Source organism: Pseudomonas sp. R3-41, assembly GCF_054161485.1.
In genome coordinates, this window is the sequence record NZ_CP096421.1 from 5630655 (window position 1) to 5861340 (window position 230686).

Consider the following 230686-nt stretch of genomic DNA (forward strand, 5'->3'; position numbering starts at 1 on the left):
CTGGGATGAAACGCCGTCTATACGCATAACAGAATGCTCGGTATCAATGATGGCAATTTAGCGGCACTTTCGCAGCCGCGCAAATGCGCAAGTGATAACTAGAACACATAAAGTCAAAAAGGTTTAAAAACGGGCGGAAAAAGTGACGACTGGCAAGGTTGGGTGTGACTTTTGGGGGCGTAAATGACTTTTTCGAGACACCGCTTTTTGGGGTGACCCTATGGTTTTGTGGCGAGGGAGCTTGCTCCCGCTGGGGCGCGAAGCGGCCCCGAAATATGATTCGCGCCTTATCTTGCCGGCCTGAAATCAATTTTCTGGGGGCCGCTTCGCAGCCCAGCGGGAGCAAGCTCCCTCGCCACAACGCTGCCCGTTCGAGAGCGGAGTGATGCTTTCTATCGCTCGGACTTGGGGGTTGCGACTTTGTCCCGCAAATATACTGGCTGTGCATCATCCGCTGGAATGGCCTCGCCACGTTCCCAGGCGAAGCGTGCCAGGGCCAGCAGGTCCTCGGCATGGGGCAGCATCGAGGCGTCCTGGCCGATGAGGCTGACACCGATCCGCTCGCCATAGCCCCAACCAGTGCCGGCGCCGAACCAGTCGCCGCTGGCATCGCCCGGCAACGCCGCCGCTTCGGGCGGCAACACCGCTTCAGCACCGACCAGGCGCATCTCGCCGTCGGTTTCGCGGTAGCAGCCCCAATACACCTCATCCATGCGCGCATCGATGGCCGCGGCAACTTGGCGAGCGCCCTGTTCGCGCAAGGCACGCTGGGCCAGCACCGCCAGGTTTGACACTGGCAGCACTGGCCGCTCCAGGGCAAATGCCAGGCCTTGCACCACGCCGATGGCGATGCGCACGCCGGTAAAAGCTCCCGGCCCACGGCCAAAGGCAATCGCATCCACCGCCTGCAAGGTCGTGCCGGCATCGCTCAACAGTTTCTGGATCATCGGCAGCAGCTTCTGCGCATGCAGGCGCGGGATCACCTCGTAATGGCTCGTGACCTTGCCGTCGTGCAGCAAGGCAACGGAGCAAGCTTCAGTCGCGGTGTCCAGGGCCAGCAAGGTGCTCATCGATGTGTCCGTAAATCAGGTGGGGAAAAAGTGCGCCAGTATAAACAACTACGGCCCGCAAGCGGGCCGTAGTTGATGCAACTGATCAGGCTTTTCAGCTCAGCGCTTCGAGCACCTTGCCGGTGATCGCATCGACCGAGCCAACGCCCGGGATGTGGCTGTACTTCGGCTTGCCTTGGGCAGCCGACAGATTCTGGTAGAACGCCACCAGCGGCTTGGTCTGGGAATGGTAGACCGACAGGCGATGACGCACGGTTTCTTCGGTGTCGTCCTTGCGCTGCACCAGCTCTTCACCGGTGACGTCGTCCTTGCCCGCAAGTTTCGGCGGGTTGTAGACGGTGTGGTAGACACGGCCGGACGCCTCGTGGACACGACGACCGGCAATGCGCTGGACGATCTCTTCGTCGTCGACCGCGATTTCGACCACGTGATCGAGCTCAACACCGGCAGTCACCAGGGCTTCAGCCTGGGGAATGGTGCGCGGGAAGCCATCGAACAGGAAGCCATTGGCGCAGTCGGGTTGAGCGATGCGATCCTTGACCAGGGCGATGATCAGGTCATCCGACACCAGGCCGCCGGCATCCATGATGCTCTTGGCTTGAACACCCAGTGGCGTGCCAGCCTTGACCGCGGCACGCAGCATGTCGCCGGTGGAGATTTGCGGGATACCGAATTTTTCGGTGATGAACTTTGCCTGAGTACCTTTACCGGCCCCGGGAGCTCCCAGCAGAATGACGCGCATCGATGTGCTCCTCAATTTTTTTATGTAAAACGCTCGGATTCGCCTCGCGGGGCCAATCTTCGAAAAACTGGATCGTGACCGCCCAAACGGCCAAAGGCTGATCAAGATACACAGCAGGCCCGACCCACACAAGCCGCCGAAAGTCGGAGGAACCCGCGCCCGATACGACCTTCGGAGGGGGTGGCAAGCGTCGCAACCGGGCAACAAACTGTCGCCTGGTCGACCTGTCCCCGCCCCCGCCGAACAACGCCAGGGAACGCCGGGCGAGCCGTTTCAGTGCGCTGCCTGATCTTAGCCGGTATTGCGCAACCCGGCGGCAATCCCCGCCACAGACACCAGTAATGCCTGCTCCACGGGGCTGCCTTGGGCAACATCCTGCTGGCGTGAGCGCGCCAACAGTTCGGCCTGCAACAGGTGCAACGGGTCGAGGTAGGTGTTGCGCAGGCGGATGAATTCCAGCGTGGCTGGGCTATGTGCCAGTAGCTGCGACTGACCGGTCAAGCCAAGCACCACAGTGCAGGCCTGCGACAATAGGTCGCGTAAATGCGCACCCAAAGGCAGCAGCCCAGGTTCCACCAAACGCTCGTCATAAGAGCGGGCGATATCGGCGTCGGCCTTGGCCAGCACCATCTCCAGCATGTCGATGCGGGTCCGGAAGAACGGCCATTGCTCGCGCATCTGCCCCAGCAACGCCCCTTCGCCACGCTCCAGGGCCTTGCTCAGTGCGGTTTCCCAACCGAGCCAGGCCGGCAACATCAGGCGGGTCTGGGTCCAGCCGAAAATCCACGGAATCGCCCGCAAGCTTTCGATGCCGCCGGCGCGACGCTTGGCCGGCCGGCTGCCCAGCGGCAGGCGCCCAAGTTCCTGCTCGGGGGTGGACTGGCGGAAGTACTCGACGAACTGCGGATTCTCCCGCACCACCGCGCGGTAGGCACTGACGCCATCGGCCGCCAGTTCATCCATCAAATCCCGCCACTGCGGCGTGGGTGGCGGCGGTGGCAGCAGCGTCGCTTCAAGCACCGCGGCGAGATACAGATTGAGGTTCTGTTCGGCGATATCCGGCAGGCCGAATTTGAAACGAATCATTTCGCCCTGCTCGGTGGTGCGGAAACGCCCGGCCACCGAGCCCGGTGGCTGGGACAGGATCGCCGCGTGTGCCGGACCGCCACCACGGCCCACGGTGCCGCCACGACCGTGGAACAACAACAGTTCGACTTGCTGCTCGCGGCAGATGTCCACCAGCCGTTCCTGGGCCCGATATTGCGCCCAGGCCGCCGCCGTGGTCCCGGCATCCTTCGCCGAATCTGAATAGCCGATCATCACTTCCTGAGGGCCTTGCAGCCGTGAACGATAGCCCGGCAGCAGTAACAGCCGCTCGATCACCGGCCCGGCGTTGTCCAGGTCGGCCAGGGTCTCGAACAGCGGCACCACTCGCATCGGCCGCAATACCCCGGCGTCCTTCAACAACAGTTGCACAGCGAGGACATCGGACGCCGCGCCGGCCATGGAGATCACGTAGGAACCCAGGGACGCCGCCGGCGCCGCGGCCACTTCCCGGCACGTCGCCAACACTTCCGCCGTGTCGGCCGAGGGCTTGAAATGGGCCGGCAGCAGTGGACGCCGGTTGTTCAGCTCCTCCAGCAAAAAGCTGATGCGCTGCTCCTCGTTCCAATCCTCATAGCGACCCAGGCCCAGGTAGTCGGTGATTTCCGTCATGGCGGCGGTATGGCGCGTCGAGTCCTGGCGCACATCGAGGCGCACCAGGAACAAGCCGAAGGTCACCGCCCGCCGCAGGCAGTCGAGCAGCGGCCCATCGGCAATCACGCCCATGCCGCATTCGTGCAGGGAGTGGTAGCACAGCTCAAGGGGGTCCAGCAGTTCGCGGTTGTGCTGCAACACCTCGGCGCCTGGCGGCGTGGCGGCACTCAAGGAGGCATGGGCCCAGTTGCGGGTGGCGCGCAGGCGTTCGCGCAGTTGCTTGAGCACGGCACGATACGGTTCGGCGCTGTCGCCGGCCTGGGCCCGCAAGGCCTCGCTGGCGTTTTGCATGGACAGTTCGGCCGCCAGTTGGTCGACGTCACGCAGGTACAGGTCCGCCGCCATCCACCGCGCCAATAACAGCACCTCGCGGGTCACCGCGGCGGTGACATTCGGGTTGCCGTCACGGTCGCCGCCCATCCACGAGGCAAAGCGGATCGGCGCGGCCTCCAGCGGCAGGCGCAGCCCGGTGGCGGTATGCAAGGCCTGGTCGGCCTTGCGCAGGTAATTGGGGATGGCGTGCCACAGCGAATGCTCGATCACCGCGAAGCCCCACTTGGCCTCGTCCACCGGGGTCGGCCGGGTGCGGCGGATTTCTTCGGTGTGCCAGGCTTCGGCGATCAAGCGTTGCAGGCGCTCGTGGATCTGCGCGCGCTCGGCACTGGTCAGGTCGCGGTGATCCTGGGCCGCCAGTTGCGCGGCGATGGCGTCGTATTTCTGGATCAGGGTACGGCGGGCCACTTCCGTGGGGTGAGCGGTGAGGACCAGTTCGATTTCCAGGCGGCCCAACTGCCGGGCCAGGGCCTCGGCGCCATGGCCTTCGGCCCGCAGCCGGGCAAGCAACTCAGGCAGGACCCGTGCCTCGAAAGGCGCCGGTTGCGATTCTTCGCGGCGATGGATCAGTTGGTACTGTTCGGCGATGTTGGCGAGGTTGAGGAATTGGTTGAACGCGCGCGCCACCGGCAGCAGTTCGTCCTCGCTCAGTTGATTGAGGCTGGCACTGAGTTCGGCATCCACGGAACCGCGTCGGTCAGCCTTGGCGCCCTTGCGGATCTGCTCGATCTTGTCGAGAAACGTGTCCCCGTACTGTTCGCGGATGGTATTGCCCAGCAGTTCGCCAAGCAGGTGGACATCCTCGCGCAAGCGGGCATCGATATCGGTCATCAGCATTTCTCCAGCAAAAAAGTCCGGACAGCTCTTGGATCAGAGAGTGCCGATGCCGGTCGCTTATGACAAGCGACGAAGGGACTTTAAACCTTGCACAACAAAGCTAGTCTCATGGGTAAGCCACACAACGGCTTGTCACTCACCGCGCCTGCCACGAGCAGGCTGATTGAGGTCATCATGAAAATTCGTGAACTTGCCCAGCATTGGGAAGAAAACGCCAAGGGCCGCCTGACCCAGACGGGCTACACGATCCACCTGGACGTCGAAGCCGCCGCACGCCTGGCTGCGATCTGCGACATGTACCCCAAGCGCCAGCCCGAGGAGCTGCTGGGCGAGCTGATCGGGGCCGCATTGGAAGAGCTTGAAGCGAGCTTCCCCTACATCAAGGGTTCGCAAGTTGTCGCCACCGATGAGGAAGGTGACCCGCTGTATGAAGAAAGCGAGCACGCAATAGGAAAAAGTGAAAAGCTCCTGAGAGCTGCGTAACACATGGCCTTCCGGTCATTTCAACGAACCATGAGCCGTAATGACAGCCACAGTCTAGGAACACATCTGGCCAATCAGGAGATACCTTATGGACGCCTTCAAAACGATGCTCAGCAACTGGGAAAACAAAGCTCACGAAACCTCGAAGCTTGTTGAAATCACCCTGACCATTCGCAAACAAGACCTAGTGAAAATCAAGGCGTTTGCGGAAGCCTATGGACTAGATCAAAGCAACATCACGGAAGGTCTGATTCACGCTGCTATAAAAGAAGCGGAAACAGCCATGCCCTACGTCAAAGGGGCTGAGGTGATCCGCGTGGAGGAAGGTGAAGAGATTTTTGCCGACGCTGGTAAGACACCCGCCTACGTCGAAGCTGAACAAGCAATTTCAAAGACCCTCCGGGAATAGGGTCTGGGAGACTGAATCTAGCCTCGCATGGGGCTATTCAGGTTGATTCTGTTCAAGACGCAACTCTTCCTCTACCTGAGCGTAAAGTTTTTCGTAACCTTTAAACTTACTCATCCGAACCCGATTCAACGGTGTCAGTTCTGAAAGCTTCAGCAACGCACCATAAGTTTTCATAAAAATATTTCTAAAATCATCCGTAATATCCTTCTCAACCGAACGAACCTCACCACACTTCAGTAAAGCTCTAGCATGCCGCGTGAAATCCTTACCATCCAAACTACCAAAATACTCATAAAATTCATTATCCCCTTTTTGGGCTATCCCTCTTCTAAGATCCCCATCTGGGAAGCCCGACCCCTTTACGACTGCGAGAACGAGATCAGACAAGTCCCCCTTCACTGCTAAGCTAGCAAAATATTCATCAAGCCTCATTGCCAGATAAGAATTACGCGGCCAAGGATAAACTTCATCTTTTTCCTGAACCCCAGATACAGGAAGGGTATTAGAACAATAATTATCAATCACTGAGTTAATCAGTTCATCTCGACCCAAATCATAATAAATAGATGCAACGGAATCTAAATCATTTAACGTAAAATATTGCAAGGCTTTAGAGATCGCCTGTTCAAATGCACTAAACACTTCCTCTTCATTATTACCGAAAGACGAATGAAACAAATCCCATGCCAGCCCAAGAAGAGCAATATCCGCATCATGCTTTATCTTTTTTTCTAAAGCATCGACAAGAAGCCCTAATGCATCCTCATCTGCATAACCTTTCTTTATGAGATGAATTATTGCAACATCAAACTCATCACACCTTCCAAAGCCGTACTCATCAAGATAATTACTTTTTTCCTTCTCAATTCGCTTGCTTTCTAACTCATCTGCTGATGCATTAGGATCATCTGGCATATAAGAAAACAAACTGCCTTGATAAGTCAAAATAAAATCAACATCAACCTTACTCTTATCCCCTCCATACACAGCAAGCACTGCAAGAGGCAATGTATTATGAGCCTGCTGAATTACTCTAGAATGAGCATTCTTTAATGCACCATCAAGCACGCCTGCAAACAAGGCAATTTTTTTCAACAACCGAATATTATTTATATTTAATTTTATCGCATTTTCAGCTATCCCCTTACGATCATCCCCTGCAGAGTCGAAAACAAGCTTGACCGACTCTTGTACGGAAGGACTAAATGTTACTTCGTAGTCAAAAACCTTTTCGCTGAAGGTGAAAAATTCATCGTTCTTCTCTAGCGACCCTTCATTGAGGACAAGGATAACTGAGCAGTCTTTAGACTCGATCAGGTTTGAAACCAAACCTAAAACGTCTCTCGCCGATAGAGAATTACCTCGACGCTCAAAATCGTCGATACAAAGAATAGTATCAACCACCAATGAATATTGAACTGAATCGATAACACTACCTAAGCTTCCAACAAAGGGAATTTTGACTTCCCTACCATGACCAAAATTTCTCTTTAACCATCCAGCACCATCACTAAAATCAAGTTTCTTAAGATTCGCGATTACTGAATCTTTTGTAGTGACATCACCAGCTTTCTTGCTAGGAATAGAATTCTCAAAAATCGAACGTTTTAAGTCAGCTAAAGAATTGATGCCGAAAAGTGAAACGTAAGAATAGTTATTGCGAGCAAAACTAGATCTATGCTTCGTAATAACAGAATTCCAGAGATAGGTTTTACCTGTCCCCCACTCCCCTTTCAAGACAATTGCAGAACCCATTTGCTTAACAGCAAAATCGTGCAGGGCGTTTTCGACTTGAATAACAGACATTAATGTACCCCCTTAGCTTTATCTTCAATTGCCATCTGGTTACTCCTTGACCAATACCCATGGTTTATTTTTTATTGTTCTTACAAGCTGGCTTCCTTCAACACCTAGCAATTTCATTTTAGCGTTAGCAGTTCTATCAGCAATTTCTGAATAGAGGCATAGTTCGAAACCTATCAATTTTGTTTCCAGTGGCGGAGGAGATATAGTATTTCCAAACATCACGAAATTAGGTGCTTCAATCTGACTCATGAAAATCTCAGACTTAGGGCCCTGTCCGTCAATAGCTTTCATCATATCTGGCCCCAGAGATGAAAACTCAGCGTTCCAGACTTCACTTCCAGCATCAACGCTATCAACTATAGAGCCTTCAATTACATGATAATACTGATTGATACGTAGCTCGTCCTCTTCTTCAATTACGAAAGAACGTAAAATCAGAGGTTCGTTTATTTTTCCAGCAATAGCCCTTCCCTTTTCGAGCATTTGAATCATCCAGCGAAAATAATTGAAAAACTCTTCATACTCCGCCGACAATTCTTCCCCAATCCTAACTGGTTCATCCGTAAAGAAAAACTCGATAGAAATTCTAACCCCAGAATGCCCTGCAATAAATCTTGCTGCTTTCAGAGCCTTGTTAAAACTAGGTAACTCGTTAAATGGTTTATCTTGCCAAGCTAGGAGACTGAAATTAAATTCAAGCTTAATCTCAGCAGGAGCCAATTGATAATGATACTTAAAAGATAAAATACCACCTACTGCCTCGCCTTGGATTTGAAATTTATTTTTTCCAGAAAAAGATTCAGACTCTATCGATGCCAATTCAAATTCATCACCATTATCGGCAACGAGATACATCACCGTATCAATTTTCCTCCTGATGCCACCGACAACCAATCTTCCTTCGCTCGACTTTTCAGAAACGGCCTCAAATAATGGAGAGCCAACAAAGTCAAAATCCTGAAGCGGTATTTCGATAGATTCACCTGTATTAATGAGGTGCATCCATGCGTCTTTCATTTTCTGTTCAACATCTTCAGTTTTAAACTTTAGACTTATTTTTGGCTTTTCGCCGGGTTTGGCCGACACTCTATGAAAAATGCCTTTTTCAGAAATGCTTACAGACACCTCAAAACGAGAATCCAACTCTGAAATACTTTGCTTATAAGCAGAAAAAAACTCTATCACTGGTGCATTTAACGGATTACTAGAATTTTTGAAACTAAAAGTCAGAGCTTTCACAACCTCATTACGAACGGTTTCCGACAGTTCGAAGGGCGTAATAGACCTCTGACCTATTAACGACATTGCCCGCACTTCGGCCCTTCTCTTCCACTCATAAAGCAGAGTAATTGGATAGCGTAACTCGTCGTGATCGATAATTACAGAACAAGAAGCACATAACCAGATTCCATTCTTGTAAGACTTCCTTTCGAGTTGCGACTGTGCTTTATCATAGCGAGCAGCACCCGGACCCGGTGCTGCAGCACAGATATGTGCTGCAACTCCATTGCCAGCATAGTTATTTCGTGCGAGATTTGAGCCTACAGTATGGTTTAAACAATCAGGATTGGAGCAAACTCCTGCAACCATATGCTGTAAAAGTAATTTGGTCGGCTTATCAAAATCGTGCCTCGGGTGATTTTTAATTTTTGAGCCATCTGGCAGTGTCACGTACTCATCAGGTTTTTTTTTGGTCACAAGTCGTTCTCGATCTTCATTCAGTCTTGTCACAAGCTTCACATCGCTTGTGGGATTCATACGCCATCTCCATGCACAAGAATAGCTCTTAGCCATACTGTACAGACATACAAAAGTCAGAGGAGCTGAAGAGTGGCTTAGATTGATAAAAACTATCATCATGAACGGATTGATAATTCGCATTTCGATTTTCGACCAACATCTGAAGACGTAGGACCGACCCCACGATTCCTCGCCCTGTCGCGCCGGCATCTGCACGAACTTTCCTCGCAGAACGACAAATCCAAACACTGATTCCCTTCACTCCAGGTTGCGGTTTTCCGGCGCGGGGCCTTTCCCACCTACGCCGGGAATACCGCTGCGCGCCTTGAAAGTTCAGCTTTTCTGCCGCTGACCGATCAGTCAGTAATTCTTTTGGCGAATGGCCATCCTCGCTGAACTTTTGAAAAACGCCTCGGGTCACACCGAGTAACCATACTGGAACGGTCGTTTAAATAAACGCGCCTTGGCGCCAACACCAAACCAGACGTCATGGCTTCGGTCCCAGCATGGATTTGTCGTTTTTTCAGGAGTTTTCCAATGGAGTTGAAGCCTATGAATACCTGCACTGCCAAACCCTCATCCAGTGGCCTGCGCGGCTTGAAGTTGGCTGCCCTGGCGATCGGTAGCAGCTTCATTCTCGCCGGTTGCGCCGGTAACCCACCTTCGGAGCAGTACGCGGTGACCCAGTCGGCGGTCAACAGCGCCGTCAGCGCCGGTGGTACCGAATTTGCCGCCGTGGAAATGAAATCGGCCCAGGACAAGCTCAAGCAAGCCGAAATCGCCATGCATGACGAGAACTACGAAGAAGCCAAGCGATTGGCCGAACAAGCCGAGTGGGATGCCCGTGTCGCCGAGCGCAAGGCCCAGGCCGCCAAGGCCGAACAAGCCCTCAAGGACTCTCAGAAAGGGGTTCAGGAACTGCGTCAGGAAGGCATGAACAAGGTTCAGTAAACCGTTCACGCCACGACGTACTTCTCATTGATAAAAGGACGACAGACTATGATGCACAAACACTTGATGATGCCCGCCCTGCTCGCTGCCTGCGTAGCCCTGGCCGCTTGCTCCCACGACCCGAACGCCAATCTTGAACAGGCGCGGACCAATTACAACGGCCTGCAAGCCGACCCGGCGGCGACCAAAGTGGCTGCCCTGGAAACCAAGGACGCGGCGGACTTCCTGGCCAAGGCCGACAAGGCCTACCTGGATCGGGAAGACGAAGCCAAGGTCGACCAACTGGCCTACCTGACCAACCAGCGCGTCGAAGTGGCCAAGCAGACCATCGCCCTGCGCAATGCCGAAGCCGAACTGAAAAACGCCGGCGACGAACGCGCCCGTGCCCTGCTCGACGCGCGCAACGCGCAGATCAAGCAACTGCAAGACAGCCTCAACGCCAAGCAGACCGAACGCGGTACGCTGGTGACTTTCGGCGACGTGTTGTTCGCCACCAACAAGTCCGACCTGCGCACCAGCGGCATGACGAATGTGAGCAAACTGGCGCAGTTCCTCCAGGAAAACCCGGACCGCAAGGTGATCATCGAAGGCTACACCGACAGCACCGGCTCGGATTCCTACAACCAATCGCTGTCCGAACGTCGCGCCAGCTCGGTGCGTACCGCCCTGGTGAAAATGGGCGTCGACCCGGCTCGCATCGTGACCCAGGGCTATGGCAAGGAATTCCCGGTGGCGGATAACACCAGCGTCTCGGGCCGCGCCATGAACCGTCGCGTGGAAGTGACCATCTCCAACGACAACCAGCCAGTGGCCCCGCGCTCGACCATGAGCGCCAACTGATCGGCTGAGTGAAACCAAAAAGCCCCGCCTGATTGAAGTCAGGCGGGGCTTTTTATCGGCCAACACAAATCCCCTTGTGGGAGCGGGCTTGCTCGCGAAAGCGTCCAGCCAGCTACATATGCAGTGACTGACACACCGCCTTCGCGAGCAAGCCCGCTCCCACAGGGGATTTGTGGTGTCGTTGGGATTGGATTACGGCTGCAGTTTTTGTGGTGTTTCCTGCCCCATGCAGCGCACCGCGCGTTTCTTCTCGTTGATCAACACGCCGGTCAGGCCTTTCTGCTCGGTGTCGAACAACACCAGCACGCCATCGATGCACTGGGCAACCTGGGGCGCGGGTTCCAGGGACACCTTGTAGTCCTCGCCCGGCACGGTCTTGAGCATGGTGAACTGGTCGAGCAGCAACGCATCCTCGGGCTTGGCGAAATGCAGGTAGCCGTAGTACCACAGCACGGCGACGGTGCCCAGGATGCTGCAGATACCGGTGATAATCAGGGGGATGGCGTTACGTTCTTCGCTCATTGCGGGTTCTCTGGTGATTCAACGGGTGATTTCGGGTAGTTCGGGACCTCCCCCAGGCGGCGCAGGCCGTCAAAGTGCCGGGGATCGTCGAGGTAGCGCAGCATCACGGTGCGCCACGTCGGGTCGGCGAAAGTCTGCACATGGCCGCCCCGTGTCAGCTGCAGGACCCGCGGCGGCGGCGCAGCTTGATACAAGCGGATGCCATTGGAAAGGGGCACGATGGGGTCGTCGAGGCTGTGGTAGATCAACTTCGGCACGTCGTTCAACTGCGCCACGGAGCTGATCGCGCTGTCACCGTCCGGCACCAGCCAGGACAACGGCACCTGGAACGGCCAGGTCAGCCACGAGGTACTCAGGGCAAAACGCCCGACGTCGCGATAGCTGGCGGGCACGCCATCGAGCACCAGGGCCTTGAGCTGCCGTTGGCGCTGGGGATGTTCGACCAGGTAATGCACCGCCAGCGCGCCGCCCAGGCTCTGGCCGAGCAGCACCAGCGGCTTGCCCTGGACCTCGGGCGACTGGTCGAGCCATTGGAACGCGGCGTCGATGTCCTGGTAGATCGCCGGCAGGCTCGGCTCGCCTTCAGACACGCCATAACCCCGATAATCGACCATCAACACTTGGTAGCCCTGCTCTGGCAACCACCAGCTCCCGCCCAGGTGCCACGCCAGGTTGCCGCCGTTGCCGTGCAAATGCAGGACCGTGCCCTTGATCTCCACGCCTGGTTTGACGGGCAGCCACCAGCCCCGGAGCTTGAGATTGTCAGCGGTGGTCAGGGTGACGTCGCGGTACTCGAGCCTGGCCCGCTCCGGGGTAAACGGCAGGCCGCGTTCGGGGTAGAACAGCAGGGAGCTGCAACCGCCCAGGGCCAGCAGCAGGCAGATGATGCCGAGGGTTCGCATCCGGTGAAGCCTCGCAAAAAATCAGAGTTGAAACACCGTCCTTTGTGGGAGCGGGCTTGCTCGCGAAGGCGGTGTGTCAGTCAATATTATCCTTAGCTGACACACCGCTTTCGCGAGCAAGCCCGCTCCCACAGGGGGACGGTGTTGTGATTAAAGGATATTGGAATAATCCGCTTCGATCCGGTCCAGGCTCAGGTGGTTCAGGAAGTTGGAGAAACACATCCAGGCCGACAGGGCATTCATGTCGCGGAATTGCTCAGGCAAGTATTTAGGCGGCACCACCAGGCCTTCGTCCACCAACTGGCGCAACGTGCGCATGTCCTCCAGAGTGGTCTTGCCGCAGAACAGCAGCGGCACCTGCTCCAGCTTGCCTTTGCGCACGGCCAATTGAATGTAGTTGTAAACCATGATGAAGCCCTTGAGGTAGGACAAGTCTTTGGTGAATGGCAGCCCGGTGGGCACCGAACCACGGAACACCCGACTGGCGTTGCCGTAGCTTTCGGCCATTTCAAAACCCTGCTCGCGGAAGAACTCGAAGACCTGCAGGAAATCGGCGCCCTCCTCCACCATATGAATGGCCCGGGTGCGGTTGGTGAGCTTGCGCAGGCGACTCGGGTAGGAGGCGAACGTGATGATTTCCATCAGGATCGCCAGGCCTTCCTGGGTCACCGTGGACGAGGGCGGGCCCTTGGACAGGAAGGTGCAGATCGGCTGGTTCAAGCCGTTGAGGGTAGTGCCAACGTGCACCAACCCTTCGTGGACCTCCAGCGCCCGTACGTCGCGCTCGTTGAACATCGCATCGGTGCGGATCTTGATGTAGTCGGCGCCCGCCGCCGCGTCGGCGACGATGCCGTCGGACTCGAACACGCGGATGGTTTCCTCGGCTTCGCCGAACACCCGGTTGAGGCGATGCTGCAACAGGCTGACGGCTTCCTTGGCACTGAGGACTTTCGGCTCGTCCTTGAGGTCACCACGGCCATCGATGTTGTTCAGGTAGTCGGAGAGCATCAGGCCCAAGTCGGCCAGGGTCGGGTCGCCGGCGTGAAAAGCATCGGAGGCGGCGCCATAGAGCTCCTGGGAAATCAGCCCGAAATCCTCGGTGCCACGCGCTTCGAGCATGCGCACCACCATGCGGTATTCCTTGCACATGCGGCGCATGATCTGGCCCACCGGGTTGAACTGCCCCAGTTGACGGGTGATGTCGCGCTCGATGTTCTGGAACTCCAGCTTTACTTTGCTGGAATCAAAAGACAGCGGCCGGTTGAGGTAATAGTCGCGATCCACCGCAGGCATTTCCTTGCCCTTGGCCTTGAGGAACCCCTTGCGGATGTTCTCGTCCCACTTCACCGCGTCGAGGATGCGAATCGGCGTTTGCGCCAGCACAATGCGATCGGACAAGGTGCGTATCGTCTGCTGGTAATCGTCCACCGAAAAACTCCTGTGAAAAAACGTCCGCTTGTTGCAATTATTGGGATTTGGCCAGTCGCTGGTAACGCACGGCTTCCGAGAACACATCGGAGTTGGCCGGGTCGTCGAGGTAGCTGAAAACCTTGTTCATGTCGCTGTCCACCAACACACCGTCGCCCTCTTCGCTCTGGTTCGGCTGGCCACTGAGGATCTTCTGGCCGATGGCCTGGTTGATCTGCTCCAAGTCCAGGTTGTAGACCACCAGTTCCTGTTTATCGGTCAATTCGAAACCGGCGATCAGGAAATGTCCACCGTAGCGGGCCGGCACCTTGGCCGACAGGTACCAGCGACTGCCATGACGGGAGACGGTCAAGGGGATGGCTTCGCGCTCATGGGGCTGGGCCCTGAAGTAGCTGATGGCCTGGTAGCGGTGCTTGCCGACTTGCGTCAGTTCCAGGTTCAACGGTTCGCCCCAGGCATTGGTGCTGGTCCATTGGCCGAGCAGGCCCTCGGGCGCGGCTTCGCTGTTGGGTAACGGCGCCTTGAAGGACACCAGGCAACCACTGAGCAGTAGCAACGACGCGGCCAGTACAACGGCAGGCCAGGCTTTCATTTGAACTCCCTATGGCACAGGTCGCTTTATCCCCTGTGGCGAGGGAGCTTGCTCCCGCTTGAGTGCGCAGCGCTCACAAAAAAGGGGCTGCTGCGCAGCCCAGCGGGAGCAAGCTCCCTCGCCACAAGGGCTGTGGTGAACCCATCTGGATCACACCGACGCCAGTACCAGGTGCATGTAGCGGGTCAGGATGCCGAGCATGTCTTCATCGGCTACCGGCTCGGCGCCATTGAGCAAGCCCTGATATTCCATCCGTCCGATAATCGCCGTCAACACTTTGGCATCCTGTTGCGGTTCGCGGGAGCCTAAAACCTGGAAAAACTGACACGTGCCATGCAGCAAAATCTGCTGGTGGGAACGCACCAACTCCGCCAGGCGTGGGTTGAGCAGGGCTTCCTGGCGAAAGGCCTGCTCGGCCATCAGGTACTCGCGACGGCTGTCCAGTTGATGCCGCACATAGTCGGCGGTCATCCGCGCGATGTCGTCCGCCAGTTGCGAGCGCGACTGGGCGCTGCCATCACCATAGGCGACCATTTCCCGCAGAAGGCCTTCGTTGTTGGCCCACAGCTTGCCCATGAACGCCGCGCTGCGTTCCACATACTGGGCGAAGGTATCGGTGAGCAAATCGTCGATGTCCTTGAAATAGTACGTAGTGGCCGACAGCGGCACGCCCGCTTCGGCGGCCACCGCACGGTGACGCACCGCACGCACGCCATCGCGCACCACGATGCGCATGGCCGCGTCGAGAATCTCCTGGCGACGCTGCTCACTGCCCTGTCGGCTGGCCTTGCGGCCCTGGTACTGAACACTTTCAGCGACAGCCGTGGCGACGCCCGCTGCACCTTCTGAAGCCATTGCACGATTCACGACAGGTCTTCCTCGCTCTTTGAAAAAGTAACCAATTGATACGTTTGTACCAGACAGGCAATAAAAAGCCGCCCATCGAGGCGGCTTTTTATTTGAAACAATTACGCTTGGGGCCGCATGTGCGGGAAGAGGATCACATCCCGGATCGACGGTGAGTTGGTCAACAACATCACCAGGCGATCGATGCCAATGCCTTCGCCAGCGGTCGGCGGCATGCCGTACTCCAGGGCGCGCACGAAGTCGGCATCGTAGTGCATGGCTTCGTCGTCGCCGGCATCCTTGTCGGCCACCTGGGCCATGAAACGCTCGGCCTGGTCTTCGGCATCGTTGAGCTCGGAGTAGGCGTTGGCGATTTCACGACCACCGATGAACAGCTCGAAACGGTCGGTCACGCTTGGGTTCTCGTCGTTGCGACGGGCCAACGGCGACACTTCGAACGGGTACTGGGTGATGAAGTGCGGCTGCTCCAGCTTGTGCTCGACCAGTTCTTCGAAAATCATCACTTGCAGCTTGCCCAGGCCTTCGAAGCCGAGGACCTTGGCGCCGGCCTTCTTGGCGATGGCGCGGGCCTTGTCGATGTCGTTCAGGTCATCGGCAGTCAGTTCAGGGTTGTACTTGAGGATCGAGTCGAACACCGACAGGCGCACGAACGGCTCGCCGAAGTGGAACACCTTGTCGCCGTACGGCACGTCGGTAGTGCCCAGGACCAACTGCGCCAGCTCGCGGAACAGTTCCTCGGTCAGGTCCATGTTGTCTTCGTAGTCGGCGTAGGCCTGGTAGAACTCGAGCATGGTGAACTCGGGGTTGTGCCGGGTCGAAACGCCTTCGTTACGGAAGTTGCGGTTGATCTCGAAAACCTTCTCGAAGCCACCCACGACCAAGCGCTTGAGGTAAAGCTCCGGCGCGATGCGCAGGAACATTTCCATGTCCAAGGCGTTGTGGTGGGTTTCGAACGGCTTGGCCGCCGCGCCGCCGGGGATGGTCTGCAGCATCGGCGTCTCGACTTCCAGGAAGTCACGCTTCATCAGGAAGCTGCGGATGTGGGCGATGACTTGCGAGCGGACGCGGAAGGTCTGGCGCACGTCTTCGTTGACGATCAGGTCGACGTAGCGCTGGCGATAGCGTTGTTCGGTGTCGGTCAGGCCGTGGTGCTTGTCCGGCAGCGGGCGCAGGGACTTGGTCAGCAGGCGCACGTTGGTCATCTCGACGTACAGGTCGCCCTTGCCGGAACGGGCCAGGGTGCCTTCGGCGGAGATGATGTCGCCCAGGTCCCAGGTCTTGACGGCGGCCAGGGTTTCTTCCGGCAGGGTCTTGCGGTTGACGTAGACCTGGATGCGCCCGGTCATGTCCTGGATCACCATGAACGAACCACGGTCGAGCATGATACGACCGGCCACCTTGACTGGAATCGCCGCCTCGGCCAGCTCTTCCTTGGTCTTGTCCGCGTACTTCTTCTGCAGGACGTCGCAATACGCGTCGCGGCGGAAGTCGTTGGGGAAGGCCTGGCCCTTGGCGCGCTCGGCAGCAAGCTTTTCCTTGCGCAGGGCGATCAGGGAGTTTTCTTCCTGTTGCAGGGCTTGCGGGTCGAGTTCTAGGTCGCTCATGTCTTTAAGGATTCCATCACAGGTTCGTTGCCCCCGGCCCGGGCCGGAGTTTGCGGGCGAGCCGCGCTTCCTGTGGAAGCGTGCCCGTCCGCCGCATGGGTGTCGCGTTACAGGCCTTGTTTGAGGCTGGCGATCAGGTATTCATCGATATCGCCGTCGAGCACCTTGTCGCAATCGCTGCGTTCGATGCTGGTCCGCAGGTCCTTGATCCGCGAGGCGTCGAGCACGTACGAACGGATCTGGTGACCCCAGCCGATGTCCGACTTGGTGTCTTCCAGGGCCTGGGACGCCGCGTTGCGCTTCTGCACTTCCTGCTCGTACAGGCGGGCCCGCAGCATCTTCATCGCGGTGTCTTTGTTGGCGTGCTGGGAACGTTCGTTCTGGCAACTGACCACGGTGTTGGTCGGTACGTGGGTGATCCGTACGGCCGAGTCGGTGGTGTTGACGTGCTGGCCACCGGCTCCGGAGGAGCGGTAGGTGTCGATGCGCAGGTCCGCCGGGTTGATCTCGATTTCGATGTTGTCATCGATTTCCGGCGAAACGAACACGGCCGAGAACGAGGTGTGGCGACGGTTGCCGGAGTCGAACGGGCTCTTGCGCACCAGGCGGTGCACGCCGATCTCGGTCCGCAGCCAGCCAAAGGCGTATTCGCCCTTGATGTGCACGGTGGCGCCCTTGATCCCGGCGACTTCACCGGCCGACAGCTCCATGATGGTGGCGTCGAAACCGCGTTTGTCGGCCCAGCGCAGGTACATGCGCAGCAGGATGTTGGCCCAGTCCTGGGCTTCGGTGCCGCCGGAACCGGCCTGGATGTCCAGGTAGGCGTTGTTCATGTCCATCTCGCCGCTGAACATGCGACGGAATTCCAGCTTGGCGAGGTTCTCGTCCAGGCGGGTCAGCTCGGCGACGACATCGCCGACTGCGCCTTCGTCGTCCTCTTCGACGGCCATGTCCAGCAGGTCGCGGCAATCGGCCAGGCCGCTGGACAGCTCGTCCAGGGTCTCGACGATCTGCGCCAGCGCAGAACGCTCGCGGCCCAGCTCCTGGGCGTACGAAGGGTTGTTCCAGACATTCGGATCTTCAAGCTCGCGATTGACTTCGGTCAGGCGCTCATGCTTTTGATCGTAGTCAAAGATACCCCCGAATAGTTTCGGAGCGCTCGGACAGGTCCTTGATGGTGTTAAGGATCGGGTTGATTTCCATGGCGGGCAGCACTCGTTGGCGAACTTTTGAAAGCCGGCGAGTATAACGTAATCAAGCGCCAGCGGCAGCCCGCCTGGCGGCTTTAGGGGCAATGAGGTTCAGCGTCCGGCCCCTGTGGCGAGGGAGCTTGCTCCCGCTGGGTTGCGCAGCAGCCCCAAAACGGCCCCCTCAATCGACCTGGCACACCGAGCCAACTGGTTTCAGGGCCGCTACGCGCCCCAGCGGGAGCAAGCTCCCTCGCCACAAAGGCATCCCTGCCGACATTCAGGATGGCTTATTCAACCCCAACCCGATTACGCCCATTGTGCTTGGCCAGGTACAACCCCTTGTCCGCCGCCGAGATCAGCTGACGGCTGTCGCCACCCTGCTGGGGAGTGAAGGTCGAGACGCCGATGCTGACGGTCAGGTTTTCGCCGCCGTCGGGCGTGGCGTGGGGGATTTTCAGGGCGACGACGCTCTGGCGCAGTTTCTCGGCCATCAGCCGGGCGCCGCCTGGCGAGGTGCCGGGCAGCACCAGGGCGAACTCCTCGCCGCCGTAGCGGGCCGGCAGGTCGGACGGCCGACTGCACGCCTCGCGGATGGCCGTGGCGACCTTGCGCAGGGCTTCGTCGCCTTCCAAGTGGCCGAAGTTGTCGTTATAGGACTTGAAGTAGTCCACGTCGATCATCAGCAGCGACAGTTGACTCTGGTCGCGCATCGCCCTGCGCCATTCCAGTTCCAGGTACTCGTCGAAGTGTCGGCGGTTGGACAGCCCGGTCAGGCCGTCGGAGTTCATCAAGCGTTGCAGCACCAGGTTGGTGTCGAGCAATTGCTGCTGGCTGACCCGCAATGCGCGATAGGCCGCGTCGCGCTGCAACAGCATCATGTAGGAACGCGAGTGATAGCGGATGCGCGCCACCAGCTCGATGTTGTCCGGCAGCTTGACCAGGTAATCGTTGGCCCCAGCGGCGAACGCCGCGCTCTTGATCAGCGGGTCTTCCTTGGTGGACAGGACAATGATCGGGATATCGCGGGTGGACGGATGGTTACGGTACTCGCGCACCAGGCTCAGGCCGTCGAGGCCGGGCATCACCAGGTCCTGGAGAATCACCGTCGGCTTGATGCGCACCGCGTGGGCGATGGCCTGGTGGGGGTCGGAGCAGAAGTGGAAGTCGATATTGTCTTCCTCCGAAAGCCCGCGCCGCACCGCCTCGCCGATCATCGCCTGGTCGTCGACGAGCAGGACCATGGCGGCGTTCTCATCGCGCTTGAATTCGTCGAGCTGCAAATCAGTCATGATGGCTTACCTGGGTACGGCCTGGGGCAAGGCTCGCGGGGTTCTTCATGGGGTCACAATCTCCAACAGCCGTGGCGCAATGGCGTCCAGGGCAAGAATATGGACGGCGGCGTCGATGGCGGCCGCCGCTTTGGGCATGCCGTACACCGCGCTGCTGCGCTGGTCCTGGGCGATGGTCACATAGCCCTGCTGGCGCATGAGTCTAAGCCCTTGCGCACCGTCGCGGCCCATGCCGGTGAGCAATACGCCCACCGCGTCGCCGCTCCAGTACTGGGCGACACTTTCAAAAAACACGTCGATGGAGGGCCGGTAGATCTCGTTCACCGGCTCGGCGGTATAGGCCAGGGTGCCGTCCTTCAACAAACGCAGGTGATGGTTGGTCCCGGCCAGCAACACCGTGCCGCTTTGCGGCGTCTCACCTTGCCGGGCCAGGCGCACCGTGTGGCCCGACACACTGCCCAGCCATTCGGCCATGCCCGCGGCGAACACCTCGTCCACATGCTGGACCAGCACGATCGCCGGGGCAAAGTCCCGCGGCAGAGCCTTGAGCAGCACTTCCAACGCCGCGGGCCCGCCCGCCGACGACCCGATGGCCACCAGGCTCTTGCGCGACACCGCCGCGCGCTGGGCTGCCGGCGCGGGGCGCTCGCGCTTGTTGCGCTCACCGATCAGCCAACCGATGTTGGTGATCTTGCGCAGCAGCGGCGCAGCAGCGTCCGCCGGGTTACCGACGCCCAGGGCCGGGGTATCGACCACATCCAGCGCGCCATGGCCCATGGCCTCGAACACCCGGTGGACATTCTGCTGGCTGTCTCCGGTCACAATCACGATAGCGCATGGGCTGTCGGCCATGATCCGCCGGGTAGCCTCCACGCCATCCATGATCGGCATGAACAGGTCCATCAGGATCAGGTCGGGGGTGTATTCGGCACAACGCTGCACCGCCTCGGCACCGTTGGCGGCGACCCAGACCAGTTGGTGCGCCGGCTCGAACGCCAGGGCGCGGCGCAGGGCCTCGACCGCCAGGGGCATGTCATTGACGATGGCGATCTTCAAGCGCGTGCCCCTCCGATCAATTCGACCACGGCGTCGAGCAAGGCGTCGTCGTGGAAACTCGCCTTGGCCAGATAATAGTCGGCGCCGGCGTCGAGGCCACGGCGGCGATCTTCTTCGCGGTCCTTGTAGGACACCACCATCACTGGCAGCGATTGCAAGCGGTTGTCGCGCCGCAACAGCGACACCAGTTCGATGCCGTCCATGCGTGGCATGTCGATGTCCGTGATCAACAAATCGAAATCCTCCGAGCGCAATGCATTCCAGCCATCCATGCCATCCACCGCCACTGCTACGTCATAGCCGCGACCCCGCAACAACTTGCGTTGCAGCTCACGCACGGTCAGGGAATCGTCCACCACCAGGATCCGCTTGCGCGGGGCCTGGGCCTGGTTTTGCCGGGCGATGCGCTCCAGGCGCCCGGTATCGAGCAGCTTGTCCACCGACCGCAACAAGTCTTCGACATCGACAATCAACACCACCGAGCCATCGTCGAGCAAGGCCCCGGCGGAAATGTCCTGGACCTTGCCCAGGCGCTCGTCCAGGGGCAGGACCACCAGGGTGCGCTCGCCGACGAACCGCTCCACCGCCACGCCGTAGATCGTCTCGCGCTCGCGGATCACCACGACCTTGAGGGTCTGGCTGCCGTTCTGCGTCGACGGGCGATTGAGCAACTGGCTGGCGGCGACCAAGCCGATATGCCGGCCTTCGTGCCAGAAATGCTGGCGCCCTTCGACCTGGACGATGTCCTCCGGCGCCAGGTCGCACATGCGTTCGATGTGGGCCAGGGGGAAGGCGTACGCTTCACCGCCGACCTCCACCACCAGGCTGCGCACCACCGACAGCGTCAGCGGCACCTCGAGATGGAAGCGGCTGCCCTCGCCCGCCGTCTGCTCCAGCACCACCGCACCGCGCAACTGCCGGACCATGTGCTGGACGGCATCCAGGCCGACGCCGCGCCCGGACACTTCGGTGACTTTGTCGCGCAGGCTGAAACCGGGCAGGAACAGGAACGTCAGCAGTTCCTCTTCGCTCAGGCTGGCGGCGGTTGGCTCAGGAGAAAGGCCGCGCTCGACGATGCTGCGGCGCACCCGTTCCAGGTCCACCCCGGCGCCATCGTCCGCCAGCTCCAAGACCAGCAGGCCGGCTTGATGAGAAGCGCGCAAGCGGATCAGGCCTTCGGCGGGCTTGCCGGCCAGTACCCGTTGTTCCGGGGTTTCGATGCCGTGGTCCACGGCGTTGCGCAGCAAATGGGTCAGAGGCGCTTCGAGCTGTTCCAGCACGTCGCGGTCGACCTGGGTTTTCTCGCCTTCGATTTCCAGGCGCACGTGTTTGCCCAGGCTGCGGCCCAGGTCACGGACCATGCGTGCCTGGCCTGATAGCACATCGGCGAACGGCCGCATGCGACAGGCCAGCGCTGTGTCGTACAGCACTTGCGCCCGCTGGCTGGCCTGCCAGGCGAACTCATCCAGCTCGGCGGTTTTCTGCGCCAGCAATTGCTGGGTTTCGGCGAGCAAGCGGCGAGCATCGCCCAGGGCTTCCTGGGCTTGCAGGCTCAGGGCGTGGTCCTTGAGGTGCACGTTCAGCTCTTCAAGGGCGCGCAAGCCGGTGCCTTGCTGGCGCTTGAGCCGTTGCATCGCCGCCAGCCAAGGCTTGAGGCGCTGAGTCTCCACCAGGGACTTGCTCGACAGGTCGAGCAAGCTGTTGAGGCGTTCGGCCGTGACCCGCAAGACCCGCTCGCCGCCTTCGGTGACCCGTTTGCGCTTGGGGGCCGGCTCCGTTGCGGCGAGCGGTTCCGGCGCGGACGGCTCGACGCTGGCGGGTTCGACAGGCGTCTCGATTTTTGTCGGAACCTGCGCGGGTTGTTGTGCAGCGTTGGGATCGAGCAGGCGCCCCATCAACGCCACATAGGCGTCGATGTCCGGCGCGCCGACGTTGTTGCCCGGCGTGGCGATGCGCGTCAGCAAGTCGGTGCCTTGCAGCAAGGCGTCGATGTGCTCGGCGCCCAGCACCAGGCGCCGTTCCTGGGCGCTGACCAGGCAATCTTCCATCACGTGGGCCACGCTAACCCCGGCATCCACCCCGACAATGCGCGCCGCGCCCTTGAGGGAATGCGCCGCGCGCATGCATGACTCAAGGTACTCGGCCTGGGTCGGATCGCGCTCCAGGGCCAGCAGGCCGGTGCTCAGCACCTGGACCTGGGCCTCGGCTTCCAGGCTGAACAGTTCCAGCAGCGAGGCGTCGCGCATTTGGTCGGGGGTCATGACAGGCTCCGGGCCACGGCGGTCAGCAGCTGTTCTTCATCCAACCAGCGCAAGCTACGCCCCTTATACGGCAGCACGCCACGGGTGTACTTGCCCGCCGACGGCGAAGCGTTCGCCAGGATACGTTTGTCGATGGCGTGGATGCCATCCACTTCATCCACCGGCACCACCACCGGCCCGCCCTTGGCCGCGACGATCAACATGCGCGGCATGACCCGTGTACCGGCCACCGCCGCCGCGCCGGGCTCCAGATCCAGCAGCTCCACCAGCGACAGGCAGGCCACCAGCGCCCCGCGCACATTCGCCACGCCCAGCAGGGCCCGTGAGCGTTGGTGGGGCAACGAGTGAATCGGCTGCAACGGCGCCACTTCCACCAGGCTGCGCGTGGTCAGGCCCAGCCATTCCTCGCCGAGGCGGAACATCAGCAACGAGCGCGTGACCACATCGTTGTCCACCGGGGCCAGGGACAAATCCCGCTGATCCTGCGGCAAGGCATAACGGTCGAGCAGCCGAGTCGCGGCCGCCGAATACACCGAGCAATTGCGGCAATGGATATGCCCGACCAACAGCGGGCAGGATTTATCGCCATGCACGCCGATGCGGTTCCAGCAATCGTCGATGGCCTGGGCATCGTCATGGGTGATGGTGTAGGAAGCCGAACCGCTCATTGTTTGTGCTCACTGTCTGCCGTGCGCCCGCTGCGGGCGGCGCGTTCCTGCAACCGACGGGCTCCGGCCGCGTCTCCCTGGGAAGCCAGCAGCGCCGCCAGATGCACCAGGGCCTCGGCGTGTTGCGGTTCAAGATAAAGCGCCTTGCGATAAAAACCCTGGGCTTGCAGCGCGCTACCGGCCATGTCGCTGAGCAGGCCCAACCAATAGAACACCTGGGCGTTCGGCGCGTGGCTGCGCAGGTATTCTTCACACGCCGCGCGGGCCTCGGCGCTTTTACCGCCGTTGGCCAGGGCCGCGATATTGGCCAGCAAGCTCGCGGCGTCGCTGCTCTTGGGTGGGGCAATCGGTGTCACGCTCGTGGCAAACGGCCGCGGCCGAACCACCGGCGGGATGACGCGAGGCGGTGGCTGACGAATCGGTAGCGGCGGTGGTATCAAGGCTGGCAACGGTTGGGGCTCCGACGCCCCCTGTCGACTGAAAGCGAACGATTGGGCAATCCCGATCGAGCGCATGCCCAGGCGCCCCAGCAGGCTGCCTTCGGCAGGGCCGATAAACAGCACGCCGTCCTGATGGGTCAAGCGCTTGAGCACCTCGAAAACCTGCTGCTGGGTCGGCTGGTCGAAATAGATCAGCAGGTTGCGGCAGAACACAAAGTCGTAGGGGGCCTCGTTCGCCAGCAAGGCCGGATCCAGCAGGTTGCCTACTTGCAAGCGCACTTGTTCGCGCACCCGTTCGCTGAGGCGGTAGCCTTCGTCTTCGGCGTCGAAGTGCCGCTCGCGAAAACCCAGGTCGGCGCCCCGAAAGGAATTCCTGCCGTAACGCGCGTCCTTGGCCCGCGCCACCGACAGCGGGCTGACGTCCATGCCGTCCACCTTGAACTGATGGGCGCCCAAGCCGGCGTCGAGCAAGGCCATGGCAATGGAATACGGTTCCTCGCCGGTGGAGCACGGCAAACTGAGGATGCGCAGCGCACGCAGGTGCTTGATCTCCGCCAGGCGCTTGACGGCCAGCCTGGCGAGGGTCGCAAAGGACTCGGGGTAGCGGAAGAACCAGGTCTCCGGGACGATCACCGCTTCGATCAACGCCTGCTGTTCCGGGGCCGAATGCTGCAGGGCCTGCCAATACTCATCGGCGGTTCGCCCAGGCACGGCACTGATCCGTTGGCGCACGGCGCGCTCAATGATCGCGGTGCCGACGGAGGTCACATCGAGGCCGATGCGCTCCTTGAGAAAATCGAAAAACCGTTGGTCGTTGTTCATGGCGTTGCCTCGAGGTCGTCGAGGCTCAGCGGCGTAGCAGGAAACAGCAGCGCCCGAACGGATTCGTCGAGCAGGTCATTGACCCGCACCCATTGCAGCAACCCAAGGGCATCTTCGCGGACCGGTCCAAGGTACGGCGCCTGCCGATTGTCCAGGCCATAGGGTTTGAAATCGCCCGGATCACAGCGCAGGGTGTCGGTCGCCTGTTCGAGGATCAATCCCAGCACTTGCCCGGTTTGTTGTGTATCGCCTTGATAACGCACCAGCACCAGACGCGTGCTGGTCCGGGGTTCGGCGCTCCGGCCGAACGTCAGGGCGCACAGGTCGATCACCGGCACCACGGTGCCGCGCCAGGCAAACACCCCCGCTACCCAGGATGGCGCCCGGGCGATCGGCTTGAGGGGCAGGCGCGGCAGCACTTCCACTACATCGGTGGCCTGCAGGGCGTAACGTTCGTTGCCGATGCAGAACACCAGGAACAACGTCTGGCGGGCCGTCGCTGCGACGCCACGCCGGGTCTCGAGCTCGCCCATCAGACTTTGAAACGCGAGACGCCGCTGCGCAGCCCCACGGCGACCTGGCTCAGCTCGTCGATGGCGGAGCTGGCCTGGCGCAGGGACTCCACGGTCTGGCTGCTGGCATCGCCCAGTTGCACCAGGGCGTGGTTGATCTGTTCGGCGCCAGTGGCCTGGGCCTGCATGCCTTCGTTGACCATCAATACCCGCGGCGCCAGAGCCTGGACCTGATGGATGATCTGCGACAGTTGCTCGCCGATCTGCTGCACTTCGGCCATGCCACGGCGCACTTCCTCGGAAAACTTGTCCATGCCCATCACACCGGCCGATACCGCGGATTGGATCTCGCGCACCATCTGTTCGATGTCATAGGTCGCCACGGCGGTCTGGTCGGCCAAGCGCCGTACTTCCGTGGCCACCACGGCGAAACCGCGCCCGTACTCACCAGCCTTCTCGGCCTCGATGGCGGCGTTGAGGGATAACAGGTTGGTCTGGTCGGCCACTTTGACGATGGTCACCACCACCTGGTTGATGTTGCCGGCCTTCTCGTTGAGGATCGCCAGCTTGGCGTTCACCAGGTCGGCGGCGCCCATCACCGAATGCATGGTTTCCTCCATGCGCGCCAAGCCTTGCTGGCCAGAGCCGGCGGCCACCGAGGCCTGGTCGGCGGCGGTGGAAACTTCGGTCATGGTGCGCACCAGGTCCCGGGAGGTGGCGGCGATTTCCCGGGACGTCGCGCCGATCTCGGTGGTGGTGGCGGCGGTTTCCGTGGCCGAGGCCTGCTGCTGGCGCGAGGTCGCGGCAATTTCGGTGACCGAGGTGGTGACCTGCACGGATGAGCGCTGGGCCTGGGATACCAGCGAGGTCAGTTCGGCCATCATATCGTTGAAGCCGGTTTCCACGGCACCGAATTCGTCCTTGCGCGCCAGGTTCAGGCGTCCGCTCAGGTCGCCGCTGCGCATGATCTCGAGGATCTCGACGATGCGGTTCATCGGCCCCATGATCGCCCGCATCAGCAGCAGGCCACAGAGTACCGCGACGATCAGCGCGACCAGGAACGACAGGCCCATGGCGACCTTGGCCGCCGTCACCGCATCGCCAATGGTCAGGGTGGCGCTTTGTGCCAGCTCGCGATTGCGCTCGATGATTTGATTCAAATGCCCGCGGCCGCCGATCCATGCAGGCGTCAGCTCTTTCTCCAGCGCCAACCGGGCGCCGTCGTAGTCCTTGCGCTGGTACAAGTCCAAGACCTTGGCCATGGCCTGGTTAAATGCCAAGTGGAAGGCCTCGAACTCGTCGAACGAGGCTTGGTCCGCCGGGTTCTGGATCAACTTTTGGTAGTTCTGTATTTCTTCGCGCAGGTGCTGCTCGAAACCCTGGTAGCGGGCCTTGTCCTCGGCGGTGATTTCCCGATTCCCGGAAAGACCGACGATTTGCTGGGTCAGGACGTAGCTGTCGACCCAGCCACCGCGGATCATCGAGCTGAAATACACCCCCGGAACCGCATCGGACCGGACCTTTTCTTCACTGTCCTGGATCTTCAGCAACCGTGAATACGAGACAACCACCATCAGCAGCATAATGGCGATGATCACCGCAAAACTCGCCAGGATGCGTTGGCGCAATGTCCAATTCTTCACAGTAAAACCTCGGGCACTTGAAAATGCTGGGGAGTATAGCCGAGGGCGGCGCGGCGTCTGTATGGCGGCGTGGGAGGATTTTGATTGAGCCGAGGCTCACCGGTACTTGAAGAAATGGAACCCGCCCCTGTGGGAGCGGGCTTGCTCGCGAAAGCGGAGTGTCAGTCAACCATGCTGCGACTGACCGGACGCCTTCGCGAGCAGGCTCGCTCCCACAGGGAATAGCGTTGGATACAAGATTGCCAAACACCACAAAACCACTGTGGGAGCGGGCTTGCTCGCGAAAGCGGTATATCAGTCAAAAATACTGCCACTGACCGGACGCCTTCGCGAGCAGGCTCGCTCCCACAGGGGATAGCGTTGGATGCAAGATTGCCAGACACCACAAAACCACTGTGGGAGCGGGCTCGCGAAAGCGGAGTGTCAGTCAAAAATACTGTCACTGACCGGGCGCCATCGCGAGCAGGCTCGCTCCCACAAGGAATAGCGTTGGATACAAGATTGCCAGACACCACAAAACCACTGTGGGAGCGAGCTTGCTCGCGATAGCGGTGTATCAGTCAAAAATACTGTCTCTGACCGGGCGCCATCGCGAGCAGGCTCGCTCCCACAGGGGATAGCGTTGGATACAAGATTGCCAGACACCACAAAACCACTGTGGGAGCGAGCTTGCTCGCGATAGCGGTATATCAGTCAAAAATACTGTCACTGACCGGGCGCCATCGCGAGCAGGCTCGCTCCCACAGGGGATAGCGTTGGATACAAGATTGCCAGACACCACAAAACCACTGTGGGAGCGGGCTTGCTCGCGAAAGCGGAGTGTCAGTCAACCATGCTGCGACTGACCGGGCGCCATCGCGAGCAGGCTCGCTCCCACAAGGAATAGCGTTGATGCTGCTTTATACAGTCGCCTGGCGCACCTGTTTTTCCAGTTCCACCTTCAACCCCGGCTCCAGCTTGAGTTGGCGCGCCAGTTCATCGAGGTAGGACTTCTCCATGAAGTTTTCCTCATCTACCAGCATCACGCTGGCGATGTACATTTCCGCAGCCATTTCCGGGGTGCTGGCGGCACGGGCGACGTCGATGGGGTCCAAGGGCTTGTTGAGTTCAGCATGCAGCCAGTGTTGCAGCTCCTGGTCGTTGTCGAGCTTGGTGAACTCGCCTTCGATCAATTGCCGCTCGCGCTCGTCCACATGGCCGTCGGCCTTGGCCGCCGCCACCAGCGCCTTGAGGATCGCCTGGCTGTGCTGCTCGACCTGCGCCGGGGGCACGCGATCGAGGGTCTGCGGTTCGGTCTTCGGCGCGTTGCCCTGCTGGGCCTGCCAGTTGCCATAGGCCTTGTAGGCGATCACGCCCAAGGCCGCCAGGCCGCCATAGGCCAGGGCCTTGCCGCCGAAGTTGCGGGCTTTCTTGTTGCCCAGCAACAGGCCCATGGCCCCGGCGGCCAGTGCCCCGCCACCCGCGCCGGAAAGCATCCCGCCCAGGTTGCCGGAGCCGCCGAGCAATCCGCCCAGGCCACCGGACGACTTGCCCTGTGAACCGCCAGCCTTGTTCTGCAACATTTCCTGGCCGGACTTGAGAAGCTGATCGAGCAATCCACGGGTGTTCATTTGTTGCCTCCAGATGTTCGGGTCAACGTAAGGCCCCCAGCCTAGATCGAAAGTGCCCGACGCCGTAGGCGAGATTGCTTCCAGATGTTGCCTGACGCCGCCAGCGGTGCACGTTCCTTTCCTTCTAAAAAAACGATATACACTCCAGCACATCGATAAATCCGCCCACCGGTACGCGTCCATGATGACTCTGCGTCAGATCCGCCATTTCATCGCGGTGGCCGAAACCGGCTCCATCTCCGCCGCGGCGCAAACGGCGTTCATTTCCCAGTCCACCTTGACCCTGGCCATCCAGCAACTGGAGCAAGACATCGGCGTCAGCCTGTTCAACCGCCACGCCAAGGGCATGACCCTGACCCACCAGGGCCATCAATTCCTGCGCCAGGCCCACCTGATCCTGGCCACGGTCGACAACGCCAAGCGCAGCCTGCAACAAAGCACCGACCAGGTGGCTGGCCAAGTCACCATAGGCGTCACCAGCCTGGTCGCCGGTTATTACCTGGCGGACCTGCTGACCCGCTTCCAGCGCGCCTACCCCAACGTGGAGATCCGCGTGATGGAGGACGAACGGCCGTACATCGAACATTTGCTGGTCAGCGGCGAAATCGACGTCGGCGTGCTGATCCTGTCCAACCTGGAGGACCGCCACGCCCTGCAGACCGAAGTCCTGACGCATTCGCCGCACCGTTTGTGGCTACCGGCGCAGCATCCCTTGCTGGAGCACGACAGCATCCACCTGGCCGATGTGGCCCGCGAGCCGCTGATCCAACTGAACGTCGACGAAATGGACCGCAACGCCCAACGCCTGTGGCGCGGCGCCGGCCTGCAACCCAGGGTCACCCTGCGCACCGCCTCGACCGAAGCAGTGCGCAGCCTGGTAGCGGCGGGGTTGGGCGTGTCGATCCAGCCGGACATGACCTACCGCCCCTGGTCGCTGGAAGGCGACATCATCGAAGCGCGACCGATTGCCGACCTCAACCAGACCCTCGACGTCGGCCTGGCCTGGCGCCGGGGCACGGCGCGACCGGCGTCGGTCGACCCGTTCCTGGCGGTGGCCCGGGAACAGCCTCATGGCGGACGCAAGCCATCTATTTAATCGAATGCAGCCTTGAGTATTTCGAATTTGTCGGCATTGAGGCTGAGCACTAGTCTTGCTGCATCGCCGCAATCCATTGTGGGAGCGAGCCTGCTCGCGAAGCGGTGATACAGATAGACCGCTATCGCGAGCAGGCTCGCTCCCACAGGTTTTATGTTGTAACTGATAGCAGTAGTCACCTCTAAAAAGAGAGAAGGCGAACATGGCTGGCACGCAAACCCCGTTGTGCACCGCGTTGCTGATCGACGGGGAACTCGTTCCCGGTGAAGGCGTTGTCGAGCCGATCCTCAACCCGGCCACCGGCGAAGTCGTGGCTCACATCGCCGAGGCCAGTACCGAGCAGGTGGAAGCCGCGATCCTCGCCGCCCACCGCGCCTTCGACGGCTGGTCGCGCACCACGCCACAGCAACGCTCGAACCTGCTGCTGGACATCGCCAGCGCCATCGAACAGAACGCCGATGAGCTGGCCCGCCTTGAAGCCCTGAACTGCGGCAAGCCGCTGCACCTGGCGCGCCAGGATGACCTGAGCGCCACGGTGGATGTCTTTCGTTTCTTCGCCGGTGCCGTGCGCTGCCAGACCGGCCAGCTCAGTGGCGAATACCTGCCCGGCTATACCAGCATGGTGCGCCGCGACCCGATCGGCGTCGTGGCGTCCATCGCGCCGTGGAACTACCCGATCATGATGGCCGCCTGGAAAATCGCCCCGGCCCTGGCCGCGGGCAACACATTGGTATTCAAGCCCTCGGAGCACACGCCGTTGTCGATCCTGGCCTTGGCGCCGATGCTGGCCCGGCTCCTGCCACGGGGTGTGATCAATATCCTCTGCGGCGGTGGCGAAGGGGTGGGCAGCCATCTGGTCAGCCATCCTAAAGTGCGCATGGTTTCGCTGACGGGCGATATCGTCACCGGGCAGAAAATCCTCCAGGCGGCGGCAAAAACCCTCAAGCGCACACACCTGGAACTGGGCGGCAAGGCGCCAGTGATCGTGTGCGACGACGCCGATATCCAAGCCGTGGTCGAAGGCGTGCGCACCTACGGCTATTACAACGCCGGGCAGGATTGCACCGCGGCGTGCCGGATCTACGCCCAGGGCGGAATTCACGACCGGCTGGTGGCCGAGCTCGGCGCGGCGGTCAGCAGCCTGCGCTTTGCCGGCAAGCGCGACGCCGACAATGAGATCGGCCCGCTGATCAGCACCCGCCAGCGCGACCGCGTGGCCAGTTTTGTCGAGCGCGCCCTCGGCCAGCCGCACATCGAGCGCATCACCGGGGCGGCGGTGCATTCCGGCGCCGGCTTCTACTACCAACCCACACTGCTGGCCGGCTGCAAGCAAAGCGATGAAATCGTCCAGCGCGAGGTGTTCGGCCCGGTCGTCACCGTGACTCGCTTCGACGAACTCAGCCAGGCGGTGGAATGGGCCAATGATTCGGAATACGGCCTGGCGTCCTCGATATGGACCCAGAACCTGGACAAGGCCATGCAGGTGGCGGCGCGGTTGCAATACGGCTGCACCTGGATCAACAGCCATTTCATGCTGGTCAGCGAAATGCCCCACGGCGGCCTGAAACGCTCCGGCTACGGTAAGGACCTGTCCAGCGATTCGCTCCAGGACTACAGCGTGGTGCGCCACATCATGGCCCGTCACGGCCAGCATCTCTAGATAACAGCTCTACTCTAATAACAGGCCAACCATGGCGTTTCATCCTGTTCGAACCCTGCCCCGACCATAATTAAAGCAAGAGGGATTTCCATGTACGCGCACAAGACCGCATTGCTCAGTGCACTCACCACGGCGCTGCTGACCAGCGTCAGCCTCCAGGCCGCCGAGCCGCTCAAGGCCGTCGGTGCCGGCGAGGGCCAACTGGATATCGTCGCCTGGCCGGGTTACATCGAACGCGGCGAAAGCGACAAGGCCTACGACTGGGTCACGGGTTTCGAGAAGGAAACCGGCTGCAAGGTCAATGTGAAAACCGCCGCCACGTCCGATGAAATGGTCAGCCTGATGACCAAGGGCGGCTACGACCTGGTCACCGCCTCGGGCGACGCCTCGTTGCGGCTGATTGCCGGCAAGCGCGTGCAACCGATCAACACCGCGCTGATCGCCAATTGGAAAAACCTCGACCCGCGCCTGAAAGATGCGCCGTGGTACGTGGTCAACCAGCAGACCTACGGCACCCCGTACCAATGGGGTCCCAATGTGCTGATGTACAACACCGAGGTGTTCAAGCAAGCGCCCACCAGTTGGAGCGTGCTGTTCAATGCCCAGGAATTGCCCGACGGCAAGCCGAACAAGGGGCGCGTGCAAGCCTACGATGGTCCGATCTACATCGCCGACGCGGCGCTGTACCTCAAGACCGCCAAGCCTGAGTTGGGCATCAAGGACCCGTACCAACTCGACGAAGCCCAGTACAAGGCCGTGCTGGAATTGCTACGGGCCCAGCAGCCGTTGATCCACCGCTACTGGCACGACACCACGGTGCAGATGAGCGATTTCAAGAACGAAGGCGTGGTGGCGTCCGGCGCCTGGCCCTATCAGGTCAACGGCCTGATGAACGAGAAGCAACCAATCGCCTCGACCATTCCGAAAGAAGGCGCTACCGGCTGGGCCGACACGACGATGCTCCACGCCGAGGCCAAGCACCCCAACTGCGCGTACAAGTGGATGGACTGGTCACTGCAACCAAAAGTCCAGGGTGACGTGGCCGCGTGGTTCGGCTCCTTGCCAGCGGTGCCGGCGGCGTGCAAGGGCAGCGAGCTGCTGGGCGCCGAAGGCTGCAAGACCAACGGCTTCGATCAATTCGACAAGATCGCCTTCTGGAAAACCCCACAGGCCGAGGGCGGCAAGTTCGTGCCGTACAGCCGCTGGACCCAGGATTACATTGCGATCATGGGTGGGCGTTAACCCCCAGCACATAAATGGGAGCGGCCCCTGTGGCGAGGGAGCTTGCTCCCGCTGGTGTGCGAAGCACGCCCAAAACGGACCGACGCGGTATTAGCTGACACACCGCATCGCCTGGTTTTGGGGCGGCTGCGCCACCCAGCGGGAGCAAGCTCCCTCGCCACGGGATCGCCTGCCAATCGTTGAGATTTCATACCCGCCCCGCTTTCTGGAGCCCCGCACCATGACGCTTGCAGTCCAGTTCACCCAGGTATCCCGGCAGTTCGGCGATGTAAAGGCCGTAGACCGGGTCTCCATCGACATCCAGGACGGCGAGTTCTTTTCCATGCTGGGCCCGTCCGGCTCGGGCAAGACCACCTGCCTGCGGCTGATCGCCGGGTTTGAACAACCCAGTGCCGGCTCGATCCGCATCCACGGAGAGGAAGCCACGGGGCTTGCGCCGTATCAGCGGGACGTCAACACGGTGTTCCAGGACTACGCCCTCTTCCCCCACATGAACGTGCGCGACAACGTGGCCTACGGTCTGAAAGTCAAAGGCGTCGCCAAGGCCGAGCGCATCCAGCGCGCCGACGAGGCCCTGGAGATGGTCGCCCTGGGCGGCTACGGCGAACGCAAGCCGGTGCAGCTCTCCGGCGGCCAGCGTCAACGGGTGGCCCTGGCCCGTGCGCTGGTCAATCGCCCCCGGGTGTTATTGCTCGATGAGCCCTTGGGCGCCCTGGACCTGAAGCTGCGTGAACAGATGCAGGGCGAGTTGAAGAAGCTGCAACGCCAGTTGGGCATCACCTTCATTTTCGTCACCCACGACCAGACCGAAGCGCTGTCGATGTCCGACCGCGTGGCGGTGTTCAACAAGGGCCGTATCGAACAAGTCGATACGCCGCGCAACCTGTACATGAAACCGGCGACCTCCTTCGTCGCTGAATTCGTCGGCACCTCCAACGTGATTCGTGGCGAATTGGCACGGGAACTGAGCGGTTATCCACAGCCGTTCTCGATTCGTCCGGAACACGTGCGTTTCGCCGAGGGCCCGTTGGCCAGCGGTGAGGTCGAAGTCCACGGCCTGCTGCACGACATCCAGTACCAGGGCAGCGCCACACGCTATGAGCTGAAACTTGCCAACGGCCAGACCCTGAACCTCAGCCAGGCCAACACCCAGTGGCAGGACAACGCCGCCCCGCACCAGGCTGGCCAACAGCTGAGCGTTCGCTGGGCCCGTGAGGCGATGGTCACGCTGCACGACGCCGTCAGTGGCGAGGTGTGAGATGAACACGCTGGCCATCACCCCAACGCCTGCGCCCGGTTCGCCGCTGCGGCGTTTTTCCAACCTGCTGTACCGACGGCCCAACCTGTACTTGTCGATGCTACTGGTGCCGCCATTGCTGTGGTTCGGCGCGATCTACCTTGGCTCGCTGCTGACCTTGCTGTGGCAGGGTTTCTACACCTTCGATGACTTCACCATGGCGGTGACGCCGGACCTGACCCTGGCGAACTTCACGGCGCTGTTCCAGCCGTCGAGCTTCGACATCATTTTGCGCACCCTGAGCATGGCCATTGCGGTGTCCATCGCCAGCGCCATCGTCGCGTTCCCGATCGCCTACTACATGGCGCGCTACACCCGCGGCAAGACCAAGGCGTTTTTCTACATCGCGGTGATGCTGCCAATGTGGGCCAGCTATATCGTCAAGGCCTATGCCTGGACGCTGCTGCTGGCCAAGGGCGGCGTGGCGCAGTGGTTCGTCCAGCACCTGGGCCTGGGGCCGGTGCTGCAGTTCGTGCTGGGGATCCCGGGCGTGGGCGGCAGCACCTTGTCCACCTCACACCTGGGGCGTTTCCTGGTGTTCGTCTACATCTGGCTGCCGTTCATGATCCTGCCGATCCAGGCGTCCCTGGAGCGTCTGCCGCCGTCGCTGCTGCAAGCCTCGGCGGACTTGGGCGCCAGGCCGCGCCAGACGTTCATGCAAGTGATCCTGCCACTGTCGATCCCCGGCATTGCCGCCGGCTCGATCTTCACGTTCTCGCTGACCCTGGGGGACTTCATCGTGCCGCAACTGGTAGGCCCACCGGGCTACTTCGTCGGCAGCATGGTCTACGCCCAGCAAGGCGCCATCGGCAACATGCCCATGGCCGCGGCGTTCACCCTGGTACCCATCGTGCTGATCGCGATCTATCTATCCGTCGTCAAGCGACTGGGGGCATTCGATGCACTCTGACTCTCAAGACCGAGCCTCGTGGGGCTTGCGGATCGCGGCGTGGGGCGGATTGGTGTTCCTGCACTTTCCGATCCTGACCATCTTCCTCTACGCCTTCAATACTGAAGATGCGGCGTTCAGTTTTCCGCCCAAGGGCCTGACCCTGAAGTGGTTCAGCGTCGCCTTCTCACGCCCGGACGTGCTGGAGGCGATCAAGCTGTCGTTGCAGATCGCGGCCATCGCCACGCTGATCGCCATGGTGCTTGGCACCCTGGCCTCGGCGGCGCTGTACCGCCGCGATTTCTTCGGCAAACAGGGCATTTCGCTGATGCTGATCCTGCCAATTGCCTTGCCGGGGATCATCACCGGCATAGCACTGCTGGCGACCTTCAAGACCCTGGGCATCGAACCGGGGATGTTCACCATCATCGTCGGCCATGCAACCTTCTGCGTGGTGATCGTCTACAACAACGTCATCGCCCGCCTGCGCCGTACTTCCCACAGCCTGATCGAAGCCTCGATGGACCTGGGCGCCGACGGTTGGCAGACCTTTCGCTACATCATCTTGCCTAACCTGGGGTCGGCCCTGCTGGCCGGTGGGATGCTGGCGTTTGCGCTGTCGTTCGACGAGATCATTGTCACCACCTTCACCGCCGGCCACGAACGCACCCTGCCGCTGTGGCTGCTCAACCAGCTCAGCCGCCCACGCGACGTGCCGGTGACCAACGTGGTGGCGATGCTGGTGATGATGGTCACGATGCTGCCGATATTGGGCGCGTATTACCTGACCCGTGGGGGTGAGAGCGTGGCGGGGAGTGGCGGGAAGTAAATGTCACTGTGGAACCGGATCCCTTGTGGGAGCGGGCTTGCTCGCGAAGGCGGTGTGTCATCCAACATTTGCGTCGACTGACACGCCGCCTTCGCGAGCAAGCCCGCTCCCACCCAGATCAAAAGCAAGAATCAAGAGGACATGGACATGCAAACCAAACTGCTGATCAACGGCCATCTGGTGAACGGCGAAGGCCCTGGCCAGGCGGTGTTCAACCCGGCGCTGGGCCGGGTGCTGGTGGAGATCAATGAAGCCAGCGAAGCCCAGGTCGATGCCGCCGTGCGTGCCGCCGACAACGCCTTCGAAGCCTGGTCGCAAATGCCACCCAAGGACCGCTCCTTGTTGCTGCTCAAGCTGGCCGATGCCATCGAAGCCCACGGCGAGGAGCTGGCGAAGCTGGAGTCGGATAACTGCGGCAAACCCTTCAGCGCCGCGCTGAACGACGAGATCCCGGCGATTGCCGACGTGTTCCGTTTCTTTGCCGGCGCCAGTCGCTGCATGAGCGGTTCGGCGGGCGGCGAATACCTGCCCGGGCACACCTCGATGATCCGTCGCGACCCGGTGGGGGTCATCGCCTCCATCGCGCCGTGGAACTACCCGCTGATGATGGTCGCCTGGAAAATCGCCCCGGCCCTGGCCGCCGGCAATACCGTGGTGCTCAAGCCGTCGGAGCAGACCCCATTGACGGCGTTGCGCCTGGCGGAACTGGCGTCGGAGATTTTCCCCGTCGGCGTGCTTAACGTGATCTTCGGACGCGGGCAAACCGTCGGCAACCCGCTGGTCACTCACCCGAAAGTGCGCATGGTGTCGCTCACCGGCTCCATCGCCACCGGCTCGAACATCATTTCCAGCACGTCCGACAGCGTCAAGCGCATGCACATGGAACTGGGCGGTAAAGCCCCGGTGATCATCTTCGACGACGCCGACATTGACGCGGCCGTGGAAGGCATCCGCACCTTCGGTTTCTACAACGCCGGCCAGGACTGCACCGCCGCCTGCCGCATCTATGCCCAGCAAGGTATCTACGACCGGTTCGTCGAGAAACTCGGCGCCGCGGTAGGCAGCATCAAATACGGCCTGCAAACCGCACCAGACACCGAGATGGGCCCACTGATCACCGCCCAGCACCGCGACCGTGTGGCCGGCTTCGTCGAGCGGGCCATCGCCCAGCCGCATATCCGCCTGATCACCGGTGGCAAGGCCGTGGACGGCAACGGGTTCTTCTTCGAACCGACGGTGCTGGCCGACGCCCAGCAGGATGACGAAATTGTCCGCCGGGAAGTCTTCGGGCCGGTGGTGTCCGTCACTCCGTTCCTCGACGAAGCGCAAGTGCTGGCCTGGGCCAACGATTCGGACTACGGCCTGGCCTCATCGGTATGGACCGCCGACATCGGCCGTGCCCATCGCCTGTCGGCACGCCTGCAATACGGCTGCACCTGGGTGAACACTCACTTCATGCTCGTCAGCGAAATGCCCCATGGCGGTCAGAAACGTTCCGGCTATGGCAAGGACATGTCCATGTATGGACTGGAGGATTACACGGTGGTGCGGCATGTGATGTTCAAGCATTGAGCCAATGCTAATTGCGATTACACCACGACCAAGGGGACGATATTGGTCGTGGTGAAGCGCACCTCACGATGGCACCACCAACTGCACCGAAGGAAAATAACTTCGGTAACGCTTCGCATCACGTGTAAGCAAAGGAAGACGCTTGACAGCTGCATGGGCACCGATGAAAAAGTCGGCGAGCACATTATTTTTGCCACCGCCCACCTTTCGATAACGCACAAAAGCCTTCCCTGCCAAAAACAACGCTGGACGAGGTACCTCCTGCATTAGCAGCCCCATCTCTTCGACAACCTCATCCAACGCTTCGAAGGTAGAAAATGTCTGGGACAGTTCAGCATAAATAACTGGATTGATTACCAAATTGTGAATTTTGGATTGGGCACGCATCTGCTCGATGGACCAATCAGCCCAAACCGGATCATCTTCCAGCACATCGATCAAGACGTTGGTATCGACCAATATCATCAGTCTTCACCACGCAACAGGGCCATTAGATCGTCTGTGCGCCATTTGATATCCGCCCTGCCACGGACAGCTTCAAAGCGATCACCGATAGCTGCCTCGGCTGTTCCGGGCTTACCTGCATGCAGCACTACCTCGCCCTGTGCATTGATGCTGAACTCTACCGCACAGCCAGGAATCAAGTGCAGCGCGTCGCGAATGGGTTTGGGAATGGTGACTTGTCCTTTGCTGGTCATAGTCGTCGGCATTGTATTCTCCTCAAAGTATTACCTCGCATAGAAAAGTAATACTTCACGCTCAGGCCTGCAACCGCCGCTGACGGTAGGCCGATGTGCTTGGCCTCGTTTGAAAATTCCCACTCGTTGGTAGGAAAATTGCGAGGCCATTTAAAGGCTGCAGGGTCTCTGGTCAAAACCGCGAAACACTGCGCATCGCATCCACCAGGTAACGCATGGCGATGCGGTCGTTTTCCGACAACTCCCGATAACGCTCGACCAATCTCATTTCTTCCAGGCTGAGCCGGCGTGTCCTGCGCGGGTGGGTCAGCCCTGGAAAGATCCCCAGCATTTCGGTGATGCCCTGTATTTTTGTCATGAATTTGTCCTTCTGTACGTCGAGGTTGACCCGATAGCGCCGTCTGAAACCCGGGTTGGATCGTCTGTCACGCTAAAGAATAGGGAGGATTCAAAGCGTGAAAAGGGAGTTTTAGAGTAATTAGTCAAAAAAACAGGGAATCGGCATAAAAAAAGAAATAACTGTAAGAAAATTTAACCATGCCACGCTTTCCTATCTCTCCAAGCCTGTATTTCCCCTATGATTTTGCGCCTCGGTGAACCGATCCAGCTCTCAGGCATCTGTTCTAACGTTCGTCGCGTTTGGCCAAAGGCATGTCCGAACTCCTTTATCAGTCGCTGTGGCCAGGATCGGCTCGGGGCTGTTTCGAGAAAGGTTGTATTTATGCACCGCAGGAATCTGCTCAAGGCCTCCATGGCCTTCGCCGCCTACACCGGGCTATCGGCCTCCGGGCTCATGGCCGCACGCGCCTGGGCCGCCGAACAGACCGCCGACGGCGAAGCCCGTCCCTTCGACTTCAACGGTTTGAAGGAACAGGCCAAGCGGCTGGCCGAGAGCCGCTACGTCGACACCAAGCAAGTCCTGCCACCGACCCTGGCCCAGATGTCGCCGCTGCAGTTCAACGCCATCCAGTACGACGTCAACCATTCGTTATGGAATGATCTGGACGGGCGGCAACTGGATGCACAGTTTTTCCACGTCGGCATGGGCTTCAAGCAGCCGGTGCGCATGTACAGCGTCGATCCGAAGACACGTATGGCCCGTGAGGTGCACTTCCGTCCGGAGCTGTTCAACTATGAGAAAACCACGGTCAACACCTCGCAATTGACGGGTGACCTGGGCTTCGCCGGCTTTCGCGTCTTCAAGGCGCCGGAGCTGGATCGGCACGACATCGTTTCGTTCCTGGGCGCCAGCTATTTCCGCGCGGTGGACGCCAGTGGCCAGTACGGGCTGTCGGCCCGCGGCCTGGCCATCGACACCTACGCCAAGAAGCGCGAGGAATTCCCGGACTTCACTAAATTCTGGTTCGAAACCCCGGACAAGAACAGCACCCGCTTCGTGGTCTACGCCCTGCTCGACTCCCCCAGTGCTACCGGTGCCTATCGGTTCGACATCGATTGCCAGCCGACCCAGGTGGTGATGGAGATCGACGCGCACGTCAACGCCCGTACCGCCATCGAGCAACTGGGCATCGCCCCCATGACCAGCATGTTCAGTTGCGGCACCGTCGAGCGGCGCATGTGCGACACCATTCACCCGCAAATCCACGACTCCGACCGTCTGGCCATGTGGCGCGGCAACGGCGAGTGGGTCTGTCGTCCGTTGAACAACCCCGCCACCCTGCAATTCAATGCGTTCGCCGACAAGAACCCAAAAGGCTTCGGCCTGGTGCAGACCGATCACGACTTTGCCAGCTACCAGGACACCGTGGACTGGTACAGCAAGCGTCCGAGCCTGTGGGTCGAACCGACGACGGCCTGGGGCGAAGGCTCGGTCGACCTGCTGGAGATTCCGACTACCGGCGAAACCCTGGACAACATCGTCGCGTTCTGGACGCCGAAAAAACCGGTGGCCGCCGGTGACTCGCTGAACTATGGCTACAAGCTCTACTGGAGCGCCCTGCCGCCGGTCAGCACCGACCTGGCCCATGTCGACGCCACCCGTTCAGGCATGGGCGGCTTCATCGAAGGTTGGGCACCGGGCGAGCATTACCCGACCGTCTGGGCACGCCGTTTCGCCGTGGACTTCAGCGGCGGTGGCCTCGACCAACTGCCGCCGGGCACCGGCATCGAACCGGTGGTGACCTGCTCCCACGGCGAAGTGAAGGACTTCAACGTGTTGGTGCTGGATGCGATCAAGGGCTATCGCATCACCTTCGATTGGTACCCGACCGACGACCGTGTGGACCCGGTACAGATGCGCCTGTTCATTCGCAGCAAGGACCGGACCTTGAGCGAGACCTGGTTGTACCAGTACTTCCCGCCGGCGCCGGATAAGCGTAAGTATCCCTGAGCCTTTCTGCGTCAGGGATGACGCCTTCGCGAGCAAGCCCGCTCCCACAGTGGGCTTGTGTTATCCACAGAGTTTGTGAGCCACATCCAATCCCTGTGGGAGCGGGCTTGCTCGCGAAGGCGGCAGTACAAGCACCAACGACTCCAGATAAAACAAAAAAAGCCCCGGCCAATCGACCGGGGCTTCCTGTTTTATCAGGCCCTCAGTCCCGCAAATCCGACTCATGAATCGGCTGGTCCCGATGGGTGGCCCGCTGGTATTGCGCCGGCCACGTGGCCTTGCGGCCGCCCAAGTCATCATCGGCATGCAAGGCCCAGTACGGATCACGCAACAATTCCCGGGCCAGGAAAATGATGTCGGCCTGGCAAGTGCGCAGGATGTGCTCGGCCTGGGCCGGTTCGGTGATCATGCCGACGGTGCCGGTGGCGATTTCCGACTCCTTGCGCACCCGCTCGGCAAAACGTGTCTGGTAACCCGGGCCGGTGGGAATTTCCGCATTGGCGGCCGTGCCGCCCGATGACACATCGATCAGGTCCACACCCAGCGCCCTGAAGCGCCGCGCCAGTTCCACGGTCTCATCCGGGTTCCAACCATCCTCGACCCAATCGGTGGCGGAGACGCGGACGAAGACCGGCAGTTCTTCAGGCCATACCGCCCGGATCGCTTCGGTGACTTGCAGCACCAGCCGGATACGGTTTTCGAACGAGCCGCCGTATTGATCGCGCCGCTGATTGCTCAACGGCGACAGGAATTGATGCAGCAGGTAGCCATGGGCCGCGTGGACCTCGACCACCTTGAAACCGGCCGTGAGGGCGCGCTTGGCCGCCTCCACGAAGGCCTGGATCAGATCGGCGATCTGCCCTTCGTCCAACTGCACCGGCTGGGTGTGTTGCGGATCGAAGGCAATCGGCGACGGGCCGATCGGCACCCAGCCGCCGTCCGCCGGTTTGACGCTGCCATGTTTGCCCAGCCAGGGTCGCCAGGTGCTGGCCTTGCGTCCGGCATGGGCCAGTTGGATGCCCGGCACGGCGCCTTGGGCGGTGATGAACCGGGTGATGCGTTGCAGGGGTTCGATCTGTTCATCGTTCCACAGCCCCAGGTCCTGGGCGGTGATGCGACCGTCGGCGGTCACGGCGGTGGCTTCGGTGAACACCAGGCCGGCACCGCCCACGGCGCGGCTGCCCAAGTGCACCAGGTGCCAATCGTTGGCCAGGCCATCGGTGCTCGAATACTGGCACATCGGCGATACCGCGATGCGATTGGGCAGGGTCAATTGGCGAAGGGTATAGGGTTCCAGCAGCAGACTCATGGGGCACCTCTCGAATCAGTGGGCAGGCTCCAGGGTTCTGTTTGAACAGTCGACGAGTGACAAAAGGTACAACTCCCGCCCCCGCGGGCAAAAAATTCGACAAGACGTCACAAGGGCTATCAAGCAGTGCTTAGAGCCTAGTCGACAACCCGCGAGCACGGAGGGTTCAGAACTTAAAAACCGACGGTGTGACGCAACGACGTTCGCTCAAGGCTGCTTGCATCTCGTGGCGAGGGAGCTTGCTCCCGTTGGGCTGCGAAGCGGCCCCCTGAGTTCCAGCCATCACATTGCAAGGGGACGCTGTCGCGTCCAGCGGGAGCAAGCTCCCTCGCCACAAAGGCCGATCGGCGTATCGCCTACCGCGGCTCGATATGGGCAATCATCAACTGCACCGTTTCCTGGCCGCGGAACTCGTTGAGGTCGAGCTTGTAGGCCAGCTCCACCCAGCGCACGGTAGGGTTGGGCCAGATCTCGCGGTCGATGCCGAAGGCAATGCCGTCGAGCTTCACCGAGCCGCATTCGCTCTTGAGGATGACCTTCAGGTGCCGTTCGCCCACCACGCGTTGCTCGACCAACTGGAACACGCCATGGAACATCGGCTCCGGGAAATGCTGGCCCCAGGGACCGGCATGCCGCAGCGCCCGGGCCAGTTCCAGATGAAACTCCTCCACCGCCAGGGTGCCATCCGACAACAGCCGGCCGGTCAGGTCTTCTTCGCGCAGTTGCCGGCGCACTTCCGCATCGAACGCTTCGGCGAACAATGGAAAATTCGCCTCCGGCAGCGTCAGCCCCGCCGCCATGGCGTGACCGCCGTACTTGCTGATCAGCGTCGGATGCTGCGCCGCCACCACGCTCAGCGCATCGCGAATGTGGAAGCCCGGCACCGAGCGCCCCGAGCCCTTGAGCAAGCCGTCGCCGGCGTCGGCAAAGGCGATGGTCGGCCGGAAATAACGTTCTTTCATCCGCGAGGCGAGGATGCCGATCACCCCTTGGTGCCACTGCGGATCGAACAGGCACAAGCCGAATGGCATCGACTCCACCGGCAGGTCCTTGAGCTGGGCCAGGGCTTCACGCTGCATGCCTTGCTCGATGGATTTGCGGTCCTGGTTCATGCCGTCCAGTTGCGCCGCCATTTCCCGCGCCAGGGCCGGGTCGTCGGTGAGCAGGCATTCGATGCCCAGGCTCATGTCGTCCAGGCGCCCGGCCGCATTCAGACGCGGCCCGAGGATAAATCCGAGGTCAGTGGAAGTAATCCGCGCTGCGTCGCGCTTGGCCACTTCCAGGATCGCCTTGATGCCGGGCCGGGCGCGTCCGGCGCGAATCCGTTCCAGGCCCTGGTGCACCAGGATCCGGTTATTCGCGTCCAGCGGTACCACGTCGGCCACGCTGCCCAGGGCCACCAGGTCGAGCAATTCGCCAATGTTCGGCTGAGGGGTGCTGGCGTACCAGCCCAGGCTGCGCAGACGCGCCCGCAGCGCCATCAGCACATAAAAAATCACCCCGACACCGGCCAGGGCCTTGCTCGGGAACTCGCAGCCCGGCTGGTTCGGATTGACGATGGCGTCTGCCGCCGGCAATTCGAGGCCCGGCAAGTGGTGGTCGGTGACCAGCACCCGAAGCCCCGCCGCTTTCGCCGCCGCCACGCCTTCCACACTGGAAATGCCGTTATCCACGGTGATCAGCAATTGCGGTTCGCGGGCCAGGGCGACTTCGACGATTTCCGGGGTCAGCCCATAGCCATATTCGAAGCGATTGGGCACCAGGTAATCGACATGGGCCGCACCCAGCAGGCGCAAGCCCAACATGCCCACCGTGCTGGCCGTCGCGCCATCGGCATCGAAATCCCCGACGATCAGGATCCGCTGGCGTTGCTCCAGCGCCGTCACCAGCAGATCCACCGCGGCGTCGATCCCCTTGAGCTGCTGGAACGGAATCAAGCGCGCCAGGCTCTTGTCCAGTTCGGCCTCGGACTGCACGCCGCGTGCTGCGTACAGGCGGGTCAACAGGGGCGGCAGGTCACCGAGGAACGGTAGGGTGTCGGGCAGTTGGCGGGGTTCTATACGCATGGGGGGACGGATATTTCTCTACTTTTTGGTCCTGGACCGTGGCGAGGGAGCTTTCTCCCGCTGGGCTGCGTAGCGGCCCCCTTGATTGTGGGCGCTGCGCACCCAAGCGGGAGCAAGCTCCCTCGCCACAATGAGTTCACTCAATACCTGTCAATGGCTCAACCGCGTTCGCCCAGCAACCATTGGAGCTGGACTTCATGCTGGCCACGGTCGTCAGTCACGAAAATCGTGCCTTCGCTGATCATCACATCCCACTTGATCACCCGGGGCATGTCCTTGGCCAGGGTTTCGAGCACTTCCTGGGGCACGGCGGCGATGTTGACGTTCTTCAGGTTCTTGACCGCCGGAATCACCTTGCCTTCCCACACCCGCAGGCTGCCGTAGGCCAGCAGGCTGGTGCGCTCGGTCCGGCGCGAGCACCAGGTCAGGCGATCGGCATCCGGCTGACCGACTTCGATCCAGTGCAGCACCCGGTCATCCAGGCTTTTTTCCCACAGCGCAGGCTCATCGACGTCTGACAGACCACGACCAAACGCCAGCAGCTCGTTGTACCAGAACGCGTAGGCCAGCAGGCGCACGGTCATGCGCTCTTCGGTTTCCGAAGGGTGGCGGGCGATGGTCTGCTTCACATTCTCGTACACATTGCGGTCGAGGTCGGTGAGGTTCAGTTCAAACTTGTAGGTCGTGGACGGCTGGGCCATGAACGGGCTTCTTGATACGAGGAAAGGCGGCAAGTCTAACCGATGACGCGGGCAATCCACGAATTGCCGACCATCAACCTGCGGCGACCGGCCCTGGCCTATGATAAAACGCTCTATCCGTTCTGCTTTGTCCTACAGGATCCGTCATGTCGCTTACTGCCAAACCCCTTGCCGGCGTCAAAGTCATCGAACTCGGCACTTTGATCGCCGGGCCCTTCGCCTCGCGAATCTGCGGCGAATTCGGTGCCGACGTCATCAAGGTCGAATCCCCCGATGGCGGTGATCCGCTGCGCAAATGGCGCAAGCTGTATGAAGGCACATCCTTGTGGTGGTTCGTCCAGGCACGCAACAAAAAGTCCCTGACCTTGAACCTCAAGCACCCTGAAGGCCTGGCGATCCTGAAGAAACTGATCGGAGAAGCCGACATCCTGATCGAGAATTTTCGCCCCGGTGTGTTGGAAAAGCTCGGCCTGGGCTGGGATGTCCTGCACGCACTGAACCCGAAGCTGGTGATGGTACGGCTTTCGGGCTTTGGCCAGACCGGGCCGATGAAAGACCAGCCGGGGTTTGGCGCGGTGGGCGAATCCATGGGCGGCCTGCGCTACATCACCGGCTTCGAAGACCGCCCGCCGGTGCGCACCGGGATTTCCATCGGCGACTCCATCGCCGCCCTGTGGGGCGTGATTGGCGCATTGATGGCCCTGCGTCACCGCGAGGTCAACGGCGGAACCGGGCAAGTGGTGGACGTGGCTTTGTACGAGGCGATTTTCGCCATGATGGAAAGCATGGTGCCGGAGTTCGACGTGTTCGGCTTCATCCGCGAGCGCACCGGCAACATCATGCCCGGCATCACCCCCTCGTCCATCCACACCAGCGCCGACGGCAAGCACGTGCAGATTGGCGCCAACGGCGATGCGATCTTCAAGCGCTTCATGCAGATCATCGGGCGTGACGACCTGGCCAATGACCCGCAACTGGCCAGCAATGATGGCCGTGACAGCCGGCGCGATGAGCTCTACGGCGTCATCGATCGCTGGGTCAACGGGCTGCCGCTCGACAGCGTTATCGACCAACTGAACCAGGCCGGGGTACCGGCCAGCCGGATCTTCAGCGCCGAAGACATGTTCAGCGACCCGCAATTCCTGGCCCGTGAAATGTTCCTGCAGGCCAAGCTGCCGGACGGCAAGGCGTTCAAGATGCCAGGAATCGTACCGAAACTCTCCGACACCCCGGGCACCTCCGAATGGGTCGGGCCGGCATTGGGTGAACACAATGCCCAGGTGCTCGGCGAACTGGGCTACGACGCGCAGCAGATCGCCAAGCTGCGTAGCGACGGGGCCATTTGACGGACCGCAAGGGGGCAGTCACTGAAGATCAAACTGTGGGAGCGAGCCTGCTCGCGATAGCGTCGGGTCAGACGACTTGATGTTGACTGGCACACCGCAATCGCGAGCAGGCTCGCTCCCACACAGGTTTTGGGTCGTTTATAAGATCAGTGTCCGCCGCCGATCCCTGTGGGAGCCGAGCTTGCTCGCGATAGCGGTGTGTCTGCTTGCATCAATGCTGAATGTGCCGCCGCAATCGCGAGCAGGCTCGCTCCCACAGTTGGGCCCACAAAAGCTCCACCAGGGCCTGACAGAACACGCTAAACACATAAAAGCCGGGCAAAAAGAAACCCCGAGAAGTGGGGAGACGACTCGGGGTTAAACGTAACCAATCATGGTTAGTACAACAAGCGACAAGCACCGGAGCACAATGCTTGCTCTTGCTGGTAAAAGGTCTGACTCATCAGGACGTAGGAAGGTTCCCACAAAACCCGGTCAATTCGCCGCGACCATGACCTTGTCGCGCGCCAGATTGCGCAATGCCGCAATCACACAGGGCTCAAGGCGACCCTCGGCAATCAGCACATCGCGATGCAGGCCATCGACCACGTCGGTCAACTGACGCTTGTCGGCCAATTGGGCCTGATTGAACACTCGCTCGACGATGATGCTCCCGCTGGCATTCCTCAGCGTTACCCGGCATTCGCCCTTGGCACCGGAGGGAGTCAGCGAGACCTGGTACGGGCTCAAGGCTTCATTCAGCAATAGGCTGATACTTTCCATTCGCTCACCCTTCAATAGTCCGAAACAACTGCATGTACACAGTCAATGACCGTGGGCCGCAGCAGAAAGTTCGTCAGCGCACCGAACCGGCACGCCTCAACCTGTTCAACCGAGCATGCGCGTCCAATATGACAGTCAAACAACAGCCTTCTCCGGGCGCCGTTACGGGCTGACGGCCGGCACAGCCAAGCCCCTGTCGCAACGGCGCCACCGGCGCCCGACATCGGTCCAGCCCCCCAGAATGCCACGCAGGTGCCCATCGGCCCCATAGAACGGCACCGACCAATGATAGATTTCCCGCAATCCGCCGCTGAACATCAATTGCCGGTCGACGAACCGAGACTGGCCGGTGCGCAATTGATCCATCACTTCCCCATGCAGCAGCTCGGCGGTGGCCGGCGGGAATGATGCCGAGTCGGTGAGCCGCGTGCCCCGCAGTTTTTCGAAGCGGGTCGCGAACTGCTCTTCATAGCTTTTGTTGCACATGATCAGGCGACCTTCCAAATCACGGATGAAAATCGGGTCGGGAATGGCATCCATCAAGGCCCGCTGGAGCATCAACTGATCCTTGAGGACCGCTTCGACCTTGAGGCGTTGGTCGATCTGTATCTGCAGGCGGCGGTTCCACAGCAGGGACAAGAGACCAAAGACCACGACCACGGTCACACACCAGTAACCCCAACTGGATATCCGCGCCCAGATCGTAGGCGCCTGGACTGGGGTCGTGCCGGCCATCCATTTCGAACGCAGCGCACGCATGTCCTCGGCCGGGAAGGCTTCCAGGGCTTTATTCAAGATACTCAGCAACACGGTCAGGTCCTGGCGTACCGCCAGGTAATCCGGTTCCCACTTGCCCTCAAGGCCGCTGCCGACCTGCAATTGCCCGGCCGGATAGAGATGCACCCCGGTTTCATTTTCGATAGTGGCGAAGGCTTCCCGACTCTCTACCAGCGCCCGTGCCTCGCCAGAGGTCTTGGTCGTGCGTAATGTGATCGTCGGGTAATCGCGCCGGATTTCCGCTTCCAATGCATGGCGTGCCGGTAATGCCAGGACTTTCCCTTCGAGCTGCCCCAGCGAATGAAGGGACGATTCCCCGTCTCGGCCGACGAATACCCAGCCGAAACCACCGAACGCATGGCTGAAACCGAGGAAATCCCGACGTTCTTCATTCATCGCCAGCAGGGTCGTCATGTCGGCCTCGCCATTCTCCAGCATCGTCAACAACTCACCGGGGGAGAACGACTCCCGATGCACGAACTCGAGGCCGCTCAGGTGCGCGATACGCTGGAGAATATCGTGGTTCAACCCACTCCACTGTCCCTGCTCATTCTTGAACAAGTACAACGGAAACTGCATGGTGGCCACGATGACCCGGGGGTTCTCCTTGACCCACTTCAACTCTTGCGCGTCCAGCACCAGCCGTTCGCCAGGGTTGCGCGGTGGCGTTTCGAAAGCGCTCAGCGGCGCCGCACCGCCTCCCTGCGTCCAGTACATCAGGGCCAGAACCATTACCCAGCCCAGGGCTGGCTTGCCTTTGATAAAAAACGACATCTGCATTTCCTTCGAGATGACTCGCCCATCCCTCCAAGGGCGAAAACCCGGCCAGTTTGGCATGCATAAACAAGAAAGCCCGTCAGGAGACGGGCTTCAAAATGTGACAGATTCAAGCGGTCAGAGTGGCTTGCCGCGATTGCCATGCAGGCTGACAAAGGCCTGCACGGCTTTCAAGTCGTTGGGCAACACGGTGCATCGCTCATCTCGCTCAAACAAATCAGAAAGATGCGCAGGCAGTTCGAGCGCTTTTCCTACACCAGCTTTCTCCACCGCTTCCGGGAACTTGACCGGGTGAGCCGTGCCCAGGATCACCATTGGGATGTCCAGGCTGCGACGGCACTCACGAGCGGCCTTGACACCGATGGCCGTGTGCGGATCGAGCAACTCACCGCTCTGCTCGAACACCTCGGCGATGGTTTCGCAGGTCTGCTCATCGTCCACGGCCAGGGAGTCGAACAACTTGCGGGCTTCGGTCCAGCGCTCAGGCTCGACGCTGAAACCGCCGCCCTGCCGGAAGCTGTCCATCAGGCCGGCGATCGCCGCGCCGTTGCGACCGTGCAGGTCGAACAGCAGGCGTTCGAAGTTCGACGACACCATGATGTCCATCGAAGGCGACAGCGTGGCGTGCAGGGTTTCCTTGACGTACTGGTTGCCGCTCATGAAGCGGTGCAGGATGTCGTTGCGGTTGGTGGCGACGATCAACTGGTTGATCGGCAGCCCCATGTTGCGCGCCAGGTACCCGGCGAAGATATCGCCAAAGTTGCCGGTCGGCACCGAGAACGATACGGAACGGGCCGGACCGCCCAGCTGCAGGGCCGCATGGAAGTAATAGACGATCTGGGCCATGATCCGCGCCCAGTTGATCGAGTTCACCGCCACCAGCCGCGTGCCCTTGAGGAAGCTCTGGTCGGCGAAGCTGGCCTTGACCATTTCCTGGCAGTCATCGAAGTTGCCTTCGATGGCGATGTTGTGGATGTTATCGCCAAAAATGGTCGTCATCTGCCGACGCTGCACTTCCGAGACCCGGTTGTGCGGGTGCAGGATGAAAATGTCGACGTGCTCGCAATGCTTGCAGCCTTCGATGGCCGCCGAACCGGTGTCGCCAGAGGTGGCACCGACGATCACCACGCGCTCGCCACGCTTTTGCAGCACGTAGTCCAGCAGGCGACCGAGCAGTTGCAGGGCGAAGTCCTTGAACGCCAGGGTCGGGCCGTGGAACAGCTCCATGACCCATTCGTTACCGTTGAGCTGACGCAGCGGCGCGATGGCATTGTGGGAAAAGACGCCATAGGTCTCTTCCAGGATCTTTTTAAAATCGGCGTCCGGGATGCTGCCGGTGACAAACGGGCGCATGACCCGGAACGCCAGCTCGTGATACGGCAGGCCGGCCCAGGAAGCGATTTCTTCCTGGGTGAAACGCGGCAGGTTTTCCGGCACATAGAGACCGCCGTCCGTGGCCAGGCCGGCCAGGAGGACATCTTCGAAATTCAGGGCCGGTGCCTGGCCGCGGGTGCTGATATAGCGCATAGGGGCAAACCTTCGGTTTGAGCTGCGAGCTGTAAGCTACAAGCTGCAAGTAAAAGCGGATCTGCTTTTACTTGGAGCTTGCAGCTTGAAGCTTGTAGCTGCTTAGTTCAAATGTTCAACGCGGATACGGACCACCGGCCCAACGACACCCTGGAGCGCTTCCAGCGCCGCGATCGCGTCGTTGATGTTCTGCTCGACCACACGGTGGGTCAGCAGGATCATCGGCACCAGGCCGTCGTGTTCCTCGACTTCCTTCTGCATGATCGACTCGATGTTGATGCCGCGTTCCGAGAGGATACTCGCCACTTGGGCCAGCACACCCGGATGGTCCTTGGCCTGGATGCGCAGGTAGTAGGAGCTTTCGCACGCCTCGATCGGAAGAATCGGGTGAGCCGACAACGAGTCTGGCTGGAAGGCCAGGTGCGGCACGCGATTTTCCGGGTCGGAGGTCATGGCGCGAACCACGTCCACCAGGTCGGCAATGACCGAAGAAGCCGTCGGTTCCATGCCCGCGCCAGCGCCGTAGAACAACGTCGAGCCAGAGGCATCGCCGTTGACCATCACCGCGTTCATCACGCCGTTGACGTTGGCGATCAGGCGGTCGGCCGGGATCAGCGTCGGGTGCACGCGCAGCTCGATGCCGCTGGCGGTGCTGCGCGCCACGCCCAGGTGTTTGATGCGATAGCCCAGGGCTTCGGCGTAGTTCACGTCCGCGGTGGTCAGCTTGGTGATGCCCTCGGTGTAGGCCTTGTCGAACTGCAACGGAATACCGAACGCAATGGACGCCAGGATCGTCAGCTTGTGCGCGGCGTCGATGCCTTCCACGTCGAACGTCGGATCAGCCTCTGCGTAGCCCAGGGCCTGGGCTTCGGCGAGCACGTCTTCGAAGGTGCGACCCTTCTCGCGCATCTCGGTGAGGATGAAATTGCCGGTGCCGTTGATGATCCCCGCGACCCAGTTGATACGGTTGGCCGACAGGCCTTCGCGGATCGCCTTGATCACCGGGATGCCACCGGCCACGGCGGCTTCGAACGCCACGATCACACCCTTCTCGCGGGCCCTGGCGAAAATCTCATTACCGTGAACAGCGATAAGCGCCTTGTTCGCGGTGACCACATGCTTGCCATTCTCGATGGCCTTGAGTACCAACTCGCGGGCAACGGTATAGCCGCCCACCAGCTCTATGACGATGTCGATCTCAGGGTTCGTGGCCACTTCGAACACATCGTTGGTAATCGCAATACCGGTCGTCTGGAACTGAGGCTTTGGCGTGCGCATGGCAATTTGTGCCACTTCGATCCCACGCCCGGCACGACGAGAAATTTCCTCGGCGTTGCGCTGAAGTACGTTGAAGGTGCCGCCACCGACGGTACCTAACCCACAGATGCCTACTTTGACCGGATTCACTCTTGACTCCCCATGAAACGGCCGACGCAAGGTCGGCCGTGAAATACAGCCGCGCAGCAACGCGACTCTGTGTTTAACGGCCCGACGAAAGCTTTCGCCGAGCCGTGATCTTCAAAAGCGGATCGCCCATGATCATTTCGCGCCGAGGGCCAGTTTGGCCACTTGTGGCGCTGGCTGGTAGCCCGGAATTAGCTGACCATCGGCCAAAACAATCGCCGGCGTACCGTTCACACCTATTGACTGTCCGAGGGCAAACTGCTTGGAAACCGGATTCTCGCACTGGGCGGCCTTGATTTCCTTGCCGTCGACCATCTTGTCCATGGCCGCTTTCTTGTCCTTGGAGCACCAGACCGCCTGCAACTGCTCATCACCCGGCGAGCCCAGGCCCTGGCGCGGGAATGCCACATAACGCACTTCGATGCCGCGCTTGTTCAGTTCCGGCACTTCGGCGTGCAGCTTGTGGCAATACGGGCAGGTGGTGTCGGTAAACACGGTGATGTGGGACTTGGTTTCGCCGATGGCCGGATAAACCACGGTTTCAGCGACCGGAATGCCGTTGATCAACTTGGAAATGCCTTGGCGCTCGGTCAGCTCGGTGAGGTTGACCGGCTTGCCGTCCTTGAGCTCGAACAGGTTGCCCTGGACGATGTATTGGCCGTCGGCGCTGGCATAAAGCACGCGGCTGCCCTTGAGCTTGACCTCATACAGGCCGGCCATGGGACTGGCCGAAATGGTGTCGATCGGCACGTCGAGCTGAAGGTTTTCCAGGCTTTTGCGGATAGCCTTGTCGGCCGCGTCATCGGCGATGGCAAAGGTACTGGCCAACGCAATGGCGGCGGCGGTGAACATCTGGATCAAACGCATGGGGACTCCTGAGGCGAACAAATGAGACGGGAAACGCCGACCCGCAGATTCGGGTTCCAACCGCCCACTGTGCAAACCGACAAAGCCTACCACAGAAGGCTGGCGTGACCGAATGCCGCTGACGCAAGACATTGCTGGAGGCTGCCCTGTGGAACTGTCCTGTGGGAGCTACCTGTGGAAGCTACCTGTGGGAGCAAGGCTTGCCCGCGATGGCCACGCTGCGGTGTAACAACTACACCGCGTTATCGTTCATCGCGGGCAAGCCTTGCTCCCACAAGCTTGCTCCCAAAGGCTCCCACAGGGGACTTCATTCAGCCGCGAGGATGATGCTTGGCATGCAAGTCCTGCAACCGTGCCCGAGCCACATGGGTGTAGATCTGGGTGGTGGACAAGTCGCTATGGCCAAGCAGCATCTGCACCACCCGCAGGTCGGCGCCGTGGTTGAGCAGGTGTGTGGCGAAGGCATGACGCAAGGTGTGGGGCGAGAGGGATTTGTTGATCCCGGCCACCTTGGCCTGGTGCTTGATGCGGTGCCAGAAGGTCTGGCGGGTCATCTGCTCGCCGCGCAGGCTGGGGAACAGCACATCGCTGGGACGCCCACCCAGCAGTTCATGACGGGCATCGCGCATATAACGCTCGACCCAAACAATCGCTTCCTCGCCCATCGGCACCAGGCGCTCCTTGCTGCCCTTGCCCATTACCCGCAGCACACCCTGGCGCAGGTTGACTTGCTCCAGCGTCAAGCTGATCAGCTCGGTGACACGCAGGCCACAGGCGTACAAGACTTCCAGCATGGCCCGGTCGCGCTGGCCGATGGCCTCACTGAGGTCGGGCGCCGCCAGCAACGCCTCCACATCGGCTTCCGACAGGGACTTGGGCAGCGGACGTCCCAGCTGCGGCATTTCCACGCGCAAGGTCGGATCCACCGCGATGAGCTTTTCCCGCAGCAAATAGCGATAGAACCCACGCAAGCCGGAGAGAAACCGTGCCGTCGAGCGCGGTTTGTAGTTCTGCTCCAGGCGCCACGCCAAGTGATCGAGGATCAACTCCCGGCCGGCATTGATCAGTTCCAGGTTATTTTCCTGCAACCAACCGTTAAACAGTGCCAAATCGCTGCGGTAGGCACCGCGGGTGTTATCGGACAGCCCCTTCTCCAGCCACAGGGCATCGAGAAACTGGTCTATCAGTGGATGATCGATGGCTGGCATAAAGACTCTTGAAAGATGCGGGCACACACGGCATCAAAAATGGAAACGAAGCTATGCAGGGTGCTCAAAGCACAAATCGCAGGCAACAAAAAAGCAGCCCGCAGGCTGCTTTTTTTTGCATCGGAAGCTGGACTTAAGCCAGTTTTTCCTTGATGCGAGCTGCTTTACCCGACAGGTCACGCAGGTAGTACAGCTTGGCTTTACGTACGTCACCGCGACGCTTGACAGCCATGCTGTCGATTTGCGGGCTGTAGGTCTGGAAAGTACGCTCTACGCCGACACCGTTGGAGATTTTACGAACGGTGAATGCACTGTTCACGCCACGGTTACGCTTGGCGATAACGACGCCTTCGAACGCTTGCAGACGGGAACGGTCGCCTTCCTTCACTTTCACCTGAACGACAATGGTGTCGCCCGGGGCAAAGGTAGGGATTTCTTTGGTCATCTGCTCTGCTTCGAGTGCAAGGATGATTTTGTTAGTCATGCTGTGCTCCTAAGGCAAGTCGTCGGACTCACCATCGATACGTTGTTAACTATCGTCCCGCTCGCGGATGTATTCCTCGAGCAGCTTCTTCTCTTCTCCAGAAAGCGAGCGGCTTTCCAGAAGATCGGCGCGTCGTTCATAGGTCCGACCAAGGGACTGCTGTAAACGCCAACGCCGGATGTGCGCGTGGTTGCCACTTAGCAACACGTCGGGAACACGCTGATCCGCATACACCTCCGGTCGGGTGTAGTGCGGGCAATCCAGCAGACCATCCGTAAAGGAATCTTCCTCGGCGGAATCTGCATGCCCTAAAGCTCCAGGCAGCAGTCGTGTAACCGCATCGATCAGGACCATCGCCGGCAGCTCGCCGCCAGACAGTACATAGTCGCCAATCGACCACTCTTCATCGACATGAGCTTCAATGAAACGCTCGTCAATGCCTTCATAACGGCCGGCAATCAGGATCAATGCATCCAAATTCGCCAGCTCGCGTACCGCCGACTGAGTCAGCTGGCGGCCTTGGGGCGACAGGTAGATCACCTTCGCACCCTCCCCGGCTGCCGTCCTGGCCTGAACCAGCGCATCTTCCAGGGGCTTGATCTTCATCACCATGCCCGGACCACCGCCAAACGGGCGATCGTCCACAGTGTGATGTCGATCCGTGGTGTAGTCCCGCGGATTCCAACAGGTGAGCTGCAACAGCTCCTGTTTCACCGCGCGGCTGGTTATGCCGTACTCGCTGATGGCGGAAAACATCTCGGGAAACAATGTGATGACTTCAACGCGCAAATTAGCCACGTTTAGAAATCCGCATCCCATTCCACCTTCATCTCGCCTGCGGCAAGGTCGACGGCCAACACGCATTGCTCGGTATAGGGCAACAGGCGTTCGCGATCATCCAGGCTGCCGACGCAAGGCTTGACCACCATGACATCGTTCGAACCGGTCTCGAGCAGGTGATCGATTTTCCCGAGCAATTGCCCGAGGTGGTCGATGACCTTCAGACCCACCAGCTGGTACCAGTAGTACTCGCCGTCGGTCAGTTCAGGGAACAGGTTGCGCGGCACGCAGATCTCATAACCGGCCAGAAGACGTGCTTCTTCACGATCATCGAGACCCTTGAGCTTTGCGACCAGGAACTTGTCGTTCCCGCGTCCGCTGACCAGCTCCACCTGTTTCACGCTACCTTCGCGCTTGAGCGTCCAGGTTTTGTACTCCAACAGGTTCTTGATCGGATCAGTAAAGGAATACACCTTCACTTCGCCGCGAACGCCATGTACAGAATAGATCTTGCCGACAACGATCAAATCACCGGCATCTTTTGGCGTCGCGTTCATATTGCTCAGGCCGCAGCCTTAGCCGATTCCTTCAACAACTGAGCAACGCGCTCAGAAGGTTGTGCACCAACGCTCAGCCAGTAGGCTACGCGCTCTTGGTTCACGGACAGACGAACTTCCTGACCACGGGCAACAGGGTTGAAGAAACCAACCTGCTCCTTGTGGGAACCGTCACGCGGGTTGCGGCTGTCGGTTACGGTCAGGTGGTAAAACGGGCGCTTTTTGGAGCCGCCAAGGGCAAGACGGATTGTTAGCATGTGAACATCGTTCCTGTAGTCGGTGCTGCAAATCTAAATGCACAGCGGGCATAGGTGCCCGAAAGGCCGCATATTCTAAGGAATATCCCGACTTTTGCAAATGTCTTTTTCCGGCGCCTGGTGCCATGCGATCAAGATTTGCCATAGAGCCGTCATGAAAAACGGCAGGTCAGCTCCCACGTAGCGCGGGTTTGCTGGAGATCCCCGCATCCGTGCGGGGCAACGCCGACATGACAGCCGGCGCAGATTCTTTACATTTTCGGCATGCCGCCGCCGGGCAACATACCGCCCATGCCGCGCATCATCTTGGCCATTCCGCCCTTGGCGGAGAATTTCTTCATCATCTTCTGCATCTGCTTGTGTTGCTTGATCAAGCGACCGATGTCCTGCACCTGGGTGCCGGAACCCATGGCGATGCGGCGCTTGCGCGAACCGCTGATCAGCTCAGGGTCGCGGCGCTCGGCCGGGGTCATGGAGTTGATGATGGCTTCCATCTGCTTGAACTGCTTTTCAGCCGCGCCCTGGGCATTGCCCATCTGCGCCAGGTTCACGCCACCGATGTTCGGCAGTTTGTCCATGAGGCCGCCAAGGCCGCCCATGTTCTTCATTTGTTGCAGCTGGTCGCGGAAGTCTTCGAGGTCGAAGCCCTTGCCCTTCTTCAGTTTCTTGGCCAGTTTGTCGGCCTTGTCCTTGTCGAGGGTCTGCTCGGCCTGCTCGATCAGGCTGAGCACGTCGCCCATGCCGAGGATGCGCGAGGCGATACGCTCGGGGTGGAACGGCTCGAGCGCTTCGCTCTTCTCGCCCATACCGATGAACTTGATCGGCTTGCCAGTGATGGCACGTACCGACAGCGCGGCACCGCCACGGGCGTCACCGTCGACCTTGGTCAGGATCACGCCGGTCAGCGGCAGCGCGTCACCGAACGCCTTGGCGGTGTTGGCCGCGTCCTGGCCGGTCATGGCATCGACCACGAACAGGGTTTCCACCGGGTTGATCGCGGCATGGAGCGCCTTGATCTCGCCCATCATCTCTTCATCGATGTGCAGGCGACCGGCGGTATCGACGATGACCACGTCGATGAATTTCAGTTTTGCTTCTTTAATAGCCGCCTGGGCGATGTCCACCGGCTTCTGGCTCAGGTCGGACGGGAAGAACGTCACGCCGATGTCGTTGGCCAGGGTTTCCAGTTGCTTGATCGCCGCCGGACGGTAGATGTCCGCCGACACCACCATCACCGACTTCTTCTTGCGCTCTTTAAGGAAGCGCGCCAGCTTGCCGGCTGTCGTGGTCTTGCCCGCGCCTTGCAGGCCGGCCATCAGCACGACCGCTGGCGGTACGGCGCTGAGGTTCAGGTCTTCGTTGGCGGCGCCCATCAGGCTTTCGAGCTCGGCCTGGACGATCTTCACGAACGCCTGGCCCGGCGTCAGGCTGCGCGACACTTCGGTGCCGACAGCGCGTTCCTTGACCGAATTGACGAAGTCCTTGACCACCGGCAGGGCGACGTCGGCTTCGAGCAACGCCATGCGCACTTCGCGCAGGGTGTCTTTGATGTTGTCCTCGGTCAGTTTCGCCTTGCCGGTGACATGGCGCAGCGTCTGCGAGAGACGGTCGGTTAGGTTTTCAAACATGCGCGATCCTTTCAGGCCCAGATGAGACCGGGATAATGGCGGCCCAGACCGTGAAAAATGTGCTCGGCGAGCCTGCGGCGTGGGCAGGTCGCGGATTATAGCGAAGAAGCGTGCGGCGTACACCTTGCAGTGGTCTTTCGTGTGGAGGGGGTTCTATGCCAAACTCAGCGCCTTTCGGGCTTGCCTAACAGGATTTATGCTCCCCTTGTCACCCAGCTTGCTTGCCACCCTCGCCGCCGCTTGCCTTTATGCCGCTGCGACCCTCTATCAAGGCACACGCCTGGCCACCGGCGCCAAGGCGAACAAACGCCTGCTGGTCACGCTTGGCGTGCTGGCCGTGCTCGGCCACGCGGCCAGCCTTTATACCCACCTGATGACGCCGATCGGCCTGGGCCTGGATTTTTTCAACGCCGCCAGCCTGATCGCCGTCGCCGTGATCGCCCTGACGCTGCTGGCCTGCTCGCGCATCCCGGTGGAGAACCTGTTGGTGCTGCTGTTCCCGCTGGGGCTGGCCACGGTGCTGCTGGCGCAGTTCGCGCCGTCGGGCACCGTGCAGATCATCGACGAAGAGCCAGGCATCCTCGCCCACATCCTGCTGTCGATCCTCGCCTACGGCCTGTTCACCATCGCCGTGTTCCAGGCCTTGTTGCTGCTGGTGCAGGATCACCAGCTCAAGCACAAGCACCCGTCCGGACTGATCCGCAACTTCCCGCCGCTGCAAACCATGGAAAGCCTGTTGTTCGGCTTCCTCTGGGCCGGCTGGACCCTGTTGTCCCTGTCGCTGATCTCCGGCTGGTTGTTCGTCGAGAACCTGTTCGCCCAGCACCTGGTACACAAGACCTTGCTGGCGTGCCTGGCGTGGGTCGTGTTCAGCGTGCTGCTGTGGGGGCGCAACCGCCTCGGCTGGCGTGGACACAAAGCGATTCGCTGGACCCTGGCCGGTTTCTGCCTGCTGATGCTGGCGTACTTCGGTAGCAAGCTGGTTCGTGAATACATCCTGCATATCTGACGGACGGCCCTGATGGATACGTTGCCCGTAGCGCCGTTGTTCGCCGTGCTGGTGGTGCTGATCCTCTGGTCGGCCCTGTTCACGGCCATCGAAGCCGCCCAGCAATACCTGCTGGCCCAGCGCACAGCCTCGCGCGCCAGTGACAGACCGCTGGCGGCGCTGACCTTCCCGCTGGCCAGCCTGATCCTGTGCAATACCCTCTGTCGCGCCCTGGCCGTGGTCATCGGCACGTTGCTGGCCATTTTTACCTGGCTGGAAAACGGCCCGTGGGTCGCCTGGCTCGGCACCAGCGCCGCCCTGCTGGTGTTCGCCGACTACCTGCCGCGCACCTTGGCCAGCCGTCAGCCCGACGCGGTGCTGGCATTGGGCAACACCTTGCTGGGCATACCGCTGAAGATCCTCTACCCGTTTGCCTGGTTGCTGAATAGCGCCAGCCAGTTGTTGCTGCGCCCCTTCGCTCGCAAGCCCGGCATGGTGCAGCAGAGCGACGACGAAATGCCCGCGCCACCGCGTAGCGAGCAGGAATCCGAGCACGGCAGCAGCCGGCTGCATCCGATTTCCGGCATCCACGCCTTGGACAACATCACCGTCAACGATATCCTCGTACCCCGTAGCGAGGTCGATGGGATCAACCTCGACGACCCCATCGGCGACATCATCGAACAGCTGCGCCTGAACCGGCGTACCCGCCTGCCGGTGTTTCACAGTGACATCAACCAGGTCGAAGCGGTGCTCAACACCCGCCAGATCCGTCATTTGCTGGCGGACGCGAGCCTGACCAAGGAAGCGCTGCTGACCGCTTCCCACGAGCCTTACTTCGTGCCCGAAAGCACGCCACTGCAGCTGCAACTGTTGAATTTCCACAAGCAGCAGCGGCGCTTGGGCATGGTGGTGGACGAATACGGCGAAGTGCTGGGTATTGTCACCCTGGAAGATATCCTCGAAGAAATCGTCGGTGAATTCGAGAGCGAGCACAGCCTCGACAATCCCCACGTTCATCCCCAGCCCGACGGCCGCCTGATGATCGATGGCGCGGCGTCGATCCGCGAATTGAACCGGACCCTGGGCTGGCACCTGCCTTGCGACGGCCCCAAGACCCTCAATGGGTTGGTGACCGAAGCCTTGGAAACCATTCCCGAAAGTCCGGTCTGCCTGAAGATCGGCCGTTATCGGCTGGAAATCATCGAGACCGTGGACAACCGCGTCAGCCAGGTGCTGGCGTGGCATAACAGCTCGGTGCCCGCAGTCCTCTAATTACCGCACCGTGGCGAGGGAGCTTGCTCCCGCTGGGCTGCGCAGCAGCCCCAAAAGCAGCCCCCAACTTACCTGATACACCGAGTGATATGGTTTCAGGGCCGCTTCGCAGCCCAGCGGGAGCAAGCTCCCTCGCCACAAAAAGCTCAGCGCACCCTTCAATATTGTGTACGGGCTCACTTGTTGATTCATTAGCCCCCTTCCTATACTCAACCCGCTTACCCAGCCCCGCCCGAACCCCGTGCCTACCCCGCACTTGGCTGGTTCCGGCCAGACCATCGGCAAGATCCGCAGCAACCCTGGGACTGTTCCTACCCGAAACAGCGACGGGATACCCGCCCACATCCCTGGGGGTTCGACCATAATAATTCGCTCCAACGGAGCATATGACTGTCAGGGATAACCGCATGACGACCGCTACCTGCAACGAGGCAGTGACTGCCCAGCCGACCAACTCGGCCACTCGCGTGGCGACCGCGAGCTTCATCGGCACCGCCATCGAGTTCTACGATTTCTACGTCTACGCCACGGCTGCGGCCCTGGTGATCGGGCCAGTGTTCTTTCCGCAAACCTCAGGCACGGCACAGATGCTGTCGTCCTTCCTGACGTTCGGCATCGCCTTCCTCGCCCGTCCGCTGGGTTCGGCGCTGTTCGGCCACTTCGGCGACCGGATCGGGCGCAAGTCCACATTGGTGGCGTCCTTGCTGCTGATGGGCGTGTGCACCACGCTCATCGGCGTGTTGCCCGGCTATGCCAGTATTGGCGCCTGGGCACCGATCCTCCTGTGCGTGCTGCGTTTCGGCCAAGGCCTGGGGTTGGGCGGCGAATGGGGCGGCGCGGCGCTGCTTGCCACCGAGAACGCCCCTAAAGGCAAGCGTGCCTGGTTCGGCATGTTCCCCCAACTGGGGCCCTCCATCGGCTTCCTGGCGGCCAACGGCTTGTTCCTGACCCTGGCCATGAGCCTGGACGACGAGCAATTCCGCTCCTGGGGCTGGCGAATTCCGTTCCTGCTCAGCGCCGTGCTGGTGATCGTCGGCCTCTACGTGCGCCTCAAGCTCCACGAAACCCCGGTGTTCGCCAATGCCGTGGCCCGCCAGGAGCGAGTCAAGGTGCCGCTGGTCGAGCTGTTCAGCCAGTATTGGGCGCCAACGCTGCTGGGCGCGGCGGCGATGGTGGTGTGTTACGCGCTGTTCTACATCTCGACGGTATTCTCCCTGAGCTACGGCGTGTCCACCCTCGGCTACAGTCGCGAAACATTCCTGGGCCTGTTGTGCTTTGCCGTGCTGTTCATGGCCGCTGCGACCCCGTTGTCCGCCTGGGCCAGCGACCGCTACGGCCGCAAACCGATCCTGATCATTGGCGGCCTGCTGGCGATTGCCTCGGGATTTCTCATGGAGCCCTTGCTGACCCATGGTTCCACGGGCGGCGTGGCGTTGTTCCTGTGCATCGAGCTGTTCCTGATGGGGGTGACCTTCGCCCCCATGGGTGCCTTGCTGCCGGAACTGTTTCCGACTCATGTGCGCTACACCGGCGCCTCGGCAGCCTACAACCTGGGCGGCATCGTCGGCGCCTCGGCCGCGCCATTCTTCGCCCAGAAACTGGTGGCGATGGGCGGCTTGAGCTATGTCGGAGGCTATGTTTCAGCGGCCGCGCTGCTCAGCGTCATCGCGGTGTTGTGCTTGAAGGAAACTCGCCATAACGACTTGAATCGGGTCGCCTAGGCCGGGCCCGTGGCGAGGCCCCGCGCCTCGCCACGCCAACCTGTCGCCAGCCTGAACGGCCACCAATGAAATAACCGTTAACAATCCCCCACCATTGAAACCACCCCCCACCTGCCCCATCTAAGACCCATACCCCATTGCGCAGGTGCCCCATGAGCGACCAGCACTCTACTGAAGCCACTCACGAATACGCTGACTCCGAACACGTCGAACACACCTCCTCCGGTACCGGCCTGGCCCTGCCCGGCCAGAACCTGCCGGACAAGGTCTACATCATCCCCATCCACAATCGCCCCTTCTTCCCGGCCCAGGTGCTGCCGGTCATCGTCAACGAAGAACCGTGGGCCGAGACCCTGGAGCTGGTGGCCAAGTCCGAACATCATTCCCTGGCGCTGTTTTTCATGGACACGCCCCAGGAAGACCCGCGTCATTTCGACACCTCGAAGCTGCCGCTGTACGGCACGCTGGTGAAGGTGCACCACGCCAGCCGGGAAGCCGGAAAATTGCAGTTTGTCGCCCAGGGCCTGACCCGCGTGCGCATCCGCACCTGGCTCAAGCACCATCGCCCACCGTATCTGGTGGAGGTCGAATACCCGCACCAGCCGAGCGAGCCGACCGACGAGGTCAAGGCCTACGGCATGGCGCTGATCAATGCGATCAAGGAACTGCTGCCGCTCAATCCGCTGTACAGCGAAGAGCTGAAGAACTACCTCAACCGCTTCAGCCCCAACGACCCTTCGCCACTCACCGACTTTGCAGCCGCACTCACCTCCGCCACCGGCAATGAGCTGCAGGAAGTGCTCGACTGCGTGCCCATGCTCAAGCGCATGGAGAAAGTGCTGCCAATGCTGCGCAAGGAGGTCGAAGTGGCGCGGTTGCAGAAAGAGATTTCCGCCGAGGTCAATAACAAGATCGGCGAACATCAGCGCCAGTTCTTCCTCAAGGAGCAGCTCAAGGTCATCCAGCAGGAACTGGGGCTGACCAAGGACGACCGCAGCGCCGACCTCGAGCAGTTCGAGCAGCGGCTGGAAGGCAAAGTGCTGTCGGCCCAGGCGCAAAAGCGTATCGAAGAGGAGATGAACAAACTCTCGATCCTGGAAACCGGCTCGCCGGAATACGCCGTCACCCGCAATTACCTGGATTGGGCGACTTCGGTGCCGTGGGGCGTGTATGGCCAGGACAAACTCGACCTCAAGCATGCGCGCAAGGTGCTCGACCAACACCACGCTGGCCTGGACGACATCAAGGACCGCATCCTCGAATTCCTCGCCGTCGGTGCCTATAAAGGCGAGATCAGCGGTTCCATCGTGCTGCTGGTGGGCCCGCCGGGCGTGGGCAAAACCAGTGTTGGCAAGTCCATCGCCGAGTCCCTGGGCCGGCCTTTCTACCGCTTCAGTGTCGGCGGCATGCGCGATGAAGCCGAGATCAAGGGCCATCGGCGCACCTACATCGGTGCCCAGCCGGGCAAGCTGGTGCAGGCGCTCAAGGATGTCGAAGTGATGAACCCGGTGATCATGCTCGACGAAATCGACAAGATGGGCCAGAGCTACCAGGGCGACCCGGCTTCGGCCTTGCTCGAGACCCTCGACCCGGAACAGAACGTCGAATTCCTCGACCACTATCTGGACATGCGCCTGGACCTGTCGAAAGTGCTCTTCGTGTGCACCGCCAACACCCTGGACTCGATCCCCGGGCCGCTGCTGGACCGGATGGAAGTGATCCGCCTGTCGGGCTACATCACCGAAGAAAAAGTCGCCATCGCCAAGCGCCACCTGTGGCCCAAGCAACTGGCCAAGGCCGGCGTGTCCAAGGGCAGCCTGAGCATCAACGACAGCGCCCTCAAGGCCTTGATCGACGGTTACGCCCGTGAGGCCGGGGTGCGCCAGCTGGAGAAACAGCTGGGCAAACTGGTGCGCAAGGCGGTGATGAAGCTGATCGAAGAGCCAAAAGCGGTGATCAAGCTCGGGCCGAAGGATCTTGAGGCGTCCCTGGGCAAGCCGGTGTTCCGCAACGAACAGGTACTGTCTGGCGTCGGGGTGATCACCGGCCTGGCCTGGACCAGCATGGGCGGCGCGACCTTGCCGATCGAAGCGACGCGCATCCACACCCTCAATCGCGGCTTCAAGCTGACCGGGCAACTGGGGGAGGTGATGAAGGAGTCGGCGGAAATCGCCCACAGCTACGTCAGTTCGCACCTGAAGCAATTTGGCGGCGATCCGAAGTTCTTCGACGAGGCCTTCGTTCACCTGCATGTGCCGGAAGGCGCCACGCCCAAGGACGGCCCGAGCGCCGGCGTCACCATGGCCAGCGCCTTGCTGTCCCTGGCTCGCAACCAGCCGCCGAAAAAAGGCGTGGCCATGACCGGCGAACTGACCCTCACCGGGCATGTCCTGCCCATTGGTGGCGTGCGTGAGAAAGTCATCGCGGCGCGCCGGCAGAAGATCAACGAACTGATCCTGCCGGAAGCCAACCGGGGCAACTTCGAAGAACTGCCGGACTACCTCAAGGAAGGTGTGACGGTGCACTTTGCCAAGCGGTTTGCGGATGTGGCGAAGGTGTTGTTCTGAGGGTTATGTAGCGCCTGCGTTACCGCCTTCGCGAGCAAGCCCGCTCCCACAGTGGAATTTGTGTCGTTCACAAAACTTGTGATCCACACCAATACCTAATGTGGGAGCGGGCTTGCTCGCGAAGGCGGCATCAGCAACGACACATGCCCAGCTGACACACCCAGTAGCATCTTCGGTTATGCTCGCCGTTCGTCGTAAACGCCGGAGCCGTTACCCTTATGTCCCTCACTCGCCTGCTCGTCCCCCTCAGCCTCGTGCTGCTGAGCGCCTGCGCCACGCAAACCAGCCACAACGTGACCGTGGAAAAACTGAGCCAGTGCCCGGTCAGGCTCAACAACGGACAGAACCTGATCCTGAGCCTGCCCAGCAACCCCAGCACCGGTTATCGCTGGGCGATCCAGGATTCAGCGGGAGGCGTGTTGAAAGGTTTGGGGCCGGAGGTCTATCGCAACCCGGAAGACGCCGGCATCGTTGGCGCCGCCGGTGTCTCGACCTGGCGCTTCCAGGCGTTCAACGCCGGTACCGGGCGCTTGCGCCTGACTTATCAACAGCCTTGGGCGCCGGAAGTGCCGCCGGTGGAAACCTTTGACTGCGCCATTGCGGTGAACTGACCGTGGGTTGGCTGATCCTCGCACTGATGGGTGCGGCCACCTACCTGTACGGCCTGGCCATGCATGCCACGTTGCTGTGCCTGCTGGTCAAGCCCATGCCGGTACTGGCCCTGCTCGGCTGGCTGCACGATGCGCCGCCGGGCGACTATCGACGCTGGATCAGCCTCGGGCTGATTTTTTCCCTGGTGGGCGATGTGCTGCTGGCCTGGCCGGGGGATCTGTTCGTGTTCGGCCTCGGCGCGTTTCTGCTGGCGCACCTGGCCTACCTGAAAGCCTACCTCAGCGACTGTCGCCGTCCGGCACTGCGGCCGTTGGCCCTGGCCTTGGGCATCGGCGTGGTGCTGTTGGGGATCCTGGTGTCGAGCGGTCTCGGGCCGTTACTGGTGCCGGTGGTGGTTTATGGTTTGGCCATCAGCGCCATGCTCTGGCGAGCGTTGGCAAGATTGGGCACCGATGTACCCAAGCGTTCGGCCTGGCTAGCCGCCGCCGGGGCCCTGGCCTTTGTGTTTTCCGACAGCCTGATCGGCATCAACCGGTTCGTGCAGCCCTTCCATGCCGCGCCTTACCTGATCATCATCAGTTACTGGCTGGGCCAATGGGGCATTACCGCGTCGGCGTTCCCGCAAAAGCAGCACTGAACAAAGATTAATGTGGTAGCAGAGCTCTGTGGGAGCAAGGCTTGCTCCCACACAGCCCTGCTCCCCCAGGCCTTACCCCCACAAAGCTCGCTCCCACAGGTTTTTTGGTTAAAATGCCGGCCTTTTCACCACCCATGCCGCTGGAACCGCCGTGAGCAAAGACCCCGACCGTCTATTCGCCCAACCCCTGGCCCAAGTGCCGGACTTCGCCTTCAACGAGGACGTGGTGCGGGTGTTCCCGGACATGATCAAGCGTTCCGTGCCGGGTTACCCGACCATCGTCGAAAACCTCGGCGTGCTCGCCGCGCAATTCGCCCAGCCCAATAGCGTGCTCTACGACCTTGGCTCGTCCCTGGGCGCCGTGACCCAGGCCCTGCGCCGTCATGTGCGCACCGACGGTTGCCGGGTGATCGCGGTGGATAACTCGGCGGCGATGGTCGAACGCTGCCGTGAATACCTCAACGGCCAGGACTCGATGTTCCAAGAGCTGCTGCCGGTGGAAGTGATCGAAGGCGACATCCTCGCCCTGGCGTTCCAGCCGGCCTCGGTGGTGGCGCTGAATTTCACCCTGCAATTCATCGCGCCGGACCAACGCACAGCACTGTTGAGCCGCATTCGCCAGTCCCTGCTGCCAGGCGGCGCCCTGATCCTCTCGGAAAAGCTACGCTTCAACGACGCCGAGGAACACGCCCTGCTCACCGACCTGCACGTGGCGTTCAAGCGCGCCAACGGCTACAGCGAGCTGGAAATTGCCCAGAAACGCAGCGCCATCGAAAACGTCATGAAGCCCGACAGCCTCGAAGAACACCGCGAGCGCCTCTTGGCGGCCGGGTTCTCGAAAGTCGTGCCGTGGTTCCAGTGTCTTAACTTCGCCTCGTTGATTGCCCTGCCATGATCGATCTGTCCCCCCTCGCCCGCCATCTGGCCGGCACACCCCTGGCCGATTGGGCCGCGACGCTGCAGACGCAACTCGACAGCAAGATGGAAAAGGGCCACGGCGACCTGGAGCGCTGGCAAAGCGCCCTCGATGCGCTGCCGGTCTTGCAACCCACCACCGTCGACCTGCTGAACGGCCTGACGCTCGACGCTGATTGCTCCGACGAAACCCGTGGGCAAATGCGTACCGCGCTGATGGGCCTGTCACCCTGGCGCAAAGGGCCGTTCGACCTGTTCGGCGTGCACGTGGACACCGAATGGCGCTCGGACTGGAAGTGGTCGCGGGTGGCGCCGCACTTGGATCTCAAGGGCAAGCGCATCCTCGATGTGGGCTGCGGCAATGGCTACTACATGTGGCGCATGCTCGGCGCCGGGGCCGACACGGTGATCGGCGTCGACCCCAACTGGCTGTTCTTCTGCCAGTTCCAGGCGGTGCAGCGCTACCTGTCGCAGCCCAACGCCTGGCACCTGCCGTTCCCCTTCGAGGCCCTGCCAGCGGAACTGGAAGGCTTCGACACGGTTTTTTCCATGGGCGTGTTCTACCACCGCCGCTCGCCGATCGAACACTTGCTGGCCTTGAAGGATTGCCTGGTCAAGGGCGGTGAACTGGTGCTGGAAACCTTGGTGATCGAAGGCGACGAACATCAGGTGCTGGTGCCCGAAGACCGCTATGCGCAGATGCGCAACGTGTGGTTCCTGCCGTCGGTCCCGGCCCTGGAACGCTGGCTGCGCCGCGCCGGGTTCAGCGATGTGCGTTGCGTGGACGTGAGCCTGACGACCGTGGAAGAACAGCGCAGCACCGAGTGGATGAAATATCAGTCCCTGAGCGACTTCCTCGACCCCGCCGACCACAGCAAGACCATCGAAGGGCTGCCAGCGCCGATGCGGGCGGTGATTGTGGCGCGTAAATAAATCGCCCGGAGCCCCTGTGGGAGAACAGCCTGCTCACTTAAGGGCTGCCAATCATTGTGGCGAGGGAGCTTGCTCCCGCTCGGCTGCGCAGCAGTCGTAAAAGCTGCCAACCGATTTTTCCTGATGCACTGTGTTGAATGGTTTGGGGCTGCTGCGCAGCCCAGCGGGAGCAAGCTCCCTCGCCACAAGGGTATGTGTTCAACCTTGCGATTTGGCTCTTCGGGCCTTGAAGAACTCACTCAGCACCGTACTGCACTCCTCAGCCAACACCCCGCCCTCGAACAGCACCCGATGGTTCAGGAAGCCCTGGCTGAAGAACTGCCCCTGGCTCTGCACGATGCCGGCCTTGGGCTCCAAGGCGCCATAGACGACCCGGGCGATGCGTGAATGGACGATCAAGCCGGCGCACATGCTGCACGGTTCCAGCGTCACGTACAGCGTGCTGCCGGGCAGACGATAGTTGCTCATGGCCTGGGCGGCGGCGCGGATCGCGACCATTTCGGCGTGGGCGCTGGGGTCGTGACCACTGATCGGGCAGTTGAAGCCGCGCCCAATGATTTCACCGTCCTGCACCAGTACTGCGCCCACCGGCACCTCGCCCAGGGCGGCGCCTTGTGCGGCAAGGGCCAGGGCTTCGCGCATGAAGTCCTGGTCACGGCTGCGGTCGATGATCTTGGCGGGGCGAATCTGGCGCATCACGCCACCTCGATGGCGGCCATCAGGCCGGTTTCCATGTGGTCGATCACATGGCAGTGGAACATCCACACGCCTGGATTATCCGCCACCAGCGCCACCTGCGCCCGCTCGTTCTTGCCCAGCAAGTAGGTGTCAGTGAAATACGGCACGACCTTGTGCCGGTTCGACGCAATTACCTTGAAGCTCATGCCGTGCAAATGGATCGGATGCTGGTACTGGGTCATGTTCTTCAATTCGAAAATGTAGCTCTGGCCTTTCTTCAGCGTGGCGATCGGTCGGTCGGCGCAGGTCTTGTCGGTGATGTCCCAAGCCTTGCCGTTGATTTGCCACAGACTTGGCGGCTTGCCGTTGTCGACATTCACCGACACCGAGCCGACCCATTCGAAATTGAAGTTGAGTTTCTCGGCATTGGCCAGGTCCGGCTCGGCCACCGGGTTGGGCGGCAATGCTGGCGGCCATGGCGCCGGCGCGTCATTGTTGGACACCGAACGCAGCGTCCCCAGGCGCACCGGGCCGTTGCGCAGCGATAACGCCTCGCCAGCCGGCGGTGCCTTGATCGCCAGGCAAATGCGCATGCCTGGCCCCAGCCAGTATTCCTTGCCCAACGGGCGCGGTTCGATGGGGTTGCCATCCAGCGCATAGATCTGCGCTTCAACACCGGGAATGTTGATGCGGTAAGTCAGGGTGTTATCAAGGTTGAGCAAACGCACCCGGGTGATCTGCCCGGCCGGCAGGTCAATCACCGCTTGCGGCACGCCGTTGATAGTCGACAGCCGCCCGGCCGTGCCGCCACGGGCCGCCTCGCGGGGAATGCTGAACGCGACGAACTCGCCCTGCTCATCCACATGCCAGCTCTTGAGGCTCAGGGTCTGCTCGTATTTGAAACCGGTCGGCTCGCGCTCTTCGATGATCAACGGCCCCACCAGCCCACGCCCGAGTTCTTCGCTGCTGTTGACGTGGGGGTGATACCAATAGCTGCCGGCGTCCGGCACACGGAATTTGTAATCGAAGTACTCGCCCGGCAGCACCGGCAGTTGCGAGACATAGGGCACGCCGTCCATCTCCAGCGGCAAACGAATCCCGTGCCAATGGATGGTGGTGGCGACCGGCAGATGGTTGATGAAACGAACCCGCAACCATTCGCCCTGGCGCACCCGCAGCTCGGTACCCGGCGCCGAGGGGCCAAACGCCCAGGCCTGGGTCTTGTGCCCGGCCACCAGTTCCACATCCAAGGGCGCGGCGATCAATTCATAGTCGTGACCGGCCTCGGCATCCGTCCTTTTGCCCAACCAGTACCGTGACGCGCCGCCTGCACCCACACCAACGACAACAAGACCGGCCAGGCCACCGAGTATTTGGCGACGGGTAAAGGACATGAACGCAACCACCTATTGAATCCGCGCGAACCGTTGGGCCCGCAAAAGGCGAATACGATACACCCGCAGATGAGAAACGGTAAGGAAACCAAGATGAAAAAAACGTGTAGTGGTCATTTCCCGACAGATGAATGAATCGAGCGCTCAGCGCTTCGCCCCCAGCGGGAGCAAGCTCCCTCGCCACGGTTTTGCGGTGGTGGGAGCGGTGAGGCGAACCTTCAAAATTCCAATACCCGCAAAACAACGAACGCCCCCCACGCCGAACCGCTCTTGTGGCGAGGGAGCTTGCTCCCGCTGGGCTGCGCAGCAGCCCCCCCGAACGGTCAGCCCTGCAAGCCGGTGATCAGATGCACCACCCCGTTGTCCAGCGTCATCACCCCCGTCACACCGGCGACGCTCAGCCCGGCCCGATCGATCCGCGCCATATCCCGCAGCTCCACCCGCAACCGCGTCAACGCGACGGGCTGATGAGACTTGAGGTTTTCCGTGCCGCCCAACGCAGCAATGAGGGCCGGCGCCAGCCCATCGAGCGTTCCCGGCCGCTTGGGTTCTTCCGGTACCAGGTCCGGTGTCAGTGCTTTCCAGAAGGCCTGTTGTAGTTTGTCGAACATGTTCAATGCTCCATGGCCAGGGTGGCCGGGTTGGCCGTGGATGAGTGAGTACGCAGGAGGTCACGCACCTGCTCCGCGCTGTCCTGGCCCAAGGCCTCTTGGGCCAGCGTTCGGCACTCGCTCAGGTTCCATTCACGCACGCAGGCCTTGATCGCCGGAATCAGCGGCACACTGACTGACAACTCGTCCACGCCCAACCCCAACAACAGCGGCACCGCCAGGGGTTCCGAGGCCAGCGCGCCACACACTCCGACCCATTTGCCATGGGCGCGAGCGGCCTCGACCGTACGGGCGATCAGGCGCAACACCGAGGGATGCAGGCTGTCGGCCTGGCTGGCCAAACGTGGATGGTCACGGTCCATGGCCAGGGTGTATTGGGTCAGGTCGTTGGTGCCGATGGAAAAGAAATCCACTTCAGGGGCAAACAGGTCAGCCATCAGCGCCGCCGCCGGCACTTCGATCATGATGCCCAGCTTCGGCGCCTGCGTGAGTCCCAACTGACGGACCTCCTCATCCAGCATTTGCCGCGCCAGGCGCAGCTCCGCCAGGTGCGTGACCATGGGCAGCATGATGTGCAGCCGTGCCAGCCCCGAACAGGCGAGGATTGCCCGGAATTGTTCGCGCAATAACTGGGGTCGCTCCAGGCACAGGCGAATGCCGCGCATGCCCAGGAATGGATTGGCCTCATGCGCCATCGGCACGTAAGCAAGCGGCTTGTCCCCACCCACGTCGAGGGTGCGAACCACCAGGTTGCGCTCAGGTCCGAGAACCCGGGCGACGGCGCTGTACAGGGTCGCTTGCTCGTCGTGGCCAGGTGGGTGGGCGCGATCCAGGTAGAGCAGTTCGGAGCGCAACAGTCCCACACCTTCGCCTCCAAGGGCCATGGCCTGCTCCACGTCTCGCAGCGACCCGACATTGGCACTGACCTCGACTCGATGGCCGTCCAGGGTACGAGCCGCCAGGGCCGACTGCTCCAGGTCTCGCTGATGTCGCTGGCGCTGCCGCTCAGCCGCGACCTGGCGTTGCTCGATCAAGGCCTGATCCGGGTTCACGTGCAGTTCACCGCTATCAGCGTCCAGCAGTACCCGAGTGCCGTTCTCCAAGGCCAATACGTCTTGCGCCACGCCACACAACGAGGGCAGGCCCAGCGCACGAGTCAGGATCGCGACATGGCTGGTGGCGCCGCCACCCACGGTGACAAACCCGGCGATGCGCGAGGTGTCGAGGCTGGCGGTCTGGGAGGGCGTCAGTTGCTCGGCCACCAGAATCGCCTGTTCGGGCAGGTTCCAGGCGTTGTCCTGCACGCCCAGGATCAATTTGAGTACCCGCTGCCCGACATCGGCCAGGTCCGTTGCGCGCTCGGCCAGCAAAGCGCTGCCCAATTGCAGGAACAGCGCGGCGCTTGCCTCGGTGGCGGTTTTCCAGGCAAATGCCGCGCTCTTGCCCGCAGCGATCAAGGCTTGGGCCTGCTCCAGCAAGGTAGGGTCTTCGAGCAATTCTTGATGGGCACGAAAAATCTGCGCCTGGACGCTGCCTGCCGCCTCGCCCTGTAACGCTTTCAAGGCTTGCGTCGCCTGCTCCAGTGCTTGATCCAGGGCCGCCTGCTCGGCCTCGATGCCGACGCCCGCCGCCTCGATGTCCAACACCTGGGAAGCGATCTGGACCACTTCACCAAACGCCGAGCCGGGCGATGCGCAGACACCCCGCAGCCGGCCGGGCATCGACGGTTCGACGGCGGTGATCGGCTCCAGTGCTAGCGGCGCTTGCACTGTTTCGCCGCACCCTGACAGCAGCATTTGTTCCAGCGCTTCGATGGCCTGCCCGGCCTGGGCACCGGCGGCGCTGATCTGCACACAGTCGCCCTTGGCCGTCTGCAACGCCATGATCGCCACCAGGGATTTGGCGTTGGCGCTGGCTTGCTGCTTATGCAGTTGGATATGGGCGTCGAAGCCCTTGGCCGCCTGGGCGAACACCGCGGCGGGACGGGCGTGCAGGCCACTTTCATTGGGCACGACCAGCCGCCGGGAAAACAGCACCGTGCCCGGCTGCGCCTCGTCGGCCGCTCCCTGCTCATCTGAGCGCACCTGCAACAGCGGCGCGCCGCTCTCGATGCCAGTGGCCTCGTCCACGAGCAGGCTGAAGGGTTCGCCACTGACCACCAGCATCAGCGTCAACAGACTGCGCGCGTGCAAGGCGATGTAGTCGGCATCGAAATCGATCAGCGGCTGACCGGCCTCGACCCGTTGCCCCATGGTCACCCGCGAGGTGAACCCCTTGCCCGCCAGGTTGACCGTGTCCAGGCCGATATGCATCAGCACCTGGACACCATTGTCAGCGGTGATACTCACCGCATGGGCGCTGTCCTGGAGCGTGCCGACGACACCGGACAGCGGCGCGCAAAGGGTTTGCGAGGTCGGATCGATACAAATGCCATCCCCCACCACACGGCTGGAGAAAACCGGATCCGGCACGCTGTCCAAAGGCATCAAGACCCCGGACAGCGGTGCGAGCAATTGCAAGGATTGCGTTGTGTTCATGACTTCACCTGCTGCTGTCTGTTCTTTTTCGCATTGCGGGCACGCCGATCAGCGACCCGCGCCTGCACGGGTCATTTCCACCAATATTCGACCTGCAGGCCCACGTTGGAACCATGCCGCGCCCCACCAAACGCACCGGTGTCGGACAGCGCCGAGCCGGCCGCCAACTCATTGGCTGCACGCTGGGCCGCCGCGTTCCAACTGGCGTAGGTGTAATAGAGCCGTATTTCCGGGCGCGCCCAGAATTCCGGGCCCTTGGGCGACCAGGTGGGGGCAAAGGTGAATTTGCTCAGCTTGCGTGTTCCATCGTTGGCCTGCACCTGGTCGTGGCCCAGTTCGGCCACCAGCTTGAACTGATCGGTGATGGCGTACGCCGGGCGAACCCCCAGTGACAGCCAGTTCTGGTCGGCACCATCGGGGCGGATGTCCTTCTGGTACACCGCCTGCACCTGCCCGCCGAAACGCGGCGTGACCTGCCAATCGAAAAACTCCACCAGACGATAGCTCTTGTTGCTGTCGTCCAGCCCGGTGTCGCCGGTATAACCCAGCCCGGTGCCGGGGCCCTCGCCGTATTGCAAGGCCAGTTTATTCTTGCCACCCAGGAAGTCCTGTTGCACATGCTGGACGGTCAGGGCCCAACCGCGGTGGGCGTCACGACGGTTCGCCCGGTCGATGAAGCTCAGGCCAAATTCCAGCTCGCCGCCGGGGTTGGTCCTGAAACCGGCGACGTTGAAGTCATGCCGGTTGACCGGGTCTTTCTGGTAGAGGTTGTCCTTGCGCGAGAAGGCGTAGCTGTATTTCAACCCGCCGATCAGCACGTCCTCGATCCCGCCACCGGTGGCGCTCTGGTTCCAGTAGTAGAAATCCGAAATATGGATGTCGTTGCGTTTGTAATACCGCCGGCCGGCCCACAACGACCCGCCGTTCAGGCTGGGCATATTCGACCATTGGGCATACATCTGCGGCATGCGCGCCGCGCCGTTTTCACCCTGGAAGGTCGGCGTGCGGTCGTAGCGGTTGTACAGCGACGCCATGCCGTCCACGCTCAACACCGAGCCATCGTCGAGGGTGAACAGATCCTGGCGCAGCTCCAATTCCCCGTACTGCTCGCACTCGTTGCCCAACCGATATTTGGTCTGCGCCCCAGGCAATTGGAAACAGGATTGGGAACGGCCATTGGTCGCGCTGCCGACGCCACTGCGCAAATAACCGGAAAACTCCAGCGCCTGAACCGGGAACGGCAGCGCCAGGCAGATACAGGACGCGGCCAGGCCACGGTTTATTATTGTTTTCATACGCCTCTCCATTGTTTCTTATTGTTGTTTGCTCCATGACTTCCCCCCTTGTTTGCCGTTTGGCCGGCGACAAAGGGCCCACGATGCGTCTGGCGCAACGTGTTCGCTGTCAGGCATTGCCTGGGTCAAGGGAAGTTTTTTATTCAGTCGCTCAGGTGCAGCACGAACGACTCGTAGGGCCGCAGGCGCAGCCGTCGGTATCGGTGTTCACCCGCTTCGTAGTTGCCAATCACCCAGCGTTGTTTCGTCTCTTGGGTGAGGATCCCTTCGGGCAGCTCCACCTCGCAGTCGCCGCCATAAAAATGGCTGACCACCAGCAGGCGCTCACCCTGCCCTTCGCGCAGGTACGCCCACACGTGTGGATGCTCAGGCAACAGCAGGCGATAGACGCCGTCCTGGATCAAGGCTTCGCTGCGACGCAGGGCGATCAGCTCGCGGTAGTAATGCAGCACCGAGGTCGCGTCTTTTTGTTGTTGCTCGACGTTGATGAACGCGGCGTTGGCAGGCACGCCAATCCAGGGTTCGACCCGACTGAACCCCGCGTTCGGCCCTGCGCTCCATTGCATTGGCGTGCGCCCGTTGTCACGGGACTTCTGCATGATTGGCGCCATGGCCTCGGCTTCGGGGACTCCGGCGTTGCGCTTGAGGCGATAGATATTCAGGGTTTCCACATCGCGGTATTGCTCGATGTGATCGAAACCCGGATTGGTCATGCCCAGCTCCTCGCCCTGGTACACGAATGGCGTGCCCTGGAGAAAATGCAACGCCGTGGCGAGCATCTTCGCCGAAGGCACGCGGTACTCACCGTCGTCACCGAACCGCGACACCACTCGCGGCTGGTCATGGTTACACCAGAACAGCGCATTCCAGCCGTCACCGGCCTGCATGCCGACCTGCCAGTCGGACAGGATGCGTTTGAGTTCGAGAAAGTCGAAGTCGGCCCGCACCCACTTTTGCAGGTTCGGGTAGTCCACCTTCAGGTGATGGAAATTGAAGGTCATCGACAGTTCGCGGGAAGTCGGGCACGAATAACGAACACAGTGCTCGAGGCTGGTGGACGACATCTCGCCAACGTTGATCAGGTCGAAACCCTCGAAGACTTCCCGGTGCATTTCCTGCAAGTAGCGATGCACATGGGGACCGTCGGTATAGAAACGCCGGCCGTCGGTGTGGTCGTCTGGAAAGTCGGCCGGCTTGGAAATCAGGTTGATCACATCGAGACGAAAGCCCCCCACGCCCTTGTCCCGCCAGAAACGCATCATCTTGAACACTTCGGCGCGGACCTGGGGGTTGTCCCAGTTCAAGTCGGCCTGGGTATGGTCGAACAGGTGCAGGTAATACTGTCCGGTCTGCGCTTCGTATTCCCAGGCCGAGCCACCGAACTTGGACTCCCAGGTGTTCGGCTGGTCCCGCCAGATATAAAAATCGCGGTACGGGTTGTCGAGGCTGCTGCGGGCGGCCTGGAACCAGGGGTGCTCGATGGAGGTGTGATTGACCACGATGTCGAGCATCAGCTTGATACCGCGCTTGCGCGCCTCGGTGATCAACAATTCGCAATCGGCCATGGTGCCGTAGCTGGGGTCGATGGCGTAGTAGTCGCTGATGTCGTAGCCATTGTCCCGTTGCGGCGAACGCAGGAACGGCGTCAGCCACAGGTAGTCCACACCCAGCCAGTGCAAGTAGTCGAGCTTGTCCACCACCCCCAGCAAATCACCGGTGGCCTGGCCGCCATGGCTGTAGAAACTCTTGGGATATATCTGGTAGATCACCGAGCGTTGCCAGTCTTGCATGTGCAATTCCTTCAGTCTGTTTGGTACTGGCCTTGCGGGCCTCATCGCGGGCAAGCCCGCCCACAGGGTCAGGCCACCCGATACCCCGGCCGGACGATCTTCATGCTCAACGCACAGGTCAGGGCAAAGGGCACGCTCATGGCGATGACCATGCCGACCACGAACATCGGTATGTAGTCAGGCACGATGGAAATGAATCCCGGCAGGCCTCCGACGCCAATCGCCGAGGCCTTGATCTTGTTCAGTGACAGGAAAATGCAACCCAGGGCCGAGCCGGTAAGGGCGCAATAGAAGGGGAATTTGTAGCGCAGGTTGACCCCGAACATTGCCGGTTCGGTGATGCCGAAATAAGCGGAAATCGCCGAGGTGGACGCCATGCTCTTGTCCCGCGCATTGCGGGTCATGTAGAACACCGCCAGCGCCGCGCTGCCCTGGGCCAGGTTGGACATGACGATCATTGGCCAAATGAAGGTGCCGCCCTGGGTCGAGATCAACTGCAGGTCCACCGCCAGGAACATGTGGTGCATGCCGGTCACCACCAGCGGCGCATAGAGCAGGCCGAAAATCGCCCCGCCAATCACCGGTGCCAGGTCGAACAGCGCCACCATGCCTTCGGTGATCAGGATGCCCAGGTGGCGGGTGACCGGACCGATGATGGCGAGGGCCAGCACCCCGGTGATCACGATGGTGGTGATGGGGATTACCAGCAGTTGGATGGCGTTGGGCACCCTGGCCCGCAACCATCGCTCGATCACGCTCATGACATAGGCCGCCAGCAGGATCGGCAGGATCTGCCCCTGGTAGCCGACTTTCTCGATCCGGAACCAGCCGAAGATATCGAAATACGGCAGGCTCTGGCCGTCCAATCCCGCCACGGCCTTGCCGTAGTTCCAGGCGTTGAGCAGGTCCGGGTGAACGAGCATCAGGCCCAGCACGATGCCAAGGATCTCGCTGCCGCCGAAACGCTTGGCCGCCGACCAGCCCACCAAGGCCGGGAGAAAGACGAAGGAGGTGTTGGCCATGAGATTGATCAGGCTCCAGACGCCGTCCAGGTTCGGATAGGCATCGAGCAACGTCTGCCCGGCAATGAACATGCCCTTGGCGCCCAGCAGGTTGTTGACGCCCATCAGCAGGCCGGCAATCACCAGGGCGGGCAGGATGGGCATGAACACATCGGAGAGCACCCGCACCAGGCGCTGCATACCGTTGCCTTTCTGCGCGCCCTGGCGCTTGACGTCGGCGATGGTCGCGGCGGCCAGGCCCGTCAGCTCGCGCAGGGCCGCGTAGACCTTTTCCACCTCGCCGGGGCCAATGACCACCTGGAACAGGCCACCGGTGAAAAAGGAGCCCTTGACCAGGTCGATCTGGTTCAGCGTGGCGCTGTCCACCCGGGTCGCGTCCTTGAGGGACAGGCGCAGGCGCGTCACGCAATGGGCCGCCTGCTCGATATTGTCGACGCCACCCAAGCTTTGCAGCAGCTCGCTGGCGATTTTGGAGTAATCGTGGCTCATGCTTTTTTCTTCCGCGTCATTCTTGTTATTGAGAGTCGACAGCACGTGGAAGGGAAAGTACTCGTCTGTACGAGTTAAATCAACAACTCGTACAGACGAGTTTTGTTTTTGTTTATGATAGGTCCTCGAAAAACCGGGAAACGTCCTACGCTTCTGTCGTCAAAGAATGACAGCCGAATGGACAAATCCCCCACTTGGCCCGTAAGGTTCCGCCCCGGTGAACAGCGCGGTACAGAGCCCTCTCCATGAGCAAATACAACCAGATCTACAACGATCTGCTGACCAGCATTACCACCGAGCGCCTGGAGCGAGGCGCCCGCCTGCCCTCCGAAACCGAACTGATGGACAGCTACCAGGCCAGCCGTGGCACGGTGCGCAAGGCCATCGAACAACTCCAGGAGCGCGGCTTCGCCCAGAAAATCCATGGCAAGGGCACCTTCGTGCTGTCCACCCAGCCCATCGAATTCCAGCTCGGCGGCATCGTCAGTTTCCAGGAGACCTACCCGCGCCTGGGCAACGATGTCAGTACCGAAGTGGTCGAGTTCAGCCAGTTACCGTTGGAAGGCGCGCTGCTCGAGCACATCAAGGCCCCCGCCGGCAGCCAGGTCACCCGCATCAAGCGGGTCCGGAGAATCGATGGCAAGCGCGTGATCCTGGACATCAACCACTTCGTCAGCGACGTAATCCCCGGCCTGACGCGCGACATCGCCGTGCAGTCGATCTACGCCTTCATCGAACAGACCCTGCAGCTGCAAATCGCCTACGCCCAGCGCACCATCGAAGCGGTCCGCTGCGGCAAGGACGACCAGCAGCACCTGGACCTCGAAGGCCAGAGCCATGTCATCGTGGTGAGTAACCAGACTTTTCTCCAGGACGGGCGGCAGTTCGAGTACACCGAATCGCGGCATACGCTGGATAAGTTTTATTTTTCGGATGTGGCGCGGCGGTGAACGCAAAAAAGGCGTGTGGATACGGGTTCACACGGATTTGATTCGTTCACAGTTCTCTAATACCTAAGCCTGAAGGACTTCAGCGGTCGACAGGTTTTCCCGGCCGATATCGATCGATCACAGCAGCACACGCTCCGCCGTCCTCCTCAAACACCCGCGAGACGGCAACAGCGATTTCGACTCATACCCTGAACTGCTGCAGCACGGGCATTCCAGAAATGATGTCGTGCACCTGATCTTGTAGGTAACGGTTATGGTTGTAAAAAAACGATTAGATAAAAAGAGCCGCGCACAAAAACGATTACTCCTGACAACCGGCTCGTCGAACAGAGGAGAGGCTGAGATGTCTGTCACCCAACCAAAGCGTCCAATTCTTCGGAAGCCATGCCAGGTAACCGTCGGCCTTCTTTCGCAACGTTGACCTGCAACGCCACCTGAGCCACATCCAACACATTCTGGGTAAGCGAATAGCTGCCCTTGGCCTGCAGCCAGGTCAGCACGTCCGCCAAATGCCAGATAGAAGCACTCCCCTCGTGCACCGGCGTCGGGAAGCTGCTCGGATGAGCCAACATCAGCTTGCGCATATTCTGCCGAGACACGCCTACGATCTCCGCGACATCGGTCAGTCCGACCAAATCAGGCGCGACCTCGATCAATTTGGCCGACGGCACTGCGCGATGGACGTCGACCAGAGCGCTAAGCACCGCCTTGACCGCATCAGGCGCCTCGCGGGTGAACTCAAGCGCCAGCCGGCCCGGTTGCCCGATGCCGACCAGAGCATCGTCGCAGCCCGCTTCTCCCAGCCGCTCCACCAGTTCATCCATGACACAGCCATCGTCAGCAAGCTGATATTTCAAGGTAAAAATATATTCCATTTTTCTACTCCTCATCATCGCCATCAGCGTCGCGCCGATTGCGATGCGCAGTGCAATTGTCCACGACGCGTCGCAATGCTCGCGCGTGGTTGCCAGGATTCTGCGGCGTGCTCCATATCGATGTGATACAGAATTCGCCACAGCGGCACTCCGCGTCTTTGTACGGGCAATAAACCCGCCCCCAAGCGTGACTGCCACTAGCGTCTATGCGCCACCCCTGCCCTTCGGCATACCTGAGCGTTTGTTCGATTTCTTTCTTCGGGTGCGTTGGACGAATCATCCGTGATCTTCAGTATTCGCATGAGTCGCCAGATTGTCAAATGACAACCTAAGCATCCCCTTAAAGCGGCGCCACTCAGCAGCGTCTTAAACGAGGAGATAGGTTGGCATTTGACAGGTCCTCGTGAAAAGGTGCGATCACTCAGGCAAAGACGGTAACATCCCACTTTGCAAACACGCACTCAACTATCAAGGATGAACACCATGATCATCACGATTGCTTTCAGCGTAAAAAATTATGTTGAGGTTATGGAAAGTTGACCAATAAAGATTGATGACGTCATATTTACTCTAGAGCGAAAAGACAATACCGTTCAAAAAGTATGTATTTCTTTCCCCAACGTAGACATCGAGAACGCACCCCAAATTGTACGACCTAAAAAAAATCGGGTATACCTCAAATAAATATGCGAGGCAATGAATTCGTAAAAATCGCTTTGAAGAAGGTATTAAACTGGCAAGCCGTCGTCATCAGCCAACAGCTATTTGATTTAGACTTCGACAGCTACGAGATGCGATTCATTGCGGAAACCCCGTTAGAGCAAAGCCAAATTCACATCAAATCATTTCGTAGTATTGAAAACGACGCAATGAATAAATGTTGTGATTTCGAGAAGATCAACTCCATTACATGTCAGCCAACTTCTGAAAGGTCTTCTTGTGAGTCCTGAGAACGAGCTTGGTTTCTGAATAAACGATCTGCTTACCCAAGTCGCCACCCAAATCCAGCTTCTTGATGGCTTTAACTTTAGGCCGCTCTACTATGGATACGCCATAGGTGTTCAGCTTGTGGCTCATGACATGAATACCCCAAACGGTTTGATCAATTTCTGCTCACACGGTAGCACACTGAGAGGCAAGATACACCGAGCCGTCGACTGCGTTGTACGCCGCTTGCTGGTTGGCATCAGTGCCACGCCAGCGCATGACTCAGCATCAGTCATTACTGACAGAAAAGCATCTGCAGCGGTAGTGCGTCAATACGTTCAATCACGTTGGCCTCAGGCAAATGTCGTAACGGCTCCGAATCACATTCGTATCAAGAACGATCATTCAAAGGTCACTGTCCGGGCGGGCGTCTTGTCGTGCGCACTCTCAAAGGCCGCGAACTCGTAATCCGTCAGGCTGGCCTTGCGGCTCATCTCGGCAGCAGCGCGCCCAGCTTGACCCAGCCTGACGGCCTCACCGTAGGCATCCAAAATGTCTCGCATCCCGGCCTTGAGATTGTGATCGTGTTGAGCTGCCTTTAAACAGGTGCGCCAGTTCCGGAGGGTGACAAATGCAAAAAGCCCGCAACTCAGCGGGCATTTTTGTTAGTCAACACAGGTCCCTTAGAGGGCGTAGGCTCACTCCCACTCAATCGTCGCCGGCGGCTTGCTCGACACGTCATACGTCACGCGAGAAATGCCTTCGATTTCATTGATGATCCGCCCGGAGACAGTTTCCAGCAGCTCGTACGGCAGGTGAGCCCAGCGCGCAGTCATGAAGTCGATGGTTTCCACGGCGCGCAGGGCGACGACCCAGGCGTAGCGACGGCCATCGCCGACCACGCCCACGGATTTCACCGGCTGGAACACCACGAACGCCTGGCTGACCTTGTGGTACCAGTCGGCCTTGCGCAGTTCCTCGATGAAGATGTGGTCGGCGCGACGCAGCAGGTCGGCGTATTCCTTCTTCACTTCACCGAGGATCCGCACGCCCAGGCCCGGGCCCGGGAATGGGTGGCGGTAGACCATGTCGTACGGCAGGCCCAGTTCCAGGCCGAGGCGACGCACTTCGTCCTTGAACAGTTCGCGCAGCGGCTCGACCAGCTTGAGGTTCATCTCTTCCGGCAGGCCACCGACGTTGTGGTGGGACTTGATCACGTGGGCCTTGCCGCTCTTGGCGCCGGCCGACTCGATCACGTCGGGGTAGATGGTGCCCTGGGCCAGGTACTTGATGTTGTCCAGCTTGCAGGATTCGGCATCGAACACGTCGATGAAGGTGCGGCCGATGATCTTGCGTTTCTTCTCCGGGTCGGACTCGCCGGCCAGGTTGTTCAGGAACTGCTCTTCGGCGTTGGCGCGGATCACCTTGACGCCCATGTTCTCGGCGAACATGGCCATCACTTGCTCGCCTTCGTGCAGGCGCAGCAGGCCGTTGTCGACGAAGACGCAGGTCAGCTGGTCGCCGATGGCCTTGTGCAGCAGCGCGGCAACCACCGAGGAGTCAACGCCGCCGGACAGGCCCAGCAGCACGTTGTCGGTGCCGACCTGAGCGCGGACTTGGGCGATGGCGTCTTCCGCGATCTTCGACGGGGTCCACAGGGCTTCGCACCCGCAGATGTCGAGGATAAAGCGCGACAGGATCCGGCCGCCCTGCTTGGTGTGGGTCACTTCAGGGTGGAACTGCACGCCGTAGTAGCGGCGATCATCGTTGAACATGCCGGCAATCGGGCAGCTCGGGGTGCTGGCCAGGATGTGGAAGTCTTCCGGCATCTTGGTGACCTTGTCACCGTGGCTCATCCACACGTCCAGGCCGAACAGGCCATCGGCGTCGACGTGGTCCTCGATACCGTCCAACAGGCGGCTCTTGCCGACCACGTCGACGCGGGCGTAACCGAACTCACGCAGGTCCGAACCTTCGACCTTGCCGCCCAGCTGTTCAGCCATGGTCTGCATGCCGTAGCAGATACCGAAGACCGGCACGCCCAGGTCGAACACGGCTTGCGGGCAGCGCGGGCTGTCGGCTTCGTGCACGGACTCGGGGCCGCCGGCGAGGATGACGCCTTTCGGAGCGAATTCGCGAATCGCTTCGTCATCCATGTCGAACGGATGCAGTTCGCAGTACACGCCGATCTCACGCACGCGGCGGGCGATCAGTTGGGTGTACTGGGAACCGAAGTCGAGGATCAGGATGCGGTGAGCGTGAATGTCGAGGGCCATGACTCATTCTCATGTAGTGAATCAGAAACAACTCGGGGCTGAATGAACAGCCCCGGTGATTAACGTTTTGCTGGAAGCCTTAACCTACACGGTAGTTCGGCGCTTCCTTGGTGATCTGCACGTCGTGGACATGGGACTCGGCCATGCCGGCGCCGGTGATGCGCACGAATTCCGGCTTGGTGCGCATCTCTTCGATGTCAGCGCTGCCGGTATAGCCCATGGAGGAACGCAGGCCGCCCATCAGCTGATGGATGATGGCGCTCAGGGTGCCCTTGTATGGCACGCGACCTTCGATACCTTCCGGCACCAGCTTCTCGGCACCCGCCGAGGAGTCCTGGAAGTAACGGTCGGAAGAGCCCTGGGCCTGGGACATGGCGCCCAGCGACCCCATGCCGCGATAAGCCTTGTAGCTACGGCCCTGGAACAGCTCGATCTCGCCCGGCGCTTCTTCGGTACCGGCGAACATCGAACCCATCATCACGCAGTAGGCACCGGCAACGATGGCCTTGGACAGGTCACCGGAGAAACGGATACCGCCGTCGGCGATCAACGGCACGCCAGTGCCTTCAAGGGCAGCGGCGACGTTGGCGATCGCGCTGATCTGCGGCACGCCGACACCTGCGACGATGCGGGTGGTGCAGATCGAGCCAGGGCCGATACCGACCTTGACGGCGTCGGCGCCAGCGTCGGCCAGGGCCTTGGCGGCTGCGCCGGTGGCGATGTTGCCGCCGATCACTTGCACGTCAGGGAAGTTCTGCTTGACCCAGCGAACGCGGTCGATCACGCCTTTGGAGTGACCATGGGCGGTGTCGACCACCACCACGTCAACGCCGGCATTGACCAGGGCGGCGACGCGGTCACCGGTGTCCTTGCCGGTGCCGACGGCGGCGCCGACGCGCAGGCGACCTTGGTCGTCCTTGCTCGCCAGCGGGTAGGCCTTGGCTTTTTCGATGTCGTTGACGGTCATCATGCCCTTGAGGGCGAATTTGTCATCGACGATCAGCACGCGCTCGATGCGGTGCTTGTGCAGCAACTCGCGGACGTCGTCCTTGCTGGTGCCTTCCTTGACCGTGACCAGGCGCTCTTTAGGCGTCATCACTTGGCGGACGGAAGCATCCAGGCGGTTCTCGAAACGCACGTCGCGGGAGGTGACGATGCCGACCAGGTCGCCATCGTGCAGCACCGGAACGCCGGAGATGTTGTGCATGCGGGTCAGTTCGAACAGATCCCGGACCGTGGCATCAGCCTCGATGGTGATCGGATCCTTGACCACGCCAGCCTCGAACCGCTTGACCTTGCGCACTTCGGCGGCCTGCTGTTCGATGGTCATGTTCTTGTGGATGATACCGATACCGCCTTCCTGGGCCATGGCAATGGCCAGACGGGCTTCGGTCACGGTGTCCATGGCAGCGGAAACCAGGGGGATATTCAGTTCGATGCCACGGGTGAGACGGGTTTTGAGACTGACTTCGTTAGGCAGTACTTCGGAATAACCGGGCACTAGGAGAATGTCGTCGAAGGTCAGAGCTTCTTGGCTGATACGCAGCATCGCGGGGGCTCCCGAGCGGGAAAATGGAAGCGCGCCATTATACTCATGCACCCCGTCTGGCTCAATGTAAAACTCTGTCTATTATTGGCGGGGTGATTGACGGGCTGAAACCACCGCCTTCAACCAAACACAGAGAGTGGGGAAATGGTGGCCCCTGTGGCGAGGGAGCTTGCTCCCGCTCGGTTGCGCAGCAACCGCCAAAAGCCGGGGCCGCTTCGCAGCCCAGCGGGAGCAAGCTCCCTCGCCACAGGGTTTGTATTCCATTCCACAAGGGCTGCGTGTTCCTGGCCACAGCGTTTGGGTGTCCTCGCTACAACTCCACCTTCACCCAACTCACCGGCTGATCCAGCCAATCGGCGAATTCATCGAGGAAGTCCTGCTTGAACCCCGCCTCCAGCCAGTTATTAAAGATGAACCCCAGGTTGGAAAAGCCGCACGGCTGCAGGAACAGGAAGCCATTGATGTCATCTTCATGACCGCATTCGGGGCAGGTGAAGTTGTCGGTGCGCCCTGGCATCCAATCTTCCAGGCTTTCGAACAGCGCTTCGCCAATCTCCCGGCGACACTCGGCGCAACCGGCTTCTTCAAGAAAGCCCTTGGCCGGCGTATAGATGCAGCGCTTGGTGATGATCTCCAGGCCATTGACCGGCTCGCCGAACGGCAGTGCGTCGGGATGCAGCACCACGTCGCGGGCACCGGGGGCGATGGCGTGGGCCATGCGATTGCCGGTACGCCCGCAGGTGGTCAGTTGTTCTTCGACGATGTTCTTGCGCACCAGCCAGCGCACGATTGCCCGGGCCCGAGGCTCGTGGACCGGCAGGGTGGAAATTTTCGGGACGATGATGCTTTGCGAATTCATGGCGAGGCCTGGCGGTTTCCCTGGCGGTTCTTATAAAGGGCCGGCAGCTTAATCCCTGGCTGGGCCAGGTCAAGCACTCAGGTAACGCCCGATCAAGGCGATACCGCTGGCGAGCACCAGCCAGGTGACCAGTCGCACGAACGCCTCGCGCGACAACCTCATGGTCAAGCGACGGCCCACCCACAACCCCAGCGCCATGGCCGGCAACAAACACAGCGCCAGTACCAACAAGGGTAGCTCGGCATACACCCCGGCGATGATAAACAAGCTCAAGCGCACCACGGTGCTGCAACTGATCAAGGCACTTTGCGTGGCACGGGCCGGGTCCTTGGGCAGGCGACTGTTCAGGTAGATCGCATACAAAAAGCCGCCACTGCCAAACAACGCCCCGAACATCCCGCCCACCGTGCCCATCGGAAACGCCCACAGGGAAGACAACTGCGTCAGCCGGGTCTTTATCAACAGGCTGTAGATGGCATAAGCGCAGATGAACAACCCCATCAACAACAGCAACACGTCGGACTTGAGGTTGAGCAGGAAAATCACCCCCAGGGTGCAGCCCAGCGCCATGCACGGCAGCAAGCGCAGCAGTTCCGGCCGGGAGACGTCACGACGCGAGGGCAACAGGTTGCCGAAGGCCGCGACAAAATCGAGCAAGACCAGCAGCGGGACGATTTTCGACAGGGGCATGAACAACAGCAGGATCGGCGCCGCCACCAGCGCCGTGCCAAACCCGGCGATGCCGAACACGATGTAGGCCAGGACAATGGCCGAGGCGATCACCAGCCATTCCATCGGGGCAAATGCCCACTGGCCCAACCATGGGAGAAGATTCATCCGGCACTTCCTTGATGAGGAGAGCGGGGACTTTAGCCAGATGTGTCGGGGCATATCCAGTATTTGTGGTGACTGACCTATCGCCTTCGCGAGCAAGCCCGCTCCCACAGGGAGAAATCAGCGATCTGAAGGTTGATGCTGTACCTGTGGGAGCGGGCTTGCTCGCGAAGGGGACGACTCGGTCTGGCAGAAAGCGCACAGGAGGATTTGTTTTCACTCATGGAGATTCACCAACGAATCCCCTTATCATGCCGCCCATGATTAAAGATCCCTTTGCCCGACTGGGCCTGGACCGCGAAGTCCTGACTGTCAGCCAGCTCAACGGCCGCGCGCGGGTGTTGCTCGAAGACGTGTTCAGCAACATCTGGGTCGAGGGCGAGATCTCCAACCTCGCCCGCCCCGCCTCAGGCCACGTGTATTTCACTCTCAAGGACAGCGGCGCCCAGGTGCGTTGCGCGCTGTTCCGACAGAACGCCGCACGGGTGCGCCAGGCTCTGAAAGACGGCTTGGCGGTGAAGGTGCGCGGCAAGGTTTCGCTGTTCGAGGGCCGTGGCGACTATCAACTGATCCTCGACACCGTGGAGCCGGCCGGCGATGGCGCCCTGCGCCTGGCCTTCGATGCCCTGAAGGAAAAGCTCAGCGCCGAAGGCCTGTTCAGTGCCGAGCGCAAGGTGCCGCTGCCAGCCCATCCGCAACGCATCGGCATCATCAGCTCGCCCACCGGCGCGGTGATCCGCGACATCATCAGCGTGTTCCGCCGCCGCGCGCCGCAAATTTCCCTGACCTTGATTCCCACCGCCGTGCAAGGCCGCGAAGCCACCGCGCAAATCGTCCGCGCCCTGAAACTGGCTGATGCTCGCGGTTTCGATGCGCTGATCCTGGCCCGGGGCGGCGGTTCGCTGGAAGACTTGTGGTGCTTCAACGAAGAAGCCGTGGCCCGGGCGGTGGACGCCTGCGTCACACCGATCGTCAGCGCTGTCGGCCATGAAACCGATGTGTCCATCAGTGACTTCGTCGCCGACGTCCGCGCCCCGACCCCTTCTGCCGCCGCCGAACTGCTGGCGCCGGATGCCGGCGACCTGGTGCGCCGGGTCGAAAGCCTGCATCGCCGGCTGGTGATGCGCATGCGCGACCGGCTGATGCGCGATCAACTGCGCCTCGAAGGCCTTACCCGACGCCTGCGCCATCCCGGTGAACGCCTGCGCCAGCAGGCCCAACGCCTCGACGACCTGGACATGCGCATGCGCCGGGCCTTCGAACGCAGCCTCAATACTCGCCGCGAACGACTGATCCGCCTGGAAACCCGCCTGGCCGGGCAGCATCCGGGCCGCCAACTGGCGATGTTGCGCCAGCGCCTGGACAGCCTCGCCGAACGCCTGCCCCGGGCCATGCGCGAAGGGCTCAAGACGCGACGCGTGCAATTGCACAACCAGATGCAGACGCTGCACATCGTCAGCCCCCTGGCGACCCTCGGTCGCGGCTACAGCATTTTGCTCGACGAGCGCGGCCATGCGATCCGCAGCGCCGGGCAAACCCAGACTGGCCAGCGCCTGACCGCCAAGCTCGGCGAAGGCGAACTGCTGGTGCGGGTCGAGGACAATCACCTGACGCCGGTCACCCTTTCTTTACTGGATTGATTCATGCCGCGATATCTCGCCCCCTTGTTCTTGCTATGCCTGACCGTCAACGCCCACGCCGACAGTTACATCACCCGCTTGCTGAACAAGCCGGTGCCCGGCGGTGTGGCCGTGGTGGACCTGGGCAGCGCGGCCCAGGCACCCAAAGCCACTTACCAGGGCAAACCGGTGCTGGTGGTCAAGGAACAACAGAACTGGCTGGCGATTGTCGGCATTCCGCTGACGGTCCAGCCCGGCACCCAGCAGATCAGCAGCGCCGGCACTACCCAACCGTTCGTGGTCGGCTACAAGAAGTACCCCGAGCAGCACATCACCCTGAAGAACAAGCGCCAGGTCAATCCGAACCCGGCGGATCTCAAGCGCATCGACGCCGAGCTGGCGGTGCAACTGAAGGCCTATCGCAGCTTCAGCCCGAACATCCCCAGCAACCTGTTGCTGGACAAACCGGTCAACGGTCCGCTGTCGAGCAAGTTCGGCGTGCGCCGTTTCTTCAACGGCGAAGAGCGCAACCCGCACGCCGGGCTGGACTTCGCCGTGCCCGCCGGCACGCCGATCAAGACCCCGGCCGCCGGCAAGGTGATCCTCACCGGCAATTACTTCTTCAATGGCAACACCGTATTCGTCGACCATGGCCAAGGCTTCATCAGCATGTTCTGCCACATGTCGAAGATTGACGTGAAGGTCGGCCAGCAACTGGCCCGGGGCACCGTGGTGGGCAAGGTCGGCGCCACCGGCCGGGCGACGGGGCCGCATATGCACTGGAACATCAGCTTGAATGATGCGCGGGTGGATCCGGCGATTTTTATCGGGGCGTTTCAACCCTGAGTGTTTGTGGTGAGGCTACTGGCCTCTTCGCGAGCAAGCCCGCTCCCACAGGTACAGCGTTGATTTTGAAATCACCGACATTCCCCTGTGGGAGCGGGCTTGCTCGCGAAAGCGTCAGCCGCATCGCAGTCCATCATCATGGATTGCCAAGCGAGAAACATCGACGCAATAAAATTACAATTACCTCAGCGTCACGCGATTAAATCTCGCAAACCCATCTAAAAGCAGAACTTCTCCCAATTTTCCCCGTCTGCTTGCAACCCCCCGTCCACGCGGTTAGGGTTGAAGGCATGAAAACCTCTCACACCCTCATCCAGCTTCGCCAGCACCGCAGCCTGTGCCTCGTCAGCGCACGACTGCCGGGCTGAATCGCGGCACCTCGTCCCGGCTGTAGAGCCACCCCCATTCGAACCACCGGCAGGCCGCCTTTTTCCGGCCACGACAATAAGGATTCCGCCCATGAGCATGCTCAAAGACCCGTCTTCGAAATACCGCGCCTTCCCGACCATCAACCTGCCGGATCGCACCTGGCCGTCGAAGACCATCACCGCCGCGCCGATCTGGTGCAGCTCCGACCTGCGCGACGGCAACCAGTCGCTGATCGAGCCGATGGACGCGGTCAAGAAGCTGCGCTTCTGGAAAACCCTGGTCGCGGTGGGCGTGAAGGAAATCGAAGCGTCGTTCCCGGCCGCCTCGCAGACCGACTTCGATTTCGTGCGCACCCTCATCGAGGAAGGCCACATCCCGGACGACACCACCATCCAGGTGCTGACCCAGGCCCGTGAAGACCTGATCGCCCGCACGTTCGAATCCCTGCGTGGCGCAAAAAAAGCCATCGTCCACCTGTACAACGCCACCTGCCCGTCGTTCCGCCGTATCGTGTTCAACCAGGACAAGGAAGGCGTGAAGGAAATCGCGGTGAACGCGGCCAAGCTGTTCGTCAAATACGCCGCCCAGCAGCCGGAAACCCAGTGGCAGTTCGAGTATTCGCCAGAGACCTTCAGCGCCACCGAGCTGGAATTCGCCAAGGAAGTCTGCGACGCCGTGATCGAAGTGTGGAACCCGACCCCGGCGCGCAAGGTGATCCTCAACCTGCCGGCCACCGTGGAAGTCGCCACCCCGAACATCTACGCCGACCAGATCGAGTGGTTCCACCGCAACATCACCCGTCGTGACAGCGTGCTCATCAGCCTGCACACCCACAACGACCGTGGCACCGGCGTGGCCGCTACCGAGCTGGGCCTGATGGCCGGCGCCGACCGTGTCGAAGGCTGCCTGTTCGGCAACGGCGAACGCACCGGCAACGTCGACCTGGTAACCGTGGCGCTGAACCTCTACACCCAGGGCATCAACCCTGAGCTGGACTTCTCCGACATCGACGGCGTGCGCAAAGTGGTCGAGGAATGCAACCAGATCCCGGTGCACCCGCGTCATCCGTACGTCGGCGACCTGGTTCACACCGCGTTCTCGGGCTCGCACCAGGATGCGATCCGCAAAGGTTTTGCCCAGCAGAAATCGGACACCCTGTGGGAAGTGCCGTACCTGCCAATCGACCCGGCCGACATCGGTCGCAGCTACGAGGCAGTGATTCGTGTGAACAGCCAGTCGGGCAAGGGCGGCATCGCCTACCTGCTGGAGCAGGAATACGGCATCAGCCTGCCCCGTCGCATGCAGATCGAGTTCAGCCAGGTGGTGCAGCGCGAAACCGATCGCCTGGGCCTGGAAATGACCGCCCAGCAGATCCACGCCCTGCTGCAGCGTGAATACCTGCAAGCCAACACCCCGTACGCGCTGGTCAGCCATCGCCTGCAGGAAGAAAACGGCAACAGCGCCGTGGAAGTGGAAGTGGCGAGCAAGGGCCAGGGCGAGACCAACCTGCACTGGCGCGGCCGAGGCAACGGCGCCCTGGAAGCACTGGTGGCTGGCCTGCCAATTCCGGTGGAGATCATGGACTACAACGAACACGCCATCGGCGCCGGCACCAACGCCAAGGCCGCGGCGTACATCGAACTGCGAGTCAACGGCGAGCGCGCGGTGCATGGTGTGGGCATCGATGAGAACATCACCACCGCGAGCTTCAAGGCGCTGTTCAGTGCACTGAACCGTTCGCTGAGCCAGCCAGAGGCCAAGGCGGCTTGATCCAAGGCTGAAATGCAAAAAGGCCCCGGGGTGTGAACCCTGGGGCCTTTTTGTTTGGCTGATGGTTTTGGTTGGCTGTTCCGGCCTCTTCGCGAGCAAGCCCGCTCCCACAGGAGGTTTCTGCCAAGCACAGAGTCTGCGTCCGCCGCAGTTCCACTGTGGGAGTGGGCTTGCTCGCGAAGGGGCCCTCTCAGACGGCCGAGATGTCAGGCATGGGTATCGATCGAAATAGTCATCGCCTGCAACAGCGCGGCCTGCAAGGTTTGCAAAGTCGCCTGGGTCGCCATGATCTGGGTCTGGATCGCCATGGTTTCCTGAGCTTTCTGCTCCTCATCGGCCCGGCTTTTTTGCACCCGGGCTAGCTGGGCTTGCTGTTCGGCCAGCAACTTCTCGGTCTGTTCGATCTGCTTCTTCAGTTGCTCGATGACATCGCCGCTGCCGCTGCTGCCACCCGCACCAGCGATATTCGCGCCGCTGGTGTCGACTGCCAGTTTCTTGTCTTTGTCTTCGCTGCTATCAGTCGGTGCCACTGGACTGACTGCTTTCTCTTCTTCAGCCCCGCGGATGGAGACCTTTGGGGCCGACAATGGATAAGGGTTAACGGTGGTTGCGCTGATACTGGTCATAGGGACTCCTCCTTGGCTGACCCGTTATCGGCACCCGACAGCGTTTCTTGAGGCTGAATCGTTTCAATAAATGAATTCGAAGCGATCGGCATCCAGGTTCGCCGGAAACCGCGTGCGATACGCTGCCAGATCCGCCGCCTTCAAACACACCCTGAACACGCCATCGGCTTCGCCAGCGCTGAGCAAGCTCTCCCCCTGGAAATCCAGTACCTGGCTGTCCCCGGTGTAGGCGAAGCCCTTGCCATCGGTACCCACACGGTTGACCGCCGCCACGTAGCACAGGTTTTCGATCGCCCGGGCCGGCAACAGACGATTCCAGTGCTGACGCCGCGCCCCGGGCCAGTTGGCGGTGTACAACAGCAGGTCGGTGTCCTCGGCATCACGGCTCCACGCCGGGAAGCGTAGGTCGTAGCAGATCAACGGCCGGATCCGCCAACCCTGGAGTTCGAACAGCACCTGCTGGTCACCCGGTGTGTAGTGGTTATGCTCGCCGGCCATGCGGAACAGATGGCGCTTGTCGTAATGCAGCACTTCACCGTCCGGCCGCGCCCACAGCAAGCGATTGCGATGGCTGCCGTCGCCGGCCTGGATGATCACGCTACCGGTGATCACCGCGTCCAGTTTCGCCGCCTGGTCCTTGAGCCAACGGCTGGTGGGCCCGTGTTCAGGCTCCGCCAGGGTCTCGGATTCCATGGAGAAACCGGTGGTGAACATTTCCGGGAGGATGATCAGGTCAGCCCCGCGCGCCTGTTCGAGCAGCGCTTCGAAATGCTCCAGGTTGGCCTCGCGGTCATGCCAGGCCAAGGTGGTCTGGACCAGGGCAATGTCGAGGTCCGGCAACGCGCTCAAATCACGCATAGTTTTTCCGCCGCTTCGCGCAGCGTCTCCTCGCGTTTGGCAAAGCACAGGCGCACCAGGCGCTGGCCTTGCGGTGGGTCCTGGTAGAAGACCGAGATCGGAATGGTCGCCACGCCGTGTTCGCGGGTCATCCACAGCGCCATGTCGACGTCATTCAGGTCCGGGCGAATCCGAGAGTAGTCCACCAGTTGAAAATACGTGCCGGTCACGCGCTTGAAGCTGAACCGCGACGGGGCCAGCAAATCGCAGAACAGGTCACGCTTGGCCTGGTAGAAGTCCGGCAGTTCGTCGACGTGTTCCGGATGCTCGGCCATGAAGTCAGCCAGGGCGTACTGCAACGGCGTCACGCCGCAGAAGCTGACGTACTGGTGCACCTTGCGCAGCTCCGCGGTCAGCGCCGCTGGCGCCACCACGTAGCCGGTTTTCCAGCCGGTGACGTGGTAGGTCTTGCCGAACGAACTGACGACGAAGGCGCGGCGGTACAGCTCTTCATGGGCCAGGACACTGGCATGGGCGACGCCATCGAATACCAAGTGCTCATAAACCTCGTCGCTGACCAGATAGATGTCGCGGTCGCGAATCAGCGCCGCCAATTGATCCAGTTCGGCGCGGCTGATCAGGGCGCCGCTGGGGTTGTGCGGCGAGTTGAGGATGATCATGCGCGTGCGCGGGCTCAGGGCTTCGCCGAGCTTCTCGAAGTCGATGGCAAAGTCATCCAGGCCCAATGGCACATGCACGCAACGCCCACCGGCCAATTGCACGGAGGGCTCGTAACTGTCGTAGCTGGGGTCGAAGACGATCACTTCGTCACCGCTGTGGACCACCGCCGCGATGGCGCAGAAAATCGCCTGGGTCGCGCCAGGGGTCACGGTGACTTCCAGGTCGGCATCGACACTGGCGCCGTAGCTGCGGGCGATCTTCGCTGCGATCTGCTGGCGCAGCGCCGGCAGGCCGGTCATGGGTGAATATTGGTTGTGGCCTTGGGCGATGTGCCGACCGACCGCGTCGCGCAAGGCCTGCGGACCATCGAAGTCGGGAAACCCCTGGGACAGGTTCAACGCGCCCGTCTGCGCGGCGAGCTGGGACATCTGAGTGAAAATCGTGATGCCGACGTTCGGCAACTTGCTGGTGATCATGGAGGGTCCCTGCTCTGCACCCGGCTCTGGCGCGGCGCGGGAGAGCTCGAGGATAGCCCAATCGCCGGGCATGAAAAAGGGTGCCGCCAAGGGCACCCTTTTCTTGTCACCGAATCGCAGGAAAACTCTGTGGCGAGGGAGCTTGCTCCCGCTGGGCTGCGAAGCAGCCCCTGTGTTTCATCTGATGCACTGCGGTGGCAGGTACATCTTTGGGGCTGCTGCGCAGCCCAGCGGGAGCAAGCTCCCTCGCCACAAAAGCGGTCCTGATTCAGCGCTTGTCGCGGCGCTTCTTGTCGGCCTTCTTGTGGTGCGACATCAAGCGGCGCTTCTTGTTGACCTGGCGGTCGGTGAGCGTGTTCTTGTTGCCTTCGTACGGGTTCTCGCCGCCCTTGAACTCGATGCGGATCGGCGTGCCGACCAGCTTCAGGACACGACGGTAAGTGTTCTCCAGGTAGCGAACGTAGGACTTGGGCACCTTCTCGATCTGATTACCGTGGATCACGATAATCGGCGGGTTGGCACCGCCCAAGTGGGCGTAGCGCAGCTTGATTCGACGGTTGTTGACCATCGGTGGCGCGTGCTCGCCGACCGCATCTTCGAGGATCTGGGTCAGGCGGTTGGTCGGCCAGCGAGTGACCGCCGACTTGAACGAGTTCTGCACCGAAGCGTAGAGGTTGCCCACGCCCGTGCCGTGCAAGGCCGAGATGAAGTGGATGTCGGCGAAGTCGACGAAGAACAGCCGACGCTGGAGTTCGACTTTCACAAAGTCGCGCTCGCTCGGCGTCATGCCGTCCCACTTGTTGATCGCGATGACCAATGCACGACCGGCTTCCAGGGCGAAGCCCAGCAGGTTCAAGTCGTGGTCGACCACACCCTCGCGGGCGTCCATCACGAAGATCACCACGTTGGCGTCTTTGATCGCCTGCAGCGTCTTGACCACCGAGAATTTTTCAACTTCTTCGTGGATCTTGCCGCGCTTGCGCACACCGGCGGTGTCGATCAGCGTGTACTTCTCTTCGTTACGTTCGAAGGGAATATAGATGCTGTCACGGGTGGTGCCGGGCTGGTCGTAGACGATGACCCGGTCTTCGCCGAGCATGCGGTTGACCAGCGTCGACTTGCCTACGTTCGGGCGACCAATGATGGCGATCTTGATCCCGTCTTTTTCGCTCGGGCCCGGAATGCGCTTGGCTTCCTCGCCTTCGGCAACGATCTCTTCTTCGCCGTCTTCCGGCTCTTCGGCGTCGTCCTTGGGGAAACTCTCCAGGGCGATTTCCAGCATCTGGGTGATGCCGCGACCGTGGGCGCCGGCGATCGGGATCGCCTGGCCCATGCCCAACGGTGCGAACTCGGCGCGAGCCATGTCCGGGTCGATGTTGTCGACCTTGTTGGCGACCACGTAGGAACGCTTGTTACGCTTGCGCAAATGCTCGGCGATCATCTGGTCGGCGGCGGTAAAACCAGCCTTGGCGTCTACCAGAAACAGCACCACATCGGCTTCTTCGATGGCGAGCAGCGACTGCTCGGCCATTTTTTCGTCCATGCCGTGTTCATCACCGGAGATGCCGCCGGTGTCGACCAGAATATAGGTACGCCCTTGCCACTTGGCCTCACCGTATTGGCGATCACGGGTCAGACCGGACAAGTCGCCGACAATGGCGTCGCGTGTCCTGGTCAGGCGGTTGAACAAGGTGGACTTGCCGACGTTCGGTCGGCCCACCAGGGCGATTACGGGAACCATGCGGCTCTCCACTTCGTTATTTCAGAAAATACAAAAGCCGCTGCGAGGCAGCGGCTGGTGCTCGGGGGCCATTCTGTAGGAGCGAGCTTGCTCGCGATAGCGCTAGTCCAGTGACATGAATGTCGACTGATCCACCGTCTTCGCGAGCAAGCCCGCTCCCACATGAATGAAGCCGCTTGGGAATTAACCCAAGCATAGTCTTACTTGATGGTCAGGGCTTCCAGTTTGCCGCTGTTGCCATACACATAGATCATGTTGCCCACCACCAGCGGACGGGCACGCAGGCCGTCGCTGTCGATGCGCTCACGGCCGACGAAACGACCGTCCACCTGGCTGAGCAGGTGCAGGTAACCTTCCAGGTCACCCACTGCGACGTAGCTGGAGAACACTTCCGGGGCCGACAGTTGACGACGGGCCAGGGAGTCGTTGCTCCACAATGCGGTGGTGGAACGCTCGTCAACGCCTTCGACGGTGCCCGAGGACAGGCTCACGTAGACGCTGCCAAAGCCCTGGGCGACACCGGCGTAGCTGGACGCATCGCGCTGCCACAGCGGACGACCGCTTTCCAGGTCCAGTGCCGCGACGCGACCCTGGTAGCTGGCGACGTACAGCGTACCGCCGGACAGCAGCAAGCCGCCGTCGATGTCGACCACACGCTCCAGTTCCGAACGACCTTGCGGGATCGCTACGCGCTGTTCCCAGACCGGCACGCCGTTGGAAATATCCAGGGCAACCACTTTACCGGTCGACAAGCCAGCCACCGCCAGGCGGTTGGTAACGATCGGCGCACTGGTGCCACGCAGGGTCAGTACCGCCGGGGTGCTGTCATACAACCAGCGCTGGTTGCCGGTGGCGGCATCCAGGCCGATCAGACGGTCATCCTGGGTCTGCACCACCACCACGTCACCGTTGGTGGCGGGCGGTGCGAGCACTTCGCTGGTCACGCGGGCGCGCCATTTCTCTTCACCGCTGCTCGCGTCCAGGGCGACGATCTCACCCTTGAGCGTGCCGATCATGACCAGGCCATAACCCACGCCAACGGCGCCGGAAACAGGCAGCTCAAGGTCCTTTTCCCATTTGACGTCGCCGTTGGTGCGGTCCATCGCCATTACCACGCCGGTGACGTCGCCGGCATAGATGGTGTCGCCGTCGATGGCCGGCACCAGCATGTTGTAGGTTTCACCCTGGCCATCGCCGATGGAACGGCTCCACTGCTTCTGCAGCACGACTTCTTCTTTGAAGTCGGTCAGTTCGGCCGGCGGCAGTTCTTTCTTGCTGTTGCTGCTGCAACCCGCGGCCAGAATGGCCAGGGCCAGCAATGCTGCATGTTTCCAACGAATCACGTCACGCATCCCCTTTGGCCAGGTCGTCCAGCTTGATTTGCAGGCCACCGACCGCGGCTTCATCCGACAGCGCAGCCTTGGCTTTTTGGTAGGCCGCATGGGCCTCATCGGCACGGCCCAGCTGTACCAGCAGGTCGCCCTTGAGTTCTTCGCGGGTCGCCAGGAACGCCTTGTCGGCGTCACCGTCGAGCAGCTTCAAGGCGTCTTCGGCCTTGTTCTGCGCCGCCAGCACCTGCGCCAGGCGCTGACGCGCCACTTCGCCCAGGGTCGGGTTGACCGGCTTGTCGACAATGGCTTTCAGCTCGGTGGCCGCGTCGTCCAGCTTGCCGCTGTCCACCGCCACCTTGGCCACGAACAGGCGACCGTATTGGGCGTAGGCAGTGCCGCCGAATTCCTTGTCCAGCTTGCCGGCCAGGTCCGCCACGCGGGCCGCGTCAGGCTTGCCGTCCGGGGTCAGGGTGGTTTCCAGCAATTGCTGGTAGAGCACCGAGGCGCCTTGCGACTGGTTGCTCTGGTATTTCTGGTAGGCCTGCCAGCCGAACACGATGACCAGCGCCAACAGGCCGCCAGTGACCAGCGGCTTGCCGTTGCGCGTCCACCAGTCCTTCAAATCCGCCAGCTGTTCATCTTCGGTACTCGACACCCCAATACTCCTTAATCGCTAAATCGGCTGTTTGACAGCTTCAACCCTGCACGACGCAGGTGGCCAGGTGTGCAGCAAGCGCATCCCAGGCAATGCTTTGTTGTTCGCCCTGGCCACGCAGGGGTTTGAAACCTACCACTTGTTGGGCCAGTTCGTCGTCACCGAGGATCAGTGCGTACAGCGCACCGCTCTTGTCGGCCTTCTTGAATTGGCTCTTGAAGCTGCCGGCGCCGGCGTTGATCTGCAGGCGCAGGTTGGGCAACTGGTCGCGGATCCGCTCGCTCAGGGCCAGGGCGGCCAGTTCGGCGGCCTCGCCAAAGGCGCACAGGTAGACGTCGACCTGACGGGACAGCTCTTCAGGCACTTTATCCAGCGCCTCAAGCATCAGCACCAGGCGCTCGATGCCCATGGCAAAGCCCACGCCCGGGGTCGGCTTGCCGCCCATCTGCTCCACCAGCCCGTCGTAGCGGCCACCGGCACAGACGGTGCCTTGGGCGCCGAGCTTGTCGGTGACCCACTCGAAGACGGTCTTGCTGTAGTAATCCAGGCCACGGACCAACTTGGGGTTGATCACGTAGGGAATGCCCACGGCGTCGAGGCGTGCCTTCAGCCCCTCGAAGTGCGCACGGGACTCGTCGTCGAGGTAGTCGGCCATTTTCGGCGCGTCCACCAGGATCGCTTGGGTCTCGGCGTTCTTGGTGTCGAGCACGCGCAGAGGATTGGTCTTCAGGCGGCGCTGGCTGTCTTCGTCCAGCTTGTCGAGGTGGGCGGACAGAAACTCCACCAACGCTTCACGGTAGCGGCCACGGGACTCGCTGGTACCCAGGCTGTTGAGCTCGAGCTTGACCGCGTCACGCAGCCCCAGCTCGCCCCATAGGCGCCAGGTCATGACGATCAGCTCGGCGTCGATGTCCGGGCCGTCGAGGTTGAACACTTCGAGGCCGATCTGGTGGAACTGGCGGTAACGGCCTTTCTGCGGGCGCTCGTGACGGAACATCGGGCCGATGTACCAGAGTTTCTGCACCTGGCCGCCGCCGGTGATGCCGTGTTCGAGCACCGCCCGCACGCAGGCCGCCGTGCCTTCGGGGCGCAGGGTCAGGGAATCGCCGTTGCGGTCGTCGAAGGTGTACATCTCTTTTTCGACGATGTCGGTCACTTCACCGATGGAGCGCTTGAACAGCTCGGTGAACTCGACGATCGGCATGCGGATCTGCCGGTAACCGTAGTTATCCAGCAGGCGCGCCACGGTGCCCTCGAAATAGCGCCACAGGGGCGTCTGCTCGGGCAGGATGTCGTTCATGCCACGAATGGCTTGCAGAGACTTGCTCACGTGTATTCCTTAATCTTTCGACTTAACCGCGCGCGATGACCGCTGCGTCGGCTTCGACCTTTTCGGCCGCTTTCTGGCGAATCAGCCGTTCCAGCTCATCCACCAGATTGTCATTCGTCAGTTTCTGCGACGGCTTGCCGTCGATGTAAATCAGGTTCGGCGTACCGCCCGTCAGGCCGATATGGGCCTCCTTGGCTTCACCCGGCCCGTTGACCACGCAACCAATCACCGCGACATCCAGCGGTACCAGCAGGTCTTCGAGGCGCCCTTCCAGTTCGTTCATGGTCTTGACCACATCGAAGTTCTGCCGCGAGCAACTCGGGCAGGCGATGAAGTTGATGCCACGGGAACGCAGGTGCAGGGACTTGAGAATGTCGTAGCCGACTTTCACTTCCTCGACCGGGTCAGCCGCCAACGAGATGCGGATGGTATCGCCAATCCCTTCGGCGAGCAGCATACCGAGGCCGACGGCGGATTTCACCGTGCCCGAGCGCAACCCACCGGCTTCGGTGATGCCCAGGTGCAGCGGCTGGACGATTTCCTTGGCCAGCAGACGGTAGGCTTCGACGGCCATGAACACGTCGGACGCCTTCACGCTGACCTTGAAGTCCTGAAAGTTCAGGCGTTCGAGGTGCTCCACATGGCGCAGCGCCGATTCCACCAGCGCCGCCGGGGTCGGTTCGCCGTATTTCTTTTGCAGGTCTTTTTCCAGGGAACCGGCGTTCACGCCGATGCGGATCGGGATGCCCCGGTCGCGCGCGGCATCCACCACGGCACGCACACGGTCTTCGCGACCGATGTTGCCCGGGTTGATGCGCAGGCAATCGACGCCCAACTCGGCCACGCGCAAGGCGATGCGGTAGTCGAAGTGGATGTCGGCGACCAAGGGGACCTTGACCAATTGCTTGATCTTGCCGAACGCCTCGGCGGCGTCCATGTCCGGCACCGATACTCGCACGATGTCGACACCGGCGGCTTCCAGGCGGTTGATCTGGGCGACCGTGGCGGCCACGTCGTTGGTGTCGCTGTTGGTCATGCTCTGCACAGCGATTGGCGCATCGCCGCCCACGGGCACGTTACCGACCCAGATTTTCCGGGATTCGCGACGCTTGATTGGAGATTCGCCGTGCATGACTTATTGACCCAACTTCAGGCGAGCGGTCTCGCCACTGGTGAACGGAGCGATGTCGACTGGCTGGCCGTTGTAGCTGACCTGCGCGCCACGGGCATAACCCAGGCGTACGGCAAACGGCGGCTTGCCGTTGACGGCCGTGTTGTCGCCCTTGCGCTTGAGGCCGCTGAACAGCACCTTGCCGTTGCCGTCGGTGATTTGCGTCCAGCAGTCGGCGGTGAACTGGATTTGTACCTGGCCATCACCGGGTGCAGGGGCCGGGGCCGCTGGGGTTGCAGGAGCAGCCGGTACGCTCGGCGCAGCAACGGTTGGTGCTGGCGTGGCGGGAACTGGCGCTGGAGCCGCCGGTGCGGCGGGAGCAGCCGGCGCAGTGCCCGCGTGGGCCGGCGCGGTCGGTGCGGCCGGCGCAGGAGCTGGCGCCGGAGCGGATGGCACGGTCGGCTCGGCGCCAGCGGTAGCATCGGCTTCGCCGCTATCCTGGCCTTGAGGCAACGCCAGGGCGGTTTCGCCTTCGGCCTGGCCTTCGACAACCGCCTGGTCTTCCGGCTCGTCCAATGGATGGATCTGGGTGGTGCCGTCAGCGCCCTCGACTTCGACGTGCTCGGGGTTCATGGCGACCGGCTCCTTGTTGCGCAAGGAAGCCTGGTCCTGCCACCAGACAAAACCGCCACCGATCACCGCAATCAGCAGCAACAGGCTGACGATTCGCAAAATGGTGTGGGAAACGCGAACCGGCTCCTCGATGCGCCCCAGGCTGTGCACGTTGCTGCCCTGGGCATCGGAACCGGTGTATTGATCGAATTGCTGGACCAGTACGGTCTGATCCATGCCGAGCAGCTTGGCATAGGCGCGGATATAGCCGCGGGCGAAGGTGTGCCCAGGCAGCTTGTCGAACGCGCCCGCTTCCAGGTTGCCCAGGGAAGCCACGGTGAGATTGAGCTTGAGGGCCACTTCGGCCAGCGACCAACCATTGCTTTCGCGGGCTTGACGCAGGGTCTCACCGGGATTTACGCGAGTCGCTGCTACAACTTCGGGATGCGCCGCTTTCATCATTGCTCCGACAGGTATTGCTGATATTCCGGCGTACCGGGATAGAGTCTTTTGAGTTGCAAGCCGTAGCTTGCAGCTTTGTCGCGATCTTCAAACACATGTGCCAGCCGAACGCCGAGCAATAGACTACGTGCATTTTGCTCACTCAGCAGGCTAAAACGCTCGTAATAGTCACGCGCGGGCACATAATGCCTGTCTTCGTAGGACAACTCAGCCATTTCCAGCAGCGCCCGCGGTTGCTGGCGATTGAGCCGTAGCGCCTTTTCCAACTGCTGGCGGGCCAGGTCACGCTGGCCGAGCTGCGCGGCGGTCATGCCGAGGTTTTCGAACACCCGCGAGCGCTCAGGGTAAAGGGTATCGGCGGCAGCCTGCTCGAAACGCTCGTAGGCTTCCTTGTAGCGTTTCTGCTCGAAAAGAAAGCTGCCGTAGTTGTTCAGGATCCGTGCGTCTTGCGGCCGGCCAGACAGCGCCTTGCGAAAATGCTGGTCGGCCAGTTCCGGCTCCATCTCGGCCTGGAACACCAGGGCCAGGGCCGCGTTGGCATCCGGGTCGGAATCGTCCAGCTCCAGGGCTTTCTTGAGCGGTACCTTGGCCCGTTCGGTCATGCCCTGTTGCAGGTAGCCGATGCCCAGTTGCACATAGGCCACACGTGCTTCGTCGCGCCCTTTGCTGGTCTTCATCGGGTTGTAGTCACCCGACAGGACGCAACCGGAACAAAGGCCGGCCAACAGCAAAACGAGCGCGAAGCGCAGGGACATAGAGATCCTCTCTTAGTGACTGTTCGCAGCGTTTTGCACCGCATCGTCCGCGGCGTTCAACTCACGCACGGCAATGTAGCGTTCGCTGCGACGGGTGCGATCCAGCACCTGTCCTACCAATTGGCCACAAGCGGCGTCGATATCTTCGCCGCGGGTGGTGCGCACGGTGACGTTGAAGCCAGCGTGGTGAAGCTGATCCTGGAAGCGACGAATCGCGTTGTTGCTCGGACGCTCGTACCCGGAATGCGGGAACGGGTTGAACGGGATCAGGTTGATCTTGCACGGGATGTTCTTGAGCAGCTCAATCATCTCGACCGCGTGTTCGACCTTGTCGTTCACATCCTTGAGCAGCGTGTACTCGATGGTCAGCACGCGCTTTTCGCCCAGGGACGACATGTAGCGCTGGCACGACTCGAGCAGCATCTTAAGCGGATATTTCTTGTTGATCGGCACCAATTGGTTACGCAATGCGTCATTGGGTGCGTGCAGCGACAACGCCAGGGAGACATCGATGTGCTTGGCCAGCTCATCGATCATCGGCACCACGCCGGAGGTGGACAGGGTCACGCGGCGCTTGGAAATGCCGTAGCCCAGGTCGTCCATCATCAAGTGCATGGCGGAGACGACGTTGTCGAAGTTCAGCAGCGGCTCACCCATGCCCATCATCACCACGTTGGTGATGGCACGGTCGACGGTCGCCGGGACGCTGCCAAAGGATTTGTTGGCAATCCACACCTGGCCGATCACTTCGGCGGCGGTGAGGTTGCTATTGAAGCCTTGCTTGCCGGTGGAGCAGAAACTGCAATCCAGGGCACAGCCTGCCTGGGACGAAACGCACAAGGTGCCGCGCTTGCCCTGGGGAATGTAGACGGTCTCGACGCAGCTGCCGGACGCCACGCGCACCACCCACTTACGGGTGCCGTCGCTGGAGATGTCCTCGCTGACCACTTCGGGGCCGCGAATCTCGGCAACAGCCTTGAGCTTCTCGCGCAGGGCCTTGCCGACATTCGTCATGGCGTCGAAGTCGTCGACGCCAAAGTGGTGAATCCATTTCATCACCTGACCGGCACGGAAACGCTTCTCCCCGATCGAGTCGAAGAATTTCTCCATTTCCGGCTGGGTCAGCCCCAGCAGATTGGTTTTAACAGTCGATGTAGTCATGGATTCACCTTCACTCTTAAGCCAATGCTTAGCGAGTGGTTACTTCAGTAGCAGCGAAAAAGTAGGCGATTTCGCGAGCAGCGGCGGCTTCGGAGTCCGAACCGTGGACGGCGTTGGCGTCGATGGATTCAGCGAAGTCAGCACGGATGGTGCCGGCAGCAGCTTCTTTAGGGTTGGTAGCGCCCATCAGCTCACGGTTGCGAGCGATAGCGTTTTCGCCTTCCAGCACCTGAACGACAACCGGACCGGAAGTCATGAAGGCAACCAGCTCACCGAAGAAACCGCGCTCGCTGTGCTCAGCGTAGAAGCCTTCGGCTTCGGCTTTGGACAGTTGCTTCATTTTCGAAGCTACAACGCGCAGGCCAGCGTCTTCGAAGCGGGTAACGATCTTGCCGATCACGTTTTTTGCAACGGCGTCAGGCTTGATGATGGAGAAAGTACGTTGAACAGCCATGGTGTAACTCCAGAAACGGTAATTTACGAAAAATTAAACCCGCGAATTATACGCGGGTTCTTAGGTATTGCCTAACCTGCGAGGCGATCAGTCCAATTCGGCGGCCCAGAGCTCCTGAACCGCTTCCAACACTTTCTCGCCGACTCGGCCAGAGGTGGCATCGAAGTCAGGCAGCTCCAGGATCATCTGCTGCAAACGGACGAAACCTACAGAGTATGGATCGAGACCCTCGTGGGCTTCGGCCAACTCTTCTGCGATGCGTTGTACATCATTCCAACCATAGCTCATGACAGTGTCACCATCAGTGCGGCGCTTCGGCCGCATGGTTAAGCGAATATTTCGGGATTTCGACGGTCAGGTCTTCGGTGCCGACGATAGCTTGGCAGCTCAGGCGCGATTGTGCCTCCAGCCCCCAGGCCCGATCGAGGAAGTCTTCTTCCAACTCGTCTGCCTCTTCCAGCGAATCGAAGCCCTCACGAATGATGCAATGGCACGTCGTGCAAGCACAGACGCCGCCACAGGCACTCTCTATCTCGATATGGTGCTCATGGGCCAGTTCGAGAATGGAAGTCCCGGGCTCAGCCTCCACGACCATGCCCTCCGGACAGAACTTCTCGTGGGGCAGAAAAATCACCTGCGGCATCAGTTATTCCTCGATTTCATTCAGGTTGCGCCCCGCCAGGGCGGCTTTCACCGTCGAGTCCAGGCGGCGGGCAGCAAAGGCATCGGTGACCTGCGACAGACGCTTGGTCTGCTGCTCGATGGCATAACCATCGGTGCCTTTCATCAATTCGGACAATTCCTGCATCTGCAGCTCGATGACCATGCGCTCTTCAGCGTCGAGCAACCGGTCGCCGTCGGCCTCAAGGGCACCTTGCACGGCTTCGATCAGGCGCTGGGCATCGACCTGTTGCTCGCGCAGTACACGGGCGACCTTGTCGTCGCTGGCGTGCTGGAAGGAATCCTTGAGCATCTTGGCGATTTCGCCGTCGGTCAGGCCATAGGACGGCTTGACCTGGATGCTCGCCTCCACGCCCGAACCCAGTTCGCGGGCGGAAACATTGAGCAAGCCGTCGGCGTCGACCTGGAAGGTCACGCGGATTTTCGCCGCACCGGCAACCATGGCCGGGATGCCGCGCAACTCGAAGCGGGCCAGGGAGCGGCAGTCGCTGATCAGTTCACGCTCGCCTTGCAGCACGTGGATCATCATGGCCGACTGGCCGTCTTTGTAGGTGGTGAAGTCCTGGGCGCGGGCAACCGGGATGGTGGTGTTGCGCGGAATCACCTTCTCCATCAGGCCGCCCATGGTTTCCAGCCCCAGGGACAACGGAATCACGTCGAGCAACAGCAGTTCGCCGCCGTCACGCTTGTTGCCGGCCAGGGTATCGGCCTGGATCGCGGCGCCGATGGCCACCACCTGGTCCGGGTCGATTTCGGTCAGCGGCTGGCGGCCAAAGGCCTCGGCAACGGCTTCGCGAACCCGAGGCACGCGGGTCGAACCACCGACCATGACCACGGCCTTGACGTCTTCCAGCTCCACGCCGGAATCACGCACCGCACGGCGGCAGGCCTTGAGGCTACGGGCGACCATGGGCTCGATCAGGGCATCGAAGGCTTCGCGAGTCAGCGCGGCTTTCCACTCGCCATAAGCCACTTCAACCGTGGCGGTGTCGGTCAAGGCTTCCTTGGCGGCGCAGGCGGTTTGCAGCAGGTGGCGTTGCGCACCGGGGTCGAGGTCGGCGGACAAGCCCGCCTGCTCGATGATCCAGCCAGCGATGGCATGGTCGAAGTCATCGCCGCCCAGGGCACTGTCGCCACCGGTGGCCAGGACTTCGAAGACACCGCCGGTCAGGCGCAGGATCGAAATATCGAACGTACCGCCGCCCAGGTCGTAGATGGCGACCAGGCCTTCGGCATGCTGGTCCAGACCATACGCGACCGCCGCAGCGGTCGGCTCGTTGAGCAGGCGCAGCACGTTCAGGCCGGCCAGCTTGGCCGCGTCCTTGGTGGCTTGGCGCTGGGCGTCGTCGAAATAGGCCGGGACGGTGATGACCGCACCCACCAACTCACCACCCAACGCCGCTTCGGCGCGCTGGCGCAGGACCTTGAGGATGTCGGCGGAAACCTCGACCGGGCTTTTCGGGCCCTGCACGGTTTCGATGAACGGCATATGGGACTCGCCACCGACGAAGCGGTACGGCAGCTGGTCGCCCAATTGCTTGACGTCGGACAGGCCACGACCCATCAAGCGCTTGACCGAGACAATGGTGTTCAAGGGGTCAGTGGCGGCGGCCAGCTTGGCCGACTCGCCCACTTCGACGCGGTCGGCGTGATAACGCACGGCGGACGGCAGGATCACCCGTCCCTGCTCGTCGGCCAGCGGTTCGGAAAGACCGCTGCGCAAGGCAGCGACCAGGGAATTGGTGGTACCCAAGTCGATCCCGACAGCCAGGCGACGCTGGTGCGGTTGTGGACTTTGGCCGGGTTCGGCGATCTGCAGTAGGGCCATCGTAATCAGGACTTATCTGTAATCAGGCGTGCGACCGGAGCGGCACTGGGTTAATCGTCGAGGCGCTCTTCTAACTGGCGCACTTCGTAGGTGAGCTTGTCGAGGAACTGCATGCGCCGCATCAGACGTTCGGCCTGTTCGCGTTGCGCGGCATCGTTCCAGCAGGCTGCGAAGCTTTCGTTCAGTGTTTGCTGGGCGTCCTTCAAGCGGCGCTTGAATACCGCGACACCGGCCAGGTCGGCGCTGTCCTGCAGGTCCTCGAGCTCTTCGCGCCATTGCATCTGCTGCAACAGAAACTCGGGATCGTGGACCGTGACCTCCAGCGGCAACTCATGGCCGCTGATGGCGAGCAGGTAACGCGCGCGCTTGGCCGGGTGCTTGAGCGTCTGGTAAGCCTCGTTGAGGTTCGCCGACTGCTCGAGCGCCCGCCGCTGCTCCGCCTCGGAAGCATCGGCAAAGCGGTCGGGATGGACGCCACGGGCCAGTTCAAGGTAACGCGCGGACAACTGCTCAAGATCCAGCTGGAACGCCGGCTGCATCTGGAACAACGCAAAATGACAAGGAGTACCCACAAGCCGCCTCAGATGTTGAAGCTTTCGCCGCAGCCACATTCACCGCGCACGTTGGGGTTGTTGAACTTGAAGCCTTCGTTCAACCCTTCCTTGACGAAATCCAGCTCGGTGCCGTCCAGGTACGTCAGGCTTTTCGGGTCGATGATCACTTTCTGACCATGACTCTCGAACACCTGATCGTCTTCGCCCACTTCGTCGACGAATTCCAGTACATAGGCGAGGCCAGAACAGCCCGTGGTGCGAACACCCAGGCGGATACCCTCGCCCTTGCCGCGCCCCGCAAGGGAGCGCTGGATATGGTTAGCTGCCGCTTCTGTCATCTGGATAGCCATGGAAAACTCCTTACCGTAACGCGGATCAGATCAAGCCTTTCTTCTGCTTGTAATCGCGAACGGCGGCCTTGATGGCGTCTTCGGCGAGTACCGAGCAGTGGATCTTCACTGGCGGCAGGGCCAGTTCTTCGGCCAGCTGGGTGTTCTTGATGGTTTCGGCTTCATCAAGGGTCTTGCCCTTCATCCACTCGGTGGCCAGGGAGCTGGACGCGATGGCGGAACCGCAGCCATAGGTCTTGAACTTGGCATCTTCGATGATGCCTTGCTCGTTGACCTTGATCTGCAGGCGCATCACGTCGCCGCACGCCGGAGCGCCGACCATGCCGGTGCCGACATCAGGATCCTGCGCGTCCATCTTGCCGACGTTGCGCGGGTTCTCGTAGTGGTCGATGACCTTTTCGCTATATGCCATTTGCTTCAATCCTCATCAGTGGAGCCGCTCTGGTGGCGACTTCTCAGTGCGCCGCCCATTCGATTTTCGAGATGTCGACGCCGTCTTTGTACATGTCCCACAGCGGCGACAGAGCGCGCAGCTTGGTAACGGCCTCGCAGACTTTCTGCGCGGCGTAATCGATTTCTTCTTCGGTGGTGAAACGGCCGAAGGTGAAGCGGATCGAGCTGTGGGCCAGTTCGTCGTTGCGGCCCAGGGCGCGCAGTACGTACGAAGGCTCCAGCGACGCCGAGGTGCACGCCGAACCGGACGACACGGCCAGATCCTTGAGCGCCATGATCAGCGACTCGCCTTCAACGTAGTTGAAGCTCAGGTTCAGGTTGTGCGGTACGCGGGCGGTCAGGCTGCCGTTGACGTAGAGTTCTTCGAGGTGCTCGACCTGCTTGAAGAAACGGTCGCTCAGGGCCTTGATGCGTACGTTCTCGGCGGCCATGTCTTCCTTGGCCACACGGAAGGCTTCGCCCATGCCGACGATCTGGTGGGTCGCCAGGGTGCCGGAACGCATGCCACGCTCGTGCCCGCCGCCGTGCATGGTCGCTTCAAGGCGAACACGCGGCTTGCGGCTGACGTACAGCGCGCCGATGCCTTTAGGGCCATAAGTCTTGTGGGCGGAGAACGACATCAGGTCGACTTTCAGCTTGGACAGGTCGATGTCGACCTTGCCGGTGGACTGCGCGCCGTCGACGTGGAACAGGACGCCCTTGGAACGGGTCAGTTCGCCGATGGCGGCGATGTCGTTGACGGTGCCGATTTCGTTGTTCACGTGCATGATCGAGACCAGGATGGTGTCGTCGCGCAGGGCGGCTTCGATCATGGCCGGGGTGATGATGCCGTCTTCACCGGGCTCGATGTAGGTGACTTCGAAGCCTTCACGCTCCAGTTGGCGCATGGTGTCCAGGACAGCCTTGTGCTCGATCTTGGAGGTGATCAGGTGCTTGCCCTTGGTGTGGTAGAAATGCGCGACACCCTTGATTGCCAGGTTGTCGGATTCGGTGGCACCGGAGGTCCAGACGATTTCACGCGGGTCGGCGTTGACCAGGTCGGCGACCTGGCGACGGGCGTTTTCGACCGACTCTTCGGCCTTCCAGCCGAACACGTGGGAACGGGACGCCGGGTTGCCGAAGTTTCCGTCGACCAGCAGGCATTCACTCATTTTTTGCGCAACACGCGGATCAACCGGGGTGGTCGCAGAGTAATCAAGGTAAATCGGCAATTTCATGGACTTTCTCCTAAATCAGGCTGGCTGGCGTTCCGCGTGCTCTGCGGCAGTCATTCGACGGCGGACGCTTCAATCTTGTCCAGGTGCAGCGTCTTGCTATTGCAACGGCGCTGGTCCTGACGCTGGGCTACTTCTTGCACCTCACGACGAGTTACAAGGTCAGCCAAGCTGATACCGCTTAGAAATTCGTGAATCTGCAGGCTGAGGTCGCACCACAAGTGGTGGGTCAGGCAAGTATCGCCGCCATGGCAGTCGCCAAGGCCCTGGCATTTGGTCGCATCGACCGATTCGTTCACCGCATCGATCACCTGGGCAACCTGGATGCCCTGCATGTCGCGCGACAGCTGGTAGCCGCCGCCGGGGCCGCGAACGCTGGAAACCAGGTTGCTACGGCGCAGCTTGGCAAACAGCTGTTCAAGGTAGGACAGGGAAATGCCCTGGCGCTCGGAGATATCGGCCAGGGACACCGGCCCGTGCTGCGCATGCAATGCCAGATCCAGCATTGCGGTCACGGCGTATCGGCCTTTTGTAGTCAGTCGCATGGACAATTACCACGGAGTTCGGAATGGGGGCGAGTATGCAATTCCCGAGTATTTAAGTCAAGTATAAGACCTAGTGCTTTACTCGGGTTTACCCGCGAAAGAGCGCGCGAATGATAGCAAAGGTAGGCGGCTAACGACCAGCTATACCGCGTTATCGTTCTTCGCGAGCAAGCTCGCTCCCACAAGGGATCTGCGGGGCGGCAGGGATCCAATGTGGGAGCGAGCTTGCTCGCGATGAGGCCGGCAGGGTTTCAACCGGCCTGGGTCTCATCCTTGTCCTTCACACACGCAAAGTCTTCCTCGCGCAGTTCAGGCAGGTCCTTGGCACAGTAATTACTGCCCAGGTCCTTCAGGGCGCCGCACATCCCTTCCAGGCGCCCATCGACGGCTTGCAGGTGATCGAGCAACTGGTTGATGGCGCGGGCGACCGGGTCGGGCATGTCTTCGCCGACACCGTAGGCGTCGAAGCCGATCTTCTCGGCCATGGCCTTGCGGCGGGCGTCCTGCTCGTCATCGGACTTGACGATGATCCGTCCCGGAATGCCCACCACGGTCGCGCCCGGCGGCACGGCCTTGGTCACCACGGCGTTGGAACCGACTTTCGCCCCCGCCCCGACCGTGAACGGCCCGAGCACCTTGGCGCCGGCACCGACCACCACGCCGTCTTCCAGGGTTGGGTGGCGCTTGCCTTTGTTCCAACTCGTGCCGCCGAGGGTCACGCCCTGGTAGAGCGTCACGTCGTCGCCGATCTCGGCGGTTTCACCTATGACGATGCCCATGCCATGGTCGATGAAGAAGCGGCGGCCGACCTTGGCACCCGGGTGGATCTCGATCCCGGTCAGCCAGCGGCCGAAGTTCGAGACCAGCCGCGCCAACCACTTCCAGCCCATGCCCCACAAAGCGCCGGACAGGCGATGGATCCAGATGGCGTGCATGCCCGGGTAGCAGGTCAGCACTTCAAAGGCATTGCGCGCCGCCGGGTCACGATGGAAAACACTTTGGATATCTTCACGCAAACGTTCGAACATTTTATTTCTTCCGCTTAATCAGCTCGCCACGGGCCGCTTTCTGGGTTTCCGTGAGGATGCCGCGCAATATATTCATCTCCGCCCGGCTCACCGAGCTTCGTCCGTACAACCGACGCAGGCGCGCCATCAAGTGCCGCGGCTTTTCCGGGTCGAGGAATTCGATGTCCACCAGGGTCTGCTCCAGGTGTTCGAAGAATCGTTCCAACTCGTCCATGGTCGCCAGTGTCTCACTGCGCGGCGACGTCACCTCGGTTTTTTCGACTTTGCTGGGCTTGCCTTCGGCCGCCAGCCAAGCCATGCGCACTTCATAGCTCAACACCTGCACCGCCGCCCCCAGGTTCAAGGAACTGAACTCGGGGTCGGAAGGGATATGCACGTGAAAGTGACATCGCTGCAGCTCGTCGTTGGTCAGGCCGGAGTCTTCACGACCGAACACCAGGGCGATCTCGAAGCCTTGCGCGGCCTCCTCGACCACTTTGGTGCCGCATTCGCGGGGGTCGAGCAGCGGCCAGGGGATGCGGCGGTCGCGGGCGCTGGTGCCGAGCACCAGGTTGCAACCCACCAGGGCATCTTCCAGGGTGGCGACGACCTGGGCGCTGGCAAGGATGTCACCGGCGCCGGAGGCCCGGGCATCGGCTTCGTGATGGGGAAACAAGCGCGGCTCGACCAGCACCAGGCGCGACAGGCCCATGTTCTTCATGGCCCGCGCAGCTCCGCCGATGTTACCCGGATGGCTGGTATTGACCAGGACGACACGAATGTTCTGCAACAAGGGAGGCGCTCTCGAACACGATAAAGGGAGCAAATCTTACCTAAGCACCTACCGTTAAGCTATGAAAGCGAACACCAACCTTCTCCTGAGAAAACTTTCTGATAGAATGCGCGGCTTTCTTTAACAACCTTAGGTGACACATCCATGCAGCCCATGCTGAATATCGCGCTGCGCGCCGCCCGCAGCGCCAGTGAACTGATCTTCCGCTCCATCGAGCGCCTGGATACCATCAAGGTCGATGAAAAAGACGCCAAGGACTATGTGTCCGAGGTCGATCGCGCCGCCGAACAGAAAATCGTCGACGCCCTGCGCAAGGCTTACCCAAACCACTCCATCCTCGGTGAAGAGACCGGCATGCACGCCGGTACTGGCATCGAAGGCGAAGAGTACCTGTGGATCATCGATCCGCTGGACGGCACCACCAACTTCCTGCGCGGCATTCCTCACTTCGCGGTCAGCATCGCCTGCAAATACCGTGGCCGCCTGGAACACGCCGTCGTGCTGGACCCGGTTCGCCAGGAAGAATTCACCGCCAGCCGTGGCCGTGGCGCCCAACTGAACGGTCGTCGCCTGCGCGTCAGCGGCCGCACCAGCCTGGACGGCGCCCTGCTGGGTACCGGCTTCCCGTTCCGTGATGACCAGATGGACAACCTGGACAACTACCTGGGCATGTTCCGCGCCCTGGTCGGCCAGACCGCCGGCATCCGCCGCGCCGGTGCTGCGAGCCTGGACCTGGCTTATGTGGCTGCTGGCCGTTTCGATGCGTTCTGGGAGTCGGGCCTGTCCGAATGGGACATGGCCGCAGGCGCCCTGCTGATCCAGGAAGCCGGTGGCTTGGTGAGCGACTTCACCGGCGGCCATGATTTCCTTGAGAAAGGCCACATCGTTGCCGGCAACACCAAATGCTTCAAGGCTGTACTGACGGCCATCCAGCCGCACTTGCCGGCTTCGTTGAAGCGTTAGGTAGTTCGGTTAGAAAAAAGCACCTTTCGGGGTGCTTTTTTTATGCCTGTTTCACACCACCCAGCCCAGAGGCGGACATTGTGGCGAGGGAGCTTGCTCCCGCTCGGTTGCGCAGCGACCGCAAGATCTTGGGTCTGCTGCGCAGCCCAGCGGGAGCAAGCTCCCTCGCCACAATGCATCACACCTTGGACATGGATGCAGGCTGAACCACCGCCATCGCGAGCAAGCTTTGCTCCCACAGGGGAGGTTTGGGTAGCCGGGAAATCGAAGCCTGCCGCAGACCTACTGTGGGAGCGAGCCTGCTCGCGAAGAGGCCGGCCATCCAACATCCTTGCAAGCTGACCCACCGCTATCGCGAGCAGGCTCGCTCCCACAGGGGGACTGGGGCAGGCACAGGTTTTGTGTCTATAGTGGATTGATGTGAGCATGGAAATGCGGACGTAAAAAAAGCACCCCGAAGGGTGCTTCTTGTACATCTTCCAATTACTGGGCCGGTTCGTTCTGGCCCAGGATCAGTTGGCCTTCCTTGCTCACCGGGATCTGGTTGCCCGGGTCGCGGTCCATGCGGACCTTGCCTTCTTTGCCGTCGAGCATGTAGCGAACGTCGTAGCCCACAACCTTGTCGCTGATGTCATTGACGGTGTTACAGCGAGTCTGGGTGGTGGTGTAGGTGTCGCGTTCCTGCATGCCTTCCTGGATCTTGTTACCGGCATAACCACCACCGGCCGCACCCGCCACGGTGGCGATCTTCTTGCCGTTGCCGCCGCCGATCTGGTTGCCCAACAGGCCACCGGCCACAGCACCGAGCACGGTGCCGGCGATCTGGTGCTGGTCCTGGACGGGCTTCTGCCGAGTCACGGTGACGTCCTTGCACACTTCACGCGGGGTCTTGATCTGGGTCTTGACCGGCTCCACGGCCAATACTTGCGCATACTCAGGGCCACTTTTTACCAAGCTGTAGGTGGCGACCGCACCACCGGCTGTTACACCGACAGCACCCAATACCGCACCAACCAGCATCGATTTGTTCACTTGAACCTCCTGACCATCACAAGCGGAATAATCCGCGCTTCTCCCAGCCTTGGAGCATAAAAAAAGGCGCGAGTTCAACTCGCGCCTTTTCAGCGGTGACGGACGGAAAGCCGAGCCTTACGGGCGGTCGTCCACCTCGGTGTCAGTGGCCGCAGGAGGAATCAGATCCTCGGAGCTCAGGTTCAGCCAGATCAACACCACGTTGGCGATGTAGATCGACGAGTAAGTACCCGCCATCACACCGATGAACAGCGCAATGGAGAAACCGAACAGGTTGTCACCACCAAACACCAGCAGCGCGACAATCGCCAGCAAGGTGGAGATCGACGTCGCCATGGTCCGCAGCAGGGTCTGGGTGGTCGAGATGTTGATGTTCTCGACCAAGGACGCCTTGCGCAGCACGCGGAAGTTCTCACGCACCCGGTCGAACACCACGATGGTGTCGTTGAGCGAGTAACCGATGATCGCCAGCACCGCCGCCAACACCGTCAAGTCGAAGGTGATCTGGAAGAACGACAGGATGCCCACGGTCACGATCACGTCGTGGATCAGCGAGACAATCGCGCCCACCGCGAACTTCCACTGGAAGCGGAACGCCAGGTAGAGCATCACGCCGCCCAGGGCCAACAGCATGCCGAGGCCGCCCTGGTCGCGCAGCTCTTCACCCACTTGCGGGCCGACGAACTCCACGCGCTTGACCTGGGCCGGGTTGTCGCCGCCAGCCTTCTGCAAGGCTTCGGCTACCTGGTGGCCCAGTTGCGGGTCTTCACCCGGCATGCGCACCAGCAAATCGGTGGTCGCGCCGAAGCTCTGCACGATGGCATCGGCATAGCCCGACGACGCCAGTTGCTCACGCACCCTGGTGACGTCGGCCGGACGCTCGTAGGTCAGCTCGATGAGCGTACCGCCGGTGAAGTCCAGGCCGTAGTTCAGGCCCTTGGTGGCCCAGCTGAACAACGCCAGGGCCGTAAGGAACAATGTGACGCCGAACGCAATGTTGCGAACGCCCATGAAGTTGATTGTACGTAACATGGCAGCCCCTTAAATCCACAACTTCTTGACGTCACGACCACCATAAATCAGGTTGACCATTGCACGGGTCACCATGATGGCTGTGAACATCGAGGTAAAGATCCCGAGGGACATGGTCACTGCGAAGCCCTTGACCGGGCCGGTGCCCATGGCAAAGAGAATCCCGCCGACCAGCAACGTGGTCAGGTTGGAGTCGATAATCGCAGTGAATGCGCGGCCGAAGCCTTCGTTGATTGCCCGCTGGATCGACATGCCCGCGGCGATCTCTTCACGTATCCGCGAGAAGATCAGCACGTTGGCGTCCACCGCCATACCCATGGTCAACACGATACCGGCGATACCCGGCAGGGTCAGTGTGGCGCCCAGCAAGGACATCAGGGCCAGCAGCAGCACCATGTTCACCGCCAGCGCAACCGTGGCGATCAAGCCGAAGAAGCGGTAGATGGCGATGATGAACAGCGACACGAACAGCATGCCCCACAGCGAAGCATCGACACCCTTGGTGATGTTGTCGGCACCCAGGCTCGGGCCGATGGTGCGTTCTTCAGCGAAGTACATCGGCGCGGCCAGGCCACCGGCACGCAGCAGCAGGGCCAGTTCCGAGGATTCGCCCTGGCCATTGAGGCCGGTGATGCGGAACTGGCTGCCCAGTGGCGACTGGATGGTCGCCAGGCTGATGATCTTCTTCTCTTCCTTGAAGGTCTGGACCGGTACGTCTTTCTCGACGCCGTTGACCACTTGCTTGGTGTAAGTGGTGGTCGGCTTCTGCTCGATGAAGATCACCGCCATGCTGCGACCAACGTTGCTGCGCGTGGCGCGGCTCATCAGTTCGCCGCCATGACCGTCCAGGCGAATGTTCACCTGTGGACGACCCTGCTCGTCGAAGCCCGCCTGGGCGTCGGTCACCTGGTCACCGGTGATGATCAGGCCACGCTCGATCTGCGCCGCCGGACGACCGCCTTCACGGAACTCGAAGCTCTCGGAAGTGGCCTTGGACGCACCCGGCTCAGCGGCCAGGCGGAACTCCAGGTTGGCGGTCTTGCCGAGGATACGCTTGGCTTCGGCCGTGTCCTGCACGCCTGGCAGCTCAACCACGATGCGGTTGGCGCCCTGGCGCTGCACGATCGGCTCGGCCACACCCAGCTCGTTGACGCGGTTACGCACCGTGGTCAAGTTCTGCTTGATGGAGTACTCGCGGATTTCCGCCAGCTTGGCCGGGGTCATCGCCAGACGCAGCACCGGTTGGCCATTGAGGTCGGCCGGCACAATGTCGAAATCGTTGAAATTCTTGCGCACCAGCGCACGGGCCTGTTCGCGGGCATCTTCATCGCTGAAGCCCAGCTGAATGGCACCTTCGAACTGCGGCAGGCTGCGATAACGCAGGCGCTCTTTACGCAGCAGGCTCTTGACGTCGCCTTCGTAGACTTTCAGGCGTGCGTCGAGGGCTTTTTCCATGTCCACTTCCAGCAGGAAGTGCACACCACCGGACAAGTCCAGGCCCAGCTTCATTGGGTGTGCGCCAAGCTTGCGCAGCCACGGGGGCGTGGTCTGGGCCAGGTTCAGGGCCACAACGTAATCGTCGCCCAACGCCTTGCGCACCACATCCTTGGCTGGCAGTTGGTCTTCAGCCTTGACCAGGCGCAACAGGCCGCCCTTGCCGTTTTCGGCGATGGACGCAGCCTTCACATCGATATTGGACGCCTTGAGCGCAGCGCTCGCACGGTCCAGATCGGCCTGGGTGACCTGCAGCGCAGTGCTTGCGCCACTGACCTGAATGGCCGGGTCATCCGGGTATAGATTGGGAGCGGAATAAATCACACCGACCGCCAGCACCGCCAGGATCAGTAGGTATTTCCACAGAGGGTATTTGTTCAGCATCACGCCGCCCGCTTATGACGCGGGGCGCCTTGCGCGCCCCGTCGATTGAAAAGAAGTGGTTACTTAGATCGCTTTCAGCGTGCCTTTTGGCAGCGTGGCCGCGATGGCGCCCTTCTGGAACTTCATTTCAACAGTGTCGGACACTTCCAGTACCACGAAGTCATCAGCCACTTTAGTGATCTTGCCAGCGATGCCGCCGGTGGTGACCACTTCATCACCTTTTTGCAGGCTGCTGAGCAGGTTTTTCTGCTCTTTGGCGCGCTTGGCCTGTGGACGCCAGATCATCAGGTAGAAGATGACCAGGAAGCCGACCAGGAAAATCCACTCGAAACCGCCACCCATAGGCGCGGCTGCAGGTGCAGCGGCATCAGCCATGGCGTTAGAGATAAAAAAGCTCATTTAGCACTCCAGTTGCAAGTATTGAATCTAGGGATCGGAAAACTCAGTCCAAAGGCGGAACAGGCAACCCGCGCTTGGCATAGAAGGCCTCGACAAAGGCGGCCAATGTACCCTGTTGGATAGCCTCGCGCAAACCAGCCATAAGCACCTGATAATGGCGCAAATTGTGGATGGTATTGAGCATACTGCCGAGCATTTCGCCGCACTTGTCCAAATGATGCAGATAAGCGCGGGAGAAGTTCTGGCAGGTATAGCAATCGCACGTCGGATCGAGCGGCGAATCATCATGGCGATGGAACGCGTTACGGATCTTCAGCACACCGGTGTCGATGAACAGATGCCCATTGCGGGCATTACGGGTTGGCATCACGCAATCGAACATGTCCACCCCGCGGCGCACACCCTCAACCAGATCTTCCGGTTTGCCAACGCCCATAAGGTAACGAGGTTTGTCAGCCGGCATTTCGCCCGGCAGGTAATCGAGCACCTTGATCATCTCGTGCTTCGGCTCACCCACCGACAGGCCACCAATCGCCAGGCCGTCGAAGCCAATCTTGTCCAGGCCTTCGAGGGAGCGCATGCGCAAGTCGCGGTGCATGCCGCCCTGGACGATGCCGAACAGCGCCGCCGTGTTCTCGCCATGGGCATTCTTCGACCGCTGGGCCCAGCGCAACGACAGCTCCATGGACACCCGCGCCACGTCTTCATCGGCCGGGTACGGCGTGCATTCGTCGAAGATCATCACGATGTCCGAGCCCAGGTCGCGCTGCACCTGCATCGACTCTTCCGGCCCCATGAACACCTTGGAACCGTCCACCGGAGAAGCGAAGGTCACGCCCTCCTCCTTGATCTTGCGCATCGCGCCCAGGCTGAACACCTGGAAGCCGCCGGAGTCGGTCAGGATCGGGCCTTTCCACTGCATGAAATCGTGCAGGTCGCCGTGGGCCTTGATCACTTCCATGCCTGGGCGCAGCCACAGGTGGAAGGTATTGCCGAGGATGATCTCCGCGCCAATCGCCTCGATGTCACGCGGCAGCATGCCCTTGACCGTGCCGTAGGTGCCCACCGGCATGAACGCAGGGGTTTCCACGGTTCCGCGGGGGAAGGTCAGGCGTCCGCGACGAGCCTTGCCATCGGTGGCAAGCAACTCGAAGGACATGCGACAGGTGCGACTCATACGGTTTCCTCGGGCCCGCGTGGCGCGGGGTTACGGGTGATGAACATCGCATCACCGTAGCTGAAAAAGCGGTACCCATGCTCGACGGCGGCCTTGTAGGCGGCCATGGCTTCGGGATAACCGGCGAACGCCGAAACCAGCATCAACAGCGTGGATTCAGGCAAATGAAAGTTGGTGACCAGGGCATCGACCACATGGAACGGCCGGCCCGGGTAGATAAAGATATCGGTGTCGCCACTGAACGGCTTGAGCACGCCATCGCGCGCAGCGCTTTCCAAAGACCGCACGCTGGTGGTCCCCACCGCCACCACCCGCCCACCGCGGGCGCGACAGGCCGCCACGGCATCGACCACGTCCTGGCTCACTTCCAGCCATTCGTTGTGCATGTGATGGTCTTCGATACGCTCCACCCGCACCGGCTGGAACGTCCCGGCGCCGACGTGCAGCGTCACGAACGCCGTCTCCACGCCCTTGGCCGCAATCGCCTCCAACAACGGCTGATCAAAATGCAGCCCCGCCGTCGGCGCCGCCACCGCCCCCAGGCGCTCGGCGTACACCGTCTGATAACGCTCGCGGTCCGAACCTTCGTCCGGGCGGTCTATATAAGGAGGCAACGGCATGTGCCCGACACGGTCGAGCAGCGGCAACACCTCTTCGGCGAATTCCAGCTCGAACAACGCATCATGCCGCGCCACCATCACCGCCTCACCGCCGCCGTCGATCAGAATCGACGAACCGGGCTTGGGCGACTTGCTCGACCGCACATGGGCCAGCACCCGATGACTGTCCAGCACCCGCTCCACCAGAATCTCCAGCTTGCCGCCGGAGGCCTTCTGGCCGAACAAACGCGCCGGAATCACCCGGGTATTGTTGAACACCATCAAATCGCCCGGGCGCAAATGCTCGAGCAAATCAGTGAATTGACGGTGAGCCATGGCACCGCTGACCCCGTCCAGGGTCAACAGTCGACTGGCGCGCCGCTCGGCCAGCGGGTGGCGAGCGATCAGCGAATCCGGGAGTTCGAAGGTAAAGTCAGCAACACGCATGATGGGGTTCGTCTAGCAGGGCCGGAAAGTCTAGCGGAAATATTAAAAATTCACCATGAAACGTGATTGACCAACGGTAGGCACCTCTCTATACTTCGCCGCCATTGAGCCCTGATGGCGGAATTGGTAGACGCGGCGGATTCAAAATCCGTTTTCGAAAGGAGTGGGAGTTCGAGTCTCCCTCGGGGCACCATCTTAAAGAAAGACCTTGAAATTCAAGGTCTTTTTTTTCGTCTGCAGGAAAGTGATCCACCTCCAGGAACACCACAATCCTCGTGGCGAGGGAGCTTGCTCCCGCTTGAGCGCGAAGCGCTCACAAAAATGTCACTGCACCCACCGATGCTCCGAGTGGCCACACCCTCCCCACCCAGTCACAAAGGATTTCACCCCATGGAATTGCTGCTGGAAACGGTCGCTCTCTATTCCCTCAAACTGGCCTATGAGACAGAAGGCCACAGCCCGATCCTGCGGGATGATCCGTTGATGGGCAGTTGCGACCGGGAGATTTTTGAGTTGCTGATACGGCGGGGCGATGTGGCCGGGATTCAGGGCGAAATCAGTCGATGCCTGGATTTAGCGTTGGGGGCGGTGGGTGGGGTGGATACAGTGCTGGGCCGAGAGCTGCATCGTTTGGCTGCGGACTTCAACGCAGTGCAGAAAATGGACGATCTTTACGCTCCGCTCATCGCGCTTAACGGTTACGTGAAAGATATTCTATAAACCCCAGCGCTCGCACGTTCCGCGTGGTAACGCATACCGCGATGCTCCGCGTTGCAGATCCAACAGCCAAAACACGCTCCTACGCAGGCAACCAGGGACGACATCATCACAGCGATAGGCAGTTGGCTAACCGAAACCCATGAAGCGAAACGGCGAATGGTGAGCAACCTGGAAATGCTCTTCTGGATCGCCGCCGCGATTTTCGGCGCGATCGCCGCGAAAGATTACGCCGCGAAGCGTAAGGCACTGATGAGGCGAACGGAGCAAGCCTTGCCAGAGAAGGAGCTGAGCGCTACGTTGTTGAGTGACGAACAAGGTCGTGCGGTTAAATTCGTTGGCACCCTGCGGCGGGTTGAGGGCGGGTATACCGTCAGCCTGATTCGAGAGACTGACGGGGAGCGTACCGAGTCGTGTAGCGAGGTGATGCCGTCGCTGGAGAAGGTTGAGGTTTATCTTACAAGCTGTACTTCGTTTGTTTTGTCGGATTTCAAACACTGAAAATGCCGTGCATGTGGATTCATACCGTGCGCTCAGAGACGAGTTTCGTGCTCCGACCATCGCATTCGGATACATTTAGAAGAAATGAAGCATCCATAAGCCCACAATTCAACCATCTCCCTTTCTCGATATATGCCGCCTGCGGTGGACCAAGAGCATGAATACCGCCAATTTGAGTCTTGAGATTGTTAGGGTGCCCCGCGTAGAATAGCGACACCATATAGACACCAGAAGGAACTGACGCCACCCCTTAATAACTGCATACTTATACAGTATCAAACTCAGCATTCAAAACTTGCAAACATTAAACCCCCCCAAGCAAGACTTCAAGCAGCCCCCCCAGCATGATACTCGAGGTACTCTTTGAACAAAAAATATTATTTTAGCAACCTATTAATCTCACTCAGCTTACTCGCACTGGGTTTAATCGTTTGGTTTTACAAAGAGCCCTTATACGAAACAACAAACCTGTTCTATCTAATCACATGCCTCTGCAGCACTTTTCTTTTCCCCTTCTCCAGAAAGCTTATTGAAAATACATGCTTGCGCTTTACAAGCCGTGAATTTTGGACAACTGGTTTATTGACTGAAAGCCCCGGAAAAAACGGACTGTACGTCATATATTTTTTCATATGCATGATTACAGCAATACCTTTGGGGGGCAGCTTTTTAATATATCTTGGATTGAAGAGAGTGGTCTAAATAGACCACTCTCCTTTGCTCTTATCGACTCAAAACAGAATCAAGAGCATCATTGAACATTTTTACACGCGCATCATTAATAAACGCACTAACCAACGCCATAACTAGACCAAATGCAATAATACCCATAGGTGTGGTAACTGCTAGACCGAACGCAAATGCTATCAGTCCAGTTGCCGCCGCGCCGGCAAATAGGGTTTCAACTTTCAAAACCGTACTGTTCCAGTCACCCGTCTCATAGCCTTTTTTGATTTCGACGAGCAAATCCATGGCATCAATAGCTTTCCCCACGTACCCAAAAGCCTTACTAAAAACATTTAGGTTCTTTGCCAGCTCGCCCCTATCTAACGACTCAAGAGCGTTAGCAATTGCCGTCCGATCAGCGACACTAAATTTTTTGTTCAGATTATCCTTGTACTGATCGAACGCTCGTAAAGCTTCATCAGCGCTTCGCAGTACTTTACCTTTCGCATCATCAGTCATTTGCTGAGCTAAAGCTGACATCTGTGTGCCAAACCTCCCACTAATATCTTTGTAAAAATCAGCAGTAAATTTAATAGCGCCCTTTAACTCATCATCTGCTTTGGTCTTCTCATCTGCCAACCGCTTAGCCTCAGCTTCTGCTTTGGCCTTCTCCTCCGCCAAACGCTTAGCTTCGGCCTCAGCTTTGGCCTTCTCCTCTGCCAAACGCTTAGCTTCGGCTTTAGCCTTCTCTTCCGCCAGCCGCTTAGCTTCGGCTTTGGCCTTCTCTTCCGCCAGCCGCTTAGCTTCGGCTTTGGCCTTCTCTTCCGCCAGCCGCTTAGCTTCGGCTTTGGCCTTCTCTTCCGCCAGCCGCTTAGCTTCGGCTTTGGCCTTCTCTTCCGCCAGCCGCTTAGCTTCGGCTTTGGCCTTCTCTTCCGCCAGCCGCTTAGCTTCGGCTTTGGCCTTCTCTTCCGCCAGCCGCTTAGCTTCGGCTTTGGCCTTCTCTTCCGCCAGCCGCTTAGCTTCGGCTTTGGCCTTCTCTTCCGCCAGCCGCTTAGCTTCGGCTTTGGCCTTCTCTTCCGCCAGCCGCTTAGCTTCGGCTTTGGCCTTATTTTCTGCCGCTTGGGCTACGGCAATTTTCGTCGTGAAAGCTTTAGTTTTCGCAGTGAGAATTCTAATCTCCTCAGTTAAAACTTTAACATTGTAAGCCGCAGTACCAGCCGCGATAAAAAGATTATAGTATGCATCTTTATCACGATGAGAGTAACTTCTATTAACAAAGTCTACTCCGTTCTGCTTAAAATCCTTACTTAAAAAAGCCCTTCCAAAAAAAGCACTGGATTTTACAGTATCACTCTTAATCTCAGCTTGCTTGGCCAGTAAAAGGGCGTCAATCGAAGCCTTTTTTTTCTTCAGCCCCTCTAGCGACTCATTAGTATTTGATCCAGTGGTTGCGTTAATTTGCATTTCAAGACTGGCGGGAATATTTGGCACACTGGCTTTGTATACATCTTCAATTTTTTTTAAGGAGCCGGCAGCCACCACAAATATGGTCGTTCCCGCACTGTCGTGATTTAGATTTATTCCCAGGTCACTAAGCTTAGTGATGGGTCCGACTCCCTTAACCCATGGTTGGGGTTTCGCAACATAACCACCACCTGGTATCGGTTTGGGCGGCTGCGGCGGCGGGGGGTTAGGTGTGATTATGATTGGGGGTAATTCCATGGTTCCGTTTGTAGACATCATGTTCTCCTAATATGAGATCACACTGTTGATCAGTGGGATATCAGCACTGTTAAGGTCTCCATCGAGACCTGCGGCTTCCGTGTCTGTGTTCCCCTCAGCCTGTTGGGGCTGGGATCGAACAAGGCAAAAAGACTGTACAAAAACACAGTCGTGAAATCAACAAAAATATGCATTTATGCATATCTTGATGCGAAACCTAGCTTCCCAGGCTCGCTTACTCCATCGGAATGCACCCCATGGAGCCACGAATTAGGCATTGAGTGATGTCATAAAGCCCCATGACCCTCTGTAAGGTTCAGGGGATGACAAGCTGAGTGTGGAAGCACCATAGGGGACAGGCCTCATCTACCCTTCTCAATTGGCTTGTATCCGACGTGGGTTTCCGTGGTGTCATCGACGAGGCGCACAGGCGATGTAGGGGCTTCATGCTCCGGCGATCATGCTCAGAAATTTTCCCGATATTCTGTGACTGGCACATGGCGGGTAAACGAACCTTACATCTATTACTGCGATTAACGCTTTCCGTAATAACCTAGACAGTCATTCCCGCTTGCCAGATTGTTATAGCTGTCGAACGTTTCGAGGCTTGAACAGAGACCCGCCCACAGCTTGTGCAGATTGATCTAAACGGAGTGATGAGTGCCAACGAACTCCATTCCACCCTGAGCGATGCGCTCGGCTTCCCCGGCCGGTACGGCTGTAACTGGGATGCCTTCTGGGACGCAATCACAGGACTGGTGGAAATGCCCGTGCACCTGAAAATTTCCGGGTGGGATGCGTTATCCAGGCGCTTACCCAAAGATGCTGAGCTCATGCAAAAATGCCTCGAAGACCTGAGCCTTGGGTATCCATCGTTCGCGTCAAACGTAGAGTTCGACTGAACGCAAGAACGCGGCGACGGCTGGCGGTGCGACACCCAAGGTCATCGACCCACTATCCGAGGCGTCGTAACATCCCATCGCACCACCCAAACCATGGAAACGGTTGAAGAGCGGCCAAGGACACACGTGAATCTACAAATCGAAATCGAACGAATCTTTGGCAACAACACGTTCGCCAGACCGCTGTTCTATTCCTATCCCGGCGGCCTGCGCTTTGAACTCTCCGAATCCGGCGGCGTGGTCGATCAGTTTCTAACCGCGCTCCGCAAAGCGACAAAAATCTGCAACGACATCTTCCACGGCGAAGACGAGCTTGTCGTCTGCCTGTGCGCCTACTCTGACGCAAGCCATTTCATCCACAGGCCAGAACTTCGCGCGCTGCGATCTGCCGGGATACTCATTCCCTCTGCGCGTTCAATCTGGCGCGAGGATGTAGCCGCTGACGAGTGGTACAGCGCAGATCAGCCAGAGTATTGGGTTAATGTCGCCTTCAAACTCCCCATCTCCCGCCTTGAGACATTGCTGTGGGGAGCCCTAGCCAAAGACCTCGCGCCGATCCAACCGCAATTCAACTGCATTTTGTATCTCTTCAACCTGCCGCAGGGCGTTATGGTCTTTCCCTATGACGACAGAGGCATGGATGTCGTTGGGCCTAACGAAACGCTACTCAGGCAGTTGTACTGTCAGCATCAAGAATATTTGCTGGACTATGACCGTGCAGAGATGGATAGCACGTTCGCATCGGTTACCCCTTCCCCACCTCCTGGCCCTTCAGGCAACAAGCGCTTCAAGTAACCAAGGAATGTCTACCGCATTGAAGGACTCAGAGTGATGTCAATTTCCATAGGGACTTTCTTCTACCCTTACGTAAAGTTTCTCCACGGCGCGGCCTACAACCTGAACCAGATCCTGGAGGGGCTTGGCGTCGTCTCATCGACCTTCACCGGGCGTAACGACGCCGGGCAAATCATCGGAACCTACTGGTCGCCCGATGAAGCGATGGTGAACACGCTTGGCTGTCTGATGATGCTGTCGCTGCTGCTGATCCCCTTGCTGGCAGCAGCCGCCTACACGGTGGGCAAGAAGAGAGGCGTGCTCATCTTCTTTGCGCTCTTGCTCCTACCGGGAGTGTTGAACTGCCTGGGCCTTTTCCCCAACATCAATTACCTGCCCATCCGTTACGCCATCAATGGCGTTGGGAAACTGGGCAGCGAGATCGGGCTGATCCCCTTGTTGATGCTTTGCGCCATCACCGGATGGGCCGTCATGGTGCTTATCTATGACAACCTCAACCTGACCGAACGCTTCCGTCAGATATACGATCACTTCTGGTTTCCACTGGCGTTGGTCGCCGCGGTGTTCTTCGTGGCGGACAACGGCGCCAATGAAGACACCGCAATGCTGAAGGAGGCGACAGCGAGCATCCAGGAGGCCAGCGCGTTCCTGCTGAGCCAGATCAAGCGCTACGATGATTACTGCAGGGCGAATGGCCTGGATAGCCTGAAATCGTGCCAGTGGAGCAGCGATTCACAGTGGACCTTCACCCATATCAAGGAAGGTGAAGCCAGCTACTTCATGGATTTCGCACCGAACGACTCCAAAGGGTTCTACGCCGCGACGAGAAGAACCATAAGCGACGAGGATGTGATCGCCATCCGCAAAGAGATCAACGACTACAACCTACGGTTGTGCCCCGTGAAGCACTTTTCCAATGGCATGTCGCGCTCATCGCCACTCTCCAGCACCTGCGAGTACGTCCCCCGTGGCTTTTGCTTGAACAATCCTGATGGCCCACCCGGCCTTGTGGATAACAATATCAGCAGTCACACCGTAGCCTTGGCCAGCGAATGCATCGTTCCCTGGCTTGCGGGTGTCAAGCCCTCCTTGAAGCAGCAGTTGACGCTGGTCGGCCAGCATGACAAAGCCAAGAATCACCGTTGGCTGTATTTCCTTGCTGTTGCTGTAGCGGTCGGAGCGAAGGTGGCCTTGGCGACTACCAAGCTATGCTTGATTGATGCGCGGCCTGGGGCTGATAGGCGTCGGGTTCTGAGGGTTGCGCGGCAGAGGCTGGGGCAGTGTGCTCGGGTGCTGAAGCGCGTGCTGGTCGGTATCGGCCAATTAACATGGTTCGCCGCTCTCCGGGTATCGAAGCTGCTTAAACGGGAATAGCACAGCGGGACTAACTTCTATTGGTAGGTACACTGGGGGCTGGGCGTTTTGTGCCAGGGGCAATCTGGGAGACAAAGGAGACGCCAAAGAATAAATCGTCCCCTTTTTCCTAGCGATGGAAATCGGAAGAAAAATCGTAGACATCATGGCGGGGACTGATCAGGTTCCGGGCAGCACCGACGACCTATATTCACCTCGCCTCAGGTGGTGCTCTGGTTGATACGAACACCGTTGCAATCGCCCCATCTGTTATCTCAGCGCCTTCGTCATTAATTGCATAGAAGAGCGTTTGCGTGCTGTTGAGGATCAGCAAAGTTTTTGTGACATCAAGCGGCATAGCGTAGAACTCGTTAAAATTACACAAAAACCTCGATACTTAAACGATTAAGCTTACTATCCGACCAAAAAATTATTCCTCGACAAAGTGATATCAAACGGCTAGCTTTGGTACTTCCATATGCCAAGGGACTCCGCATGAAAATCATTTCTTTGTTCAACCATAAAGGTGGCGTAAGTAAAACTACTACCACTTTCAATTTAGGTTGGATGTTAGCAGAGCAAGGCTACAGAACGCTCATTGTCGACACAGACCCTCAATGTAATTTGACGGCACTTGTTTTGGGTTACAACTCCATTGACGACACATCAGATTTTTATTCAAAAAACCCCAACTGCGATCTTTATAGTTGCATATTACCAGTATTGAACGGCGAAGGTCGCCACATAGAAGCAGTTCCAGTAGAAACAGCTCACCCTAACCTGTCTTTATTATGCGGTAATCTTCAGCTTTCCGAGGCTGAAACTCAGATCAGCGTAGCATTGACTACAGCACTTAAATTACCGGCAATGAGAAATATACCAGGTGTACTGGGCCAGTGCATTCGGTCAACAGCTGAAAAATATGAATTTGATTATGTTATCGTCGATATGAGCCCCAGTGTCGGCGCACTGAATCAATGCCTGCTGATGTCAAGTGACTACTTTATCGTTCCAACAGCCCCGGACTTTTTCTGCGCCCAAGCAATAAAATCTTTAACCCGGGTAATTCCAAAATGGCACAAAGAAGTTGCGGAGTTCAGAGATTCGGAATTCACCTACCATCTGCCATTAGACCCACCTAAGTTCATTGGAATAATTTCGCAGAAGTATCGCCCTAGGAACGGTGCGCCGGCAAAATCATTTCAAAGATGGATCGATATCATTAACAATGAAGTCGCGAAATCTCTAATGCCCGCCCTGGCTCCTCTTAGCATGACAATCGAAGAAAATTTATTCCATGAGTATTCGGTACGGGATGAACCATACAACCTTGAAAATATTGCAGACTTCAACTCACTCATAGCGCAAGCTCAGAAACATAACGTACCTGTATACGCACTAACCGACGCACAAATTGAACAAGGAGGAAATACACTGGACAACATGAAAATAAGCCGAGACGACTTCAAAAAAACCTTCGAAAGACTTGCTGAAACTGTCTGCAACTTGACTGAGCAAGAATAACGAAATTTATTCCGAGCAAGGGGTTTATTTAGGCCAACCCCTTTCTCCCCAGAGCCACCTAAAAACCTTAATTTGCTGCACCTTCCTGCCCCCCCAAATAACGACAATCAATTAGATAAAACAATGCAACCAAGGGAGAAATTGATCTGCAAATATTCAAGTGTAAGTCGAGAGCTATTCCCCCCCAACAAGAGAAAAAAATAATTGAAACCACTCGTTGAGTATTGCCACGGTGCTGTTAAAACCTTGACCGCTCAGTACGAAATGACCAAGGTGCTAGGTCATTCGGTTACAGCGGGAGCTGCGCGTGAACGCCTAATCCAAGATTTTCTCACAGCACATCTTCCTCAAATGACCAGTGTTGTAAGTGGTATAATTATCGATTCAGACGGGATCCGATCAAAACAACAAGACATAGTTCTTATGCTGAAATCCATGCCTCGATTGCCATTTGCAAGCGGACATGACCTCATTTTTCAAGAAGGAGCTGTAGCAACTTTTGAAATAAAGACGGGCATCACTCCATCTGATTTTGGTGACATCGCGCTAAACATAGCAAGCGTAAAGTCATTAAAACCAAGCACTTTGGAAGGTGCTCAGATAGGTAATTTAGATTGGTCTTATACTCGAATTTTGAGTGTCGTTCTCACCTATGGAGGAACTAAACTCAACAGCATTGAACAGGAGCTCGGCAGGCTACCAGAAACAGGCCAACCTGACATCTATTTAGACCTCAGCCAAGGAATCCTAATAAAAAACGAAGGACTGTTGCTGAGCAAAGAGGGGTCTGAAATTTATCTCCGTTCCGAGGAGCCGGGTGTGGGCCTAGCTAAGTTACTGGCGATACTATCCAAGGTGACAGGCAGCTTAATCATGCGCGGAGTAAGATGGGACGCCTATATCTCCTAACCCCCCCAAAAAAAGAAAAAGACAGCTTTATTTGCAAACAAGCACATCTGCCACTGTATTCGCAGTCCACCTTAACCAGTTTTGAACGATTTGAACAATTTTTCAGGCACCAGATACAGCCTCCCGCGCGTCCGTGAAAAGGCAACATACAGTTTGTTTTTTGTCTGTGGAGGGAGCGTATCAAGCAAGGACTCTTTGTAGCTCTTCCAGTGAGTAGCACCCAGCACAACGCAGACATCTCCATAATGATCCAGCCCCTTACTGGCGCCCCAATTGTTAGACACACACCCGTACTTGTAATGTTCTTGATAGAACAACTTTACGACGCTGGCGTCCGCATGCACAGCGTTAGCTTCCGCTTGACTAGCCAACGATATGATTTCGGTTTTATCGGTATGTTGTGACTGCATATCAATCTGCAGGTGTGCACGAATAAAATCGCACACGGTGATGCCACATCTCCAACTTCGACTCAATGTCTTTTTATCAACGGTGACACCCGCCTTTAGAAAATGCTTTTCGTATTTATCGATATCAGCGTGTAAAGAGCTATTCACGTTTCCATCACGACTGGTGTCAAAGGTATGCTGGTAGAAGTCGCCTACAAACAGCATTTCAATCTTGGCTTTCGCTAAAGCCATCAGCAGATTGAAGTCATGGCCTGCTAGATCTTGAACCTCATCGACATAAAACTCATCGTAAAAGCGCTCCATTCGGGCCATCACATCAGGAATTGCGCCTTCGACCTCAATAAGCTTCGCTAAACGGTTGTGATATAGGCTTCCACCTTTATTTGTATAGTAAGCTATATCGTCACGCTTGAGTTTCAATGTTCGAGGGTGTGGTATTCGGAAGCTGACCCCTCTAGTTTCCAAGCGCACCTGCAGCAACGGGCGATAGCAAAAGCTATGGAGGAATGTGAAATAACTGAGGAGATTTATATTCCGGGGAACATGACCGAACCGTTTAATGATGCTATCGCGCAAGTGGCGATAATTATTTTCCGTGTAGGTGACAATTAGCGCGCGTCTTTCCAGGCTCAGGCGGTTCACTAGCAAGGTTGTCTTACCTGATCCTGCTACAGCGAACATCACTCGTTTATCCATTGGATTGCCTCCACGATGTAGGCCGGAACGGTGAGTTCACCTGGCTTGTCCTTGAGTAGCTCAAATGCAGCTTCAGCCTTGTTTGCTAGCATGTATTCCAAAGGAGAAAGCGTTTTTCGTCCTGGTCCGAAGGCGGTCTTGCAGGTTTCTTCGTTGTCGTTGTGCAACCCTATTTCGAAGGTTGAACGTTTATCATCTCTGTCGGCAAATACTTTGGCATGGTCCGATACGAAGTCGACGTAGTTTTCTACGCAGTTCTTCTGATAGTTCTTGTCATTGTCCCGTATGGCTGCGACCCGAATTCCAAGCAGGTTGGCGAGCTCCATGTATCTTTTGAAGCTGGTTCCGCCGATTGAGATTATATGGACGTCGTCTGCATGCGGTAGACGCCCGTTTGTACATTGCTTATAGAATTCCTCCACAAGGATGAATTCGGCATCACCTTCAACCAAAATCACCTTCTTCGAAAGCGCGAACTCCAAAACATTATTGTCCGGGGCCTTCATGAAGAATTCTGCGGTTTCGGTTGATAGGGCTTTAAGTGAACCAGCAGCTGCATTCGGGCCGATCAAAAGGGCATGCCGAAGATCTAGCCTTGAGCAAATATGGCTGCTGTGGGTTGCGATGAAAAGCTGTGTACTCTCGTTCTTCGCTAGCTTGGCGACAAGTGCTTTCATGGAGGAATGGCTGAGATGGTTTTCAGGTTCCTCCAAAAGCATTACATCTAAACCGCCTTGCTTGTGCTTGCTCAGCGCGAATTCGGTTTTGATGAAGCACTGCCTTCCTTTCCCATGGTTCTCAAGCGGAATATTGTCTTCCGTGATGATTAGGTCGGTTTCCAGATTCGACCGGACGCTAGTACGCACGTCAAACTGATACGCGGGAAGGTCAGCGTTGAGGCCTGCTAGATGCTGTCCGGTAAACGCATGCTTGCCTTGGCGATACAGGTTTTCAAGTTTATAACGGTCTTCGACGGGGGCGTTGAACGCGTACACGGCTCGGGTGTATTCACGAGATGCGTAGTCTCCATCGATACGTGAGCCGTCCAGCATCATGTGCTTAATGGGGCGGTTGAATGCTGCGTAGGGTCTGCCGGCGAACGTTTCAAACCGCACCGCGTAATATTCGAATGGGAAGTTCGGTTGATCGTCAGCCAAGATGGCTCGCACCGCTTCGCCATACTCAGCCATCACCGCAAGGATCATGCGCAGCCCGTCAGTCTGGCGCTGGTGGGCGTTGTTGGTTCCATAGAGGCTTTCGTCGTCGCCTTCCTCTAGGAAAACGTCGACTACCAGCTCAGGTAGTTTCTCCAGGCTCTTCTCCCCTGCAAGGAAGGTGTTCACCGAATCCTTGTTGAGCAGTGTTTCTGCACCCAGAGCTTCAATGCGGTTGCGGCTCCCGCCGAGTGCGAGGTCTAGAGCAAGCAAAATGCTGCTTTTTCCTGCCTCATTGTTGCCAATCAGCACATTCTTGCCAGACTCGAAATCGAGAGTGAGAGTCTTGAATTTCTTGAAGTTCAGAATTACCACTTTCCTTATGGTGTGCATGTCACTGGACTCCTATTACCACCGCACTGAATAAATGATCAAATGAGGTATAGCAGCAAAACGCCACTGCTGCGCTACGAAAAATGTCATACCTCCGCTAGCAGAAGAAAGCCTCAGATTTAATAGAGAGCGAAGCTATTCGAGGCCTTAGATTTACGGGAGCGCTAGTCTTCCTTGGGCACAAAAAAAAGGCCTTGCTGGGCAAGACCTTTTTTTCAATCCAGAGAGCACGTACCGTTACTGCCCTACCTCACGTCAACAATATCCAAAGCCCGATTCGCCAACAGCTCACTCACCTCAATCACCTGCAAAATCCCCAACGCAACACGCCGCCGCGATCCATCCAGATCAAACGCCAGATCACTGATCATGGCATTCGCCGAAGCCAGATTCTCACTGAGATTCGCAAGCAAACACTCAGAATCCACATTCGGATCAATGCGAAGAATGGAGTCGGACTTGTCAGACGTTTCGCCCTTAGGCTTGGGTTTCAGGTAGTAATCCAACGCGCGAGTGGCCGCGTCGTCGAGCTTTTTGTTGCGGGCAGACTGGGCACGAGATGTGGGTTCGTCTGTTACTGGAGGATTCGGTGTAATTTTGACCATAGCCTTAGCTCTCTTTTGGTTGAGGCTACGACCCGCTCGCGACTAAACGATTGGGAGGCAGCTGTACGCAGGTTAGTCGACCGACGAGCTAAGAAATCGGCGCGCCCGGAGGCGCCCTGCGCACAGCCACCATCGAGTGCAGGGATGGGGATACCTGACTGATGGACGCTTGAGCGACTTAGCAACGACGGGCGACTAAACCCGATCACTGATGAGCAGTGACAGGTCACAAACTACCGGCGCAGCCCAAGGCGGACAAGCCGGCGGATTCTGGCGTAGTTGTAGGCAAAGGCGCAAGGCGGTGTGGGCTGGCGAGCTTTGATTGTCCGGGGTCTGTAGGCTTATGCCGACACTGTTTCTCTTCGACAGGTAGGTCAGCATGGGAAAGGGGTCGGCCAACGGAAATAGATAAATCTGCCCTCGATGACTCGACATCAGGGTCACAAAAAAAACCAGCTTCCCTGGGAAACCTATCTATCTGTGCCGTCAGAAGGATCAATCAATGTTGCTAGGTAGAACGTCACGGTGTCTACGAGCAGGTCCACCAGTTCAGGGTCCATGTAACGGTAATCATCGGGAATATCCAGAACATGAAGCCGCTTGTGTTCAAGCAGCCTAGCGTACTCTGCCCGCAGCCGATGCTCGTGCTTGCGCTCCATCACAAAGATGACATCGGCCCAACGGATATCCGCTGGGCCGATAGGTTTGCGTGCGTTGGGGCTAGTGCCCGCCGAGCGAGCGCCGAAACCGGGACGGCGACGCCAGATCGCTTCCGCCGTAGGGCTACGCCATTGGTTGCGGCTGCAAACGAACAGGAGGTTAGTCACTCTTGATCCAACAATTGGCGAGTGGTGCAAATGGGATAGCTCATGCCGAGTTGGCGTGCCCTGTGCAGTTTGTCGGCACGGGTGTATATCAGCTTCCAGTTCTTTTCTGGCCTGGCTTCCTGCGGACGAACCGCTTCGTGCCTACCATCTTTACGGGACTGTGCGCGTCTCCAGCTACGGGTTCTTTCCATGGTCATTTCCTCGTGAGTACCGGGTTCAGCAGCCGCGGTAATACGAGGTGGGAGATATGGTAAGCATTAATCGGGGAGGTGGCTAGACGCTGTAGTAGCCACCTCACATAACGAAAACCGCTCCCCTATTGTTTCAGCCGCATCTCGTTCAACGAAAAAGGCCTCGCACAGCAAGACCTTTTTCGTTGGGCTGCAAGCGGCTTGGGCTACCTCACCTCAACAATATCCAACGCCCGATTCGCCAACAGCTCACTCACCTCAATCACCTGCAAAATCCCCATCGCAACACGCCGCCTCGACCCATCCAGATCAAACGCCAAATCATTAATCATCGCGTTCGCCGATGCCAAATTCTCACTGAGATTCGCAAGCAAACACTCAGAATCCACACTCGGATCAATCCGTAAAATGGAGTCGGTCTTGTCAGACGTTTCGCTCTTAGGTTTGGGTTTCAGGTAAAAATCCAACGCTCGCGCGGCAGCGTCATCGATTTTCTTGTTGCGGGCAGACTGAGCACGGGAGACGTGTTCGTTCGTATCGGGGGGATTCGGAGTATCTTTTGCCATTATCTTGTTTCCTGTAGTTGGAGCCATCACCCGCTCGCGACTAAACGATGGGAGGCAGCTGTACGCAGGTTAGTCGACCGGGGAAACAAGAAACCGGCGCGTCCGAGGACGCCCTGCGCACAGCCACCATCGAGTACAGGATGGGAATCCCGACTGGATGACGCCTTGCACAACCTGTTTCACCCTGGGCGACTAAACCCGATCACTGATGAGCAGTGACAGGTCCCAAACTACCGGCGCAATCCAAGGCGGACAAGCCGGCGGATTCTGGCGTAGTTGTAGGCAAAGGCGCAAGGCGACGTCGGCTTGCGAGTTGCGGTTGCCCAATGACTGACAGCCCCATTTGACGCGCCAGATTGTCCCGGTCTTCGATAGCCAGCCCTACCTGTTTTGAGGAAACCGGAACAACCACTTCAAGAAACTTCCTACATCGCGTCCCGCTCTTCCCGCGTTAGCGTCTGTCCTGCATTTCAGCGGACGAGATTCACTACGTGGCGACACGCAAAAAAGACATCCCCCAGGTTCGAAACCCGCCCGGCGGCGACGGGCATCACCTCACTTATCGGGACATGAGCGCCAGCGAACTGGCCGAGCGCGACGGCCTACAGCAGGCTTATGAAGCCATGCTTGCCCGGCAATCCGCCTACGAACAAGCGCGCTGGGCCACGGTGGATAACAAGCCGTTGTCCAGCGTTGCCGGATGCGTGTTTGCCAAGAGCTGCAAGCTCCCCAACGGCATCATCGATTACAGCAACCCCAACGGTTACGTCCCGGCGGACCTGGTCAAGCAGTACGGCGATCTCATGTGGCTTGGCGGTCGGAGCGCCGACCCATCCGGCGCGATCCCCCTTGAGCGGATCGGCGCTGGCGCGGTTCCCGTTACCTTGGGCCGGCTCGCGCTGGGCGGCTCGGCAACTTCCACGGCTGCCGCTGCGGGCGGCACCGTCGGCGCTGCCCTGCTGACAGGCATCGTCGCCCTGCTCTGGCCGTCCAATCTGGGCGACAGCGCGCTTTACAGCGAAGACCAGCTACGCGACCTCAAGCAAGCCCGCAGCCGCATGCGTCTGAGCATCGAGCAGCAGGCCGATGGCAGTCTCAAGGGGTATGGCTTCTATACCGGCCAGCATCCCGATTGGGAAATGGTTGATGTTGTTCAGTTCACTCCGCGAGCCGATCAGTTCATCGCCGACCTGGGTGATGGCATCGAACTGATTTGGACGCCGGCTATCAATCCGGCTGACACCCTTGGCATCCCTGCCTTGGAAGCTGCGCCCCAGGCACCGCCTATTTGGATTTATCCGCCGACGCCGATGGCTGACAGCATCATCGTCGATCCGATCTATCCGCCGGAGTACAGGGATTTCATTCTGGTGTTTCCGGCGGACTCGGGGGTTCGACCGGTTTATGTTGTGGTCTCTGTCAGGCGAAGCGGTAACGCGGACCATGACTACTATCCAGCACCAGAAACCGAAGAAATTACCGGCTTTTCAAATCTAAAAGAGGTGAAAAAGAAAACACCAAAACAAGGAGGGGCAGGACTTAGAGAACGGTGGGCTGATCCTAAAGGAAGGACCATTTACGAATGGGATTCCAGGCATGGTGAGTTAGAGGCATACCGTGCAAGCGACGGAAGCCACCTAGGCGCGTTCGATCACGAAACGGGTTTGCAAGTAGGTCCGGCCAGAAAAAACCGCAACATCAAAAAATATTTGTGAGGACTCGATGGGCTTAAAACTTAGATTGGATTGGTACGACAAAAAAACCGAGGTAGGTGAAGGCAAAGAATATTCGAACGACATGGGAGATGATGCATCGGTAATCTCGGCGTTGAATCTGGAAAGCGAACCAGAAATATATGATGGGGGCTTTGATGTGCGCGCCGAATGGATACCTATCATCCAGCCCTTCTTTGACCATCCAATCTCCCCGGAAAAATTCGATTATCAAATTTCATTTCGGTACCGAGATAATTGGTAAAAAACACTAGCCACCTATCGAGACAGCTGGTAGCCATGGACCGAGCGCTTAATAAAAGAAGAATGCAAATTCACGCCACATACCGGGCCCGGCTAAAAAACAGTGCCGCGCCGATACCAATAGCACTGGTCGAGGCGACCCCCAGATCAAAACCGGAGATGAAAGACGGCAGCATAAAAATACTCGCAAATCCCAGGACAACCAGGGCAATGCCTAGCCATTTCCTGAGGCCGTAGGATTTCATATAGAAGAACAACAGCAGGAATACTGCGTATGCCAAGGCGTATAGGCCATATTCGTTCATATTCTTAGCCGCCTTGAGCCTTGATGATCATGGAGGATCCGGAGTGTTTCGGATCTATGCCACCATTTACCTGTGCATCGAAGCTCACGATAAAGGCGGGGATTTTGTCTTAGCTGGTGCGCTTTTCGCAAATGGTAAAAACGGGGCGTCGCTGCAATGGCCCGGATCAGCTACGTGGCTACGAACAAGAGAGGTCTCGTTGCCAAGACCTCTCTGGAGCGGAGGGCAAACGCCTCGCCTACCTCACCTCAACAATATCCAAAGCCCGATTCGCCAACAGCTCACTCACCTCAATCACCTGCAAAATCCCCATCGCAACACGCCGCCTCGACCCATCCAGATCAAACGCCAAATCATTAATCATCGCGTTCGCCGAAGCCAAATTCTCACTGAGATTCGCCAGCAAACACTCAGAATCCACCCCCGGATCAATCCGAAAAATGGAGTCGGTCTTGTCAGACGTTTCGCCCTTAGGCTTGGGTTTCAGATAAAAATCCAACGCTCGCGTAGCCGCGTCATCGATTTTCTTGTTGCGAGCAGACTGAGCACGGGAGACATGCTCGTTCGTATCAGGAGGATTCGGAGTCTCTTTTGCCATCGTCTTGCTTCCTGTCATTGGAGCCATCACCCGCTCGCTGCTAAACGATGGGAGGCAGCTGTACGCAGGTTAGCAGACCGGGGAAACAAGAAACCGGCGCGTCCGGGGACGCCCTGCGCACAGCCACCATCAAGTGCAGGAAGGAGATTCCTGACTGGATGACGCCTTGCACAACCTGTTTCACCACGAGCTGCTAAACCCGATCACTGATGAGCAGTGACAGGTCCCAAACTACCGACGCAACCCCAGGCGCACAAGCCGGCGGATTCTGGCGTAGTTGTAGGCAAAGGCGCAAGGCGCTGTGGCTTGGCGGGCCTTGTCGCTAGTGTCTGTCGGTCTTTACTGACAGGACGTCACTCGACGGGTCCGAGCAGGTGTCCGATGCCGTTCAATTGAGGCTGTCGAAAGTTCTGTGGCAAGGCGCTCATGGGAGGGGGCTGCTGCGCAGCCCAGCGGGAGCAAGCTCCCTCGCCACGGGGTTTGGTGGTTACCCAGTGAGCAACGTGGTGCTAGGCGTCTTCGCCCTTCTGTGCCGATTCAGCGCTGTGCACCACCACCAGCAACTGCGCCTGAACATCACCCACCGAGCGCAGGCGATGGGGTTTTTGCGCGTTGAAATGCAACGCATCGCCGCGATTCAACACGACGCGCTCGTTCATGAAGTCCACTTCCACCTGGCCTTCGTGAACGAACAGGAACTCCTCGCCCATGTGCTCCTTGAATGCATGATGCGCCGCGAATTCGGCCGGGGGGTAGAGGATGAAGGGCAGCAAGGTTCGCTCGGAAACCTGGTGAGCCAACACGGCGTATTCAGCGCTGCCAGGGTTCGCCGCCAGGGATTGGCGGTCTTCACACCGCACCAGGCTGTAGCTGTCGAGCGAGACGTTTTCCTCGGAGAACAACTCCTCGACTTTCACGTTCAACGCCTTGGACAGCTTGAGCGCCGTGGCGATGGAGGGCGTGCTCAGACCCCGTTCCACCTTGGACAGGTAGCTCTTGGTCATCCCGGTTTTTTCAGCCAGGACGTCCAGCGTCACACCGAGTTTTTTTCTGAGCAATTTCAAGCGAATGGACATAGGTAACCCACATTTCCAGGGAAACGGACAATCTGCGATTGCAAATGACACTTTGTGTCATATAGTCTATTTAGTGTCATTAGCACCTCCGCCCCACAGCTTCCATGACGCGGATCAAGAACGGTCAAAGAACGAATCAGGAGAACTGACATGAGCAAGACACTGGCGACGCCCAAGGACCAATTGGTCCAGCATGCTGTCAACCAGATGCAGAAATCACTGCCGGATAATACGTGGACTGTGCGACAAAAGCTGGCCCTGACCTGTCGCATCTTGTTCGAGAATGGTCACGACTCCGGCCTCGCCGGGCAGATTACCGCGCGCGGGCCGCAACCTGGCACCTACTACACCCAGCAACTGGGCCTGGGGTTTGACGAGATCACCGCCGGCAACCTGCTGTTGATCAACGAAGACCTTGAGGTTCTGGAGGGACACGGCATCCCCAACCCGGCCAACCGGTTTCACACCTGGGTCTACCGCGCCCGGCCGGATGTGAATTGCATCATCCACACCCACCCAACCCACATCGCCGCGCTGTCGATGCTGGAAGTGCCGCTGCAGATTTCCCACATGGATCTCTGCCCGTTGTACGAAGACTGCGCGTTCCTGGAAGGCTGGCCGGGCGTGCCCGTGGGCAACGAGGAAGGCGAGTTGATCGCCGGCGCCTTGGGTGACAAGCGAGCGATTCTGCTTTCCCACCACGGTCAATTGTCCACCGGCGAGACCGTGGAAGAAGCCTGCAATATCGCCCAATTGATCGAGCGCGCCGCGAAGCTGCAATTGCTCGCCATGGCCGCCGGCGAGGTGAAGCCGATCCTGCCGCACCTGGGCCGCGAAGCTCACGACTGGATCGCCCGTCCCAAGCGTCACGCGGCCGCCTTCAACTACTACGCCCGGCAGAACCTGCGCCAACACGCCGATTGCCTGAACTGAACCCAATAGGAGCGACGCCATGTCTACCCCCAACATCCACGGCATCATCGGTTACACCATCACGCCCTTCTCCGCCGACGGCCAAGGCTTGGACCTGGACGCATTGGGCCGGTCCATCGACCGCCTGATCGACAGCGGCGTGCATGCCATCGCGCCCTTGGGCAGCACCGGCGAAGGCGCCTACCTGAGCGACGTGGAGTGGGATCAGGTCAGCGAATTCAGCATCGCCCGCGTTGCCGGCCGGGTGCCGACCGTGGTCAGCGTGTCTGACTTGACCACCGCCAAAGCGGTGCGCCGCGCGCGTTTCGCCCAGGATCACGGCGCCGATGTGGTGATGGTCTTGCCGGCTTCCTATTGGAAACTGAGCGAGGCGGAAATCCTCAGGCACTACCAGACCATCGGCGCCAGCATCGATGTGCCGATCATGCTTTACAACAACCCGGCCACCAGCGGCATCGACATGTCCGTGGACTTGATCCTGCGAATTTTCAACGCCGTGGATAACGTCACCATGGTCAAGGAAAGCACCGGCGACATTCAGCGCATGCACAAGCTGCAACTGCTGGGCGAAGGCCAGGTGCCGTTCTACAACGGCTGCAACCCACTGGCGCTGGAAGCCTTCGCGGCCGGTGCCAAGGGCTGGTGCACTGCCGCGCCGAACCTCATTCCGCAACTCAATCTCGACCTGTACGCGGCCGTGTTGGCCAACGACCTGAGCAAAGCCCGGGCGCTGTTCTATCGTCAATTGCCGCTGCTGGATTTCATCCTCAAGGGCGGCTTGCCCGCTACCATCAAGGCTGGTCTGCGCACCCTCGGCCTGGAAGTCGGCGACCCGCGCTTGCCGGTGTTTCCGCTCGACGAGTCGGGGAATGACCGGTTGCAAGCGATGCTGAAGCAACTGCTCTGATTCGCCCTGCCCTGCGACCCGGCGGGTGGCGACTCAAAACGTCAACCTGTCGGTCGCTTCACTTCATTCTCAAACTGCAAAACGGCGAGGCGTGAGATGGACACCTATAAACCGCTGCACTGCGACCTGCACGACTACCTGGAGATTGCCTGCCTGTGCGGCTACACGCTGGACATCGAACTGACTGACGGCCAACGCGTGACGGCTCGGGCGATTACTACGCGGACCGCTTCCACGCGGGAAGAGTTTCTCGAAATCGACACGGCGGACGGTCGTCAGGAGATTCGTCTCGATCAGTTATTGGCAATTACGCCGCTGAATGAGAATGCGAGGTTTGGGCGGGTTGTGTTGATGGCCGATGACCAGGCAGGCCATTGAGATGGGTTCTTAAGTCGCGCGGGGCGGGTTTTCGTCCCGTGAGGTTGAGTCGGCTGAATACTCGTTGACTGACGCACCGCTATTCGCGAGCAGGCTCGCTCCCACAGGGGGCGCGTTGTGCCTGAATTCATTGGACATCCTGTCATCCCGTGGCGAGGGAGCTTGCTCCCGCTGGGCTGCGTGGCGGCCGTTTTGTGAGCGCTTCGCACTGGAGCGCCAGCCCGGTCAAGCGGGAGCAAGCTCCCTCGCCACGGGCTCATCGTCGTTCCTGAATGAGTGGTAGTTCAATGACTGACAGACTCATCCATCACCTTCTCCGAACAACCCCACCCCCTTTTCGCACGCCCAAGAACTCAAGAAAAAACGCCCACTCAAATTTCCTAGGCGCACGCACAAACCCATCAGCCAGTTTATCGACCTCGGCTCTCGCTCCCTCTGCGCTGTCATACGTCAGCGCGCAGACCGTTCCATCTGGAAAAAAGACGCTGTAATCATAACGAGGCCCCACCCAAATCCCATCGGCCCATCGGCCGCCCACCGGGCTTTTGTTGATCACGCAGCCTTTGTAGTTTTCTACGAATTCCATATCGCACCTCACGAAATCAAGCACCGTGATAGCGCGACACGTTTCGAGCGAAATCTCGCGATATCGCCTTCAGCATACGGCCCTCGAAAATTCTCGCGCACCAGTAGGAAATGACAGTAATTAATAACAACCAGCCACAAGCACGCAGCCGTTAATTCTGTTTGGCTATAAACCCCTCAAAAAATCTTTCCCCTCCATCCCTTCCCGCAAAGCCCACATCCTCTCCAGCAAACGCCCCTCCAGTTCCCCGCCTCGATAATCCCCGCTTCAGAAACCCCAAGCGCTGCAACCGAGCCCCCGTGTACCTCCCATGAACCTACGCACCTTCATTCGCAGCTATTGCCTCAACGCCAGGCTCGCCACGAATGCCCTGACCCGCCTGCACAAATCCCTCTCTTCCCTGGTCGCCTATCTGGCCCAGCAAGGCTTCGATTCCAACCTATGGCCCGCCACCCGTGACGAAGCCACACTGGACAACCGCATCAGCACCCTCTGCCCAGAGCTGGCCACCACCGTATTCAGCCACGCCCGCGAGGGCATCATCCTCGTCGACCCCTACGGTCGGGTCATCGCCGTGAACGAAGCCTTCTCCCGCCTCACCGGTTACAGCCAGGAAGAGGTGCAGGGCCGCGAGTTGAATTCCCACCGCATGGTCCGTCGCCTCACCGCCTTTTACGCCCCCATGAAAAACGCCCTGGATTTCCACGGCCATTGGTCCGGCGAGATCCAAAGCAACCACAAGGACGGCCGGGAGATGACGTCGCGGATCAGCATCAGCGCGGTGCATGACCGGCACGGCAATGTTCAGCACTACGTGGCGCTGCTCGGCGACATGACGCAGATGAAGCAGCGTCTGCAGTTGCTGGAGCGGGATGCGCGGTATGACGCGCTCACGCAATTGCCCAATCGGTTGTTGTTGGCCGAGCGGATGCGGCAGGCGTTGGGCAAGGCGCGGATTCATCAGCAGAAGGTGGCGATTGCGTTTATCGACCTGGATGGGTTCAAGGCGTTGAACGACAGTTATGGGCATGACTGGGGGGATCGGGTGTTGCAGATTGTCGCGGCGCGGATCAATGCGACGTTGCGGGACGGCGATACGTTGGCGCGCCTTGGGGGTGATGAGTTTGTCGCTGGGCTGGTGGGTTTGCATGCCGAGGAGGACAGCGAGCCGTTGCTCAAGCGGATGCTGGCGGCGGCGAATGCACCGATTTTGATTGGCGCGCAGACGGTGGAGATCGCCGCGAGTATTGGGGTGGCGTTTTACCCTGAGCATGGACAGGAGATCGATGGGCTGATCAGTAAGGCGGATCAGGCGATGTATCTGTCGAAGAAGGCCGGCGGCAATCGCTTGGCGTTTTGTCCGACGCGGTTTATTTCGCTCAATAGCGAAGCCTGACGGTGGTGCCGACGGTGCGTTCGCTGCCGGTCATGACGCCGTAGTCGCCGGCGCCGAGCAATGAGTAGACGGCAGTAATGTACTGGCGGTCGAAGACGTTGCGCACCCAGCCTTCCACTTCCCAGGCGCGGTCCTGGCTGCGCAGGCCCAGGCGCAGGTTGGTGAGGCCGTAGCTGGGTTGATAGCTGCCTTCGCCGCCTTCAAGGGTGCCGTAGTAGCCGGTGCGGAAGCTGTAGTCGATGCCGCTGAAGGCTTCCAGGCCGTAGGGCAGCGGGTGGGTGTGGTCGAGGCCGCTGCTGAGGTTCCATTCCGGCGCGTTGTAGAGGCGCTCGCCGCTGAGGTCGCAGGTCCATTGGCCCGAGGCCGGCGGGCACGGGGCGTTGGGGAAGCTGCGGTAGCGCGCGTCACTCCAGGCCACGCCCAGGCGGCCGGTGAGTCGGGGGGTGAGTTGCCAGGCGGAATCTAGTTCGATGCCGCGCAGGCGGACTTTGCCGACGTTGATCAGGTTGTCCCGCAGGGGGGGCGCGAACAGCGAGGTGGGCGGGCTGTAGGTGAGCGCTTGGTAGTCGTCGACGTCGGTCTGGTAGACGGCGAGGTTGAGCAAGGCGCGTTGATCCCAGAAGCGTGTCTTCATGCCCACTTCCAGGGACGTGGCGCGCTCCGGCTCGAAGGTGGGCGCGGTGAACGGGCCGATCACGTCGAAGTTGATGCCGCCGGCCTTGTAGCCTCGCGACCAACTGACGTAGCCCATCACCCCGTCGGTGAAGCGGTAGCTGGCGCTGAGCAGGCCTGAGACGTTGTCTTCTTTGATCGAGTCTTCGCGGTAATAAGCGCTGCCGAGGGCGATGTCGCGGAGCAGTTGCCCACCGGCCTGGAACACCGGGGGCAAACCCGTCAGCGGAGCGAGGTTGCTGACGTCCCGGGAGACCCAGCCGTCCTTGCGTTCCTGGCTGTAGCGCAGGCCACCGGTGAATTCCAACGGGTCGATTGGGCGCCAGGAGAGCTGGCCGAAAATGGCGCGGCTGTCGCCCTTCTGTTCGCCGTCATAGCGTTGCCGGGCGCCATCGAGCAGCACCGAAGGCACCTGCCTCGGATCGGTGAGGCTGACGCCGAAGATTTTTTGCAGTGCCTCCAGTTGATCGCCGACGAACCAGGGCGCGGCGTCCGGGCCAAATTCGGCGTCGATCTGCCGGTCGAGTTGTTGGCGCAAGTAATAGAGCCCGGCGACATAATCGACGGACGAGCCGGCGCTGCCGGAAAGGCGCCATTCCTGGCTGAACTGCCGATGGCCCAGGTCAGTTTCGGATTGGGCCACCGACAGCGCGGTGCTGTCGCCGTCGCGGCTGGCGCGGTAGTCCCAGTCGCGGTAGGCGGTGATGCTGGTGAAACGCATGGCCTCGTCCAAGTCCCAATTCAATTCCAGCGACACACCGTTTTGCAGGGTTCGCGGGCGCCCCGGCGCGTCGATGCGGTTTTCCCGTTGGTAAGGGTCGGGCTCCGCCAGCGGATAGCCAAGGAATTTGGCGCGTTTGCGGGTTTGCTCGCTGTAGTGATTGACCAACAGGACGTTGCCGGCGTCGTTCTGCTCGGCGTAGTCGGCGATCAGGCGGGCGCTGAAGTCGCTGTTCGGCGTCCACAGCAATTGGCCGCGCAGGCCTTGGCTGTCGGAATCGCCGAGGCGGCTGCCGTCTTGCAGGTTTTCAACGGCGCCTTCACTGGCGCCGTCGAATACGTTGAGTCGCCCGGCCAGTACGTCGTCTTGCAGCGGCCCGGAAAGCGCCCCGCGATATTCCCGCAGACCGCGCTCACCGTAAGTCGCTTCGAGATTGGCTTCGGGCTGGAACGTTGGTTGTTTGGTGATGATGTTCAACGCGCCGGCGGTGGTGTTCTTGCCGAACAAGGTGCCTTGGGGCCCGCGCAGGACTTCGATGCGCTCGATGTCCATCAACTCGGTGAACGCCATGCCCTGGCGCGCCTGGTAAACACCGTCGACGTAGGTGCCGACGCTGCCTTCCAGGCCATCGTTGTAGGCGGTGGCGCCGAAGCCGCGCAGGCCGAAGCCGGCGTAACGGGCGTCGTGACCGGAGACCACCAGGCCCGGAACCCGTTGCTGGATGTCTTGCAGTCGATGCAGGCCGGCTTCGTCCAGCTGATCGCCGTAGAGGACGTTGATCGGGATCGGCACGTCTTGCGGGTCTTCTTCGCGGCGGCGAGCGGTGACGGTGGTTTCGTCGAGCGTGAGGGCGCCAGGCGCCTCTTGCGCGGCATGGGCCGATGCCCAGGGCAACGCGAAGAGGCCGCCGAGCAAGAGCAGCCGATAACCCAGACCCGGCATGCTAGAACTCCCGGGCCATTTCGCGATGCTCCGTGTCCGGGCAAACCAATGTATTGATCCGTGCCAGCAGTTCGCGGCTGTCGGCGGGCTTGAGCAGTGCCGCGTCGAAGGCCAGGCCTTGCGGGTAACCTTCCGGCCTGCGTGGCGGGATCGCTGAATACAGCATCACGGGCAGCTCGTGCCCATGGTCGCGCACGTGTCGCAGCAGTTCCCAACCGTCCATGCCGGGCATCATCTGGTCGCTGATCAGCAGGTCGACCGGTTGATCAGCCAGGCAGGCCAAGGCGTCTTTGCCGTTCGCCGCGATGCTGACGTCGAAGCCGTAGCCGGCCAGCAGGTCGTAGAGCCACTCAGTGTTTTGTTCGATGTCGTCCACCAGCAGTACGTGTTTGCCCTGGCCATCGAGCGGCGTGAAGTTGTTGTCGACGATGCCATTCTCCAGGTCGTGTTCCTGGGCGCATTTGAGTTGCAGGCGAAAACTGAAGTGGCTGCCCTGCCCGGTGGCCTGGGGTTCGAGACGGCTGTCCATGCGCTCCAGCAGTTGCGTGACGATGGACAGGCCCAGCCCGCTACCTTCGTAGCGTTGCGCGTTGCGGCCACGGCGGAACGGTTGCAGCAGTTGTTCGAATTCTTGCGGGTCGATGCCGATGCCGGTGTCGATCACGCTGAAGCGCAGCTCCACGGTGTCAGCGGCGGTACCCGGGGAACAGCTCACTTCGAAACGGATCTGGCCGTCGCGGGTGAATTTTGCCGCGTTCGCCAACAGGTTCATGAGCACCTGCCGAAGCCGCTTGAAGTCAGCCTCCACCAGGGGCGGCAGGTCCTGCGCCAGCACCGCGTTGAAACTGTTGCACTGGCGCGCGGCGAGGAAGCCAGCCTCGTCGGCGACCTCCTGGAGGAAGCCGTACAGGTAGGCAGGCGCGAGGGTCAGTTGCATTTGCTCCAGTTCGCCACGGGAAAACTCGAGCATCTCGTCGATCAGTTCCAGTTGTTGGCGAGCGTTGCGCTCGATGGTGGCTTGATAGTCGCGGTTCGGCCCCGCATGGAGCAGGCGTGCGTAGTCGATGATGCGCACCAGCGGCGAGCGCAGGTCGTGGCTGATCCGCGCCATCAACGCACTGCGGGCCGCGAGGGATTCGCGCAACTGCGAGGTGCGCAGCGCCACGGTGCTTTCCAGGCGTTCCTGTTCGGCCTGGCGTTGTTGTTCGAGGCTCGACAGGGCGTGCTTTTCGCGGTTGCGGCTGCGGCTGACTTCCATGATCAATGTGAAGACCAGCAATACCACGCCCGGCAGGGCCGACGATAAGCTGTTTTTGCTTTCCGGCGCTTGCCAGGGCAACTGTTCCTGGGGAAAAAACCACCGCATCAGCATTTGCCCAACCAACAGCCCTGGCACCAGCCAGGCCATCCAGTTGTAGGGCAGACGCCTGCGCCACGCCATAAACAAGGTGGGGACCAGCGCACCGTAGAAACTCATCAGCGAGATTTGGACAATTAGCGCGCCCTGGACCGGGTCGACCTTGAGCCACCAGAGGCGGCCGAAGACACAGCCCAACAGCGGCACCCAGTAGCTCCAGCCAATGATCTTGGGCAATTGGGAAACCTGCAACAGCACGCGCATGTAGGCCAGGAACAGGACGATCGAGGTTGCACTGGTGAACGTCAGCAGCTCGCGTGTCCAGCCCAGTGCGCTGGGCCAGTAGATCAGGTAGCCATTGAGGATGCAGGTCAGCAGGATGTAGCTCAGGACTGCGCCGGCATTCACCGTCAGCAGTCGGGAACGGAGGATCCGGCCAACGATAAAGCCGAACGGCACGACCAGCAGGACAATGCCGAGGGAGAGTCCGTCGCTCAAATAGGTCTGTTGCTGGCTGCGGAGCAGCGCCGGTTCGGACCACAGTTCCGGCTCCAGCAACATCTGGAAATTGCTCGCCACTCGGACGAATACCGTGGCGCTCTCCCCCGCCGCCAACGACACCCGGAACGCCGGCTGACGCGCCGCCGGCTGCGGCCATTCGGCCAGGGGATGGGCGGCTCCGGCATGGGCTTCCTGCCCCGGTTGGTAGACACGAATGTCTTCCAGGCGCGGCGCGCCGACCACCAGCAAGCGCGAACACGCCGCAGCGCTTGAGTTGGTCAGTTGTAATTTCAACCAGAATGCAGAGCGGCTGTAACCCTGCGTCGGCCAGCTTGGGGTCGCGGCCTTGAAATCGGCGTCAGGCCGTTGGGCGATTTGTTCCAGGCTCAGGTGTGCCTGGGTGTCCTCGAAAATCTGCGCCACCGGCATCAGGCTCAGAGAGTCGGTGCGGCAGATATCCACAGGCGCCGCATGCACCAGGCCTGTGGATAACAACGTTATCGTCAGGGGTAGAAACTGTAGAAGCCGCATCAGGCGCGTCCGGCCGACTCGGTTTCGGCAATGCCCAGGGCTTGCTGGCGAAACTGGCTGGGCGTCATGCCGATGCGCTGGCGGAAGGCGGTGGTGAAGTTGCAGGCGTTGCGAAAACCCACCAGTTCGGCGACGTCCTGCACGCTCATGGCGCTTTCGCAGAGCAAGTCCTGGCCGCGCCGCAATCGGGCGTCGCGAATGTAGGCAAACACGGTCATTCCCAGGTGCTCGCGAAAAATCGCGGTGAGGCGTTTTTCGTGGGTGCCGACTTTTTGCGCGAGCATGCCCAGGGACGGCATGTCGTCCAACTGGTTTTCTATCAGTCGCATCGCCGCGCGCAGCACGATCTCATCGCCTTGCGGCTCCGGATCGGCGGGGCTTTCATGGACGGCCGGTGGCGCGCGCCAGGTCAATTGCAGGTGGATCTTGATGCGCGCCAGCACTTCTTCGGGGGCGCAGGATTTGGGGATGTAGTCCACCGCGCCCACGGTCAGCCCTTCCAATCGCTCCAACGACGTGTTGGCCGAGGACAGGAACAGGATCGGGGTGTGCCGGGTGGCCGGTGCCTCGCGCAGTAGCCGGCACAGGCTGAAGCCATCCATTTGTGGCATGTGCACGTCCAGGACGATGAGGTCCGGGCGCAGGGCCAGTGCCCGTTGATAACCCTGGTACGCGTCGCTGGCCAGGGAAATGCGCCAGGGCTGGGTCTTCAAGAGAATGAGCGTGGCGCGGATGTCTTCGGGCACATCGTCGATCAGCAGAATATGCGGCAACAGCTCGGACGCCGCCACGCCCCCCGCCGTCGCTGCCTGCCTTTCGTATCGTCCGTTGTCCATTCGCCAGGTCTCTTGTTGTGTTTAGCCAGGTCACTGTCGCGAAATTGCCAGGCGAGGAAACACGTATCGGGCCGGCAACAAGTCGATATAGCGGCAGGTAAGGCGAGAACTGAAGCTATCAAATTTTTGATGGGCGATAAACGGTCATGCCGACCGTGGGGTCCACTGATGCGGGACGATGCTGATGACCGTGGCGAGGGAGCTTGCTCCCGCTGGGGGGCGAAGCCGCCCCAAAGCAGCGAACCCAATCTTCCTGACTCACCGAGTAGCCTGGGTTGGGGGCCGCTGCGCAGCCCAGCGGGAGCAAGCTCCCTCGCCACAGGTGGGTGGAGCATGTGGCGGGGATAGGGAACAAGCGGTGGCTGCGCCTGGAAAAACCCAGGCGGGTGACCAATGCGGTTGATGCTGATGACCGTGGCGAGGGAGCTTGCTCCCTCGCCACAGGTGGGTGGGGCATGTGGCGGGGATAGGGAACAAGCGGTAGCTGCGCCTGGAAAAACCCAGGCGGGTGACCAATGCGGTTGATGCTGATGACCGTAGCGAGGGAGCTTGCTCCCGCTGGGGGGCGAAGCCGCCCCAAAGCAGCGAACCCAATCTTCCTGACTCACCGAGTAGCCTGGGTTGGGGGCCGCTGCGCAGCCCAGCGGGAGCAAGCTCCCTCGCCACAGGTGGGTGGGGTATGTGGCGGGGATAGGGAACAAGCGGTAGCTGCGCCTGGAAAAACCCAGGCGGGTGACCAATGCGGTTGATGCTGATGACCGTGGCGAGGGAGCTTGCTCCCGCTGGGCTGCGAAGCGGCCCCATAGCAGCGCACTCAATATGACTGGTACACCGAGCTGCCTGGTTTGGGGGCTGCTGCGCAGCCCAGCGGGAGCAAGCTCCCTCGCCACAGGTGGGTGGGGCATGTGGCGGGGATAGGGAACAAGCGGTAGCTGCGCCTGGAAAAACCCAGGCGGGTGACCAATGCGGTTGATGCTGATGACCGTGGCGAGGGAGCTTGCTCCCGCTGGGCTGCGAAGCGGCCCCAATGCAGCGCACTCAATATGACTGGTACACCGAGCTGCCTGGTTTGGGGGCTGCTGCGCAGCCCAGCGGGAGCAAGCTCCCTCGCCACAGGTGGGTGGGGCATGTGGCGGGGATAGGGAACAAGCGGTAGCTGCGCCTGGAAAAACCCAGGCGGGTGACCAATGCGGTTGATGCTGATGACCGTGGCGAGGGAGCTTGCTCCCGCTGGGCTGCGAAGCGGCCCCAATGCAGCGCACTCAATATGACTGGTACACCGAGCTGCCTGGTTTGGGGGCTGCTGCGCAGCCCAGCGGGAGCAAGCTCCCTCGCCACAGGTGGGTGGGGTATGTGGCGGGGATAGGGAACACAAGCGGTGGCTGCGCCTGGAAAAACCCTGGCGGGTGACCAATGCGGTTGATGCTGATGACCGTGGCGAGGGAGCTTGCTCCCGCTGGGCTGCGAAGCGGCCCCAATGCAGCGCACTCAATATGACTGGTACACCGAGCTGCCTGGTTTGGGGGCTGCTGCGCAGCCCAGCGGGAGCAAGCTCCCTCGCCACAGGTGGGTGGGGTATGTGGCGGGGATAGGGAACACAAGCGGTGGCTGCGCCTGGAAAAACCCTGGCGGGTGACCAATGCGGTTGATGCTGATGACCGTGGCGAGGGAGCTTGCTCCCGCTGGGCTGCGAAGCGGCCCCAATGCAGCGCACTCAATATGACTGGTACACCGAGCTGCCTGGTTTGGGGGCTGCTGCGCAGCCCAGCGGGAGCAAGCTCCCTCGCCACGGGGTTGTTGAGTACCTTGAATAAGCAGCAGTCGGTTAGAACTGGTAACCAATCTGAGCGAGCAACTGCGGGTTTTCCTGACGCGTATCGCTCTGGGCTTCACCGCCGGAGTGACGCCACGCCACCGTTGCATCGAACGAGATCTGGCCGTACTGGGCACGCAAACCCACACCGCCGCCAGAAATGCTGCGGGTGTTTTCCTCATCGGCCCACTCGTTGTGGTTGATGCGCACCTTGCCGGCATCCCAGAACAGGTAAGGTGTGAGCTTGTCGATCGGGTAGCGAAGTTCGATCTGGGTCAGCATGCCTTCGTCGCCCGAGGCTTCGCTTTGAGGATAGGCCCGCACGCCATCGATGCCACCAAGGCTGAAGTCTTCGGAAGAGTCGAGGTTGTCCTGGCTCCACTGCCCGAGGACACGGGCAAACAGCGTGAAGTTGGCGGGCAGCGCTTGCAGCCGGGCGAGATCGACGTTCACTTTGCTGAATTGGCCCTCGGTCTGGGCGGTCTGGCGGTCGCCCTCGCGCAGGGCCGAGTCCAGTTTCAGGTCACCGTAGGTCAGCGTCGCGCCGCCGTAGGTGATGCCGCCGCCGAACAAGGTGTCCCGTACGTCGAATTGCAAGCTGATGGGCAGCGAGTTGCTGCTTTTTTCAAAGCTCAGGCCCAGCACTTCGTATTTGTCCTCAAGCTCTTTGTGCTGGTATTGCCCGGCCAACATGAGGTTCGCCTGATTGCTGCGAATGAGCGGATAACTCAAGCCAATGCTGCTGACCTCGGCGGTACCGGTCGCCCCCAGGTCGGCGAATTCCTCGCCCAGGTCGTAAGCGCTCTGGGCATAACCGACGTTGCCACGCAGGCCGGATGTGCCCAATGGCATCGAGTAGCCGAGGCTGCCGAAATACAGCTCCTCATCGGTGGCCATCACGGCGGCGCTGAGCTTGTCGCCGAGCATCATCGGGCTGTTCCAGTCACCTTGTACCGTCAGGCGATTGCGCCCCGAGTAGCGGTTGCCGTGGTTGTCCAGCGTGGCCTTGCCTTCGAAGGCCTTGGTTTTGCTCACTTGGGCATTGAGGTCGCCCGTACCGAGCTCGTCACCCGGGCGGATGACCGGACGAACCGCCACGCCCGGCAAGTCCGAAAGCACCAAGATGCTGCGCTCCAAGCGGTCACGCTCGATCACATCGCCCGGCTTCAAGTCGTCCAGGAACGGCTGCGCCTGCTCGGCGAGTTTCCCATCGTCGTTGACGGCGGTGACTTTGCCATAACGGCCTTCGATCACGGCGATGGTCAGCTCGCCATTGGCCATGCGTTGGGCCGGCAAATAGGCGCGTGCGAACGGGTAGCCGTTCTCGCGGTAGTAAAGCGTGACCTGCCGGGCGATTTCCCGCAATTCGTCCAGATCGTGAGCCTTACCCACGGCTGGCGCGACGACGCGTTGCAGGCTGGCTTCGTCGATGCGGGTGTTGTCGGTGAAACGGACAGCGTTGAGCTGGACCTTGGCGCCGCCGACTTTTTCCTGGGCCGGTTGCGGTGCTTCTACATCCAGGCGAATGCTTTGCGGCAACTCCTGCTGGGGAATCGGCAATTCCTGCAGGATCCGGCCGGCGTCGGGGATCGGGCGTGTCGGCAGGGTCGCGGCCCAGGCCTGGGAAGTGGATAACAACGCCAGACCAGCGGCGCAGGACATCAGTTTGTTATGCATTGAATAAGTCTCGAAGAATGCGGGTTGCCTGAGCCCATGACCGCGTCCGGGGGACGCGGCCAAGGGGCTCCTTCAAATGGAAAAAATGGATGTCAGGGGATCAGGGACGCATGGCCAGACCTGGACCTGGCAAGCGCACACCGCCGCGCACGACGAACACGGTCTGCGGCGGGTAGGCCGCACAAGCGCCGCCCTCGGATACACCGCCATCGGCGCAGACGTTCCCGGCCAGTTCCCGCTCGCTGTCGGCGCTCTCGGCCTGGGCCGCCGAATCGCCGTCGCCATTGCCATTGCCAGCGCCGTTGCCACGCGTGCCGCCCTGGTCCACCAGCAACAGACCACCGTCCTCGACCCCGGCGCCGGACCAGTCAGCCGGTTTCGGCTGGGCCGGATTGAGCTCTGGAGCATGGGGCGAAGCCACCTGCGCGCCGACGCGTGTTGCATCGGCGACGCTCTGCCGGACGGCGTCGTAGTCAACGGACGGTGTCACGGTCAGATTGGCGTTGGCCGGGTTGCTCACGATCAGGTAACCCAGGTCGGCCAGCCCACCTATGTTGATCAGGTGCGAGCCTGGGCCTTGAGTGCCTACCGAATACAACGGGTTGCCGAGCATCGGCTTGGTGTCGCCGTTCCACAGGCCGCTGGCGTCATAACCGGCGATACCGCCGCCATTGAACGTGGTCTGGCCATCGAACGGCTTGGTCTGGGTGGTCGTGCCGTTGGTGGACACCAGCAGGGTCGGTTGCTCGCGGTACACGGCATGAACGCCCGTGGTGCCCAGCGCCCGGCCGAAGTTGCTCTGCTGCTCGTCGCTGTTGTAGCGGAAATTGCCGCTGCCACTGCCGACCACATCCACCAGGCGGGTGCTGCCAGCGAGGCTGCCGGTGTAGATCACCGCCCGGCCGCCAGCGCCGGTAGAGACTGTCACACCCGCGTCGGCCTTCACGTCGCCACCCGCGGCCACGCCCGCCGAAGCGGATTGACCGGCGTTGAGCACGATCGCGTCGGAAGCGTTGCTGGTGGTGCTGACGTTCTCGGTCAGGGTGATGTTGCCGGTGGTGGTCACCACCTGGACTTTGCCGGTGTTGCCGATGCCGACGATCTGATCCAGCTGGGTGCCGTCCAGTGCCGTCTCGGTCAGCCTGCCGACGGTGACGTCGCTGCGGTTGACGAAGCTGACGTCCTTCGCGCGGCTGGCGAGATCGCCGACCCAGTTGCTGGCGTTGCGCAGGTCGAAATCACCGCCCTTGAGCGCCAGGCCATCGGCGATGATGTTGCCCTTGGCGTTTTGGGTGGTCTTGCCATCCACGTTAAGGAACACGTTGCCGCGGGTCGCCAGCCCTTCGTTGATCGCCAGGTTGCCGTCGGTGCCGATGCTGACGTCGCCAGTGTTGTTCACCCCGGTAGTGGTCTTGACCACGTTGCCGTTGCCATCGGTTTCAGTCAGCGTGCCGACCTTCAGGTTGCCGGTGTTGTTGAAGGCGACCTTGCCTGCCTTGCTGGCGATATCGCCCACGATGTTGCCGTTGTTGCGCAACTCGAAATCGCCGCCGTTCAGGGCCAGGCCATCGGCGGTGATATTGCCCTTGGCGTTCTGGGTGGTTTTGCCATCGACATTGAGGAACACATTGCCGCTGGTCGCCAACCCTTCGTTGATCGCCAGGTTGCCGTTGGTGCCGATGCTGACGTCGCCGGTGTTTTTCACCCCGGTGGTGGTCTTGACCACGTTACCGTTGCCGTCGGTTTCAGTCAGCGTGCCGACTTTCAAGTTGCCGGTATTGTTGAACGCGACTTTGCCCGCCTTGCTGGCGATGTCACCCACGATGTTGCCGTTGTTGCGCAACTCAAAGTCGCCACCGTTCAGCGCCAGGCCATCGGCGATGATGTTGCCCTTGGCGTTTTGGGTGGTCTTGCCATCGACGTTAAGGAATACGTTGCCGGTGGTCGCCAGCCCTTCGTTGATCGCCAGGTTGCCGTCGGTGCCGATGCTGACGTCGCCGGTGTTTTTCACCCCGGTGGTGGTCTTGACCACGTTGCCGTTGCCGTCGGTTTCGGTCAGCGTGCCGACTTTCAAGTTGCCGGTATTGTTGAACGCGACCTTGCCTGCCTTGCTGGCGATATCGCCCACGATGTTGCCGTTGTTGCGCAACTCGAAGTCGCCGCCGTTAAGCGCCAGGCCATCGGCGGTGATGTTGCCCTTGGCGTTTTGGGTGGTCTTGCCATCGACATTGAGGAACACGTTGCCGCTGGTTGCCAGCCCTTCATTGATCGCCAGGTTGCCGTCGGTGCCGATGCTGACGTCACCGGTGTTATTCACGCCGGTAGTGGTCTTGACCACGTTGCCGTTGCCATCGGTTTCGGTCAGCGTGCCAACCTTGAGGTTGCCGGTGTTGTTGAAGGCGACCTTGCCTGCCTTGCTGGCGATGTCACCCACAATGTTGCCGTTGTTGCGCAACTCAAAGTCGCCACCGTTGAGGGCCAGGCCATCGGCGGTGATGTTGCCCTTGGCGTTTTGGGTGGTCTTGCCATCGACGTTAAGGAACACGTTGCCGGTGGTGGCCAGCCCTTCGTTGATCGCCAGGTTGCCGTCGGTGCCGATGCTGACGTCGCCGGTGTTATTCACGCCGGTAGTGGTCTTGACCACGTTGCCGCTGCCATCGGTTTCGGTCAGCGTGCCGACCTTGAGGTTGCCAGTGTTGTTGAACGCGACCTTGCCCGCCTCGCTGGCGATGTCACCCACGACGTTGCCGTTGTTGCGCAACTCAAAGTCGCCACCGTTGAGGGCCAGGCCATCGGCGGTGATGTTGCCCTTGGCGTTTTGGGTGGTCTTGCCATCGACATTGAGGAACACGTTGCCGCTGGTTGCCAGCCCTTCGTTGATCGCCAGGTTGCCGTTGGTGCCGATGCTCACGTCGCCGCTGTTGTTCACGCCGGTGGTGGTCTTGACCACGTTGCCATTGCCATCGGTTTCGGTCAGCGTGCCAACCTTGAGGTCGCCGGTGTTGTTGAACGCGACCTTGCCTGCCTTGCTGGCGATATCGCCCACGATGTTGCCGTTGTTGCGCAACTCGAAGTCGCCGCCGTTGAGGGCCAGGCCGTCAGCGGTGATGTTGCCGTTGGCATCTTGGGTGGTCTTGCCATCAACATTAAGGAACACGTTGCCGCTGGTGGCCAGCCCTTCGTTGATCGCCAGGTTGCCGTCGGTGCCGATGCTGACGTCGCCGGTGTTGTTCACGCCGGTGGTGGTCTTGACCACGTTGCCGTTGCCATCGGTTTCGGTCAGCGTGCCAACCTTGAGGTCGCCGGTGTTGTTGAACGCGACCTTGCCCGCCTCGCTGGCGATGTCACCCACGACGTTGCCGTTGTTGCGCAACTCAAAGTCGCCACCGTTGAGGGCCAGGCCATCGGCGGTGATGTTGCCCTTGGCGTTTTGGGTGGTCTTGCCATCGACATTGAGGAACACGTTGCCGCTGGTTGCCAGCCCTTCGTTGATCGCCAGGTTGCCGTTGGTGCCGATGCTCACGTCGCCGCTGTTGTTCACGCCGGTAATGGTCGTCTGCGTGCCGTCGGCATGGGTCGCGGTGAGCGAACCCACCTTGAGGTTCCCGCTGTTGTTGAACTGGACCTTGCCCGCCTCGCTGGCGATATCGCCGATCACGTTGCCGGCGTTGCCCAGCGCATAATTGCCGCCCAGCAGCACCAGGCCGCTGGCGTCGAGCTTGGCCCCGGCGTCGCCGGCCTGGGAGGTGTTGCCCGCCACTTCCAGGGTGATGATGTCGTCGGCACGGGTCTGGCCCTGATTGACGTCATCCCGTGGACCATTTTCGATGGTGATGCCTTTCGCCAACGTCAGGTCGTGATCGGTTTTCAGGGTGACCGCTTCATCGGAGGTAATCCCCACGGTGCCGTCCACGACGCCCACCGTCAGGTTGCCGTTGCCGGCGAATACCAGGCTGCCGACATCGGCAGCGATCACGCCCACGTCATGTCCCTTGCCCAGGTTGAAATCACCTTCGCCGCGCAGGGCCAATTCGTCTGCGGTAATGGTTGCGCCCGTAGCCTGGGTCGCCCCTTGGCCCGCGTCGACGCTAAGGGTCAATCCCTTGCCGGTGGTGCCATCTTCGTCGGTGCCTTCAGGATCCTCGAGGGTCAGGTCGCCCAGCAGGTCCAGGACGCCACTGGCAACCAAAGCCAGATCGTCCTTGAGCGTCGCGCCTTCGTCATCAACGGTGATGTTGCGGGTCTTGTCGTTACCAATGACGACCTTGTCGAAGCCATCCTGGATATTCGCCAGGTCAGCGTCAGACAGCACCAACGGATCGTTAGGCCCGGTCACTTCCGGATCATCGCTGCCGCCCAGGTGGATATCCAGGCCTGGGGTCTTCTGCTGCAGGGTGAGACTGCCGCCACCGGCAACGCTTGCGGCAAGATCGATTTCGTCGGCGGTCAGGCTCGTATTGCCCTGGGTGGCCAATGCCTGGCCGACCGTGAGCGTGTCAGCGACAAGGTTCAGGTCGCCGGTCTGGGTCATGCCGGCAACCGGCACGCCTTGCGGGTTGGCCGGGGTCTGGCTGTCGGGAATGGTCACGACGCCGGCGGTCAGGTCATCAACATCGGCAAAGCTCACCGTGCCGGTGTCGCTGGCGATCGTATTGACGTCGTTGGCGGCGTTGTCCAGGTCATGAACGGCACCGTCACCCAGCAGCACCAGGCCATCGGCGACGAGGGCGCCGCCGGCGGTCTGGTCGATCTTGCCGCCATTGCTTTGCAACGCCAGGACCGGAGCCGGTTTGTTGTCGTCGTTGCCGGTGCCCTGTGCGTCCGCCACGGTCAACTGGTCATTGATGTGGATATTGCCGGTACCGGCATCGAGGATGAGGTTGTCGTTGATGCGGGTCGCTTCGATGATGCTGATGTCACCGGTCATGTCCGCGCCACCGATCTTGACCGAGGTGAAGCCATCGCCCAACGCGCCGATGTCGCTGCCGGTCAGTTCCAACGCACCGGGCGCATCGCCGGTGCTGCCGCCCACGGCAATGTCTTTGCTCGGGGTGTTGGTCTCAAGGGCAATCGAGCCATTGCCGGTGACGCTGCCGGCGCCGCCGTTGAAATTGATATCGTCGGCCTTGATGGCCAGGTTGTTGTCGGTGCTGTTGAGGCTGCCGTTGAAGGTGATGGAACTGCCTTGCAGGCCTTTGCTGCCCGAGGTATTGGTCTTGATGTTATCGACGTACAGCGAACCGCCGACCCGCTTGCCTGCGGTCTCGTCGAAACTGCCCGAGACGAACACGAATTTGTAGGTGCCGGCCTTGTCAGCCGTGGCCGTATGGCTTTTCCAATCCACCGTGCCGATACCGTTCCCCGTTTCGTTCAGGATGATCTGGTACTCGCCGGTGTTGACGTTCAGCAGATAGCCGAAGACATCGTAGGTGTCGCCGCCGGCAACCGGTTTGTAATCGAAACTGACCGCTTCCCCTGCCGCCAGGGAAACCGTGCCCTCGCTGACGACCGAAGGACCACGCATGATGCAGCCGGCGGGGGCGTTCTGGCAGTTGGAGTTGTTCTCGGTACCCAGCAGCAGCGCAGCGCCGCCGTCCTTGCCCTGGCCAGCCGCGGCGACCGGGGTGAGGGGTTTGTAGTCCATGTCGCCCTGGTCGCCAGGCGAGACTATCGGGGTACCGCCGCCCGTAGGCGACGTGGTCGGCAACGTCGGGTCATCCGGCGAGACCACGCCGTCCACCACGGTGACGCCAGTGAAGAACTGGGCGATGGAGGTCTGCCACCCGACCAGGCCGTTTTCGAAGTCGGCGTTCAGGAACTGCGAGGTGCCCAGCTCGACGGCGCCGGTGTAGACCTGCTCGCCGGTGGTGAAGACTTTGGCGCCGTTGATAAAGGTCTTGCCGGCGCCGCTGGTGGTCGCGTAAAGCGCGCCCAGCGCGCTGTTACCGCCGACCATGTCGCTGAAGATGATCGAGCCCGAACCTGCGTCCACGCGCAGCTCGCGGTTGTTGGCCACTGCATCGGAATCCACCACGCCGGCAAACACGACGTTGCCGCCGTTGCTCTTCAAGCTGACGTCGGTGTTGAGGGCAATCTTGCCGTTGAGGATCAAGGCCAGGCTGTTGCCATTGCCGGCGCCACTGGCGTCGATGTCGCCGTTGAGGAAAATATTGCCGAAGACGTAGCGGCCTGTTCCGCCGTCGTTGTGTCCGGATTGCAAGGTCAGCGTCCGGTCGCCGCTGATGCTCGTCGGGGTGTAGTCACCGTTCCAGTGGATGCTGTTGTCGGCCTTGATCGCCACATCGGTGCCGCCGGCCAGGGCCGTATCGATCGCGTTGAAGCCAACCGTGGCGTCTGTCCCATTGACGCCGCCGGTCAACCCGCCGTTACCCGGCCCCACCGTGACGCTGTCCGGGTCGAGCAACCACAAGCCGCCCTTGCCGTTTTTGGCTGACGCATCGGCGGCCTTGCTCACCGCCAGCTTGGCGCCGCTGGTCTCGATCTTGCCGCCGTCGCCGCCCTTGGCGCCGCCGGTGGCTTTCAGCGTGCCGTCCACGCGGGTCACGCTGCCCGGTTTCTTGACGTCGGACCAGGCCACCACGGTACCGCCCTTGCCGTTGTCGGTCGCCGATGCGTCGAGCACGGCACCGGCGGCGACGGTGGTCTGGCTGGCCTGTTTGATCGCAGGATCCTTGCCTTGCCAGCTACCGCCCACATAAATCTCGCCGCCACCTTTGGCGCCCGTAGCGTCGAGTTCGGCGCCGCCCTTGATCGCCACGCGGTCGCCGGTCACGACGATCTTGCCGCCCTTGGCGGTGTCGGAAGACACATCGATGCGTCCGGCGACTTGCACATCACCGTGGTCGCCCATCAGCGTGACCACGCCGTTTTCACCGATATCCAGGGAGCGGGCTTCGATCAGACCGGTGTTGTTGATGACGGTGCTCGCCAGGGTTTCCGCCGCACGGGCGGTCAGCAGGATTCTGCCGGCATCGGCACGAATGGCCCCGCCGTTTTCGATCAACGCCTGCAACGCGCCCTCTTGCACTTCCAGTTGCACTGGCCCGCCCAAGTCGAGGGTCACGACACGGCCGGCACCCAGCAGTACATTGCCCTTGTGGGCGGTGATGTTACCGTCGTTGACGATTTTTGCCGCGATCAGGGCAATGGTGCCGCCTTGTGCCGCGTTGATGTTGCCCTGGTTGACCACCGATGCGGCGCTGTCGCCGCTGAAACGGTAGTTGCCGGCGAGGAAATCTTCTGTGGATAAGTTGAGCGTGGAGGCCACCAGGCCGCCGACATCAACCTGCGCGCCGGGGGTAAACAGTACGCCGTTGGGGTTGACCAGGAAGACTTGGCCGTTGGCTTTCAGTGCGCCCTGGATCACCGACACATCCGAGCCCAGTACGCGGTTCAAAGCGACGGAATTGGCGCCAGGCTGGAAGAATTGAACGGTGTTGCCTTTGCCAATGGAGAAGCTCTGCCAGTCAATGGCGAGCTTGTCGCTGCCCTGGTGAATGGCCATGTTGTTGCCGTTGTGCTGAACGCTGCCGCTACCCGCCACGATGTTGCCGCCGGAAGGCAATCCTCCCGCCGCAGCGACCGAGGCGAAGACGCCGCTGCCCACGCCGATGACGAGGCTGAGGGATGTGCGGCTTTTGTCTTTGCCATGGCTCTTGACCAACTCGGATGCCACCTGCCACGCGCCCATCACGGCATTCCAGACGACTCGGTACACTCTATTCATTTTTGTTCACTCATCCTTAATACGGCGGGTCGCGCCAGGCGGTTCGCTGTCGACAAATCAAATGGAAAAGCGCATCCGGACGGATTGCGGCTCGAAAATCCCACAGTGCTCTGCGCCATCATGTCGACGGCTTGCAGGGCGCGCTTTTGCTTGAGCGCCCAGGGCTTTTGATTGAAGGGATCCGATGAATCTTTTTTTAAGATGGGTGGGTGAAGAGCGGCGGATGGGCCCTGGCCGCCTCGTCGTGGGCGACCTATGCTGGGGCAGTCCCACTTCGACAGGCGAATCCTGATGATCCAATGCAAACGCGCCTATGAAACCGCCAGCGCCGAGGATGGCGTAAGGGTTTTGGTGGACCGCTTGTGGCCGCGTAATTGTTCCAAGGACGCGTTGGCGATTGCTGAGTGGTTGCCGGAGGTTGGGCCTTCTCATGAGTTGCGCAAGGCATTCAAGGCGGGGGCGCTTTCATTTGCCGAGTTCAGCGTGGCCTATCGGCGTGAGCTGGCGGCGCGGCCGGAGCATTGGTGGAAGCTGGTGGATGTGGCGCGGGGTGGGACGCTGACGTTGGTGTATGCGGCCAAGTCGACGGTTGAAAACAATGCGGTGGTGTTGGCGCAGTGGTTGGAGGATGAAGTTACGACGCGGGCAGAGGGGAGTTCGTCGGTGTGTTATTTGTCGGAGTTTCCTGAGTTTTGAAATGGGCTTGCTGTAACCCGTGGCGAGGGAGCTTGCTCCCGCTTGGCTGCGCAGCAGTCGTAAAACCTGCCGACTGTTTTTTCCTGTAGTACCGAGTTGAATGGTTTGGGGCCGCTGCGCAGCCCAGCGGGAGCAAGCTCCCTCGCCACGGGTTATTGATTTGCCTAAGATCGGCGCAGAGCAATCACAAGGATGACCACCGTAATGCAATCGCCATTCGATCCATTGGTTCATATCGATTGGAAAACACCGGGCAGCGACGTGCTCGGGCTGTTGCAGCATTACTATCCCGACATCGGTGTGTTTGCCGGGCCGGGGTTCGAGGCGTTGTTGGATGAGCTGTCCAACGAGATGCCCGAGGTCTGCTTCGAGGCGCTGGCGCCGGTGTTGGCGGCCCAGGGGTTTGACTTGTGGAACCTGGACGCCGGTGGCGATGATTATCGACCGGTGGTTTTCCCCTCCGATCAACGCGAGGCGTTTGCCAGGCATTGGCAAAGCTCGCAGGGGGAGCCGAGGTTCACGGCGACGTTGATCGAGCCCCCGGCGGTGAAAGTGCGCAAACCGGCCAAACCCAAGCGCGGCAAGGTGAAGTGGCTGCAGGAGATCCATGACTACCCCGGCGACACTTATGTGCACGAAGACAACTACCGCAACGGTTGGGCCGCCATCACCGAGCAGGACGAAGACCAGTGGTTGTGCTTCCTGATCGATTACAACCAGTGGCCGCCTACCGAGCAGGACATGCTCGAACACCGCACCGATGGCGTAGACGGCGCGGACTTGCAGCTCATCGACGCCGATGCCCAGCGCAGCCTGTGGAAACGTCGGGTTGTGCGCGGCGATTACGGCAGGGACGACCGCTACCAATACGAAATTCGGCAAGGCAATGAGATCGCGGCGTTCGGCCCTGCCGGGGTGCAATGGCCGGAATTTGAACAGCCCTGCGTGGTGGCGGACTCGGAGATATTCGAACGCCAGCGCCTCTACGAACCCGAGCATCTGACGCGGATCTGGCGGATCACGGCGGACCGCAGCGAGGTGATTTTCGAATACGCCGATGAACTGACGATTTTGCCCATCGGCCCTCGCCGCTTGCTGTTCATGCAGCACAACGGCCCGAAGTGCTGGGTCTGGCATCAAGACCCGCCGCACCATGCCATCGTCGCCAAACGGATGCCCGTTGAAGCCTACAAGTTGCGGGCCTCAACCGCTTATCTCGACGGGGATGAAGTTCTACTGTTTAGCGAAGGCGCGCGGCAGAACGCTGAGCATGCGGGTTATCAGGACACCGTGCTGCTGGCGTGGCGCTTCAACTTCATGACCGGGGCCAAGACCAAGGCGATGCTGGACGGTTTCGGCAGTGAACTGCGCCAGGACACGCGCCTGCTTGTCACCCAGCCCAAGCAAGTCATTACGTTGCGCACGTTTCATGGGCAACTGCATGTTTCGCGTGGGCACGGCGATTGGAGGGTGTGGACTTACCGCGCCAATACCTTCGGCACCCACACACTGGCGTGGTTCTGGAATCAGGAAAGTAACGAGGTGGTGAAGCTCTCGACCAAGGATATTACGCGGGTCAAGCCGCAGGTCCGTTATGTGCCGGGGCAGGATCGGTACCTGGCGTTCGAGACGGCGTTTGTGGCGCGGTTGCCGGCGTTTGGCGAGATGGTTGAGGCCAAGGGGAGTGAGGTTTTGGATTTCCAGTAAGGCGATTCCGTTACATGGAGCCACTTCCAAAGCATGGCGCTTTTGTGGCGAGGGAGCTTGCTCCCGCTCGGCTGCGCAGCAGTCGCAAACCCTGCCAACCGTTTCCTCCTGACGCCCCGCCGGGGGGGCTGCTGCGCAGCCCAGCGGGAGCAAGCTCCCTCGCCACAGGGGCAGCGGTGTTCTTGAGGGGCTCAAACGCTCAGCACGCCACGAAACCCACGCGCCGCGTAATAAGACTGCACACCGTTGTGGTAGATGAACACCCGGCCATAGCGGTAGTCGCCAAAAATCGCCCCATCGAGGGCGCGAAGTGCTAGAGGGGTTGCCAGCCAACTGGAGGTCTTGGCATCGAACTCACCGAGGGTTTGCAGGGCCCGATACTGGTCTTCCGTCATCAGGGCGATGCCCATCTCTTCGGCCATTTCGATGGCGCTGCCTTTGGGCTTGTTCTCCTTGCGCGCATCCAGGGCCGCGCGGTCGTAGCAGAGGCTTCGGCGACCGGTTGGGCTTTCCTTGGCGCAATCGCAGAAGGTGACAGTGCCGGTCTTCGGATCGAGGCCGATCACGTCTGGCTCACCGCCGGTGGCTTCCATGGCTTGGAGGGACTTCAGGGCGTTGGGGTTGGCTTCGAGCCGGGCCTGGACGTCGGCCCAGGGGATGTCTGGGTGGCGGTTCAGGTTATTTTCGAAGCGAGTTTTCAGGGTTTGGATGAGGCTTTCTTGTTCTTGTTTTTTCATGGTTCGGGTGTCCGCCTGATAATCGGTCATCCAATGATAGTGACTCTGACGGAACGCGTTGAAGCCGCAAGAGATCGCCGAAGTGGCTTTGCACCGTCACGTCTGAACACCCGTGGCAATGGCTTTTCCTCACGCGAAACCAGGAAGATTTTTTTCACCCAGGCAAGGAAGACATTGGGAGGGACGTACCCAATCGAAATGAGAGTAAACGGAGCGCGGTAGCAAAGCCGAAGAGGTCCAACTCGGACCAGAAACCTGGCGTTTTTTTGTGGGAGCGAGCTTGCTCGCGATGGCGGTGTATCAGCCGGCAATTGGTTGAATGTGCATCCGCTATCGCGAGCAGGCTCGCTCCCACACATGCAGTCCCCCGGTGTGGGGAATACAGCTGCGCCCCAAGAAAGAGATTGCATTTGCAACCATATTGATCCGTGCCGTATGGTGCAAGCACGACGGAACGCACGGAGACAAAGGGATGATTGGATTTTCCAGCTTCAACAAAACACCAGAAACCCGCCTGGCCGCACAGGTCTGTATCGATAAAATCCGAACGCTTCCAGAGCAGCATGCGAGTGGTTTTTCCTCACCTCTGCGCACCATGCTCGATATCGCCAACCGCCTCGAGAGGGACCCGGGAACAGCCAGGCATAGCTGGGTGATCCGCGCCGACAAGCAATCTCAAGCCGAGCACTGTCACACACGCATCAGCGCCTGGCCCTTGCGCTTGAGCGCTGCCGCTCGTGCCAGCGAAAAACCGTTGTTGTACTTGATCCGTTCCGCGACGTCGGCCGAACTTTGCGCGCTGTCCAACGAGACCGCAAACCGTGGCATCTTGTGCAATGACATCGAAACCCTGCCCTCGCGCTGGCCCAAGGGCGCCCACCCCTGGGTTCCGCTCTGGCTGGTGGCCAACCCGCAATGCATACCGTTCGACCCGGCCAGCGGCGCCGAGGCGCACGCCATTGCCCTGGCGGCCATGCAGAGTCTGTATGTGGAGGGGAACGATGGGTTTTATTACCTGGCGCTTCACGACGAACCCAATGACCACCTCGCCCCGATAGACAACATCAGTGCGAGTCAGGCGCTCAAAGGCATGTACAAGTGCAGCGGAATCGAGACCGATGTCGGAGCGCCCCGGGTTCGCTTGCTGGGCGCGGGGTTGGCGCTGCAGTCTGTGGTAAGCGCGGCGCAAATGCTGCGCGATCACTGGGGTGTCGCCAGTGAAATGTGGAGTTGCCCCAGTTATACCCGCCTGGCGCGTGAGGCGGACAAAGCCCGGCGCTGGAATCGCCTGCACCCCGAGATGCCGAGGCGGTCGTCGCATTTGCTTGATTGCCTGGGCACCGGAGGCAGTCCGGTCGTCGCGGTGACGGGATACGCCCAGCACGTCGCCGATCAGATCGGCGGGCATATCACGTCACGGTTCGTGGCACTCGGCGCCGACTCGACCAGAGCCGCTTCGCCAGCCGTGGACAAACATTGGATTGTGGTGCTGGCCCTGCAGGCGTTGGCTCAGGACGGCGTCATTGCCCAGACGTGCGTCGAGCAGGCGATGAATCGGTACCGGCTGCAGTGAGCCCCGTCCCCTACCCCGCTTTCCCACTGCTGCGCGCCGCATGGGCGGCACGCTCCAGCGCTTCGCTGAAGACCCGTTGCTGGTCGTCGTCGAACTGCGACAGGAATAATTCGTCCACCGCTCCTTCGTATATTTTCCACATTTTCTTGCGCAGCACTTTCCCGCTCTCGGTAATGGCGGCATACGCACCTCGACCGTCATCGCTGGCGCGGCTGCGGATGACCAGACCTTCAGCCTCCAAGCGGTCCACCAGGCGGGTGAGGTTGTAGCGTTCGATGGCCATGACATCAGCCAGTTCGCTCATGCGCCGTGTGCCGTCGGGGCCGCTTTCCAAGCCCCATAACGCGTCGTACCAGGCGTAGGCAGGCAGCCCGGCGGCGGCTAGCCGGCGCTCGATTTCGCGGATCAGGCAACGGTGGGCCCTGACGAATCTGAACCAGGTATCCGGCTCGCTTGAAGACATGCAGCACCTTTTTGGTGAAGTCGATTTAGTTGCAATTGTAGCGCGCGGCAGGCTAAGTTCTCGCTCGTAGTTGCAAATGCAACTACAAATTCCAGAAGGTTGGCGTCTACCCACGCCCCTTAGTCAGGCACCAAACGACTCGGTGCTGCAGCATTGTCCAGGAGACGACAACGATGGCACAACAATCCCTGTTTCTCGACGAGGATCCACAAGAGACTCGCGAATGGCTCGAATCCATCGAGTCGGTGGCAAGCGTCGAAGGGCGCCCTCGGGCTCATTACCTGATCGACCAGATGCTTGATTTCGACGCCAACCGCCACGGTGACTTCTACGGTCGCGTGACGACGCCCTACGTCAATACGATCCCGGTCGAGCGCCAGCAGCCTTATCCCGGCGACGTGACCGTGGAACGCAGAATCAACGCCTATATCCGTTGGAACGCACTGGCCATGGTGCTGCGCGCCGGCAAGCATTCGAACGTGGGTGGGCATATCGCGTCCTATGCGTCGGCAGCGGTTTTGTATGACGTCGGCTTCGAACATTTTTTTCGGGGCCGCACCGGGCAGTTCGCAGGTGACATGGTTTACATCCAGGGCCACTCTTCACCCGGCATCTATGCACGCGCTTATCTGGAAGGTCGTCTGAGCGAAGCACAGCTGGACAACTTCCGCCGCGAGACTGATCGCGATGGCGTTTCATCCTACCCACACCCAAGGCTCATGCCGGACTTCTGGCAATTCCCGACAGTCTCCATGGGGCTCGGGCCGATCACCGCCGCGTACCAGGCAAGGTTCATGCGTTATCTGGAAGATCGCGGGCTGAAGGATCATCAGGGCCGTAAAGTCTGGGCGTTCCTCGGTGACGGTGAGATGGACCAGCCCGAGTCGCTGGCGGCGATTTCCCTGGCAGGCCGGGAGAAGCTCGACAACATCATCTTTGTCGTCAACTGCAACTTGCAGCGCTTGGACGGGCCGGTGCGTGGCAACAGCAAGGTGATCCAGGAGTTTGAAAGCCTGTACCGCGCGGCCGGCTGGAATGTGATCAAGGTGATCTGGGGCAGCGGCTGGGACACGCTGTTGGAGAAGGACAAGAGCGGCCTGCTGCGCCAGCGGATGATGGAGTGCGTGGACGGCGACTACCAGAACTACAAATCCCAGAACGGCGCCTATGTGCGCGAACACTTCTTTGGCAAGTACCCTGAATTGCTGGAGCTGGTCAGCGACCTGAGCGACGATGACATCTGGAAGCTGTCCCGCGGCGGCCACGACCCGGAAAAGGTCTACAACGCCTATGCCGCCGCCATGCGCCATACCGGCGGGCCGACCGTCATCCTGGCGAAGACCGTGAAGGGTTTCGGCATGGGTGAAGCCGGCGAAGGCCAGAACATCAATCATCAGCTCAAGAAAATGGGCGACGACGCGGTCAAGGCGTTCCGCGATCGGTTCGCACTGGAACTCACCGACGACCAGTTGGGCGACATGCCTTATCTCAAGCCGGCAGCAGACAGCGTCGAAGCCCTTTACCTGCAAGCCAGGCGCACCCAACTGGGCGGCTACATCCCGGCACGTTTCAACGCCGTGGCGCCATTGCAGGTTCCACCCTTGTCGGCTTTGGACACGCAGCTCAAAGGCACCGGCGAGCGAGCGATTTCGACGACCATGGCCTTCGTGCGCATTCTCGGCACGCTGCTCAAGGACCCGAACATCGGCAAGCTGATCGTGCCGATCGTCCCGGACGAATCACGCACCTTCGGCATGGAAAGCCTGTTCCGCCAGATCGGCATCCACTCCCACGTTGGCCAGTTGTACACGCCTCAGGACGCCGGCCAGCTGAGCTATTACAAGGAAGCCCGGGACGGCCAGATCATGCAGGAAGGGTTGAACGAATCCGGCGGGATTTCTTCCTGGATCGCAGCGAGCACTTCCTATAGCACCCATGGTGTGATGACGGTGCCGTTCTACATCTTCTATTCGATGTTCGGCTTCCAGCGCGTCGGCGATCTCGCCTGGGCCGCAGGCGATGCCCGCGCCCGGGGTTTCCTGCTCGGCGCCACCTCCGGCCGGACCACGCTGATGGGTGAAGGCTTGCAACATGACGACGGTCACAGCCATGTGCTGTCCTCGACCATTCCTTGCTGCGTGTCCTACGACCCGACTTACGCCTACGAATTGGCGGTGATCATCCAGGATGGCATGCGGCGGATGTATGTCGAAGACGAGGACATCTATTACTACATCACCCTGCTCAACGAAAACTACGCCCACCCGCAGATGCCCGAGGGCGTCGAGCAAGGCATTCTTAAAGGCATGTACCGGCTCTCAGCCCCTGCGCAGCCCGTCGAAGGCAAACATGTACAACTGATGGGCTGTGGGTCGATCTTGCAGGAAGTTGTCGCCGCCGCGCAGTTGCTGGAACGGGATTTTGGTGTCAGTAGCGAAGTCTGGAGCGTCACCAGCCTGACCGAACTGCGTCGGGACGGCCAGGACGCCGAACGCTGGAACCTGCTGCATCCCGAACATGCGCCGCGTATCGGTTACGTGGAAAGTTGCCTGCAGGACACACAGGGCCCGGTGGTGGTCGCGACCGACTACATGAAAATATTCGCCGACCAGATCCGTCCGTTCGTGCCCCAACGACGTTTCGTGGCCTTGGGCACCGACGGTTTCGGTCAATCGGACACCCGCGAATCGCTGCGCCGGTTCTTTGAAGTGGATCGCCACTTCATTGCGTTGGCGGCGTTGAAGGCGCTGGCCGATGACGGAGAAATACCACGGGATAAGGTCATCGAGGCGATCACGCTGTACGGAATCGATCCGCACAAGCAGAACCCTGCGAAGGTTTGAATCCACGATCTAGCTGTGGGAGTGAGCTTGCTCGCGATGGCGATGTATCAACTGCCAATTGGGTTGAATGTGAATCCGCTATCGCGAGCAGGCTCGCTTTCATAGAGGCAGTTGTTGAGATGACAATCCAGCATGAATGGCTAAGGTGAAGTAACCCGTGGCGTCCATCACTGAGCATATGAGGCCTGTATGAAGAACTTCACGATTCAACGTATCGACCACATCGTCCTGCGCGTAAAGGACCTTGAGCGCAGCCTCGCTTTTTATACGTCGGTGCTCGGTTGCGAGCTCAAGAAGCGTCGGGACGATCTTGGCATGCTTCATCTGGGCACCGGTGTTTCGATGATTGATTTGGTGGCTGTCGACGGGCCGCTCGGTCGCCAGGGCGGGCCGGCGGCGGGTAAGCAGGGGCACAATGTCGATCACCTCTGCCTGCGTATCGAGCCGTTTGATGAACCCGCCCTTCTTGCGCATTTGAACTCAGCCGGCCTGACCGTTGAGAAAGCGCAGATGCGCTACGGTGCGGAGGGCAAGGGCTGGTCGATCTATTGCTTTGATCCCGATGGCAACCAGATCGAGTTGAAGGGACCAGCGCTGGAGCCCTGAGCTTCAACGGGCGGATGCTGCCCCTGTGGGAGCGGGCTTGCTCGCGAAGGCGGTCGGTCTGGGCCGGTGATGTTGGCTGTACCGACGTCTTCGCGAGCAAGCTCGCTCCCACAGGGGATCTCTGGCGGACGCCGAATTTGTGAACAGCCGCAATCAAAAACTGTGGGAGCGAGCTTGCTCGCGAAGGCGGTATGTCTGGGCCGGTGATGTTGAATCTGCTGCCGTCTTCGCGAGCAAGCTCGCTCCCACAGGATCTGTGGTGGGGTTATTGCGCGGTCGACTCGACCGCACCCTGGACCCGCTGCTGCATGTTGATCAAATGCAACCGCATCGACGCCCGTGCGGCTTCCCCGTCATGCCGCGCCAACGCCGCGTAGATCTGCTCGCGCTCACGCACCACCAACGCCCGATTTTCACCGGTCACCGCCGGTCCAGCCTGTTGCACGACAGCGATCAGCGTATTGCCCACATGGGCCATGACGTCGATGAAAAAGCTGTTGCCGGTGCACTGGGCGATTTGCCGGTGAAATTCGAAATCGAGCCGGGCGCTTTCGTCATCCGTTGGGTCAACCGCATTCGATGCGTCGAGCACTTCGCGCATCGCCTGCAACTGCTCCGGCGTGGCGCGTTGGGCGGCGATGCCGGCGGCTTCCACTTCCAGGCTCAGGCGCAATTCGATGACGGCCAGCGCATCGTAGGCGCCGCCCTTGACGTGTTTGCTGCCCTGAAAATCACCGGGGCGGGCGGTGTCCACCACGAAGGTGCCGATGCCATGACGGGTTTCCACCAAGCCTTCGGCCTGGAGTCGCGACATGGCTTCGCGGACGACTGTCCGGCTGACGCCGCGTTCCTTGATGATGACTTGTTCGGTGGGTAACTTGCTGCCTGCGGGCAACTCGCCGGCCAGTATCTGCTGCGTCAGGTCGACCACCAGTTGCTGGGTCATGCTCAGGCGTCGATCGGGTGTGACACGGTCCATTGCACCTTTCCATTAAAGCCAGACGATCGCGGCATTATAGCCGCGACCTTGCGCTAAAACTCACTATAATGCCCGCTGATCACACTAGAGCACGCCGATGACGGATCAAGCGTTATCTCCACTGAACAAGCCACGCCGCCTCGCCGAAACCCTGGTCGACCGCTTTGCCCAGCGCATGCGCGACGGCATTCTCAAGTGCGGCGAAAAGCTCCCCACCGAAGTGCATATCATGGAGGCCGAAGGCGTCAGTCGTTCGGTGGTGCGTGAAGCGCTGTCGCGGTTGCAGGCGGCGGGGCTGGTGGAAACGCGCCATGGCGTCGGCACTTTTGTCCTCGACATGCCGGCACCAGAGGGCTTCACCTTGGGGCCCGCGACCATTGCGACGTTGTCGGATGTGCTCAACCTGTTGGAGTTTCGCCTGAGCCTGGAAGTCCAGACCGCGGGCATGGCGGCCCAACGCGCAACCCCCGAAGCCCTTGCGGAACTGGCCCAGGCGCTGGAGGCGTTGCTGCAAGGGCCGGAAAAGTCCGGCACCACCATCAATGCCGATTTCCAGTTCCATCTGAAAATCGCCAAGGCCGCCGGCAATTACTACCTGATCGACATCATGAAGCACCTGGGCACGAAGCTGATCCCACGTACCCGCATGAACTCCGCCTATTCCGGGCAAAGTGACCGCAGTGCTTATCTTCAGGGGATCAATGCCGAACACCAGCAGATCTTCGACGCCATCGCCAGCGGCAATGTCGACGCGGCGCGGGCGGCCATGTACCTGCACCTAAGCAACAGCCGCATGCGCTTGTGCGAAACCCAGCAGCGCCAGGCGTTCTACAACGAATAAGCGTCCATAGGCCCTGTGGCGAGGGAGCTTGCTCCCGCTTGGGCGCGAAGCGCCCACAAAGAAGGACTGCTGCGCAGCCCAGCGGGAGCAAGCTCCCTCGCCACAGGTTCATCTATTCCTTGAATCAGCAGTGCTGTCTGTAGGCCCGCTCCACAACTCAGAAAAAGTTGTATTGAATACCCACCCGCAGGCGCAGTTGGCGATCATTGTCGACGGAGTTGACTTTGATATCACCCACTTCAAAAAACGGCGCCCAGCGTTTGTCCCACTTGTACTTGACCACGGCATTCTGCTCATAGTCGTCGGTGCCGCCGTTATAACGGATGTAGTTGGCATCGAAGTACGTCAGTTGATATTCGTACGCCCACGGCCCTTGGTTGGCGTAGTTGATGTACACGTCGTAGCGATGGATCTTCTGATCGTCCTGACCGTTGTCCGGTACGTCACGGTCGATCTTGTCGCGGTCGAGCTTGGAGGAATCGTAACGGTAGCGTCCGGCGATGCTCAGCTCCTTGGTGATCTTGTAGCCCAGGCGCATGCCCAGCTTGTAGGTGGTGGATTCCTCATCGCTTTCCATGGCGAACGAGGGCGTCAGTGTCCAGCGATCATCGATCTTGTGCTGGTAGTTGACGGTGAATTCATGGCCGCTGCCAACGGTGTTGTCGAAGGCGACGTCTTCGCGATCGCCAGCAGTCTTGTATTTGAGTTCACCTTCCAATCCCACGCCGTTGTCCAGCCGCATACCGAATTTGGCGCGGTCGGCGTGCATGCGGGTTTGTTCCGCATACTGGTGGCGTACGTTGATATAACCGGTGTCGGCCACGGCAACAATGGAAGTGAACAAGGAAGCGAGGGACAGCGCGACGAGTGTCTTTTTCATGTTTTTTATTCTTGTTAGTTGAATGATTTAGTTGGGTTGAACGCCAAATCACAGGCGAGCGCGTGCGCGGCATTGAAACCTGCGGTTCAACGTCTTCTTCGGGTTAAAACACGTGCTACGAAACAGTTACCTCAGACAGCGATAGGTATTCGCTGTATGTCGCGGCTGGCTTGCACCAGCAAACGGGTGTACGCATGGGTGGCGCCATCGCTCGCCAGCAGATGACTGTCGAGCGTCTCCACCACCCGGCCCTGCTGCATCACCGCCAGCCGATCACACAGATGCGCCACCACCGCCAAGTCGTGGGTGACCATCAGGTAGGTCAATCCTTCCTGGCGGCGCAAGTCGGCCAGCAGGTTGAGGATTTCCGCCTGCACCGAGACGTCCAGCGCTGAGGTCGGCTCGTCCAGCAACAGCACCCGGGGACGCAGGATCAGCGCCCGGGCAATCGCCACCCGTTGGCGCTGGCCACCGGACAACTGGTGCGGATAACGGAAGCGAAAGCTGTCGTTCAAGCCGACCTTGCGCAAGATCTCGCTGACCTTCTGGGCACGCCCGTCGATGCCATGGATGCGCAGCGGTTCCTGCAACGCGGCATCGATGGTGTAGCGCGGATGCAACGAGGCATACGGGTCCTGGAAAACCATCTGCACGGTGCGGTAGTGGTTCAGCGGCAACTTGCGCGTCACCGCCTGACCCGCGACGTGCAGCCGTCCCGTCCAGTGCTGGTACTGCCCGGCCAGGCAGCGCAGCACGGTGGTCTTGCCCGAACCGGACTCCCCCACCAAACCGAATGCCTCGCCTTCGGCCACGCTCAAATCGACGTCGTGCAATACCGCGTTCAGTGCCGCGCCGGTGCCAAAACTGAGGTTCAGGCCGGCTATTTCAATCATGCTCATGACAGGCTCCTCAAGCATTCAACCAGTGGGGGTCGCGCTGCAGCACCGGCAGCGTGGCGCGCCGATGGTCCAGGCTTGGCAGTGCGGCCAGCAGGCCTTGGGTGTAGGGATGGGTGGCGTGGTCCAGGTCGGCGGCGGCAATCGACTCGACCACGCGCCCGGCGTACATCACCAGCACGCGGTCACAGAAATGCCGCACCAGGTTCAGGTCGTGGCTGATGAAAATCAGCCCCAGGTCACGCTCGCTGACCAACTCCTCCAGCACGTTGAGCACTTGTCGGCGCACCGACACATCCAGCGCCGACGTGGGTTCGTCGGCGATGATCACCTGGGGATCGGTGATCACCATCATGGCGATCATGATCCGCTGGCCCATGCCGCCCGAAACCTCGTGGGGGTACAGGTCATAGACCCGCCGGGGATCGCGAATGTGCACCTTGGCGAGCATGTCCAGCGCCCGCTCGCGGGCTTCGCGATGGGGCACCTTGTGATGGGCCAGGTACGCCTCGGCGATTTGCTCGCCGACCCGCACCACCGGGTTCAGCGAGTATTTGGGGTCTTGCATGATCATCGACATGCGTGCGCCGCGAATCGCCTGGATCTGCTTTTCGCTGGCGGCCAACAGGTCGATATCGGCGAAACGCAAGGTCTTGGCGGTGACCCGCGCCGTCGGCGGATGCAGGCGTAAAAGGCTGCGGCCAACGGTGGATTTGCCCGAACCGGACTCGCCGACAATGGCGAGCTTTTCCCGTCCCAAGTTGAACGACACATCACGCACTGCCAGGGAGGTTTTGCCTGCGTTGCGAAACTCAACGCACAAATCCTGTACCGCAAGTTTTATCTCAGTCATGGCCGGTTCCTCAGGATTGGCTGCGGGGGTCGAGGACGTCGCGCAAGCCGTCGCCCAACAGGTTGAAGGCCAGGCTGACCAGCATGATCGCCGCACCGGGTGCTGCCACCAGCCACCAGCTTTCGAGCATGTAGCGGCGCCCGGTGGAGATCATCGCGCCCCACTCCGGCAACGGTGCCTGGGCGCCGAGGCCGAGAAAGCCCAGGGCGGCGGCGGTGAGGATGATGCTCGCCATGTTCATGGTCAGGCGGATGATCACCGACGACAGGCACATCGGGATTATGTGGCGCAGGATGATCCGGGTGCTCGACGCGCCCTGGAGCTGCACCGCGACGACGAAGTCGGCGTTGCGCAGCGGCAGGGTTTCGGCGCGGGCGAGCCGGGCAATCGGCGGCCAGGCAGTGAGTGCGATGGCGATCACCGCATGCTCCAGGCCCGGGCCGAGGGCCGCGATGAACGCCAGCGCCAGGACCAGGCTGGGGAACGAGATGAAGATGTCGGTGATGCGCATGAACAGGCTGTCGACCCAACCGCCGAAGTAACCGGAAACCGTGCCGACCAACAGGCCGATGGGGCCGACGATCACCGTCACCAGCAAGACGATGTACAGGGTGATGCGCGAGCCATACACCAACCGCGCGAACACATCGCGACCGTATTCGTCAGTGCCGAACCAGTGCGCGCTGCTGGGTGCCTGCAAGGCACCGGCGAGGTTCTGCAACAGCGGGTCGTGGCCGGCGATCCAGGGGGCGAAGATGGCGACCAGCATCAGGGTCGCGACGACGATCAGGCCGGCGAAGGTCATCGGGTTGCGCAGCAAAAACCGCAACAGGCGCAAGGTGCTGGCGACCATCGCCGCCGTGCTGGAAGCCGGCAACGTAGCGCTGCCAGTGGCGCTGGAAGCAAGAGGCAGGTTCATTAGCGAGTCCTCGGGTCGAAGATCTTGTACAGCGCATCGCTGATCAGGTTCAGCGTCACGAAGATGAGGCCGATCAACAGCACGCAGGCCATCACCGCGTTCATGTCGCCGAGCAACAAACTGCTCGTCAGGTACTGGCCGAAACCGGGCCAGGCGAACACGGTTTCGATCAAAACCGCGCCTTCCAGCAGGCCGCCATAGGCCAGGGCGACGATGGTCAACAGCTGCACGCGGATGTTGCCGAAGGCATGGCCCCAGACGATGCGGCGCTGGGACAAGCCCTTGACCCGAGCAGTGATGATGTATTCCTGGGACAGTTGCTCGAGCATGAAGCTGCGAGTCATGCGGCTGATGTAGGCGACCGAGTTGAAGCTGAGAATCACCGCCGGCAACAGGATGTGCCGCAGCGCACTGCGAAAGGCTTCCCACTCGCCGGACCAGGCGGTGTCGATCAGCAACAGCCCGGTGTGTTTCGGAATCAACCCGTCATAGGCCAGGCCGATGCGCCCGACGCCGCCGGCCCAACCCAGCCAGGCGTAGAACACCAGGAAGGCCATCATGCCGATCCAGAAAATCGGCGTGGAGTAACCGAACAGGGTGATCAGCCGCGCGACATGGTCGCCGGCACGGCCCTGATGGGTTGCCGCGTAGACACCCAGCGGCAAACCCGCCAACACGCCGAACAGGATGGCGAGCGTGGCCAGTTCCAACGTAGCCGGGAAGACCCGGGCGATGTCAGTGATGACCGGATTGCCGGTCAGCAAGGCCATGCCGAAGTCACCGTGCAGCAGGTCGCCGAGGTAAATCGCGAACTGGGTCCACAATGGCTTGTCCAGGCCCAGTTCCTTGTACACCTGGGCGTAGGCCGAGGCGTCGGCGTCCGGGCCGACGATGGCCAGCACCGGGTCCAGGGGCATCACCCGCCCAATAAAGAAAGTCAGCAGCAGCAACCCCAGCAGCGTCACCGCCACCGAGCCGCCGCGCCGGGTCGCCGAAGCGGCCCGGGTGGTCCAGATTGAAAAGGATGCAGTCGACATGTTCATTCCTGCCTTGGCCCTGTGGCCGTCGATTTCAGCGCTGCTTGTAGACGTCGCGAAGACGCGTGGTCGCGGCGGTGTGGCCGATGTAGTTGCGCACATCCGCGTGGATCACCACTTCGTCCACCATCTGCGAGACCGGCATGATCGCCCCGGCCTGTTGGTCGTAGAGGGTCTGGATCTGTGCATAGATTTCCCGCTGACGCTCGGGGTCACGCTCGCGCTCGGCCTGCTCGATCAGTTGATTGAGCTGCGGGTCGAAGAACGAGGTGCGCCAGCCCTGGAAGTTGCTCAGCTTGGCTTCGCTGCGGTTGTCCGGGTTGTACACCAGGGCCCGCAGGCTCGAATGGGGATGCCGCTCCGCCCCACCACCACCACGACCGACGAGGATGTCGAACTGACGGTCGCGCATCGCCCCATAGATCTGGTTGCCGGTGCCGGTGATGATCGTCGCCTGGATCCCCGCCTGGGCCAGCGTCGCTTGCAGGCTGGTGGCGATGTTGATGAATGGCGGATCGGTCAGTGAACGAATCGTCACCTTGAAGCCTTCGGCATGCCCGGCCGCCGCCAGCAGACGCTTGGCCTCGGCCACGTCCAGGCGATAACCCGGGTCGTCGAGGCGAGCCGGCAGTCCCAACTGCAAGGGCCGTTGGTTGATCACGCCGTAGTGCGGCATGACCACGTCGTTGATGCCTTGGTAGTCGATCAGCAGGCGGACGGCCTGGCGCACGCGGATGTCCTGGAACAGCGGTTGCTGCATGCTCATCGCCACGTAGTACAGCGTGCCGCGGGCGATGCTCTGGATGCGCACTTCGTCGACCTTGCCCAAGGCCTTGATGTCAGTGGCCGCCATGCCGCGGGCGACGTCCAGGTCACCGCGCTCGACCATCAGGCGCAGGGCCTGGGACTCGGTCATGTTGCGCATGATCACCCGGCGCAACTTCGGCGCGCCGCGCCAATAGTCGTCATTGCGGCTCATCAGGATCACATCGTTGGCCCGCCAGATGTCGAGCTTGAACGCGCCGGACCCAGCCGTGTGCGTCGCCAGCCACGCCGCGCCCTGGTCGTCGCCGACCTGATGCTGCAAAGCGATGCTGCGATCGATGATGAAGGCGCTGGGTGAGGTCGCCAGGGTGTTGAGCACCAGCATCGGGTCGGTGACCCGTGGCAACTCCATCACAAAGGTGTGCGGCCCTTCGGCGCGCATCAGTTTGACCACGTTGTCGGCGGTGAAACCGTAGGCCTTCCAGGTGGAGGCCAGGGCGCGGTTGAGGGTGACGACGCGCTGCAACGACCAGGCGACGTCTTGGGCGGTCAGGGGCGCACCCGAGTGAAACCGAACGTCGTCGCGCAATTGGAAGGTCAGGCGCGTGCGGTCGGGGCTGATGTCCCAGGTTTTCGCCAGGGCTGGAATCAGCGTGTCCGGCTGCGCCGCGTCCTGTTCCAGGAGCATGTCATAGACGTTGGCGTTGACCTCCGCGACCTCCAGGCCCGTCGCCGCGGCAGGGTCCAGGGACAACAGGTTGATCATGCTCATGCCCACCACCAATTGGTCGGGGGGCGTTTCGCCTTGGGCCAGGCTGACGGGCACCTGCACTGCGCACAGGGCCACGGTGACACACAGCAGCCTGGTCAGGCGCTTGGGCCAGAGATTCATGGTTCAGTCCTTTCTTATATTTATAAAGACTTGTCGCCCGGGCCGTCATCGGCCTCAGGCGTGGAACAGACTCAATGTCGGGACAAGGTGTTGGCCTCGATATACGCGAAGTTGATGTCCTCGCCCAAGCCCGGCCGGTCGGATAGATGCACAAAACCGTCGGCGTCCATGGGGTCGACGATGCTGTTGAGATGCGCCGGGACCTCTTCATAGTCGAGGAACGGGTGCAGCAGGCCGCGTTCGTACCAGCGGCAATTGCTGATCGCCCCGACCACCGCCAGGTTCGCCGCGCCATTGCCATGGACCTCGCAATCCATGCCGAACGACTCGGCCAGGTGCGCCACCTTCAGGCACGGCCCGATACCGCCGACCCCGGCCACGCCGGCGCGCAGGATGTCACAGGACTTCTGGGTCACCCAACTGGCGCGGCTGTGGAACTTGCCGGCGATGCTCTCCGGGCCCAGCACCGGGATGTCCAGGTTGGCGGCCAGCCAGGCATAGGACTCCGCCGAGTCTTCCATCATGGGTTCTTCGAACCAGGCGAAATTCAGCTTCTGCAGTGCCTTGCCGATGGTCAAGGCGTCCATGCGGCTGTACCAGTGGTAACCGTCGAGCATCAACGCGATGTCCGGGCCTACTGCCTCACGCACCGCGGCGCAGGCCTGGATGTCCATTTGCGGATTCGGCGCAAAGGAGATCGGTGGCATCCAGGTGTGCAACTTGATGGCCTTGTAGCCGCGCAGGACCAGCTTCTCGGCGAACTGGCCGTACTCGTCCGGCGTCGACAAACCACCTGGCAAGTCATCGCCGCACATCGTCGAACCGTACGCCGGGACCTTGTCGCGATAACCGCCAATCAATTTATGCACCGGCAACTTGAGCTTGCGCCCGGCCAGGTCCCACAACGCTTGTTCCACCAACGCCAGCGCCCGGTCGGTGAACTGCCCGGCACTGCCCCGCTGCCAGTGCGCCAGGTCTTGCCAGATGCTTTCACGGTCCATCGGATCGCGGCCGATCAGCACTTTGCGCACGAAGGATTCGATGATGTGCGGACGAATCAACTCAGGCGGGCCAAAGGCATAACCCTCGGAGCCATCGTCGCAGCCGATTCGCAGCAAGGCCATCTTGATCATGACCTCATCACCCGGATGGGCGTGACCGGCACTGTCCTGGGCACGGCGCGACGGTGTGGAGAAGACTTCGACGTGAACGCCTGTGATTCGCATAGAGGGAGCACCCTGTTGTTATTGTTTATTTGTATGTCGTCATACAACGCCACGGATTATTCTGACGTTTCGTGTGAGCTGTCAACCCACAGAATCAATAAAAATAGGGAGAGCAGAGGAATGACTAGCGAAAGGAGGTTATTTTTCTTGAGCAGCATCGAAAATGTCGTCATACCACGAGACGAAAAAGATACGACTCGCCGCAGGCAGGCCACGATGGCAGGAGGATAAAAACTGTGGGAGCGGGCTTGCTCGCGAAGGCGGTCTGTCTGAGACAGTGATGTTGGATAGGCCGCCGCTATCGCGAGCAGGCTCGCTCCCACAGGGTGGGCGGTGGTGGGCGCAGAATCCATGAACACCCGGGATCAAAAACTGTGGGAGCGAGCCTGCTCGCGATGGCGATCTGTCTGAGACAGTGATGTTGGATCGGCCGCCGCATTCGCGAGCAAGCCCGCTCCCACAGGGTGGTCGGTGGTGGTCGCAGAATCCATGAACACCCGGGATCAAAAACTGTGGGAGCGAGCCTGCTCGCGAAGGCGGTCTGTCTGAGTCGGTGATGTTGGCTGTGCCGATGTCTTCGCGAGCAGGCTCGCTCCCACAGGGTGGTCGGTGGTGGTCGCAGAGAGAACTTGCTCCGGACGTTCCAGGCCGAATGCTCCCCTGAACACATAGCCTGGCAGCCCCCTCGCCCCATGGATGCATTGAGCACTGGCGCCAGGTTGAAAGCCAGTAGCCATCACCGCTCCTTTATGGTTTCCTGCCCCAGGCACGATTGCTGACTGAAACCAGTCGAAATGACTGTTTGTGACGTTTCAGCCCGACGCAAGGAAGGCTCTAGCGCAACCTGTCGAGACTTACAGCCAAAGGACGGTTTTTCCCGTTAACCGCCCCCGACAAGTTGTTTTTCTGCCTAGACTCATCATTGTTCCGCCGTGCCGTGTTTTGAATGAGCCCGCACGAAAATACTAAAAACAAGAGGAAAGCCCGTAATGTTCAAACCTATCTGGAAAGCGCTCGCTTGCACGTTGGCCCTGAGTGCGATGAGCACGGCCATGGCGGCAGATCCGGTGGTGATCAAGTTCTCCCATGTGGTCGCCGAACAAACACCAAAAGGCCAAGGCGCACTGCTGTTCAAGAAGTTGGTGGAAGAACGGCTGCCAGGCAAAGTGAAGGTCGAGGTCTACCCCAACTCTTCACTGTTCGGCGACGGCAAGGAAATGGAGGCCTTGCTGTTGGGTGACGTGCAGATGATTGCGCCGTCGCTGGCCAAGTTCGAGCAATACACCAAGACGGTGCAGTTGTTCGACTTGCCGTTTCTGTTCGATGACATTTCCGCTGTGGACCGCTTCCAGTTGAGCCCTGAAGGCCAGAAGCTGCTCAAGTCCATGGAAAGCAAGAACATCACCGGCCTGGCCTATTGGCACAACGGCATGAAGCAGTTGTCGGCAAACAAGCCGTTGCGTGAACCCAAGGATGCCCGTGGCTTGAAGTTCCGCGTACAGGCATCGGCCGTGCTGGAAGAGCAATTCAAGGCGGTGAACGCCAACCCGCGCAAGATGAGTTTCGCCGAGGTGTACCAAGGCTTGCAGACCGGCGTGGTCAACGGTGCGGAAAACCCGTACTCGAACATCTACAGCCAGAAAATGCATGAAGTGCAAAAGTACATCACCGAGTCCAACCACGGTTTGCTCGACTACATGCTGATCACCAATACCAAGTTCTGGAGCGGCCTGCCGCCGGACATCCGCACTGAACTGGACAAGATCCTGGTAGAAGTCACCGCCCATGTGAACAAAGAGGCGGCGCAGCTGAACGAGCACGACAAACAACGCATCCTCGACGCCAAGACCACCGAGATCATCACCCTGACGCCAGAAGAACGCGGCGAATGGCGCGACAAGATGAAACCGGTGTGGAAGAAGTTCGAAGGCGATATCGGAGCTGACCTGATCAAAGCCGCCGAAGCCTCCAACAAAGCCCAGTGATTGGTTGGCCGGTACCGCCGCCCTGGCGGTGCCGGTCTGTCGTCCCCCCACAGGAGATGTCATCCATGAACGCCCTTCGGCGCACCTGGGAACACTTCGAGGAAGGTTTCATTGCTTTCCTTCTGGCCGCCATGACGCTCGTCACGTTCGTCTACGTGGTCCTCAACAACCTTTATTCAGTTTTCTACAGCCTCGGCGACCACTGGCCTGCCGCCAGCGAACCGATGTTCGCCATCGGCGACAACATCATGGGCATGGCCCAGGCGATGACATGGAGCACATCGCTGACCAAGGCGCTGTTTGGCTGGCTGATTTTCTTCGGCCTGTCGTATGGCGTGCGCACCGCCGGGCATATCGGCGTCGATGCGCTGGTGAAGCTGGCGAGCAAGCCGGTGCAGCGCTTCATTGGCGTCATCGCCTGCCTGTGCTGCCTCGCCTACGCCGGCCTGCTGGCGGTGGCGAGTTACGAATGGATCAACACCTTGATGATTGCCGAGATCGGTGCCGAAGACCTTGGCCATTTCGGCATCATGCAATGGCATATAGGGCTGATCGTACCGGTGGGGTTCGCGCTGGTGTTCATTCGTTTCGCGGAAATTCTCGTGCGCATCCTGATGAACCGCCAGACCGGCCTGGGCCTGGCCGATGAAGCGGCCGAAGCCATCAAATTGACCGAACACGAGGAAGACAAGCCATGACCATTGCCTTCCTGTTCATCGCACTGTTCGTGCTGATGTTTATCGGCGTGCCCATTGCCATTTCGTTGGGACTGGCGGGATCGCTGACCATCATTTTCTTCAGCCCCGACTCGGTGCGCTCCCTGGCGATCAAGCTGTTCGAAACCTCCGAGCACTACACGTTGCTGGCGATTCCGTTCTTCCTGCTGGCCGGTGCGTTCATGACCACGGGCGGCGTGGCGCGACGGTTGATCGACTTTGCCAACGCCTGCGTCGGGCATATCCGCGGGGGCCTGGCGATTGCAGCAGTGCTGGCTTGCATGCTGTTTGCGGCGTTGTCGGGCTCCAGCCCCGCAACGGTGGCAGCGGTGGGTTCCATCGCCATTGCCGGGATGGTGCGCTCGGGTTATCCACAGGCGTTTGGCGCCGGCATCGTGTGTAATGCCGGGACCCTGGGCATCCTGATTCCGCCGTCGATCGTGATGGTGGTGTATGCCGCGGCGACCGAAACCTCGGTGGGCAAGTTGTTCATGGCCGGCGTCATCCCGGGCTTGCTGTTGGGTTTGTTCCTGATGGTGGCGATCTACATCGTCGCCGTGAAGAAAAACCTGCCGGCCCTGCCCCGCGCCACGTTCCGCGAATGGTTGACCACCGCGCGCAAGGCCATCTGGGGCCTGTTGCTGATGGTCATCATCCTCGGCGGGATCTATTCCGGGATGTTCACCCCCACCGAAGCGGCAGCGGTGGCGGCGGTGTATTCGGCGTTCATCGCGTTGTTCGTCTACAAGGACCTCACGTTCCGCGAGACGCCGAAAGTGCTGCTGGAGTCGGCCAAGCTGAGCATCATGCTGATGTTCATTATCGCCAACGCCATGCTCTTCGCCCACGTGCTGACCACCGAGCAACTGCCGCAGCAAATCACCGCCTGGGTGATCGAAGCCGGGTTGACGCCGGTGACCTTCCTGTTGGTGGTGAACATCGTGCTGCTGATTGCCGGCGCGTTCATGGAGCCTTCGGCGATCATCCTGATCCTGGCGCCGATCCTGTTCCCCATCGCCATGAAGCTGGGCATCGACCCGATTCACCTGGGCATCATCATGGTGGTGAACCTGGAGATCGGCCTGATCACGCCGCCGGTGGGGCTGAACCTGTTCGTCACCTCGGCGGTGACCGGCATGTCCCTGCCTGCCACGATCCGTGCGGCGATGCCGTGGTTGATGATCCTGTTGGCGTTCCTGGTGCTGATTACCTATGTGCCGTGGATTTCCCTGGCGCTGCCGAATTGGTTGGGGATGAGTTAAACCCGGCAAACACTCTGTGGCGGGCAAAGGATGATTTGCCTTGCCATGGAGGTATCGGGCCGATCTGTCGGCCCTTTGCCTCCAGACCAAAAAAAGGACCTCTTGAATGCTCAAACCTCTATGGAAAGCCCTCGCCTGCGCCCTGGCTTTCGGCGCGTGGGGAACGGTCATGGCGACCGAGCCGATCGTCATCAAATTCTCCCACGTGGTCGGCGACCAAACGCCCAAGGGCCAAGGGGCGTTGATGTTCAAGAAGCTGGCGGAGGAGCGATTGCCGGGCAAGGTGAAGGTCGAGGTGTACCCCAACTCCACGCTGTACGGCGATGACAAGGAGATGGAAGCCTTGCTCCTGGGGGAAGTGCAGATCATTGCGCGGTCGCTGGCCAAGTTTGATCAATACACGCGGACCGTGCAGTTGTTCGACTTGCCGTTTCTATTCGATGACATCGCTGCCGTGGACCGTTTCCAGCAGAGCCCCGAGGGCCAGAAGCTACTCAGGTCCATGGAAAGCAAGAACGTCACCGGCCTGGCCTATTGGCACAACGGCATGAAGCACCTGTCGGCCAACAAGCCATTACGCACCCCGGAGGATGCCCGTGGCCTGACCTTCCGGATACAGACTTCCGCCGTGCTGGACGAACAATTCAAGGCGGTGGGCGCCAAAGCGCAGCCGATGATTTTCTCGGTGGTGTACCAGGGGCTGCGCACCGGTTTGGTCCATGGCACGGAAAACACCTATTCGAACTTCTACAACCAGAAACTCAATGAAGTGCAGAAATACGTCACCGAGTCCAACCACGGCATTCTCGACTACATGTTGATCACCACGTCGGACTTCTGGAACGGCCTGGCGCCGGACATCCGCAGCGAACTGGAGAAGATCGTCGTCGAATCCACGGCCTATGCCAACCAGGAAGCGGAACGATTCAACCAGCAGGACAAACAAAAAGTCCTGGACGCCAAGACCACCGAGATCATTGCCCTCACGCCCCAGGAACGCAGCGCCTGGCGCGACAAGATGAAACCGGTGTGGGCGAAGTTTGAAAAGGACATCGGGGCGGATTTGATCAAGGCGGCGCAGGCTTCCAACGTCGCGCAGTAATTGCATGAAGGGCCGGGAACGCTCACGGCTCAACACTCTCTGTGGCGAGGGAGCTTGCTCCCGCTGGGCTGCGCAGCAGCCCCCCAATGTTTGCCTGACACACCGTGGTGTCAGGTTTTGGGGGTGCTTCGCACCCCAGCGGGAGCAAGCTCCCTCGCCACAAGAGCGCAATTCCCCCACTTCAATCCAACCCTCCCCAGTTGCAAAGCACATTGCGCTATGATCCCCGCCTCTCCCTGAATAGAGGCTTTTTTCGCTAATGCTGTCGTCCACCCCAGACATCACCTCTACCCTCCCACCCGTCCTGGTCGGCCCGCTGTTACGGCGGCTGGAACCTGCGCGCCTGGTGATGTGGCTGGTGGGCACGCGAGCGTTGGCCTTGACGCTGCGCATTGACGGGGTCGGCGACCTGACGCTGGATGCGTCGCGTTGCACCGTGGTGCCGGTGGGGCAACACGCTTTTGTGCACCTGATCGACGTGACGCTCGACACGCCCCTGCCCCAGGACGTAGCGATTGACTACGACCTGCTGGTAGAGGGCTCGCCTATCGCCGAATGGGCGCCGCACCTGTTGTATGACGGGGCACAGTGCCCGAACTTCATGTTGCATTCGCGCATCGAGCAATTGGTCCACGGTTCCTGCCGCAAACCCCACTACCCGGCCAACGACGGCCTGCTGTGTGTTGACCGATTGTTGGCGCAAGACCCGGGGCAACGCCCGGCGCTGTTGATGATGAGCGGCGACCAGGTGTATGCCGACGACGTCGCCGGGCCCATGCTGCGGGCGATTCACGGGCTGATCGAACACCTGGGGCTGTTCGAGGAGCGCCTGGACGGCGCCGTGGTGGAAGACAGCGCCAAGCTCTATCAACACCCGGCCAGCTATTACCATCGGGCCGATTTGCTACCGGCCCTGGAAAGCAACGAAACCCTGCGCGAGCGCTTTTTTGGCGGGGCGCGCAAGCCGATCTTCACCAGCAGCAGCGCTGATAATCACCTGGTGACCTTCGCCGAGGTCATGGCGATGTACCTGCTGGTGTGGTCGCCGGTGCCCTGGACGCTGATCACTGTTCAACCGCCCGAACTGACCGTCGAACGGCGCCAGCGCTACGACCTGGAACAGCAGCGCATCGATGCGTTCAAGACCGGGCTGGGTGGCGTGGCACGGGTGTTTGCGCACTTGTCGTGCCTGATGATTTTCGATGACCACGACATCACCGATGACTGGAACCTGTCCGCGCAGTGGGAAGAAACGGCCTACGGCCATCCGTTCTCCAAACGCATCATCGGCAACGCCTTGATCGCCTACATGCTCTGCCAGGGCTGGGGGAATAATCCGGATGCCTTTGCTGATGTGCTAGCGCAAACCCTGGCCCTGAGCGACACCGCCCGGGACCGCTACCTCGACAGCGCGCCACAGGACCAACTGATCGACACCCTGCTGGGTTTCCAGCGCTGGCATTACGTGCTGCCAAGCACCCCGGCCCTGGTGGTGCTCGACACCCGTACCCGCCGCTGGCGCAGCGAGAACAACCTCAAGCAACCTTCCGGCCTGCTGGACTGGGAAGCCCTGAGCGAGTTGCAACAGGATCTGCTGGATCACCCCTCGGCAATCATCGTCTCGCCGGCACCGATCTTCGGCGTGAAGCTGATCGAGACCGTGCAGCGGGTGTTCAGTTGGTGCGGTTATCCGTTGCTGGTGGATGCGGAAAACTGGATGGCCCATCGCGGCGCTGCCCAGGTGATCCTGAATATTTTCCGACACTCGCGTACACCCGGTAACTACGTGGTGCTGTCGGGGGATGTGCATTATTCCTTCGTCTACGAGGTGCTGATCCCACACCGCAAGGGCGGCCCGCGCATTTGGCAGATCACCAGCAGCGGCATCAAGAATGAATTCCCACCGGTGCTGCTGGAATGGTTCGACCGCCTGAACCGCTGGCTCTACTCGCCGCGCTCGCCCCTGAACTGGTTCACCAAGCGCCGCAGCATGCGCATCGTCCCCCACACCCCGGAACACGCTGAAGCGGGAGAGCGGTTGTGGAACAGCGCAGGCATCGGCCAGGTGTTCTTCAACGAACAAGGCCAGCCCGCGCAGATCTACCAGCACAACGCCAACGGCCTGCCGCCGACGCGTATGTGCCCTCCCAAATCTCCGTCAGCCTGAAAATACCGGACATTAGATGTGGGAGCGGGCTTGCTCGCGAAGGCGGTGGTACAAACTGTATCTATGCAAGCTGACACTCCGCTTTCGCGAGCAAGCCCGCTCCCACAGTTGTGTTGGTCTGACTATAAATTTTGCATCCCCCCAATCCCTGTATCAGGTCAGAACGGTAGTTGCAGGCTCTCCTGGCCTTCGAGGCTGAGCAGGAACTGTTTGGCTGCCAGGCCGCCAGCGAAGCCGGTAAGGCTGCCGGAGCTGCCGATGACGCGGTGGCACGGGGCGATGATCGAGATAGGGTTGCGGCCATTGGCGGCGCCGACCGCCCGGACCGCTGTGGGTTGGCCGATCTGGAGGGCGACGTCTCGGTAGCTGCGGGTTTCACCGAAGGGGATGGTCAACAGGGCCTGCCAGACCCGGACCTGAAAGTCAGTGCCGGCAAAATCCAGTTCCAGCTCGAAACGACGGCGCTGGCCGGCGAAGTATTCCAGCAGCTGACGTTCGGTTTCCTTGAGGACCGGATGCCGGATGTCCTCTTCCAAAGGCCCCAGGCGCACCCGATTGAGCCGCTCGTTTTCCCACAGGATGGCCGCCAGCCTCGTCTCCCGGGCGACGAGGATCAGTTGGCCGACGGGGGATGGGATGGTTTTGTAGAGGGGCAACATCGAAGGATTCCTTGTCAAAGCCTTTGTGGCGAGGGAGCTTGCTCCCGCTGGGTTGCGAAGCGACCCTTCACGTGGCACCGCGGTGTGTCAGATTATCAGTTGGGGCTGCTTCGCAGCCCAGCGGGAGCAAGCTCCCTCGCCACGGGATCTCACCGGCCGCAAAATCTTGCTCAACCCAACAACCCCAATGCTTTCGCCCGCGCCACCGCCTGGGTGCGGCGCTCGACGCCGAGTTTGCTGTTGATGTGGCTGGCGTGGGTCTTGACGGTGTGCAGGGAGATAAACAATTGCTCGCTGATCTCCTGGTTCGAACAGCCTTGGGCAATCAACTGCAACACCGCCCGTTCGCGACTGCTCAGGGTTTCGACAGGTGCCGCAGGGTCGACCGGTTGGGCCACCGAGGGCAGGCGTTCGAGCAGATGTTCGCGCAAAGTGCTGGGCGGCGCGTTCTGCAGTTGTTCGCGCAGCCATTCACAGTGCTTGCCCAGCAACCACTCGAACGGCTGCAACACCCCACCGCTGGCGGCTTCGAAAGCCTGGGCCAGGGTGCGGCGGGCTTCGGGTTCGCGGCCGAGACTCAACAGCAAGGCGACTTTCTGGTTGAGCGCCATCACGCTGAGCATCTGCCGGCCGGTTTGCTGGCCGTGCTCCAACAAGGCATTGAGCCGGCCTTCGGCGAGCATCGGTTGACCCCGGATGGATTCCAGCACCGCCTGTTGCAGTTCGACATGCAGCGGCAGTTGCGGGTGGAATTCCGGAGGCGCGGCGGCCCGCTCACCCGTGTAGGTCTGGCCCAGGCGGGCCAGCCAGGCTTCGGCCAGGTCGGTACGGCCCTGGGCCAGCCAGAGTTCGCATTTGACCAGGGTAATCATCGCCAGGTAGTAGATCGGCGGAACATCCCAGATGTGCATCAGGCGCTCGGCTTCAGCCAGTTCGGCAAAAGCCCGGGCGAACTCGCCGCTGTAGCCTTCGATCCGCGCGACCACGCAGTGACCGATCAGCACGCTGATGTCGCGGCAGGCGCGGGCTTCGGTAAGGCCGGCCTGCAACCGCGCCAGGCCGGCCTGGGGCTGCATGCGCAAGGTCAGCAGGAAACCTTCGTACATGATCAGTCGTGCCCGCACCGCATAAAGCCGCTGGGGCGATAATTTGTGCAAGCGTTGCAGGCCATGGTGCACTTCATCCAGTGCCCGCAGGATCTCTCCCCGCGCCTGCAGGACCCGGGCCCGATCGTAATGGGCCAAGGCCTCGAACAATGGATTGCCGACCCGCTGCGCCAGCTCCAGGGAATCGCGGTTCAGGTTACGCGCGCGCCACAGGTCGCCGTCGGCAATGGCCAGGTTCGACAACGTAGACAGGCACATCAGCCGCTGGCCGTAACGTTTTTGCGGCAGGCTCTCCAGGGCTTCGCTGCAATAACGCACGGTGGCCTCGCGATCACCACGCCCCCGGGCGACGATGCCGCTCAGGGCCAGCCATTGGGCGAGCATGGATTTTTGCGCGGTAGCCGAAGGGGCGGGCAGGAAACGACTCAAGTGCGCGGCCAGCTCTTCGGCGGCATCCAGCTGGCAGGCCAACCCCAGCGCCCAACTGTAGAGCACGATCAGCCGCGGCGTGCTGATGAGCAGGCTGTCGGGCAGGTCCATTTTCCAGCGCAGCAACATGCCGACGTTCTGCTCGGCCAGCAGTTGTTCCTCCGAGAGGTTCTGCACCAGGTTCGCCGCCACATCCAGGTGGCCGGCCCGCAACGCCTGCTCCACGGCTTCGTCGATCAGGCCCTGGGCGTTGAACCAGCGGCAGGCCCGCAGGTGCAGGGTCGCGGCCGGGACCATGGCCGGCGCGCTGGGCCGACTGCGCAGCAGATCGGAAAACAGATGGTGGTAACGGTACCAATGGCCGTGCTCGTCCAAAGGCACCAGGAATACTTGGTGGGACGCCAGGTAACGCAGGATCTCGGCGCTGTCATGGGCTTCGCGCACGGCGTCGCACAGCGCGCTGCAAAAGCGTTCCTGAGGGGCCGTGTCATAGAGGAACGCCTGCACCTCGGCGGGCAGGCAATCGATGACTTCTTCGAGCAGGTAATCGCGAATCAGCCCTTCGCCGCCATTCAAGGCCTGGGGCAGCAGGCCTTCGGTGCCGGCTTCAGACGCCGCCAGCAACCAGAACCGCAGCCCCGCCACCCAACCTTCGCTGCGCTGGATGAGGTTTTCCAACGCCTCACCACGCAACGAGCTGCTGTGATGCTGGAGCAGGGTCAAGGCTTCGTCATGGGTCAGGCGCAGGTCTTGTTCATTGAGTTCGAGCAGTTGCCGCGACAGGCGCAGGCGCGCCAGGTGCCAGTCCGGACGCTGGCGGCTGGTGACAAGGACCAGCAGACCGTCGGGCAGGTGATTGAGGAAAAATTGCAGGCAGCGATCCAGCACCGGGCTTTGGGCCAGGTGGTAATCGTCCAGGACCAGCAACAAGGGGTTGCGCGGCGACAAGTGCGTGGACAGTTCGTCCAGCAGGCCATCGAGCCATTCTTCAAAGGCAAAGGGCTGGTGGCGCTGGCGCATTTTCAGCAACCCCAGCGCCCGGCCACCCAGTTGCGGGAAAAAGGCCTGGAGCCCTTCGAGCAAACGTTCCAGGAAACGCCCGGGATCGTTGTCCCGGGCGCTGAGCCCCAGCCAGAGACTTTGCCAATAAGCTGGCAGGCTCTGGCAGAACTCCACCGCCAGGGAGCTTTTACCAAACCCCGCCGGCGCACTGACCAACAACAACCTGCCTCCGAGCCCAGCGGCCAAACGCTCGCACAACCGCGGCCGCACGACATGGCCGTCGGGCAAGGGCGGGCGGTAGAAACGCCCGTCCTGTACCGCGATGGCTGCGCGGGCAGAATCCGGAAGTGAAGACAAATCAGTCATGGCCGGCTCTTGTTGGAATGCGGGTGGCGGCGTTGCAGATGTCCGCAGACTAGCGGTAAACGAGGAGGTATTGAAGGGAGTGCTACAAATGGCTACAAAAAGACTACACGCCGACCGACGTGAAAAATCCAGGCAGCCGCCGCTCTTGTGGCGAGGGAGCTTGCTCCCGCTGGGGTGCGCAGCAGCCCCAAGGCCGCCCCGTTTGATCTGACACCCCGAGTACTCTGCTTTGGGACTGCTTCGCAGTCCAGCGGGAGCAAGCTCCCTCGCCACGGGGGTTTTGTGTGGGTCAAAAAAAACGCCCCGAACCAGTCGGGGCGTTGTTTCGAGGATGCGGCCTCGGGTGGAGCGGTTTAGCGGATACCTTCCTGGCGCAATGCGTTCGGAGTGAAGTCGGCGGTGGTGGCGGTGAAGCCGAAGTCGTAGGCCGATTTCTCTTCGTTCTTCATGCCCAGCGCCAGGTAGCGGCCGGACTGCAGGTCGTAGAGGGTTTCCAGGGCGTACCACGGCACTTGCTTGTCGTAGTAGTTCTCGGCATGGGCCTCGGCCACGCGCCACAGTTGCCCACGACCGTCGTAGTGGTCGATCACCGCGGCTTGCCAGGTGTCTTCGTCGATGTAGAAATCACGCTTGGCGTAGATGTGACGCTGGCCTTCCTTCAGGGTCGCGGTCACATGCCAGACACGACGCAGCTCATAGCGAGTCAGGTCCTGGTTGATGTGGCCGGCCTTGATGATGTCGGCGTACTTGAGTTGCGGCGAATCGATCTTGTAGCTGTTGGCGGCGATGTACAGCTCTTTCTTGCCTTCCAGCTTCCAGTCGTAGCGATCCGGCGCGCCGTTGTACATGTCCAGATTGTCGGAGGTACGCAGGCCGTCGGCGGCGGTACCCGGGCCGTCATAGGACACTTGCGGGGCACGGCGCACACGGCGCTGGCCAGCGTTGTAGACCCATGCCGAACGCGGTTCCTTCACTTGGTCGAGGGTTTCGTGCACCAGCAGCACGCCACCGGCCAGGCGCGCCGGCGCGGTCACTTGTTGCTTGAAGTAGAACAGGATGTTGCCTGGGTTGGCCGGATCGAAATCCTTCATCTTGTCGCGGAACACGAACTGGTCGCGGAAATACACCAGGCTGTAGGAGCCGTTGGGCTGCGGGGTGGCCTGGGTGACCAGGCGCGTCACGCTGCCGCCGCGATAGCGGGTGATGTGGTTCCAGATCACTTCCACGCCGCTCTGGGGGATCGGGAACGGCACGGCCGTCTCGAAGTTCTCCAGGCCGTTGCCGCCGGACACCAGCTTGGTGTTGACCGCATTCTTCTTGATGGAGGCGAACACCTCGTCCGGCACGGTGGCGCCGCGATGGGTCGGGTAGACCGGCATCTTGAAGGTTTCCGGGTAGCGCTTGAACATCGCGTACTGGCCCGGGGCGAGTTTGGCCTTGTACTGCTCGACGTTCTGCGCGGTGATGGTGAACAGCGGTTTCTCAGTCGGGAACGGGTCGGCAAGGAAACCCTTGCTGTCCACGGCACCGGCATTCTTGGCCATGGCTTTCCAGGCCGGGATCGAGCCATCGGCATTGCCGGCCATCTCGGCGCCCATCGGCGTCAGGCTCTTGCCCAGTTTATCGGCCTCGGCCGCGGGTACCGCCGCCATGACGCTGGCGGCCAGCAGGGATAGCCCCAGAACACCAGCCTGCATCAGATTCTTTGTTATTTTCATAGTGTGTCGTCCTGAAATACGGTGCTTAGAAGGTCACGCCGACGCTGAGCGCCAGGAAGTCGCGATCGTCCACGGTGCTGAAGTCGCCACCAAAGAAGTTGGTGTAGGCCAGGCTGGCGTTGTAAGTGTTCTGGTACTCGGCATCCAGCCCGAGGCTGACGGCCTTGCGGCCTTCTTCAAAGTTGGCGCCAGGGCCTGGCGAGTAGCCCTTGACGTCATGGGACCAGGCCACGTTGGGCTTGAGGTTCACGCCGGCGAAGACGTCCGGGTATTCCCAGATGGCGCGCGCACGGTAGCCCCAGGACGTGGAGGTGGTGAAGCCGTCGTTGTTGCAGTTGCTGTTCACGTCGTTGATGGTCTGGCCGCCACCTGCGGCGGTAGAGCCGTTGAGCCTGTCACAGGCTCCGCTGGGCAGTTGCCCCGGACCAAAGACAGGGTCACGACCGTAGCGAACGTCCGACTTGCTTTCCAAGCCTCCAACATGAGTAACGCCGACTTCACCTACCAGTGTGAGGCGACTGGCGCCCATGACCTGATCCAAGAAGTGAGTGAAGGTGGTCTGGAACTGAGTGATTTCCTTGCGACGATAACCATGCAGATCCTGGCCTGGCACACCCGGGAGCAGCGAAGCATTGCCCAACGTAGGACCACCGAGCGGGCGAACGCCGGCGAACAGGATATCGGTGGTGCTCAATTGCACCGGCGCGTTCGGCCGATAGCTGATCTCACCGCTCCACGCCGTACCGGTTGGCAGGGTGGTGGAGAAACTCAAGCCGTAGAGACGGATATCTTCCGGATATTCGACGAAATATTGGGAATTACCCGCGACGATCAATGGCGCCAGCGGCGAGCCACTGACCGCGTCGTAGACTGACTGAGGCGCACCGGTGGCACTGAAGATCGGCGCACGACTGTGGTAGTTCATGAAGTAGGCACCGAACTCGGTGTCCAGCGGTTCGAACATGTACTTCAACGACGCGCCCCACTGGCCACTGTCGCGGGCATCGCGATCCGGGCCACGGCGTACCAGCACGCCTTCTTCGTTGATATCGACACCCTGGCCTTCCAATATCGGAAGAAGGACGCCCGGCAGCGGAATGCTTGAACGCTTGTTCAGCACCCGCAGGTTATTGGTGCACCCATCGGCAATCACATCCGGCTGGGAGAAGAACGTGCCGCAGTTATCCACCACGGTCTGGTCCCACTCCAACTGGTAGAACGCCTCGGCCGACAGGTTGTCAGTCAGGCTCTGGGAGACGTAGAACATGTTCACCGGGATCAGGCCTTCCTTGACCTCGGCGCCAGGACGACGGAACGCGGACACGTCGACCGGGTTGATGGAGTTGATGCCGCCCTGGATGAAGGTACTTTCACCCCAGCTGACCACCTGCTTGCCCAGGCGGACCGAGCCCGGCTGATCGGCAATGGCGTAGTTGTGGTAGATGAATGCGTCGAGGATCTGCCCGCCGGAAGACTGGGCGCCTTCCTTGCGGTTGCTGTCGCTGATGTCCTTGTACAGGCGGTGTTCGTCCTTGAGTTCGAAGTCGTACCAGTACTTGCCGCGCACGAATACGCCGGTATCGCCGTACTTCAGTTCCAGGTCATGGATGCCCTTGAAGATCTTCGAGAAGGTTTCCCCGCGCTTGAAATTCAGGTGGCCGTCATCGGAGGTCTGCGACAAACCCTTGCCGCCATTGTTGACGCCGATCAGGTCCTTGTTGGCGTTGGCCGTGGACCAGCTCGCGCCGACGGACAGGGACGAGTCGAACTGGCCTTCGATTTCACCGATGTTGAAACTGACGCCGAATGCAGGCCCGGCGAGCGAAGAGGCGAGACTGACCGCCAGAGGCAGTTTTGCCCGGCGCCAGAACGTGGTTGCTGAGGTCATCGACGCTACTCCATGTGCATTATTGTTATGGCGATGGACATTTCAAGAACACCTCGGCGGCAGGGAGCGGCAGCGTCCCGACATCCGTCGAAGTCGCATCGCCCTTTCGTGCGTGCGCCCCGTTCTTGAGAATCCGTGAGCGGACTATAGCCAGCAGGTAGTACGGCTTGATCCCTCTAAAGTGTGATTTGCAGCCCTCAACCACTCTGGAACAGTCCTTTCGCCAGGCCGACAGATGCCGGCACGGCAAGGATGGCTGAAATTTTCGGTTTGACAAGGCAAGCGCTTGCTTGGTGGGCCTGCCGTGCCCTTTCGGGCACGGCAAAAAGGCCTAAAGCGTGGACAGGAAGGTGCTGTTGTTGCGCTGCCATTCGGTGATGTCGACGCGGATGCGCTTCTTGTCGAGCTTGCCGACGCTGGTCTTGGGAATTTCCGTAACAAGGGCGATCTGGCTCGGGATCGCCCACTTGCTCAGGTGCCCCAGCTCGACGAACGGCTTGAGGTGTTCCTTGAGCTCGCGAGCCCCGATCTCATGCCCTTCGCGAATCACCAGCAAGGCAAACGGCCGCTCGCCCCACTGCGGATCGGGAATGCCAACCACTGCTACTTCGCGTACCGCTGCGTGACGGCTGATGAGGTCTTCCAGGTCCAGGGAGGAGATCCATTCGCCACCGGTCTTGATCACGTCCTTGATGCGGTCGCGGATGTCGATGAAGCCCATGTTGTCCAGCGTGGCGACGTCACCGGTGTGCAGCCAGCCGCCAGCCCAGAGTTCGGCGCCCTTCTGCGGCTCGTTGAAATAGCCTTCGGTGAGCCACGGCGCACGCAGCACCAGTTCGCCCTGGGTCTCGCCGTCGGCCGGCAGGAAATTCCCCTCGGTGTCGACAATCGCCGCCTCCACCAGTGGCCCCGGCACACCGGCCTTGATCCGGTAGGTGGTGCGTTCGTCTTCGCTGCCGGCCATCAGTTCCGCGTTGAGGTGGGCGCAGGACACCAGCGGGCCGGTTTCCGACATGCCGTAGGCGGCGGTGAGCTGGATGCCCCGGGCCTTGGCCGCTTCGTACAGGCTGCGGTTCAGGGCGCTGCCGCCGATGACGATTTTCCAGCCGCCGAAGTCGGTGTCCTGGGCGCCCTTGGCATTGAGGACCATTTGCAGGATGGTCGGCACGCAATGGGAGAAGGTGACCTTTTCCTTGCGCCACAACTCGACCAGGAATTCCGGATCGTAGCGGCCCGGGTAGACCTGCTTGAGCCCGAGCATGGTCGCCACGTAGGGCAGGCCCCAGGCGTGGACATGGAACATCGGCGTGATGGGCATGTACACGTCGTTGGTGCCCAGCAGCCGCACGCTGTCGATGGAGCCCATGATGGTCGCCACGCCCATGGTGTGCAGCACCAGTTGCCGATGGGTGAAGTACACGCCCTTGGGGTTGCCCGTGGTGCCGGTGGTATAGAACGTGGTGGCGACGGAGTTTTCGTCGAAATCCTGGAAATCGTAGGTGGGGGCGGCGGCGGCCAGCAATTGTTCGTACTCGCCCACCAGGTTCGGCAGGTCGGCGGTTTTTTCCGGCAGGTCGGTCAGCAGCAGGGTCTTGTCCACCGTGGTCAGGTGCCCGGCTATCGCCTGGTACAAGCCGACGAACTCGCTGTTGACCAGCACGAAGCGGTCCTCGGCGTGGTTCATGGTGTAGACGATCTGCTCTGGTGAAAGGCGCACGTTGATGGTGTGGATCACCGCGCCGATCATCGGGATCGCGAACATGCATTCCAGGTAGCGATGGCTGTCCCAGTCCATCACCGCCACGGTATCGCCGGCCTTGACCCCCGCCTCGGTCAACACGTTGGCCAGGCGCGCGACCCGCTCGATCAGCGTCGGATAGCTGTAGCGCAACTGGTCACGGTAGATGATCTCGCGGGTTTTCTCGTAACGCGTGCCGGACATCAGCAGCCGCTTGATCAGCAGCGGGTATTGATAGGCGCCTTCGGCGGGAGGAATAACGCGAGTCTGCAACATAAGAGTCCCTTTTCTGACTGCACGGTCTTGGCTGGAAGTAAGCACTCTAGAGCGCTTATACACGGATCAAATCAGCCAAAGGAATGATTTGATCAGCGCGCAAATACTAGCCTTGAGCCATACCTGGGACCGTAGGAGCTGCCGAGTGCAACGAGGCTGCGATCTTTCCCCTGCCAATTGAATCCAGAGCGAAAGATCAAAAGATCAAAAGATCGCAGCCTTCGGCAGCTCCTACGCAAAGCGAGAGTGCATGGATCAGTGCGACTCGGTAAACGCCAGTTTCACGCCAATGGCGACGAGCACCGCGCCCATGGTCCGGTCGAACCAGTGGCCCATGCGCGCGAAACCGGCGCGTACCCGTTGCTGGCTGAACAGCAGCGCCACCAGGCAGAACCAGACGGCCGTCGCCACCGCCAGGTACACGCCATAACCGGCCTGGATCGCCAACGGTGTATGCGGGTTGATCACCACGGTGAACAGCGACAGGAAAAACAGCGTCGCCTTGGGGTTCAGGCCATTGGTGACAAAACCGGAAATGAACGCGCCGCGGGCGGTACGCTCACCGATCTCCTGGTGCAGGTTTTCCTCGGCCGGCTTGGCCGGTTGCGCCCGCAGTGCCTTGAAGCCGATGTACAGCAAGTACGCGGCGGCGGCCCACTTCAGCGCGTTGAACAGTACGATCGATTGCGACACGATCAGGCCGATGCCCAGCAACGAATAGCCCACATGCAGGAAAATCGCCGTGCCGACGCCCAGCGCCGTCCAGGTCCCGGCGCGCCGGCCATGGGTCACGCTTTCGCGCACCACCACGGCAAAGTCCGGCCCGGGGCTGGCGACGGCCAGCAGGTGGATCAGGGCGACGGTGAGGAATTCGGCGAGGTACATGGGGGGCTCCTTACGACATTCTTTTGTTGGATGACATCCCGTGGCGAGGGAGCTTGCTCCCGCTCGACTGCGCAGCAGTCGCTTGCCTTGTATCGGGGCCTGCTGCGCAGGCCAACGGGAGCAAGCTCCCTCGCCACAGGTATACGCCGCCACGGCAGCATTCCATCTGATAGGCTCGCCACATTACGCCTTCGGTTCTAGACATAAAAGGTACAGCTGATGACGAACACCGCCCGCGCCGTTTTCCTCGACCATCCTTCCCTGGACCTCGGCGACCTGGACCTGGGCCCGCTGCGCAGCTGCTTCAGCGAACTGCAACTGTTCGCCCGGACCGCGCCAGACCAGGTGACCGAGCGGCTCAAGGGCGCCACCGTGGCAATCACCAACAAAATCGTGATCGATGCCCAGGCGATGGCGGCCAGCCCGGACTTGAAGCTGATTCTGATCAGTGCCACCGGCACCAACAATGTCGACCTGGCGGCGGCCCGCAGCCACGGCATCACCGTGTGCAATTGCCAAGGCTACGGCACGCCATCGGTGGCCCAGCACACGATCATGTTGTTGCTGAACCTGGCGACGCGCCTGGCCGACTATCAAAAAGCGGTGGGTGAAGGCCGCTGGCAGCAAGCTTCGCAGTTCTGCCTGCTGGACTATCCGATTGTCGAACTGGAAGGCAAGACCCTGGGCCTGCTCGGCCATGGCGAGTTGGGCAGCGCCGTCGGGCGGCTGGCCGAAGCCTTTGGCATGCGTGTGCTGCTGGGGCAGATCCCCGGGCGCCCGGCCCGCCCCGACCGCTTGCCGCTGGAGCAATTGCTGCCACACGTCGATGCCCTGACCCTGCACTGCCCACTCAATGAGCACACCCGCCACTTCATCGGCGCCCGCGAACTGGCATTGCTCAAGCCCGGTGCGTTCGTGGTCAACACCGCCCGTGGCGGCCTGATCGACGAACAGGCGCTGGCCGAGGCCCTGCGCAGCGGCCACTTGGGCGGCGCCGCCACCGACGTGCTGAGCGTGGAGCCGCCGGTCCAAGGCAATCCGCTGCTGGCCGGCGATATTCCACGCTTGATCGTCACCCCCCACAACGCCTGGGGCAGCCGCGAGGCGCGGCAACGGATCGTCGGCCAAATGAGCGAAAACGCCCAAGGCTTTTTCAGCGGTACAGCGCGGCGTGTCGTCAGTTGATAAACTGCCGCACTTTTTTTCAAGGAGCAGACCATGGATCCGCGCAGTGAAGTACTGCTTCGTCAGGCCGAGTTATTCCAGGGTTCGGTGTTGTTGGCCGGCCTGCCCGCCGACGACCTGCTCGGCCGTTTGCCCGAGGCCCATGGCTGGTGCTGGCATGCCGGCGATCAGGCAGCGCTGGATGCTCGTTTCCCCGAGCGCAGCCACTTTGGCGTGAACGTCCCCGAGCATGGGTTCGACACCGCCGTGGTATTCCTGCCCAAGGCCAAGGACCTGACCGATTACATCCTCAATGCCGTGGCGGCGCGCCTGGCTGGTCGTGAAGTGTACCTGGTGGGGGAAAAACGCAGCGGCATCGAAGGGGCGTCCAAGCAGCTCAACCCGTTCGGCAAGCCGCGCAAGCTCGATAGCGCACGGCATTGCCAGCTGTGGCAGGTCACGGTCGCGAATGCGCCCGAGGCCAAGCCGCTGGAAAGCCTGGCCCAGACCTACGAACTGCCCCTGGCCGAAGGCCCACTGACAGTCATCAGCCTGCCCGGGGTGTTCAGCCATGGCCGCCTGGATCGCGGCAGTGCGCTGCTGTTGGAACACCTGGATAAACTGCCCAGCGGGCATCTGCTGGACTTCGGCTGCGGTGCCGGGGTGCTGGGGGCGGCGGTCAAGCGACGCTACCCGCACAATACCGTCACCCTGCTGGACGTGGACGCTTTTGCCGCCGCCAGCAGTCGCCTGACCCTGGCCGCCAATGGCCTGGAAGCCGACGTGCTGACCGGTGATGGCATTGACGCCGCGCCGATGGGTTTGAGTGCGATCTTGAGCAACCCACCGTTCCATGTGGGCGTGCACACCGATTACCACGCCACAGAGAACCTGCTGCGAAAAGCGGCCAAACATCTGAAAAACGGCGGCGAACTTCGGCTGGTTGCCAATAGTTTCCTCAAGTATCAACCATTGATCGAAGAGCATCTGGGCGTGTGCGCAATCAAGGCCGAAGGCCAGGGCTTTCGCATCTACCGGGCCAAGCGTGGCTGACATGTTTTAGGAAACAGCACTTGCCCAATCGGATTTGCCTAGGCAGAATCCGCTCCGTCCTAGGGGAGTAGTCTCCCGCGAGCGCCATGCTCGCCCGGCATACGTCAACATACTTGGTCAGCAGACCATGGCGTATGCGGCCCAAGCGTCCACGCAGATGGTCGCTGGGTTTGACAAGACCTATGACACGCACACCTTACCCGGGGCGGGAAGGCTGTACGTGTCATAGCCGTGTCGACCCGCCCCTTTAGGAATTCCCTGATGCTGGACTCACTCCTGGTACCCACGGCGATCGTTGCGCTGGCCGAAATCGGCGACAAGACGCAATTGCTCGCGCTCATCCTGGCGGCACGCTTTCGCAAACCCTGGCCGATCATCGCTGGCATCGTTGCCGCGACCCTGGCCAACCATGCGGCGGCCGGCGCGGTCGGCGCCTGGGTCAGCGGTTTTTTTCTCCGACGCGGTCCTGCACTGGATACTGGCGGCCAGCTTCGCGGCCACGGCACTGTGGACCTTGGTCCCGGACAAACTGGACGATGAAGAAGCCAACACGGCCCGCAAGTTCGGACCGTTCCTGACCACGCTGATTGCGTTCTTCCTGGCGGAAATCGGCGACAAGACCCAGATCGCCACGGTGATGCTCGCCGCGCAATACCCGGAGCTGTGGCTGGTGATCATCGGCACCACCGTGGGCATGTTGATTGCCAACGTGCCGGTGGTCCTGGCGGGCAATTTCGCCGCCGAGAAGCTGCCCCTGACCCTGATCCGCCGCCTGGCCGCCTCGGCGTTCTTCGTCCTGGCGATCGTGGCGGTGTACAAGGCGATGCAGAGCAGTGGGTGGGTTTGAGACTGTGTCACACCTTGGGCAGAGGATAACTGTGGGAGCATAGCTTGCTCGCGATAAACGATGACGCGGTCTGATTGACGTCCGCGTCGCCCCTGTCGCGAGCAAGCTTTGCTCCCACAGCTTACTTCTTGGCCTGCTGATACAGCGGCATCACCTTCGGAATCGCCGCCTGCAACGAAGCGATACGGCTGCTCGACGACGGGTGGGTGCTCATGAATTCCGGTGGCGCGCCTTCCGACGCCTTGGCCATCTTGTTCCACAAGGTGATCGCGGCGTTCGGGTTATAGCCGGCGCGGGCGGCCAGTTCGAGGCCGATCAGGTCGGCTTCGTTCTCGTTGCCACGGCTGTTGGGCAAGGTCATGCCGTAGTTGGCGACGGTGTCGGCCAAGGCCAGGCTGTCCTGGCCGAGGCCGAACAAGGCACCGGCGCCCTGCTTGGCCATTTCGATGCCGTAGGCCTTGGACATCGCTTCGCGCCCGTGCTCGCGCAGGGCGTGGGCGATTTCATGACCGATGATCGCGGCGATCTCATCGTCGGTGAGCTTCAGCTGATTGATCAAGCCGGTGTAGAAAATGATTTTCCCACCAGGGCCGCAGCTGGCGTTGAGCTCGTCGCTCTTGATCAGGTTCACTTCCCAGTTCCATTGCGCCGAATCCGGACGGAACACCGGCGCCTGGGCGATGAGTCGACTGGAGATGGCCTGGACGCGCTTGGCATCGCTGCTGGTCTTGTCCAAGACGCCCTGGGCACTCGCCTCGCCCATCGTCTTTTGATAGGACTGGGCATACATCTGGTTGACCTGGTCGGTCGACAGCATGCTGAACATGTACTGCTTGCGCTCCACACCCACGGCTCCGCCGCTGGTGGTATTGACCGACTGGCAACCGGCGAGCAGCAGCGCCGCGCTCAGAGCACTCACCATCAATGTCTTGTTCATGTAAAAGAAGCTCCCTGGAAACGTGGGCGTATCCTAGGCCTTGATTTGTGTCGGCGCCAGATACACAGCGAGGGGATTACGGTTTTTTTGGACAGAACCACCGCGCCCATTTGCGACACCCACCTAGCCAAAACAGTCACCCGACGAACAGCGCCTCATGCCGCGCCACGGAAACGCCGATAAAGATCCCAGACGTCATTTCCGCGTCCGGAGTCTTTATGAAATTCAGATCGATCCAGTTTTCCGTGGCCGCCCTGGCCGGTGCCATCGTGCTCAGCGTGGTCGGCGCCCTTGTGCTGTACGCGCTGTTTGCCGGTGCCCGCACCCAGGAGATGGTGCAACAGCGAACCAAGGCGCAGTTCGAACAACTCATCGAACAACGCCTCAGTGCCTTGGCGCGCACCCAGGCCAGCCTGATCCAGCGGGAACTGGAAGCCCCGCTGTTGCTCGCCCGCGGCCTGGCCACCCCGAATGCCTTGATGGGCATGAACGGCGCGGACGGCAACCCGCAACTGAAGGTGCCCCGCGAGCAGATGATCAGCCTGTTGCGCGAAACCGTCGTACGCAACCCGAAAATCCTCGGCGCCTACATCGCCTGGGAGCCGAATGCCATCGACCGCGACGACGCCAATTACGTGGACAGCCCGGTGCTGGGCATGGAAACCAACGGGCGTTTCCTGCCCTGGTGGTTTCGCAACCAGGACGGCTCCCTGGGCCTGGAAAAGCTCGCCGATGTGACCGATCAAAAACTGCTCTCCACCGGCATTCGCGCCAGTGAGTACTACCTGTGCTCCCAGGACAGCAAGAAGGCCTGCGTGATCGATCCGGCGCCCTACCGCGTCGGCAGCACGATGACCATGCTCGCTTCGTTCATCGAACCGATCATGATCGAGGGCAAGTTCCAGGGCATCGTCGGTGCCGACCTGTCGGTGAACTTCATCCAGGACATGCTCGTGGCCGCCGACGGCAAGCTGTACGACGGCGCCGGGGAAATGGCCTTGCTCTCAAGCAACAACCGGCTGGTGGCCTTCACCAAGGACCCGAGCAAACTCGGGGAAAAGGCCAGCGACCTGCTGGACGCCAACGAACTGGATAACCTGACCAAACTGGGCGTCGGCGAAGTGCGCTACGACATCGACGAAGCCCATGGGCATATCGAGGTGTACATGCCGTTCGGCATCGGCGAGACCAACGCCCGCTGGACGCTGATGCTGCAACTGCCGCTGAGCGCGGTCATGGCCGACCTGCAAGCCTTGCAGCAAGACCTCGACCATCGGCGCCAGACCGACATCTTCGGCATGGCGATGGTGGGCCTGGTGATTGCCGGGATCGGTCTGCTGGTGATCTGGCTGGTGGGCCACGGCATCGCCCGGCCACTCAAGCAAATGGTGGCGATGCTCGATGACATCGCCCAGGGCGAAGGCGACCTGACCCGTCGCCTGGTGAGCGACCGCGCCGACGAACTGGGCGCGATCGCCAGGGGCTTCAACACCTTCCTGAGCAAGTTGCAGGGCATGATCACCCAGGTGGTGACCTCGGTGCAGAGTGTCAGCGATTCATCGGAGCACACCGCTGACATCGCGATCCGTACCAACCAAGGTGTGCATAAGCAGATGTCGGAGATCGATCAGGTCGCCACGGCCGTGCACGAAATGACCGCCACCGCCCAGGACGTGGCCCGCAACGCGACCCAGGCCGCCCAGGCCGCCAGTCATGCGGACCAGGCTGCCAGCCAGGGCATGCAGATCGTCCGGGACACTTCCACCTCCATTGGCGCCCTGGCCGTGGAAATCGGCAAGGCGGTGGGTGTGGTGCAGACCCTGGCCAAGGACAGCGAGAACATCAATGCGATCCTCACTGCCATCCGCGGGATCGCCGAGCAAACCAACCTGTTGGCCCTCAACGCAGCCATCGAAGCCGCCCGGGCCGGTGAACAGGGCCGTGGTTTCGCGGTGGTCGCCGATGAAGTGCGCAACCTGGCGCAGAAGACCCAGCAGGCGACTGAAGAAATCCAGGCAATGATCCAGCAACTGCAACAAGGCACCCGGGATGTGGTTCGGGTGATGGAAGACAGCCAGCATCGCACCGATGAAAGCGTGCAGCATGCGGCGAAAGCGGCCCAGGCCTTGGAAACGATTACCCAGGCGGTGTCGGTGATCAACGACATGAACACCCAGATTGCCAGCGCTGCCGAGGAACAGAGCGCCGTGGCCGACGACATCAACCGCAACGTGATCAACATCGGGCAAGTGGCGAACGAAGTGGCCAGCGGTGCCGACGAATCCAGCGCGGCCAGCGCCGGCCTGACCAAACTGGCAGAGCAGCAGCGGCGGCTGATCAACCAGTTCAGGGTCTGATCCTAAGGCCCCATCGCGAGCAGGCTCGCTCCCACAGGGGGATTTGCGGAGGAATGCAGATCTTGTGTACACCACAAAACAACTGTGGGAGCGGGCTTGCTCGCGAATGCGTCAGTTCAGCCTACATTGAAGTGCCTGACACTACGCCTTCGCGAGCAAGCCCGCTCCCACAGGGGGGATTTGCGGCGGTACGCAGATCTTGTGTACACCACAAAACAACTGTGGGAGCGGGCTTGCTCGCGAATGCGTCAGTTCAGCCTACATTGAAGTGCCTGACACTACGCCTTCGCGAGCAAGCCCGCTCCCACAGGAGGGATTTGCGGGGGAGTGCAGATCTTGTGTACACCACAAAACAACTGTGGGAGCGAGCCTGCTCGCGAATGCGTCAGTTCAGCCAGCATCGAAGTGCCCTGACACACCGCCTTCGCGAGCAAGCTTTGCTCCCACAGGAGGGATTTGCGGCGGTACGCAGATCCTGTGAACACCACAAAACAACTGTGGGAGCGGGCTTGCTCGCGAATGCGTCAGTTCAGCCTACATTGAAGTGCCTGACACTACGCCTTCGCGAGCAGGCTCGCTCCCACAAGGGGATTTGCGGGGGAATGCAGATCTTGTGTACACCACAAAACAACTGTGGGAGCGAGCCTGCTCGCGATGGCGTCGGGTCAGCCTACATTGAAGTGACTGACACTACGCCATCGCGAGCAAGCTTTGCTCCCACAGACTCCACAGATTCCACAGGCTCAGTGCAGGGTTTCAGAGTTCGCCGAGGGCTTCGATCAGGGCCTGGTTCTGCTCCGGCGTGCCGATGCTGATCCGCAGGAATTGGGCAATCCGCTCCTGCTTGAAGTGCCGCACGATCACGCCCTGCTCCCGCAGTTTCGCCGCCAGCCCTGCCGCGTCGTGCCGGGGGTGGCGGGCGAAGATGAAGTTGGCCGCCGAGGGCAATACTTCGAAGCCCTTCGCTTCCAATTGATCCACCACCCACTCACGGTGTTCGATGACCAATCGGCAGGTCCGGTCGAAATGCTCGCGATCATCGAACGCCGCTGCGCCGCCGACATTCGCCAGGCGATCCAACGGGTAGGAGTTGAAGCTGTTCTTGATCCGCTCCAGCGCCTCGATCAGGTCCGGATGACCCACCGCCAGGCCCACGCGCAGCCCCGCCAGCGAGCGGGACTTGGACAGGGTCTGGGTCACCAGCAGGTTCGGATAACGATCCACCAGGCTGATGGCCGTCTCGCCGCCGAAGTCGATATAAGCCTCGTCGACCACCACCACCGAATCCGGGCTGGCCTTGAGAATCCTCTCGACCGCCTCCAGCGCCAGCAGGCAGCCGGTCGGCGCGTTCGGGTTGGGGAAAATGATCCCGCCGTTGGGTTTGGCGTAGTCGGCCGGGTCGATCTGGAATTGCTCATCCAGCGGCACCGCCTCGAACTGAATACCGTACAGGCCGCAATACACCGGATAGAAGCTGTAGCTGATGTCCGGGAACAACAGCGGCTGGTCGTGTTGCAACAAACCGTGAAAAATGTGCGCCAGCACTTCATCCGAACCGTTACCCAGGAACACCTGGTTGCCCTGCACGCCGTAATAGCGGGCCACGGCGCCTTTCAGCAGGTCGCTGTTGGGATCCGGATACAGGCGCAGATTGTCGTTCAGCTCGGCCTGCATCGCCGCGAGGGCCTTGGGCGATGGGCCGTAGGGGTTCTCGTTGGTGTTGAGCTTGACCAATCGGGTCAGTTTCGGCTGTTCACCCGGCACGTAGGGCACCAGGTTCTTGACGAACGGGCTCCAGAATTTACTCATTTCAGTTCCCCTGCCGTTCAACGGATGGCTCATCAAGAATACGGTACTCGGCGCTGCGGGCGTGGGCGCTCAGCGATTCGCCACGGGCCAGCACCGAAGCGGTCTTGCCCAGTTCGGAGGCACCCTGCTCGGAGCAGAAGATGATCGACGAACGTTTTTGGAAGTCATACACCCCCAGAGGCGACGAGAAGCGCGCGGTGCCGGACGTCGGCAATACGTGGTTAGGGCCTGCGCAATAGTCACCCAGGGCCTCGCTGGTGTGGCGGCCCATGAAGATCGCACCGGCGTGGCGGATCTGCGGCAACCAGGCCTGCGGGTCGGCGACCGACAACTCCAGGTGTTCCGGCGCGATGCGGTTGGCGACTTCGATGGCCTGCGCCATGTCATCGACTTTGATCAGCGCCCCACGGCCATTGATCGACGTGTTGATGATCTCGGCGCGGTCCATGGTCGGCAGCAGCTTGTCGATGCTGGCGGCAACCTTGTCGAGGAACTCCGCGTCGGGGCTGACCAGGATCGCCTGGGCGTCTTCGTCGTGCTCGGCCTGGGAAAACAGGTCCATGGCGATCCAGTCCGGATCGGTCTGGCCGTCGCACACCACGAGGATTTCCGAAGGGCCGGCGATCATGTCGATGCCAACCTGGCCAAACACGTGGCGCTTGGCGGTGGCGACATAGATGTTGCCCGGGCCGACCACCTTGTCCACCCGTGGCACGCTTTCGGTGCCATAGGCCAGCGCCGCCACGGCCTGGGCACCGCCGATGGTGAACACCCGGTCCACGCCAGCGATGCACGCGGCGGCCAGCACCAACTCGTTGATCTCACCTCGCGGGGTCGGGACGACCATGACCACTTCGGTCACGCCGGCGACCTTGGCCGGGATGGCGTTCATCAGCACCGAGGACGGATAGGACGCCTTGCCCCCCGGCACATACAGGCCGGCGCGGTCCAGCGGGGTGACCTTCTGGCCCAGCACCGTGCCATCGGCTTCGGTGTAGCTCCAGGAGTCCTGTTTCTGCCTTTCGTGATAATCGCGCACCCGAGCCGCAGCTTTTTCCAGGGCTTCGCGCTGGGGCACAGTGATCCGGGTCAAGGCCAGTTCCAGGCGCTCGCGCGGCAGGATCAGGTCGGCCATGGACGCCACTTGCAGGCCGTCGAATTTCTGGGTGAACTCCACCAGGGCGGCATCGCCACGCTCGCGCACGGCCTTGATGATGTCCAGCACCCGCTGATTGACCGAGTCGTCAGACACGCTTTCCCAGCTCAGCAGATGATCCAGATGATGTGCGAAATCCGGGTCGGCAGCGTTGAGTCGGCGAATCGAAGTGGGAGCGGTCATAGCGAGGGCCTCATTAATGGCAAATGCTCAGGCGCCCTAAGCTACCAGTCCATTCGCGTGGGCACCTGAGAAAATTGGCTATGACACGGATAGACGGGCGCGACTCAAGGTCGCGCAGGTGAATCAGCCGCGGTGTCGCGATTCCACTGCCTTGCGCAGGGTATCGATCAGAGCCTGGATACGAGCATGTTGCATTTTCATCGACGCCTTGTTGACGACCAGCCGGGAGGTGATGTCAGCGATGAAGTCCTGGGGTTCCAGGCCGTTGGCCCGCAGGGTGTTACCGGTGTCGACCACGTCGATGATCTTGTCCGCCAGGCCGATCAGCGGCGCCAGCTCCATCGAACCGTACAGCTTGATGATATCGACCTGACGACCCTGCTCGGCGTAATAACGCTTGGCGATGTTGACGAACTTGGTCGCCACCCGCAGACGCCCCTTGGGCTCCGGCGTGCCGACTTTCCCGGCAGTCATCAGCTTGCAGCGGGCGATCCGCAGGTCCAGGGGCTCGTACAGGCCCTGGCCGCCGTATTCCATCAGCACGTCCTTGCCGGCGACGCCCAGGTCGGCGGCGCCATGTTCCACGTAGGTCGGCACGTCGGTGGCACGCACGATCAGCAAGCGCACGTCGGCCTGGGTCGTGGGGATGATCAGCTTGCGGCTCTTGTCCGGATTCTCGGTCGGCACGATGCCCGCTTCAGCCAGAAGCGGCAGGGTGTCGTCAAGGATGCGGCCCTTGGACAGTGCGATGGTCAACATGGGAAACGTCAGTCCTTATCAAGGTACTCATGCCCGGTCGCAAGCGGCGCCGGACACACATCGAGGGTGCAAACACCCTCGACCTGAAAATCAACGGGCACATCCTTGTGCCCATGCAGCCGGAACTAGCCCGGTACGCGGCGGATCTTGGCGCCGAGCATCTGCAGTTTCTCTTCGATGCACTCGTAGCCACGGTCGATGTGGTAGATGCGATCGATCAGGGTATCGCCTTCGGCAACCAGGGCCGAGATGACCAGGCTTGCCGAAGCCCGCAGGTCGGTGGCCATGACTGGCGCACCCTTGAGCTTCTCGGTGCCCGTGACGATGGCGGTGTTGCCTTCGACCTGGATCTTGGCGCCCATGCGGTGCAGTTCGTAGACGTGCATGAAGCGGTTTTCGAAGATCGTCTCGATCACCGCGCCGGTGCCTTCGGCAATGGCGTTGAGGGAGATGAACTGCGCCTGCATATCGGTGGGGAACGCCGGGTACGGCGCGGTCCGCACGTTGACGGCCTTGGGCCGCTTGCCGTGCATGTTCACTTCGATCCAGTCTTCGCCGCAGGTGACTTCGGCACCGGCCTCCTTGAGTTTTTCCAGGACGGCTTCGAGGATGGTCGGATCGGTGTCCTTGACCTTGACGCGGCCACCGGTGACGGCAGCGGCCACCAGGTAGGTGCCGGTTTCGATCCGGTCCGGCATCACCTTGTAGGTAGCCGAATGCAGGCGTTCGACACCATCGATGGTGATGGTGTCGGTGCCGGCGCCGCTGATCTTGGCGCCCATGGCGATCAGGAAGTTCGCCAGGTCGACCACTTCAGGCTCGCGGGCGGCGTTCTGCAGCACGCTGCGGCCCTTGGCCAGTGCGGCAGCCATCATGATGTTCTCGGTACCGGTCACGCTGACGGTGTCGAAGAAGAAGTGTGCACCGCGCAAGCCGCCTTCCGGCGCCTTGGCCTTGATGTAGCCGCCTTCGACGTCGATCACCGCGCCCATGGCTTCCAGGCCACGGATGTGCAGGTCCACCGGACGCGAGCCGATGGCGCAACCGCCAGGCAAGGCGACTTCGGCTTCACCGAAACGGGCGACCATCGGGCCCAATACCAGGATCGATGCGCGCATGGTTTTCACCAGCTCGTACGGGGCGATCAGGGTCTTGATGGTGCGTGGGTCGATCTCGACGCTGAGCTTCTCGTCGATCACCGGCTCGATGCCCATGCGGCCGAACAGCTCGATCATCGTGGTGATGTCGTGCAGGTGCGGCAGGTTGGCTACAGTCACAGGACCGTCGCACAGCAGGGTCGCGGCCAGGATTGGCAGGGCGGAGTTCTTTGCCCCGGAAATACGGATTTCGCCATCAAGACGAGCGCCGCCGGTAATAATCAGTTTATCCATAAGAATCTCGAGGCCCTTGGGCTCAGGTGCGCTCGGCCCAGGCCGCGCTGCTGAAAAATTTCATCGTGACCGCGTGGATGCTGCCATCGGCGATCCATGGGTTCAAATGGGCATAGATGCTCTGCTGACGCTTCACTGGACTCAACGCCGCCAGTTCATCGCTGATTACGTTCAGCTGGAAATTGCAGCCTTCGCCTTCAACCTCCACCTGCGTACCAGGCAGCTTTCCTTCAAGGAAGCTCTTCACTTCTACAGCCTGCATGCTCAACCTCAATCGGCGCCCTGTGCGCGCGGGTCGCACATCATACAAAAAAGCCCCGCGCCTGCGAACCCCGCGAAGCAGGACTCTGACAGAGGGGCTTTTCCAACAATGTGGGTCAGGGGTGCACCAACAGCTCGGTCAGCTCGCTGACCTGGGCTATTTCGCGCATGTCTTCGGGCATCCCACGGATGCTCCACGTTTTGCCGGCCGCCTTGGCGTCCCGCATGAAACACAGCAGCAGCGACAAGCCGACACTGCTGGACTTCTGCACCGCCGAGCAGTCAATGACCACCTCGGCGCCGCCAATGGACTTGATCAGCGCCTGGCCCTGCTTGCGCAGGGCCGGCCCAGAGCGGTAATCCAACACGCCGCTGAGCAGCAGCTCACCGGCCCCGCCCAGACGAACGGCCGATTCACTCACCGACTCGATCATTGTTCCTGCTTCTCTTTGGCTTCTTCGGTCACTTCCTTGGCCTTGGCGACTTCACCGGCCCAACCGTCGATGGTCTTGTCCAGGTCGTTGCCATTGCGCTGCATGGCGTCGGCGAACTGATCGCGGAACAGCTTGCCGATGTTGATGCCGTTGATGATCACGTTGCGCACCTTCCACTCGCCGTTGATCTTCTCGAGCGTGTAGGACACCGGGTAGACCGCGCCGTTGTTGCCCTTGACCTGCATGTCGACGCTGGTGCGAGTGCCGCTTTCATCCTTGGCCGGGGAAACGGTGATGCCCTGGTTGTTGTACTCCAGCAAGGCGTTGCCATAGAACTGCATCAGGCTGCGCTTGAAGTTCTCCTGGAAGCGGGTCATCTGCGCCGGGGTGGCCTTGCGCGAGTACTTGACGGTCATGATGCTCTTGGAGATGCCATCGGCGTCCACCACAGGGCCGACGATGCCGTTCAGTGCGTCATAGAACGCGCTGGGGTCCTGCTTGTATTTCTCTTTGTTGGCGGCAAGGTCCGCCAGCAACCGGGTGGTCGTGTCCTGGATGATGTCATGGGCCGAAGGCGCGGCCACGGCGTTGGCCATCAACGGCAGTGCCGCGAGCAGCACCAACAGGCTACGTCGCAAGATAGAGATCATTCAAAAGCTCCTCATTTGGCGTCTTTGCTAACGGTATTGAGCAGGAATTTACCGATCAGGTCCTCGAGCACCAGGGACGACTGCGTGTCGTGGATGACGCCACCGTCCTTGAGCACGGTGTCCTCTCCACCCACGCTGATGCCAATGTACTTCTCGCCCAGCAGCCCAGCCGTGAGGATAGATGCAGTGGAGTCAGTCGGCAGGTTGTCCACGCGCTTTTCCAACTGCAGCGTCACCCGACCGGTGAAATCCTCGCGGTTCAGATCGATTGCCGTGACCTTGCCGATGGTCACACCGGCCATGGTCACCTTGGCTCTGACCGTCAAACCGGCGATATTGTCGAAGTTGGCATAAAGTTTATAAGTATCGGTGCTTGCCGTCGGCGCCAGTCCACTGACCCGCAGGGCCAGCAGCAGCAAAGCCAGGATGCCAGCCAGCAAGAAAAGGCCGACACCGATTTCCAGGGTGCGGTTTTGCATCAGAAATCTCCAAACATCAAGGCGGTCAGAATAAAGTCAAGGCCCAGGACCGCCAGCGAGGCGTACACCACGGTCTTGGTTGTGGCACGGCTGATCCCCTCTGAAGTGGGCTCACAGTCATAGCCTTGAAACACGGCGATCCAGGTCACGACGAACGCGAACACGGCACTTTTGATCACGCCATTGAGGACATCGTCGAGGAAATCGACGCTGTTCTGCATGTTCGACCAGTAGGAACCTTCATAGACCCCCAGCCAGTCGACGGCCACCCAGGAGCCGCCCCAGATCCCCACGACGCTGAAGATCATCGCCAGCACCGGCAGGGAAATGAAGCCGGCCCACAGGCGCGGGGCAACGATGTACTTGAGCGGGTCGACACCGATCATTTCCAGGCTGGACAGCTGCTCGGTGGACTTCATGTTACCGATTTCAGCCGTCAGCGCCGAACCGGCCCGCCCGGCGAACAGCAGCGCGGTCACCACGGGGCCTAGCTCGCGCAGCAGCGTCAGGGCGACCATCTGCCCGACCGCCTGCTCCGAACCGTAGCTGGACAAAATGCTGAAGCCTTGCAGTGCCAGCACCATGCCGATGAAGATCCCGGAGACGACGATGATCACCAGGGACATCACGCCCACCGAGTGCAACTGCTTGACCAGCAGGCCAAAGCCGCCGCCCGTCGAGTTGCGACCGAGCAAGGCGTGCATCAAAAACAGCGAGGAACGGCCCAGCACCGCGACCACGTCGATGCCGGAGCGACCGAACAGGCGAATTCTTTCCAACAGTGATTTCTTGCGCATCAGCGCTTCCCCAGCAGATCGGTACGGTAATCCGTGGCCGGGAAATGGAACGCCACCGGCCCGTCCGGATCACCCTTCATGAATTGGCGAATGCGCGGGTTGTCCGAATCCGCCAGTTCCTGCGGCGTGCCCTGCCCCAGCACCTGCCCATCGCCGACCACATAGATGTAGTCGGCAATGCTCGCGGTTTCGGCCAAATCGTGGGAGACCACGATACTGGTGATGCCCAGCGCATCATTAAGCAGGCGGATCAGGCGCACGAGCACACCCATGGCGATCGGATCCTGGCCGACGAAGGGCTCGTCGTACATGAGGATCTTCGGATCGAGGGCAATCGCCCGCGCCAGCGCGACACGACGCTTCATGCCACCGGACAGCTCGTCCGGCATCAGGTCGATGGCGCCGCGCAGCCCGACGGCCTGCAATTTGAGCAGGACGATGTCGCGGATCATTTCTTCCGGCAGGTCGGTATGGACCCGCAGCGGGAACGCCACGTTCTCGAACACATCGAGGTCGGTGAACAGCGCGCCGCTCTGGAACAACACCCCCATGTGCTTGCGCGCATCGAACAGGTCGCTGCGAGACAATTGGGGAAGATTCTGGCCATTGACCCAGACTTCGCCGGCGCTGGGACGCAGCTGCGCGCCCATCAGCCGCAGCAGCGTGGTCTTGCCACACCCGGAGGGCCCCATGATGCCGGTGACCTTGCCCCGTGGTATGCGAATATCGATGTCATTGAAAATGCTGCGCGTCCCTCGCTTGAAGGACAGTCCCTTCAGCTCGACCGCGTAGGCGTTGTCGGCACTCATCTAAACTCCTTGCGATGCAGCCTCACATTCGAATGCCTTGGGCAGCCGACAAGCGTCGCTACCGCCGGCAGCGAACCGGCGGCGAACTATATCACTGCAACAGCGAAGCGCCCAAGGCCAACGGCCCCGCCGTTAAGCCTGGCTTAAGGTAAAAAGTCTGATATTACGTCGAACCTTGCAGCCGCCAGCACAAAGCATGACGAACTTACGTGAGGGAATTGTTCATTGCCGCTATAATCGCCGCCTTTTCATCGGGCTATACGATTTCTGACATGAACCAATCCAGCGACCTGATTCAATCGGCACAACGTACCATCCGCCTCGAGCTTGAAGCCGTGCAAGGCTTGCTGGCCCATATCGACGCTGATTTCGTACGCGCCTGCGAGATGATTCTGGCCAGCAAGGGCCGCGTGGTCGTGGTCGGCATGGGCAAGTCCGGGCACATCGGCAACAAGATCGCCGCCACCCTCGCCAGCACCGGCACCACGGCCTTTTTTGTCCACCCGGCCGAGGCCAGCCACGGCGACATGGGCATGATCACCCGGGACGACGTCATCCTGGCCTTGTCCAACTCCGGCTCCACCAATGAAATCATCACGTTGCTGCCGTTGATCAAACGCCTGGGCATCCAGTTGATCAGCATGACCGGCAACCCGGACTCGCCGCTGGCCAAGGCCGCCGAAGTGAACCTCAATGTTCATGTCGAACACGAAGCCTGCCCGCTGAACCTGGCGCCGACCTCCTCCACCACCGCAGCCCTGGTCATGGGCGACGCCCTGGCCGTGGCGCTGCTGGAGGCCCGGGGCTTCACCGCGGAAGACTTCGCCTTTTCCCATCCCGGTGGTGCCCTTGGCCGTCGCCTGCTGCTGAAAGTCGAAAACGTGATGCACGCCGGCCAGGCATTGCCACAGGTTGTGCGCGGCACGCTGCTCAAGGACGCGCTCATGGAGATGACCCGCAAGGGACTGGGCATGACGGTAGTGCTGGAAGCCGACGGCAAGCTCGCCGGGATCTTTACCGACGGCGACCTGCGCCGCACCCTGGACCGCGCCATCGACATCCACAGCGCGACCATCGAGCAAGTCATGACGCCCCACGGCAAGACCGCCCGTGCCGAGATGCTCGCCGCCGAGGCCCTGAAAATCATGGAAGACCACAAAATCAGTGCCCTGGTCGTCGTCGATGGCGAAGACCGTCCGGTGGGCGCCCTGAACATGCACGATTTGCTGCGCGCGGGAGTCATGTAAATGAACACAGACCTGTTGCAACGGGGCCAAGCCATCAAGCTGGCCGTGTTCGATGTGGACGGCGTACTGACTGACGGTCGCCTGTATTTCCTCGAAGACGGCAGCGAGTTCAAGACCTTCAACACCCTCGACGGCCAAGGCATCAAGATGTTGATGGCCGCCGGCGTGCAGACCGCTATCATCAGTGGCCGAAAGACCCCGGTGGTCGAGCGGCGCGCGAAGAACCTCGGCATCCCGCACCTTTACCAGGGGCGCGAAGACAAACTGGTGGTGCTGGACGAACTCTTGGGCCAACTCAACCTAAGCTATGAACAAGTGGCCTATCTCGGTGACGACCTGCCGGACCTGCCGGTGATTCGCCGGGTCGGCCTGGGCATGGCCGTCGCCAACGCGGCCAGTTTCGTGCGCGAGCACGCCCACGGAATCACCACGGCGCGAGGCGGCGAAGGTGCCGCCCGCGAATTCTGTGAACTGATCCTGCGCGCCCAGGGCCGTCTCGAAGCGGCCAACGCCGCGTACCTGTGAGCCATTTATGCTGAGCAAAAAGATTCGCACCGTTGTGGTGTTTGCCTGTATCGCGGCGATTTTCGCCGCGGTGGGCTATTGGAACATCAGCCCTGAACGGTTTCTCGACCAGCCTGCGGCCCAAGTCGAGGAAAAGATCGACTGGTACGCGACCAACACCCACACCCTGCAGTACCTGCCCGACGGCAAAGTGCAATATGAGATGACGTCCGACAAGGTCGACCACGTCAAGGCCACTGACATTACGCTGGTCACCAAGCCGGACTTGAACATATTCCGCGGCACCGATTTTCCCTGGCATGTGCAGAGCGAGCACGCCGAAGTCAATTCCGGTGGCACCGAAGTGGAACTGATCGACTCGGTACGCATCGCCCGGACCGACGAAAAAAACCGTGCGACCATCATCACCAGCACACGCATGACGGTATTCCCGCAGCAAGAATATGCGCAGACCGAGCAACCCGTTAGAATCGACGGCGCCGGGGGTGTATCGACCGGCACGGGAATGAAGGCGTATTTGAAGGAAAGCAGGATACACCTGCTATCGAACGTAAGAGGACAGTATGAAGCTCGCTAAAACCCTCCCTATTTTGCTCAGTCTGGGCGCAGCACTGGGAAGCGCGAGCGCCTGGGCTCTTCCCACCGACCGCGACCAGCCTATCCGCATCCAGGCCGACGACGCGCAACTCGACGACAAGAATGGCGTCGCCACCTATAAAGGCGACGTGATCATCACCCAAGGCTCGATGAAGGTCACCGGCAACACCGTGACCATCACCCGCACCCAGTCCGGCGATATCGACGTGGTGACCTCGGTGGGCAACCTGGCCTATTTCGAGCAGATGCAAACCGCGGGCGACACCAAGCCGGTACAAGGCTACGGCGTTACCATCCAATATCACGCCTCCCAGGATCGCGTGGTCCTGATCGACCGCGCCAAGGTCGTCGACAAGGACAACAACGTCACCCAAGGCGAGAAAATCGTCTACGACACCAACAAGAAACTCGCCAGCGCCGGTCGCGCCACCGGCAGCAAGGTGACCGAGCAGCGTCCGCGGATCGACATGGTGATCCAGCCTAAAAAGAAAACCGAGCAGAAGGCCCAGTAATGGCAACTCTGAAAGCTCAGCACTTGGCCAAGAGCTACAAGAGCCGTCAAGTCGTGCGTGATGTCAGCCTGTCCATCGACAGCGGCCAGATCGTCGGCCTGCTCGGCCCCAATGGCGCGGGCAAGACTACTTGCTTCTATATGATCGTCGGCCTGGTCCAGGCCGATCAGGGTCGCGTACTGATCGACGACCTGGATGTCAGCCACCAGCCGATGCACGGCCGCGCGAAGGCCGGTATCGGCTATTTGCCGCAAGAAGCGTCGATCTTCCGCAAACTGTCGGTGGCCGACAACATCATGGCGATCCTCGAGACCCGCAAGGAACTCGACAAGGCCGGCCGTCGCCAGGAGCTGGAAAGCCTGTTACAGGAATTCCACATCAGCCACATTCGCGACAACCTGGGCATGAGCCTGTCTGGTGGTGAACGGCGTCGCGTGGAAATCGCCCGCGCCCTGGCCACCGCGCCGAAATTCATCCTGCTCGACGAACCGTTCGCCGGCGTGGACCCGATCTCGGTGGGGGACATCAAGCAGATCATCCATCACCTCAAGGCCAAGGGCATCGGCGTACTGATCACCGACCACAACGTGCGCGAGACGCTGGATATCTGCGAAACCGCCTACATTGTCAATGACGGCCAGTTGATCGCCGAAGGTGACTCCGCTGCGATCCTGGCCAACGACCTGGTCAAGGAAGTGTACCTGGGCCATGAGTTCCGCCTGTAAGCACACGTGTCTGGCGAATTGCCGGGGCGTCGTTTAATTTTATTATGGCGACGCTCTAGGCAAACACTTCAGTTTCAGGCATATAATTTGCTTAAGTTTGGCGCTTCGGCGCCCTGTAGTGGATGGCGCATGTGCGCCGGCGAATAAGGTGTTAAGCCCCTGCCATGAAACCATCGCTAGTCTTGAGAATGGGCCAGCAGCTGACGATGACACCGCAGCTGCAACAGGCCATCCGCCTGCTCCAATTGTCGACCCTGGACCTGCAACAGGAAATCCAGGAGGCCCTGGAGTCCAATCCGATGCTCGAACGCCAGGAAGAAGGCGACGACTTCGATAACACCGATCCGCTGGCCGACAACGTCGAGCAGAAGACCAATACCGAGATCCCGGAACCGTCCTACCAGGAAGCCGCCCCGACGGTGGACAACCTCGAGGAAGGCGAATGGAACGAACGCATTCCCAACGAGCTGCCCGTGGACACGGCCTGGGAAGACGTCTACCAGACCAGCGCCAGCAACCTGCCAAGCAGCGATGACGACGAGTGGGACTTCACCACCCGCACCTCTGCCGGCGAGAGCCTGCAAAGCCACTTGTTGTGGCAACTGAACCTGGCGCCGATGTCCGACACCGATCGCCTGATCGCCGTGACCCTGATCGATTGCATCAACAACCAGGGCTACCTGGACGAGACCCTCGAGGAGATCCTCGAAGCCTTCGACCCCGAGCTCGACATCGAGCTGGACGAGATCGAAGCCGTCCTCCATCGCATCCAGCAGTTCGAGCCGGCCGGCATCGGCGCTCGCAACCTGGGCGAGTGCCTGTTGCTGCAATTGCGCCAGTTGTCCGCCAAGACACCGTGGCTGGCCGAAGCCAAGCGACTGGTCACCGATTACATCGACCTGCTGGGCGGTCGCGACTACAGCCAACTGATGCGCCGCATGAAGCTCAAGGAAGATGAGCTGCGCCAGGTCATCGAGCTGGTGCAGAGCCTCAACCCGCGCCCCGGCTCGCAGATCGAATCCACCGAGCCTGAGTACGTGGTGCCCGACGTGATCGTGCGCAAGCACAATGATCGCTGGCTGGTGGAGCTCAACCAGGAGTCGGTGCCCAAGCTGCGCGTCAACGCCCAGTACGCTGGCTTCGTCAAGCGTGCCGACACCAGCGCCGACAACACCTTCATGCGCAATCAGCTGCAGGAAGCCCGCTGGTTCATCAAGAGCTTGCAAAGCCGCAACGAAACATTGATGAAAGTTGCCACCCAGATCGTCGAGCATCAGCGCGGCTTCCTGGAGTACGGCGATGAAGCGATGAAACCGTTGGTCCTGCATGACATTGCCGAAGCCGTGGGCATGCACGAATCGACGATTTCCCGGGTGACCACCCAGAAATTCATGCATACCCCCCGGGGCATCTATGAATTGAAATACTTTTTCTCCAGCCACGTCAGCACCTCCGAAGGCGGCGAATGCTCGTCCACGGCCATCCGCGCGATCATCAAAAAACTGGTGGCTGCGGAAAATCAGAAAAAGCCGTTGAGTGACAGCAAGATCGCTGGTTTACTGGAGGCACAAGGCATTCAGGTGGCCCGCCGTACCGTCGCCAAGTACCGTGAATCCCTCGGGATCGCGCCTTCGAGCGAGCGCAAGCGGTTGATGTAACAAGGCCACGCCACAGCGTTCCAGTGGCAGGCATTTCTGCCTGCCGCTTTATGCACTGGCAACGAAGGAGAAGCTGTATGCAAGTCAACATCAGTGGACACCAACTGGAAGTGACCGAACCCCTGCGCACCTACATCGGCGAAAAACTCGACCGATTGGAGAGGCATTTCGACAAGATCACCAACGTGCAAGTCACGATGAACGTCGAGAAGCTGCTGCAGAAAATCGAAGCCACGCTGCATATTCCCGGCGGAGAAGTGGTTGCCAACGCAGAGCACACAGACATGTATGCCGCGATTGACCTGCTGACCGACAAGCTGGATCGCCAACTCAAAAAGCATAAGGAAAAGACCCAGAGCCTCCTCCAGGGCGCTACCGGTCGTTAACCCCCCCAATCCATGATCCGACTAGAAACCATCCTGACCCCCGGCCGTTCCCAAGTGAACGCGCCGGGCGGCAGTAAAAAGAAAGCCCTCGAACAAATTGCCAACCTGATCCACCGCGAGGTGCCTGATCTGGTGATGCAGGACGTCTTCGAGGCCCTGGTTGCCCGTGAAAAACTCGGTTCCACCGGTTTTGGCAACGGCATCGCCATTCCTCACTGCCGTCTCAAGGGGTGTGCCGCGCCGATCAGCGCATTGTTGCACCTTGATACCCCCATAGATTTCGACGCCATCGACGGCGCCCCGGTCGACCTGCTGTTTGTATTGCTGGTTCCGGAAGCGGCGACCGATGCGCACCTCGAGCTGCTGCGCCAGATTGCCAGCATGCTGGACCGCAAGGAAGTGCGCGAAAAACTGCGCAGCGCACCGAGTAACGAAGCTTTGTACCAGGTGGTCCTGGACGAGCAGAACGGTCATTAAACATGCGCATGATCATCGTCAGTGGCCGCTCCGGCTCCGGTAAAAGCACGGCCCTCAACGTGCTTGAGGACAGCGGCTACTATTGCATCGACAACCTGCCCGCCGGCCTGCTGCCGGAACTGGCCGAGCGCGCCCTGATCCACACGGAACTGGCGCAGTCGCTGGTGGCGGTGTCCATCGATGCGCGCAATCTGCCGAGCCACCTGTCGCGCTTCCCTGAACTGCTCGAGGAAGTGCGCAGCCGGCATATCCAGTGCGATGTGTTGTACCTGGATGCCGATGAGGAGACGCTGCTCAAGCGCTTTTCCGAAACCCGCCGGCGCCACCCCCTGAGCAACGCCAACCGCTCCCTGGCCGAAGCCATCGAGGATGAAAGCCAACTGCTGGGGCCGATTGCCGACCTGGCCGACCTGAAGGTCAACACCACGCACCTGAACCTGTATCAGCTACGTGACACGATCAAGCTGCGCCTGCTGAACCAACCGGAGCCGGGCACGGCGTTCCTGGTGGAGTCGTTCGGTTTCAAGCGTGGCATGCCGGTGGACGCCGACCTGGTGTTCGATGTGCGCTGCCTGCCCAACCCCTATTGGAAGCCGGAATTGCGCGAGCAGTCCGGGCTTGACCAACCGGTGATCGACTACCTGGCCGCACAGCCGGACGTCGAGGAAATGTACCAGGACATCTCCAGCTACCTGCTCAAATGGCTACCCCGCTTTGCCGCGAGCAATCGCGCCTACGTCACGATTGCCATCGGCTGTACCGGCGGTCATCACCGCTCCGTCTACCTGACCGAACGCCTGGGTCAGCTCCTGCAACAATCCCTGAAGAATGTCCAGGTTCGCCACCGCGACCTCAGCTAAAGGATTCACATCGCGATGCCTGCTCGGGAAATTGAAATCATCAACAAGCTGGGTTTGCATGCCCGAGCGTCGGCAAAATTCGTCGGTGTGGCGGGAAAGTTTCCAGATACCACCATCAGGGTCGGACGTACGCCCGAGAGCACCGTCGACGGTAAAAGCATCATGGCGATGATGATGCTCGCCGCTGGCAAGGGCACGAAGATTCACCTGAGCACTGAAGGGGAGCAGGCGCAGGAAGCGATGGATGCGCTGGTGGCGCTGATCAACAACTACTTTGACGAAGGCGAATAACCGCCCCTGGACTCGAGCCGAGCTTAGTTGTGGCGAGGGAGCTTGCTCCCGCTCGGCTGCGAAGCAGCCGTAAATCCACAGCAGGAAAACACAACGGGGCCTGCTTCGCAGGCCAGCGGGAGCAAGCTCCCTCGCCACAACAGCACAAACGCATGGCCCCTGGATTGCATCAGGCCAACGCCGTATCCAACACCATCATCAGACAAAACCCCACCAGCAATCCCAGGCTCGCCAATTTCTCGTAACCATTGCGACGGGATTCGGGAATCACCTCATGGGTCACCACCAGCAGCATCGCCCCGGCCGCCAAGGCCAGACCCAGGGGCAAGAGCATCTCGGCCAGGCTCACCAACCAGGCGCACAACAGCGCGAACACGGGTTCGACCAGCCCGGACGCGGCGCCAATCAGGAACGCCTTCACCCGCGACATACCCGCCGCGGCCAGCACCAGCGCGATCACCAGCCCTTCGGGGACATCCTGCAAGGCGATACCCATTGCCAGGCTGTCGGCATCCGGCATGCCGCCGCCTGCGGACACGCCCACCGCCATGCCTTCTGGAATGTTGTGGGCGATGATGGCGAACACGAACAACCAGATCCGCGGCGCAATGACCGGACGTCCTGGCGCTGCGACCAGCCGTTCGGGGCTGGCTGAGACCTTGCGGTCCACCAGGTACAGCCCGAACGCCCCCGACATGATGCCAAAACAGATAAGACCGCTGGCGGCCCAAGGCGTGAGCCCCAGTTGCTCGGCCGCGGCAATGCCCGGCACGATCAGCGAAAACGCCGTGGCGGCGAGCATTACCCCGGCCCCGAAGCCTAGCAGCGAATCGCTCACAGCCTGGGGCATGCGTCGAATGACCAGCACCGGCACGGCCCCCAGCGCGGTACCCAAGGCGCACAACCCACCGCCTTGAAGCGCCCGCAACAGCTTGGGCTCCAGGTCCAGCCACGCCAGGCCCTGGGCCGCCAACAACGTCATGCCGGCCAACAGCAACAGCGACCCCAAGGCATAGCGGAACATCCGTCCGCCGCCAATCGCCAGTGTTTGAGTGTCCATGATCAGCCTTGGGTTGTGTTCATGAAGGACTTGAAGCCAGCGCTGCCTGATAGCGTCGGGCAACTTCAGGCCAATTGATCACGTTGTAGAAGGCGTTGATGTATTCAGGTCGACGGTTCTGGTAGCGCAAGTAATAGGCGTGCTCCCAAACGTCGAGACCAAGAATCGGCGTGTTGCCATTCATCAACGGACTGTCCTGGTTGCCGCTGCTTTCCACCACCAGGGTCTTTTGCGGGGTCACGCTCAACCAGGCCCAGCCGCTGCCAAACCGGGTCAGCGCCGCTTTGGTGAAGGCTTCCTTGAAACGCTCGATGCCGCCCAGTTGCGCGTCGATCGCCGCCGCCAGGGCGCCCTCGGGCTGGCCGCCGCCCTGGGGCGTCATCACTTCCCAGAACAACGAATGGTTGGCGTGACCACCGCCCTGATTGATCACTGCGGCCTTCAGGCTTTGTGGCAACTGCTCCACGCTGGCCACCAGTTTTTCGACGGGCCATTCGGCGTATTCGGTGCCATCCACCGCCGCGTTGAGGTTATTGATGTAGGTCTGGTGGTGCTTGGTGTAGTGGATCTCCATGGTTTGCGCATCGATGTGCGGTTCCAGGGCGTCGTAGGCGTAAGGCAATGCAGGCAAGGTAAAAGCCATGTTCAATGAACTCCATGATGAAGAGGGGCATAGCGCGGCCGGGGCGTGGTGGCATTGCAGTGCAGCAGACGTTGGGTACGCGGGTACTCACCGTGCTCGCTGATGAAATTCAGCAGTTCGACATAGGTCTTGTGGCTCTGGCGTTGCGCAGCGGCGCGCAGGGCCGGTGCCAGGCGTTCGTCCTGCATTGTCTGCAACAACCGCTGGTGGATCGCGCACAAGTATTCGGCGCTCTCCTCCGGCTGGTTCAAGCGCAGGTGAAGGTCCGCCAGGTTGTGGTGGGAGACGACGCAGGCAGCCACGGCTTCGTCGGCGTCCGCCCAACGCTCGAACAACACTTGGGCCAGCGCCAGGGCTTGCAGGTAGGCTTCGCGGGCATCCACCAGCTCGCCTTGCATGAAACAGCGATTGGCCCGTTCGATCGTACGTTTCCAATGTTCCATGATGAGTCCTCCACACAGGTGTCGGGGGTTACACGCCGCCAGCGGTGAGCTTCTCCGGGTCCAGCAGGACTTCGAGTTCGCTGCGCGTCAGGTCGGTGTGTTCCAGGGCGACATCGATGACCGGCCGGCCTTGCTGGTAAGCCTTCTTGGCGATTTCAGCGGCCTTCTGGTAACCGATGATCGGGTTCAGCGCGGTCACCAGGATCGGGTTGCGCGACAACGCTTCCTTGAGCCTGGCTTCGTTGACCTTGAACGTGGCGATGGCCTTGTCCGCCAGCAAGCGGCTGGCGCTGGACATCAGGGTGATGCTGCTCAGCAGGTTCTGGGCAATGATCGGCAGCATCACGTTCAATTCGAAATTGCCTGATTGACCGGCGATGGTGATCACCGTGTCGTTGCCGATCACCTGGGCGGCCACCATCGCGGTGGCTTCAGGAATGACCGGGTTGACCTTGCCGGGCATGATCGAGGAACCCGGCTGCAAGACCTCGAGTTCGATCTCGCCCAGGCCTGCCAGCGGCCCGGAATTCATCCAGCGCAGGTCGTTGGCGATTTTCATCAGCGACACGGCCGTGGTCTTGAGCTGCCCGGAAACCGCCACGGCGCTGTCTTGGGAGCCGATCAAGGCGAACAGGTTCTTGCCTGGGGTGAATTGCACCTGGGTCAATTGCGTCAGTTGCTGGCTGAACAACTCGGCGAAGCGCGGATGGGCATTGACCCCAGTGCCCACCGCCGTACCCCCCTGGGCCAGGGATTGCAGGCTCGGCAGCAGGTCTTGCAAGTGGCCGATATTGGCCTTGAGTTGCTGGGCCCAACCGTCGAGCACCTGGCTCAGGCGCACCGGCATGGCATCCATCAGATGGGTGCGGCCGGTCTTGATGAACGGGTGGACTTCTTTCGCCTTGCGCTCGATCACCTGCACCAGGTGCGACAGCGCCGGTAGCAATTGCTCATGCAAGGCCAGCGCGGCGCTGACATGAATGCTGGTGGGAATGACGTCGTTGCTGCTCTGGCCGCAGTTGACGTGGTCGTTCGGGTTGACCGTCTCTCCCAGCAGGCCGCTGGCGAGGGTGGCGATCACTTCGTTGGCGTTCATGTTGGAACTGGTGCCGGAGCCGGTCTGGAAGATATCCACCGGGAAATGGTCCATGTAACGACCTTCGAGCAGTCCCAGGGCGGCATCGACGATGGCCTTGCCCTGGGCCGCGCTGATCTGCTCCAGCTCTACGTTGGCCCGTGCGGCCGCGGCCTTGGCCAGGATCAGGGCTCGGATGAATTGCGTCGGCATCCGCTGGCCGCTGACCGGGAAGTTTTCCACGGCACGCTGGGTCTGGGCGCCATAGAGAGCGTCCACCGGGACGTGCAACTCGCCCATGCTGTCGCGTTCGATACGGGTATTACTCATCGGGAGATCCTTGCACCAATTCAATAAGGGGAATCGACGGCGCCAGGGCACAGGTGGCCAGCGCCCAGGCGTGACTCTGCCAACGCTTGAGGCGGCAGCGGCACAGTGATTGTCGTTCGAGGTCACGCAATGGTCGCCAGGCCTGGTCAAGGCAGAGGCTGCGCCAATGCCAGGGCAGCGCGACGTCCGAGGCGGTGTCGAGCAGCAAACGGAAGGCAGTTTCGGAAATCATCCACGGCGAGGTGGCGGTACAACACGCCAGGTAGCGGCCCTCGGCCAGGTAATGCTCGATCAGCTTCGGCTCGTCCGGGTTCATCGCGCAACGGATCTGGCGACTCATCCAGCGCCAGCTTTCAAGGTAGGGTTGTTCGTGCAGGGCAGAACTCATGACCGGGGCTCACTCGACGAATGAGATTCATTATTAGATGATAATAATAAGCAACACAACCGCAAGCGATACAAATTCATCGTGGCGAGGGAGCTTGCTCCCGCTCGGTTGCGCAGCGACCGCAAGATTTTTGGGTCGCTTCGCGGCCCAGCGGAAGCAAGCTCCCTCGCCACAAAAGCGCTCTCGCCACAGGATCGTCGGGCACAAAAAAGGCGCGTCACCCCCAGTGGATGACGCGCCTTTTTTACACGGTGAGGCGTTAGCTCCCCGCCACCATCATCCGCTCGATCAGCACCGAGCCGGTGCGGATGTTGCTGCGCAATTCCAGATCGTTGCCCACGGCCACGATCTGTTTGAACATGTCGCGCATGTTCCCGGCGATGGTCACTTCCTGGACCGGGAACTGGATCTCGCCGTTCTCGACCCAGAAACCCGCCGCGCCACGGGAATAATCCCCGGTGACCATGTTCAGGCCGTGGCCCATCAGTTCCGTCACCAGCAGGCCCCGACCCATGCGGCGCAGCAAGGCAGCCTGGTCTTCTTCGCCATGGGTCACGAACAGGTTATGCACGCCACCGGCATTGGCGGTGCTCGGCATGCCGAGCTTACGGCCCGAATAGGTGCCGAGGATGTAGGACACCAGTTCGCCGTTTTCCACGAACGGCTTGGCATAGGTGGCCAGGCCATCGCCATCGAACGCCGAACTGCCCATGGCCTGCATCAGATGCGGACGCTCGTCGATGGTCATCCATTCCGGGAACAGCTTCTGGCCCAGCGCGCCCTCGAGGAACGACGACTTGCGGTACAAGTTGCCGCCGGACACCGCTGACAAGAAGCTGCCGAACAGTCCACCGGCCAACTCGGCCGAAAACAGCACCGGCACTTCGCAGGTCGGCACCGGCCGCGCGCCCAGACGGCTGGCCGCCCGTTGCGCGGCTTTGCGGCCGATGCTCACCGGGTCCGCCAGCAAGGTGCCCTGGCAGCTCACGTCGTACCAGTAGTCGCGCTGCATCTGGCCGTCGGCTTCGGCGATCATCACGCAACTGAGGCTGTGACGGGTCGATGCATAACCGCCGATGAAACCGTGGCTGTTGCCGTAGACCCGGCAGCCCTGGTGGGTATTGAGCGTCGTGCCGTCGGCGTTCTTGATCCGGCTGTCGGCCTCGAATGCCGCCGCTTCGCAACGCAGTGCCTGCTCGATGGCCTGCTCTGGGGTGATGTCCCAGGCGTGGAACAGGTCGAAATCCTTCAGTTCCTTGCACATCAGCGCAGCATCGGCCAGGCCCGAAGCTTCGTCTTCGGAGGTGTGCTGGGCAATCGCCAGCGCGGCGGCGACGGTTTCGCGGATGGCGTCCGGGCCGCTGGCCGAGGTGCTGGCCGAGCCCTTGCGCTGGCCCACGTACAAGGTGATGCCAAACCCCTGGTCGCGATTGAACTCGACGGTTTCCACCTCGCGCTGGCGTACCGACGTCGACAGACCCTGCTCCAGGGACACCGCCACTTCGCACGCACTGGCACCCTGGCGCTTGGCCTCGGCGAGGATCTGCTCGACCTGTTCCTGCAGTGCCGGCAATGCTTGCGGGCCGACGCTTTGAACTGCACTCATGGTGTTCTCCACTCAAATTCTGTTTTCGGTGATGGCCATCGAGCGACCGGGCCGGACAAGCGGCCCCCGACTGGTTATCATGGCGGCGTTTCTTTGCGGACTGCCACCATGGTTGATTCTTACGACGACTCCCTCTACGAGGGTGAAAAAAGCAAATCCCAGGTCAAACGCGAGCTGCATGCTCTGGTTGACCTCGGCGAGCGCCTGACAACACTCAAGCCTGACTTGCTGGCCAAACTGCCTTTGACCGACGCCTTGCGCCGGGCCCTGGCCGATGCGCCCAAGCACACCGCGAATATCGCGCGTAAACGGCACCTGCAATTCATCGGCAAACTGATGCGCGATCAGGACACTGACGCCATCCTGGTGCTGCTCGATCAACTCGATGCCTCCACCCGGCAGTACAACGAACGTTTCCACAACCTGGAACGCTGGCGCGATCGCTTGATCGCAGGCGACGACGGCACCCTGGAAAAGTTCGTCATCGACTACCCGGAGGCCGATCGCCAGCAACTGCGCTCCCTGATCCGTCAGGCCCAGCACGAACTGGCGCAGAACAAGCCACCGGCCTCGAGCCGTAAAATCTTCAAGTACATCCGTGAGCTGGACGAGACTCAACGCGGCCTGCGTTGAGCTTCACCCGCTTCACGCCCCTCCACGGGGTGACTGTTACCGTGGCGAGGGAGCTTGCTCCCGCTGGGCTACGCAGTAGCCCAAATGCGGTTGCTACGCAACCGAGCGGGAGCAAGCGCCCTCGCCACGACTCAAGCAAGTCCCCGAATGTCTTCAAGCGCCCGTGCCACCCACGGTAATCGCATCGATCTTCAGGGTCGGCTGGCCGACGCCCACCGGCACCGATTGCCCGTCCTTGCCGCACGTACCCACCCCGCTGTCCAGCGACAGGTCGTTACCCACCATCGACACCTTGCTCATCGCCTCCGGCCCGTTGCCGATCAGGGTCGCGCCCTTGACCGGTGCGGTGATCTTGCCGTCTTCGATCAGGTAGGCCTCGCTGGTGGAGAACACGAACTTGCCGCTGGTGATGTCCACCTGGCCGCCGCCGAGGTTGGCGCAATAGATGCCTTTTTTCACCGAGGCGATGATCTCCGCCGGATCGCTCTGGCCACCGAGCATGTAGGTGTTGGTCATGCGCGGCATCGGCAGATGTGCATAAGACTCACGGCGACCGTTGCCGGTACGGGCCACACCCATCAATCGGGCGTTGAGCTTGTCCTGCATGTAGCCTTTGAGCACACCGTTTTCGATCAGCGTGGTGCATTCGGTCGGCGTGCCTTCATCGTCGACGCTCAGGGAGCCACGACGCCCCGCCAGGGTGCCGTCATCGACAATGGTGCAGAGTTTCGAGGCGACCATTTCCCCCATGCGCCCACTGTAGGCCGAGCTGCCCTTGCGGTTGAAGTCGCCTTCCAGCCCGTGGCCCACCGCTTCGTGCAACAGCACGCCGGACCAGCCGGAGCCGAGCACCACGGGTAATGTACCGGCCGGGGCCGGGATGGCTTCGAGGTTGACCAACGCCTGGCGCAGCGCTTCGCGGGCATAGCCCATGGCGCGGTCTTCACTGAGGAAATAACGGTAGTCGGTGCGCCCGCCGCCGCCATGGCCGCCGCGCTCGCGACGGCCGTTCTGCTCGACGATCACGCTGACGTTGAAACGCACCAATGGCCGCACGTCCGCCGCCAGGCCACCGTCGGTGGAGGCCACCAGGATCCGTTCCCAGACCCCGGCCATGCTGACCGACACTTGCTGGATGCGTGGGTCGAGGGCGCGGGTGGCGACGTCGATGCGCTTGAGCAGCTCGACTTTTTCGGCGCGGCTCATGACTTCCAGTGGGTTGTCCGGGGCATAGAGCTGCGCCACGTCCTGGCTGCTGAATGCCTGGACCGTGCCGTTCTGCCCGGCCCGGGAGATCGAGCGGGCCGCACGGGCCGCTGCGCCGAGGGCTTCGAGGGTGATGGCGTTGCTGTAGGCAAAACCGGTCTTTTCGCCGGACTGGGCACGCACGCCCACGCCCTGGTCGAGGTTGAAACTGCCTTCCTTGACGATGCCCTCTTCCAGCGACCAGGACTCGGAGATCTGGCCTTGGAAATACAGGTCGGCGGCATCGATACCCGGGCCGGCCAGGTCGCCCAGCACGCCTTGCAGGCTTTCGAGGGTCACGCCGCCGGGGGCTAAAAGGTGTTCACTGACTGAGGACAACAACCCGCTCATATGTTTTACGCCTTGAATTCGTCGTCTTGGACAGGCCGCTGTCGAGCGCCCTGCGAGAAAAAGCGCCGATGGCTGGCCACCGGCATGCGCGCCCTGATGGACGCCTGTTCGCTGCTGTCGCGCTCGGCCACCAGCACGGCCTCGCCTTGATCCTGTTGCGCCAGCACGCGACCCCACGGGTCGACAATCGCGGCATGGCCAAAGGTTTCCCGAGGCCCCGGATGCACGCCACCCTGGGCGGCCGCCAGCACATAGCACTGGGTCTCGATGGCCCGGGCGCGGATCAGCACGTCCCAATGGGCCGCACCGGTCACCGCGGTAAACGCCGACGGTGCCGTGATCAGCTCGGCCCCGGCAGCGCGTAGTTCGCTGTAGAGCTCCGGGAACCGCAAGTCATAACAGACCGTCAGGCCCACCCGGCCGACGGGGGTATCGGCCACCACCACGTTGGCACCATAAGCATAGTCATCCGACTCCCGATAGCGCCCGCGATTGTCCGCCACGTCCACATCGAACAGGTGCAGCTTGTCGTAGCGCGCCACGACCTGGCCCTGGTCATCGACCAGCAACGAACAGGCATGGGACCGGCCCTCGGGCTGGTCCTTGGGTGGCAACGGCAGCGTACCGGCCACAATCCATAACTTGAGGTCACGGGCGGCCTGTTTCAACCAGGGCAGGATCGGTCCCTGACCAAAGGCTTCGGCGCGCCCGATGTCGGCCACGTCCCGCCGCCCCATCGCCGCGAAATTCTCCGGCAGCACCGCCAGCCTCGCACCGCCAGCGGCAGCCTGCTCCAGCAGCACCCAGGCACGAGCCAGGTTCGCGAGCACATCGCTTTGGCTGACCATTTGAATCACGGCGACTGGCATGGTGTTCCCTCTTTATCCTCGCCCAAGGCAGCTGTGGGAGCAAAGCTTGCTCGCGATGAGGCAAGTAAATCCAACATATAGGCTGATTGATACACCGCAATCGCGAGCAAGCTTTGCTCCCACAGGCTCGCTCCCAAAGGGGTGTTCGCATCGTCTGTCAAAACGGCTTGTCGAAGGTGATCTTCGGCTCTTTCCACGGCCCCTTGACGTCGTATCTTACGCTGGCAAAGCGCGCCACGCGGTCACCGATCAGCTTGTCGATCAGAAACAGCGCCCCACCCACCGCCGGCGCGCCAACGATCAGCGCGGCAATCGGCAGGTTGTTGGTCACCGGAAGCGTCACCAACAGCTTGGCGTCGACCCGGTCGGCCACCATGTCCAGCGTGCCGTTGAGTTCCAGGTTGCTCGACGGCCCGGTCAGGGTAATGGGTTCGCGGGTCACGTACACCCCGTCGCTCGCCACCAGCAGCCCCTTGACCCGGTCGTAGCTCAAGCCCTTGCCGAACAGGTCGGAGAAGTCCAGGCGCAAGCGTCGACCGATGGAGTTGAAGTTCAGCAGGCCAAACACCCGTAACGCCCGGGCGCTGCCTTCGACTTCGACGAACTGGCCCTTGCTCAACGACGCGTCGAGGCTGCCGGAAAAGCGCTTGGTGGCGACCCATGCTGGCGAGCCCGGCCAACGGCCATCGACATCCAGGCGGAACGCCTGGCTGGTCACGCTTGGCGCAAACCCCCAGCCCTTGAGCACATCGCCCAGGTTCTTACCGCTGATCCGGCCCTTGTACCAACTGCTGGTGGAACCGGGCACGCCTTCCCAGCCGCCACTGCCGTTCAACACCATGCCCTTGAGGCCCATGTCCAAGTTGTTCAGCGCGATACCCTTGGCGGTCGGTCGTACTTTCAACGACCACGCGCCGATCAGATCGGGGCCTTGGAACAGTTGGTCGATGGCGATATCCATGGCCGGGATCTTGCCGGGATCGACCGACGCCAGCGGGTCCGGCGCATTTTCATCCGCCTGGACCGTCGGGTCTGTGGCCGGCAGGCGAACGTAATCAAGCTTGATACCAATCGGTGCGGCCTTGGCGTCCGGCAGGTTGACGTTGCCCTTGGCCTGCTGGCTGGCGAGCTGCAAGGCCCAGGCGTCCGGCTTGCGGTCCAGTTGCACCGAGGCTTGGTCGAGGGTAGTGCCCATGGCCGTGAGTTTGCCGACGGTCAGGTCGACGCTGCTGAGCAGTTGCTTGGCACTGCCGCCTGGGTCGTGGCCGGCGTACTTGTTCACCAGGTCCTGCCAGGGGCTGACGTCCAGTTCCGACAACGTGCCACGCAGCCGCAGGCCCTTGGCGCCCGGCAACACCGCGTCGCCGGCGCCCAGCAACAATTCGCCGCGACCGTCAGCGACTTTCCCGCTTGGCGCGGCGTACGTGAAGCTGGCGAGGTCGCCATAGTCGGCCCAATAACGCCGCTCCGGCCCTTGCAAGGTCATGCGAAACACCGTGTCACGCCCGACGTCGGCGGCCATGCCGAAGGGGGCCGGCAGGTCGATGGCCACGCCCTTGAGGCTGGAACTGACCGACAACTGGCTGTCGGCGCCGTCGAGGATCACTTGTAACTGGTAGGGCACGACGCCGGAGACCGGCAGCGGTTGGGTGACATTCAGCCAACTGGTGAGTTTCTTGACCTCCACTTGCCCAGACGCGGTGACCCGCGTATTGAGCGCACCAGCACGGCCCTCGGCGAAAATCTGCGCGGTCACGGGGCGGTCGAATGCCCGGGCACTGATGCCCTTGCCGCTCAGGCCCTTGTGGCTGTCGAAGCGGAAATCACCCTTGAGCTGGGTCAGCTCCAACGCCGGTTCGCTGAGTTTGAGCCGGGCCTTGTCGGTGGCGAAATCCACCTGGATCTTCGGCTGCTCGCCTTTGACCAGCGGGATATCGAGCTTCACGCTGCCGTTCAGGTCGCCCTCGCCTTCCCAGCCGGCGAACGTCTCGGCCGTACCGATGGGCGCGGTCTGGAGGATTTTCAGGCCGTCGCCCAGCCCGCCGGCGAACCCGCCGTCCAGCAGCAGATGGGAACTCTGCCCGGTCGGTACGTGGGGAATGTTCACCGAAATATCCCTGACCTGAGTATCGAGCAACTGCCCTTGGCTGGCGAAGATGCGCACGCCGCTGTCTTCGACGAAGACATCGCCGCTGACCTTGCTGACCGAAGGCCAGCCCGGCTGGAACGCCAGCTCGGCGTCATGCACCTTGAAAAACAGACTGATGCTGCGGTCCGCGTCCCCGGCACCTTTGTTCAACGAGCCTTGGTACTGGAAAAAACCCTCATCCACCGCGCCCTTGACGATGGCCGTGCGCAGCCACTCATCCAGCGCCGGGCTGAGCACTGCCGGCAGGTACTTGGCGGTGTAGCGCCCATCGCCGTCCACCAGGCCGACCCGCAGGTCCATGTAGTCCTCCTGGCTATGGTCGAAATGCAGGCGGATCAGGAAGTCGCCGGCAATCCGGCCCTCCTCGCCCAGCACTTTCAGGTACGGCGCGATCAGGGTGAAGCCTTGCTTGTCGAGCTTCCAGGTCAGCTGGGCGTTGGCTTGCAGGTACTGCCAGGGCTTGGCGAAGATCGGGTCCAGGTGCAGGGAAAAGTCCTTGCTGTCCATGCGCAGCTCGCCGCCGCCCAGGTCGCCGCTCAGGCTCCCGGAAACGTTACGCGCCGCCGGGGCGCCGCGATAGGCATTGAAACCGACAGTGTCCAGGTTGGTGGCGAAGCTGATTTTCTGGGCGCCGGTGTTCTGCGGCCGATAGTCCAACAGCACGTTGCGCAGGGCGCCGGTCACCTTGAGCCGGTCAATCGTCGTGGCCAGGCCTTCGGGCAAAGGCGCCAGGGCGTTGAGCAACGGCGTGAGCGGAGTCAGGTCCAGGCGATCGGCCTGCAGGTGCCAACGCTCCTCGGCCTGCTCGGTGGCGGCGCTTTGTTGCAGTTGCAGGTGCGATTCCCAGCGGGTTTCGCCCAGGTTCATCGCCAAGGAGTCGAAGGTCGCGGTGAACCCTTGGCTGCCGCGTTGGAAGTACGCGTTGAGGGCCAGGTTGTGGATCTGCACCGGCTTGCGCTCGCCATAGGCGCCGTCGAGCTGCGGCGCGTTCAGGCGCATGGCCGCGCTTTGCACCGTGCCCTCGCCCCAACTGAGCCAGAATTCGCCGCCGGCCTGGATCCGGGAAAAATTCCATTGCTGGGTCAGGCGCTTCGGCAGCCATTTGGACCAGTCGCTTTGCGGCAGGCTCAAGTAGGCGTCGGCCTGGCCATTCTTCCAGTCGCTGGCGCGCAGGCGAGTGCGCAGGTTGATCGCCACCGGCTGGCCGTCGGGCAGGGTCAGGCGTGCGTCCAGGCGCTGGCGGGTGGCGCCGGTGCGCAGGCTCAAGCCGACGTAGGTCAGGGTCAGTGGGGGTTGCTCGACAGGTTGCAAGGTCACCTGGCTATCGAGCACCGAGAGCCTTGAAACCATTTGCATGCGTTCGAGCAATTGCTGCGGATCGAGGGGCTGATCGTCCTTCACCGGCAGGCCTTCCAGGGCCCATTTGCCGTCGGCGCCCTCCTTGAGGCTGATCTTCAGGCCGCTGACTTCCAGGTGGGCGATGCGCACCTGCCGCGCCAACACGCTGTCCCACAGGTCGGGCACGGCCCGCACCTGATCCAGGTGCAAGGCGTTGGGGCCCTCGCCAACCACCACGTCGCGCGCCGCCACGATCGGCGCCAGGGCGTCCCAACTGCCGTCGAGGCTGCCGATGTGCACGGGCATGCCCATGGCCGCGCCGGCGCGGGTCTCGACCTCGGCGCGGTATTCGGCCACCAGCGGGACCAGCTCGCGACCGAGGCTGACGTACAACGCCAGCAGCACCAGCAGCAGCGCGCAAAGCCCCAAGCCCCAACGAGTCAGCGTCGCGATCAAGCGTGTCAGACGCTCCATGTCAGTGGGCTCCCCTGGCAAAGACAATCAAATCCGCGGGCCCGCCGCTTCCCAAGCTCTTCAGAGCAACACCACGTCGTATTGTTCCTGGGAGTACATGGTTTCGACCTGGAAGCGAATCGTGCGTCCGATAAACGCTTCCAGCTCCGCGACATTGCCTGACTCCTCATCGAGCAGACGGTCCACCACTTTCTGGTTCGCCAACACTCTATAACCGGTCGCCTGGTAGGCGCGCGCCTCCCGGAGGATTTCCCGGAAGATTTCGTAACACACGGTTTCCGGGGTCTTCAGCTTGCCGCGCCCCTGGCAACTGCTGCACGGCTCGCACAGCACCTGCTCGAGGCTTTCGCGGGTACGCTTGCGGGTCATCTGCACCAGGCCCAGTTCGGTGATGCCGATGATGTTGGTCTTGGCGTGATCGCGTTCGAGTTGTTTTTCCAGGGTCCGCAGTACCTGGCGCTGATGCTCTTCATCTTCCATGTCGATGAAGTCAATGATGATGATACCCCCCAGGTTGCGCAGGCGCAGTTGCCGGGCGATGGCCGTGGCGGCTTCCAGGTTGGTCTTGAAGATGGTTTCTTCCAGGTTGCGGTGGCCGACGAACGCCCCGGTGTTGACGTCGATGGTGCTCATGGCTTCGGCTGGATCAACCACCAGGTACCCGCCCGACTTGAGCGGCACCTTGCGCTCCAGGGCCTTCTGGATTTCGTCCTCGACGCCGTACAGATCGAAAATCGGCCGCTCGCCAGGGTAATGCTCGAGACGGTCGGCGATTTCCGGCATCAGTTCGGCGACGAACTGGGTGGTTTTCTGGAAGGTTTCCCGGGAATCGATGCGGATCTTCTCGATCTTGGGGCTGACCAGGTCACGCAAGGTTCGCAGCGCCAGGCCCAGGTCTTCGTAGATCACGCTGGGGGTGGCGATGGTCTTTATCTGTGCGGCGATCTGGTCCCAGAGCCTTCGCAGGTAGCGGATGTCCATGAGGATTTCATCGGCCCCGGCCCCTTCGGCGGCGGTGCGCAGGATGAAGCCTCCGGTTTCCTTGATGCCCTCTTTTTCCACGCAGTCGCTGACCACCTGCTTGAGGCGCTCGCGCTCGGCTTCGTCTTCGATCTTCAGGGAAATGCCCACATGGGCGGTACGCGGCATGTACACCAGGTAGCGCGACGGGATCGACAGTTGCGTGGTCAGGCGCGCGCCCTTGGAGCCGATGGGATCCTTGGTGACCTGCACCACCAGGCTCTGGCCTTCATGCACCAGCGCGCTGATGCTCTCCACGGCCGGCCCTTCGCGCATGGAGATTTCCGAGGCGTGGATAAATGCCGCGCGGTCCAGGCCGATGTCGACGAAGGCCGCCTGCATGCCCGGCAGTACCCGAACCACCTTGCCCTTGTAGATGTTGCCGACGATGCCACGTTTTTGCGTGCGCTCGACGTGAACCTCTTGCAACACGCCGTTTTCAACCACCGCCACGCGCGATTCCATCGGCGTGATGTTGATCAGGATCTCTTCACTCATGGCAGGGTCTCGTTCAGGCATGTTCACGATAATGGCCGCATCAAGTCGGACGGCGCTCAGCGCACGTTCAAGGTTTGCCAACAGGGTATGCCGAAATGGCCCAGTAGTTCTGCGGTTTCGCACAGCGGCAGGCCGACCACGGCCGAATAACTGCCTTCCAGCCCGGCGACGAACACCGCGCCCAGCCCTTGGATACCATAGCCGCCCGCCTTGTCCCGGGGTTCGCCGCTGGCCCAATAGGCCAGCGCTTCCTGCTCGGTAATGGGTCGGAAACGCACCCGGCTGCGCACCACCCGGGACTCGCAGCGCGAGGCGTCCAGCACGGCAATGGCGGTCAGCACCTCATGCTCGCGACCGGACAGGCCCAGCAGCATGGACAAGGCGTCGGCCTGGTCCATGGGCTTGCCGAGAATCCGCCCCTCCAGCACCACGGCGGTGTCCGCCCCGAGCACGCAGCCATCCACACCGGGTTGCAGCGCACGTAGCCCAGCCTCGGCCTTGCCGCGCGCCAGACGCTCGACATAGGCCGATGGGGTTTCGTGATCCAGGGGAGTTTCGTCGATATCCGCACCGATGGCGGTAAAGGGCACGCCGATCTGCGTGAGCAGCTCACGCCGACGCGGCGAGCCTGAGGCGAGGTAAAGCGGTTTCATCAAGACATCTCCCTCTCAAAACACAGCCATCCAAACGAGCACAGCTTTTTGTGGCGAGGGAGCTTGCTCCCGCTCGGTTGCGTAGCGACCGTAAAAATGGGGGCCGCTACGCAGCCCAGCGGGAGCAAGCTCCCTCGCCACAGGGATGTAAGTCATCAAAAAAAGTGTCGATATCCTGCGCGAATCAGTTGATTTTGAAACGCAGGCGCAGGCCACGCAAACCGAAGCTGACCCATGGCCAGAGCAACGCGCTGACCAGGGCTGGCAAGACCAGCGCCAAGGTCGGCTGGCGATTGCCGGTCAGTGCGCTGAGCCACAGCTGCACCAGTTGCGCCAGGCCGAAGATCACCAGGATCACCAGGCATTGCTGCCACATGGGGAACATCCGCAGGCGTTGTTGCAGCGACAGCACCAGGAACGTGATCAGCGTCAGGATCAATGCGTTCTGCCCCAGCAACGTGCCGTAGAGCACGTCCTCGGCCAGGCCCAGGCACCAGGCGGTGACCATGCCGACCTTGTGGGGCAAGGCCAGCGCCCAGAAGGCCAGCAACAAGGCCAGCCACAGGGGACGCAGGATTTCCATGAACTGCGGCAGCGGCGAAACGCTGAGCAACAGGCCGATGGCGAAGGTCAGCCAGACCATCCAGCCGTTACCGGATTGGGTACTGCTCATTCTTCTCGTGCTCCCCTGGGCGCCGGTGAAGCGGCGGGTGTCGAGGCCGGTGGTCGAGCCGCAGGTCTGGCAGGCTGGGACGCCGGTGCGTGGGTGGCTGGCCTGGCGGGTGCCGCGGCAGGCGTGGCGGGTGCGGTCGACGGTGTGGTGGCCGGTGCGCTCGTAGCGGGTGTTGCCGCTTGAGGCTTGGGCACCGTGGCCGGCGCAGCGGGTGCAGGCGCGGGCGCAGCCGGCGTAACCGACTCGCCGCCCTGCCGGTCCTGGGCTTCCTGGGCCACGGCGGCGTCGTTGGCGCGCTCTTCGGGCGTACGGTTGTCGCTGAAGACCAGCAGCAGATAGCGGCTGCGATTCAATGCTGCCGTCGGCACCGCGCGGACGATCGCGAACGGCTGGCCGGAGTCATGGATGACTTCCTTGACCGTCGCCACCGGGTACCCGGCCGGGAAACGCTGGCCGAGGCCGGAGCTGACCAGCAGGTCGCCTTCCTTGATGTCGGCGGTGTCGGCTACGTGCCGCAGCTCCAGGCGTTCCGGGTTGCCGGTACCACTGGCAATTGCCCGCAGGCCGTTGCGGTTGACCTGTACTGGGATGCTGTGGGTAGTGTCGGTCAGCAGCAGCACCCGCGAGGTGTAGGGCATCAACTCCACCACCTGGCCCATCAGGCCCCGGGCATCGAGCACCGGCTGGCCGAGGACCACGCCGTCGCGCTCGCCTTTATTGATCAGGATGCGGTGGGTGAACGGATTGGGGTCCATGCCGATCAACTCGGCCACTTCGACCTTTTCGTTGACCAGCGCGGACGAGTTGAGCAACTCGCGCAGCCGCACGTTCTGCTCGGTGAGGGCCGCCAGTTTCTGCATGCGCCCCTGCAACAGCAGGTTTTCGGTCTTGAGTTTTTCGTTTTCGGCGACCAGTTCGGTCCGGCTGCCAAACTGGCTGGCGACACCTTGCCACAAGCGCTGCGGCAGGTCGGTGATCCAATAGGATTCCATCAACACCAGCGACATCTGGCTGCGTACAGGCTTGAGCAGCGTGAAGCGGGCATCGACCACCATCAGCGCGACCGATAGCACGGTCAGCACCAGCAGGCGCACGCCCAATGAGGGGCCTTTGGCGAAAAGCGGTTTAATAGGCCGCTCCTCCCAGGCAAATGTTTTCTTTATTCATACGGCATCAAACCGGCCTGGATACGAATGACAGAAGATAAACGCCAACGGGCAGCACTGCAAAGTGCTGCCCGGGCGCAAACAACATAGACCACTCAGCCAGACTTATTCGCTGGAGAGCAGGTCCATGGTGTGCTTGTCCATCATTTCCAGCGCACGGCCACCGCCGCGGGCAACGCAGGTCAACGGGTCTTCGGCAACGATCACCGGCAGGCCGGTTTCCTGGGCCAGCAGCTTGTCGAGGTCACGCAACAGCGCGCCACCACCGGTCAGCACCAGGCCGCGCTCGGCGATGTCCGAGGCCAGCTCCGGCGGCGACTGCTCCAGGGCGCTCTTGACGGCCTGGACGATGGTCGCCAACGACTCTTGCAGCGCTTCGAGCACTTCGTTGGAATTGAGGGTGAAGGCCCGTGGAACGCCTTCGGCCAGGTTGCGACCGCGTACGTCGACTTCACGCACTTCACCGCCCGGGTAGGCCGTGCCGATTTCCTGCTTGATGCGTTCGGCGGTGGATTCGCCGATCAGGCTGCCGTAGTTGCGACGCACATAGGTGATGATCGCTTCGTCGAAACGGTCGCCGCCCACACGTACGGATTCGGCGTAGACCACACCGTTGAGGGAGATCAGCGCGATTTCAGTAGTACCGCCACCGATGTCGACGACCATCGAGCCGCGAGCTTCTTCCACCGGCAGGCCGGCACCGATGGCAGCGGCCATCGGTTCTTCGATCAGGAACACTTCGCGAGCACCGGCACCGAGGGCCGACTCACGGATGGCACGACGCTCTACCTGGGTGGACTTGCATGGCACGCAGATCAGCACACGAGGGCTGGGCTGCAGGAAACTGTTTTCGTGAACCTTGTTGATGAAGTACTGCAGCATCTTTTCGCAGACGCTGAAGTCGGCGATCACGCCGTCCTTCATGGGGCGAATGGCTGCGATGTTGCCCGGTGTACGGCCCAGCATGCGCTTGGCTTCCGTACCGACAGCCACGACACTCTTCTGGTTACCGTGGGTGCGGATGGCCACGACCGAGGGTTCATTCAGGACGATACCGCGCTCGCGCACGTAAATAAGGGTGTTGGCAGTGCCCAGGTCGATGGAAAGATCGCTGGAAAACATGCCACGCAGTTTCTTGAACATGGGAAAGGGACCCTAGGCAACGCGTGGGTAAAAAAGTGCGGCAAACTCTAACAACGACAGGGATTTTGGGCAAGGCGCCAATATGTTAAATTGGCCGCTTTTCTGTGCACCAAACCCCACAATCGCGGCCGTAAGACCGTAGAAATGCGGTAGTGTTCCGACAATCTAACACACGGACAGACTGCGTCCGTTTTGTTTTCCACTGGAGAATCCCATGGCGCTTGAACGCTCCGACGTGGAAAAAATCGCTCATCTGGCCTGTCTGGGCCTCAATGAAGCCGATCTTCCACACATCACTTCTGCCCTGAACAGCATTCTAGGGCTGGTCGACGAGATGCAGGCGGTCGATACCGACGGTATAGAACCGCTGGCCCACCCACTGGAAGCCAGTCAGCGCCTGCGCGCCGACGTCGTGACCGAGTCCAATAATCGCGAGGCCTACCAGTCCATCGCGCCAGCGGTCGAAAACGGCCTGTACCTGGTTCCGAAA

At 60.7% G+C, this 230686-nt stretch carries 203 protein-coding genes, 1 tRNA gene, 3 pseudogenes and 1 riboswitch (2 of these 208 only partly in view); of the genes and pseudogenes, 70 read left to right on the forward strand and 137 right to left on the reverse strand.

The features are described from left to right. From M1D99_RS24350 to ppc, 4 genes are all read right to left on the reverse strand, one after another. A protein-coding gene (locus tag M1D99_RS24350; RefSeq protein ID WP_186705474.1) for a hypothetical protein crosses the window boundary here: on the reverse strand, positions 1–27 show its 5' end (the start). 282 nt of this gene lie to the left of the window's left edge; the window shows 27 of its 309 coding nt (coding positions 1–27); it begins with the start codon at positions 25–27; its stop codon lies off the left edge, out of view. A 365-nt stretch (positions 28–392) separates the two neighbouring features. After that, a complete protein-coding gene (tsaB, locus tag M1D99_RS24355) occupies positions 393–1070 on the reverse strand; it encodes a tRNA (adenosine(37)-N6)-threonylcarbamoyltransferase complex dimerization subunit type 1 TsaB (RefSeq protein ID WP_186705473.1) in 678 nt (225 codons plus the stop codon). 94 nt (positions 1071–1164) lie between these two features. After that, the gene (gene adk, locus M1D99_RS24360; protein WP_186705472.1) at positions 1165–1812 is read right to left on the reverse strand and encodes an adenylate kinase; all 648 of its coding nucleotides are present in this window, start codon (positions 1810–1812) and stop codon (positions 1165–1167) included. Between the two features lie 291 nt (positions 1813–2103). Further along, positions 2104–4734, reverse strand: coding sequence for a phosphoenolpyruvate carboxylase (gene ppc / locus M1D99_RS24365; protein WP_458130883.1), 2631 nt, complete (start codon positions 4732–4734; stop codon positions 2104–2106). Between the two features lie 180 nt (positions 4735–4914). On the opposite strand from ppc, the gene M1D99_RS24370 reads away from it, so the two are divergent. Beyond that, positions 4915–5223: a hypothetical protein gene (locus M1D99_RS24370; protein WP_458130884.1), complete on the forward strand. Its 309-nt coding sequence runs from the start codon at positions 4915–4917 to the stop codon at positions 5221–5223. Positions 5224–5311: 88 nt separating this feature from the next. Next, positions 5312–5632, forward strand: coding sequence for a hypothetical protein (locus M1D99_RS24375; RefSeq protein WP_458130885.1), 321 nt, complete (start codon positions 5312–5314; stop codon positions 5630–5632). Between the two features lie 33 nt (positions 5633–5665). Here M1D99_RS24375 and M1D99_RS24380 read toward each other — a convergent pair whose 3' ends face one another. Beyond that, positions 5666–7438 (reverse strand): P-loop NTPase fold protein, encoded by a 1773-nt coding sequence (locus M1D99_RS24380; protein WP_458130886.1) that lies wholly within the window; start codon positions 7436–7438, stop codon positions 5666–5668. A gap of 39 nt (positions 7439–7477) precedes the next feature. After that, entirely contained in the window at positions 7478–9196 is a 1719-nt protein-coding gene (locus tag M1D99_RS24385; protein WP_458130887.1) for a hypothetical protein, read from the reverse strand. 135 nt (positions 9197–9331) lie between these two features. On the opposite strand from M1D99_RS24385, the pseudogene M1D99_RS24390 reads away from it, so the two are divergent. The 3 genes and pseudogenes from M1D99_RS24390 to M1D99_RS24400 all read left to right on the forward strand — a co-directional run. After that, positions 9332–9430: pseudogene (locus M1D99_RS24390) on the forward strand (pilin assembly protein); the annotation flags it as partial. Between the two features lie 285 nt (positions 9431–9715). After that, positions 9716–10129, forward strand: a complete 414-nt coding sequence (locus tag M1D99_RS24395) for a DUF4398 domain-containing protein (RefSeq protein ID WP_186705469.1) — start codon at positions 9716–9718, stop codon at positions 10127–10129. A gap of 51 nt (positions 10130–10180) precedes the next feature. After that, positions 10181–10969: an OmpA family protein gene (locus tag M1D99_RS24400; protein ID WP_186728987.1), complete on the forward strand. Its 789-nt coding sequence runs from the start codon at positions 10181–10183 to the stop codon at positions 10967–10969. A gap of 192 nt (positions 10970–11161) precedes the next feature. Here M1D99_RS24400 and M1D99_RS24405 read toward each other — a convergent pair whose 3' ends face one another. The 15 genes from M1D99_RS24405 to M1D99_RS24475 all read right to left on the reverse strand — a co-directional run bounded on the left by M1D99_RS24405 (position 11162) and on the right by M1D99_RS24475 (position 28375). After that, complete coding sequence (locus tag M1D99_RS24405; RefSeq protein WP_250963611.1) at positions 11162–11491, reverse strand: hypothetical protein; 330 nt, start codon at positions 11489–11491, stop codon at positions 11162–11164. Beyond that, positions 11488–12393 carry an alpha/beta hydrolase gene (locus M1D99_RS24410; protein WP_434572129.1) on the reverse strand — a complete coding sequence of 302 codons (906 nt, stop codon included), beginning with the start codon at positions 12391–12393 and terminating at the stop codon, positions 11488–11490. The genes M1D99_RS24405 and M1D99_RS24410 overlap by 4 nt, the downstream gene beginning before the upstream one ends. A gap of 150 nt (positions 12394–12543) precedes the next feature. Next, positions 12544–13821 carry a flavohemoglobin expression-modulating QEGLA motif protein gene (locus M1D99_RS24415; protein ID WP_003185001.1) on the reverse strand — a complete coding sequence of 426 codons (1278 nt, stop codon included), beginning with the start codon at positions 13819–13821 and terminating at the stop codon, positions 12544–12546. A 37-nt stretch (positions 13822–13858) separates the two neighbouring features. Next, positions 13859–14413: a hypothetical protein gene (locus M1D99_RS24420; protein WP_434572131.1), complete on the reverse strand. Its 555-nt coding sequence runs from the start codon at positions 14411–14413 to the stop codon at positions 13859–13861. Positions 14414–14563: 150 nt separating this feature from the next. After that, positions 14564–15280, reverse strand: coding sequence for a TetR/AcrR family transcriptional regulator (locus tag M1D99_RS24425; RefSeq protein ID WP_053118752.1), 717 nt, complete (start codon positions 15278–15280; stop codon positions 14564–14566). A 101-nt stretch (positions 15281–15381) separates the two neighbouring features. Then, on the reverse strand, positions 15382–16884 hold the full coding sequence (gene lysS / locus M1D99_RS24430) for a lysine--tRNA ligase (RefSeq protein WP_434572133.1): 1503 nt from the start codon (positions 16882–16884) through the stop codon (positions 15382–15384). A gap of 107 nt (positions 16885–16991) precedes the next feature. Continuing rightward, a protein-coding gene (prfB, locus tag M1D99_RS24435; protein ID WP_411386587.1) for a peptide chain release factor 2 occupies positions 16992–18087 on the reverse strand; the annotation gives its coding sequence in 2 pieces (ribosomal slippage) (positions 16992–18014 and positions 18016–18087; 1095 coding nt in all). Between the two features lie 274 nt (positions 18088–18361). After that, complete coding sequence (locus M1D99_RS24440) at positions 18362–19363, reverse strand: diguanylate cyclase (protein WP_434572135.1); 1002 nt, start codon at positions 19361–19363, stop codon at positions 18362–18364. A gap of 45 nt (positions 19364–19408) precedes the next feature. Continuing rightward, positions 19409–20419 carry a chemotaxis-specific protein-glutamate methyltransferase CheB gene (gene cheB / locus M1D99_RS24445; protein WP_446534025.1) on the reverse strand — a complete coding sequence of 337 codons (1011 nt, stop codon included), beginning with the start codon at positions 20417–20419 and terminating at the stop codon, positions 19409–19411. Then, complete coding sequence (locus tag M1D99_RS24450) at positions 20416–22680, reverse strand: hybrid sensor histidine kinase/response regulator (RefSeq protein ID WP_434572138.1); 2265 nt, start codon at positions 22678–22680, stop codon at positions 20416–20418. Before M1D99_RS24450 ends, cheB begins: the two co-directional genes overlap by 4 nt. Further along, complete coding sequence (locus M1D99_RS24455; protein ID WP_458130888.1) at positions 22677–23348, reverse strand: chemotaxis protein CheW; 672 nt, start codon at positions 23346–23348, stop codon at positions 22677–22679. The genes M1D99_RS24450 and M1D99_RS24455 overlap by 4 nt, the downstream gene beginning before the upstream one ends. After that, positions 23345–24610, reverse strand: coding sequence for a CheR family methyltransferase (locus M1D99_RS24460; RefSeq protein WP_458130889.1), 1266 nt, complete (start codon positions 24608–24610; stop codon positions 23345–23347). The genes M1D99_RS24455 and M1D99_RS24460 overlap by 4 nt, the downstream gene beginning before the upstream one ends. Then, on the reverse strand, positions 24607–25143 hold the full coding sequence (locus tag M1D99_RS24465; RefSeq protein WP_434572142.1) for a chemotaxis protein CheW: 537 nt from the start codon (positions 25141–25143) through the stop codon (positions 24607–24609). Before M1D99_RS24465 ends, M1D99_RS24460 begins: the two co-directional genes overlap by 4 nt. After that, positions 25143–26765 (reverse strand): methyl-accepting chemotaxis protein, encoded by a 1623-nt coding sequence (locus M1D99_RS24470; protein ID WP_434572144.1) that lies wholly within the window; start codon positions 26763–26765, stop codon positions 25143–25145. Before M1D99_RS24470 ends, M1D99_RS24465 begins: the two co-directional genes overlap by 1 nt. 899 nt (positions 26766–27664) lie before the next feature. Then, positions 27665–28375, reverse strand: coding sequence for a tellurite resistance TerB family protein (locus M1D99_RS24475; protein WP_458130890.1), 711 nt, complete (start codon positions 28373–28375; stop codon positions 27665–27667). 181 nt (positions 28376–28556) lie between these two features. Here M1D99_RS24475 and M1D99_RS24480 point away from each other — a divergent pair, with 181 nt between their 5' ends. The 7 genes from M1D99_RS24480 to M1D99_RS24510 all read left to right on the forward strand — a co-directional run bounded on the left by M1D99_RS24480 (position 28557) and on the right by M1D99_RS24510 (position 36960). Next, positions 28557–29471, forward strand: coding sequence for a LysR family transcriptional regulator (locus M1D99_RS24480; protein WP_186705457.1), 915 nt, complete (start codon positions 28557–28559; stop codon positions 29469–29471). Between the two features lie 202 nt (positions 29472–29673). Further along, positions 29674–31131, forward strand: coding sequence for a gamma-aminobutyraldehyde dehydrogenase (locus M1D99_RS24485; RefSeq protein WP_458130891.1), 1458 nt, complete (start codon positions 29674–29676; stop codon positions 31129–31131). Positions 31132–31221: 90 nt separating this feature from the next. Next, positions 31222–32373, forward strand: a complete 1152-nt coding sequence (ydcS, locus tag M1D99_RS24490) for a putative ABC transporter substrate-binding protein YdcS (protein WP_186705455.1) — start codon at positions 31222–31224, stop codon at positions 32371–32373. A 220-nt stretch (positions 32374–32593) separates the two neighbouring features. Further along, a complete protein-coding gene (locus M1D99_RS24495; RefSeq protein ID WP_458130892.1) occupies positions 32594–33631 on the forward strand; it encodes an ABC transporter ATP-binding protein in 1038 nt (345 codons plus the stop codon). Position 33632: 1 nt separating this feature from the next. Next, positions 33633–34580 (forward strand): ABC transporter permease, encoded by a 948-nt coding sequence (locus tag M1D99_RS24500; RefSeq protein WP_434572153.1) that lies wholly within the window; start codon positions 33633–33635, stop codon positions 34578–34580. Then, a complete protein-coding gene (locus M1D99_RS24505; protein ID WP_458130893.1) occupies positions 34570–35388 on the forward strand; it encodes an ABC transporter permease in 819 nt (272 codons plus the stop codon). The genes M1D99_RS24500 and M1D99_RS24505 overlap by 11 nt, the downstream gene beginning before the upstream one ends. Positions 35389–35535: 147 nt before the next feature. Then, complete coding sequence (locus tag M1D99_RS24510) at positions 35536–36960, forward strand: gamma-aminobutyraldehyde dehydrogenase (RefSeq protein ID WP_434572156.1); 1425 nt, start codon at positions 35536–35538, stop codon at positions 36958–36960. A 63-nt stretch (positions 36961–37023) separates the two neighbouring features. Here M1D99_RS24510 and M1D99_RS24515 read toward each other — a convergent pair whose 3' ends face one another. From M1D99_RS24515 to M1D99_RS24525, 3 genes are all read right to left on the reverse strand, one after another. Next, positions 37024–37425 carry a type II toxin-antitoxin system VapC family toxin gene (locus M1D99_RS24515; protein ID WP_434572158.1) on the reverse strand — a complete coding sequence of 134 codons (402 nt, stop codon included), beginning with the start codon at positions 37423–37425 and terminating at the stop codon, positions 37024–37026. After that, positions 37425–37670 (reverse strand): type II toxin-antitoxin system PrlF family antitoxin, encoded by a 246-nt coding sequence (locus M1D99_RS24520; RefSeq protein ID WP_186705449.1) that lies wholly within the window; start codon positions 37668–37670, stop codon positions 37425–37427. The genes M1D99_RS24515 and M1D99_RS24520 overlap by 1 nt, the downstream gene beginning before the upstream one ends. 160 nt (positions 37671–37830) lie before the next feature. Then, entirely contained in the window at positions 37831–38016 is a 186-nt protein-coding gene (locus tag M1D99_RS24525; RefSeq protein ID WP_186705448.1) for a hypothetical protein, read from the reverse strand. A gap of 363 nt (positions 38017–38379) precedes the next feature. On the opposite strand from M1D99_RS24525, the gene M1D99_RS24530 reads away from it, so the two are divergent. Further along, positions 38380–40008, forward strand: coding sequence for a glucan biosynthesis protein D (locus M1D99_RS24530; protein ID WP_434572160.1), 1629 nt, complete (start codon positions 38380–38382; stop codon positions 40006–40008). Positions 40009–40210: 202 nt separating this feature from the next. Here the strand turns inward: M1D99_RS24530 and M1D99_RS24535 are convergent, their stop codons facing one another. From M1D99_RS24535 to M1D99_RS24545, 3 genes are all read right to left on the reverse strand, one after another. Beyond that, a complete protein-coding gene (locus M1D99_RS24535) occupies positions 40211–41317 on the reverse strand; it encodes an NADH:flavin oxidoreductase/NADH oxidase (RefSeq protein WP_434572162.1) in 1107 nt (368 codons plus the stop codon). A 356-nt stretch (positions 41318–41673) separates the two neighbouring features. Continuing rightward, the gene (gene recJ, locus M1D99_RS24540) at positions 41674–43383 is read right to left on the reverse strand and encodes a single-stranded-DNA-specific exonuclease RecJ (RefSeq protein ID WP_186705445.1); all 1710 of its coding nucleotides are present in this window, start codon (positions 43381–43383) and stop codon (positions 41674–41676) included. A gap of 158 nt (positions 43384–43541) precedes the next feature. Then, positions 43542–44084 carry a YaeQ family protein gene (locus tag M1D99_RS24545; RefSeq protein ID WP_122568769.1) on the reverse strand — a complete coding sequence of 181 codons (543 nt, stop codon included), beginning with the start codon at positions 44082–44084 and terminating at the stop codon, positions 43542–43544. Positions 44085–44230: 146 nt separating this feature from the next. Here M1D99_RS24545 and M1D99_RS24550 point away from each other — a divergent pair, with 146 nt between their 5' ends. Further along, complete coding sequence (locus tag M1D99_RS24550) at positions 44231–45430, forward strand: CaiB/BaiF CoA transferase family protein (RefSeq protein WP_186705444.1); 1200 nt, start codon at positions 44231–44233, stop codon at positions 45428–45430. Positions 45431–45904: 474 nt separating this feature from the next. Here M1D99_RS24550 and M1D99_RS24555 read toward each other — a convergent pair whose 3' ends face one another. From M1D99_RS24555 to ffh, 11 genes are all read right to left on the reverse strand, one after another. Then, positions 45905–46192 (reverse strand): DUF3509 domain-containing protein, encoded by a 288-nt coding sequence (locus M1D99_RS24555; RefSeq protein WP_186705443.1) that lies wholly within the window; start codon positions 46190–46192, stop codon positions 45905–45907. A gap of 162 nt (positions 46193–46354) precedes the next feature. Beyond that, positions 46355–47743 (reverse strand): transporter substrate-binding domain-containing protein, encoded by a 1389-nt coding sequence (locus tag M1D99_RS24560; protein WP_458130894.1) that lies wholly within the window; start codon positions 47741–47743, stop codon positions 46355–46357. Positions 47744–47863: 120 nt separating this feature from the next. After that, positions 47864–49273 carry a threonine synthase gene (gene thrC, locus M1D99_RS24565; protein ID WP_458130895.1) on the reverse strand — a complete coding sequence of 470 codons (1410 nt, stop codon included), beginning with the start codon at positions 49271–49273 and terminating at the stop codon, positions 47864–47866. 102 nt (positions 49274–49375) lie between these two features. Next, positions 49376–50680, reverse strand: coding sequence for a homoserine dehydrogenase (locus M1D99_RS24570; protein WP_186705440.1), 1305 nt, complete (start codon positions 50678–50680; stop codon positions 49376–49378). Between the two features lie 132 nt (positions 50681–50812). Next, positions 50813–51544 (reverse strand): DsbC family protein, encoded by a 732-nt coding sequence (locus M1D99_RS24575; RefSeq protein ID WP_458130896.1) that lies wholly within the window; start codon positions 51542–51544, stop codon positions 50813–50815. Positions 51545–51855: 311 nt separating this feature from the next. Then, the gene (gene xerD / locus M1D99_RS24580; RefSeq protein ID WP_207966394.1) at positions 51856–52752 is read right to left on the reverse strand and encodes a site-specific tyrosine recombinase XerD; all 897 of its coding nucleotides are present in this window, start codon (positions 52750–52752) and stop codon (positions 51856–51858) included. Between the two features lie 133 nt (positions 52753–52885). Then, positions 52886–53236: a 50S ribosomal protein L19 gene (rplS, locus tag M1D99_RS24585; RefSeq protein ID WP_003175895.1), complete on the reverse strand. Its 351-nt coding sequence runs from the start codon at positions 53234–53236 to the stop codon at positions 52886–52888. Between the two features lie 45 nt (positions 53237–53281). Further along, positions 53282–54055 (reverse strand): tRNA (guanosine(37)-N1)-methyltransferase TrmD, encoded by a 774-nt coding sequence (gene trmD, locus M1D99_RS24590; protein WP_205929660.1) that lies wholly within the window; start codon positions 54053–54055, stop codon positions 53282–53284. After that, positions 54037–54573 (reverse strand): ribosome maturation factor RimM, encoded by a 537-nt coding sequence (gene rimM, locus M1D99_RS24595; RefSeq protein ID WP_186705437.1) that lies wholly within the window; start codon positions 54571–54573, stop codon positions 54037–54039. The genes trmD and rimM overlap by 19 nt, the downstream gene beginning before the upstream one ends. A gap of 5 nt (positions 54574–54578) precedes the next feature. Then, a complete protein-coding gene (gene rpsP, locus M1D99_RS24600; RefSeq protein WP_003198088.1) occupies positions 54579–54830 on the reverse strand; it encodes a 30S ribosomal protein S16 in 252 nt (83 codons plus the stop codon). A gap of 251 nt (positions 54831–55081) precedes the next feature. Next, entirely contained in the window at positions 55082–56458 is a 1377-nt protein-coding gene (gene ffh / locus M1D99_RS24605; RefSeq protein WP_003198085.1) for a signal recognition particle protein, read from the reverse strand. Positions 56459–56654: 196 nt separating this feature from the next. Here ffh and M1D99_RS24610 point away from each other — a divergent pair, with 196 nt between their 5' ends. The 8 genes from M1D99_RS24610 to cmoB all read left to right on the forward strand — a co-directional run bounded on the left by M1D99_RS24610 (position 56655) and on the right by cmoB (position 66106). After that, entirely contained in the window at positions 56655–57467 is an 813-nt protein-coding gene (locus M1D99_RS24610; protein ID WP_053118690.1) for a cytochrome C assembly family protein, read from the forward strand. 12 nt (positions 57468–57479) lie between these two features. Further along, a complete protein-coding gene (locus tag M1D99_RS24615) occupies positions 57480–58721 on the forward strand; it encodes an HlyC/CorC family transporter (RefSeq protein ID WP_186728980.1) in 1242 nt (413 codons plus the stop codon). A gap of 407 nt (positions 58722–59128) precedes the next feature. Then, positions 59129–60442: an MFS transporter gene (locus tag M1D99_RS24620; protein WP_186705435.1), complete on the forward strand. Its 1314-nt coding sequence runs from the start codon at positions 59129–59131 to the stop codon at positions 60440–60442. A 152-nt stretch (positions 60443–60594) separates the two neighbouring features. Beyond that, positions 60595–63009 (forward strand): endopeptidase La, encoded by a 2415-nt coding sequence (lon, locus tag M1D99_RS24625; RefSeq protein WP_434572174.1) that lies wholly within the window; start codon positions 60595–60597, stop codon positions 63007–63009. Between the two features lie 218 nt (positions 63010–63227). Beyond that, the gene (locus M1D99_RS24630; protein WP_434572176.1) at positions 63228–63620 is read left to right on the forward strand and encodes a protease inhibitor I42 family protein; all 393 of its coding nucleotides are present in this window, start codon (positions 63228–63230) and stop codon (positions 63618–63620) included. A gap of 2 nt (positions 63621–63622) precedes the next feature. Further along, the gene (locus tag M1D99_RS24635) at positions 63623–64258 is read left to right on the forward strand and encodes a lysoplasmalogenase (RefSeq protein ID WP_434572178.1); all 636 of its coding nucleotides are present in this window, start codon (positions 63623–63625) and stop codon (positions 64256–64258) included. A gap of 151 nt (positions 64259–64409) precedes the next feature. Next, positions 64410–65153: a carboxy-S-adenosyl-L-methionine synthase CmoA gene (gene cmoA / locus M1D99_RS24640; RefSeq protein WP_053118678.1), complete on the forward strand. Its 744-nt coding sequence runs from the start codon at positions 64410–64412 to the stop codon at positions 65151–65153. Continuing rightward, complete coding sequence (cmoB, locus tag M1D99_RS24645) at positions 65150–66106, forward strand: tRNA 5-methoxyuridine(34)/uridine 5-oxyacetic acid(34) synthase CmoB (RefSeq protein ID WP_186705432.1); 957 nt, start codon at positions 65150–65152, stop codon at positions 66104–66106. The genes cmoA and cmoB overlap by 4 nt, the downstream gene beginning before the upstream one ends. Positions 66107–66304: 198 nt before the next feature. Here cmoB and tadA read toward each other — a convergent pair whose 3' ends face one another. From tadA to treP, 7 genes are all read right to left on the reverse strand, one after another. After that, on the reverse strand, positions 66305–66802 hold the full coding sequence (gene tadA / locus M1D99_RS24650; RefSeq protein WP_434572181.1) for a tRNA adenosine(34) deaminase TadA: 498 nt from the start codon (positions 66800–66802) through the stop codon (positions 66305–66307). Continuing rightward, positions 66802–68178: a multicopper oxidase family protein gene (locus M1D99_RS24655; protein WP_186729992.1), complete on the reverse strand. Its 1377-nt coding sequence runs from the start codon at positions 68176–68178 to the stop codon at positions 66802–66804. The genes tadA and M1D99_RS24655 overlap by 1 nt, the downstream gene beginning before the upstream one ends. A gap of 323 nt (positions 68179–68501) precedes the next feature. Further along, positions 68502–68789, reverse strand: coding sequence for a PTS transporter subunit EIIB (locus tag M1D99_RS24660; RefSeq protein WP_458130897.1), 288 nt, complete (start codon positions 68787–68789; stop codon positions 68502–68504). A 2-nt stretch (positions 68790–68791) separates the two neighbouring features. Beyond that, positions 68792–71326: a phosphoenolpyruvate--protein phosphotransferase gene (gene ptsP, locus M1D99_RS24665; protein WP_434572184.1), complete on the reverse strand. Its 2535-nt coding sequence runs from the start codon at positions 71324–71326 to the stop codon at positions 68792–68794. A 71-nt stretch (positions 71327–71397) separates the two neighbouring features. After that, positions 71398–72621, reverse strand: a complete 1224-nt coding sequence (locus M1D99_RS24670) for a carbohydrate porin (RefSeq protein WP_458130898.1) — start codon at positions 72619–72621, stop codon at positions 71398–71400. A gap of 143 nt (positions 72622–72764) precedes the next feature. After that, positions 72765–74411 carry an alpha,alpha-phosphotrehalase gene (gene treC, locus M1D99_RS24675; RefSeq protein ID WP_458130899.1) on the reverse strand — a complete coding sequence of 549 codons (1647 nt, stop codon included), beginning with the start codon at positions 74409–74411 and terminating at the stop codon, positions 72765–72767. 68 nt (positions 74412–74479) lie between these two features. After that, the gene (gene treP / locus M1D99_RS24680) at positions 74480–75922 is read right to left on the reverse strand and encodes a PTS system trehalose-specific EIIBC component (protein WP_434572190.1); all 1443 of its coding nucleotides are present in this window, start codon (positions 75920–75922) and stop codon (positions 74480–74482) included. A gap of 245 nt (positions 75923–76167) precedes the next feature. On the opposite strand from treP, the gene treR reads away from it, so the two are divergent. Then, positions 76168–76872: a trehalose operon repressor gene (gene treR / locus M1D99_RS24685; protein ID WP_186705424.1), complete on the forward strand. Its 705-nt coding sequence runs from the start codon at positions 76168–76170 to the stop codon at positions 76870–76872. Between the two features lie 350 nt (positions 76873–77222). On the opposite strand, the gene M1D99_RS24690 is transcribed toward treR, so the two are convergent. The 7 genes from M1D99_RS24690 to M1D99_RS24720 form a co-directional block, all read right to left on the reverse strand. After that, positions 77223–77747 (reverse strand): helix-turn-helix transcriptional regulator, encoded by a 525-nt coding sequence (locus M1D99_RS24690; protein WP_458130900.1) that lies wholly within the window; start codon positions 77745–77747, stop codon positions 77223–77225. Between the two features lie 4 nt (positions 77748–77751). Beyond that, positions 77752–78027: a hypothetical protein gene (locus tag M1D99_RS24695; protein WP_458130901.1), complete on the reverse strand. Its 276-nt coding sequence runs from the start codon at positions 78025–78027 to the stop codon at positions 77752–77754. 626 nt (positions 78028–78653) lie between these two features. Next, the gene (locus M1D99_RS24700; RefSeq protein ID WP_434572195.1) at positions 78654–78824 is read right to left on the reverse strand and encodes an acetyltransferase; all 171 of its coding nucleotides are present in this window, start codon (positions 78822–78824) and stop codon (positions 78654–78656) included. Positions 78825–79372: 548 nt separating this feature from the next. Beyond that, entirely contained in the window at positions 79373–80950 is a 1578-nt protein-coding gene (gene guaA / locus M1D99_RS24705; protein WP_045155136.1) for a glutamine-hydrolyzing GMP synthase, read from the reverse strand. Positions 80951–81029: 79 nt separating this feature from the next. Further along, positions 81030–82499, reverse strand: coding sequence for an IMP dehydrogenase (guaB, locus tag M1D99_RS24710; protein ID WP_186705413.1), 1470 nt, complete (start codon positions 82497–82499; stop codon positions 81030–81032). Between the two features lie 310 nt (positions 82500–82809). Next, the gene (locus tag M1D99_RS24715; RefSeq protein WP_434572197.1) at positions 82810–83358 is read right to left on the reverse strand and encodes a sugar ABC transporter ATPase; all 549 of its coding nucleotides are present in this window, start codon (positions 83356–83358) and stop codon (positions 82810–82812) included. Between the two features lie 69 nt (positions 83359–83427). Further along, positions 83428–84195, reverse strand: a complete 768-nt coding sequence (locus tag M1D99_RS24720; protein WP_434572199.1) for a sulfite exporter TauE/SafE family protein — start codon at positions 84193–84195, stop codon at positions 83428–83430. 257 nt (positions 84196–84452) lie between these two features. Here M1D99_RS24720 and xseA point away from each other — a divergent pair, with 257 nt between their 5' ends. From xseA to leuA, 3 genes are all read left to right on the forward strand, one after another. Further along, positions 84453–85832, forward strand: coding sequence for an exodeoxyribonuclease VII large subunit (xseA, locus tag M1D99_RS24725; protein WP_030139579.1), 1380 nt, complete (start codon positions 84453–84455; stop codon positions 85830–85832). A 3-nt stretch (positions 85833–85835) separates the two neighbouring features. Continuing rightward, positions 85836–86657, forward strand: coding sequence for a peptidoglycan DD-metalloendopeptidase family protein (locus M1D99_RS24730; RefSeq protein ID WP_186705409.1), 822 nt, complete (start codon positions 85836–85838; stop codon positions 86655–86657). 459 nt (positions 86658–87116) lie between these two features. Then, positions 87117–88796 carry a 2-isopropylmalate synthase gene (leuA, locus tag M1D99_RS24735; RefSeq protein ID WP_186705408.1) on the forward strand — a complete coding sequence of 560 codons (1680 nt, stop codon included), beginning with the start codon at positions 87117–87119 and terminating at the stop codon, positions 88794–88796. A gap of 206 nt (positions 88797–89002) precedes the next feature. Here the strand turns inward: leuA and M1D99_RS24740 are convergent, their stop codons facing one another. The 22 genes from M1D99_RS24740 to trmJ all read right to left on the reverse strand — a co-directional run bounded on the left by M1D99_RS24740 (position 89003) and on the right by trmJ (position 108453). Beyond that, positions 89003–89422, reverse strand: coding sequence for a hypothetical protein (locus M1D99_RS24740; RefSeq protein ID WP_458130902.1), 420 nt, complete (start codon positions 89420–89422; stop codon positions 89003–89005). A gap of 63 nt (positions 89423–89485) precedes the next feature. Further along, positions 89486–90280: an amidohydrolase gene (locus M1D99_RS24745; protein ID WP_186730000.1), complete on the reverse strand. Its 795-nt coding sequence runs from the start codon at positions 90278–90280 to the stop codon at positions 89486–89488. After that, positions 90268–91416 (reverse strand): pyridoxal phosphate-dependent aminotransferase, encoded by a 1149-nt coding sequence (locus M1D99_RS24750; RefSeq protein WP_434572202.1) that lies wholly within the window; start codon positions 91414–91416, stop codon positions 90268–90270. Before M1D99_RS24750 ends, M1D99_RS24745 begins: the two co-directional genes overlap by 13 nt. 268 nt (positions 91417–91684) lie before the next feature. Beyond that, positions 91685–93157, reverse strand: a complete 1473-nt coding sequence (gene der, locus M1D99_RS24755; RefSeq protein WP_003185121.1) for a ribosome biogenesis GTPase Der — start codon at positions 93155–93157, stop codon at positions 91685–91687. A 200-nt stretch (positions 93158–93357) separates the two neighbouring features. After that, complete coding sequence (gene bamB, locus M1D99_RS24760; RefSeq protein WP_053118636.1) at positions 93358–94509, reverse strand: outer membrane protein assembly factor BamB; 1152 nt, start codon at positions 94507–94509, stop codon at positions 93358–93360. Beyond that, positions 94502–95143, reverse strand: coding sequence for a YfgM family protein (locus tag M1D99_RS24765; RefSeq protein ID WP_186705404.1), 642 nt, complete (start codon positions 95141–95143; stop codon positions 94502–94504). Before M1D99_RS24765 ends, bamB begins: the two co-directional genes overlap by 8 nt. Positions 95144–95183: 40 nt before the next feature. Next, entirely contained in the window at positions 95184–96473 is a 1290-nt protein-coding gene (gene hisS / locus M1D99_RS24770; RefSeq protein WP_250964530.1) for a histidine--tRNA ligase, read from the reverse strand. A gap of 22 nt (positions 96474–96495) precedes the next feature. Beyond that, positions 96496–97605: a flavodoxin-dependent (E)-4-hydroxy-3-methylbut-2-enyl-diphosphate synthase gene (gene ispG, locus M1D99_RS24775; RefSeq protein WP_003185136.1), complete on the reverse strand. Its 1110-nt coding sequence runs from the start codon at positions 97603–97605 to the stop codon at positions 96496–96498. Between the two features lie 3 nt (positions 97606–97608). Further along, positions 97609–98655: a RodZ domain-containing protein gene (locus M1D99_RS24780; RefSeq protein WP_434572206.1), complete on the reverse strand. Its 1047-nt coding sequence runs from the start codon at positions 98653–98655 to the stop codon at positions 97609–97611. After that, positions 98655–99413 carry a type IV pilus biogenesis/stability protein PilW gene (pilW, locus tag M1D99_RS24785; RefSeq protein ID WP_053118628.1) on the reverse strand — a complete coding sequence of 253 codons (759 nt, stop codon included), beginning with the start codon at positions 99411–99413 and terminating at the stop codon, positions 98655–98657. The genes M1D99_RS24780 and pilW overlap by 1 nt, the downstream gene beginning before the upstream one ends. Before the next feature lie 12 nt (positions 99414–99425). Then, positions 99426–100574, reverse strand: a complete 1149-nt coding sequence (gene rlmN / locus M1D99_RS24790; RefSeq protein ID WP_186705401.1) for a 23S rRNA (adenine(2503)-C(2))-methyltransferase RlmN — start codon at positions 100572–100574, stop codon at positions 99426–99428. A gap of 28 nt (positions 100575–100602) precedes the next feature. Continuing rightward, positions 100603–101028: a nucleoside-diphosphate kinase gene (gene ndk, locus M1D99_RS24795; RefSeq protein WP_063322853.1), complete on the reverse strand. Its 426-nt coding sequence runs from the start codon at positions 101026–101028 to the stop codon at positions 100603–100605. A gap of 87 nt (positions 101029–101115) precedes the next feature. Next, positions 101116–101316, reverse strand: a complete 201-nt coding sequence (iscX, locus tag M1D99_RS24800; protein ID WP_016773328.1) for a Fe-S cluster assembly protein IscX — start codon at positions 101314–101316, stop codon at positions 101116–101118. 13 nt (positions 101317–101329) lie between these two features. Next, positions 101330–101671, reverse strand: coding sequence for an ISC system 2Fe-2S type ferredoxin (gene fdx, locus M1D99_RS24805; RefSeq protein ID WP_207966503.1), 342 nt, complete (start codon positions 101669–101671; stop codon positions 101330–101332). Between the two features lie 3 nt (positions 101672–101674). Further along, positions 101675–103537, reverse strand: a complete 1863-nt coding sequence (gene hscA, locus M1D99_RS24810) for a Fe-S protein assembly chaperone HscA (RefSeq protein ID WP_434572209.1) — start codon at positions 103535–103537, stop codon at positions 101675–101677. 50 nt (positions 103538–103587) lie between these two features. Beyond that, the gene (gene hscB, locus M1D99_RS24815) at positions 103588–104109 is read right to left on the reverse strand and encodes a co-chaperone HscB (RefSeq protein WP_060739093.1); all 522 of its coding nucleotides are present in this window, start codon (positions 104107–104109) and stop codon (positions 103588–103590) included. Between the two features lie 8 nt (positions 104110–104117). Next, positions 104118–104441, reverse strand: coding sequence for an iron-sulfur cluster assembly protein IscA (iscA, locus tag M1D99_RS24820; RefSeq protein WP_003185155.1), 324 nt, complete (start codon positions 104439–104441; stop codon positions 104118–104120). A 25-nt stretch (positions 104442–104466) separates the two neighbouring features. After that, complete coding sequence (gene iscU / locus M1D99_RS24825; RefSeq protein ID WP_003185157.1) at positions 104467–104853, reverse strand: Fe-S cluster assembly scaffold IscU; 387 nt, start codon at positions 104851–104853, stop codon at positions 104467–104469. Positions 104854–104896: 43 nt separating this feature from the next. Then, a complete protein-coding gene (locus M1D99_RS24830) occupies positions 104897–106111 on the reverse strand; it encodes an IscS subfamily cysteine desulfurase (protein WP_186705397.1) in 1215 nt (404 codons plus the stop codon). Between the two features lie 50 nt (positions 106112–106161). Further along, complete coding sequence (iscR, locus tag M1D99_RS24835) at positions 106162–106653, reverse strand: Fe-S cluster assembly transcriptional regulator IscR (protein ID WP_018611583.1); 492 nt, start codon at positions 106651–106653, stop codon at positions 106162–106164. 251 nt (positions 106654–106904) lie between these two features. Beyond that, positions 106905–107681 (reverse strand): serine O-acetyltransferase, encoded by a 777-nt coding sequence (cysE, locus tag M1D99_RS24840; RefSeq protein ID WP_434572212.1) that lies wholly within the window; start codon positions 107679–107681, stop codon positions 106905–106907. Position 107682: 1 nt separating this feature from the next. After that, positions 107683–108453 carry a tRNA (cytosine(32)/uridine(32)-2'-O)-methyltransferase TrmJ gene (gene trmJ, locus M1D99_RS24845; RefSeq protein ID WP_207966499.1) on the reverse strand — a complete coding sequence of 257 codons (771 nt, stop codon included), beginning with the start codon at positions 108451–108453 and terminating at the stop codon, positions 107683–107685. A 144-nt stretch (positions 108454–108597) separates the two neighbouring features. On the opposite strand from trmJ, the gene suhB reads away from it, so the two are divergent. Continuing rightward, a complete protein-coding gene (suhB, locus tag M1D99_RS24850; protein WP_003185165.1) occupies positions 108598–109416 on the forward strand; it encodes a type III secretion system regulator SuhB in 819 nt (272 codons plus the stop codon). Between the two features lie 483 nt (positions 109417–109899). On the opposite strand, the gene M1D99_RS24855 is transcribed toward suhB, so the two are convergent. The 6 genes from M1D99_RS24855 to queA form a co-directional block, all read right to left on the reverse strand. Further along, complete coding sequence (locus M1D99_RS24855; protein WP_018607449.1) at positions 109900–110448, reverse strand: glycine zipper 2TM domain-containing protein; 549 nt, start codon at positions 110446–110448, stop codon at positions 109900–109902. Between the two features lie 117 nt (positions 110449–110565). Further along, the gene (gene secF / locus M1D99_RS24860; RefSeq protein ID WP_458130903.1) at positions 110566–111480 is read right to left on the reverse strand and encodes a protein translocase subunit SecF; all 915 of its coding nucleotides are present in this window, start codon (positions 111478–111480) and stop codon (positions 110566–110568) included. Positions 111481–111489: 9 nt separating this feature from the next. After that, positions 111490–113358 carry a protein translocase subunit SecD gene (gene secD / locus M1D99_RS24865; RefSeq protein ID WP_458130904.1) on the reverse strand — a complete coding sequence of 623 codons (1869 nt, stop codon included), beginning with the start codon at positions 113356–113358 and terminating at the stop codon, positions 111490–111492. Positions 113359–113421: 63 nt separating this feature from the next. Then, complete coding sequence (gene yajC / locus M1D99_RS24870; protein WP_007956696.1) at positions 113422–113757, reverse strand: preprotein translocase subunit YajC; 336 nt, start codon at positions 113755–113757, stop codon at positions 113422–113424. A 43-nt stretch (positions 113758–113800) separates the two neighbouring features. Further along, the gene (tgt, locus tag M1D99_RS24875) at positions 113801–114916 is read right to left on the reverse strand and encodes a tRNA guanosine(34) transglycosylase Tgt (RefSeq protein ID WP_161951757.1); all 1116 of its coding nucleotides are present in this window, start codon (positions 114914–114916) and stop codon (positions 113801–113803) included. A gap of 14 nt (positions 114917–114930) precedes the next feature. Next, positions 114931–115980 (reverse strand): tRNA preQ1(34) S-adenosylmethionine ribosyltransferase-isomerase QueA, encoded by a 1050-nt coding sequence (gene queA / locus M1D99_RS24880; RefSeq protein ID WP_028237240.1) that lies wholly within the window; start codon positions 115978–115980, stop codon positions 114931–114933. A gap of 108 nt (positions 115981–116088) precedes the next feature. Between queA and M1D99_RS24885 the strand changes: the two genes are divergently transcribed. The 4 genes from M1D99_RS24885 to M1D99_RS24900 all read left to right on the forward strand — a co-directional run bounded on the left by M1D99_RS24885 (position 116089) and on the right by M1D99_RS24900 (position 117900). After that, positions 116089–116173 (forward strand) — tRNA-Leu (locus M1D99_RS24885). Between the two features lie 197 nt (positions 116174–116370). Beyond that, on the forward strand, positions 116371–116700 hold the full coding sequence (locus M1D99_RS24890) for a hypothetical protein (RefSeq protein WP_434572216.1): 330 nt from the start codon (positions 116371–116373) through the stop codon (positions 116698–116700). 156 nt (positions 116701–116856) lie between these two features. Further along, a complete protein-coding gene (locus M1D99_RS24895) occupies positions 116857–117198 on the forward strand; it encodes a hypothetical protein (RefSeq protein WP_434572218.1) in 342 nt (113 codons plus the stop codon). Between the two features lie 363 nt (positions 117199–117561). After that, positions 117562–117900: a colicin E1 family microcin immunity protein gene (locus M1D99_RS24900; protein WP_434572220.1), complete on the forward strand. Its 339-nt coding sequence runs from the start codon at positions 117562–117564 to the stop codon at positions 117898–117900. A gap of 21 nt (positions 117901–117921) precedes the next feature. On the opposite strand, the gene M1D99_RS24905 is transcribed toward M1D99_RS24900, so the two are convergent. Further along, entirely contained in the window at positions 117922–119607 is a 1686-nt protein-coding gene (locus M1D99_RS24905) for a colicin-like pore-forming protein (protein ID WP_458130905.1), read from the reverse strand. 611 nt (positions 119608–120218) lie between these two features. On the opposite strand from M1D99_RS24905, the gene M1D99_RS24910 reads away from it, so the two are divergent. The 5 genes from M1D99_RS24910 (at position 120219) to M1D99_RS24930 (ending at position 125069) form a co-directional block, all read left to right on the forward strand. Beyond that, the gene (locus M1D99_RS24910; protein WP_458130906.1) at positions 120219–120488 is read left to right on the forward strand and encodes a barstar family protein; all 270 of its coding nucleotides are present in this window, start codon (positions 120219–120221) and stop codon (positions 120486–120488) included. A gap of 126 nt (positions 120489–120614) precedes the next feature. Beyond that, positions 120615–121283 (forward strand): DUF3885 domain-containing protein, encoded by a 669-nt coding sequence (locus tag M1D99_RS24915; protein WP_458130907.1) that lies wholly within the window; start codon positions 120615–120617, stop codon positions 121281–121283. Between the two features lie 36 nt (positions 121284–121319). Then, entirely contained in the window at positions 121320–122657 is a 1338-nt protein-coding gene (locus M1D99_RS24920) for a hypothetical protein (protein WP_458130908.1), read from the forward strand. 474 nt (positions 122658–123131) lie between these two features. After that, positions 123132–124160, forward strand: a complete 1029-nt coding sequence (locus M1D99_RS24925) for a ParA family protein (RefSeq protein ID WP_458130909.1) — start codon at positions 123132–123134, stop codon at positions 124158–124160. 204 nt (positions 124161–124364) lie between these two features. Then, positions 124365–125069 carry a DUF6602 domain-containing protein gene (locus M1D99_RS24930; RefSeq protein ID WP_458130910.1) on the forward strand — a complete coding sequence of 235 codons (705 nt, stop codon included), beginning with the start codon at positions 124365–124367 and terminating at the stop codon, positions 125067–125069. Between the two features lie 71 nt (positions 125070–125140). Here the strand turns inward: M1D99_RS24930 and M1D99_RS24935 are convergent, their stop codons facing one another. The 6 genes from M1D99_RS24935 to M1D99_RS24960 all read right to left on the reverse strand — a co-directional run bounded on the left by M1D99_RS24935 (position 125141) and on the right by M1D99_RS24960 (position 129911). Beyond that, the gene (locus M1D99_RS24935) at positions 125141–126175 is read right to left on the reverse strand and encodes a DNA helicase UvrD (RefSeq protein ID WP_458130911.1); all 1035 of its coding nucleotides are present in this window, start codon (positions 126173–126175) and stop codon (positions 125141–125143) included. Then, positions 126160–127722: an ATP-dependent nuclease gene (locus tag M1D99_RS24940; protein WP_458130912.1), complete on the reverse strand. Its 1563-nt coding sequence runs from the start codon at positions 127720–127722 to the stop codon at positions 126160–126162. Before M1D99_RS24940 ends, M1D99_RS24935 begins: the two co-directional genes overlap by 16 nt. A gap of 245 nt (positions 127723–127967) precedes the next feature. After that, a complete protein-coding gene (locus M1D99_RS24945; RefSeq protein ID WP_458130913.1) occupies positions 127968–128327 on the reverse strand; it encodes a DUF6124 family protein in 360 nt (119 codons plus the stop codon). Positions 128328–128797: 470 nt separating this feature from the next. Then, positions 128798–129154 carry a low molecular weight protein tyrosine phosphatase family protein gene (locus M1D99_RS24950; RefSeq protein ID WP_458130914.1) on the reverse strand — a complete coding sequence of 119 codons (357 nt, stop codon included), beginning with the start codon at positions 129152–129154 and terminating at the stop codon, positions 128798–128800. After that, on the reverse strand, positions 129151–129345 hold the full coding sequence (locus M1D99_RS24955; protein WP_250965261.1) for a hypothetical protein: 195 nt from the start codon (positions 129343–129345) through the stop codon (positions 129151–129153). Before M1D99_RS24955 ends, M1D99_RS24950 begins: the two co-directional genes overlap by 4 nt. Before the next feature lie 206 nt (positions 129346–129551). Continuing rightward, positions 129552–129911, reverse strand: coding sequence for a DUF6124 family protein (locus M1D99_RS24960; protein WP_458130915.1), 360 nt, complete (start codon positions 129909–129911; stop codon positions 129552–129554). A gap of 491 nt (positions 129912–130402) precedes the next feature. On the opposite strand from M1D99_RS24960, the gene M1D99_RS24965 reads away from it, so the two are divergent. Both M1D99_RS24965 and M1D99_RS24970 read left to right on the forward strand, forming a co-directional pair. Further along, on the forward strand, positions 130403–131626 hold the full coding sequence (locus tag M1D99_RS24965; protein ID WP_458130916.1) for a colicin E3/pyocin S6 family cytotoxin: 1224 nt from the start codon (positions 130403–130405) through the stop codon (positions 131624–131626). A 7-nt stretch (positions 131627–131633) separates the two neighbouring features. Then, positions 131634–131888, forward strand: a complete 255-nt coding sequence (locus M1D99_RS24970) for a colicin E3-like toxin immunity protein (RefSeq protein WP_458130917.1) — start codon at positions 131634–131636, stop codon at positions 131886–131888. A gap of 70 nt (positions 131889–131958) precedes the next feature. Here the strand turns inward: M1D99_RS24970 and M1D99_RS24975 are convergent, their stop codons facing one another. From M1D99_RS24975 to M1D99_RS24985, 3 genes are all read right to left on the reverse strand, one after another. Further along, positions 131959–132192 (reverse strand): hypothetical protein, encoded by a 234-nt coding sequence (locus tag M1D99_RS24975; RefSeq protein WP_458130918.1) that lies wholly within the window; start codon positions 132190–132192, stop codon positions 131959–131961. Between the two features lie 238 nt (positions 132193–132430). Then, complete coding sequence (locus tag M1D99_RS24980; RefSeq protein ID WP_458130919.1) at positions 132431–132790, reverse strand: DUF6124 family protein; 360 nt, start codon at positions 132788–132790, stop codon at positions 132431–132433. Positions 132791–133299: 509 nt separating this feature from the next. Beyond that, on the reverse strand, positions 133300–133866 hold the full coding sequence (locus M1D99_RS24985) for a helix-turn-helix domain-containing protein (protein WP_458130920.1): 567 nt from the start codon (positions 133864–133866) through the stop codon (positions 133300–133302). Positions 133867–134016: 150 nt separating this feature from the next. Between M1D99_RS24985 and M1D99_RS24990 the strand changes: the two genes are divergently transcribed. From M1D99_RS24990 to M1D99_RS25000, 3 genes are all read left to right on the forward strand, one after another. Next, positions 134017–134799 (forward strand): aldolase, encoded by a 783-nt coding sequence (locus M1D99_RS24990; RefSeq protein ID WP_420764132.1) that lies wholly within the window; start codon positions 134017–134019, stop codon positions 134797–134799. A gap of 19 nt (positions 134800–134818) precedes the next feature. Continuing rightward, positions 134819–135706 (forward strand): dihydrodipicolinate synthase family protein, encoded by an 888-nt coding sequence (locus M1D99_RS24995; RefSeq protein WP_458130921.1) that lies wholly within the window; start codon positions 134819–134821, stop codon positions 135704–135706. A gap of 96 nt (positions 135707–135802) precedes the next feature. Further along, entirely contained in the window at positions 135803–136084 is a 282-nt protein-coding gene (locus tag M1D99_RS25000; RefSeq protein ID WP_458130922.1) for a Rho-binding antiterminator, read from the forward strand. Positions 136085–136391: 307 nt separating this feature from the next. On the opposite strand, the gene M1D99_RS25005 is transcribed toward M1D99_RS25000, so the two are convergent. Further along, positions 136392–136670, reverse strand: a complete 279-nt coding sequence (locus M1D99_RS25005) for a hypothetical protein (protein WP_186730021.1) — start codon at positions 136668–136670, stop codon at positions 136392–136394. 310 nt (positions 136671–136980) lie between these two features. On the opposite strand from M1D99_RS25005, the gene M1D99_RS25010 reads away from it, so the two are divergent. After that, entirely contained in the window at positions 136981–138066 is a 1086-nt protein-coding gene (locus M1D99_RS25010; protein WP_458130923.1) for a diguanylate cyclase domain-containing protein, read from the forward strand. Here M1D99_RS25010 and M1D99_RS25015 read toward each other — a convergent pair. The 5 genes from M1D99_RS25015 to M1D99_RS25035 form a co-directional block, all read right to left on the reverse strand. Next, positions 138050–140401, reverse strand: a complete 2352-nt coding sequence (locus M1D99_RS25015; RefSeq protein ID WP_458130924.1) for a TonB-dependent receptor — start codon at positions 140399–140401, stop codon at positions 138050–138052. The two genes, M1D99_RS25010 and M1D99_RS25015, sit on opposite strands and share 17 nt — an antisense overlap. A 1-nt stretch (position 140402) precedes the next feature. Further along, complete coding sequence (locus tag M1D99_RS25020; protein WP_458130925.1) at positions 140403–142790, reverse strand: 7TM-DISM domain-containing protein; 2388 nt, start codon at positions 142788–142790, stop codon at positions 140403–140405. After that, positions 142790–143626, reverse strand: a complete 837-nt coding sequence (locus M1D99_RS25025; RefSeq protein ID WP_238349488.1) for a response regulator transcription factor — start codon at positions 143624–143626, stop codon at positions 142790–142792. Before M1D99_RS25025 ends, M1D99_RS25020 begins: the two co-directional genes overlap by 1 nt. Before the next feature lie 1825 nt (positions 143627–145451). After that, on the reverse strand, positions 145452–147116 hold the full coding sequence (locus M1D99_RS25030; protein WP_458130926.1) for a ShlB/FhaC/HecB family hemolysin secretion/activation protein: 1665 nt from the start codon (positions 147114–147116) through the stop codon (positions 145452–145454). A gap of 100 nt (positions 147117–147216) precedes the next feature. Beyond that, complete coding sequence (locus M1D99_RS25035; protein ID WP_458130927.1) at positions 147217–154863, reverse strand: two-partner secretion domain-containing protein; 7647 nt, start codon at positions 154861–154863, stop codon at positions 147217–147219. Between the two features lie 291 nt (positions 154864–155154). On the opposite strand from M1D99_RS25035, the gene M1D99_RS25040 reads away from it, so the two are divergent. After that, entirely contained in the window at positions 155155–155559 is a 405-nt protein-coding gene (locus M1D99_RS25040) for a DUF488 domain-containing protein (RefSeq protein WP_458130928.1), read from the forward strand. A gap of 204 nt (positions 155560–155763) precedes the next feature. Continuing rightward, positions 155764–157266, forward strand: a complete 1503-nt coding sequence (locus M1D99_RS25045; protein ID WP_458130929.1) for a hypothetical protein — start codon at positions 155764–155766, stop codon at positions 157264–157266. Between the two features lie 191 nt (positions 157267–157457). Here the strand turns inward: M1D99_RS25045 and M1D99_RS25050 are convergent, their stop codons facing one another. Then, positions 157458–158003 carry a DUF4256 domain-containing protein gene (locus tag M1D99_RS25050; protein WP_434572260.1) on the reverse strand — a complete coding sequence of 182 codons (546 nt, stop codon included), beginning with the start codon at positions 158001–158003 and terminating at the stop codon, positions 157458–157460. Positions 158004–158475: 472 nt separating this feature from the next. Here M1D99_RS25050 and M1D99_RS25055 point away from each other — a divergent pair, with 472 nt between their 5' ends. Beyond that, positions 158476–159576, forward strand: a complete 1101-nt coding sequence (locus tag M1D99_RS25055; RefSeq protein ID WP_458130930.1) for a transketolase-like TK C-terminal-containing protein — start codon at positions 158476–158478, stop codon at positions 159574–159576. A 10-nt stretch (positions 159577–159586) separates the two neighbouring features. Here M1D99_RS25055 and M1D99_RS25060 read toward each other — a convergent pair whose 3' ends face one another. Next, entirely contained in the window at positions 159587–160039 is a 453-nt protein-coding gene (locus tag M1D99_RS25060) for a MarR family winged helix-turn-helix transcriptional regulator (protein ID WP_434572264.1), read from the reverse strand. 173 nt (positions 160040–160212) lie between these two features. Here M1D99_RS25060 and aceE point away from each other — a divergent pair, with 173 nt between their 5' ends. Then, on the forward strand, positions 160213–162882 hold the full coding sequence (aceE, locus tag M1D99_RS25065) for a pyruvate dehydrogenase (acetyl-transferring), homodimeric type (RefSeq protein WP_458130931.1): 2670 nt from the start codon (positions 160213–160215) through the stop codon (positions 162880–162882). A 189-nt stretch (positions 162883–163071) separates the two neighbouring features. Then, a complete protein-coding gene (locus M1D99_RS25070) occupies positions 163072–163488 on the forward strand; it encodes a VOC family protein (RefSeq protein ID WP_411386516.1) in 417 nt (138 codons plus the stop codon). A 265-nt stretch (positions 163489–163753) separates the two neighbouring features. Here M1D99_RS25070 and M1D99_RS25075 read toward each other — a convergent pair whose 3' ends face one another. Beyond that, positions 163754–164467 carry a FadR/GntR family transcriptional regulator gene (locus M1D99_RS25075; protein WP_458130932.1) on the reverse strand — a complete coding sequence of 238 codons (714 nt, stop codon included), beginning with the start codon at positions 164465–164467 and terminating at the stop codon, positions 163754–163756. A 97-nt stretch (positions 164468–164564) separates the two neighbouring features. Here M1D99_RS25075 and M1D99_RS25080 point away from each other — a divergent pair, with 97 nt between their 5' ends. Continuing rightward, positions 164565–165308: a FadR/GntR family transcriptional regulator gene (locus M1D99_RS25080; RefSeq protein ID WP_458130933.1), complete on the forward strand. Its 744-nt coding sequence runs from the start codon at positions 164565–164567 to the stop codon at positions 165306–165308. Positions 165309–165465: 157 nt separating this feature from the next. On the opposite strand, the gene M1D99_RS25085 is transcribed toward M1D99_RS25080, so the two are convergent. The 7 genes from M1D99_RS25085 to M1D99_RS25115 form a co-directional block, all read right to left on the reverse strand. Beyond that, positions 165466–166188 carry an oligogalacturonate-specific porin KdgM family protein gene (locus M1D99_RS25085; RefSeq protein ID WP_458130934.1) on the reverse strand — a complete coding sequence of 241 codons (723 nt, stop codon included), beginning with the start codon at positions 166186–166188 and terminating at the stop codon, positions 165466–165468. 131 nt (positions 166189–166319) lie between these two features. Beyond that, positions 166320–167087, reverse strand: coding sequence for an ABC transporter ATP-binding protein (locus M1D99_RS25090; protein WP_186730871.1), 768 nt, complete (start codon positions 167085–167087; stop codon positions 166320–166322). Between the two features lie 10 nt (positions 167088–167097). Beyond that, positions 167098–167937 carry an ABC transporter ATP-binding protein gene (locus M1D99_RS25095; RefSeq protein ID WP_434572274.1) on the reverse strand — a complete coding sequence of 280 codons (840 nt, stop codon included), beginning with the start codon at positions 167935–167937 and terminating at the stop codon, positions 167098–167100. A 10-nt stretch (positions 167938–167947) separates the two neighbouring features. Beyond that, positions 167948–168856 (reverse strand): ABC transporter permease, encoded by a 909-nt coding sequence (locus M1D99_RS25100; protein WP_458130935.1) that lies wholly within the window; start codon positions 168854–168856, stop codon positions 167948–167950. Next, complete coding sequence (locus M1D99_RS25105) at positions 168856–169893, reverse strand: ABC transporter permease (RefSeq protein ID WP_018614070.1); 1038 nt, start codon at positions 169891–169893, stop codon at positions 168856–168858. The genes M1D99_RS25100 and M1D99_RS25105 overlap by 1 nt, the downstream gene beginning before the upstream one ends. A gap of 34 nt (positions 169894–169927) precedes the next feature. Beyond that, entirely contained in the window at positions 169928–171550 is a 1623-nt protein-coding gene (locus M1D99_RS25110) for an ABC transporter substrate-binding protein (RefSeq protein WP_434572278.1), read from the reverse strand. Positions 171551–171621: 71 nt separating this feature from the next. Next, positions 171622–172776 carry a mandelate racemase family protein gene (locus tag M1D99_RS25115; RefSeq protein WP_434572280.1) on the reverse strand — a complete coding sequence of 385 codons (1155 nt, stop codon included), beginning with the start codon at positions 172774–172776 and terminating at the stop codon, positions 171622–171624. A 989-nt stretch (positions 172777–173765) separates the two neighbouring features. Here M1D99_RS25115 and dctP point away from each other — a divergent pair. The 5 genes from dctP to M1D99_RS25140 all read left to right on the forward strand — a co-directional run bounded on the left by dctP (position 173766) and on the right by M1D99_RS25140 (position 180008). Continuing rightward, on the forward strand, positions 173766–174761 hold the full coding sequence (dctP, locus tag M1D99_RS25120; protein WP_186708933.1) for a C4-dicarboxylate TRAP substrate-binding protein DctP: 996 nt from the start codon (positions 173766–173768) through the stop codon (positions 174759–174761). A 65-nt stretch (positions 174762–174826) separates the two neighbouring features. Beyond that, positions 174827–175459: a TRAP transporter small permease gene (locus tag M1D99_RS25125; protein WP_186708931.1), complete on the forward strand. Its 633-nt coding sequence runs from the start codon at positions 174827–174829 to the stop codon at positions 175457–175459. Further along, positions 175456–176739, forward strand: coding sequence for a C4-dicarboxylate TRAP transporter large permease protein DctM (dctM, locus tag M1D99_RS25130; protein WP_434572283.1), 1284 nt, complete (start codon positions 175456–175458; stop codon positions 176737–176739). The genes M1D99_RS25125 and dctM overlap by 4 nt, the downstream gene beginning before the upstream one ends. Before the next feature lie 106 nt (positions 176740–176845). Continuing rightward, the gene (locus M1D99_RS25135; RefSeq protein ID WP_458130936.1) at positions 176846–177841 is read left to right on the forward strand and encodes a TRAP transporter substrate-binding protein; all 996 of its coding nucleotides are present in this window, start codon (positions 176846–176848) and stop codon (positions 177839–177841) included. 259 nt (positions 177842–178100) lie between these two features. Next, positions 178101–180008, forward strand: coding sequence for an alkaline phosphatase D family protein (locus tag M1D99_RS25140; RefSeq protein WP_434572287.1), 1908 nt, complete (start codon positions 178101–178103; stop codon positions 180006–180008). 158 nt (positions 180009–180166) lie between these two features. On the opposite strand, the gene M1D99_RS25145 is transcribed toward M1D99_RS25140, so the two are convergent. The 6 genes from M1D99_RS25145 to M1D99_RS25170 form a co-directional block, all read right to left on the reverse strand. Beyond that, complete coding sequence (locus M1D99_RS25145) at positions 180167–180667, reverse strand: methylated-DNA--[protein]-cysteine S-methyltransferase (protein ID WP_186708910.1); 501 nt, start codon at positions 180665–180667, stop codon at positions 180167–180169. A 170-nt stretch (positions 180668–180837) separates the two neighbouring features. Next, positions 180838–183570, reverse strand: a complete 2733-nt coding sequence (locus M1D99_RS25150; protein WP_458130937.1) for a LuxR C-terminal-related transcriptional regulator — start codon at positions 183568–183570, stop codon at positions 180838–180840. Positions 183571–183923: 353 nt separating this feature from the next. Then, a complete protein-coding gene (locus M1D99_RS25155; protein WP_434572291.1) occupies positions 183924–185288 on the reverse strand; it encodes a DUF1329 domain-containing protein in 1365 nt (454 codons plus the stop codon). Positions 185289–185313: 25 nt separating this feature from the next. After that, positions 185314–187176, reverse strand: a complete 1863-nt coding sequence (locus M1D99_RS25160; protein WP_434572293.1) for a DUF1302 domain-containing protein — start codon at positions 187174–187176, stop codon at positions 185314–185316. 331 nt (positions 187177–187507) lie between these two features. Then, complete coding sequence (locus tag M1D99_RS25165; protein WP_186730424.1) at positions 187508–189190, reverse strand: fatty acid--CoA ligase; 1683 nt, start codon at positions 189188–189190, stop codon at positions 187508–187510. A 255-nt stretch (positions 189191–189445) separates the two neighbouring features. After that, positions 189446–190075, reverse strand: a complete 630-nt coding sequence (locus M1D99_RS25170) for a LysE family translocator (protein WP_207963216.1) — start codon at positions 190073–190075, stop codon at positions 189446–189448. Positions 190076–190294: 219 nt separating this feature from the next. Between M1D99_RS25170 and M1D99_RS25175 the strand changes: the two genes are divergently transcribed. The 3 genes and pseudogenes from M1D99_RS25175 to M1D99_RS25185 all read left to right on the forward strand — a co-directional run bounded on the left by M1D99_RS25175 (position 190295) and on the right by M1D99_RS25185 (position 193139). Then, positions 190295–191260 carry a 2-hydroxyacid dehydrogenase gene (locus M1D99_RS25175; RefSeq protein ID WP_458130938.1) on the forward strand — a complete coding sequence of 322 codons (966 nt, stop codon included), beginning with the start codon at positions 190295–190297 and terminating at the stop codon, positions 191258–191260. Between the two features lie 33 nt (positions 191261–191293). After that, complete coding sequence (locus tag M1D99_RS25180) at positions 191294–192292, forward strand: class I SAM-dependent methyltransferase (protein ID WP_186730422.1); 999 nt, start codon at positions 191294–191296, stop codon at positions 192290–192292. A gap of 49 nt (positions 192293–192341) precedes the next feature. Next, a riboswitch (yybP-ykoY riboswitch) is annotated at positions 192342–192464 on the forward strand. A gap of 89 nt (positions 192465–192553) precedes the next feature. After that, positions 192554–193139: pseudogene (locus M1D99_RS25185) on the forward strand (TMEM165/GDT1 family protein). A 121-nt stretch (positions 193140–193260) separates the two neighbouring features. Here the strand turns inward: M1D99_RS25185 and M1D99_RS25190 are convergent. Continuing rightward, positions 193261–194076: a M48 family metallopeptidase gene (locus tag M1D99_RS25190; RefSeq protein WP_186708870.1), complete on the reverse strand. Its 816-nt coding sequence runs from the start codon at positions 194074–194076 to the stop codon at positions 193261–193263. Positions 194077–195380: 1304 nt separating this feature from the next. Here M1D99_RS25190 and M1D99_RS25195 point away from each other — a divergent pair. After that, a pseudogene (locus M1D99_RS25195) lies at positions 195381–195575 on the forward strand (HAMP domain-containing protein); the annotation flags it as partial. Positions 195576–195689: 114 nt separating this feature from the next. Beyond that, a complete protein-coding gene (locus M1D99_RS25200; protein ID WP_408003314.1) occupies positions 195690–196433 on the forward strand; it encodes a methyl-accepting chemotaxis protein in 744 nt (247 codons plus the stop codon). Positions 196434–197189: 756 nt separating this feature from the next. On the opposite strand, the gene hisC is transcribed toward M1D99_RS25200, so the two are convergent. The 10 genes from hisC to M1D99_RS25250 all read right to left on the reverse strand — a co-directional run bounded on the left by hisC (position 197190) and on the right by M1D99_RS25250 (position 205161). Beyond that, positions 197190–198242, reverse strand: a complete 1053-nt coding sequence (gene hisC / locus M1D99_RS25205; RefSeq protein ID WP_458130939.1) for a histidinol-phosphate transaminase — start codon at positions 198240–198242, stop codon at positions 197190–197192. A gap of 1 nt (position 198243) precedes the next feature. Next, entirely contained in the window at positions 198244–199581 is a 1338-nt protein-coding gene (hisD, locus tag M1D99_RS25210) for a histidinol dehydrogenase (RefSeq protein ID WP_186708860.1), read from the reverse strand. Positions 199582–199704: 123 nt separating this feature from the next. Beyond that, positions 199705–200340: an ATP phosphoribosyltransferase gene (gene hisG / locus M1D99_RS25215; protein ID WP_434572303.1), complete on the reverse strand. Its 636-nt coding sequence runs from the start codon at positions 200338–200340 to the stop codon at positions 199705–199707. Between the two features lie 125 nt (positions 200341–200465). Continuing rightward, positions 200466–201731, reverse strand: a complete 1266-nt coding sequence (murA, locus tag M1D99_RS25220) for a UDP-N-acetylglucosamine 1-carboxyvinyltransferase (RefSeq protein ID WP_186708857.1) — start codon at positions 201729–201731, stop codon at positions 200466–200468. A 22-nt stretch (positions 201732–201753) separates the two neighbouring features. Further along, on the reverse strand, positions 201754–201993 hold the full coding sequence (locus tag M1D99_RS25225) for a BolA family protein (RefSeq protein WP_007953556.1): 240 nt from the start codon (positions 201991–201993) through the stop codon (positions 201754–201756). A 115-nt stretch (positions 201994–202108) separates the two neighbouring features. Then, on the reverse strand, positions 202109–202414 hold the full coding sequence (locus tag M1D99_RS25230; RefSeq protein ID WP_186730418.1) for an STAS domain-containing protein: 306 nt from the start codon (positions 202412–202414) through the stop codon (positions 202109–202111). 8 nt (positions 202415–202422) lie between these two features. Next, positions 202423–203076, reverse strand: a complete 654-nt coding sequence (locus M1D99_RS25235) for an MlaC/ttg2D family ABC transporter substrate-binding protein (protein WP_092333293.1) — start codon at positions 203074–203076, stop codon at positions 202423–202425. 11 nt (positions 203077–203087) lie between these two features. After that, on the reverse strand, positions 203088–203555 hold the full coding sequence (gene mlaD / locus M1D99_RS25240) for an outer membrane lipid asymmetry maintenance protein MlaD (protein WP_003178020.1): 468 nt from the start codon (positions 203553–203555) through the stop codon (positions 203088–203090). Next, positions 203555–204352: a lipid asymmetry maintenance ABC transporter permease subunit MlaE gene (mlaE, locus tag M1D99_RS25245; RefSeq protein ID WP_186708834.1), complete on the reverse strand. Its 798-nt coding sequence runs from the start codon at positions 204350–204352 to the stop codon at positions 203555–203557. Before mlaE ends, mlaD begins: the two co-directional genes overlap by 1 nt. Then, positions 204352–205161, reverse strand: a complete 810-nt coding sequence (locus tag M1D99_RS25250; RefSeq protein WP_092205009.1) for an ATP-binding cassette domain-containing protein — start codon at positions 205159–205161, stop codon at positions 204352–204354. The genes mlaE and M1D99_RS25250 overlap by 1 nt, the downstream gene beginning before the upstream one ends. 272 nt (positions 205162–205433) lie before the next feature. On the opposite strand from M1D99_RS25250, the gene M1D99_RS25255 reads away from it, so the two are divergent. From M1D99_RS25255 to M1D99_RS25300, 10 genes are all read left to right on the forward strand, one after another. Next, positions 205434–206408 carry a KpsF/GutQ family sugar-phosphate isomerase gene (locus M1D99_RS25255; RefSeq protein ID WP_186708801.1) on the forward strand — a complete coding sequence of 325 codons (975 nt, stop codon included), beginning with the start codon at positions 205434–205436 and terminating at the stop codon, positions 206406–206408. Continuing rightward, positions 206409–206933: a KdsC family phosphatase gene (locus M1D99_RS25260; RefSeq protein WP_186708798.1), complete on the forward strand. Its 525-nt coding sequence runs from the start codon at positions 206409–206411 to the stop codon at positions 206931–206933. 7 nt (positions 206934–206940) lie between these two features. Beyond that, the gene (lptC, locus tag M1D99_RS25265; RefSeq protein WP_186730417.1) at positions 206941–207510 is read left to right on the forward strand and encodes an LPS export ABC transporter periplasmic protein LptC; all 570 of its coding nucleotides are present in this window, start codon (positions 206941–206943) and stop codon (positions 207508–207510) included. After that, positions 207497–208042, forward strand: a complete 546-nt coding sequence (lptA, locus tag M1D99_RS25270; protein ID WP_186708793.1) for a lipopolysaccharide transport periplasmic protein LptA — start codon at positions 207497–207499, stop codon at positions 208040–208042. Before lptC ends, lptA begins: the two co-directional genes overlap by 14 nt. Continuing rightward, the gene (gene lptB / locus M1D99_RS25275; protein ID WP_018614004.1) at positions 208042–208767 is read left to right on the forward strand and encodes an LPS export ABC transporter ATP-binding protein; all 726 of its coding nucleotides are present in this window, start codon (positions 208042–208044) and stop codon (positions 208765–208767) included. Before lptA ends, lptB begins: the two co-directional genes overlap by 1 nt. A gap of 164 nt (positions 208768–208931) precedes the next feature. Beyond that, the gene (locus M1D99_RS25280) at positions 208932–210425 is read left to right on the forward strand and encodes an RNA polymerase factor sigma-54 (RefSeq protein ID WP_186708766.1); all 1494 of its coding nucleotides are present in this window, start codon (positions 208932–208934) and stop codon (positions 210423–210425) included. Positions 210426–210502: 77 nt separating this feature from the next. Continuing rightward, entirely contained in the window at positions 210503–210811 is a 309-nt protein-coding gene (gene hpf, locus M1D99_RS25285) for a ribosome hibernation-promoting factor, HPF/YfiA family (RefSeq protein ID WP_003178005.1), read from the forward strand. 12 nt (positions 210812–210823) lie between these two features. Further along, positions 210824–211288 carry a PTS IIA-like nitrogen regulatory protein PtsN gene (ptsN, locus tag M1D99_RS25290; RefSeq protein WP_186708763.1) on the forward strand — a complete coding sequence of 155 codons (465 nt, stop codon included), beginning with the start codon at positions 210824–210826 and terminating at the stop codon, positions 211286–211288. A 2-nt stretch (positions 211289–211290) separates the two neighbouring features. Then, a complete protein-coding gene (gene rapZ / locus M1D99_RS25295) occupies positions 211291–212148 on the forward strand; it encodes an RNase adapter RapZ (protein WP_186708760.1) in 858 nt (285 codons plus the stop codon). A gap of 15 nt (positions 212149–212163) precedes the next feature. Then, positions 212164–212439, forward strand: coding sequence for an HPr family phosphocarrier protein (locus M1D99_RS25300; RefSeq protein ID WP_186708757.1), 276 nt, complete (start codon positions 212164–212166; stop codon positions 212437–212439). Positions 212440–212608: 169 nt separating this feature from the next. On the opposite strand, the gene M1D99_RS25305 is transcribed toward M1D99_RS25300, so the two are convergent. The 6 genes from M1D99_RS25305 to pmbA all read right to left on the reverse strand — a co-directional run bounded on the left by M1D99_RS25305 (position 212609) and on the right by pmbA (position 217984). After that, positions 212609–213499: a ZIP family metal transporter gene (locus M1D99_RS25305; protein ID WP_186708755.1), complete on the reverse strand. Its 891-nt coding sequence runs from the start codon at positions 213497–213499 to the stop codon at positions 212609–212611. A gap of 19 nt (positions 213500–213518) precedes the next feature. Continuing rightward, complete coding sequence (locus M1D99_RS25310; RefSeq protein ID WP_186708752.1) at positions 213519–214142, reverse strand: superoxide dismutase; 624 nt, start codon at positions 214140–214142, stop codon at positions 213519–213521. 2 nt (positions 214143–214144) lie between these two features. Beyond that, a complete protein-coding gene (locus M1D99_RS25315; RefSeq protein ID WP_186708749.1) occupies positions 214145–214585 on the reverse strand; it encodes a hypothetical protein in 441 nt (146 codons plus the stop codon). Positions 214586–214613: 28 nt separating this feature from the next. After that, on the reverse strand, positions 214614–215990 hold the full coding sequence (locus M1D99_RS25320; RefSeq protein WP_458130940.1) for a class II fumarate hydratase: 1377 nt from the start codon (positions 215988–215990) through the stop codon (positions 214614–214616). Beyond that, positions 215983–216378, reverse strand: coding sequence for a FagA protein (locus M1D99_RS25325; RefSeq protein ID WP_458130941.1), 396 nt, complete (start codon positions 216376–216378; stop codon positions 215983–215985). Before M1D99_RS25325 ends, M1D99_RS25320 begins: the two co-directional genes overlap by 8 nt. Before the next feature lie 259 nt (positions 216379–216637). Next, positions 216638–217984, reverse strand: a complete 1347-nt coding sequence (gene pmbA, locus M1D99_RS25330; protein ID WP_458130942.1) for a metalloprotease PmbA — start codon at positions 217982–217984, stop codon at positions 216638–216640. 108 nt (positions 217985–218092) lie between these two features. Between pmbA and yjgA the strand changes: the two genes are divergently transcribed. Next, on the forward strand, positions 218093–218617 hold the full coding sequence (gene yjgA, locus M1D99_RS25335) for a ribosome biogenesis factor YjgA (protein ID WP_014336624.1): 525 nt from the start codon (positions 218093–218095) through the stop codon (positions 218615–218617). Positions 218618–218770: 153 nt separating this feature from the next. On the opposite strand, the gene tldD is transcribed toward yjgA, so the two are convergent. The 8 genes from tldD to mreB form a co-directional block, all read right to left on the reverse strand. Continuing rightward, positions 218771–220213, reverse strand: coding sequence for a metalloprotease TldD (tldD, locus tag M1D99_RS25340; protein ID WP_458130943.1), 1443 nt, complete (start codon positions 220211–220213; stop codon positions 218771–218773). Positions 220214–220218: 5 nt separating this feature from the next. Further along, a complete protein-coding gene (locus tag M1D99_RS25345; protein WP_434572322.1) occupies positions 220219–221082 on the reverse strand; it encodes a carbon-nitrogen hydrolase family protein in 864 nt (287 codons plus the stop codon). Positions 221083–221239: 157 nt separating this feature from the next. Continuing rightward, positions 221240–225043 carry a YhdP family protein gene (locus M1D99_RS25350; protein ID WP_458130944.1) on the reverse strand — a complete coding sequence of 1268 codons (3804 nt, stop codon included), beginning with the start codon at positions 225041–225043 and terminating at the stop codon, positions 221240–221242. 60 nt (positions 225044–225103) lie between these two features. After that, the gene (gene rng / locus M1D99_RS25355) at positions 225104–226561 is read right to left on the reverse strand and encodes a ribonuclease G (protein WP_053118461.1); all 1458 of its coding nucleotides are present in this window, start codon (positions 226559–226561) and stop codon (positions 225104–225106) included. A gap of 56 nt (positions 226562–226617) precedes the next feature. Next, a complete protein-coding gene (locus M1D99_RS25360) occupies positions 226618–227214 on the reverse strand; it encodes a Maf family protein (protein WP_434572326.1) in 597 nt (198 codons plus the stop codon). Between the two features lie 184 nt (positions 227215–227398). After that, on the reverse strand, positions 227399–227887 hold the full coding sequence (mreD, locus tag M1D99_RS25365; RefSeq protein WP_003197820.1) for a rod shape-determining protein MreD: 489 nt from the start codon (positions 227885–227887) through the stop codon (positions 227399–227401). Continuing rightward, positions 227884–228987, reverse strand: coding sequence for a rod shape-determining protein MreC (mreC, locus tag M1D99_RS25370; protein ID WP_434572329.1), 1104 nt, complete (start codon positions 228985–228987; stop codon positions 227884–227886). Before mreC ends, mreD begins: the two co-directional genes overlap by 4 nt. Before the next feature lie 171 nt (positions 228988–229158). Then, a complete protein-coding gene (gene mreB, locus M1D99_RS25375; protein WP_002555108.1) occupies positions 229159–230196 on the reverse strand; it encodes a rod shape-determining protein MreB in 1038 nt (345 codons plus the stop codon). A gap of 214 nt (positions 230197–230410) precedes the next feature. Between mreB and gatC the strand changes: the two genes are divergently transcribed. Further along, on the forward strand, positions 230411–230686 hold the 5' portion of the coding sequence (gene gatC / locus M1D99_RS25380; RefSeq protein ID WP_039592252.1) for an Asp-tRNA(Asn)/Glu-tRNA(Gln) amidotransferase subunit GatC. 12 nt of this gene lie beyond the right edge of the window; 276 of the gene's 288 nt are visible here — the first part of the coding sequence; it begins with the start codon at positions 230411–230413; the stop codon falls past the right edge of the window.

What these genes read in the sequence shown, in the direction of transcription:
- lon (WP_434572174.1), top strand. Translation starts at nt 60,595, where the DNA reads ATGAGCGACCAGCACTCTACTGAAGCCACTCACGAATACGCTGACTCC.
- M1D99_RS25345 (WP_434572322.1), bottom strand. Translation starts at nt 221,082, where the DNA reads ATGCCAGTCGCCGTGATTCAAATGGTCAGCCAAAGCGATGTGCTCGCG.
- M1D99_RS24935 (WP_458130911.1), bottom strand. Translation starts at nt 126,175, where the DNA reads ATGGATAAACGAGTGATGTTCGCTGTAGCAGGATCAGGTAAGACAACC.
- M1D99_RS24940 (WP_458130912.1), bottom strand. Translation starts at nt 127,722, where the DNA reads ATGCACACCATAAGGAAAGTGGTAATTCTGAACTTCAAGAAATTCAAG.
- M1D99_RS25110 (WP_434572278.1), bottom strand. Translation starts at nt 171,550, where the DNA reads ATGAATCTCTGGCCCAAGCGCCTGACCAGGCTGCTGTGTGTCACCGTG.
- cmoB (WP_186705432.1), top strand. Translation starts at nt 65,150, where the DNA reads ATGATCGATCTGTCCCCCCTCGCCCGCCATCTGGCCGGCACACCCCTG.
- M1D99_RS25170 (WP_207963216.1), bottom strand. Translation starts at nt 190,075, where the DNA reads ATGTACCTCGCCGAATTCCTCACCGTCGCCCTGATCCACCTGCTGGCC.
- M1D99_RS25320 (WP_458130940.1), bottom strand. Translation starts at nt 215,990, where the DNA reads ATGAGTAATACCCGTATCGAACGCGACAGCATGGGCGAGTTGCACGTC.
- M1D99_RS24525 (WP_186705448.1), bottom strand. Translation starts at nt 38,016, where the DNA reads ATGACAAAAATACAGGGCATCACCGAAATGCTGGGGATCTTTCCAGGG.
- M1D99_RS25255 (WP_186708801.1), top strand. Translation starts at nt 205,434, where the DNA reads ATGAACCAATCCAGCGACCTGATTCAATCGGCACAACGTACCATCCGC.
- ffh (WP_003198085.1), bottom strand. Translation starts at nt 56,458, where the DNA reads ATGTTTGAAAACCTAACCGACCGTCTCTCGCAGACGCTGCGCCATGTC.
- lptB (WP_018614004.1), top strand. Translation starts at nt 208,042, where the DNA reads ATGGCAACTCTGAAAGCTCAGCACTTGGCCAAGAGCTACAAGAGCCGT.
- M1D99_RS25235 (WP_092333293.1), bottom strand. Translation starts at nt 203,076, where the DNA reads ATGATCTCTATCTTGCGACGTAGCCTGTTGGTGCTGCTCGCGGCACTG.
- M1D99_RS25180 (WP_186730422.1), top strand. Translation starts at nt 191,294, where the DNA reads ATGGATCCGCGCAGTGAAGTACTGCTTCGTCAGGCCGAGTTATTCCAG.
- M1D99_RS24450 (WP_434572138.1), bottom strand. Translation starts at nt 22,680, where the DNA reads ATGACCCCCGACCAAATGCGCGACGCCTCGCTGCTGGAACTGTTCAGC.
- M1D99_RS24440 (WP_434572135.1), bottom strand. Translation starts at nt 19,363, where the DNA reads ATGACTGATTTGCAGCTCGACGAATTCAAGCGCGATGAGAACGCCGCC.
- M1D99_RS24615 (WP_186728980.1), top strand. Translation starts at nt 57,480, where the DNA reads ATGGATACGTTGCCCGTAGCGCCGTTGTTCGCCGTGCTGGTGGTGCTG.
- M1D99_RS25135 (WP_458130936.1), top strand. Translation starts at nt 176,846, where the DNA reads ATGCTCAAACCTCTATGGAAAGCCCTCGCCTGCGCCCTGGCTTTCGGC.
- iscA (WP_003185155.1), bottom strand. Translation starts at nt 104,441, where the DNA reads ATGGCTATCCAGATGACAGAAGCGGCAGCTAACCATATCCAGCGCTCC.
- guaB (WP_186705413.1), bottom strand. Translation starts at nt 82,499, where the DNA reads ATGCTGCGTATCAGCCAAGAAGCTCTGACCTTCGACGACATTCTCCTA.
- thrC (WP_458130895.1), bottom strand. Translation starts at nt 49,273, where the DNA reads ATGCGCTATATCAGCACCCGCGGCCAGGCACCGGCCCTGAATTTCGAA.
- M1D99_RS24510 (WP_434572156.1), top strand. Translation starts at nt 35,536, where the DNA reads ATGCAAACCAAACTGCTGATCAACGGCCATCTGGTGAACGGCGAAGGC.
- M1D99_RS24720 (WP_434572199.1), bottom strand. Translation starts at nt 84,195, where the DNA reads ATGAATCTTCTCCCATGGTTGGGCCAGTGGGCATTTGCCCCGATGGAA.
- ptsN (WP_186708763.1), top strand. Translation starts at nt 210,824, where the DNA reads ATGATCCGACTAGAAACCATCCTGACCCCCGGCCGTTCCCAAGTGAAC.
- M1D99_RS24515 (WP_434572158.1), bottom strand. Translation starts at nt 37,425, where the DNA reads ATGATATTGGTCGATACCAACGTCTTGATCGATGTGCTGGAAGATGAT.
- M1D99_RS25020 (WP_458130925.1), bottom strand. Translation starts at nt 142,790, where the DNA reads ATGCGGCTTCTACAGTTTCTACCCCTGACGATAACGTTGTTATCCACA.
- fdx (WP_207966503.1), bottom strand. Translation starts at nt 101,671, where the DNA reads ATGCCGCAGGTGATTTTTCTGCCCCACGAGAAGTTCTGTCCGGAGGGC.
- M1D99_RS24395 (WP_186705469.1), top strand. Translation starts at nt 9,716, where the DNA reads ATGGAGTTGAAGCCTATGAATACCTGCACTGCCAAACCCTCATCCAGT.
- M1D99_RS24745 (WP_186730000.1), bottom strand. Translation starts at nt 90,280, where the DNA reads ATGCGTGATTTGAGCGCGTTGCCGGACCTCGACATTGCCCTGGTCCAG.
- M1D99_RS25100 (WP_458130935.1), bottom strand. Translation starts at nt 168,856, where the DNA reads ATGAACCTGCCTCTTGCTTCCAGCGCCACTGGCAGCGCTACGTTGCCG.
- M1D99_RS24660 (WP_458130897.1), bottom strand. Translation starts at nt 68,789, where the DNA reads ATGTTCGACAAACTACAACAGGCCTTCTGGAAAGCACTGACACCGGAC.
- tadA (WP_434572181.1), bottom strand. Translation starts at nt 66,802, where the DNA reads ATGCGCCAGATTCGCCCCGCCAAGATCATCGACCGCAGCCGTGACCAG.
- aceE (WP_458130931.1), top strand. Translation starts at nt 160,213, where the DNA reads ATGGCACAACAATCCCTGTTTCTCGACGAGGATCCACAAGAGACTCGC.
- M1D99_RS24410 (WP_434572129.1), bottom strand. Translation starts at nt 12,393, where the DNA reads ATGCGAACCCTCGGCATCATCTGCCTGCTGCTGGCCCTGGGCGGTTGC.
- M1D99_RS25080 (WP_458130933.1), top strand. Translation starts at nt 164,565, where the DNA reads ATGACGGATCAAGCGTTATCTCCACTGAACAAGCCACGCCGCCTCGCC.
- M1D99_RS24620 (WP_186705435.1), top strand. Translation starts at nt 59,129, where the DNA reads ATGACGACCGCTACCTGCAACGAGGCAGTGACTGCCCAGCCGACCAAC.
- M1D99_RS24980 (WP_458130919.1), bottom strand. Translation starts at nt 132,790, where the DNA reads ATGGCAAAAGAGACTCCGAATCCTCCTGATACGAACGAGCATGTCTCC.
- tsaB (WP_186705473.1), bottom strand. Translation starts at nt 1,070, where the DNA reads ATGAGCACCTTGCTGGCCCTGGACACCGCGACTGAAGCTTGCTCCGTT.
- tgt (WP_161951757.1), bottom strand. Translation starts at nt 114,916, where the DNA reads ATGTCCTTCGAGTTGCTTGCCACCGATGGCAAGGCTCGTCGCGGACGC.
- M1D99_RS25040 (WP_458130928.1), top strand. Translation starts at nt 155,155, where the DNA reads ATGATCCAATGCAAACGCGCCTATGAAACCGCCAGCGCCGAGGATGGC.
- M1D99_RS25045 (WP_458130929.1), top strand. Translation starts at nt 155,764, where the DNA reads ATGCAATCGCCATTCGATCCATTGGTTCATATCGATTGGAAAACACCG.
- iscU (WP_003185157.1), bottom strand. Translation starts at nt 104,853, where the DNA reads ATGGCATATAGCGAAAAGGTCATCGACCACTACGAGAACCCGCGCAAC.
- M1D99_RS24535 (WP_434572162.1), bottom strand. Translation starts at nt 41,317, where the DNA reads ATGAGTCTGCTGCTGGAACCCTATACCCTTCGCCAATTGACCCTGCCC.
- M1D99_RS24630 (WP_434572176.1), top strand. Translation starts at nt 63,228, where the DNA reads ATGTCCCTCACTCGCCTGCTCGTCCCCCTCAGCCTCGTGCTGCTGAGC.
- M1D99_RS25090 (WP_186730871.1), bottom strand. Translation starts at nt 167,087, where the DNA reads ATGAGCATGATTGAAATAGCCGGCCTGAACCTCAGTTTTGGCACCGGC.
- M1D99_RS25025 (WP_238349488.1), bottom strand. Translation starts at nt 143,626, where the DNA reads ATGGACAACGGACGATACGAAAGGCAGGCAGCGACGGCGGGGGGCGTG.
- M1D99_RS25005 (WP_186730021.1), bottom strand. Translation starts at nt 136,670, where the DNA reads ATGGAATTCGTAGAAAACTACAAAGGCTGCGTGATCAACAAAAGCCCG.
- M1D99_RS25350 (WP_458130944.1), bottom strand. Translation starts at nt 225,043, where the DNA reads ATGGAGCGTCTGACACGCTTGATCGCGACGCTGACTCGTTGGGGCTTG.
- M1D99_RS24655 (WP_186729992.1), bottom strand. Translation starts at nt 68,178, where the DNA reads ATGTCCTTTACCCGTCGCCAAATACTCGGTGGCCTGGCCGGTCTTGTT.
- iscX (WP_016773328.1), bottom strand. Translation starts at nt 101,316, where the DNA reads ATGAGCTATGGTTGGAATGATGTACAACGCATCGCAGAAGAGTTGGCC.
- suhB (WP_003185165.1), top strand. Translation starts at nt 108,598, where the DNA reads ATGCAGCCCATGCTGAATATCGCGCTGCGCGCCGCCCGCAGCGCCAGT.
- ndk (WP_063322853.1), bottom strand. Translation starts at nt 101,028, where the DNA reads ATGGCTGTTCAACGTACTTTCTCCATCATCAAGCCTGACGCCGTTGCA.
- M1D99_RS25085 (WP_458130934.1), bottom strand. Translation starts at nt 166,188, where the DNA reads ATGAAAAAGACACTCGTCGCGCTGTCCCTCGCTTCCTTGTTCACTTCC.
- M1D99_RS24955 (WP_250965261.1), bottom strand. Translation starts at nt 129,345, where the DNA reads ATGGAAAGAACCCGTAGCTGGAGACGCGCACAGTCCCGTAAAGATGGT.
- adk (WP_186705472.1), bottom strand. Translation starts at nt 1,812, where the DNA reads ATGCGCGTCATTCTGCTGGGAGCTCCCGGGGCCGGTAAAGGTACTCAG.
- yajC (WP_007956696.1), bottom strand. Translation starts at nt 113,757, where the DNA reads ATGAGCTTTTTTATCTCTAACGCCATGGCTGATGCCGCTGCACCTGCA.
- M1D99_RS25125 (WP_186708931.1), top strand. Translation starts at nt 174,827, where the DNA reads ATGAACGCCCTTCGGCGCACCTGGGAACACTTCGAGGAAGGTTTCATT.
- M1D99_RS25315 (WP_186708749.1), bottom strand. Translation starts at nt 214,585, where the DNA reads ATGGAACATTGGAAACGTACGATCGAACGGGCCAATCGCTGTTTCATG.
- ispG (WP_003185136.1), bottom strand. Translation starts at nt 97,605, where the DNA reads ATGCACGGCGAATCTCCAATCAAGCGTCGCGAATCCCGGAAAATCTGG.
- mlaD (WP_003178020.1), bottom strand. Translation starts at nt 203,555, where the DNA reads ATGCAAAACCGCACCCTGGAAATCGGTGTCGGCCTTTTCTTGCTGGCT.
- M1D99_RS24975 (WP_458130918.1), bottom strand. Translation starts at nt 132,192, where the DNA reads ATGAACGAATATGGCCTATACGCCTTGGCATACGCAGTATTCCTGCTG.
- M1D99_RS25050 (WP_434572260.1), bottom strand. Translation starts at nt 158,003, where the DNA reads ATGAAAAAACAAGAACAAGAAAGCCTCATCCAAACCCTGAAAACTCGC.
- M1D99_RS25145 (WP_186708910.1), bottom strand. Translation starts at nt 180,667, where the DNA reads ATGTTGCCCCTCTACAAAACCATCCCATCCCCCGTCGGCCAACTGATC.
- M1D99_RS25095 (WP_434572274.1), bottom strand. Translation starts at nt 167,937, where the DNA reads ATGACTGAGATAAAACTTGCGGTACAGGATTTGTGCGTTGAGTTTCGC.
- M1D99_RS25030 (WP_458130926.1), bottom strand. Translation starts at nt 147,116, where the DNA reads ATGCATAACAAACTGATGTCCTGCGCCGCTGGTCTGGCGTTGTTATCC.
- M1D99_RS25010 (WP_458130923.1), top strand. Translation starts at nt 136,981, where the DNA reads ATGAACCTACGCACCTTCATTCGCAGCTATTGCCTCAACGCCAGGCTC.
- mreB (WP_002555108.1), bottom strand. Translation starts at nt 230,196, where the DNA reads ATGTTCAAGAAACTGCGTGGCATGTTTTCCAGCGATCTTTCCATCGAC.
- M1D99_RS24530 (WP_434572160.1), top strand. Translation starts at nt 38,380, where the DNA reads ATGCACCGCAGGAATCTGCTCAAGGCCTCCATGGCCTTCGCCGCCTAC.
- M1D99_RS24985 (WP_458130920.1), bottom strand. Translation starts at nt 133,866, where the DNA reads ATGTCCATTCGCTTGAAATTGCTCAGAAAAAAACTCGGTGTGACGCTG.
- trmD (WP_205929660.1), bottom strand. Translation starts at nt 54,055, where the DNA reads ATGGGATGCGGATTTCTAAACGTGGCTAATTTGCGCGTTGAAGTCATC.
- M1D99_RS25035 (WP_458130927.1), bottom strand. Translation starts at nt 154,863, where the DNA reads ATGAATAGAGTGTACCGAGTCGTCTGGAATGCCGTGATGGGCGCGTGG.
- rapZ (WP_186708760.1), top strand. Translation starts at nt 211,291, where the DNA reads ATGCGCATGATCATCGTCAGTGGCCGCTCCGGCTCCGGTAAAAGCACG.
- hisC (WP_458130939.1), bottom strand. Translation starts at nt 198,242, where the DNA reads ATGAGTAAATTCTGGAGCCCGTTCGTCAAGAACCTGGTGCCCTACGTG.
- bamB (WP_053118636.1), bottom strand. Translation starts at nt 94,509, where the DNA reads ATGCGTGACGTGATTCGTTGGAAACATGCAGCATTGCTGGCCCTGGCC.
- ptsP (WP_434572184.1), bottom strand. Translation starts at nt 71,326, where the DNA reads ATGAACACAACGCAATCCTTGCAATTGCTCGCACCGCTGTCCGGGGTC.
- M1D99_RS25140 (WP_434572287.1), top strand. Translation starts at nt 178,101, where the DNA reads ATGCTGTCGTCCACCCCAGACATCACCTCTACCCTCCCACCCGTCCTG.
- ydcS (WP_186705455.1), top strand. Translation starts at nt 31,222, where the DNA reads ATGTACGCGCACAAGACCGCATTGCTCAGTGCACTCACCACGGCGCTG.
- M1D99_RS25305 (WP_186708755.1), bottom strand. Translation starts at nt 213,499, where the DNA reads ATGGACACTCAAACACTGGCGATTGGCGGCGGACGGATGTTCCGCTAT.
- M1D99_RS24890 (WP_434572216.1), top strand. Translation starts at nt 116,371, where the DNA reads ATGGAATTGCTGCTGGAAACGGTCGCTCTCTATTCCCTCAAACTGGCC.
- M1D99_RS24375 (WP_458130885.1), top strand. Translation starts at nt 5,312, where the DNA reads ATGGACGCCTTCAAAACGATGCTCAGCAACTGGGAAAACAAAGCTCAC.
- M1D99_RS24830 (WP_186705397.1), bottom strand. Translation starts at nt 106,111, where the DNA reads ATGAAATTGCCGATTTACCTTGATTACTCTGCGACCACCCCGGTTGAT.
- ppc (WP_458130883.1), bottom strand. Translation starts at nt 4,734, where the DNA reads ATGACCGATATCGATGCCCGCTTGCGCGAGGATGTCCACCTGCTTGGC.
- secF (WP_458130903.1), bottom strand. Translation starts at nt 111,480, where the DNA reads ATGTTACGTACAATCAACTTCATGGGCGTTCGCAACATTGCGTTCGGC.
- M1D99_RS25225 (WP_007953556.1), bottom strand. Translation starts at nt 201,993, where the DNA reads ATGCAGGCTGTAGAAGTGAAGAGCTTCCTTGAAGGAAAGCTGCCTGGT.
- M1D99_RS25300 (WP_186708757.1), top strand. Translation starts at nt 212,164, where the DNA reads ATGCCTGCTCGGGAAATTGAAATCATCAACAAGCTGGGTTTGCATGCC.
- lptC (WP_186730417.1), top strand. Translation starts at nt 206,941, where the DNA reads ATGCTGAGCAAAAAGATTCGCACCGTTGTGGTGTTTGCCTGTATCGCG.
- hscA (WP_434572209.1), bottom strand. Translation starts at nt 103,537, where the DNA reads ATGGCCCTACTGCAGATCGCCGAACCCGGCCAAAGTCCACAACCGCAC.
- M1D99_RS25310 (WP_186708752.1), bottom strand. Translation starts at nt 214,142, where the DNA reads ATGGCTTTTACCTTGCCTGCATTGCCTTACGCCTACGACGCCCTGGAA.
- der (WP_003185121.1), bottom strand. Translation starts at nt 93,157, where the DNA reads ATGGTTCCCGTAATCGCCCTGGTGGGCCGACCGAACGTCGGCAAGTCC.
- M1D99_RS25155 (WP_434572291.1), bottom strand. Translation starts at nt 185,288, where the DNA reads ATGAAAATAACAAAGAATCTGATGCAGGCTGGTGTTCTGGGGCTATCC.
- recJ (WP_186705445.1), bottom strand. Translation starts at nt 43,383, where the DNA reads ATGCGTATAGAACCCCGCCAACTGCCCGACACCCTACCGTTCCTCGGT.
- M1D99_RS25260 (WP_186708798.1), top strand. Translation starts at nt 206,409, where the DNA reads ATGAACACAGACCTGTTGCAACGGGGCCAAGCCATCAAGCTGGCCGTG.
- M1D99_RS24695 (WP_458130901.1), bottom strand. Translation starts at nt 78,027, where the DNA reads ATGATTCGTCCAACGCACCCGAAGAAAGAAATCGAACAAACGCTCAGG.
- secD (WP_458130904.1), bottom strand. Translation starts at nt 113,358, where the DNA reads ATGCTGAACAAATACCCTCTGTGGAAATACCTACTGATCCTGGCGGTG.
- mlaE (WP_186708834.1), bottom strand. Translation starts at nt 204,352, where the DNA reads ATGCGCAAGAAATCACTGTTGGAAAGAATTCGCCTGTTCGGTCGCTCC.
- M1D99_RS25000 (WP_458130922.1), top strand. Translation starts at nt 135,803, where the DNA reads ATGGACACCTATAAACCGCTGCACTGCGACCTGCACGACTACCTGGAG.
- M1D99_RS24670 (WP_458130898.1), bottom strand. Translation starts at nt 72,621, where the DNA reads ATGAAAACAATAATAAACCGTGGCCTGGCCGCGTCCTGTATCTGCCTG.
- M1D99_RS24505 (WP_458130893.1), top strand. Translation starts at nt 34,570, where the DNA reads ATGCACTCTGACTCTCAAGACCGAGCCTCGTGGGGCTTGCGGATCGCG.
- M1D99_RS24545 (WP_122568769.1), bottom strand. Translation starts at nt 44,084, where the DNA reads ATGGCCCAGCCGTCCACGACCTACAAGTTTGAACTGAACCTCACCGAC.
- M1D99_RS24465 (WP_434572142.1), bottom strand. Translation starts at nt 25,143, where the DNA reads ATGGGCGAGCTCGAGACCCGGCGTGGCGTCGCAGCGACGGCCCGCCAG.
- mreD (WP_003197820.1), bottom strand. Translation starts at nt 227,887, where the DNA reads ATGAGCAGTACCCAATCCGGTAACGGCTGGATGGTCTGGCTGACCTTC.
- M1D99_RS24945 (WP_458130913.1), bottom strand. Translation starts at nt 128,327, where the DNA reads ATGGTCAAAATTACACCGAATCCTCCAGTAACAGACGAACCCACATCT.
- hisG (WP_434572303.1), bottom strand. Translation starts at nt 200,340, where the DNA reads ATGTTGACCATCGCACTGTCCAAGGGCCGCATCCTTGACGACACCCTG.
- xseA (WP_030139579.1), top strand. Translation starts at nt 84,453, where the DNA reads ATGATTAAAGATCCCTTTGCCCGACTGGGCCTGGACCGCGAAGTCCTG.
- M1D99_RS24990 (WP_420764132.1), top strand. Translation starts at nt 134,017, where the DNA reads ATGAGCAAGACACTGGCGACGCCCAAGGACCAATTGGTCCAGCATGCT.
- cysE (WP_434572212.1), bottom strand. Translation starts at nt 107,681, where the DNA reads ATGTTCGAACGTTTGCGTGAAGATATCCAAAGTGTTTTCCATCGTGAC.
- M1D99_RS24560 (WP_458130894.1), bottom strand. Translation starts at nt 47,743, where the DNA reads ATGTCGTTTTTTATCAAAGGCAAGCCAGCCCTGGGCTGGGTAATGGTT.
- treR (WP_186705424.1), top strand. Translation starts at nt 76,168, where the DNA reads ATGAGCAAATACAACCAGATCTACAACGATCTGCTGACCAGCATTACC.
- M1D99_RS25115 (WP_434572280.1), bottom strand. Translation starts at nt 172,776, where the DNA reads ATGCGAATCACAGGCGTTCACGTCGAAGTCTTCTCCACACCGTCGCGC.
- M1D99_RS25360 (WP_434572326.1), bottom strand. Translation starts at nt 227,214, where the DNA reads ATGAAACCGCTTTACCTCGCCTCAGGCTCGCCGCGTCGGCGTGAGCTG.
- M1D99_RS25105 (WP_018614070.1), bottom strand. Translation starts at nt 169,893, where the DNA reads ATGTCGACTGCATCCTTTTCAATCTGGACCACCCGGGCCGCTTCGGCG.
- rpsP (WP_003198088.1), bottom strand. Translation starts at nt 54,830, where the DNA reads ATGCTAACAATCCGTCTTGCCCTTGGCGGCTCCAAAAAGCGCCCGTTT.
- M1D99_RS24740 (WP_458130902.1), bottom strand. Translation starts at nt 89,422, where the DNA reads ATGACCAGTATCAGCGCAACCACCGTTAACCCTTATCCATTGTCGGCC.
- M1D99_RS24400 (WP_186728987.1), top strand. Translation starts at nt 10,181, where the DNA reads ATGCACAAACACTTGATGATGCCCGCCCTGCTCGCTGCCTGCGTAGCC.
- M1D99_RS24475 (WP_458130890.1), bottom strand. Translation starts at nt 28,375, where the DNA reads ATGAACACCCGTGGATTGCTCGATCAGCTTCTCAAGTCCGGCCAGGAA.
- M1D99_RS24690 (WP_458130900.1), bottom strand. Translation starts at nt 77,747, where the DNA reads ATGGAATATATTTTTACCTTGAAATATCAGCTTGCTGACGATGGCTGT.
- M1D99_RS24405 (WP_250963611.1), bottom strand. Translation starts at nt 11,491, where the DNA reads ATGAGCGAAGAACGTAACGCCATCCCCCTGATTATCACCGGTATCTGC.
- M1D99_RS24550 (WP_186705444.1), top strand. Translation starts at nt 44,231, where the DNA reads ATGTCGCTTACTGCCAAACCCCTTGCCGGCGTCAAAGTCATCGAACTC.
- guaA (WP_045155136.1), bottom strand. Translation starts at nt 80,950, where the DNA reads ATGGCCCTCGACATTCACGCTCACCGCATCCTGATCCTCGACTTCGGT.
- M1D99_RS24905 (WP_458130905.1), bottom strand. Translation starts at nt 119,607, where the DNA reads ATGATGTCTACAAACGGAACCATGGAATTACCCCCAATCATAATCACA.
- dctM (WP_434572283.1), top strand. Translation starts at nt 175,456, where the DNA reads ATGACCATTGCCTTCCTGTTCATCGCACTGTTCGTGCTGATGTTTATC.
- iscR (WP_018611583.1), bottom strand. Translation starts at nt 106,653, where the DNA reads ATGCGACTGACTACAAAAGGCCGATACGCCGTGACCGCAATGCTGGAT.
- M1D99_RS25070 (WP_411386516.1), top strand. Translation starts at nt 163,072, where the DNA reads ATGAAGAACTTCACGATTCAACGTATCGACCACATCGTCCTGCGCGTA.
- pilW (WP_053118628.1), bottom strand. Translation starts at nt 99,413, where the DNA reads ATGTCCCTGCGCTTCGCGCTCGTTTTGCTGTTGGCCGGCCTTTGTTCC.
- M1D99_RS25325 (WP_458130941.1), bottom strand. Translation starts at nt 216,378, where the DNA reads ATGAGTTCTGCCCTGCACGAACAACCCTACCTTGAAAGCTGGCGCTGG.
- M1D99_RS24920 (WP_458130908.1), top strand. Translation starts at nt 121,320, where the DNA reads ATGTCAATTTCCATAGGGACTTTCTTCTACCCTTACGTAAAGTTTCTC.
- dctP (WP_186708933.1), top strand. Translation starts at nt 173,766, where the DNA reads ATGTTCAAACCTATCTGGAAAGCGCTCGCTTGCACGTTGGCCCTGAGT.
- M1D99_RS24455 (WP_458130888.1), bottom strand. Translation starts at nt 23,348, where the DNA reads ATGAGCGGTTCGGCTTCCTACACCATCACCCATGACGATGCCCAGGCC.
- M1D99_RS25200 (WP_408003314.1), top strand. Translation starts at nt 195,690, where the DNA reads ATGTCGGAGATCGATCAGGTCGCCACGGCCGTGCACGAAATGACCGCC.
- M1D99_RS24995 (WP_458130921.1), top strand. Translation starts at nt 134,819, where the DNA reads ATGTCTACCCCCAACATCCACGGCATCATCGGTTACACCATCACGCCC.
- rlmN (WP_186705401.1), bottom strand. Translation starts at nt 100,574, where the DNA reads ATGACTACATCGACTGTTAAAACCAATCTGCTGGGGCTGACCCAGCCG.
- leuA (WP_186705408.1), top strand. Translation starts at nt 87,117, where the DNA reads ATGAGCATGCTCAAAGACCCGTCTTCGAAATACCGCGCCTTCCCGACC.
- M1D99_RS24485 (WP_458130891.1), top strand. Translation starts at nt 29,674, where the DNA reads ATGGCTGGCACGCAAACCCCGTTGTGCACCGCGTTGCTGATCGACGGG.
- M1D99_RS25190 (WP_186708870.1), bottom strand. Translation starts at nt 194,076, where the DNA reads ATGAACAAGACATTGATGGTGAGTGCTCTGAGCGCGGCGCTGCTGCTC.
- M1D99_RS25165 (WP_186730424.1), bottom strand. Translation starts at nt 189,190, where the DNA reads ATGTTGCAGACTCGCGTTATTCCTCCCGCCGAAGGCGCCTATCAATAC.
- M1D99_RS24970 (WP_458130917.1), top strand. Translation starts at nt 131,634, where the DNA reads ATGGGCTTAAAACTTAGATTGGATTGGTACGACAAAAAAACCGAGGTA.
- M1D99_RS24575 (WP_458130896.1), bottom strand. Translation starts at nt 51,544, where the DNA reads ATGCGTTTGATCCAGATGTTCACCGCCGCCGCCATTGCGTTGGCCAGT.
- hisD (WP_186708860.1), bottom strand. Translation starts at nt 199,581, where the DNA reads ATGACCGCTCCCACTTCGATTCGCCGACTCAACGCTGCCGACCCGGAT.
- rplS (WP_003175895.1), bottom strand. Translation starts at nt 53,236, where the DNA reads ATGACTAACAAAATCATCCTTGCACTCGAAGCAGAGCAGATGACCAAA.
- M1D99_RS25175 (WP_458130938.1), top strand. Translation starts at nt 190,295, where the DNA reads ATGACGAACACCGCCCGCGCCGTTTTCCTCGACCATCCTTCCCTGGAC.
- lysS (WP_434572133.1), bottom strand. Translation starts at nt 16,884, where the DNA reads ATGAGCGACCTAGAACTCGACCCGCAAGCCCTGCAACAGGAAGAAAAC.
- M1D99_RS24500 (WP_434572153.1), top strand. Translation starts at nt 33,633, where the DNA reads ATGAACACGCTGGCCATCACCCCAACGCCTGCGCCCGGTTCGCCGCTG.
- M1D99_RS25250 (WP_092205009.1), bottom strand. Translation starts at nt 205,161, where the DNA reads ATGAGTGCCGACAACGCCTACGCGGTCGAGCTGAAGGGACTGTCCTTC.
- tldD (WP_458130943.1), bottom strand. Translation starts at nt 220,213, where the DNA reads ATGAGCGGGTTGTTGTCCTCAGTCAGTGAACACCTTTTAGCCCCCGGC.
- M1D99_RS25075 (WP_458130932.1), bottom strand. Translation starts at nt 164,467, where the DNA reads ATGGACCGTGTCACACCCGATCGACGCCTGAGCATGACCCAGCAACTG.
- M1D99_RS24895 (WP_434572218.1), top strand. Translation starts at nt 116,857, where the DNA reads ATGGTGAGCAACCTGGAAATGCTCTTCTGGATCGCCGCCGCGATTTTC.
- M1D99_RS24700 (WP_434572195.1), bottom strand. Translation starts at nt 78,824, where the DNA reads ATGAGCCACAAGCTGAACACCTATGGCGTATCCATAGTAGAGCGGCCT.
- M1D99_RS24780 (WP_434572206.1), bottom strand. Translation starts at nt 98,655, where the DNA reads ATGAAAGCGGCGCATCCCGAAGTTGTAGCAGCGACTCGCGTAAATCCC.
- murA (WP_186708857.1), bottom strand. Translation starts at nt 201,731, where the DNA reads ATGGATAAACTGATTATTACCGGCGGCGCTCGTCTTGATGGCGAAATC.
- pmbA (WP_458130942.1), bottom strand. Translation starts at nt 217,984, where the DNA reads ATGAGTGCAGTTCAAAGCGTCGGCCCGCAAGCATTGCCGGCACTGCAG.
- M1D99_RS25015 (WP_458130924.1), bottom strand. Translation starts at nt 140,401, where the DNA reads ATGCCGGGTCTGGGTTATCGGCTGCTCTTGCTCGGCGGCCTCTTCGCG.
- M1D99_RS25280 (WP_186708766.1), top strand. Translation starts at nt 208,932, where the DNA reads ATGAAACCATCGCTAGTCTTGAGAATGGGCCAGCAGCTGACGATGACA.
- M1D99_RS24715 (WP_434572197.1), bottom strand. Translation starts at nt 83,358, where the DNA reads ATGAATTCGCAAAGCATCATCGTCCCGAAAATTTCCACCCTGCCGGTC.
- yjgA (WP_014336624.1), top strand. Translation starts at nt 218,093, where the DNA reads ATGGTTGATTCTTACGACGACTCCCTCTACGAGGGTGAAAAAAGCAAA.
- M1D99_RS24960 (WP_458130915.1), bottom strand. Translation starts at nt 129,911, where the DNA reads ATGGCAAAAGATACTCCGAATCCCCCCGATACGAACGAACACGTCTCC.
- treC (WP_458130899.1), bottom strand. Translation starts at nt 74,411, where the DNA reads ATGCAAGACTGGCAACGCTCGGTGATCTACCAGATATATCCCAAGAGT.
- rimM (WP_186705437.1), bottom strand. Translation starts at nt 54,573, where the DNA reads ATGAACGCGACGCCAAAAGATGCCGGTGATTTGATCGTTGTCGGCAAG.
- M1D99_RS24480 (WP_186705457.1), top strand. Translation starts at nt 28,557, where the DNA reads ATGATGACTCTGCGTCAGATCCGCCATTTCATCGCGGTGGCCGAAACC.
- queA (WP_028237240.1), bottom strand. Translation starts at nt 115,980, where the DNA reads ATGCGTGTTGCTGACTTTACCTTCGAACTCCCGGATTCGCTGATCGCT.
- M1D99_RS25150 (WP_458130937.1), bottom strand. Translation starts at nt 183,570, where the DNA reads ATGACTGATTTGTCTTCACTTCCGGATTCTGCCCGCGCAGCCATCGCG.
- M1D99_RS24555 (WP_186705443.1), bottom strand. Translation starts at nt 46,192, where the DNA reads ATGGAAAGTATCAGCCTATTGCTGAATGAAGCCTTGAGCCCGTACCAG.
- M1D99_RS24420 (WP_434572131.1), bottom strand. Translation starts at nt 14,413, where the DNA reads ATGAAAGCCTGGCCTGCCGTTGTACTGGCCGCGTCGTTGCTACTGCTC.
- M1D99_RS24460 (WP_458130889.1), bottom strand. Translation starts at nt 24,610, where the DNA reads ATGAACAACGACCAACGGTTTTTCGATTTTCTCAAGGAGCGCATCGGC.
- lptA (WP_186708793.1), top strand. Translation starts at nt 207,497, where the DNA reads ATGAAGCTCGCTAAAACCCTCCCTATTTTGCTCAGTCTGGGCGCAGCA.
- M1D99_RS24925 (WP_458130909.1), top strand. Translation starts at nt 123,132, where the DNA reads ATGAAAATCATTTCTTTGTTCAACCATAAAGGTGGCGTAAGTAAAACT.
- M1D99_RS25055 (WP_458130930.1), top strand. Translation starts at nt 158,476, where the DNA reads ATGATTGGATTTTCCAGCTTCAACAAAACACCAGAAACCCGCCTGGCC.
- M1D99_RS25160 (WP_434572293.1), bottom strand. Translation starts at nt 187,176, where the DNA reads ATGACCTCAGCAACCACGTTCTGGCGCCGGGCAAAACTGCCTCTGGCG.
- M1D99_RS24380 (WP_458130886.1), bottom strand. Translation starts at nt 7,438, where the DNA reads ATGTCTGTTATTCAAGTCGAAAACGCCCTGCACGATTTTGCTGTTAAG.
- M1D99_RS24495 (WP_458130892.1), top strand. Translation starts at nt 32,594, where the DNA reads ATGACGCTTGCAGTCCAGTTCACCCAGGTATCCCGGCAGTTCGGCGAT.
- M1D99_RS24750 (WP_434572202.1), bottom strand. Translation starts at nt 91,416, where the DNA reads ATGATCACCAGCAAGTTGCCGAACGTCGGCATCACGATTTTCACTCAG.
- rng (WP_053118461.1), bottom strand. Translation starts at nt 226,561, where the DNA reads ATGAGTGAAGAGATCCTGATCAACATCACGCCGATGGAATCGCGCGTG.
- treP (WP_434572190.1), bottom strand. Translation starts at nt 75,922, where the DNA reads ATGAGCCACGATTACTCCAAAATCGCCAGCGAGCTGCTGCAAAGCTTG.
- M1D99_RS24730 (WP_186705409.1), top strand. Translation starts at nt 85,836, where the DNA reads ATGCCGCGATATCTCGCCCCCTTGTTCTTGCTATGCCTGACCGTCAAC.
- xerD (WP_207966394.1), bottom strand. Translation starts at nt 52,752, where the DNA reads ATGCCAGCCATCGATCATCCACTGATAGACCAGTTTCTCGATGCCCTG.
- M1D99_RS25060 (WP_434572264.1), bottom strand. Translation starts at nt 160,039, where the DNA reads ATGTCTTCAAGCGAGCCGGATACCTGGTTCAGATTCGTCAGGGCCCAC.
- hpf (WP_003178005.1), top strand. Translation starts at nt 210,503, where the DNA reads ATGCAAGTCAACATCAGTGGACACCAACTGGAAGTGACCGAACCCCTG.
- M1D99_RS24610 (WP_053118690.1), top strand. Translation starts at nt 56,655, where the DNA reads ATGCTCCCCTTGTCACCCAGCTTGCTTGCCACCCTCGCCGCCGCTTGC.
- M1D99_RS24385 (WP_458130887.1), bottom strand. Translation starts at nt 9,196, where the DNA reads ATGAATCCCACAAGCGATGTGAAGCTTGTGACAAGACTGAATGAAGAT.
- M1D99_RS24370 (WP_458130884.1), top strand. Translation starts at nt 4,915, where the DNA reads ATGAAAATTCGTGAACTTGCCCAGCATTGGGAAGAAAACGCCAAGGGC.
- M1D99_RS24520 (WP_186705449.1), bottom strand. Translation starts at nt 37,670, where the DNA reads ATGCCGACGACTATGACCAGCAAAGGACAAGTCACCATTCCCAAACCC.